The 166,087-nt window shown below is 62.2% G+C and carries 151 protein-coding genes, 2 tRNA genes and 2 pseudogenes; 103 read left to right on the top strand and 52 right to left on the bottom strand.

The genetic code is table 11. The annotated features are described in order from the left end of the window. From CFR72_RS03595 to CFR72_RS03580, 4 genes are all read left to right on the top strand, one after another. Nucleotides 1-403, top strand: a 403-nt coding sequence (locus CFR72_RS03595; protein WP_146220644.1) for a transposase, incomplete at its 5' end; no start/stop codon positions are given. A gap of 35 nt (nt 404-438) precedes the next feature. After that, nucleotides 439-1,587: an efflux RND transporter periplasmic adaptor subunit gene (locus CFR72_RS03590; RefSeq protein WP_244182157.1), complete on the top strand. Its 1,149-nt coding sequence runs from the start codon at nt 439-441 to the stop codon at nt 1,585-1,587. A 4-nt stretch (nt 1,588-1,591) separates the two neighbouring features. Next, nucleotides 1,592-4,753, top strand: a complete 3,162-nt coding sequence (locus tag CFR72_RS03585) for an efflux RND transporter permease subunit (protein WP_110912669.1) — start codon at nt 1,592-1,594, stop codon at nt 4,751-4,753. Further along, nucleotides 4,753-6,246: an efflux transporter outer membrane subunit gene (locus CFR72_RS03580; RefSeq protein ID WP_110912668.1), complete on the top strand. Its 1,494-nt coding sequence runs from the start codon at nt 4,753-4,755 to the stop codon at nt 6,244-6,246. Before CFR72_RS03585 ends, CFR72_RS03580 begins: the two co-directional genes overlap by 1 nt. A 184-nt stretch (nt 6,247-6,430) precedes the next feature. Here CFR72_RS03580 and CFR72_RS03575 read toward each other — a convergent pair whose 3' ends face one another. From CFR72_RS03575 to CFR72_RS03560, 4 genes are all read right to left on the bottom strand, one after another. After that, entirely contained in the window at nt 6,431-8,632 is a 2,202-nt protein-coding gene (locus CFR72_RS03575; RefSeq protein ID WP_110912667.1) for a S9 family peptidase, read from the bottom strand. Next, complete coding sequence (locus CFR72_RS03570; protein ID WP_110912666.1) at nt 8,629-10,551, bottom strand: M61 family metallopeptidase; 1,923 nt, start codon at nt 10,549-10,551, stop codon at nt 8,629-8,631. Before CFR72_RS03570 ends, CFR72_RS03575 begins: the two co-directional genes overlap by 4 nt. Before the next feature lie 150 nt (nt 10,552-10,701). Continuing rightward, nucleotides 10,702-12,792: a M13 family metallopeptidase gene (locus CFR72_RS03565; RefSeq protein WP_233043151.1), complete on the bottom strand. Its 2,091-nt coding sequence runs from the start codon at nt 12,790-12,792 to the stop codon at nt 10,702-10,704. A 261-nt stretch (nt 12,793-13,053) separates the two neighbouring features. After that, nucleotides 13,054-15,516, bottom strand: a complete 2,463-nt coding sequence (locus CFR72_RS03560) for a TonB-dependent receptor family protein (RefSeq protein WP_167400288.1) — start codon at nt 15,514-15,516, stop codon at nt 13,054-13,056. Nucleotides 15,517-15,691: 175 nt separating this feature from the next. Between CFR72_RS03560 and CFR72_RS18250 the strand changes: the two genes are divergently transcribed. Further along, nucleotides 15,692-15,820, top strand: a complete 129-nt coding sequence (locus tag CFR72_RS18250; protein WP_279629151.1) for a hypothetical protein — start codon at nt 15,692-15,694, stop codon at nt 15,818-15,820. Nucleotides 15,821-16,508: 688 nt separating this feature from the next. Here the strand turns inward: CFR72_RS18250 and CFR72_RS03555 are convergent. Together CFR72_RS03555 and CFR72_RS03550 are read right to left on the bottom strand one after the other, a co-directional pair. Beyond that, nucleotides 16,509-19,307: a TonB-dependent receptor gene (locus CFR72_RS03555; protein ID WP_244182156.1), complete on the bottom strand. Its 2,799-nt coding sequence runs from the start codon at nt 19,305-19,307 to the stop codon at nt 16,509-16,511. A 227-nt stretch (nt 19,308-19,534) separates the two neighbouring features. After that, entirely contained in the window at nt 19,535-22,177 is a 2,643-nt protein-coding gene (locus CFR72_RS03550; protein ID WP_208629954.1) for a M1 family metallopeptidase, read from the bottom strand. A 339-nt stretch (nt 22,178-22,516) separates the two neighbouring features. Here CFR72_RS03550 and CFR72_RS03545 point away from each other — a divergent pair, with 339 nt between their 5' ends. After that, complete coding sequence (locus CFR72_RS03545) at nt 22,517-24,508, top strand: CocE/NonD family hydrolase (protein WP_110912665.1); 1,992 nt, start codon at nt 22,517-22,519, stop codon at nt 24,506-24,508. 46 nt (nt 24,509-24,554) lie between these two features. Continuing rightward, nucleotides 24,555-26,039 carry a peptide MFS transporter gene (locus CFR72_RS03540; RefSeq protein ID WP_110912690.1) on the top strand — a complete coding sequence of 495 codons (1,485 nt, stop codon included), beginning with the start codon at nt 24,555-24,557 and terminating at the stop codon, nt 26,037-26,039. On the opposite strand, the gene CFR72_RS03535 is transcribed toward CFR72_RS03540, so the two are convergent. From CFR72_RS03535 to CFR72_RS03525, 3 genes are read right to left on the bottom strand one after another with little or no spacing between them, the layout of a single operon-like run. Further along, on the bottom strand, nt 26,036-26,803 hold the full coding sequence (locus CFR72_RS03535; RefSeq protein WP_110912689.1) for an amino acid ABC transporter ATP-binding protein: 768 nt from the start codon (nt 26,801-26,803) through the stop codon (nt 26,036-26,038). The two genes, CFR72_RS03540 and CFR72_RS03535, sit on opposite strands and share 4 nt — an antisense overlap. Further along, entirely contained in the window at nt 26,793-28,352 is a 1,560-nt protein-coding gene (locus tag CFR72_RS03530; protein ID WP_341865256.1) for an ABC transporter substrate-binding protein/permease, read from the bottom strand. The genes CFR72_RS03535 and CFR72_RS03530 overlap by 11 nt, the downstream gene beginning before the upstream one ends. Further along, on the bottom strand, nt 28,349-29,320 hold the full coding sequence (locus tag CFR72_RS03525) for a LysR family transcriptional regulator (protein WP_110912663.1): 972 nt from the start codon (nt 29,318-29,320) through the stop codon (nt 28,349-28,351). Before CFR72_RS03525 ends, CFR72_RS03530 begins: the two co-directional genes overlap by 4 nt. 329 nt (nt 29,321-29,649) lie before the next feature. Here CFR72_RS03525 and CFR72_RS03520 point away from each other — a divergent pair, with 329 nt between their 5' ends. The 11 genes from CFR72_RS03520 (at nt 29,650) to CFR72_RS03470 (ending at nt 41,725) form a co-directional block, all read left to right on the top strand. Continuing rightward, a complete protein-coding gene (locus tag CFR72_RS03520; protein ID WP_110912662.1) occupies nt 29,650-30,519 on the top strand; it encodes a dimethylarginine dimethylaminohydrolase family protein in 870 nt (289 codons plus the stop codon). A gap of 197 nt (nt 30,520-30,716) precedes the next feature. Continuing rightward, nucleotides 30,717-31,895, top strand: a complete 1,179-nt coding sequence (locus CFR72_RS03515; RefSeq protein ID WP_110912661.1) for a pyridoxal phosphate-dependent aminotransferase — start codon at nt 30,717-30,719, stop codon at nt 31,893-31,895. 19 nt (nt 31,896-31,914) lie between these two features. Then, the gene (locus tag CFR72_RS03510; RefSeq protein ID WP_110912660.1) at nt 31,915-32,682 is read left to right on the top strand and encodes a class II aldolase/adducin family protein; all 768 of its coding nucleotides are present in this window, start codon (nt 31,915-31,917) and stop codon (nt 32,680-32,682) included. A gap of 208 nt (nt 32,683-32,890) precedes the next feature. Continuing rightward, nucleotides 32,891-34,255 (top strand): Nramp family divalent metal transporter, encoded by a 1,365-nt coding sequence (locus CFR72_RS03505; RefSeq protein WP_110912659.1) that lies wholly within the window; start codon nt 32,891-32,893, stop codon nt 34,253-34,255. Nucleotides 34,256-34,296: 41 nt separating this feature from the next. Further along, complete coding sequence (locus CFR72_RS17455) at nt 34,297-34,437, top strand: hypothetical protein (RefSeq protein ID WP_167400287.1); 141 nt, start codon at nt 34,297-34,299, stop codon at nt 34,435-34,437. Nucleotides 34,438-34,571: 134 nt separating this feature from the next. Next, nucleotides 34,572-35,915 (top strand): dihydroorotase, encoded by a 1,344-nt coding sequence (locus CFR72_RS03500; RefSeq protein ID WP_110912658.1) that lies wholly within the window; start codon nt 34,572-34,574, stop codon nt 35,913-35,915. 172 nt (nt 35,916-36,087) lie between these two features. Continuing rightward, the gene (locus CFR72_RS03495; protein ID WP_208629951.1) at nt 36,088-37,068 is read left to right on the top strand and encodes a L,D-transpeptidase; all 981 of its coding nucleotides are present in this window, start codon (nt 36,088-36,090) and stop codon (nt 37,066-37,068) included. Between the two features lie 400 nt (nt 37,069-37,468). Beyond that, on the top strand, nt 37,469-38,275 hold the full coding sequence (locus CFR72_RS03485; RefSeq protein WP_110912656.1) for a hypothetical protein: 807 nt from the start codon (nt 37,469-37,471) through the stop codon (nt 38,273-38,275). A 16-nt stretch (nt 38,276-38,291) separates the two neighbouring features. After that, nucleotides 38,292-40,004 (top strand): DUF4852 domain-containing protein, encoded by a 1,713-nt coding sequence (locus CFR72_RS03480; protein WP_146220643.1) that lies wholly within the window; start codon nt 38,292-38,294, stop codon nt 40,002-40,004. A 63-nt stretch (nt 40,005-40,067) separates the two neighbouring features. Further along, nucleotides 40,068-40,391 carry a DUF4282 domain-containing protein gene (locus tag CFR72_RS03475; protein ID WP_110912654.1) on the top strand — a complete coding sequence of 108 codons (324 nt, stop codon included), beginning with the start codon at nt 40,068-40,070 and terminating at the stop codon, nt 40,389-40,391. Nucleotides 40,392-40,414: 23 nt separating this feature from the next. Next, nucleotides 40,415-41,725 carry a hypothetical protein gene (locus CFR72_RS03470; RefSeq protein WP_146220642.1) on the top strand — a complete coding sequence of 437 codons (1,311 nt, stop codon included), beginning with the start codon at nt 40,415-40,417 and terminating at the stop codon, nt 41,723-41,725. Between the two features lie 142 nt (nt 41,726-41,867). Here CFR72_RS03470 and CFR72_RS03465 read toward each other — a convergent pair whose 3' ends face one another. After that, a complete protein-coding gene (locus CFR72_RS03465; RefSeq protein WP_110912652.1) occupies nt 41,868-42,701 on the bottom strand; it encodes a nucleotidyltransferase domain-containing protein in 834 nt (277 codons plus the stop codon). A 230-nt stretch (nt 42,702-42,931) separates the two neighbouring features. Here CFR72_RS03465 and CFR72_RS03460 point away from each other — a divergent pair, with 230 nt between their 5' ends. From CFR72_RS03460 to CFR72_RS03450, 3 genes are all read left to right on the top strand, one after another. Further along, the gene (locus CFR72_RS03460; protein ID WP_110912651.1) at nt 42,932-44,629 is read left to right on the top strand and encodes a thiamine pyrophosphate-binding protein; all 1,698 of its coding nucleotides are present in this window, start codon (nt 42,932-42,934) and stop codon (nt 44,627-44,629) included. Nucleotides 44,630-44,880: 251 nt separating this feature from the next. Continuing rightward, nucleotides 44,881-45,546, top strand: coding sequence for a DedA family protein (locus CFR72_RS03455; RefSeq protein WP_227744406.1), 666 nt, complete (start codon nt 44,881-44,883; stop codon nt 45,544-45,546). A gap of 117 nt (nt 45,547-45,663) precedes the next feature. Then, nucleotides 45,664-46,503, top strand: coding sequence for an SDR family NAD(P)-dependent oxidoreductase (locus tag CFR72_RS03450; RefSeq protein WP_110912650.1), 840 nt, complete (start codon nt 45,664-45,666; stop codon nt 46,501-46,503). A gap of 10 nt (nt 46,504-46,513) precedes the next feature. Here the strand turns inward: CFR72_RS03450 and trhA are convergent, their stop codons facing one another. Both trhA and CFR72_RS17095 read right to left on the bottom strand, forming a co-directional pair. After that, nucleotides 46,514-47,170, bottom strand: a complete 657-nt coding sequence (gene trhA / locus CFR72_RS03445; RefSeq protein WP_110912687.1) for a PAQR family membrane homeostasis protein TrhA — start codon at nt 47,168-47,170, stop codon at nt 46,514-46,516. 8 nt (nt 47,171-47,178) lie between these two features. Then, nucleotides 47,179-47,493 (bottom strand): hypothetical protein, encoded by a 315-nt coding sequence (locus CFR72_RS17095; protein ID WP_146220641.1) that lies wholly within the window; start codon nt 47,491-47,493, stop codon nt 47,179-47,181. 238 nt (nt 47,494-47,731) lie between these two features. On the opposite strand from CFR72_RS17095, the gene CFR72_RS03435 reads away from it, so the two are divergent. From CFR72_RS03435 to CFR72_RS03420, 4 genes are all read left to right on the top strand, one after another. Beyond that, nucleotides 47,732-49,732, top strand: coding sequence for a M1 family metallopeptidase (locus tag CFR72_RS03435; RefSeq protein ID WP_110912686.1), 2,001 nt, complete (start codon nt 47,732-47,734; stop codon nt 49,730-49,732). A gap of 330 nt (nt 49,733-50,062) precedes the next feature. After that, nucleotides 50,063-50,749, top strand: a complete 687-nt coding sequence (locus CFR72_RS03430; protein WP_110912648.1) for a 2Fe-2S iron-sulfur cluster-binding protein — start codon at nt 50,063-50,065, stop codon at nt 50,747-50,749. Continuing rightward, on the top strand, nt 50,746-51,738 hold the full coding sequence (locus CFR72_RS03425) for an FAD binding domain-containing protein (RefSeq protein WP_110912647.1): 993 nt from the start codon (nt 50,746-50,748) through the stop codon (nt 51,736-51,738). Before CFR72_RS03430 ends, CFR72_RS03425 begins: the two co-directional genes overlap by 4 nt. Continuing rightward, on the top strand, nt 51,731-54,013 hold the full coding sequence (locus tag CFR72_RS03420) for a xanthine dehydrogenase family protein molybdopterin-binding subunit (protein WP_110912646.1): 2,283 nt from the start codon (nt 51,731-51,733) through the stop codon (nt 54,011-54,013). The genes CFR72_RS03425 and CFR72_RS03420 overlap by 8 nt, the downstream gene beginning before the upstream one ends. Nucleotides 54,014-54,167: 154 nt before the next feature. On the opposite strand, the gene serA is transcribed toward CFR72_RS03420, so the two are convergent. The 3 genes from serA to CFR72_RS03405 all read right to left on the bottom strand — a co-directional run bounded on the left by serA (nt 54,168) and on the right by CFR72_RS03405 (nt 56,853). Next, nucleotides 54,168-55,433, bottom strand: a complete 1,266-nt coding sequence (gene serA / locus CFR72_RS03415) for a phosphoglycerate dehydrogenase (protein WP_110912645.1) — start codon at nt 55,431-55,433, stop codon at nt 54,168-54,170. Nucleotides 55,434-55,549: 116 nt separating this feature from the next. Next, nucleotides 55,550-56,344: an inositol monophosphatase family protein gene (locus CFR72_RS03410; RefSeq protein ID WP_110912644.1), complete on the bottom strand. Its 795-nt coding sequence runs from the start codon at nt 56,342-56,344 to the stop codon at nt 55,550-55,552. Then, the gene (locus tag CFR72_RS03405; RefSeq protein ID WP_110912643.1) at nt 56,344-56,853 is read right to left on the bottom strand and encodes a c-type cytochrome; all 510 of its coding nucleotides are present in this window, start codon (nt 56,851-56,853) and stop codon (nt 56,344-56,346) included. Before CFR72_RS03405 ends, CFR72_RS03410 begins: the two co-directional genes overlap by 1 nt. A 135-nt stretch (nt 56,854-56,988) precedes the next feature. Between CFR72_RS03405 and CFR72_RS03400 the strand changes: the two genes are divergently transcribed. The 4 genes from CFR72_RS03400 (at nt 56,989) to smpB (ending at nt 60,205) form a co-directional block, all read left to right on the top strand. After that, nucleotides 56,989-57,741 (top strand): 3-deoxy-manno-octulosonate cytidylyltransferase, encoded by a 753-nt coding sequence (locus CFR72_RS03400; RefSeq protein WP_110912642.1) that lies wholly within the window; start codon nt 56,989-56,991, stop codon nt 57,739-57,741. Then, nucleotides 57,738-58,646, top strand: coding sequence for a prephenate dehydratase (locus CFR72_RS03395; RefSeq protein WP_244182154.1), 909 nt, complete (start codon nt 57,738-57,740; stop codon nt 58,644-58,646). The genes CFR72_RS03400 and CFR72_RS03395 overlap by 4 nt, the downstream gene beginning before the upstream one ends. A gap of 166 nt (nt 58,647-58,812) precedes the next feature. Then, on the top strand, nt 58,813-59,703 hold the full coding sequence (gene dapA / locus CFR72_RS03390; RefSeq protein ID WP_208629950.1) for a 4-hydroxy-tetrahydrodipicolinate synthase: 891 nt from the start codon (nt 58,813-58,815) through the stop codon (nt 59,701-59,703). A 4-nt stretch (nt 59,704-59,707) separates the two neighbouring features. Further along, entirely contained in the window at nt 59,708-60,205 is a 498-nt protein-coding gene (gene smpB / locus CFR72_RS03385) for an SsrA-binding protein SmpB (protein ID WP_110912640.1), read from the top strand. A gap of 113 nt (nt 60,206-60,318) precedes the next feature. On the opposite strand, the gene CFR72_RS18245 is transcribed toward smpB, so the two are convergent. After that, nucleotides 60,319-60,984 (bottom strand): cold-shock protein, encoded by a 666-nt coding sequence (locus CFR72_RS18245; RefSeq protein WP_110912639.1) that lies wholly within the window; start codon nt 60,982-60,984, stop codon nt 60,319-60,321. A 449-nt stretch (nt 60,985-61,433) separates the two neighbouring features. Between CFR72_RS18245 and acuR the strand changes: the two genes are divergently transcribed. Continuing rightward, nucleotides 61,434-62,126 carry an acrylate utilization transcriptional regulator AcuR gene (gene acuR, locus CFR72_RS03375; protein WP_110912638.1) on the top strand — a complete coding sequence of 231 codons (693 nt, stop codon included), beginning with the start codon at nt 61,434-61,436 and terminating at the stop codon, nt 62,124-62,126. Here the strand turns inward: acuR and recG are convergent. Next, nucleotides 62,110-64,245: an ATP-dependent DNA helicase RecG gene (recG, locus tag CFR72_RS03370; protein WP_110912637.1), complete on the bottom strand. Its 2,136-nt coding sequence runs from the start codon at nt 64,243-64,245 to the stop codon at nt 62,110-62,112. The genes acuR and recG overlap by 17 nt on opposite strands. Before the next feature lie 105 nt (nt 64,246-64,350). On the opposite strand from recG, the gene CFR72_RS03365 reads away from it, so the two are divergent. After that, nucleotides 64,351-64,662, top strand: a complete 312-nt coding sequence (locus tag CFR72_RS03365; RefSeq protein ID WP_110912636.1) for an FAD assembly factor SdhE — start codon at nt 64,351-64,353, stop codon at nt 64,660-64,662. Beyond that, complete coding sequence (mfd, locus tag CFR72_RS03360; RefSeq protein ID WP_110912635.1) at nt 64,659-68,132, top strand: transcription-repair coupling factor; 3,474 nt, start codon at nt 64,659-64,661, stop codon at nt 68,130-68,132. Before CFR72_RS03365 ends, mfd begins: the two co-directional genes overlap by 4 nt. 201 nt (nt 68,133-68,333) lie before the next feature. Here mfd and CFR72_RS03355 read toward each other — a convergent pair whose 3' ends face one another. Beyond that, nucleotides 68,334-69,284, bottom strand: a complete 951-nt coding sequence (locus tag CFR72_RS03355) for a hypothetical protein (protein WP_110912634.1) — start codon at nt 69,282-69,284, stop codon at nt 68,334-68,336. A gap of 97 nt (nt 69,285-69,381) precedes the next feature. Between CFR72_RS03355 and CFR72_RS03350 the strand changes: the two genes are divergently transcribed. Then, nucleotides 69,382-70,362 (top strand): bile acid:sodium symporter family protein, encoded by a 981-nt coding sequence (locus tag CFR72_RS03350; protein ID WP_110912633.1) that lies wholly within the window; start codon nt 69,382-69,384, stop codon nt 70,360-70,362. A 125-nt stretch (nt 70,363-70,487) separates the two neighbouring features. Continuing rightward, the gene (locus tag CFR72_RS03345) at nt 70,488-71,930 is read left to right on the top strand and encodes a pyridoxal phosphate-dependent decarboxylase family protein (protein ID WP_110912685.1); all 1,443 of its coding nucleotides are present in this window, start codon (nt 70,488-70,490) and stop codon (nt 71,928-71,930) included. 113 nt (nt 71,931-72,043) lie between these two features. Here the strand turns inward: CFR72_RS03345 and cobT are convergent, their stop codons facing one another. The 3 genes from cobT to CFR72_RS03330 all read right to left on the bottom strand — a co-directional run bounded on the left by cobT (nt 72,044) and on the right by CFR72_RS03330 (nt 75,738). Next, nucleotides 72,044-73,936: a cobaltochelatase subunit CobT gene (cobT, locus tag CFR72_RS03340; RefSeq protein ID WP_110912632.1), complete on the bottom strand. Its 1,893-nt coding sequence runs from the start codon at nt 73,934-73,936 to the stop codon at nt 72,044-72,046. Between the two features lie 39 nt (nt 73,937-73,975). Further along, nucleotides 73,976-75,004 carry a cobaltochelatase subunit CobS gene (gene cobS / locus CFR72_RS03335; protein WP_110912684.1) on the bottom strand — a complete coding sequence of 343 codons (1,029 nt, stop codon included), beginning with the start codon at nt 75,002-75,004 and terminating at the stop codon, nt 73,976-73,978. A 119-nt stretch (nt 75,005-75,123) separates the two neighbouring features. Continuing rightward, nucleotides 75,124-75,738: a J domain-containing protein gene (locus CFR72_RS03330; protein ID WP_110912631.1), complete on the bottom strand. Its 615-nt coding sequence runs from the start codon at nt 75,736-75,738 to the stop codon at nt 75,124-75,126. Nucleotides 75,739-75,817: 79 nt separating this feature from the next. Between CFR72_RS03330 and CFR72_RS03325 the strand changes: the two genes are divergently transcribed. Both CFR72_RS03325 and CFR72_RS03320 read left to right on the top strand, forming a co-directional pair. Further along, nucleotides 75,818-76,132 (top strand): BolA family protein, encoded by a 315-nt coding sequence (locus CFR72_RS03325; protein ID WP_110912630.1) that lies wholly within the window; start codon nt 75,818-75,820, stop codon nt 76,130-76,132. A gap of 8 nt (nt 76,133-76,140) precedes the next feature. After that, complete coding sequence (locus tag CFR72_RS03320; protein WP_110912683.1) at nt 76,141-76,764, top strand: LolA family protein; 624 nt, start codon at nt 76,141-76,143, stop codon at nt 76,762-76,764. 119 nt (nt 76,765-76,883) lie between these two features. On the opposite strand, the gene lipB is transcribed toward CFR72_RS03320, so the two are convergent. Further along, nucleotides 76,884-77,588 carry a lipoyl(octanoyl) transferase LipB gene (gene lipB / locus CFR72_RS03315; protein ID WP_110912629.1) on the bottom strand — a complete coding sequence of 235 codons (705 nt, stop codon included), beginning with the start codon at nt 77,586-77,588 and terminating at the stop codon, nt 76,884-76,886. Between the two features lie 57 nt (nt 77,589-77,645). Here lipB and CFR72_RS03310 point away from each other — a divergent pair. The 5 genes from CFR72_RS03310 to moaA all read left to right on the top strand — a co-directional run bounded on the left by CFR72_RS03310 (nt 77,646) and on the right by moaA (nt 81,791). Further along, a tRNA-Leu gene (locus CFR72_RS03310) sits at nt 77,646-77,731 on the top strand. 418 nt (nt 77,732-78,149) lie between these two features. Next, nucleotides 78,150-79,025 (top strand): UTP--glucose-1-phosphate uridylyltransferase GalU, encoded by an 876-nt coding sequence (galU, locus tag CFR72_RS03305; RefSeq protein WP_110912682.1) that lies wholly within the window; start codon nt 78,150-78,152, stop codon nt 79,023-79,025. Between the two features lie 5 nt (nt 79,026-79,030). Continuing rightward, nucleotides 79,031-80,440 carry a phosphoglucomutase/phosphomannomutase PgmG gene (gene pgmG / locus CFR72_RS03300; protein ID WP_110912628.1) on the top strand — a complete coding sequence of 470 codons (1,410 nt, stop codon included), beginning with the start codon at nt 79,031-79,033 and terminating at the stop codon, nt 80,438-80,440. Between the two features lie 136 nt (nt 80,441-80,576). Beyond that, entirely contained in the window at nt 80,577-80,762 is a 186-nt protein-coding gene (locus tag CFR72_RS03295) for a DUF3553 domain-containing protein (protein WP_110093852.1), read from the top strand. A 12-nt stretch (nt 80,763-80,774) separates the two neighbouring features. Then, a complete protein-coding gene (gene moaA / locus CFR72_RS03290) occupies nt 80,775-81,791 on the top strand; it encodes a GTP 3',8-cyclase MoaA (protein ID WP_110912681.1) in 1,017 nt (338 codons plus the stop codon). Between the two features lie 13 nt (nt 81,792-81,804). Here the strand turns inward: moaA and CFR72_RS03285 are convergent, their stop codons facing one another. Beyond that, nucleotides 81,805-82,680 carry a methyltransferase domain-containing protein gene (locus CFR72_RS03285; protein ID WP_110912627.1) on the bottom strand — a complete coding sequence of 292 codons (876 nt, stop codon included), beginning with the start codon at nt 82,678-82,680 and terminating at the stop codon, nt 81,805-81,807. A gap of 46 nt (nt 82,681-82,726) precedes the next feature. On the opposite strand from CFR72_RS03285, the gene CFR72_RS03280 reads away from it, so the two are divergent. From CFR72_RS03280 to CFR72_RS03260, 5 genes and pseudogenes are all read left to right on the top strand, one after another. Next, a complete protein-coding gene (locus CFR72_RS03280; RefSeq protein ID WP_110912626.1) occupies nt 82,727-83,545 on the top strand; it encodes a ComF family protein in 819 nt (272 codons plus the stop codon). Between the two features lie 70 nt (nt 83,546-83,615). Then, on the top strand, nt 83,616-83,876 hold the full coding sequence (grxC, locus tag CFR72_RS03275; RefSeq protein ID WP_110912625.1) for a glutaredoxin 3: 261 nt from the start codon (nt 83,616-83,618) through the stop codon (nt 83,874-83,876). Nucleotides 83,877-83,906: 30 nt separating this feature from the next. Continuing rightward, nucleotides 83,907-84,419: pseudogene (locus CFR72_RS03270) on the top strand (DUF1178 family protein). 139 nt (nt 84,420-84,558) lie between these two features. Beyond that, nucleotides 84,559-85,026 carry a DUF2147 domain-containing protein gene (locus tag CFR72_RS03265; RefSeq protein WP_244182153.1) on the top strand — a complete coding sequence of 156 codons (468 nt, stop codon included), beginning with the start codon at nt 84,559-84,561 and terminating at the stop codon, nt 85,024-85,026. A 45-nt stretch (nt 85,027-85,071) separates the two neighbouring features. Beyond that, nucleotides 85,072-86,304, top strand: a complete 1,233-nt coding sequence (locus tag CFR72_RS03260; RefSeq protein WP_110912624.1) for a lactonase family protein — start codon at nt 85,072-85,074, stop codon at nt 86,302-86,304. 58 nt (nt 86,305-86,362) lie between these two features. Here CFR72_RS03260 and ubiG read toward each other — a convergent pair whose 3' ends face one another. After that, on the bottom strand, nt 86,363-87,112 hold the full coding sequence (ubiG, locus tag CFR72_RS03255; protein ID WP_110912623.1) for a bifunctional 2-polyprenyl-6-hydroxyphenol methylase/3-demethylubiquinol 3-O-methyltransferase UbiG: 750 nt from the start codon (nt 87,110-87,112) through the stop codon (nt 86,363-86,365). A gap of 158 nt (nt 87,113-87,270) precedes the next feature. Here ubiG and CFR72_RS03250 point away from each other — a divergent pair, with 158 nt between their 5' ends. From CFR72_RS03250 to prfA, 6 genes are all read left to right on the top strand, one after another. Next, the gene (locus CFR72_RS03250; protein WP_110912622.1) at nt 87,271-88,524 is read left to right on the top strand and encodes an aspartate kinase; all 1,254 of its coding nucleotides are present in this window, start codon (nt 87,271-87,273) and stop codon (nt 88,522-88,524) included. A gap of 1 nt (nt 88,525) precedes the next feature. After that, the gene (locus CFR72_RS03245; protein WP_110912679.1) at nt 88,526-89,605 is read left to right on the top strand and encodes an NAD(P)H-dependent flavin oxidoreductase; all 1,080 of its coding nucleotides are present in this window, start codon (nt 88,526-88,528) and stop codon (nt 89,603-89,605) included. Then, the gene (locus CFR72_RS03240; RefSeq protein ID WP_110912621.1) at nt 89,602-90,735 is read left to right on the top strand and encodes a helix-turn-helix domain-containing protein; all 1,134 of its coding nucleotides are present in this window, start codon (nt 89,602-89,604) and stop codon (nt 90,733-90,735) included. Before CFR72_RS03245 ends, CFR72_RS03240 begins: the two co-directional genes overlap by 4 nt. 175 nt (nt 90,736-90,910) lie before the next feature. After that, nucleotides 90,911-92,071 (top strand): flavodoxin-dependent (E)-4-hydroxy-3-methylbut-2-enyl-diphosphate synthase, encoded by a 1,161-nt coding sequence (ispG, locus tag CFR72_RS03235; protein ID WP_110093842.1) that lies wholly within the window; start codon nt 90,911-90,913, stop codon nt 92,069-92,071. Between the two features lie 118 nt (nt 92,072-92,189). Further along, nucleotides 92,190-93,458, top strand: a complete 1,269-nt coding sequence (hisS, locus tag CFR72_RS03230; RefSeq protein ID WP_110912620.1) for a histidine--tRNA ligase — start codon at nt 92,190-92,192, stop codon at nt 93,456-93,458. Nucleotides 93,459-93,460: 2 nt separating this feature from the next. Then, the gene (gene prfA, locus CFR72_RS03225; protein WP_110912619.1) at nt 93,461-94,522 is read left to right on the top strand and encodes a peptide chain release factor 1; all 1,062 of its coding nucleotides are present in this window, start codon (nt 93,461-93,463) and stop codon (nt 94,520-94,522) included. Nucleotides 94,523-94,540: 18 nt separating this feature from the next. On the opposite strand, the gene CFR72_RS03220 is transcribed toward prfA, so the two are convergent. After that, nucleotides 94,541-95,002: a hypothetical protein gene (locus CFR72_RS03220; RefSeq protein WP_110912618.1), complete on the bottom strand. Its 462-nt coding sequence runs from the start codon at nt 95,000-95,002 to the stop codon at nt 94,541-94,543. Between the two features lie 30 nt (nt 95,003-95,032). Here CFR72_RS03220 and prmC point away from each other — a divergent pair, with 30 nt between their 5' ends. Both prmC and CFR72_RS18420 read left to right on the top strand, forming a co-directional pair. Beyond that, entirely contained in the window at nt 95,033-95,908 is an 876-nt protein-coding gene (gene prmC, locus CFR72_RS03215; RefSeq protein ID WP_110912617.1) for a peptide chain release factor N(5)-glutamine methyltransferase, read from the top strand. Between the two features lie 282 nt (nt 95,909-96,190). Continuing rightward, nucleotides 96,191-96,520, top strand: a pseudogene (locus CFR72_RS18420) (DUF4167 domain-containing protein); the annotation flags it as partial. Between the two features lie 274 nt (nt 96,521-96,794). Here CFR72_RS18420 and CFR72_RS03205 read toward each other — a convergent pair. Beyond that, complete coding sequence (locus tag CFR72_RS03205; RefSeq protein ID WP_110912615.1) at nt 96,795-97,067, bottom strand: hypothetical protein; 273 nt, start codon at nt 97,065-97,067, stop codon at nt 96,795-96,797. A gap of 155 nt (nt 97,068-97,222) precedes the next feature. Continuing rightward, nucleotides 97,223-98,494 carry an adenosylmethionine--8-amino-7-oxononanoate transaminase gene (locus tag CFR72_RS03200; RefSeq protein WP_110912614.1) on the bottom strand — a complete coding sequence of 424 codons (1,272 nt, stop codon included), beginning with the start codon at nt 98,492-98,494 and terminating at the stop codon, nt 97,223-97,225. Nucleotides 98,495-98,565: 71 nt separating this feature from the next. Here CFR72_RS03200 and CFR72_RS03195 point away from each other — a divergent pair, with 71 nt between their 5' ends. Genes CFR72_RS03195 through bioD form a run of 3 tightly spaced genes read left to right on the top strand, consistent with a single transcriptional unit; the run spans nt 98,566 to nt 101,814 of the window. Then, complete coding sequence (locus CFR72_RS03195; protein WP_110912613.1) at nt 98,566-99,765, top strand: aminotransferase class I/II-fold pyridoxal phosphate-dependent enzyme; 1,200 nt, start codon at nt 98,566-98,568, stop codon at nt 99,763-99,765. After that, nucleotides 99,752-100,405, top strand: coding sequence for an alpha/beta fold hydrolase (locus CFR72_RS03190; RefSeq protein ID WP_110912612.1), 654 nt, complete (start codon nt 99,752-99,754; stop codon nt 100,403-100,405). Before CFR72_RS03195 ends, CFR72_RS03190 begins: the two co-directional genes overlap by 14 nt. Next, nucleotides 100,402-101,814 carry a dethiobiotin synthase gene (gene bioD / locus CFR72_RS03185; protein ID WP_110912611.1) on the top strand — a complete coding sequence of 471 codons (1,413 nt, stop codon included), beginning with the start codon at nt 100,402-100,404 and terminating at the stop codon, nt 101,812-101,814. The genes CFR72_RS03190 and bioD overlap by 4 nt, the downstream gene beginning before the upstream one ends. A 9-nt stretch (nt 101,815-101,823) precedes the next feature. Here bioD and lexA read toward each other — a convergent pair whose 3' ends face one another. Both lexA and CFR72_RS03175 read right to left on the bottom strand, forming a co-directional pair. Then, the gene (gene lexA / locus CFR72_RS03180) at nt 101,824-102,528 is read right to left on the bottom strand and encodes a transcriptional repressor LexA (protein ID WP_110912610.1); all 705 of its coding nucleotides are present in this window, start codon (nt 102,526-102,528) and stop codon (nt 101,824-101,826) included. Between the two features lie 88 nt (nt 102,529-102,616). Continuing rightward, nucleotides 102,617-103,819, bottom strand: coding sequence for a molybdopterin molybdotransferase MoeA (locus CFR72_RS03175; RefSeq protein WP_110912609.1), 1,203 nt, complete (start codon nt 103,817-103,819; stop codon nt 102,617-102,619). Between the two features lie 160 nt (nt 103,820-103,979). On the opposite strand from CFR72_RS03175, the gene rpmG reads away from it, so the two are divergent. Further along, entirely contained in the window at nt 103,980-104,147 is a 168-nt protein-coding gene (gene rpmG, locus CFR72_RS03170) for a 50S ribosomal protein L33 (protein ID WP_025813389.1), read from the top strand. A gap of 93 nt (nt 104,148-104,240) precedes the next feature. On the opposite strand, the gene CFR72_RS03165 is transcribed toward rpmG, so the two are convergent. Then, entirely contained in the window at nt 104,241-104,570 is a 330-nt protein-coding gene (locus CFR72_RS03165; protein WP_110912608.1) for an FtsB family cell division protein, read from the bottom strand. A gap of 77 nt (nt 104,571-104,647) precedes the next feature. Beyond that, nucleotides 104,648-105,928: a phosphopyruvate hydratase gene (gene eno, locus CFR72_RS03160; protein ID WP_110912607.1), complete on the bottom strand. Its 1,281-nt coding sequence runs from the start codon at nt 105,926-105,928 to the stop codon at nt 104,648-104,650. Nucleotides 105,929-106,079: 151 nt separating this feature from the next. Between eno and CFR72_RS03155 the strand changes: the two genes are divergently transcribed. Next, nucleotides 106,080-106,568: a DUF3429 domain-containing protein gene (locus tag CFR72_RS03155; RefSeq protein WP_110912678.1), complete on the top strand. Its 489-nt coding sequence runs from the start codon at nt 106,080-106,082 to the stop codon at nt 106,566-106,568. A gap of 104 nt (nt 106,569-106,672) precedes the next feature. On the opposite strand, the gene kdsA is transcribed toward CFR72_RS03155, so the two are convergent. The 4 genes from kdsA to tpiA form a co-directional block, all read right to left on the bottom strand. Continuing rightward, entirely contained in the window at nt 106,673-107,494 is an 822-nt protein-coding gene (gene kdsA / locus CFR72_RS03150; protein ID WP_208629953.1) for a 3-deoxy-8-phosphooctulonate synthase, read from the bottom strand. A gap of 8 nt (nt 107,495-107,502) precedes the next feature. Next, on the bottom strand, nt 107,503-109,134 hold the full coding sequence (locus CFR72_RS03145; RefSeq protein ID WP_110912605.1) for a CTP synthase: 1,632 nt from the start codon (nt 109,132-109,134) through the stop codon (nt 107,503-107,505). Nucleotides 109,135-109,258: 124 nt separating this feature from the next. Beyond that, a complete protein-coding gene (gene secG, locus CFR72_RS03140; protein WP_110912604.1) occupies nt 109,259-109,573 on the bottom strand; it encodes a preprotein translocase subunit SecG in 315 nt (104 codons plus the stop codon). Nucleotides 109,574-109,613: 40 nt separating this feature from the next. Then, nucleotides 109,614-110,357 carry a triose-phosphate isomerase gene (gene tpiA / locus CFR72_RS03135; RefSeq protein ID WP_110912603.1) on the bottom strand — a complete coding sequence of 248 codons (744 nt, stop codon included), beginning with the start codon at nt 110,355-110,357 and terminating at the stop codon, nt 109,614-109,616. A gap of 301 nt (nt 110,358-110,658) precedes the next feature. Between tpiA and CFR72_RS03130 the strand changes: the two genes are divergently transcribed. From CFR72_RS03130 to CFR72_RS17940, 13 genes are all read left to right on the top strand, one after another. Continuing rightward, on the top strand, nt 110,659-112,590 hold the full coding sequence (locus CFR72_RS03130) for a peptidylprolyl isomerase (RefSeq protein ID WP_110912602.1): 1,932 nt from the start codon (nt 110,659-110,661) through the stop codon (nt 112,588-112,590). A 38-nt stretch (nt 112,591-112,628) separates the two neighbouring features. Beyond that, complete coding sequence (gene trpE, locus CFR72_RS03125) at nt 112,629-114,176, top strand: anthranilate synthase component I (RefSeq protein ID WP_110912601.1); 1,548 nt, start codon at nt 112,629-112,631, stop codon at nt 114,174-114,176. A gap of 86 nt (nt 114,177-114,262) precedes the next feature. Then, a complete protein-coding gene (locus CFR72_RS03120) occupies nt 114,263-114,865 on the top strand; it encodes an anthranilate synthase component II (protein ID WP_110912600.1) in 603 nt (200 codons plus the stop codon). Nucleotides 114,866-114,871: 6 nt separating this feature from the next. Further along, a complete protein-coding gene (trpD, locus tag CFR72_RS03115) occupies nt 114,872-115,972 on the top strand; it encodes an anthranilate phosphoribosyltransferase (protein WP_110912599.1) in 1,101 nt (366 codons plus the stop codon). A gap of 31 nt (nt 115,973-116,003) precedes the next feature. Then, the gene (gene trpC, locus CFR72_RS03110; RefSeq protein WP_110912598.1) at nt 116,004-116,855 is read left to right on the top strand and encodes an indole-3-glycerol phosphate synthase TrpC; all 852 of its coding nucleotides are present in this window, start codon (nt 116,004-116,006) and stop codon (nt 116,853-116,855) included. Continuing rightward, entirely contained in the window at nt 116,852-117,349 is a 498-nt protein-coding gene (gene moaC / locus CFR72_RS03105) for a cyclic pyranopterin monophosphate synthase MoaC (RefSeq protein ID WP_110912597.1), read from the top strand. The genes trpC and moaC overlap by 4 nt, the downstream gene beginning before the upstream one ends. 135 nt (nt 117,350-117,484) lie before the next feature. Beyond that, nucleotides 117,485-118,444 (top strand): pyruvate dehydrogenase (acetyl-transferring) E1 component subunit alpha, encoded by a 960-nt coding sequence (pdhA, locus tag CFR72_RS03100; protein WP_390670744.1) that lies wholly within the window; start codon nt 117,485-117,487, stop codon nt 118,442-118,444. Between the two features lie 6 nt (nt 118,445-118,450). Next, nucleotides 118,451-119,812, top strand: coding sequence for a pyruvate dehydrogenase complex E1 component subunit beta (locus CFR72_RS03095; protein WP_110912595.1), 1,362 nt, complete (start codon nt 118,451-118,453; stop codon nt 119,810-119,812). A gap of 12 nt (nt 119,813-119,824) precedes the next feature. After that, on the top strand, nt 119,825-121,117 hold the full coding sequence (locus CFR72_RS03090; protein ID WP_110912594.1) for a pyruvate dehydrogenase complex dihydrolipoamide acetyltransferase: 1,293 nt from the start codon (nt 119,825-119,827) through the stop codon (nt 121,115-121,117). A gap of 10 nt (nt 121,118-121,127) precedes the next feature. Further along, nucleotides 121,128-122,540 (top strand): dihydrolipoyl dehydrogenase, encoded by a 1,413-nt coding sequence (gene lpdA, locus CFR72_RS03085; RefSeq protein ID WP_110912593.1) that lies wholly within the window; start codon nt 121,128-121,130, stop codon nt 122,538-122,540. A gap of 170 nt (nt 122,541-122,710) precedes the next feature. Next, nucleotides 122,711-123,703, top strand: a complete 993-nt coding sequence (lipA, locus tag CFR72_RS03080) for a lipoyl synthase (protein WP_110912677.1) — start codon at nt 122,711-122,713, stop codon at nt 123,701-123,703. Further along, entirely contained in the window at nt 123,703-124,191 is a 489-nt protein-coding gene (locus CFR72_RS03075; protein WP_110912592.1) for a type II toxin-antitoxin system RatA family toxin, read from the top strand. The genes lipA and CFR72_RS03075 overlap by 1 nt, the downstream gene beginning before the upstream one ends. A gap of 34 nt (nt 124,192-124,225) precedes the next feature. Further along, on the top strand, nt 124,226-124,558 hold the full coding sequence (locus CFR72_RS17940) for a hypothetical protein (protein ID WP_244182152.1): 333 nt from the start codon (nt 124,226-124,228) through the stop codon (nt 124,556-124,558). A 96-nt stretch (nt 124,559-124,654) separates the two neighbouring features. Here the strand turns inward: CFR72_RS17940 and CFR72_RS03065 are convergent, their stop codons facing one another. The 4 genes from CFR72_RS03065 to CFR72_RS03050 are packed head-to-tail and all read right to left on the bottom strand — an operon-like array spanning nt 124,655 to nt 128,289. After that, nucleotides 124,655-125,161: a CinA family protein gene (locus tag CFR72_RS03065; protein ID WP_110912591.1), complete on the bottom strand. Its 507-nt coding sequence runs from the start codon at nt 125,159-125,161 to the stop codon at nt 124,655-124,657. A 43-nt stretch (nt 125,162-125,204) separates the two neighbouring features. Next, on the bottom strand, nt 125,205-125,666 hold the full coding sequence (locus tag CFR72_RS03060; protein ID WP_208629949.1) for a phosphatidylglycerophosphatase A family protein: 462 nt from the start codon (nt 125,664-125,666) through the stop codon (nt 125,205-125,207). Beyond that, nucleotides 125,666-127,693, bottom strand: coding sequence for a lytic transglycosylase domain-containing protein (locus tag CFR72_RS03055; RefSeq protein ID WP_244182150.1), 2,028 nt, complete (start codon nt 127,691-127,693; stop codon nt 125,666-125,668). The genes CFR72_RS03060 and CFR72_RS03055 overlap by 1 nt, the downstream gene beginning before the upstream one ends. Next, entirely contained in the window at nt 127,690-128,289 is a 600-nt protein-coding gene (locus CFR72_RS03050) for a YjbE family putative metal transport protein (protein WP_110912589.1), read from the bottom strand. Before CFR72_RS03050 ends, CFR72_RS03055 begins: the two co-directional genes overlap by 4 nt. 208 nt (nt 128,290-128,497) lie before the next feature. Between CFR72_RS03050 and purB the strand changes: the two genes are divergently transcribed. The 10 genes from purB to CFR72_RS03000 all read left to right on the top strand — a co-directional run bounded on the left by purB (nt 128,498) and on the right by CFR72_RS03000 (nt 136,234). Then, a complete protein-coding gene (gene purB, locus CFR72_RS03045; protein ID WP_110912588.1) occupies nt 128,498-129,850 on the top strand; it encodes an adenylosuccinate lyase in 1,353 nt (450 codons plus the stop codon). Between the two features lie 53 nt (nt 129,851-129,903). Further along, on the top strand, nt 129,904-130,671 hold the full coding sequence (locus tag CFR72_RS03040) for an NRDE family protein (protein ID WP_110912587.1): 768 nt from the start codon (nt 129,904-129,906) through the stop codon (nt 130,669-130,671). Between the two features lie 125 nt (nt 130,672-130,796). Next, a complete protein-coding gene (purC, locus tag CFR72_RS03035; protein WP_110912586.1) occupies nt 130,797-131,561 on the top strand; it encodes a phosphoribosylaminoimidazolesuccinocarboxamide synthase in 765 nt (254 codons plus the stop codon). Beyond that, on the top strand, nt 131,558-131,803 hold the full coding sequence (gene purS, locus CFR72_RS03030) for a phosphoribosylformylglycinamidine synthase subunit PurS (protein ID WP_110093807.1): 246 nt from the start codon (nt 131,558-131,560) through the stop codon (nt 131,801-131,803). The genes purC and purS overlap by 4 nt, the downstream gene beginning before the upstream one ends. Beyond that, nucleotides 131,800-132,189, top strand: coding sequence for a Rap1a/Tai family immunity protein (locus CFR72_RS03025; protein WP_110912585.1), 390 nt, complete (start codon nt 131,800-131,802; stop codon nt 132,187-132,189). Before purS ends, CFR72_RS03025 begins: the two co-directional genes overlap by 4 nt. Then, nucleotides 132,186-132,887, top strand: coding sequence for a phosphoribosylformylglycinamidine synthase subunit PurQ (gene purQ, locus CFR72_RS03020; RefSeq protein WP_110912584.1), 702 nt, complete (start codon nt 132,186-132,188; stop codon nt 132,885-132,887). The genes CFR72_RS03025 and purQ overlap by 4 nt, the downstream gene beginning before the upstream one ends. Beyond that, entirely contained in the window at nt 132,884-135,094 is a 2,211-nt protein-coding gene (gene purL, locus CFR72_RS03015) for a phosphoribosylformylglycinamidine synthase subunit PurL (RefSeq protein ID WP_110912583.1), read from the top strand. The genes purQ and purL overlap by 4 nt, the downstream gene beginning before the upstream one ends. A 28-nt stretch (nt 135,095-135,122) precedes the next feature. Beyond that, the gene (locus CFR72_RS03010; protein ID WP_003620177.1) at nt 135,123-135,356 is read left to right on the top strand and encodes a BolA family protein; all 234 of its coding nucleotides are present in this window, start codon (nt 135,123-135,125) and stop codon (nt 135,354-135,356) included. A 52-nt stretch (nt 135,357-135,408) separates the two neighbouring features. Further along, the gene (gene grxD / locus CFR72_RS03005; RefSeq protein WP_110093803.1) at nt 135,409-135,744 is read left to right on the top strand and encodes a Grx4 family monothiol glutaredoxin; all 336 of its coding nucleotides are present in this window, start codon (nt 135,409-135,411) and stop codon (nt 135,742-135,744) included. Nucleotides 135,745-135,901: 157 nt separating this feature from the next. Beyond that, the gene (locus CFR72_RS03000) at nt 135,902-136,234 is read left to right on the top strand and encodes a hypothetical protein (protein WP_193713184.1); all 333 of its coding nucleotides are present in this window, start codon (nt 135,902-135,904) and stop codon (nt 136,232-136,234) included. Nucleotides 136,235-136,251: 17 nt separating this feature from the next. Here CFR72_RS03000 and CFR72_RS02995 read toward each other — a convergent pair whose 3' ends face one another. After that, nucleotides 136,252-136,662 (bottom strand): YraN family protein, encoded by a 411-nt coding sequence (locus CFR72_RS02995; protein ID WP_244182148.1) that lies wholly within the window; start codon nt 136,660-136,662, stop codon nt 136,252-136,254. 133 nt (nt 136,663-136,795) lie between these two features. On the opposite strand from CFR72_RS02995, the gene cls reads away from it, so the two are divergent. After that, on the top strand, nt 136,796-138,214 hold the full coding sequence (gene cls, locus CFR72_RS02990; protein ID WP_110912673.1) for a cardiolipin synthase: 1,419 nt from the start codon (nt 136,796-136,798) through the stop codon (nt 138,212-138,214). On the opposite strand, the gene CFR72_RS02985 is transcribed toward cls, so the two are convergent. Continuing rightward, a complete protein-coding gene (locus CFR72_RS02985; protein WP_110912582.1) occupies nt 138,205-138,909 on the bottom strand; it encodes an endonuclease/exonuclease/phosphatase family protein in 705 nt (234 codons plus the stop codon). The two genes, cls and CFR72_RS02985, sit on opposite strands and share 10 nt — an antisense overlap. Then, nucleotides 138,906-139,979, bottom strand: a complete 1,074-nt coding sequence (locus CFR72_RS02980; protein ID WP_110912581.1) for an AI-2E family transporter — start codon at nt 139,977-139,979, stop codon at nt 138,906-138,908. The genes CFR72_RS02985 and CFR72_RS02980 overlap by 4 nt, the downstream gene beginning before the upstream one ends. 116 nt (nt 139,980-140,095) lie before the next feature. Here CFR72_RS02980 and CFR72_RS02975 point away from each other — a divergent pair, with 116 nt between their 5' ends. The 4 genes from CFR72_RS02975 to CFR72_RS02960 all read left to right on the top strand — a co-directional run bounded on the left by CFR72_RS02975 (nt 140,096) and on the right by CFR72_RS02960 (nt 143,832). Further along, nucleotides 140,096-140,950, top strand: coding sequence for a sulfurtransferase (locus CFR72_RS02975; RefSeq protein WP_110912580.1), 855 nt, complete (start codon nt 140,096-140,098; stop codon nt 140,948-140,950). 24 nt (nt 140,951-140,974) lie between these two features. After that, nucleotides 140,975-142,201, top strand: a complete 1,227-nt coding sequence (gene metC / locus CFR72_RS02970) for a cystathionine beta-lyase (RefSeq protein WP_110912579.1) — start codon at nt 140,975-140,977, stop codon at nt 142,199-142,201. Between the two features lie 163 nt (nt 142,202-142,364). Continuing rightward, the gene (gene adhP / locus CFR72_RS02965; protein ID WP_244182158.1) at nt 142,365-143,345 is read left to right on the top strand and encodes an alcohol dehydrogenase AdhP; all 981 of its coding nucleotides are present in this window, start codon (nt 142,365-142,367) and stop codon (nt 143,343-143,345) included. A 184-nt stretch (nt 143,346-143,529) separates the two neighbouring features. Next, a complete protein-coding gene (locus CFR72_RS02960) occupies nt 143,530-143,832 on the top strand; it encodes a hypothetical protein (protein ID WP_110912578.1) in 303 nt (100 codons plus the stop codon). A gap of 90 nt (nt 143,833-143,922) precedes the next feature. Here CFR72_RS02960 and CFR72_RS02955 read toward each other — a convergent pair whose 3' ends face one another. Further along, entirely contained in the window at nt 143,923-144,108 is a 186-nt protein-coding gene (locus CFR72_RS02955) for a hypothetical protein (RefSeq protein ID WP_110912577.1), read from the bottom strand. 105 nt (nt 144,109-144,213) lie between these two features. Here CFR72_RS02955 and CFR72_RS17935 point away from each other — a divergent pair, with 105 nt between their 5' ends. Continuing rightward, a complete protein-coding gene (locus CFR72_RS17935; protein WP_244182146.1) occupies nt 144,214-144,555 on the top strand; it encodes a hypothetical protein in 342 nt (113 codons plus the stop codon). 112 nt (nt 144,556-144,667) lie between these two features. On the opposite strand, the gene CFR72_RS02945 is transcribed toward CFR72_RS17935, so the two are convergent. After that, a complete protein-coding gene (locus tag CFR72_RS02945; protein ID WP_110912576.1) occupies nt 144,668-145,996 on the bottom strand; it encodes a DUF6056 family protein in 1,329 nt (442 codons plus the stop codon). A gap of 213 nt (nt 145,997-146,209) precedes the next feature. Between CFR72_RS02945 and CFR72_RS02940 the strand changes: the two genes are divergently transcribed. From CFR72_RS02940 to CFR72_RS02930, 3 genes are all read left to right on the top strand, one after another. Beyond that, nucleotides 146,210-147,607 (top strand): sugar porter family MFS transporter, encoded by a 1,398-nt coding sequence (locus CFR72_RS02940; RefSeq protein WP_110912575.1) that lies wholly within the window; start codon nt 146,210-146,212, stop codon nt 147,605-147,607. A 134-nt stretch (nt 147,608-147,741) separates the two neighbouring features. Then, nucleotides 147,742-147,912, top strand: coding sequence for a CsbD family protein (locus tag CFR72_RS02935; RefSeq protein WP_110912574.1), 171 nt, complete (start codon nt 147,742-147,744; stop codon nt 147,910-147,912). Between the two features lie 299 nt (nt 147,913-148,211). Beyond that, nucleotides 148,212-148,481, top strand: a complete 270-nt coding sequence (locus tag CFR72_RS02930; RefSeq protein WP_110912573.1) for a hypothetical protein — start codon at nt 148,212-148,214, stop codon at nt 148,479-148,481. 74 nt (nt 148,482-148,555) lie between these two features. Here the strand turns inward: CFR72_RS02930 and CFR72_RS02925 are convergent, their stop codons facing one another. Both CFR72_RS02925 and CFR72_RS17450 read right to left on the bottom strand, forming a co-directional pair. Next, nucleotides 148,556-148,939 carry a hypothetical protein gene (locus CFR72_RS02925; RefSeq protein ID WP_167400285.1) on the bottom strand — a complete coding sequence of 128 codons (384 nt, stop codon included), beginning with the start codon at nt 148,937-148,939 and terminating at the stop codon, nt 148,556-148,558. A 312-nt stretch (nt 148,940-149,251) separates the two neighbouring features. Further along, a complete protein-coding gene (locus CFR72_RS17450) occupies nt 149,252-149,467 on the bottom strand; it encodes a hypothetical protein (RefSeq protein ID WP_167400284.1) in 216 nt (71 codons plus the stop codon). A 133-nt stretch (nt 149,468-149,600) separates the two neighbouring features. On the opposite strand from CFR72_RS17450, the gene CFR72_RS02915 reads away from it, so the two are divergent. After that, nucleotides 149,601-150,692, top strand: a complete 1,092-nt coding sequence (locus tag CFR72_RS02915; protein ID WP_110912570.1) for a glycosyltransferase family protein — start codon at nt 149,601-149,603, stop codon at nt 150,690-150,692. A gap of 42 nt (nt 150,693-150,734) precedes the next feature. Here the strand turns inward: CFR72_RS02915 and CFR72_RS02910 are convergent, their stop codons facing one another. Beyond that, nucleotides 150,735-151,292: a hypothetical protein gene (locus tag CFR72_RS02910; protein ID WP_110912569.1), complete on the bottom strand. Its 558-nt coding sequence runs from the start codon at nt 151,290-151,292 to the stop codon at nt 150,735-150,737. A gap of 286 nt (nt 151,293-151,578) precedes the next feature. On the opposite strand from CFR72_RS02910, the gene CFR72_RS02905 reads away from it, so the two are divergent. Then, on the top strand, nt 151,579-151,812 hold the full coding sequence (locus CFR72_RS02905; RefSeq protein ID WP_227744373.1) for a hypothetical protein: 234 nt from the start codon (nt 151,579-151,581) through the stop codon (nt 151,810-151,812). A gap of 406 nt (nt 151,813-152,218) precedes the next feature. On the opposite strand, the gene CFR72_RS02900 is transcribed toward CFR72_RS02905, so the two are convergent. Next, nucleotides 152,219-152,293 (bottom strand) — tRNA-Met (locus tag CFR72_RS02900). Between the two features lie 166 nt (nt 152,294-152,459). Here CFR72_RS02900 and CFR72_RS02895 point away from each other — a divergent pair. Further along, nucleotides 152,460-153,689, top strand: coding sequence for a mechanosensitive ion channel family protein (locus CFR72_RS02895; RefSeq protein ID WP_110912568.1), 1,230 nt, complete (start codon nt 152,460-152,462; stop codon nt 153,687-153,689). Here the strand turns inward: CFR72_RS02895 and CFR72_RS02890 are convergent. Next, nucleotides 153,671-154,438, bottom strand: coding sequence for a GDSL-type esterase/lipase family protein (locus tag CFR72_RS02890; protein WP_244182145.1), 768 nt, complete (start codon nt 154,436-154,438; stop codon nt 153,671-153,673). The genes CFR72_RS02895 and CFR72_RS02890 overlap by 19 nt on opposite strands. 9 nt (nt 154,439-154,447) lie before the next feature. Beyond that, nucleotides 154,448-155,290 carry an undecaprenyl-diphosphate phosphatase gene (locus tag CFR72_RS02885; protein WP_110912566.1) on the bottom strand — a complete coding sequence of 281 codons (843 nt, stop codon included), beginning with the start codon at nt 155,288-155,290 and terminating at the stop codon, nt 154,448-154,450. Nucleotides 155,291-155,383: 93 nt separating this feature from the next. On the opposite strand from CFR72_RS02885, the gene CFR72_RS02880 reads away from it, so the two are divergent. Next, nucleotides 155,384-155,848, top strand: coding sequence for an MlaD family protein (locus CFR72_RS02880; RefSeq protein ID WP_110912565.1), 465 nt, complete (start codon nt 155,384-155,386; stop codon nt 155,846-155,848). A 78-nt stretch (nt 155,849-155,926) separates the two neighbouring features. Here the strand turns inward: CFR72_RS02880 and CFR72_RS02875 are convergent, their stop codons facing one another. Together CFR72_RS02875 and CFR72_RS02870 are read right to left on the bottom strand one after the other, a co-directional pair. Next, a complete protein-coding gene (locus tag CFR72_RS02875; RefSeq protein ID WP_110912564.1) occupies nt 155,927-157,018 on the bottom strand; it encodes an ATP-grasp domain-containing protein in 1,092 nt (363 codons plus the stop codon). Next, nucleotides 157,015-157,590, bottom strand: a complete 576-nt coding sequence (locus tag CFR72_RS02870) for a DedA family protein (RefSeq protein WP_110912563.1) — start codon at nt 157,588-157,590, stop codon at nt 157,015-157,017. The genes CFR72_RS02875 and CFR72_RS02870 overlap by 4 nt, the downstream gene beginning before the upstream one ends. 363 nt (nt 157,591-157,953) lie before the next feature. Here CFR72_RS02870 and CFR72_RS02865 point away from each other — a divergent pair, with 363 nt between their 5' ends. The 8 genes from CFR72_RS02865 to CFR72_RS02830 all read left to right on the top strand — a co-directional run bounded on the left by CFR72_RS02865 (nt 157,954) and on the right by CFR72_RS02830 (nt 165,998). Then, entirely contained in the window at nt 157,954-158,943 is a 990-nt protein-coding gene (locus CFR72_RS02865; RefSeq protein ID WP_110912562.1) for a lytic murein transglycosylase, read from the top strand. 29 nt (nt 158,944-158,972) lie between these two features. Next, entirely contained in the window at nt 158,973-160,232 is a 1,260-nt protein-coding gene (locus CFR72_RS02860) for a D-alanyl-D-alanine carboxypeptidase family protein (protein WP_167400283.1), read from the top strand. Nucleotides 160,233-160,236: 4 nt separating this feature from the next. Then, nucleotides 160,237-160,887 (top strand): dTMP kinase, encoded by a 651-nt coding sequence (gene tmk, locus CFR72_RS02855; RefSeq protein ID WP_110912560.1) that lies wholly within the window; start codon nt 160,237-160,239, stop codon nt 160,885-160,887. After that, nucleotides 160,884-161,852, top strand: coding sequence for a DNA polymerase III subunit delta' (locus tag CFR72_RS02850; protein ID WP_110912559.1), 969 nt, complete (start codon nt 160,884-160,886; stop codon nt 161,850-161,852). Before tmk ends, CFR72_RS02850 begins: the two co-directional genes overlap by 4 nt. Further along, nucleotides 161,849-163,387: a methionine--tRNA ligase gene (metG, locus tag CFR72_RS02845; RefSeq protein WP_110912558.1), complete on the top strand. Its 1,539-nt coding sequence runs from the start codon at nt 161,849-161,851 to the stop codon at nt 163,385-163,387. Before CFR72_RS02850 ends, metG begins: the two co-directional genes overlap by 4 nt. After that, complete coding sequence (locus CFR72_RS02840) at nt 163,387-164,184, top strand: TatD family hydrolase (RefSeq protein WP_110912557.1); 798 nt, start codon at nt 163,387-163,389, stop codon at nt 164,182-164,184. The genes metG and CFR72_RS02840 overlap by 1 nt, the downstream gene beginning before the upstream one ends. A 3-nt stretch (nt 164,185-164,187) precedes the next feature. Then, nucleotides 164,188-164,973: an MBL fold metallo-hydrolase gene (locus tag CFR72_RS02835; RefSeq protein ID WP_110912556.1), complete on the top strand. Its 786-nt coding sequence runs from the start codon at nt 164,188-164,190 to the stop codon at nt 164,971-164,973. Between the two features lie 332 nt (nt 164,974-165,305). Next, complete coding sequence (locus CFR72_RS02830) at nt 165,306-165,998, top strand: hypothetical protein (RefSeq protein ID WP_456303975.1); 693 nt, start codon at nt 165,306-165,308, stop codon at nt 165,996-165,998. Nucleotides 165,999-166,087 lie beyond the last annotated feature (89 nt).

Here is a 166,087-nt window from a genome sequence, read left to right as displayed (position 1 = left end):
GCGCAGTGTGACGGGATGGTCCACCAAGATCGTCGCCATGACTGACGCCCTGGGCAATCTGGTCCGCTTTACGCTTATCCCCGGCCAGCATTACGACACAGTCGGGGTCGCGCCTCTTCTCGAACCCGCGGATTTCAAGGGACTTCTTGCCGACAAGGCGTTCGATGTGCACTGGATCGTGGACACTATACGCGCGCAAGGGGCCTGCGTGGTCATTCCCCAGCGCAAAAACCGCCTCGACAGACGCCAGTTCGATGGAGCCATGTTCAAGGCGCGCCACCTCATCGAGAACTTTTTCTGCAAGCTCAAGGAGTTCAAGCGCATCGCCATGAGGAGCGACAAGACCGACAGATCATTCGCAGCGATGATTTATCTCACCGCCGCAATCATCAATTCGCGTTAATTCCCAACAGGCCCTGTAAAGGCAAGGTCAAGATTGTGAAAAGCCATTACTATTTTCAGGCCATCGCCCCGGTTGCTGTTCTTCTGGCGCTGGCGGGCTGCAATCGCAAGGCGGCGCCCCCGGCGATGCCGCCACAGCAGGTCAGTGTGGTGACACTCAGGGCGCAGCCCGTTGAAATCCACACCAGCCTGCCCGGCCGCACGGAAGCCTTTGAAATAGCACAGGTCCGTCCACAGGTCAGCGGCGTGATCGAACAGCGGCTGTTTACCGAAGGCACCGATGTCAAGTCGGGGCAGCAACTGTACCAGATCTATGCGGCCCCGTACCAGGCGGCCTATGATTCGGCAAAGGGCCAGCTTGTCCGCGCGCAGGCGGCCGAAATGACGGCCCGTGCGAAACTGACCCGCTATGGCCAGTTGGTGCGCGCCCATGCCGTCAGCCAGCAGGATTATGATGACGCCCTGGCTGCGGAGAAGGAAGCGCAGGGCGAAATCCTGACTGCGCAGGGACAGGTGGAACGTGCCGCCGTGGACCTTGGCTACACCAAGATGAACGCCCCCATCAGCGGGCGGATCGGGCGTTCGATCCTGACGGTCGGCGCGCTGGCGATCGCGAACCAGAGCAACAATGTCGCGATCGTCACGCGCCTTGACCCGATCTATGTTGACGTGAACCTGCCTGCCACCGAACTGCTGCGGTTCCGCCGTGAACTGGCGCAGGGCCGCCTGCAGCGCGAAGGGGACAATGCGGCAAGCATCTCCCTGCAACTGGAGGACGGCACGACATACGAACATGCCGGCCGCATGGAATTTTCCGAAGTCAACGTCGATGAAGCGACCGCCACCGTCGTGGTGCGCGCGATCATGCCCAACCCGGACAAGCTGCTGCTGCCGGGAATGTACGTGCATGCGCAACTGACCGAAGGGACGGACCCGCAGGCGCTGCTGGTGCCGCAGGAAGCCGTCAGCCGCAATTCCCATGGCGACCCGCAGGCCTGGGTCGTGGACCAGGATAACAAGGTGAACCTGCGCCAGATCCAGACCTCGCAGGCCATCGGCACCAACTGGCTGGTGACAGACGGCCTCAAGAGCGGGGAGCGGGTCGTGACCGTGGGCGTGCAGAAAATCCATCCGGGTGCGACCGTCACCCCCGTCGAGGCCCAGCCTGCGGGCAAGGCAGGGTAAGAACATGTCCCTTTCGCGTTTCTTCATCGATCGCCCGGTCTTCGCCTGGGTGATCGGCATCATCATCATGCTGGTGGGCGGGCTGTCGATCTTCTCCCTGCCGATCGCACAGTATCCCTCCATCGCGCCGCCACAGATCGCCATCAGCGTGACCTATCCCGGAGCGTCCGCCGATACGGTCAACAACACGGTCGTGCGCCCCATCCTGCAGCAGATGTTCGGGCTGGACCATCTGGAATACATCTCCGCGCAGTCCTATGCGTCGGGGCAGATGGAAATCGACCTGACCTTCGCACAGGGGACGAACCCCGACATCGCGCAGGTGCAGGTGCAGAACAAGCTGCAGCTTGCGCAGCCACGGCTGCCGACCGAAGTCACCGCACAGGGGCTGAGCATCACCAAGGCCGTCAAGAACTTCATGATGGTGATCGCGTTCATCTCCACCGACAACAGCATGAGCGGCGCGGACATCGCCGATTATGTCGCATCGAACATTTCCGATCCCCTCAGCCGCGTGACCGGCGTGGGCGACCATACGCTGTTCGGCTCCGAATACGCGATGCGCATATGGCTCGACCCGTCCAAGCTGTACAAATACGCCCTGACGGTGGGCGACGTGCAGGCCGCAATCCAGTCGCAGAACATCCAGGTTTCCTCCGGTGAACTTGGCGGACTTCCGGCAAAGGCGGGGGCACGGCTGGATGCGACCATCATCGGTCCCACGCGCCTGACCTCGACCGAGGAATTCGAGAAGATCCTGCTCAAGGTCCAGCAGGACGGGTCACAGGTGCGCATCCGCGATGTCGCGCGTGTGGAACTGGGGCCGCAGACCTATAATACCAATTCCTTCTACAACAACATGCCCGCCTCGGGCATGGCGCTGAAACTCGCCCCCGGGGCCAACCAGCTCACGACCGAAACGGCGGTGCGTGCGCAGATTTCGGAACTGGAGAAGTTCTTTCCGCCCGGCCTGAAGACGGTCTATCCGCTCGATACGGAACCGTTCATCGTGCTGTCGATCAAGGAAGTCGTCATCACCCTGATGGAGGCGATCGCCCTTGTGTTCGTGGTGATGCTGATCTTCCTGCAGAATTTCCGCGCCACCCTGATCCCCACCATCGCGGTCCCGATCGTGCTTCTGGGGACGTTCGGCATCCTTGCGGCGCTGGGATTTTCGATCAACACGCTGACCATGCTGGCCATGGTGCTGGCGGTGGGCCTGCTGGTGGATGACGCGATCGTCGTGGTCGAGAATGTCGAACGCGTCATGACGGAAAAGAACCTCTCCCCTGTGGAGGCATCGCGCCAGTCGATGGACGAAATCTCCGGCGCGCTGGTGGGCATCGTGCTGGTGCTGACGGCGGTGTTCCTGCCGATGGCGGCCTTCAGCGGCTCGACCGGGGTGATCTACCGCCAGTTTTCCATCACCATCGTCGCGGCGATGTGGCTGTCGGTGCTGGTGGCCATGGTCATCACGCCGGCGCTGTGCGCAACGATGCTCAAGCCCGGCACGCATGAAAAGACCAAGGGGCTGGCAGGCTTGTTCAACCGCCATTTCACGCGCATGACCAATGGTTACATGAATGGCGTGACCCGCATCATCGGGCATGCCGGGGCCGGGATGCTGGCCTTTGCGGTGGTGACGGCGGGTGTTGCCTTCCTGTTCATGCGGCTTCCCGCGGGCTTCCTGCCGGACGAGGACCAGGGCCTGATCTTCGGCCAGATCACGATGCCCCCCGGCACGCCGATGGAACAGACCGCCATAGTCAACCGCAAGGTCGCGGACTATATCCTCAAGACCGAAGGGAAGAATGTCGAATCCGTCTATTCCATGAACGGCTTCAACTTCGCCGGGCAGGGACAGACGGCGGGTGCGTTCTTCATCCGCCTGAAGGACTGGGACGAACGTCCGGCGGCATCGCAGACCTCCGCCGCGATCGCGATGCGCATCATGATGCATTTCTGGACCGATCCAGTGGCGCAGATCTTCGCCATCAATCCGCCTGCGGTGCTGGAACTGGGCAACGCCAGCGGCTTCGACCTCGAACTGGAGGACAGGGGCCATCTTGGTCATGACAAGCTGCTGGCCGCACGCAACATGGTGCTGGGACTGGCCAGCAAGGATCCCCGCCTTGTCGCGGTACGCCCGAACGGGATGGAGGACGCCCCGCAGTACCATCTGGACATCGACCGTGAGAAGGCAAACGCGCTTGGCCTGACCATTGCCGATATCAACACCACGGTCGAAGGCGCGCTGGGTTCGATCTATGTCAACCAGTTCCTGCGCGATGACCGTGTGAAGCAGGTCTATATCCAGGGCGAACCCGACGCCCGCATGATCCCCGATGACCTGAACAAATGGTATATCCGCAATATCACCGGCTCCCTCGTGCCGTTCAATTCCTTTGTGTCCGGCACATGGATCATGGGGCCGCAGAAGGTGGAGGATTATAACGGCCTCAACTCCTTTGAAATCCTGGGGCAGCCTGCGGCCGGCTATAGCTCGGGCGATTCAATCGCGGCCATGAAAGACATCCTGGCCAAGCTGCCATCAGGTATCGGATATGAATGGACCGGCCTGTCCTTTGAACAGATGGCATCGGGTTCGTCCACCGGGCCACTTTACGCACTGGCCGTTATCGTCATCCTGCTGTGCCTTGCCGCGCTTTATGAAAGCTGGGCCATCCCGTTCGCCGTGCTGCTGGTGATTCCGCTTGGCGTGCTGGGCGCGATTGCCGCGACCCTGTCGCGCGGGCTTGCCAACGATGTGTATTTCCAGGTGGGGCTGCTGACCACCGTGGGGCTGGCGGTCAAGAACGCCATCCTGATCGTGGAATTCGCCAAGGCCTTCTTCGAACAGGGCAGGTCACTCGAAGAGTCGGTGATGGAGGCGGGACGCGAACGCCTGCGTCCCATCCTGATGACCTCGATCGCCTTCGTGGTCGGCGTCTTCCCGCTGGCGATTGCGACCGGCGCGGGGTCGGCCGCACGTGTGGCCATTGGCACCGCCGTTGTCGGCGGCATGCTGACGGCGACATTGCTGGCAGTCTATTTCGTGCCGCTGTTCTTTGTCGTGGTCCTGCGCCTGTTCAAGGTGCGCCGCATGAGCGAACGCGCGCAACAACCCACCACACCAGCCCCTGAAATCCCGGGGGGAGACCACTGATGAAACGCTCTTCCCTCCATGGTCTGGCCCTCGGCACCGCGGCAGCGCTGCTGGCGGGCTGCACCATGATCCCACATTACAAGCGCCCGGCTGCCCCGGTGTCCCAGAACTGGCCGACCTATGGCGGGGACAGCCAGGCGGTGGGGGAGAACACGCTGGCAGCCAACCTTGGCTGGTCGGAGTTCTTTACGGATGCACGGCTGAAGGCATTGATCGCCATTGCCATCCGTGACAACCGCGACCTGCGTGAAGCGGCCGCCAATATCCGCCGCGCGCAGGGACAGTTCGACATCCAGCATGCCGGCCTGTTCCCGCAGATTGGCGGCAATGGCGGGGCCATGTTCCAGGGCCCGTCCAGCGCCGCTGGCCTGAGCTTTGCGCCGGGTCTCGATGCGCAGGCCAATCCGCCCCTGTTCAAATACTTCAATATGGGCATTGGCTTTTCGTCGTACGAAATCGACCTGTTCGGACGCATCCGCAGCCTGTCGCGTGAAGCCGCGGAACATGCGCTGATGCAGCGTGAAAATGCCCGCGCCATGCTGATCAGCGTGATTTCGCAGGTTGCCAACGCCTATATCTCATGGCTCGGGGATGAACAGGCGCTGCACCTGTCCGAGGCGACACAGGCATCGCAGCAGGCGACGCTCGACATGACCCGCGCCAAGTTCGAACATGGCGAGGCGGATCAGCTTACCCTGCGGCAGGCTGAAACACAGGTGGAACAGAGTGCTGCGTTCGCCGCGGATTCCCGGCGTCATGTGGAGCAGGACAAAAACCTCATCACGCTGCTGATCGGTGCGCCGATCCCCGACAACCTGCCGCCTGCAAGCCCCTTCGGGCAGCAGACCGTCCTGCGTGACCTGCCGCCCGGCCTGCCGTCCGATGTGCTGGAACACCGCCCGGACATCATTTCGGCGGAACATGACCTGAAGGCTGCAAATGCCGATATCGGCGCGGCCAAGGCAGCGTTCTATCCCCGCATCACCCTGACCGCGTCCGACGGGATCAGCAGCCTGCAGCCGCATCGACTGTTCACGTCGGCTGCGACCACATGGGGCGTTTCCCCGCAGTTGCAGGTACCACTGCTGAGCTGGGGGCAGAACAGCGGCAACCTGAAGGCGTCGCGCGCCATGCGTAACGTCAAGGTTGCGGCCTATGAAAAAACGGTCCAGACCGCTTTCCGCGAAGTCGCTGACGCCCTGGCGGCGCGCGCGGCGTACCATGATGAAGGCGAACAGGTGGACAAGCTGGTCACATCTTCGGCCGATGCCTATCGCCTGGCCAAAATGCGGTATGAGGCCGGAACGGATTCCTACCTGACCTCCCTGGAATCCCAGCGCTCACTCTATCAGGCGCAACAGTGGCAGATCTTCGTGCTGGTCTCGAAATACCAGAACCTTGTCACGCTTTATCGCGCGCTTGGTGGCGGATGGACCGAAAAAACGGTCCAGAACACGGCCCCTGCCACCAAGAATCCGGGCAAGCAAGGATAAGCCGTGCCAGAAAGGCCGGTAACATTTAAAAGTTTTTGGTGAAGCTTTTTTCAAAAAGCTTCGAAGAACACTGTCTTTTAAAAAAAGGCGGCACCCGAAAACTTTTAACTTTTCATGAAATATTTTCCCAAAACCACCCATAGGTCCCGGCATGCATGCAGTCGTGCAAGCCGGGACCATGCGGCTACCTGCCGCTGGACAGGTGATCTTTCAGATACTGCATGCGGGCGATCGCCACATGCGAACGCAGCGTTGGATCAGACAGCATGTGCGTTCCCGGCAGCAGCATGAGGTCATACGGCCGCCCTGCCGTCACCAAAGCCCGTGTCAGTTTCAGGGTATTGATGAAATAGACATTGTCGTCGGTCACCCCGTGGATCAGCAGTAGCGGACGCGACAGGCCGGACGCATAGGTCAGCACGTTACTGGTGCGGTAGCCCGAGACATCCTGATCGGGAAGACCAAGGTAGCGTTCGGTATAGGCGGTATCATAATCGGAAAAATCGACCGGCGGAGCACCCGCCACACCCGCACGGAACAGTTCGGGATGCCGCATGACCGCCATGGCCGTGAAATAGCCGCCAAACGACCATCCATAAACACCGACGCGCTTCATATCCATTTCCGGAAATGCCTTGCCCAGTGCCGTCACACCGGCAACCTGATCCTCAAGCGGCGCGTCAATAAGGTCATCATGTATGGCGCGTTCCCAGTCGCGGCTACGGCCGGGCGTCCCGCGTCCGTCAAGGCTGACCACAATGAAACCCTGATTGGCCAGGCACTGGTTTTCCGCATGCATGTGCGGTGCGCGCAGCACCTCCTTGTATCCCGGCCCGGCATAGACCGACAGGATGACCGGCAGGCGCTGTCCACGGTGGAAATTGACGGGCCGGACGACCATTGCGTCATACCCTTGTGCCCCAATCGTCAGGAACTGCATGTTGAACGGCGGCAGTGCACGCGCCACATCAGGCAGGCTGCCCGTGACCTGCCCGTCACGTCCACGCAGCAGGACGCGCAGGCTGCCGTCCGCGGCGTTGAAACGGTCGATGAACTGGTCATGGCGGCCGGGCGTGACGTTCACCTGATGCAGTCCCGCCGCCGTCGCCAGGGGGGTGACGACCCCAGTGCGCAGATCGGCACGATATACCGCCGTTCCCATCCGGTCCGGTGTCGCGGTGAAGGTGATCGTGTTTCCTGCAAAATCGACATCGTCAAGCGAGGCAAAGGGCAGGGTCGGGGGAGTTACGACATGGTCCAGCGTCCCATCCGCGTGCCGCATCTCCAGTTGCCACTGGCCACTGCGCTCCGACGCCCACAGGAAATGCTGCCCATCCTTCATCCAGTAGGGCAGGGCAAGGCCCGTCGTCCGTGCCGTGGGGGCAATATTGACCCATGCGGCATCATGTTCGGACAACAGTTCCTTCGTCCGGCCCGTATGGGGATTGACGTCCAGGACATGTTCCTCGTCCTGTGCACGGTCCATCACCACCAGCGACAGGCGCCCGGTCTCCTTTGACCAGACCACGCGCACGACATACGGGTAACGCGTGCTGTCCCAGCGTATCCACCGTGTCCCGCCGCCACTGCGCCTTATGATGCCCAGACGCACCCTGGCATTGGGTGTGCCTGCCTTGGGATAGCGGAATGCGACAGGAGGCGTCGATGGATTTTCCGGGTCGGCGATATAGTGTTTTTCCACCCCGGACAGGTCCGCTTCCTCATAGACAAGGAAACGACTGTCGGGCGACCACCACATGCCCTCATGCCGGTCGAGTTCCTCGGCCGCCGCGAATTCCGCCACGCCATGGGTCAGGTCCGCCGTGCCGCCATGGGTCAGGCGATGCGCCTTTCCCGTCGCCAGTGTGATGATGTGGATGTCATTGCCCTTGACGGCCGCGACATGACGCCCGTCGGGGGACAGGCTCGGCGCACCCCAGTCATCCCCCGGCAATGCCGTCGCCGCATGATCGGACAGGCTGATCCGCAGTAGGTGCCCGGCCTGACTGGCGATGGCGGTCGTGCCGGCATCGGCCATCTCGAATGCGGTCACGCCGGTCATCGTCAGGCGTGCACGCTCCCGCCGGGCCTTTTCCTCCACCGACAGGTGTTCATTCGCGCTGGCGACATGCGTCAGCGCCGTGTCCTGGCCTGTGGCAATATCATGATACCACAACTGCAGGGCCGTATCCTGCGCGCCGCTGCGCAGGAACATGACCCCACGGCCATCGGGGGTGATCGCGGCATTGCGCGCAATCCCCAGCGTATAGGTCTGCGTCGCCGCGCTGTCGGCAAAACATTGCGACGTGTCGGCCCGCGCAACGCCCTGCCATGCCCCAAGCAGCAGGACACCCCCCATCAGCAGCCGTCTGGTTGTAACCTTCATGGCGTAACCACGCGGGGCTTGAGGATATCGGCCAGCATGTCGGGCGTATTGGCGATACGTTCCAGTCGCGGATATCGCAGCCCGCCATGATAGTGAATGGAGACCATCCTGTAATGATCCCCCGCACGCACCAGCAGACGGATCGGGGCGGCGCCATTCGCGCTGGCCGCCGTGATCGCATCGGACAGGGTATCGGCATCGAAGGCGAGATCGTTGACCGCAACGACCTCTTCATCCATCGTCAGGCCGGCCTGCCATGCGGGGCTGTTCCATTCGACATTCAGCAGCTTGCCCTTCTGGTTCAGGGAAAACCCGAGGGAGAAGCTGTAGTCATGCATCTTCAGTATCGTCTCCCGCGCGGACTGGTATGCCGTAGGCTCCGTCGTGTAGGTCAGGCGATAGCCACCACGCGCCAGCCCCTCCAGCGGGGCATGACGGGTCACGACATCCACGCGATCATGCAGGAATTTGGCCCAGTCATAGGGCTGGACCGCATTCAGGGCGGCAATCATGTCCTCGCGGCGGTAGGTGTGGGTCACGACGCTGCCATCATCAACGCCAAAGAACCGCCTTGCTACGTCATCCAGCGAATGCTGGCCGTGCGACAGGTCACGCAGCAGCGTATCGACCTCCAGCCACAGCAGTTGCCCTTCGGAATAGTAATCCTCGCTACGCTGCCAACTGCGCCATGACAGGGGCGTGCGTCGTGCGATGACCGGATCGTTGGTCGTGTCCACCAGCGGCCGCCACAACCGGCCTGCGCGCCCGTCATAGGTCGCGGCCACCAGCGCGATCGCATCAAGCACCTGCGGCGGCGTCATCAGGCCACTGCGCGCGGCAAGGACATAGCCCCAGTACTGCGTCTGCCCTTCATAGATCCACAGCAGGGCCCCACGATGGGGCGTATTGAAATCCGCGGCCCACAGGTCTTCGGGCCGGCGGAATTTGCCATTCCACGAATGGGTGTATTCATGCGCCAGCAGATCGCGGAAGGGAAAGGTCTTGTCCCATTTCGTAAAGTATCCACGCGGCCCGCTATTCTCGCTGGACTGGTGATGCTCCAGGCCGATACGGCCCAGTTCTTCCGTCAGGGCCAGCAGGAAGTCATAATGTTCGTAATGATGGGACCCAAAGACCGCATTGGCCTGTACGACAAGGTTGCGATGCGCCTGCACCTGCGCATCCGTAGCAGCGAGTTCCTCCGGCCGGTCGGCCACGACATCAAGGGAGACCGGCGCGCCATGCGGTGGGGTCAGGTCAAAACGCCGGAAATAATGTCCGGCAAAGACAGGGGAGTCCACAAGCCGGTCAAAGGACGTGTCCTGGAACGTGACGCTGTCGCCCGGTGTGGCCCCCGCACGCGGGCGCAGCGCGGTTCCGTACTGCCACCCGTGCGGCAGCACCAGCGTTGGCGAGACGGTAATGCCCCGGGTGAAATACCCTGCCGGATAGAGCGCGACGGCGTTCCATTGCACGTTGAGCATGTCCGGCGTCATCACCACACGCCCCACCTCGGGGGAGACCGGCGTCAGGATCTGGAAATCCAGCGTGACCGTTGTCGCACCGGCAGGAACGGGGATGTGAAAGGCGCTGATATCGACGGTATCACGCACCCACGCCACGGTCTGCGCGCCCGCATGCACCGACAGGCCAGCAAATTCGGTAATCGAGCCAGTCGGGGAGTGGTGGCCCGGAATCCACATCGGATACCTGACGATGAAATCCCCGCCATGGGCCGACAGTTCGGGCGCGACGGGAACCGTTTCATGCACGGTGTAGATATGGCGCGCGATGTCCGTCCCATCGACCTTCAGCGCAATGGTGCCCGGCATGCGCACATCCCGGGCGGACGGGATCGGGGCCGGCATGGGAAGCTGTTGTGGCGCGGCGACCTCGGCCGCGCGGGCATCCGCATGCATCGCAACAAGAACGGCAAGTCCTGACAGGCCCGCAAACAGGATAGAACGCAAAACGCATACTCCACAGATATTGTACCGGTCGTTTCTTTCCCTGCCCGACATGCAGGACCATGCCGGGCAGGGGAGGCGGGTATTTCCGGATTTTTGGAATTACCAGATTTTTACACGGGATTCCGGCTTGATATACAGCGACTGCCCCGGCTGCACGTTCCATGCCTTGTACCATGCATCGATATTGTGCATCGGCATGTTCACGCGCGCGCGCGGCGGGGAGTGCGGGTCGGTAATCACGCGCTGGCGGATCGTGTCATCACGCAGTTTTTCGCGCCAGACCTGCGCCCAGCCCAGAAAGACCCGCTGGTCCCCGGTCATGCCGTCGATCACCGGGGCTTCCTTCCCCTTGAGAGAGGCATGATAGGCATCAAGCGCCAGCGTCAGGCCGCCAAGGTCCGCGATGTTTTCCCCCATCGTCAGCTTGCCGTTCAGATGCACGCCGGGCAGGACCTCGAACGCGTCATACTGCGCGCCAAACCGGGCCGAAAGCTGGTTGAAACGTTCCTCGTCCTTTTTCGTCCACCAGTCGCGCAACTGTCCCTTTTCATCGAATTTACGGCCTTCGTCATCAAAGGAGTGGGTCATTTCATGACCGATCACCCCACCGATCGCCCCGTAATTGATGGCCATGTCGGCCGAGGGGTTGAAGAATGGCGGCTGGAGGATGGCGGCAGGGAAGACGACCTCGTTAAAGACGGGATTGTTGTACGCATTGACCGTCTGCGGCGTCATGTCCCATTCGTCACGATCCACCGGCTTGCCAAGGTGCGCCAGCCAGTAGGACCATTCAAACCCGACGCCGCGCGCCGAATTGCCATACGCATCGCCCCTGTGGACAACCAGTCCCGTATAATCACGCCACTTGTTGGGATAGCCGATCTGGATCGCGGAACTGTCCAGCTTGCGGATCGCGGCCTTGCGCGTGGCCTTGCCCATCCATTCATTATGCTTCAGGCGGATACGGAACGCCGCCTTCAGTTCCTGCGTCAGGCCGACCATCTTGTCGTGATAGGGAGCAGGGAAGTACCGGCTGACATAGACCTTTCCCAGCGCCATGCCCATGGCTTCGCTCGTCGCATGTCCCGCCCGTTTCCAACGCGCGGTCAACTGCGGCTGTCCCGACAGGATCTTCCCATGGAAATTGAACGATGCGTTGACAAAGGCGCGCGGCAGGACCTGCGCCGCATTGTCCGCCAGGTGGAAGGCCAGCCACGCCCGGAGCGTCGTCATGTCCGTGCGGGCAAGGATCTGCGCCTCGGTCGTGATGGCGGAGGGTTCGCCAACGATGATGTTCCCTGAATGAATGACATCATCGGGAATGCCCGCCGCCTTCAGATAGGACAGCCAGTCAAAGCCCGGCGCCTTTTCCTGCAGCGTGGCCAGCGACATCGGGTTATAGATCCGGTCCGGGTCACGCATGTCCTGCCGCGCCCAGTGCGCCTGCGCAAGGGAGGTTTCCAGCGCCACGATCGCACTGGCCCCGCCGCGCGCGTCCGGCCAGCGGATCAGGCCCAGCATCTGCGCGACATAGGCCTGATAGGCGCTTTTCTTCGCCTGCATCTCGGGCTTGAGGTAATAGTCACGGTCCGGCATGCCCAGACCCGCCTGATCCAGCGTCAGGGTGTATTTCGTGGGCGTGCGGGCATCAGGCTGGATGCTCAGGGCGAAGGGCGTGAACTGGAAACCAACCTGCGCGGTCCCCGACAGGCTGGCGAAATCGGTAGTGGTCCGGATCGCGCGGATCTGCGCAAGGCCGTCGGACAGGGGACGGATGCCATGGGCCTCGATGGTCTTTTCATCAAGGAACGTGGCATAGAATGTGCCAAGCTTCTGTTCAATCGTCTGGGGATCTTCCACCGGATGGGTGGACAGTTCTTCCAGGATGCTCCGCACACGTGTCCGCGACAGTTCGGCCAGCGCGTTGAACGGGCCATACGAGGTCATGTCGGGGGGGATGACGATATCACGCACCGCCGTGCCATCGGCATACTCGAAAAAGTCGTTCCCCGGCGCGACCGAGGTATCACGCCCGGCAAGATCAAAGCCCCAGCGCCCGAAATCCCCGCCCCCGGCATTGGCCGCCCCCTGCGTGACCGGGGCGGCAAGCGATACACCCGCACCACAGGTCGCCAGCAGCGTGGCCCCCATAAGTCCGGCGCGCATCGCACGTCCTGTCATACCTGCCATTATGTATTCCCTGTTTCGAGAGCATGAGTAAGCCATTCCATTTTGACGTCAAAATGGAATACCGACAATACATTCACACGTATAAGAAACATGAAGTTCACATCGGAAAACACAGATGTGAAAAGGCGATACGAAAGACTGGCGCCACGTTCCCACCGATTGCGGCGAAAGGGAAGGGGGCGGACATGCATTATTTCAGCATTTCAACATGAAAAAGGCGCGACCCGTTGCCGGATCGCGCCCTGAAACCGGCACAGCAGATCAGAACTGTGCGGAAACCGAACCGAAGAACATGCGCGGTGCGGCCACGAACAGGTTGGCGTTATCATCGCCACTCACGCTCGCAGCGCCATAGACACCACCGATATAGTTCTTGTTGAACAGGTTGGTGATACCGAAGGTCGTCTTGATGTTCTGTGCGAAACCGACCTTGCCGAAGTTGTAGCTGCCATTCAGGTTCGACGTCCAGTAAGACGGAATGTACTGGTCGTTCGTATAGGTCATGGCGCGACGGCTTGTATAGGTCGCGTTGAAGTTGAACATCGCCCGATGCCACGTATAGGTCAGGTTCGCCTTATACATGAACTTCGGATAATAGACCTGATGCTTGCCCTTCAGGCTGATGGTATCGCCACCATCGGGAATGCTGCCTTCGTAAACCGCGTTGTTCCAGCTAAAGCTGTTGGAAATCTCCAGCCCATGGACCGGACGGATCGCCGCCATCACATCCGCGCCGTTCATCGTTTCGCGGCCCACGTTCGCCACGGCGCCATACGTGTTGCCGGTCGATCCGGACGTCACTGTCGCCAGACGGTTGTAGTAATCGGTGTGATAGAAATCAGCACTCGCCGTCAGCATCTTGGAGTTGTAGCGATAGCCCACGACATAGTTCCAGGTGCGTTCCGGACGCAGCGTGTTCTTGTTCGCGTTGAATACGGACTGTGCCGAGTTGGTTGCACTGCCGAGGCCACCCCACACGGTGCCGGAACTGCTCTGCTGCCCATAGTCATAGGCGCGCATGTTCTCGGCGATGTCGAAATACACTTCATGATGACGTTCGAAGTGATAATCGAAGTTGAAGTGCGGCAGGAAGGCGTTGGCCGCCGTCATGCTGCCATCGGCAGGATGGCTGTAATAGGTGTTCCAGTTGGAATACTTGGCGGTATTATCCATCTTCGTGCCGCCATGCGTGTCCTGCAGCAGCGACTTGAAACCCGCACTGACCGTCATGCCCGGAATGATGTGATAGGTGTCCTGCAGGTAGAACTGGAACGTATTGGTATTGAAGGAATCCGAATACCACGTCGCCGCCTGCGACGCCTTGAAGTCGCTCTTGGAGTTGTGGGCCGCATCCACGCCATCCTCATACATGCGCATGGGATAGTTGAAGGCGTCGTTTTCATACCAGATACCGGTCTGGATGTCGTTGCCGTGGGTATGGATCGTGAAGTTCTGGGTAAAGCCGATACGCTGGACATCGGGATGCCCCGTTTCCAGCGCCATGGGCACGCCGGAGTTCGGCGAGACGAGGAACGGGTTGGAGCCACTGTAATCGCCACTGGACACATGCGCATAGGCAATGGTCTTGGACGTCACGTTCGGGAACAACTGGAACTCACCCGTCACGGCGGACAGGTAGTTACGCTGCGTCTTCGTGCCGTCATAGGCGTAATCGCCAATTTCGTCGTTCGACAGGATGCCCTGCAGGCTGGAGGGGACACCGCCATTCTGCGCGTAAGTGGCATATTCCTTCGAAAGGGCATAGTTGGGCTTCAGATAGGTCGCATCGCGCCCCATCTTCTCCCACATATTTTTTGTCAGCCCCATGTAGTTGTACTGCGCGAAGTTCGAATAATCGAAAATCGCCGTGATCTTGCCGCGATCACCGACCGGCTGGACCAGCTTGAAGTTCGCCTGCTGTTCCTGCTGGTCGCCAAAGCCCTTCCACAGGTCCTGGTCCGTACGGGCATACGCCGCATAAAACCGGGTGCCGGTCGAATTCAGGACGCCACTGTCCACGCGCCCGAACGTACGAAAGGCGTTATAGCTGCCAAAGGTCTGCCCGACGCGCCCACCGGCCTTCATCGACGGATCCGACGTCGTATAGGTCAGCGCACCACCAAGGGTCTGTGCCGAAGGGGTATCCAACGCACCGGCCCCCTGCGACACGGTCATGCCTGCGACGTCTTCCTGGATTTCCATCTGATCGACGCTCAGGCCGTTCCAGTTATGGAACCCCTGGCCACCCATCGGGATACCGTCGAGCGTTTCACCAAGCTGCATCTGGTTGAAGCCGCGCACATACAGGGTGTTCGCCACCGTATCGAGGCCAAATGCGTCATCCGATGCGAAGTTGACGCCCGGCGTGGTCAGCGCAAGGATCTGGTTGGGGCTTGTGCCCTCAACGAAATGGTCCATCTGCTGACGTGTCACGGCCTGCACGGCACCATGCGAACGCACGCGTGAGACACTGACCTTCAGGGTTTCAGGCGCTGAATGCGGTGTCGCAGTGCTATGCGCGCGGGCAGGGTGTGCGGCCGCCGCCTGCGAGCCATTTGCCCGATGAAGACGATGGGTAGATGCAGTGGTCGTGGATGCGGCAGTGCCTGTCTGCGTCGCGGCCATGGCAACAGAGCCGACCGACAGCAGCCACACAAATGCCGATCCCGCCAACAGGGGCTGACGGGCCAGACGATTTTTTTCCCGCCTCGCTATATTAGGCATAGAGGACTTTTTCCAATCACAGCCATGACGCGGTGCCATATCGGATCACTCCGTATCCTGCACCGTCATATTGTTGATGCTCACGCCGCGGCATGAAGGAAAAAGTACGGACCATTTCGCGCATCGTTTCCCCCCATACAATCGGACATGCCGACCGCCACAACCTGATTTCCTGATGAAAATCATTACAGTGTCAGAAGAGGAAAGATTCAACGCCGAAAAAAAGGCAGCACAACGCGGTGCCTGCCCCTGTGACGAAAGAGCAACACACGCTGTTGATGGCGTAAATTATTTCAGAATGTGAAGAAGCCCCCGCACATTCAGTCGGTTTTTGCTAACATTCCATATCTGTCCATTTTTTCTTTCGTATTATATTCCTTAAATGGAGCAAAAAGAAAGATAAATTCATTCCGTTAGCCAAAACTTTTTGGAATGAAATCGTATCGTTTTGAAATAACAATCGATTTCCACATACCGAATGATCCCGTGCCATAAAAAATTCATGGAAATCGTATCTTTTTCCGGCATGTGTGTCGCGAAAGACCTAGACAAATCCCGGAAAATAATAACCGGAAATCATGAAGATGCATATGGAAACATAAATATCATATATATGTTTTCCATCTAATAATATTTCAAACCCAACGCCCTGGCATAATTCACACTCTGCACGTCTTATTCATATTTTGAATGAAACATTTATTATTACATTATTTATCGAATTGCATATCGCCCTGTTTCATGGAGGTTTCCCGGCCTTCACCATCCGCACATGCACAGCCAGCGAAATTTCAGCCAGACATTTTGCCAAATTTAACGTGCCCAATCCTCCGCCGGTTTCCCGCCACAGGAGGGGAGGGACGGCATCAGGCCATCCATTATTGTTGTAACATGTCGATCAGGAGAACCTGCCGCCAGGGACCCACCCCCGAAGGAGTGGGTCGCGGTCCGGATTATGTATCATCCGGACCAGAGAGAGGGCAGATGGGATATCAGCCAAGCCGCGCGCGCATCGTGAATGTCACGGATGCAGGCTGACCAGCGATGCCATCACTATAGGAAGTACCACAACCATAGTTACTGGCAGCCTGCCCGGCCAGCGGACCGGAACTGATGGTCGAGCAGGTGCCCGGCGCAATCTGCTTGTATTTGTACTGCCAGTAGAACGTATTGAACAGGTTATAGACATTGATATCGAAGTTCAGGGACTTCAGGGGACCTGCGTTCTTGAACGGCATATCGTAATTCAGGTCCAGCGAAAAGATCATGTACGGGGCAATGCCACCATGCGGATCATATGTCGTCGCACCCGATGTAATGGTGTAGTAGTTATAGTTCGTTCCGTTATCGTATCCTCCCACACCGGGAATGTTCCCGACATTCTGGAAGCCGGACAGATCGTAGGTCGTGCTCTGATGACCCGTATACTGTCCCTGGAAACGGACATTGAAATTATCGCCATGCCGGATCAGGTTGCGGGTGCGATAGTCAATGCCGATCGTCGAGAGCCATGACGGCACGCCGGTAACTGGCGATCCCTTTGTCGCGATCCCAAACTGGTCTTCCTGCACTGTCATGCTTTCCAGCGCTGTGGCGTCATAATGCTCGCTAAGATGCGAGAAATTGCCAAACAGCTGGATCTTCGGCGTCACCTGCCAGATGACCGAGGCCTCTTCACCCTTCATGGAACGCTGGCCCGCATTGGTATAGGAGCTATACCCCGCCAGTGCACCCGACTGATATTCGAACATGCCAAAGTCACGATCGACCTTCTGATGGAAGTAATCGACTGAAATCGAGATGTTGCGGCGGTTGAACTTGATACCACCTTCTTCCATGTGCACGATCGAGGCATTCGGCACTTCGCCCAGCACGTTCGGCGAGAAATCGGACACCGGCGCATACAGGGCCGAGTTACCCCAGCTTCCGTAAAACGACAGTCCCTTCAGCTTGGGTATGACCTTGTCCAGATCGTAACTGACGTTGATGAACGGCAGCCACTCACGATCCCACTTCTTGGCTGAGTAATAGCCCGTATTACAGGTATATGTCTGGCAGTAAGTCGTCGCCGCTGCTGCTGCCGAAACCGTGCCGCCATACATTTCGGTGCTGGTAAGGCCGGACTGCGTTCCCTCGATCACGAAGCCGGGCGTGACATGCAGGGTATTCTTGAACAGGTCGATCTTGTCCTGAAAATAACCCTGGTACATGACGCGCTGGCCGCCGCCTTCACCACCACCGCTGATCAGGTTTGCTGCCGTTTGCTTGACATCCGCAGTGCTCCCCGCCCAGGTCGGGGTCAGGTTGCTGGTTTCCTTGGCGATCAGGGCACCGACCTTGATCGTATTCTGGATCCCCCAGAAACTGGGCGGCGTAATCGTCAGGCGCGGACGGATGCCATACGTATCCGTGCGTGTATAGCTTTCCTGCGCATTGTAACCACAGGGACTGGTCTGTCCTGCTGCCGCCCATGCGGACTGGACGCCGGCGGCACAGTTACTGCTGCCGTTATAGGTATACACGCCGGGCATATAGAAGATGTTGCCATACCCGTAGTACCTCTGCTCGCCAAAGCCTGCCGCTGTCTGCGTGAAGATATTGGAGCCACCGACCGAATAGGGGGTTGCGGCGCCATCGAGCGAAAATGAGTCCGGGTTCTGGTAATCGAGCATCGTTGAATCCGAAAATTCGTAGAAGCCCGTGACACCAACATTCAGGTAATCGTTGACGTAGGTGTCGTTCTTCAGGATCATCGTGAAGTAGTCGTTGTTTTCCTGACCAAACGTCGTATTCGGGTTATAGTTACTGTACTTCCCGTATTTGTTCATCCATGCCGTCGGCACTGGCTGCGCCTCGAACCGCCCGTCGCCGGTATTGTAAAGCACGGTCGCGGAGAACAGGGACTGACCATCATTGTACGGTTTATCAAATGCAAACTCCATATTATTATAACGCGCAGGAGTGTATTTGATATAGTTCTTGGTCTGCATGTTGGAATATTTCAACATGATCTTCGGCGCATCGACGCCGTGACCCATCCATCCATCCAGACGGCCGGAATCAGCCTCGAACCCTTCGTTCCATGTCCCGAATGACCCGACGGACCCGGTTATGTCAAGGTGACGGTCGTCACTCGGCCGCAGGGAATGATAGGCAATGGTACCACCGATTGTCCCGAATGTCGTTTCACTGGGATAGGCAACACCCGGATAAATGGACACCCCGCTGATCTGGTCCATGTTGAACTTGCCGCCGATGATGCTGCTCATATAGCCACCGGAGCCACCATTCAGCAGATCCTGCATCGGCACACCGTCAAGGGTCTGCGCCACCTCCAGGCCACGCGCGCCACGCACGCTGATGACCGGTTCATTGTTGCCTACGCCCGACTGATAGACATTGACGGATGGTGCATCACGCAGGATGGACGCGACACTCCCCATCAGGCCGGCCTGACGGATATGGTCGGCCCCAAGTTCGGTCACCGCGCTGGGGGAATTCTTTTCGCGCAGCAGACGCCGCTGGGCACGGACGGTAATGGATTCCGCCTTGGAACTGACATTCACGGTCGATGACGAAGCCGTGGACGACGTCGTCTCCGTAGAGGTTTTCTTGGCCTTCTGCGCCTTTACCGTGGTCGTGGTGCTGGCAGGGGTGGCAACCGAGGAGGTCACGTCCTGGGCGCCGGCGTCACGACTGGAAAAGCCGATCCCGGTCGTCGCCATCAGGGCCACAACAAATGTTACAGACGGATTGAGCGCGCGGCAGGAACTGACACAGCTGCTTTTCAAAGAGGCAGATGTTCCCTGTCGCATTATCAGATAATGCGACAGGGAAATACTTCTTTTTCTCATGGGCATCCCCCTTGCAATGAACCGACTGAATGTATGATCGGTAGGTTCATTACATATGTGGAAACATCCGCCTTCGATATGAATATACTAAAGTGTAGTATTAATTACACCATGTTGCACGAATGCAACATTCATGCCGGGATATGTTAAGTTCACATCAGGATTTATTTAACATTGTTCTCCTGCATCCATTCGCCCATCTGCGTGCGCGCACGTGCATAGATTTCCGCATTGGACATGATCTTGTCCGCTGCCTGTCGTGCTGAAACCATGCTGCCGCGCGAGGACGTGCTGGAGGGATTGCTCAGAACGGCCTTGGCAATATCGGGATTGACCGTCTCTCCCGCCACGGCCGGCAGGAGCGTTTCCTGAGACCAGGGAGAAAGGCGCTTGCGGATCTCATCCTGATTTTTCAGGACAATATCCCACACTTCCTCCGGATGGCCGCTTTCACGCGCGACAATCGCAAGCGCCCTGACAATGCGGCCATTGGGGATGGCGCCGCTATAGGCGAGGGCAACCGTCCGGCGGGTCAGCGCCATGTCATGCGAAGCCGCCAGCGCATCAAAGAAACGCAGCTTGCGTTCCGTATCGGGGGCCTTGTGAATGACCTTTTCGATCTGGGCGTATGTCTTTTCGTCTGCTTCGCGTCCTGCAATCGTGGCGACGGGCGCAACCAGACTGGTGGGCAGGGAAGAAGGCGTCTTCAGGTATTTTTCGAATCGTGCCTGCGCTTCGGCAATGACCGCGCGATCCCCGAACTGTCCCAGAACATCGATCACCTTCGGACGGAGCAGGGTATCGGTAAAGGGTTCGTCCGCACGCACGTTCCAGCCAAGGCGCTGCATCTGTCCCTGCAGCACCGAACGGGCAAAATCGTGGAACCGGGCCTGCCCGGGTGTTCCCATCATCATGGTATCCAGCGCCTGCAGATGCGAAATCGTCTCCTGCCAGACGGCGATATCATTTTCATGGGTGGCGGGAAGATTGGCCACCAGCGACAGGTAATCCTTCAGGGATGCCTGCCCGGACTGGAACATCGCGAATTCATCGCCCAGCAGGTTGGCACGGTCCGCCGGACCGAAGGAGGCAAACTCCTTCTGCAGCAGCGCAAGCGACGCCGCGTCGTAACGTGTACGGTAGTACCCGTTTTCACCAAGGTTGATCTTGATCGCATGGTCACATCCCGCAAAGCGCAGCGTGGACGGGGTCTTGCCCAGCAGGATCTTGCGGACATCGCCACCCGCGTCGCCGGCAATGACCGGAACCTTCCATTTAAGGGCCGCCGCATGGGGATCATGGATCGTAAAGCGGCTTTGCGTCAGGGTCAGCACGGTCGTATCGCCCACGCACCGGCGCGCGACATTGACCTGCGGGATGCCCGGCTGCTCGACGAAACTGCGCGCGACCGAACCGATATCCTGCCCCGAGGCCTGTGACAGCGCGGCCCACAGGTCATCACTGGTCGCATTGCCATAGGCATGGGCCTTCATGTAGCCGCGCATGCCGTCACGGAAACGGTCCTCGCCCAGCCAGTTCTCGATCATGCGGATCACCTGCTCACCCTTCTGGTAGCTGATCCGGTCGAACGCGCTGCTGGCCTCGCTCACATCATGGATGGTCTGCTGGATCGGGTGAGTAGTGGACTGCGCATCGAGCGCCATCGCCGCTTCACGGTCGGAGTGCTGGCGCGGCCAGATTTCCCATCCGGGGTTGAAATGGTTGGTGGCCTTGGTTTCCATCCACGATGCGAAACCTTCGTTGAGCCAGATGTCATTCCACCATCCCATGGTGACCAGGTCACCCGACCACTGGTGCGCCATTTCATGGGCGACCACCAGATACACCCATTCGCGGGTTTCGGGCGAACTGCGCTTGGGATCAAACAGGACGGCATTGTCGATGAACGTCATCGCGCCCCAGTTTTCCATTGCCCCCGCCTCGTAATTGCCAGGAATGGCCAGCAGGTCGAGCTTTGGCAGGGGGTAGGGGACACCAAAATACTGGTTGTAATACGGCAGGATGTCGGTTGCGGCACCAAGCGCGTATTCACCGGTCTTCTCCTCCCCGGCGGGCGCATAGACATTGATGGGGGTGGAGCCACCCTTGCCATGCACCGCGCCAAGGTCGCCCGCCACCACGGCAAGGAGGTAGCTGGACATGCGCGGCGTCGTGGCGAAATTGACGTATTTCGTCCTGCCTGCCGCCTTCGTGACCGAGGAGACGGGCATGTTGCTGACGGCGGTATAGGCACGCGGCACGCGCACGCTCAACTGGTAGGTCGCCTTCAGGCCGGGCTCATCCCAGCTTGGGAACATGCGACGCGCATCGGCGACCTCGAACTGGGTCACCAGCATCCGTTTCTTCCGGCCCTTCTGGTCACGGTAATCATCATAATAGATGCCGTTGGGCGTCTGCGGGATCGGCCCGCTATAACGGATCGACAGGACATGCCGCCCCGCCGGAACCTGACCGGGGACAGGGACGCTCAGCGTGGCGGTCTGCGCGGTCTCGTCCTGGGAAATCTGCAAGGCGGTGCCATCGACACTGGCGGCTTCAAGCTTCAGGCCGGCCTGGTTCAGCACGATCTGCCCCACCGGGCGGCTTACGGTCAGGTCGATTTCCTCGTGACCGTTGAGTACAAGAGCCTTCATGTCCGTATCGACACTGATACGATAGGCAGAGGGCACGACGGTCGTGGGCAGTCCCCCCGGCGTCAGGGCGGGGGCGGCCGTCGCGTGACCTGCGGCATGGGCCGACACGCTGCAGGATGCGCCACCGGCCAGCAGCGCCAGCACGGGCAGCATGTGGCGTATCAACCCGCCCGAACCCTCATTATCAGCAAAACGCACAATCGTCCTCCTTGCGGAATGTTATTCCCGTTCCTGTCATAACCTCAAACCGTTACGGTTTCCTTTGTTATTATGTAAAGTTAATGAAACCTGCAACGCAGCCCTCGTGCCCCCGGGAAAGCCCTGTCCTCGGGCCGATCGGGGCAGGGAAGGGGGCTGCCGCGACAGCCATGATCGCGTTATTTTTGCGTCAGATATCCCGTGAAAGGCGTTTTGGGCGTTCGGAACGGCTGGCTGCTATGATAAGGGCAATGCAACGACAACGCCCCATGGGCAACACTGGAGTGGAATGACGTGAAACGGCTTTCCTGGCGGCAGTTGCCGTCACTGGCAATCATGGTTGCATGTGTATCGTCCGGTACGCTGGCCGAACGTGGCTTGGCCGCCGACACGCAGGCAGCGGCCAAGGCGGCGGGCGCACCCGATACCTCCGCGCTGATGGTACAGACCGGCAGCGATATTCCCGCCCATGTGGTTTTCCCCACGAATGACCGCAACTATATCAAGCGTGACGTGATGATCCCGATGCGTGACGGCGTAAAGCTGCATACAGTCATCGTCATTCCAAAGGACGCGTCAGGTGCCCCGATCCTGCTGACGCGCACGCCCTATCATGCCTCCGCACGGGCGAACCGTATCCCTGACGCCCCCGACATCCGCTCCATCCTGCCCGAAGGCGACGATGCGTTCGTGGAAGGTGGCTACATCCGGGTATTCCAGGACATCCGGGGCAAGTACGGCTCCGAAGGGGATTACGTGATGACCCGGCCGCCACGCGGTCCGCTGAACCCCACGAAAACGGACGAGACCACGGATGCGTGGGATACAATAGAATGGCTGGTCCATAATATCCCCGAAAGCAACGGCCGCGTGGGCATGCTCGGCTCCTCCTACGAGGGTTATACGGTGGTCATGGCGCTGCTCGACCCGCATCCCGCGCTGAAGGTCACGGCCCCCGAAAGCCCGATGGTCGATGGCTGGATGGGGGATGACTGGTACCATTACGGCGCGTTCCGCCAGGGTGGGCTTGATTATTTCACCATGCAGATGTCAGAGCGCGCGGAAGGCCACGCCATCCCGCGCGTCGATCATGACGACTACACCAATTTCCTGACTGCGGGTTCGGCCGGGCAGTTCGCGCACAATGCGGGACTGGACCAGTTCCCGTGGTGGCAGCGCATGCTGGCCCATCCCACCTATGACGCATTCTGGCAGCAGCAGGCGCTTGACCACCTGCTGGCACGCCGCAAGGCGAGTGTCCCGACCCTGTGGGAACAGGGACTGTGGGATCAGGAGGACATGTGGGGCGCGATCCATACATGGCAGGCCCTGCAGGCGACGACACCCTCTGTCCCCAACGTGCTGGTCATGGGACCGTGGCGCCACAGCCAGGTCAATTACAACGGCTCCTCCCTTGGCCCGCTGCAGTGGAATGGCAATACCGCCTCGCAGTTCCGGCATGAGGTCCTACGTCCCTTCTTCGACCAGTACCTGCGCCCCGGCGCCGCCGCGGTCCACCTGCCCGAAGCGATCATCTACAACACCGGCCAGAACCATTGGGACTATCTCGAACGCTGGCCGCTGGCATGTGACGAACACTGCCCCCATCCGCTGCAGCCGTTCTTCGTGCATGCCGAACATGGCCTGTCAACCCGACAGCCCGAACATGACGAGCAGGCATCGGATCATTACATCTCCGACCCGCAGCATCCGGTTCCCTTCCTTGCCCGCCCGTTCTCCTTCGTTTCTGATTCGGACCGCTGGAAAACATGGCTGGTGCAGGACCAGCGCTTCGCCGAAAGCCGTCCTGATGTCGTGACCTATGAAACCCCGGTCCTGACCACCCCGGTCAAGGTCAGCGGCGTGCCCGTGGCCGACCTCTATGCCGCGACCACCGGGACGGATGCGGACTGGGTCGTCAAGGTGATCGACGTCAACCCGCCCACGACCGCCGACCGTCCCGAAATGGGCGGATATGAACTGGCGGTGTCGATGGACATCTTCCGTGGCCGTTACCGGCAGGGCTTTGACAAACCCACCGCCATCGTGCCTGGGCAGCCTGCGCGCTACCGCTTCACGCTGCCGGCGGTCAACCATGTCTTTGAACCCGGCCACCGGATCATGATCCAGATCCAGTCCAGCCAGTTCCCGCTGTATGACCGCAACCCGCAGAAGTTCGTACCCAACATCCTGCAGGCCACCAAGGAGGATTACACCGTGGCCACGCAGCAGATCTACCACGACCGTGCGCATCCCACAGCCGTCTGGCTGCCGGTTGTGCCCTGAGTGCATGTAAATGCAGGGTTCAGACAGTGACGCCGGCATGAAACCCATGTCGGCGTCAGACAGGTCCGCCGCATTCCGCGTCGTCCTTGCCATAGAGATATGGGAACGGTTCGGATTTTACGGCATGCAGGCGATCCTGCTGCTGTACATGGTCCAGAAACTGGGCATGAACGACACGCAGGCCAACATGCTGTGGGGCAGTTTCGCCGCCATAACCTATGCCGCGCCCGTTGTCGGCGGGTGGCTGGGCGATCGGGTCCTGGGGTCGCGACGGACAATGGTGGTAGGCGCCATTGTCCTGGCGAGCGGTTATCTGCTGCTGGGGGGGATGACTGGCAACGCCCATTCCCTTTTCCTCGGGATGGCGGTGATTGCGGTGGGGAACGGGCTTTTCAAGCCCAACTCGTGCAATACGGTCAACCTCATCTATCGGGATCAGGAACAGACGCTCGATGTGGCCTTCACGATCTATTACATGTCGGTCAATATCGGCTCCACCTTCTCCCTCGTCCTGACGCCATGGCTGCAGCAGACCTATGGCTGGGCCGTGGCCTTCGCGTCATGTGGCGTGGGGCTTGTGCTGGGGATCGTGGCCTATTTCATACGCCGCCGCAGGCTGGACGGGATTGGCACGGCACCGGATTTCAACGCGGTGCCCATCCGGCACGGCTTCGTGATTTCGGCGGCGATCCTGGCGGCCATTGCGGTCATCGTACGCATCCTTGAATCCAGTTCGATCCAGGGGATGCTGGTCATGGCGTCGGGCCTGATGATCATGGCGGCATGGGTGGTCCTGTATGTCCGCGCCGCCTCCCATGAACGTCCGGGCCTGAAGATCATATATCTCCTGACTTTCGAAGTGGCGCTCTACTTCGTCTTCTACCAGCAGATGGTGACGTCGCTGACGCTGTTTACCCTGCGCAATGTCAGCAAGGATTTCACGCTGATGGGCCTGCATCTGTTCTCTATGTCGGCGGGGCAGTTCCAGGCGTTCAACCCCCTGTGGATCATGCTGGGCACGCCGCTTCTGATTGCGGTTTACAAATGGCTGGGCCGGCGCGATGCGGATATCAGCATCGCGGGGAAATTCGTCATCGGCTTCGCCTGTGTCACACTCTCCTTCGTGATATGGTGGGTGTGCACGCATCTGTGTGCGGGCGATCATGTATCACCGTGGTGGATGCTGTTCGGATATGGGCCGCTGTCGATCGGCGAACTCATGCTCAACAGCCTGGGGCTTGCCGCCATTGCGCGGTATGTCCCGCCACGTATCAGCGCCTTCATGGCGGGGTGCTTTTACGTGCTGATCGGCTTTGCCATGTATGTCGGCAGCATGGTCGCCAACATGGCGGCCATCGACAATGCCGGCGAAAGGGGAACCGACGCGGCGCAGACGCTGGTGATCTATGGCACCCTGTTTCGCAACCTTGCCTTTGTGGCGGGGACGGCAACCCTTGCGTTCGCCCTCCTGCTGCCTCTGGTGCGGGGATGGGAACGCGCCAATGCCGCGGCCCGCGCCGGACAGGGCTAGGGGCCGAGCATACGGTCAAGGAACATCCGCGCACGTGTGCTGCGCGGGGACTGGAAAAAGGACGTGGCAGGAGCACTCTCCAGGATCCTGCCACGATCCATGAAGATGATGCGGTCGGCCACATGACGGGCGAACCCCATTTCATGTGTGACGAAAATGCTCGTGATCCCTGCATCACACAGGTCATTGATGATGGCCATGACCCCGCGGATGGATTCCGGGTCGAGGGCGGCCGTCGGTTCGTCAAACATCATGATCTGTGGCTGCATGCACAGCGCCCGCGCGATGGCGACACGCTGCTGCTGACCGCCGGAAAGCTGGGCGGGATAGCGCTCCGCCTGTTCCCTGATGCCGACCTGCTCCAGAAACCCGAGCGCAAGGGTACGTGCCTGCGCAGGGGACATGTTACGCACGAGGCGCGGGGCAAGGGTGCAGTTGTCAAGAACGCTCAGATGCGGAAAAAGGTGGTAATTCTGGAAAACCAGTCCGACCATGCCGCGCAGTTTCACAAGGTCGGTCGTTTCGTCAATCACCTGTCCATTGATCGACAGGATGCCGCTGTCATGCGCCTCCGTCCGGTTGAAGCAGCGGATAAGGGTGGATTTTCCCGCCCCTGACGGGCCAAGGACTGCGACCTTCTCCCCCTTGCGGATTTCAAGGTCGATGGTGTCCAGCAGGCTCATCTCCCCCCGGTTCCTGCACAATCCACGGGCCGCCACGACAATGGATGCATCCTCCCCCATGGCGGCTGGATTACCGTTCATGAACACTTCCCCCATGGGCAGCCCATCCAAGGCGATGTTCCATGATTTTCTGCAGCATGATGAAAAACAGCACCATCATCAGGTAATAGACAAGGGCCGCCGCGTAATATTCACTGAACTCGAAACTCCGGGCGACCTCCACCTGCGCCACGGACAGAAGTTCGTGCAACGAAATGACCGACGCCAGTGACGTGGTCTTGAGCAGCGTGATGAAATCATTGAGCGTGGGCGGCAGGGCGATCCGCAGGGCCTGTGGCAGGACGACATGGCGATAGATCTGCCCGGTCCGCATGCCCAGCGCCTTTCCCGCCGCGACCTGCCCGGGATCAACGGAAGCCAGCGCGGAACGGTTGATTTCAGCCTGGTAGGCACTTTCATTGAGTGACAGCGATATCCACGCCGCAAGGAACGGCGTGAACCATGCCTCCCGGAAGATGGGACAGAACTGCGGCAGCGCATTCCACACGAACAGCAGTTGCAGCAGGGTCGGCACGGCACGAAAGACATAGATATAAAGACCCAGCAGCGTGCGCACGATCCCCGGCCGCCCCCCAAGCCGCAGGGCGATGGGAATCGAGATCACGATGGCCGTCAGGTGCGACGCCAGCGCCAGCGCCAGCGTGACCGCCGCCCCCAGCAGGAATGATGCCGACACCAGCGCGCGGAAAAAATCATGCCAGACAAAGACCGGGGCAGGGGCCGCCGACAGGACCGTGGCGCTGCTTGGGGCAATTGACCAGCGGCGCGCAATGGTATTGATCCGGCCATTGGCGGACAGGACGGCAATGGCATGCCGCAGGGCCTCGTGATCCTGCGCGTCCTTGCGTATGTACAGGGCGAACTGCCGGTATTGCGGGTCATTGGTCCGCAGGATGACATGCACCTTGCCATGCAGTTGCTTCTGGCGGAAATATATCTCCACATCCTGACTTATGAAGGCAAAGTCCCGGCCCAGGAGAACCTGCTGCACCACCGTTTCCTCGGTAGGATACTGCTGGATCTCGATGGGCATGCGGTGCTGTGCCAGCAGTTGTGCGTTCAGGCGTTCGATCATGGCCGCGTAACTGGTGCCCGCCTGCACGGCGACACGTCGCCCGGACAGGTCGTCCATGGTGGCGATGGCGCCGGTCGCGGCAGGCGCCACAACCACCATCGCCGTATCTAGGTAGGGAACGGCGTCAAAACTTCTTTCCCGACTGGGGAGGCGCGTGACGCCACTTGCGACCATCGCGCACCGTCCTGCCATGAGGGAGGGAAACAGCCCCACGAAATCCATGGAGGAAACCTCAAGCCGGACATGCCAGTACTCGGCAAGTGCGCGCGCAAGGTCGATATCCACGCCAGAAGGCAGGCTCTGATCCTCCCCCTCATGTTTCATGAACGTCATCGGGGGCAGGGTGGGATTGGTGCAGACGTTCAGGACACCATCATGAATGAAGCCCGGCAGGCCGGACACCTGCGCCCGGATCGGACGCGCATGCAGCATTACAAGAAGAAAGAAACACAGGGACAACAGATCCGTCACCGCAGGACAGGTGGAATATCTCAATATGAGTCTTCCAGTATCGTGCGGAAGGTTTCGATCATCATGCCCGTATCGGGGGACGGACGCACCAGGAAATGGAAACTGGTCATCAGGCGCAGGCTGTCCGGCGCGATATGGCGCAAAAGCCCCTCGGCAACAAGCGGCCGCGCATAGGCTTCGGGCAGGAATACGATATAATTGCCCGAAAGGATCAGCAGGGCGCGGGCATCAACATTTTCGGCACCGGCGCAGAACGTCATATGGCCCTTGATCCGGTCCCACGCAGGGGAGGAAACCGCGCTGGAGACCTCGATCATGCGCTGCTGCGTCAGGACATCGAACGTGATGTCATCCTTGTCCATCTGCGCCAGTGGATGCGTCATCGCGCAGTACAGGCCAAGGGATTCCGTAAACAGCGCCGTACTTTCCATGTCCGGTCGATGATGGCCATGCAGCACGATGCCCGCCGTGGCGCGCCCATCAAGCACCGCAAGTTCCACTTCACGCGGGGAGGCGGAATACATGTTCATGAAAACCGAAGGATGCCGCGCGGTAAAGGTCTTGATGGCACGTATGACCGCCGTTTCCCCGTGAATCAGGATATTGTCCGGCATATACAGCGAAAAACGTCCCGACAGGATGCCGCTTGCCGTATTGATGCGCTGCTGGAAACGCTCGATATCCGCAAGCAGTTCCTCCGTCGCCTCAAGCACCATGCGCCCTTCGCCCGTCAGGGCAAATCCGCTGCGCCCGCGCTGGCACAGTTTTATGTTGAGGCGGTTTTCCAGCGCCGAGATATCGATACTGATCGAAGACTTGCTTTTTCCCAGGGCAATTTCTGCCGCCGAAAATCCCCCGCGTTCGGCCACCGTGCGAAAGACGCGCAGCAGACGCAGGTCCACCTCGGCCACCTGGCCACGGAAACCACCACCTCTGCGTCGGCCTGCCGCCATCCGCTTTGTGGAAGATGGGGAAGGGGAGGAGAGGGTCATTGATGAGGCTGTCATGTGCGTCGGGATCCGTCCATGGTGCCAGTGGGATATCGGTCGAAATGACTTAGGCCGGATGGTTACGACCTGATGAATTCTGCTGATCGTTACTTGTCCGCTCCAGATTGTCCAGAGAGTGCAACATTACCAGATTGTCCAGAGAGTGCAACATTATATGTCATGGCACAAACAGGTTTTTTGATTTCTTGCGGTTAATGAAATTTCAAAGTGAACTATGCATCATTCCTATCCCGTCAAATCCGTCACGTTGCTACGCTGCAAACCCTTCCTGCCGGGGGGCAGACGCGCCATTTCTTCGGGATTTTCACGTAATGAACGCAAATCACTGGTTCATGGACAGCGAAAGCGGCACCCTTGCCGATGTGCTTCTGTGCCGGCCAGAGCATTATTCATGGATACCAAGCAACGACATCGCAATCCAGACCCTGGCCAGCGGCCGTCGCACCAATCATGCCGATATGCTTTCACAGTTTGATGAACTGGTGGATGCCCTGCGCATGGCGGACGTCAACTGCCATTTCATGACACCGCAGAGCGGCATGCCCTATGAGGTCTATACCCGCGACAGTTCACAGACCACGCCATTCGGCACCGTGGTCACCCGCATGTCGCGCCCCGAACGCCGTGCGGAGGAAGGGGCGGTGCGGCAGTTCTATGCCCCCGGTGAAATCTGGAAAACCTGCACGCAGGGCCATATCGAGGGAGGCGACATACATTTCATACGTCCCGGCCTGCTGGTGATCGGGGTCAGTGGCGGCCGCACGGACGAAGACGGGGCAAGGCAGTTCGCCGACTGGTTCATACAGGAAGGCTGGACCTGCCGCCTGATTCGCTTCCCCGCGCATTTCCTGCATCTTGATGTCATCTTCACGATGATCAACGACGACACGGCCATTGCGGTCACCGATGTCCTGCCCGATGCCGACCTTGCATGGCTGCGCGCGCAGGGCATACGCCTGCTGCCCGTCAGTTACAAGGAAGCGATGAACGACATGGGATGCAATGTCCTTGCGCTGGGGAAGGGGCGGGTCATCAGTCCACGTCACAGCACGCGAATCAACCAGATGATGCGCGCCGAAGGCATGGAGGTCCTGACCCCGCATCTGGAGCAGTTTTCACGCGGCGGGGGCAGCGTGCACTGCATGACCATGCCCCTGCGGCGGGCCTCCCTGGCGCGGTGAACGCCCGATAAGGCCATGCCGGCCGCGCAATTCCGACATAAGCGTGGTGTGGCATATTTTCACACCCGCATGGTCATTACGATCCGTGTTTCATAATGGAACTTGATCGTAATGAATAAGCCTGCATGATATGTGTCCTCAGGATGGTTGCGGGGCCATGGTCACCATCGCCCTGACATAACTAAGGAACGCGTATTATGGATACGGATGCGACTTTGTCGGCTGACGCCCGGCGTGACCTGCTGCAACGGGGATATTCGCGTCGGCAGTTTGGCCGTATCGGGGCGTTGCTGGGCACCGGTCTGGCGCTGGCGTCGCTGCCGGGCAGGGTTTCGCAGGCACGCGGGGTCGTGGCGTCGGCCGGCGATAACGCGGGCAAGGTGCTGATCGACAGCAACGAATGGTGGACCGGCCCCATGGAGGCAGGCGTGCGCGCCGGTACCGCCATGGTGGCGCAGGGCAACCGTTACTGGCCCAATCGCAACCGGCAGGACCTGATCAAGGCGGTTTCCGAAATCGAGGGCGTGCCCGCCGACCATATCATGCCCTGGCCCGGTTCGGGCGATCCGCTGTGTCGCGCCATCGTGACGTTCTGTTCTCCCAAACGGGGACTTGTCACGCTGGACCCGACCTATGAACCGTCATGGGAGACGGCGGAGTGGCTGAAGGTTCCGCTGGCGAAGGTTGCACTGCGTCCGGAAAACAACTGGAAAGCAGATGTCCGCGCCATGCTGGCGGCCAATCCGAACGCGGGGGTCTACTATATCTGTTCCCCCAACAATCCCACCGGCACGCTGACGCCCATTGCCGACATCGAATGGCTGGTCGCCAACAAGCCCGCAGGCTCGATCGTACTGGTGGACGAGGCTTATATCCACTTTTCCGGCACGCCCAGCGCCGCCTCCCTTGTCGCGGCGGGCAAGGATGTGATCGTGCTGCGCACGTTCTCCAAGCTGTTCGGCATGGCTGGCCTGCGCCTCGGGCTCAGCATGGGGCGTCCCGACCTGCTGGAAAAGATGATGCGTTATGACGGGTTCTCCCAATCCTTCATGCTCTCCACCGTGGCCCTTTCCACCGGACTGGCCAGCGTCACGCGCGCGCAGGAGATCGTGCAGCGTCGCAACGAGATGATCGCCAACCTGGAGATGACATTCGCGCACCTGCGCCAGCGCGGGATCTCCTACATCCCCAGCGTGGCGAACATGTTCATCGTTGACTGGAAGCGCCCGGCGAAACCGGTGCGGGAGGCATTTGCAAAACAGGGCGTCATCATCGGGCGCAACTGGTCCATATGGCCGAACTGTTCACGTATCACCGTCGGGTCCGAAAGCGACATGCACAGTTTCTGCAAGGCGCTGGATGTCGTCATTGCCTGACGCGACGGGTAACGGGGACATGGACGTGCGGGAGGCGGGGGTACCAGTGCCTCCGCCATCCGCAACGGAACAGGTGCTGCGCCGCGAACTTGCCGCGGCGTATCGTCTGGTGGCGCATTTCGGGATGACCGACCTTGTCTATACGCACCTTTCGGCACGACTGCCGGGGTGGCGGCATGCCTATCTGGTCAACCCGTATGGCTTCCTGTTCGAGGAAATCACCGCCAGTTCCCTTGTAAGCGTGGATGCCGACGGCCATCCGCGCCAGCAGACCGCCTGGCCCATCAATCCCGCGGGCTTCGTCATCCATTCCGCCATCCACCGTGCCCGGCCCGACGCTGCCTGCGTCATGCATACCCACACGGTTGCGGGCATGGCCGTGGCGGCGCAGGATCGCAAGATCCTGCCCATAAACCAGATCAGCATGGAATTCCATGACCGTATCGGGTTCCATGCCTATGAAGGGCTGGCCGCCGAAGACAATCTGAGCGAGCGCGAACGTCTTGTCCGCGACCTTGGGGACAATCATGGCCTGATCCTGCAAAATCATGGCCTGCTGACGGTCGGGCGCACGGTGGCGGAATGTTTTTACCGCATGTACTATCTGGAGCAGGCCTGCCGTATTCAGGTCGCGGCGCAGTCAACCGGCGTGAAGCTGCATTTCCCGTCACTTCCCAGCATCCTGCGTGCACGCCAGCAATTCGAAGACGATACGGACCAGGGACAACTGATCTGGCAGGCACTGATCCGCAAGCTCGATCGTGAACAGCCGGATTACCGCAACTGACCTTCGGCCGCAGGCAGGCCACCTGCCTGCGCGTTCCCTGATGACATTCCCGCCCGCAACAGCATGCCTTTCCCGCCGGTTTCCCCTGCTCGCGGTCTTGTAACCTGCATGCTATGAAAAATTGTCATCACCACAAGATATAGCTTATTGCATATTTCATGGCAGTGGCGTTCAATGACCTGACGACAAGGTTTTCAGGCAGGTCTTCATGTCCGCTCCACCCTCCATGCCGCCTCCTTCGCAGCCATGGCGCTTCACCCGGCAGGGCACGGATGGACGGAGCCTGCCCGAAGTCCATGCCAGCATCCATGTCCCGGACAGCACCGCCGCGTGGTGGCGCCGTTTTCTGGCGTTCGTCGGTCCGGGATACATGATTTCGGTCGGATATATGGACCCCGGCAACTGGGCCACCGACCTGCAGGGCGGGTCGCGGTTTGGGTATCATCTGCTGTGGGTTGTCATGCTGTCGAACCTGATGGCGATCGTGCTTCAGGCACTTGCGGCACGACTGGGCATTGTGACCGGCCGCGACCTTGCGCAGGCATGCCGGGACCATTTCCCCCCGCTGGCGAATTCCATTTTATGGCTGTCATGCGAACTCGCCATCATCGCCTGCGACCTGGCGGAGGTCATTGGCACGGCCGTTGCCCTGCAACTGCTGTTTGGCCTGCCCCTGATCGGGGGATGTATTGTATCCATTGCGGACGCCTTCGTCGTGCTGCTGCTGATGCAGCGTGGCTTCCGCTATCTTGAATCCTTCATCATCGGGCTGCTGCTCATCATCGCAGGCTGTTTCGTGGTGCAGGTCATCGCGTCCGTTCCCTCCATTTCCGCGATCCTGCGCGGGTTCATGCCATCGTCGCAGGTCCTGAGGGATCCTTCGATGCTGTATATCGCCATCGGCATCATCGGGGCGACGGTCATGCCTCATAACCTGTACCTGCATTCCTCCATCGTGCAGACCCGTGCCTTCGACCGCACTCCGGCGGGACGACGCGACGCCATCCGGTGGTCAACACTCGACAGCACGATCGCCCTTGTTCTGGCGCTGTTCATCAATGCCGCCATCCTGATTGTCGCGGCGGCGGCGTTCCATGCCAGCGGACATCACGACGTTGCTGAAATTTCCGATGCCTATCGCCTGCTGTCACCCGTGCTGGGCGTGGGGATCGCATCCACCCTGTTCGCAACGGCCCTGCTGGCGGCGGGCATGAATTCAACCGTGACCGGCACGCTGGCCGGGCAGATCGTCATGGAAGGGTTCCTGCACCTTTCCATGCCATCATGGGCGCGCAGACTGCTGACCCGCGGCCTTGCGGTCATTCCCGTCCTGTTCGTCACGTTGCTTTATGGCACGCATGGGGTGGGGGAACTGCTGATGTTCAGCCAGGTCATCCTGTCGATGCAACTGCCCTTTGCGGTCATCCCGCTGGTGATGTTCGTCTCTGACCGTGAAAAGATGGGGGAATTCGTGATCTCCCTCCCGATGAAAGCCATGGCGTGGCTTATCGCCGCCATCATCCTCATCCTCAATTTCAAACTGCTGTGGGACAGCCTGACATCCCTGAACTGAACAATGCCGCACAACACCCAATTTCGTGTACGGAGGAGAAAATGACCGACCTGTCGCATGATGTCCCGCCCGCGCAGGTGCATCTTGGCCACCGGCACGCAGCCCCGGATTATCACCTCGGTCGCCTTGTCATCATCACGATGGCGATTGCGTGCATGACCCTGTTTTTCATTCTCCAGTAGGCCACACAGCGCAGCGGCATGCGTGAAGGCACCTGTCTTCTTCTGGACGTATGCACGCATGTCGATTATTTTCCGTCCCACGCCGGAGCCGGTTGCGTATCTGCTCCTGAAACGTAAACGAGACGGAAGACCTGATGCCTGGCACATCGTACGACCTTGTTTTGAAAAACGGGACTGTCGTCCTTCCCGATCAGACCGTACCGGTGGACGTTTTCGTCCGTGACGGACGGATTGCACGCATCGGCGGCACCGGCAGCGCGGATCGCACGCTGGACTGCACGGGCCTGACCATCCTGCCCGGCGTGATCGACACGCAGGTCCATTTCCGCGAACCCGGACCCGGCGATGCGGAAGACCTGGAATCCGGCAGCCGCGCCGCCGTGCTTGGCGGCGTGACGGGCGTGTTCGAGATGCCCAATACCCGCCCCCCCACCGATACGCCCGAAGCCGTGGCGGACAAGCTGGCGCGCGCACGCGGTCGCATGTGGTGCGAACACGCATTCTATGTCGGGGCGACGACGGACAATGCAGAGCAGTGCGGGGAACTTGAAAAGCTGCCGGGCACGGCAGGGATCAAGATCTTCATGGGCTCCTCCACCGGCAGCCTGCTGGTGTCCGATGACCGGATCCTCGAACGTGTCCTGCGCTCCGGCTCCCGCCGCGTCGCGATCCATGCCGAGGACGAGGACAGGCTGCTGGAACGGGTCGGGCATCGCGTGGCGGGGGATCCGTCCTCCCACCCGGTCTGGCGTGACGAGGAAACGGCAATGCGTGCGACACGGCGCATCGTGGCCCTTGCACGCAGGACAGGCCGCCGCATCCATGTGCTGCATGTCACCACGCCGGCGGAACTGGAATTCCTTTCGGCCAACAAGGATATCGCCAGTTGCGAGGTCACGCCGCAGCACCTGACCCTTGCGGCGGAGGAGGCCTATCCCGAACTCGGCACGCTGGCGCAGATGAACCCGCCGATCCGCAACCGCACGGCGCGAGAGGGGCTGTGGTACTGGATGGGGCAGGGGGTACCCGACATCATTGGATCCGACCATGCCCCCCATACCATGACGGCAAAGGAACGTTCCTATCCCGACTCCCCATCCGGCATGCCGGGGGTGCAGACGCTGCTGCCGCTGATGCTTGACCATGTCGCGCAGGGACGCCTGACGCTGCGCAAGGTGGTGGACATGACATCCGCCGGACCACAACGCCTGTTCGGACTGGTGCGCAAGGGACGGATCGCCGTGGGGTACGACGCCGATTTCTCGATCGTCGATCTTGGGGCCCGCTGGGAGATCCGGCAGGACTGGCTGGCATCACGTTGCGGCTGGTCACCTTTTGTCGGTCGCACCCTGACCGGCCGTCCCGTTGGCACCATCATCCGGGGGAATACCGTCATGTGGGAAGGGGAACTGCCCAGCACGGCAGTCGGCGAACCCTTCCGTTTCGATGCCACGGACCGACCGCAGGACGTACGATAGGAACCTGCATACCCTCCACGGAAACCCGAAGACTGTATCGAACGCTCCAGCACAAGGGAAATGGATCAGGGACGGCAGGGAGGTAGTAGAATACGCTAAAGATGCATTTCATTGGTTTTTCAGAACAGAACGTACATCCACGGGATCGCCAGACCGTCATGCCGGAAGCCAGATGCAGATAAGTTTACATGCGGCGGCCGGGACATTCCTGATTATCTGGGGCCTTGCGACACAGGGACATGCGCAATCCGCCCCACCTGACATCATGCAGGACATGAACGACCTGCGCGCCGCGCTGAAGATAGAAGTGGGGCCGCAGGTTGCCCGGACCAGCGCCAGCCTTACGGACACGGCCCTTGCACAGGCCAGGGATCTTCTCAACAGGACGCATCTGTGGCCCGATACGGCACAGGTCGTACTGGTCGTGGACCGTGCCGAACGTGTGCAGCGCCTGTGGGTCACAGTGGGCGGGGGGGAACTTGGAAAACTGATTGCGCTGGGTTCGGTCCGTGTCAGCACGGGACGTCCCGGCCGTACGGAACATTTTCGTACGCCCGTGGGGATTTTCCTCAATGACGGGCAGATCTACGGCTACCGTGCGCAGGGGACGAAAAATGAATTCGGCGTGCGTGGCAATGGCAACAAGGGCATGCGCGTCTGGGACTTTGGCTGGCAGACGACCGAGGACTGGCGCAGGAAAGGCGCGCTCGCCGTTGTCCGGCTGGAGATGCACGCAACCGACCCCGACCTGCTGGAAGGGCGTCTGGGCCGTTCGGATTCCGAAGGCTGCATTCGCATTCCTTCACGTTTCAACACGTTCCTTGACCATCATGGCCTGATTGATCGCGACCTCGACAGCCAGATCCATGACGGCCAGAACGCGCGTGGCCTTCAGGCCCTTCTGGGTGCGAACCACGTTCCCGATCCCCTCTCGGGGGACAGGGTGGTCGTGATTGATTCGTCGCAAAAGGATGCGCAACTGTCCGACCCGGAACTGGCGCGCAAGATGCAGGATGATTTTGCAAGGTTCCTGGCCCAGACGCAAAATCCCAATCCCAATCCCAATCCCAACTCTACTCCTGCTCCTGCTCCTGCTCCTGCTCCTGCTCCTGCTCCTGCTGAACCCGCGACGGAAGATACGACAAGCCTTTAAATTCATTATTCCGGAAGTTTTTATGGTTATCTTCCGTAATCCGGTCATGAAAACTTCATGATATCTGTGCTGTATTTGGATTCTTCCAGAATATCGGCCGTTCCATAAAAAACGACTGCAATCATTTCCCGACCGTCCGCATCCTGCTTCCATGCGAAAGCCAGAACTGTCGTCCGGAATTATTTAATTCCATCGGTCGATTATTTTTTCCTGCGCAGGGCAGGGATTCCTGCCCGATATCCTATACATTTTCATGAATATATAATGAATCTTTAAATAGAGACCTTACAGGTCCATATTTTTAATTCCAATTGGTCTATTTTTTCGTTGACGCCAAAATGCGGCGTCGTTATGTGATTGCAAAATTTCACTTACAGAATACATTGGGAAAATATTGGTAATGCGTGATTTTTACCGGATTGGCGTAAAAACGTTTTCCGTTCTCTGCATCTCGGCTGCAATTTCGGGATGTGCGACCGATCAGTCTGGTAATACTGCGCAGACCGGCACCGAACCCGGCGTCCACACGACACGCAACCATGTCGTGGCGGGCCTTGCCAGCCTGATCGGCGGGGAAACCTTTGGTTCGAGTATCGGCAACATGCTCGACAACATGGACCGCAAGGCGCTGGCCCGCCGTCAGCAGCAGCTTCTGATGGCGCAGGGGGACAACCGTACGGTGACGTGGCAGTCCGACCACTCCACCATGCGCGCCACCATCACCACGTCCAATACCCGGCAGGAAGACAAGTCGATCCGCATTGTCCGCAATGCCGACGTGGCGGCGCCGGGGTCGATCCATGCAATTGGCGCGCGATACCAGGTGACGTCATCTTCCCCGGTCTATCTTTCCCCATCCACCTCCGCCACGGTCGCGATGACGCTGCCGACCCATTCCGTGATCATGGTGGTGGGACAGTTGACGGGACAGAACTGGATGCTGGTTTCGCAGCATGGCCGTTCGATCGGCTACGTCGCGGCATCTTCGCTGCAACCGCTGTCGGCCGGCAGCCACCATGCCGCAACAAGCGGGACATTTGACCTCGATGCGGAGCCGGCCGCCCCCGAAGGCAAGACGGTATCGTCGAACGTCAATGCAAGCGTCACCTGCCGCGACCTGAAAACCGTCGCGACCGACAAGGGAAAATCCAGCACATCGACCGAAACGGCATGCCGTTCGGCACAGGGTGTATGGGAACTCAACTAACGTGAGGAACAAGCGCATGATCCGGTCGCTTCTGCACGAAGGCACGATGCGTCAACGCCTGACCGGGGGTGTTGCGCTGGCCATGATGCTGGCGCCTGTCGCGGCATGGGCGCAGGAAGAGGCGCTAATCGCACGGTCAAGCGCCAAGCATATCGAGGTCTATGCCGCAGGCGGCGCGCAGTGGTGCCGCAAGGACCTGCGCCTGAAGATGGTCCTGTCCAGCGAAAGCGGGGACATGGGCAATCCGACCGCACAGGTTGCGCTGCTCGACAGGATGCGGCGCGAGTTCGAGCAGACATGCCCCACCGCCGAACGCGCCGATGCCAGCGTGTCGGAAGAAGGCCGCATCACCGGCCAGTACCACGCGGAACGCAGCGGGGGATGGGTCTTTGCCGCGGCGCCCCCACCGGCCGCCACGCCGCCGGCCTCCCTCGACGCCCCCACGCCACCCAACCCGTTCACCGGACCGCCGCCGGCGGATGCCCCTGCGCCGCAACCCGCAGCAGACGCCGCCACGGCCCCGCAGGCCACGCCACCAGCCACTTCCCCTGCGCCCGATCAGGCACAGCCTGCCGTGGCGTCCGCGCAACCTGCCCCCGTGCCCAAGGTTGGGGATCAGGGATATTGGGGCTACATGCTGTTCGCCGGGAAAAACGACCCGACATTCCTTGCCAACCCCGAGGCCCAGAAATGCTGGGCGCAGGGGCATATGGCCTCGGAATGGTTCCGTTCAAGAAACGACGATTTCCGGCTGCATGAAGTGCTTGAAAAGGCCGGGCAGGACATGCAGGCCCATAGTGGCAATGTCGCGCCAGGCGTCATCTATGCCGAACTGGAAACCGAATTCGGCCATTATGACTTTCAGGAAAACATGTTCCCGGTCCATATCAACGGGAATCTCCTGCGCCTTGGCCGCCCGTGCGCGGCGGACGGAATCCCCCTTGCCGTCGCGCTGCATGCGCAGGACATGGAATCCATCACGGGATTCGCGATGCCCCCCGAAGAGGCGCGTAATTTTGAACGCAGGCGCGAGAGCTTTGGCTGGATGAACCGCCGGGTCTGGATCGTGCTGGAATTCGATGTCGATCCCAGGGGCGTCAGCGGCAACGAGGCCGAACCGACCTATTCCGCCACGGTACATGGCTACAGCGTCTATGGCGACCAGCGCCTTGAAACGCTGCTGTATCAGGCGGGACCGGAACAGATCGCGGCCCAGCACGCGCAGGCACAGCGGATCGCCGCAGCCAGGCGTGAAAAGCAGCTTGTGGCGCGTCGCGACAGCGAGATACGTGAGCTTGGCACGACCCCGGTGCCCGTCCGTCTGGCGAACTGGATCAATGATGACCGGCCGGTCGAACTGTTCCATTCGCTCGACAACATCCGTGCCACCCGTTTCGCCTCCATGCAGGGCGACGGAAAACCCGTTCCCGTCAGCCTGCTGGTGCAGACGAACGGGTCCGGGCACAAGGATGTCGCCACGGCATGGCCGGGCCACCTGAGCCTGACGATGGCCGATGACAAGGCCGATTTCGGTGACGCCGGATGGTACCTCGTCAGCTGCATGCTCACCACGCCCACGCAGGGGGACTTCCCTGACGCGCAACTCAGCGTCACGCGTTCCTATGCCTGCAAGCAGCCGCAATGCGCCGATGCCACCGATCCCACGGAAATTGAAAACCGCAAGATCGCCAACGCCACACAGGCGGCCACGTCCACCCCGGCCCCCTGATCCCCATCACGTCGTGCCACCGGCACCAACCCTCCCCGTTTCCCTTACCAAGGACCGAACATCATGAAGACCCTCCTGTCCTTCGATACGCTCATCACCCCGCAGTTCATGAAGATATTCTATTATATCGGCGTGGTCTTCTGCGTGCTGTCCGGGCTGGCGACATTCATCAGCATCCTCGTGCTGTGCATCAATGCCGCGCAGATGGCGGGGGAATCCACCACACTGCCGACCATCATCGGCCTGATCCTGGGCAGTATCGTCGCCCTCATCACGACCGTCCTCAGCATCATCCTGACGCGCATCGGGTGTGAAACCGTGCTGGTGGTGTTCATGATCCGCGACGAACTGGCATGGAAGCGCGAAAATACGCAAAAGCACGCCTGATCCTGTACGCAGACAAAGGGACGATGACGGTAATGCAGACCGCAGGCACACCCACTCCGGCAGGGGCCGCAGCAGCCAATACCTCCATGCTGCTGCCACCAATGAGCAAACTGCTGCCCCCCCTCAGTCCGCTGATCCCGCCCGGCGCGCTTCTGGCGCGCGGAGGCATCGCCACGGGTACAGGCATGGGCAGTTCGGCCAGGGCGGACGAAGCACTGGAACAGATTGGGCAGGGCCTGAAGGCGTTTTCCCATCGTACGTCCGATTTCATGGTGGCACAGGCCCCGAAGGTCAAGGCGGCGCAGCGTTCGGCGGCCGAATACATGACCAAGGCCGCACATGAACTCGGCGATGCAAAAAACCGTCGTTCCTTCATGCAGAAATATCGCCGGTGGCTGCAGGCCGGGGCAGGGGGGATCGGCTGCCTTGTGCTGATCGGGTGGGGGATCGCCCACCATCATGCCTCACAGAAGGCGGAAAAGGGCGTGCATGACGCCCTGCAGTCCATGAACCTGCTGGGTGTCGTGGAATATGGCAGCGTCAGTACCTCGCTTTTCGGTACGGTGTCGCTGTCGGACGTGAAATGGCACGTCGCGCCTGCGGTGGATATCACGGCCAGCAGCGTGGACATTTCGCGTATCGATACGGCGCACACGATACCCTATTACCTTGACCTCTCGTTCTCCGGGATCACGCTCCCTGTCCAGAAAATCGTCGCTGCAGGTCCCGGCGCACCGATCCCGGGCACGCTGGCATCTTTTGCCCGGGAAGTGGGGCAGGAGGGTTACAACACGCTGCAGGGCAGCCTGAACATCGGGTATGGCCTGCAGAAAAACACGTCAGTGATGACCATGACGAGTAGCGGGAATTTCCCGAATTTCGGCAACTGGCATGGCAAGATTCAATTGGGCAACTTCTCGCCCGTGCTGCTTGATACCGCCACCCTGTCGGTGCTGGACCACAATGTCCGTGGCCTCAATCCAATGACGGTGTTCAACATTGCCCAGAATGTGGGGCGCCTGACATTGCAGGCCGTGGACGTGACGCTGGACACAACGGGCGCCGATAAACGGGACAAGGAAATTCCCGGGACACCGATGCCGCAGCAGAACGCGGACGCGGCGGACCAGCAGACCATCACGATGAAGGAAAACGAAGCCCGCCATGCAGGCCTGCCGGATGACCAGGCGCATCTTGCCGCGCTACTGATGGCTGGCAGGCTACCGGCCTTTACGATGAAATCTTCGGGCACGAAAAGCCTGCCCATCACCGAAGTGCAGATCCCGCTGCCGCGTATGATGCAGCGCCTCGATATGACACTGGGCACGCCCTGAAAGCAGGTGCCCTGCCACAGGTAAGAGCGTTTCAAAATTTCATCATCACATAATGAAAGTTTCCGGGTGCCGCCTTTTTTCAGAAAGGCGGCATTTCCCGGAATTAAAAAGGCCCCTGCGCAACGAACGCTTGGGCCTTTTTTCATTTCCCCCCAAGCTGGGCGCGGAAAAATTCATCGGCCTCCGCCATGGCATCGGCAGGCACCTCTGGGGACAGGTGATCGAATGTTTCATGGGCAAGGGCGAATTCATGCGCCATCAACCACTCCAGCGGTTCAGGCATCGCGATCAGGCGGGTTTCACGGGTCTGCGCCTTGGCGCGGATAAGGTCGTCGATGATCCCGACCGTGGCAGGTTCGAGTTCACATTCACCCAGCAGGGACGGAAAGTGCATCGGCACGACATTGCATGCCGGATGCAGGCGCAGCCAGCGCAGGGCGATGGCGGGACGCAGGGCGTAAAAAAGCTTCTTGATCCGCAGGTCATGCACCTGCATGCCACAATGCCGGTCGTACTGCTTTTCGCCCAGATGCAGGTAATGCCGCGCGACGAGCGTGCGGTTGCACACACGATGCGCCAGGGCGAGGAACCGGGCGCGGAATGTCGCATCCGCCCCATAAATGATGGGGGAGGACAGCCATTCCATCACCGCCACATTCCCCTTCAGCAGCAGGCGGACAGCCTTGGCAAGGTCCCAGCCATTGATGTCGAGTTCCTGCGTCAGCGGGACCTCGATAACATCGCGCACCGGCCAGAGGGACAGGTATTGCGCCGTGGGCCTGATGAAGATGAACCGGCAGTCATAATCACTGTCGAGAGAAGGGAAGCCCCATGCACGGCTGCCGCTTTCGATCGCAAGCGGGATCGCGACATCATGCTCCGCCCGGATTGCCTGAAGCGTCCGGTCAATGTCCCCAAGCGCGGTCGGGCAGAAACTTTCGGGAATGGCGCGGAGCCATCCTTGTGCATGCGTCATGTCGATCAGGCCAATTCTGTATTTTCGGTATATCTTTTTGCCGCGGGGGAGTCATTTCGCGGCGGGTATCGTAACATTATATTCCGCAACATGTTTTTGAATATAAATGACCGATATCCCCATGCCAGATGTCATCGTCTGTCTTATGTGCATCAGGCTGCAGTTGGATGGATGACAATCGCCATTTTCATATTACAGTTGCAATAACACCAGTATGGAAGAGGCCCTTCATGCAGATCACGGCAGTCAGTGATATCGATGGACAGCGTAGCCGACGGGGCGCTGACATCCTGCTCGAAATTCTTGAAAGCGAGGGGGTCAAATATATTTTTGGCAATCCCGGCACGACGGAACTTCCGCTGATCGACGCACTGCAGAAACGCCCGGACCTGCATTATGTGCTGGCCCTGCAGGAGGCCAGAGCCGTCGCCATGGCCGATGGCTATGCGCAGGCGGCGGGGCGTCCCGGCTTCCTGAACCTGCATACGGCGGGCGGACTTGGCCATGGCATGGGCAACCTCCTCAACGCCAGCGTATCGCAGACGCCACTGGTGGTAACGGCGGGGCAGCAGGATTCCCGCCACACCATCTCCGACCCGCTTCTGTTCGGGGATCTGGTCAGCATCGCCACCCCCGCCGTGAAATGGGCGCAGGAAGTCATGCATGCCGACCAGTTGCCGGTACTGGTGCATCGCGCCTTCAACGACGCCATGGCCGCGCCCACCGGCCCCGTCTTCCTGTCGCTGCCCATGGACGTGATGGAGGAAATGAGCACGGTTTCCGCCGCCCCCCCGTCGCAGATCGACCGGCGTTCGATCGCAGGCGGCCTGCCGGAACTGGCGCAGCAGTTGGCCCGGATTGCGCCGTGGCGCCTCGGGATCATCGCGGGGGACGAGGTCCACGCCGCCGGGGCTGCCGCACAGGTGGCCGCCGTGGCCGAACTTCTGGGCGCGCCGGTCTTTGGCTCCTCCTGGCCTTCGCGCGTGCCCTTCGCGACATCGCATCCGCTGTGGGAAGGCAACCTGCCCACGCGGGCAACGGACATCGCGGCGAAACTTGCGGATTATGACGCGATTTTCGCGCTTGGCGGCAAGTCGCTGATCACCATCCTGTATTCCGAAGGCTCCGCCGTGCCGCCGGGATGTGCGATCTATCAGGTTTCGGCGGATATCGGGGATCTGGGACGTACCTTCTATACGCCGCTGTCGCTGGTGGGGCATATCCGTACCTCGCTGGAGGCGTTCCTGCCCCTATTGAAAAAGGCGATCGCGGGACGCGAAGACGATTATGCCACCGCACGGCAGAATGTTACGGCGCGCAACCACGACCGCCGGAGCAAGGCCATCGCCACCGCGCTGCACCGCATGGAAGAACCCGTCATCGCCCCCTGCGTCGCGGCGTACGAAGCCGTGCGCGCCATCGGGCCGGACATCGCCATCGTTGACGAGGCCATCGCCACCTCATCGCATGTGCGCTCCTTCCTCGACAGTGACTGGCCCGCGCAGTACTCCTTCCTGCGCGGCGGTGCGCTGGGCTGGGGGATGCCGGCCGCCGTGGGCGCGTCACTCGGCCTGGGGCGGGAGCCTGTGGTGTGCCTGGTGGGGGACGGGGCCTCGCTCTACTCCCCACAGGCGATCTGGACCGCGGCGCACGAGAAACTGCCGGTGACCTTCGTCATCATGAACAATCAGGAATACAATGTACTCAAGGGTTTCATGCGGGGACAGACGCATTACGTCTCGACCCGCAATGGCAATTACCTTGCCATGGACCTCAATGACCCGGTCATAGATTATCAGGCCATGGCCGCGTCCTATGGACTGTCGGCATGCAGGATCACGCGCGCCACCGATATCGCGCCTGCCATCCAGGCAGGGATCGCATCGGGCCGCGCCAACGTGGTGGAGATCATGATCCGGGCCGAGTGATCCTGCGCCCGGTCCCAAAGGGAAGGGCATGGGTCCGCCCAAGTGCCTTATCCCATTGGATAATATGATATATCCCCGATATGATGGAGAGCAGCTATTTGAAAAATAGGCTTCCCATGGGATGTGAAATCCCCCATTGCGTTATCAGCATGGCATGTCGGGCGACGTGGGCGCCATCGGGCGGATGATGACAGCCGGTTCCAGTCGCATGCAGGCCGTGCTCCGCGCAGGTTGCGCAAGGAGATTGTAAGCTGCTTCACCACTTGGACTATCTGTTCCAGCACTATGGATATGGCGTCATCACCCTGATCGTCATGCTGGAAAGCATGGGGCTGCCCCTGCCGGCGGAAACGTTGATCATCTCCGCCTCGCTCTATTGCGCAGCGACACACCATATGGCGATTGGCTGGGTGGCGGTCGCCGCCATTGCGGGCGCGGTCATTGGTGACAATATCGGCTATATCATCGGGCGGACGGTGGGAATCCCGCTGCTCCAGCGCTATGGCGCACGGCTTGGCCTGACACCGGACCGGCTTCTGCTTGGCCGGTTCCTGTTCCGCCGCCATGGCAGTGAAATCGTTTTCTTTGGCCGCTTCATCGCCGTGGTGCGCGTATTCGTGGCGCTGCTGGCCGGGGCGAATCACATGACATGGCCGCGCTTCATGATCTTCAACGCGGCGGGCGGCATCTGCTGGGCCGGTGGTTATGCCATGCTGACCTACTATCTGGGTCACAAGATCATGCAGCTTTCGGGACCGGCAAGCGTCATCGGTGTGATCGGCGTCGTTGTCGGGGTCGGGGGATCGGCCATTTTCCTGCGGCGCAATGAAAAGCGCCTGACGGAAAAGGCCATGCAGGAAGCCCGCGACGACATGAACGGTAGCAGTCCGGACAAACCTTCGCAAAAGATACCGTGAAAATACGGATTACGATTTATCTTCGACGTCATGATAACTTTATGTTACGTCAGGTAACATGAACCAGATGCATATCAGGTTGAAAATAATCACAATCTTACCGTTCGCGAGACTCTTATGACGGCGCCGTTTCCACCAGATTCAACACAACACCCGCTGGCGGTGATTACCGGCGGGGCAGGGGGGATCGGACGTCTGGTCATTGATGGCCTGCTGGCTGCGGGATACCATGTGATTGCGCTGACACGGCAGGGAAGCGTCCCGACGCTGGAACACTCGCCAGACGTGACCAACATCCGCTGCGACCTTGGCGATCCACAGGCCCTTGGTTCGGCGGCAGACCGGATCCGCACACTGGGCGCACCGGTGCGTGCGCTCATCCACTGTGCAGGGGTGATCGTGCCGCAGGCTGCCGCCAGCCTTGACGACAGATCGGTGCGCGAACAGGTAACGGTCAACCTGCAGGCGCCCATCATGCTGGCGACACGGCTACTGGATCTGGTGCCGCGTGGCGGGCATGTCGTGTTTGTCAATTCGATGGCCGCCATTGTTCCACTCGGCGGCAGCAGCGTCTATGCCGCCACGAAATTCGGCCTGCGCGGCTTTGCCCTGTCCCTGCGGGAGGAAGTCCGTGCGCGTGGCATCCACGTCTCCTCCATCTTTCCGTGGGCGGTGGATACGCCCATGCTGCAAAAGGAAATGCAGAACGGGGGATCGGCCCTCAATTTCGTAACCCTGCCGGTACCGCCGCAGCAGATCGCAACGCTGATCCTGCGTGCCCTGCGCCAGCGTGGCAGGGACGTGTTCGTCCCGTCGTCCGACGGGGTTTTCGGGCAACTTCTGCTGATTTTCCCTGCATTGTGGCAGAAACTCCTGCCGGTCATGCTGTGGATGGGGGAAAAGGGGCGACGGAAATATCTGCGCGAACGCCACGATGAAACGGGGACGTCGTCCTGACACATGCCGCTCAGGCGATGGTATCAATCATGCGCCGCGCGGCATAGATGTGGGTGGAAGCGCCGCAGACCACCATGACATGCCACAGCGCATTGGAAAACGGCAGGTTTTCGTGATTATAGAACACCGTACCAATGCAATAGAAGACCAGCCCCAGAATGATGAGGGCCACGACCTGAAAGGGCAGGTGCCAGAAAACCGGATCCGGGCACAGGAAGAACATCCATGCCACCGCCAGATAGGGGAAAACGGGGTATTTCTGGCTCTTTTCAAACCAGAAGAGTTTCATGCCCATCCCCGCCAGCGCCACGCCCCATAACAGTCCACAAAATCCGAGGCTAAGCCTCCCACGTCCACCAATGATGATGAAGGGCGTATAGGTACTGGCAATGGCGACGAAGATCATGGCCTGATCGACCCGCTGCAATCCCCCCTTGAGGCGACAGGCCGGACAGAAATTATAGGCCGCCGAACAGATACACACGAGGATCAGGCAGGTCCCGTAAAGAAAGACCGACTGCCGCGCCGCCCAAGAGGCATCGGCCGGCACCGAAGCCCCCAACCATGCCGCCCCGGCGACCATGACGACGACCCCGACGACATGGACCGCAAGGTCAGCCATACGTTCAAGCAGGGTATAGGAGGGGAAGCGGGCTTTTATCGTCATGCCTGCGGTTATATCGCAAAGACGTTCCATTCGGGAACGCGGCAGCCATGCAGGGCGTGAATGAAAAAGGACGCAGGGGCATCAATATCCGGGATGAAGCCAGCGTTTCCGTTCACGACAATTCCCTCATCATTGAGCAGAATACGAAAAAATATGCTGGCGTGGAAATAAAGGACAAGTCTTTCCTTCATGCCGTCCAGAACGCGCCGAATATTGTCATGGCGGAATGCGACGATGATGGATTTGAAATCTTTCGGAAGGTAAAGCTGGTTTCGTAACCCGGTTATCTTTCTGGCCCCCACATCCATCTGACCAGCAGGCATGATCAGTCGATGCCTGTTCCCAGGGTCCTCGCTCCGATTACAGCGGGTTTCCGGTCGAAACAGATCCGGATGACCAAATCCCCCACTTTTTTATTCCTGAATGATGGTGGCAAACCGTTTTCCGTGGCCTGGATCGTAACATTCCTGAACCGAATTGACCGTATCCTTGATGCCGGGTTACGTTCATCGCGGCATGATCCACCATAATGGCCACGCAGAGAAAAAGGTTTCGATATTCATGAGTTTACGTCCCGATCCGAAAGGATACAGATCCCTGCTTCTTGGGTGCGTGGCCTCCCTTGCCTGCGTCACGTCCGGATGGGCCGCCACCAGCCTTCCCCCGGGGCAGGCAGTACGGGCGCCGGACGTTTTCATGCCGCAACCCATGCCGGACCGGCCCACCGCCTTCCGTTCGGCCGCCGGGGTTCCGGGACGTGCCTTCTGGCAGAACCGCGCGGATTATTCCATCAATGCGCGGATACTGCCGGATACAAAAAGCCTCTCCGGGCAGGAAACCATTACCTATACCAACAACAGTCCTGACGCACTTGATGTCATCTGGCTGAACCTGGAGCAGAACGAATATAAACCCGATTCACGGTCGCAATATGCTTCAGGCCGTTTTTCCGCCCCGCGCACCAATGGCGTCCAGATCCAGAAAGTCGTTGTGGAATACGGGGGAAGCAAAAAGGAAATCACCCCGATCATCAGCGATACGCGCATGCAGTTGCGCCTGCCCACCGCCCTGCGTGGCAAGGGTGGGAAAATGCGCATCCATGTGACGTGGCAGTACGTCATTCCCGGCCCGTGGGGTGGGCGCACTTCGGTGACCCCAAGTAAAAATGGGGACATTTATGAAATCGCCCAATGGTATCCGCGCATGGCGGTCTATGACGACATCCGGGGATGGGACACGGCGCCCTATCTGGCGCAGGAATTCTACCTTGAATATGGGAATATCGATTATCGTGTGACCGTGCCGTGGAATTACACGGTTGCGGGTTCCGGCACGCTGCTCAATCCGGAAAGCGTCCTGACCGCGACAGAACGCAAGCGCCTGTCACAGGCGGCCCACAGCGATACGCGCGTCCTGATCCGCACCGCGCAGGATGTGACGGACCCCGGCAGCCATCGCCATGACCATGGGGACATGACATGGCATTTCCGCATGGAAAACACGCGGGACGTGGCGTTTGCCGCATCCCCCGCGTTCGTCTGGGATGCCGCCCGGATGAACCTGCCTGCCACCCATGGCGTGACCAGGGGGCCACACCTTGCCATGTCCGTCTATCCGGTCGAAGGCGTGGGACCGGACGGGTGGGACCGTTCCACCGAATACGTGAAGCACGCGATCGAATATTTTTCCGAACAGTGGTATCCCTATCCGTGGCAGAACGCGATCAACCTTGGTGGGCATGGGGCCGGGATGGAATATCCCGGTATCGTCTTTGACGGCATGAAGGACCACGGGCCGCAACTGTTCTGGATCACCACGCACGAACTCGGCCATGGCTGGTTCCCCATGATCGTCGGGTCCAATGAACGGCGCAACGCCTTCATGGATGAGGGCTTCAACACCTTCATCGATGCCTATGCGTCCGATCATTTCAACCATGGGGAATTCGCCCCCAAGAAGGACAACGAGTTCGCCCCCCAGACGGGCGTGCCGGCGGACGATATTGTGCCCCTCCTGCGGGACAGGGATGCACCGCCGCTGATGGTGCCCTCCGACCTAGTGCAGGAGCGTTACCGCCATCCGGTGACCTATTTCAAGGGGGCCTACGGCCTCAAGCTGCTGCGTGAACAGATCGTCGGGCCGGAACGCTTTGATCGCGCTTTTCGGCGCTATATCGACGTCTGGGCCTATCACCATCCCACGCCGTCGGATTTCTTCCGTTTCATGAGCAGCGAAACAGGGGAGGACCTGTCGTGGTTCTGGCGCGGCTGGTATTTTGAAAACCGTGCGCCGGATTATGCCTGCACCGGAATTCACGCCACATCCGACGGCTATCAGGTCACCGTGCAGAACAAGGGCAGCCTGCCCATTCCCGTGACAATGCTGCTGACCTATGCTGATGGCACCACCGAACGTCAGGTCATCCCGACGGAAGCATGGTACCAGCACACGGCCATCGACCTGCCGGTCAGGACCCATGGCGTGCTGCGAACGGTGACGCTGGATCCCGACCACGCCATTCCCGACATCGACCGTCGCGACAACACCCTGTACACACGGTGAACAGGGCAGGGGACATGCGGTAAATTTTATCGCACGTCCCCTTATTAGATGACCATGATAAGGGGGCCGACGGATTGCGGCCCCCTTTTGTCGTTGTCCCGTCCCCCATACAACAGCGCGCCTCAAGGGGCACGCATGCGATCTGCGCACCGTGTCCGTCTTCCCTGATACGGGGCCATCCCGCCTCCGTCACTCACCGGATCGTGTGTCCTGCGCCGGGAAAAGCCACCCCATCATCCCATAAATATGGCAACCTTCGGGAGACCCCTGCCTTAGAAACCATAGCCTCCCGGCATTCACGCCCCCGATGAAAGGCCGCGACCAGACGTCATGATGCCCCGTAAATGCACCGGACCTGTCCACGCCCCGCTTTCACGCCGCCATGTATTGCAGGCAGGCGTCGCCGTGACGGGCATGCTGAACGTTTCCCCGGCCGGGGCAGCGGTTGCAGGTCAGCGCCCGCGCGGACATCTGCGTGCCGTCGGGACAGAACCCAGCCAGCATGGGATCGAGGTGCAACTGACGGTCAATGGCACGCCCCACCAGCTTGAACTCGATACCCGCACGACACTGCTCGACCTGCTGCGCGAACATCTGCACCTGACAGGTACCAAAAAAGGCTGCGACCATGGGCAGTGCGGGGCCTGCACCATCCTGCTCGACGGCAGGCGGGTACTGTCGTGCCTGTCGCTTGCCGCATCGCATGACGGCGCGGACATCACCACTATCGAGGGCCTGTCGCGGGAGGGGCAGCTTCACCCCATGCAGCGGGCCTTCATCGACCATGACGGCTTCCAGTGCGGATACTGCACCCCCGGGCAGATCTGTTCGGCCATCGGCATGTTGCAGGAATGGAAGGCAGGCTGGCCCAGCATGGTCACGATGGAACGCACCGAACACCATCCCCATCTGGATATCGCCGACCTGCGCGAACGCATGGCGGGCAATCTGTGCCGCTGCAGCGCCTATCCAAACATCAGGGACGCCATCCTTGACGTTGCGCGACATTCGGCATGAGGCCGTTTTCCTATACGCGCCCCGCCACGACCAATGCGGCAACGCGGGAAAAGGGGCAGGGGGCAACCCTTCTGGCGGGGGGCACCAACCTTCTTGACCTGATGAAACTGCAGGTCATGCATCCCGATCGCCTGGTCGATATCAACCGGATTTCCGGCCTGCACGACATCACGACCGATCCGGCGGGCAATACGCATATCGGCGCGCTGGTCACGAATTCCGACACGGCGGCCCATCCCCATATCCTGCGCCATTACCCCGTACTGTCCCATGCCATCGTGGCGGGGGCCTCGGGCCAGATCCGCAACATGGCGACGACGGGTGGCAACCTGATGCAGCGGACACGGTGCCTGGCCTTTTACGACATCGCGGCATCGTGCAACAAACGACAGCCCGGTTCGGGATGCGACGCGATGGGCGGCGGTAACCGGATGAACGCCGTCATTGGTGGCAGCGACCATTGCATCGCGGTCAACCCGTCGGACATGGCCGTGGCGCTGCGTCTGCTGGATGCACGGATACGTACCCGACAGGCAAGCGGCCAGGAACGCGAAATCCCGATGGCCGACTTCCATCGCCTGCCCGGCGACACGCCGCAGGTGGAAACGGCGCTGCAAGGTGATGAGATGATCGTCGCCGTCGTGCTTCCTCCCGCGCCAGTGGGGCGATCTACATATCGCAAGGTGCGTGATCGCGCGTCCTATGCCTTTGCGCTGGTATCGGTCGCGGCCATTGTGCAGGCACGGCAGGGGCAGTTCACGCATGTCCGCTTCGCCTTTGGCGGCATCGCCCCGCGACCGTGGCGTGTGGAGGAGGCGGAACAGGCGCTAACGGGCCAGAAAATATCCCGTGATGCCCTGTCGCATGCGGCGGACATCGCATTGGCGGGCGCGCAGGGCCATGGGGATAATGATTTCAAGATCCCGCTTGCTCGCCGGACATTGATGCAGGTCCTCGCCACCCTGTCGCGGGAGGATGACAGTGACTGACCTTCCCACACTTCCTTCCGAACAGGACGCTCCCACCATCCCGATGATCGGGGCGGGCATGCAGCGCGTCGAAAGCGTACTGAAGGTCACGGGACAGGCGCGCTATGCCTATGAAATGGATGCAGCAAGCCTTGGCGCGCAGGCTGATCCACTGGTGGGGGTCATGGTGCTGTCAACGATTGCCCGCGGGCGCATCACGTCCATCGACAGCGCGACGGCACGGAACATGCCGGGGGTCCGCCTTGTCCTGACCTGTGACAATGCGCCGCCACAGGCCCCATGGGGTCCGCTGGTCGCCCGGGATCGCTTTGCCCGCGCGCAACCCGTGCTGCGGGGGCCTGATGTCCATTATTATGGCGAACCGGTCGCGCTTGTCGTGGCGGACAGCCTTGAACGGGCGCGTGCCGCCGCCATGGCGGTCAATGTGCAGTATGAAGCGGCATCACATGCCGTCCTGCTTGACCCCGCCACGGCGACGGAGCCGGAATTCCTCAACGGGTTCAAACCCGCCCATACGGACCATGGCGATTTCGATGCCGCCCTTGCCCGGTCCGCCATCCGGGTGGAGGCGGTCTATGAAACCCCGCACCAGAACCACGCCAAGATGGAACCCCACGCCACGACGGCGCTATGGCAGGGGGACCGGCTGGTGCTGCATACCTCGGCACAGAATCTGGTGTCGATCCAGATGGGCATTGCCGCGACCCTGCAAATCTCGCCCCATCGCGTGCAGGTCATCAGCCCGTATGTCGGCGGTGGGTTTGGGGGGAAGCTGCCCTATTTCGCGGATGCGATCCTGGCCGCACTCGCCGCGCGCGCACTCGGCAAACCCGTCAAGGTGGGCATGACGCGCACGCAGATGTTTTCCGCCACCACCCATCGCACCGCCACCCGACAGGCATTGCGCATCGGTGCGGACCGCACGGGACGCCTGTGCGCCATCAGCCATGATGCGCTATCGCACTGTGCCTCATTTGACAATTTCGTGGAGGATACGACCACGATCACGCGCGGCCTGTATCGCGCGGACGCCATCCGCACGACCGCGCACCTCAACCACCTTGACCTGCCGCGTTCGGATTCCATGCGTTCCCCCGGGGACGCGGTTGGGATGATCGGGCTGGAATGCGCCATGGATGAACTGGCGCACGAACTGGGGATCGATCCTGTCGAACTGCGCCTGCTCAATGACACGCCCACGGACCTGACCGCCCATAAACCCTTCAGCAGCCGTCACCTGCGCCAGTGCTTGGAAGAAGGCGCCCGGCGCTTTGAATGGGGCGCACGCAACCCGCAACCGGGACAGGTGAGGGAGGGCGAGTGGCTGATCGGGATGGGGATGGCGTGTGCGATGCGCTACAACCTGCTCAAGCCGTGCCAGGCGCTGGCGCATCTGGATGCAGTGGCGAACCTGACTGTGCAACTGGCGATGACCGATCCCGGGACGGGGACGCAGACCATCCTGACGCAGATCGCCGCAGGTGTCATGGGACTGCCCCCCGCGCAGGTTCATGTGCAGATGGGGGATACGGCCTATCCACCCGCCCCGGGGTCCGGGGGATCGTTCGGGGCCGAAAGCGCGGGATCGGCCGTGCTGCGCGCCTGCGAAAACCTGCGCACGCGGTTGCTGGAAGCCGGCCTCCGTGATGAACACTCCCCCCTGCACGGCCAGGCGATGGAGTCCGCCCACCTTGATGCGGGCAGCCTCCATGCCGGGGGGCGGCATGAATCCCTTGTCGCCTTCATGGAACGGACATTTCCCCAGGGCGCGCAGGCACATGGCGAAATCACGGCGGACCCGGACTCCCTGAAATGGTCACAGGCGTCCTTTGGCGCGCATTTCGCCGAGGTCGCCGTCAACGCCATAACGGGGGAGACACGGGTGCGCAGGATGCTGGGCGTTTTTGCCTGTGGCCGTATCCTCAATAGCCGCACCGCGCGTTCGCAACTGCTCGGCGGCATGATATGGGGTGTCTCGAACGCCCTGCATGAAGAAAACATGCCCGATCCACGCACGGGACAGTTCATCGCCCATGACCTTGCGAATTACCACATCGCCACCCATGCCGACATGCCGGAGATGGAGGTCGTGATGATCGCGGAGGATGAACCGGTTTCCAACCCGCTGCACATCAAGGGACTTGGGGAGGTCGGGATCTGCGGTGCGCCAGCAGCGATCGGCAATGCCATCTTTAACGCCACGGGCATACGCGGCCGCCGCTTTCCCATCACGCCGGATCGCCTTTTACCCTATCTGCCCGAAGTGACGGTCTGAAAAACAGGGGGCCCTTGTTCTAAAACGGCAACGTCTTTCGAAGCTTTTTGAAAAAAGCTTCACCAAAAACTTTTTTAAATTTCAGGATTTTTTCTAAAAAGAAAAAGGGGCACGCCCGCGCGTCCCCCTTTCCCATGTCTCCGGTGCGCGGACCTCAGCGCTGCTGATACAGCAGGCGGGCGCGGATCGTGCCCTTGAGGTCACGCAGCTTGGCAAGGATACGGTTGTCCTTGTCCACGTCCCCTCCGGTATCGGCCTCGACCACGACGTAGCCGAGTTCACCCGCCGTCTGCAGGTACTGTGCGGTCACGTTGCAGTCCTCACGGGAGAAGATCTCGTTGATCTGCAGCATCACCCCCGGCGCGTTGGTGTGAACGTGCATGAAACGTGTGCCGTGCGGGTTTTCCGGCAACTGCACGGTAGGAAAATTGACCGCCCCCAGTGTGGAGCCGATATCGGAATAATCCAGCAGCTTGCGCGCGACTTCCTGCCCGATGCGCTCCTGCGCCTCTGCGGTGGAGCCACCGATATGCGGGGTGAGGATGACGTTATCCAGCCCGCGCAGCGGCGTCTCGAGGCTTTCACCCGCGGCCTTCGGCTCCTTGGGGAACACGTCGATCGCAGCGCCAAGCAGATGGCCGTCCTTCAGGGCCGCGGCAAGCGCGTCGAGGTCCACCACATTGCCGCGCGCATTGTTGATCAGGAACGATCCCTTCTTCATCGCGCGGATCTGCGCCTCACCCATCATGTTCGCCGTCTCCGGCGTCTGGGGCACATGCAGGCTGACGACATCGCTCAGGCCCAGCAGTTCCTCCAGCGTGGCGACGGGATGGGCATTGCCATGCACCAGCTTGTCGATCACATCGTAATAGAACACGCGCATGCCGAACGCCTCGGCCAGCACGGAAAGCTGCGACCCGATGGAACCATAGCCCACGATACCCAGCGTCTTGCCGCGCACTTCCCAGCTATTGGTGGCCGACTTCTTCCAGATGCCTTCATGGCATTCCACCGATTTGGGGAAGATGCGGCGCATCAGCATGACAATCTCGCCCATCACCAGTTCCGCGACGGAGCGGGTATTGCTGAACGGGGCGTTGAAGACGGGAATGCCACATTCACGCGCGGCGACCAGGTCCACCTGGTTGGTGCCGATGCAGAAGCAGCCAATGGCGATCAGGCGATCCGCCCCCTCGATCACTTCGCGCGTCAGTTGCGTGCGCGAACGGATACCGACGATATGCACCCCCTCCAGCGCCTTGCGCAGGGCCTCGCCTTCCAGCGCGGTCTTGAGACGGGTGACGTTCTCGTACCCGTTTTCCTTAAGCAGCGCGACGGCACTGTCATGCACGCCTTCGAGCAGAATGATACGGATCTTGTCCTTGGAAAGGGAAAGATGGCCGGCGGAGGGATGAGTCATGTCGGGTACTCACGCTTGTTCGATCAAAGGGATGCCCTATCCGATTGCTTGGCGCGTGGCTAGGGCGGAATGATGTCAGGACAGGGCAGAGGGGGCGGGAAACCGGGAAAAAGGTACTATTTCGCCAGCAGGCGGCAGGCCTGCGGCAGGAGGGCGGGATTTCCCAGCGCCAGGACTGTTCCATCCCCATCAAGCCGCAGTGGCTGCCCCGCCCAGTCGGTCATGGAACCGCCCGCGCCCTCGACCACGGGGACAAGGGCGGCCCAGTCCCACGGTTTCATGGTGCATTCGGCGATGACGTCCACCTGTCCCAGCGCCAGCAGGCCATAGGCGTAACAGTCGCCCCCCCAACTGACGCGCTTGACGGCACGCGACAGGACATCCCAGCGCGCACGATAGGCCCCTTCCAGTATTTCGGGCGAGGTGCATGACAGTTCGGCACGATCCAGCGCCGGACACAGGCGCGTCCCCGCCTGTCCCGCAAAGTGCGAGAGATAGCGCGTGGGTTCCCCCCGCACGCCGATCCAGCGTTCCCCGGTAATCGGCTGGTCAATGATGCCCAGCACCGGCACGCCTTCATGCAGCAGCGCGATCAGCGTGCCGAAGGTCGGACGGCCCGTCAGGAACGCCCGCGTCCCGTCAACCGGGTCGATGACCCAGCGATAGGCGGCATCGGGCCGTTCGGTGCCGAACTCTTCCCCCATGATCCCATGGTGGGGCAGGCGTTCGCCAATGACGGCGCGGATGGCACGTTCGGCCGTGCGATCGGCAATCGTCACCGGGCTCTGGTCGGCCTTGTCATCGGCCGACACCCCGGCACGGAAAAACGGACGCACGATACAGGCCGCGACATCGGCCGCAGCCTGCGCCGCCGCGATGAACTGCGCCCGGTGCGCCAACGGGTCCGTCATCAGTTCTTCTCTTCGACAAGGGTCTGGATGAAGGCGACCAGGTTGGCCCGGTCCGTCGCCGAGGCAATGCCGGGGAAGGCCATCTTCGTACCCGGGGCGAAGGCGTCGGGCTTCTTGATCCATTCCGACAGCAGGGCAGGGGTCCACACATCCTTCTTGTGCGCGCTCAGGGCATCGGAAAATTCATAATCGGGAATATCGCCGATATGCGTGCCCATGACGCCAAACAGGTCGGGCCCGATGACGGACGGGCCATGGGGCGCGAAGCTGTGGCACATCCCGCACTGGTGATCGGCGATTTCATGCCCCTTGGCGGCATCCGCATGCGCCAGCAGCGTCTCGATCGGCGGGTCCTGCCCATCGTCGGGCGTGGATTGCGGCATGGGGACGGCACTCTGCGCCGCGGCGCGGTGGGGCACGAGAAGACTGCCCATTCCCCAGCTTCCGCCCAGCGCCACCGCTGCAATCAGGAACGCTGCTCCCATCTGGTTAAGCCGCATGCTGTTCATGGATAAGGACGCCTTTCGTGCGCGGTTGCATGAGTTTGCTTCATTACCTAGACTGCCGCGCAGCTTGTGTGAAGCAGTCACAAGCCCGCATGCTTCGTGTCGCCTTGATGAACCGATGGGCCAAAACCAGATTTCATGAACCCGATTGTCATAATACCGGCCCGCATGGCGTCGTCACGCCTGCCCGGAAAACCACTGGCGGATATTGCCGGACGCCCGATGATCGCCCACGTCCTTGAACGTGCCATGCGGGCCGACATCGGCCCCGTGGTCGTTGCCGTGTGTGACGCCGCCGTGGCGCACGCCGTGGAGCAGGCCGGCGGCCACCCCGTCATGACCGATCCCGACCTGCCATCCGGATCCGACCGCGTGTGGCAGGCGCTCGAACGCATCGACCCGGCGGGAAAACACGACACGATCGTCAACCTGCAAGGCGACCTGCCGGGCGTCATGCCCGACATCCTGCGCACGGTCCTGCTGCCGCTGCGTGATGCGCGGACCGATATCGCAACCCTTGTGGCCCCGGTGCAGGACGCCGCCGAAGCAGCGACGGACTCCGTGGTGAAGGTGGCCTGCGCCTTTCACGAAGGTGCAGATACCGCACGCGCGCTGTATTTTTCCCGCGCGGCCATCCCGTGGGGGCAGGGGCCGCTATGGCACCATGTCGGCATCTACGCCTATCGCCGCGCGGCACTGCGCCAGTTCGTCGGCAATCCGGAATCCCCGCTGGAGCGACGTGAACGCCTGGAGCAGTTGCGCGCGCTGGAGGCCGGGATGCACATAGGCTGCGCACGCATCGCACGGGCACCGTTCGGGGTGGACACGCCCGCCGACCTGGAACGCGCGCGCGCTGCGGCCACGACACACGCAACGCAGGCACGGACATGACAGCGGGAATCATCGCCTTCCAGGGCACGTTCGGGGCCTATTCCGACCTGGCCTGCCGACAGGCGCGTCCGGGCTGGACAACCCTGCCGTGCGAAACCTTTGCCGGGGCCATCGCCGCCGTGCATGACGGCCGGGCGGACGCCGCGATGCTGGCCTGTGAAAACAGCCTTGCGGGACGGGTGCCCGACATCCATGCCCTGCTGCCGCAGTCCGACCTGTTCATCGTTGGCGAGCATTTCCTGCGCATCGAACATTGCCTGATGGGCATTCCCGGCGCGACCCTGCACGATGCGCGACGTGTGCACACCCATCCCGTCGCCATGGCGCAGATCCGGGGCCTGATCAAGGAAACCGGCCTCAAGCCGGTGGTGGAGTTCGATACGGCGGGGGCCGCCGAACTGGTCCGCGAATGGGGCCGCAAGGAAGACCTCGCCGTGGCGTCGTCACTTGCCGCCGACCTGAACCGGCTTGTCATCCTGCGCCGTAATGTGGAGGACGCGGCCCATAACACGACGCGTTTCTACATCGCCGCGCGCAGGCCACCCGACCTGCCCGCGCGCATGGATGACTGCATGACGACCGTGCTGTTCCGTGTCAGCAACCATCCGGGTGCGCTTTACAAGGTGCTGGGCGGGTTTGCGACCAATGGCATCAACATGACACGGCTGGAGAGCTACATGCTCGACGGGTCCTTCGCGGCCACGCAGTTCCTGCTTGACGTGGAAGGCCATCCCCATGACCCCGCCCTGGCGGCGGCGCTGCATGAACTGTCCTTTTTCGCGGAACAGGTGGATGTGCTGGGTGTCTACCCCGCATCCCCCTTCCGCCACAAGGACGCGGAGCATGGGAATGCCGGTCATGCGGCCACGCCCGCAATGGATTCCGGGACACCCGTCATGAAATGACAGAACGATCCGCATGCGGAAACTTTGCCATCCGCACACCCCATACCCATATCAGGGGATCATAGCGGGCGGGCGCGTTCCCCGTCCCTGAAACCGAGACAAAAACAGGCCTGCTGCCTTTTCGGCCCGCTCCTCCCGCGTCGGCCGGCAGGACCTGACCAACCAAGTGGAAACAACCATGTTCAAGGGTTCCATTACCGCCCTGATTACGCCGATGAACCAGGACGGGTCACTTGACCTGTCCTCCATGGGGCGTTTCATCGACTGGCAGATCCAGCAGGGAACCTCCGCGCTGGTGCCCGTGGGCACCACGGGGGAAAGCCCGACGCTGTCGCACGATGAACATGCGCAGGTGGTCGAATTCACCATCAAGACAGCCAATGGCCGCGTGCCCGTCCTGGCCGGTGCCGGGTCCAACAGCACGGCCGAAGCCATCAAGATGGCCCAGCAGGCGCAATCCGCGGGCGCCGCTGCCGTGCTGGTGGTTACGCCGTACTACAACAAGCCAACGCAGGAAGGGGTCTACCGCCATTTCATGGCGGTTGCCGACGCCATCTCGATCCCGGTCATCCTGTACAATATCCCCGGACGTTCGGTGATCGACATTTCCGTCGAAACCATGGCGCGACTGGCGAAGCATCCCAACATCATTGGCGTGAAGGATGCGACGGCCAACCTGCTGCGTCCGCTCCAGACACGCCAGACGGTCGGCAAGCCGTTCAACCAGCTTTCTGGCGAAGACGGTACGGCGGTGGCGTTCCTTGCCTCCGGTGGTGATGGCTGCATCAGCGTGACCTCGAACGTCGCACCGACCCAGTGCGCCGAAATCCAGGCAGCGTGGAACGACGGGCGCGTGATGGACGCGATGGAGCGGCATGACCGGCTGTTCCCGCTGCATGACGCCCTGTTCTGCGAAAGCAACCCTGTCCCGGTCAAGTTCGCCGCAAGCGTGCTCGGACTGATGGGGGAAACCTGCCGCCTGCCGCTCGCCCCGCTGAGCGATGCGTACCGCACGCGCGTGAAGGATGCCATGTCCGCCGCAGGCCTGCTGGACTGAACCCATGGCAGCAAAACAGAAAAACGGCAGCGGGATGATTTCCACGGGCATCGCCGCGCAGAACCGCAAGGGCCGCTTCAACTACACCATTCTTGAAACGCTTGAGGCCGGACTGGTCCTGAAAGGGCCGGAGGTCAAGAGCCTGCGGATGGGACGCGCCACCATTACCGAGGCCTACGCCGCCGAACGCGATGGGGAACTGTGGCTGTTCAACAGTTATATCCCCGAATATCAGGGCGGGGTTCTGTCCCGCTTTGAACCGCGCGCCCCGCGCAAGCTTCTGCTGCATGACAAGCAGATCGACCGCCTGCTGGGCGAAAGTGCGCGCAATGGCGTGACCCTTGTGCCGCTCGACATCCATTTCAACAGCCGTGGCCTTGCCAAGCTGACGCTGGGGATCGGGGAAGGGCGCAAGAAAGCCGACAAGCGGCATGCCATCGCCGAACGCGACTGGCAGCGCGACAAGGCGCGCCTGATGCGCAACAAGGGGCGGGAAGACTGATTTCCTTCCCCACCACCATGGCCTGCGCATAAAAAAACAGGGCGTCCCCATAGGGAGCGCCCTGTTTTCATGAAGATCAGGCGGCATGATGTCTCCATCATGCCATCCGATAATCAGTCAACGCTGATGGCAGCGGCTTCGGGACCCTTCTGGCCCTCGACCACCTGCACGTTGGCCGTCTGGCCTTCGGACAGGCTGGTCAGGCCCGAACGCTCCAGCGCGGAGGCGTGCACAAAGATGTCCTTGCCACCGCTTTCCGGCGTGATGAAGCCAAAGCCCTTCGTGGCGTTGTACCACTTCACGACGCCACGCATGTCCTGCGCCTGCGACAGGTCGGGGGCGGGGCGACCGGAGCGGGAGAACCCGCCGGCACGCGGCGCGCCAAAGCCACGGGGGCGTTCCGGCTGCGCGGTGCTTTCGTCAACGGACACCACGGCGGCGACCTGACGGCCCTTCGGGCCCTGACCGATGCGCACGACCAGCGTGCTGCCGGGGGAAACCGTCTCGAAACCGGTGGGGTTCAGTGCATTTGCATGCAGGAACACGTCACCCGATCCATCCGACAGTTCGACAAAGCCGAATCCCTTTTCGCTATTGAACCACTTGACAGTGGCGCCAATCTCCGGCCCGGATGCGACGATCTGCGGACCTCCGCTGCCGGCAAAGGGGCGACGGGGAGCGCTGGCACGGTCATTGAATGACGGCGCCGACATGAAATCATCGTCAAATCCGCCGCGGCGCGGGGAGCGGGAGCTGCGGTCGGTCCTGTTACTTCTCAACGGTCGTAATCCCGAGGTCTAGGTGGCGGGTCCCGGTCACGGGAAGCCGCCGATATGGAAACGCTTTGTTCGCAGAATAGAGTTTTGCCTGTCTGGCATTACCGCGGGTCAGGCGGGCCGCCGGGAAACATTTCTCCGTCCTGTCTTTGACCCTAGCATGAATCGCATCGGTATCACCAATATCTAAAGCATATTCCTGTGACGGGATTCCACAGCATTTTGCACGTTCAAACATTTTTGTGACCAACGGGGCGCTGGCCGGCGGCCGCGGGCCAGTGCGGGGCCGTTTTTCCACCCCCGTCCCGGTCCGCTGCCACCATGCGGGCATATCCCACGTTACCAGCAGCCAGGGGATAAGCACGCCACAGGGCATGTCCCTGACGCATGCCCGCTGGCCACAACCGCAGCGCAACATTGCCGATTGCGTAAAAGTGGGGGATATATCTGACATGAACCCGAACGTATCACCGAAGTCCCCCAAAGCGCGCGGACGTGGACGCCCCCCCAAGGACGTCTCCGAACAGCAGAACATCCGCCATCAACTGATCCAGGCGGGGATCGTCGCGCTGACCGAAAAGGGGTTTGGCGCAAGCGGGCTTGACGACATCCTGCGCGCGGCGGGGGTAGCCAAGGGATCGTTCTATCACTACTTTGAAAACAAGGAAGATTTCGGCAGCGCGGTCATCAAGAGCTACGCGCGTTATTTCAATGCGAAGCTCGACCGCTGGCTGACGGATGACTCCTATCCCCCACTGCAGCGCCTGCGCCATTTCGTGGAAGACGCAAAGACGGGGATCATACGCTTCGACTACACGCGCGGGTGCCTGATCGGGAATCTGGGGCAGGAACTTGCCATCCTGCCGGCTTCGTTCCACCAGGAACTGCGCGACGTTCTTGCGGGGTGGGAACGCCGGGTCGCCACCTGCCTGATGGCCGCGTTCGACACGCCATCGCCCGCCTATGGCCATATCTGCCAGCGCTGGGCCGAGTTTTTCTGGATCGGGTGGGAAGGGGCGGTGCTGCGCGCGCGCCTTGAACGCTCGGTCAGGCCGATGAGCCTGTTTTCGGAAATCTTCCTTGAAATGGTCGAGGCCGAATGTGGCCTGAAGGACTATACGCCGGCCTTTACCCCGCCTTCATGATCCGCTGCGCATCGGTGCGCGAAAACAGTTCAAGCAGGAGAACAATCGCCGCGGTCCGCCTGCGCACGCCCGCGGACGCATCCTCGACCACACGCTGGGCGTCCTGTGCCGCGGCGCGCAGCAACTGTTCGATATGCACGCCCGCCGCCATGCGGAAATCCGGCATTCCCGACTGCCGGTGACCCGCAAGGTCGCCGCCGCCACGGATGCGGAAATCCTCGTCCGCGATGACGAACCCGTCCTCCGTATCACGCAGCAGCGCCAGGCGCCGCCGCGCCGTCTGCCCCAACTGGCTGTCATGCAGCAGCAGGCAGAACGATTCCGCCTGCCCGCGTCCCACCCGGCCACGCAACTGGTGCAACTGCGCCAGGCCGAAACGCTCGGCATGTTCGATCATCATGACCGTGGCCGACGGGATATCCACGCCGACCTCGATCACCGTGGTGGCGACGAGGATGCGCGTCTTCCCTTCGGCAAAGTCGCGGATCGAGTCTTCGCGCACGGCGATGTCCTGCTGCCCATGGGCAAGGCCGACAAGGTCGCCAAAATATTCCCGCAGCATCGCGTGGCGCGCCTCCGCCGCCGCGATGTCGAGCGCCTCGCTCTCCGATACCAGCGGGCAGACCCAGAAGACCTGCGCGCCCCGCGCCAGCGCCCGGCGCAGGGCGGCCACCAGTTCGGGCATGGCCGACAGCGCGTGCAGCGAGGTGCGGATGGGCTTGCGCCCCGCCGGTTTTACGTCAAGGCGGCTGACCTGCATGTCCCCCCACTGCGTCAGCAGCAGCGTGCGCGGGATGGGGGTTGCCGTCATGACCAGCACATCGGTCCGGTCGCCCTTTTCGCCCAGCATCATGCGCTGCGCCACGCCAAAGCGATGCTGCTCGTCAATGACGACCAGTGCGAGGTCGGCGAACTCCACCTTGTCCTGAAACAGCGCATGCGTCCCGACAACAAGCGGCGCCGCCCCGGTGCGGATGGCCTCCAGCGCCTGCCTGCGCGCCCGTCCCTTGACGGAGCCGCTGAGGAACGCCACCGGCACGGGGGAGAGTTTCTCGAAGGTCGCCAGATGCTGGCGCGCAAGGATTTCGGTCGGCGCCATCAGTGCCGCCTGATGCCCGGCCTCCACCGCGCTGAGCATCGCCATCAGCGCCACCAGCGTCTTGCCCGCCCCGACATCGCCCTGCAGCAGCCGTGTCATGCGATGCGGCGCACGCAGGTCCTGCCCGATTTCCTCCAGCACCCGGGTCTGCGCCGTGGTCGGTTCATGGCCGAAGCGCGACAGGGCGACCGCGCGCAGGGCACCGGTGCCGACGATGGAACGGCCGGGCCGGTCCCGGTTGTCGATGCGCGCACGGGCCATGGCGATCTGCATCGCCAGCAGTTCGTCATAGGACAGGCGCGCGCGTGCACGTTCACTTGCGGCGGTATAGCGGTCGCCCTCCATCAGGTCGGGAAAATCCGACGGACGGTGCAGGACACGCAGGGCCTGCTCGAACGTCGGCCATTTGCGCTTGCGCACCATTTCGGGATCCAGCCATTCCGGCAGCGCGGGGAAGCGGGCGAACGCGCCCTGCAGCGCGGTGCGCAGGTGGCGCGGAAACAGCCCCCCTGTCAGCGGCCAGACCGGATCGAGCAGGGGAATCATAATCCCCTGGTCGGCGGGAACCAGGTAATCCGGATGCGGCATGCTCAGCCGGTCGCCAAAACGCTCCAGCATGCCCGAGACGCATATCTGCATGTCCATCCGCAGCCTCTGCGCCTGATAGGGGGAGAAGAAGACCAGTTCCGCCTGGCCCGTCCCGTCACTGACGACAATACGCCACGGCTTGCGCCCCCGGCTGCTTTCGGGCGCGATGATCCGTACCACATGCCCATGGAACGTGCACACGCGCCCTGCCTCCGCCACGGCAAGCTGCGGGCGGTAACGCCGGTCCACCAGACCATCGGGCAGGTGAAACAGCAGGTCGATCACACGGTCGCCCCGCGCGGCGCGCGCGATCAGGCGTTCGACCGACGGGCCGATGCCCGGCAGGGTTCCCACACTGGCCAGCAACGGGGCCAGAAGCGGGGTATCGGTGGCGGGCGGGGCAGGGGGGCAGGGTGACACGCGGCTGTTCATCCGGCAGGTTGGCATGCAGGTCGTCCGGGCTGACAGACAGCCCGGGGACGGCTATAGGACAAATGCGTTACAGAACAAAACGCAACCATAACGGGGTGGAACGCAATGCAAGCCAATAATCCTGACCTGTCGCGCCTTGATGCACGCCGGCGGCGTATCTATTACCGCGCGATGCACCGTGGCACACACGAAACCGATGTGCTGATCGGGGGATTTGTCGCCCCGCGCCTTGAGGGCATGAGCGAGGCGGAACTCGACGCGCTGGAGGAAGTGATGGACCTGCCTGATGCCGACCTTGCCGACTGGCTGAGTGGACGTCGCCCGATCCCGGCGGAAGTCGATACCCCCATGATGCGCGCCATCCTTGCCGACGCCAACGACCCGGAGCGTCTGGCCGCGATCCGAGGCCCCAAATGAACGAAATCCGCGCCACGCGACAGACATCCGGCCTGACCCAGATCTGGGGCGTGCCGGAGGGATATGACGCGTTTCTCCTCGCCCGTCGCCTGTCCGAACATGATGGCCCCCTGCTGCATGTGGCGCGCGACGACGCGGAAATGGCGCGGATTGGCGAACAGCTCGCCTTTATTGCCCCGCAGGCGGAAATCCTGCGCTTTCCGGCGTGGGACTGCCTGCCCTATGACCGGGTTTCGCCCAACCCGGCCATCGTGGCCGAACGGGTCGCGACCCTGACCTGCCTGCTGGAAAAGCCGAAGCGCCCGCGCATCGTGCTGACCACGGTCAATGGCCTGATCCAGCGCGTGGCCCCGCGTCGCGCGTTCGAGGGGCAGTCGCTCAACATCGCCACGGGCGAGGCACTGGACCAGGAATTCCTGATCGAACTTCTGGTCGCAAACGGCTACAACCGCACCGACACGGTGATGGAACCGGGCGAATTCGCGACGCGCGGCGGGATTTTCGACATCTTCCCGGCAGGCGAGGCCGAACCTGTGCGCCTCGACCTGTTCGGGGACGAGGTGGAAAACATCCGCGGCTTCGACCCCGCGACCCAGCGTTCGACAGGCCGCAGGGACGCGCTGGTCATGCGGCCGGTGGCGGATTTCAGCCTTGATGCCGACAGCATTTCACGCTTTCGCACCGGCTGGCGCGACCTGTTCGGCCAGGCCGCAGCGGAGGATCCGATGTACCAGCATGTCTCCGCCGGGCGGCGGCATGCGGGGATGGAGCACTGGCTGCCGCTGTTCCATGAACATATGGAAACCCTGATCGATTACCTGCCCGGCGTGTCGATTTCACTGGCGCAGCAGGCGGAGGAAGCGTTCACCGCGCGGCTGGAAATGATCGCGGACCATTTCGAGGCCCGACGCCAGCCGACCCGTGAGGGGGAGGTGCCCTACCGCGCGCTTCCGTCCCACCTGATGTATCTCGACCGCAAGGGGTGGGAGGCCATGCTGGCTGGACACCCGGCGGTGGTGTTCATGCCCTTTGCGCAGCCCGATGGCGCGTCGGGGATTGATGCGGGTGGCAGACCGGGGCAGATGTTCGCGCGCACCGCGACCGACGGCATGCGCGAAAACGTCTTCCCCATGCTGGCCGCGCGCATGAACGAATGGGCGCAGACGGGACGGCGCACCTATGTCACGGCATGGAGCCGTGGCTCGGCCGAACGGCTGGGCGTGTTGTTGCGGGAATACCACCTGCCGGTGCAGTCATACACGACATGGCACGAGGCCGCGCGCATGAAGGCCGGCACGATCGGGCTTCTGACGCTGGGGCTGGAACGCGGATTCGTGGCCGACGACATGGCCTTCGTGTCCGAACAGGATCTGCTGGGTGAGCGGATCTCGCGCCCGCCGCGCCGCCGCAAGAAGGCCGACCAGTTCATTGCCGAGGCGTCGGAAATCGCGGAAGGCGACCTCGTCGTGCATCAGGATTACGGCATTGGCCGCTATGACGGGCTGGAGACGATCGGCGTCGGCAGCGCGCCGCATGACTGCCTGCGCCTGATCTATGACGGCAACGAAAAGCTGTTCCTGCCGGTCGAGAACATCGAACTGCTCAGCCGCTTCGGCTCGGAACAGACGGGCGTGGCGCTGGACAAGCTTGGCGGTGTGTCGTGGCAGTCGCGCAAGGCGAAGATGAAGCAGCGCATCCGCGACATGGCGGGGGAACTGATCCGCACGGCGGCGGCGCGCGCACTGCGTGAAGCCCCGGCCCTGACGCCGGCCGAGGGATTGTGGGACGAATTCTGCGCCCGCTTCCCCTTTGTGGAGACCGAGGACCAGTCCCGCGCCATTGCCGACGTCCTGGACGACATGGCATCGGGCCGCCCGATGGACCGGCTTGTCTGTGGCGATGTCGGGTTTGGCAAGACCGAAGTGGCACTGCGCGCGGCCTTTGTCGCCGCGATGTCGGGCGGGCAGGTGGCCGTCGTCGTGCCGACCACGCTGCTGGCGCGGCAGCATTACCGCACGTTCGCCGCCCGTTTCTCGGACCTGCCGATCAAGGTGGCGCAACTGTCACGCATGGTCACGGGCAAGGAAGCCACCGCCGTGCGCAAGGGGCTGGCCGATGGCACGGTCAATATCGTGATCGGCACGCATGCGCTGCTTGCCAAGACGGTCAAATTCGCGGACCTCGGCCTGCTGATTGTTGACGAGGAGCAGCATTTCGGCGTCGCGCACAAGGAAAAGCTCAAGGCCCTGCGTGAGGATGTCCATGTCCTGACGCTGTCGGCCACACCGCTGCCGCGCACCCTGCAGCTTGCCCTGACCGGCGTGCGGGAAATGAGCCTGATCGCAACCCCGCCAACCGACCGCCTGGCGGTGCGGACCTTCATCATGCCCTTCGACAGCGTCGTCATCCGCGAGGCCATCCAGCGCGAGCGGTTCCGTGGGGGGCAGGTCTTCTGCGTCGTGCCGCGTATCGAGGACCTCGACCGCATGGCGGCCCGGCTGCATGAAATCGTCCCCGATGCCCGGATGGTGCAGGCGCATGGCCGCCTGAGCCCGACCGAACTGGAACGGGTCATGACCGAATTCAGCGATGGCAAATATGACATCCTGCTGTCCACCAACATCGTCGAAAGCGGGCTGGACATGCCTGCGGTCAATACGCTCATCATCCATCGCGCCGACATGTTCGGGCTGGGGCAGCTTTACCAGTTGCGCGGGCGCGTCGGGCGCGGCAAGCAGCGTGGATATGCCTACCTGACATGGCCGCAGACACATGTCCTGTCGGCTGCCGCGCAGAAGCGGCTGGAGGTCATGCAGACGCTTGATACGCTGGGGGCGGGCTTTACGCTGGCGTCGCACGACCTTGACCTGCGCGGGGCCGGCAACCTGCTCGGCGATGAGCAGTCAGGGCATATCCGTGAGGTCGGGATCGAGCTTTACCAGCAGATGCTCGAAGACGCGGTGGCCGACCTGCGCCATGAAAAGGGCCGCCGCAAGGCGGAGGATCGCGACTGGACCCCCAACATCATCCTTGGCCTGCCGGTGCTGATCCCCGACACCTATGTGCCGGACCTGCCGGTGCGGCTGGGGCTGTATCGCCGGATTTCGGCCCTTGCCAACGATGCGGAAATCGAGGCGATGCAGGCGGAACTGATCGACCGCTTCGGCACATTGCCCGACGAGGTGCGCAACCTGCTTGATGTCGTGGCGCTGAAGCGGATGTGCCGTACTGCGGGCGTGGAACGGCTGGAGGCCGGGCCGAAGGGCATGGTGATCCAGTTCCGCAACAACAGCTTCGTCAACCCGGCGGGACTGGTGACATGGATCGCGCAGCAGAAGGACGGGAAGGTGCGGCTGCGCCCGGACCACAAGCTGGCCATCATCCGGGAGATGACGAACGCGCAGCGCATCACGCAGGCCCGCAAGGTGCTTGGGGCGCTGAACACGCTGGCGGAAGCTGTCCCGGCCTGAGGATGGTCCGCGCAATATCGCGCGGATCAGGAGATGCGTCCGGACGTGGCCTTTTCGCGAAAGCCGCGTCCGGGTGGTTTCCTTCAGGAACCATTTGAAAGCAAAAGTTTCCGGGTGTCGCCTTTTGATCGAAAGGGGGGACGTTCTTCGAAGCTTTTTGAAAAAGGCTTCACCAAAAACTTTTAACTTTTCAAACCGTTTTTAGCGGATGGGCAGGGGGATATGGTTGACCGTCAGGACACCGGCATCCCAGTTCACGTCCCACGACGTGCCAGTGGCCGAACGGTGCCCGAACAGCTTGGCCAAGACCAGGGCCGCGCTGGCCTTCGTCTGGCCACTGTCGCGCAGGGTCGCGATGATGTCGTCAAGATGCTGGACCGCCACATGGCCCTCCCCGGCGGAGGCATCGGTATTGCCCGTCAGGGTCGCCTTGCCGTTGCCCGAAATCTGCATCGTGTCACGCACCGCCTTGACCGAGGTCAGTTCCACCGGCACCGCGACACTCTCGCTCGGGTGGCCGACGATGGCGGCGGCAAGCGGCACGATATCCGATGCGGGCATGGAAGCGGACGCCGAGGCCTGCTGTGGCATCGTCGCCTCCAGCAGGTGATTCTTGCTGCCATTGATGTTCACGCCCTGCGTCTCCAGCGTCATGACGGCAGGGGCGTCAGGCGTGCGCCCGCCCGTCAGGCGCAGGTGGGCACGACGGAAGGACAGGTGGATCGTCCCCGTGGACATGTCCGCGTTATCCCACACAAGGTCGTAGCTCTTGCCCGACTGCACCCCGTCAAGGACGGGGGCGACGACCTGCAGGAAATAGGAATTGGGGCAGTGGTCGGAATGGTGGCCCGTCAGGGTTGCCACCATGACCAGGGATGCCGCATCCTCCAGGTCATGCAGTTCGGCGGCATTCATCCCGCTGCCGGTGGCGGTGATGTCACCCGCACGCAGTTCCTGATGCGCATGTTCCCCCGCAAGGCGCAGGTCATACCCGCGGGAGATGATGCTGTCCGTCACGTGCGCCTGGCTGCTGGTGGCGGACGAGACCGCGCATTCTTCCGGCAGGGAGGTCGCCCATGCGCCGCTGGCGGCAGGGAAGGCGATCGCGGGCGCGCAGGCGCCAAGGAGAAGCGGTAAGAGAAGTTTCTTCATTGTGATGCGTAAACTGGCTTGGATACGTTCATTATGCAATCTGTGGCCGTATCGAAAAGCGCCAGATCTCCCCCTGCAATCAGAAGTTTCAAACCCCATGTTCCGCAAGATCGACACGTTCCTGCTTTGCCTGGTTGCCACGATCCTTATCGCAACCTTTTTTCCCTGCACAGGGAACGGGATCAATTTTTTCCAGACACTGGCCATTATCGTGATCGGGGTCATGTTCTTTTTCCAGGGCGCGCGCCTGTCACGACGCGCCATCATCGACGGCATGACGAACTGGCGCCTCCATCTGGCGATCCTTGGCTGCACCTTCGTGGCCTTCCCGCTGCTGGGAATGGGGTTTCATGCGCTGTTCCCAGCATTCCTTGATGCCGATACCTGGACGGGACTGCTGTTCCTGTGCTGCCTGCCCTCGACGGTGCAGTCCTCGATCGCCTTTACCTCCATCTGGCAGGGGAACGTGGCGGCGGCCATCTGTTCGGCCACCATGTCCAACATCATGGGCATTTTCATCACGCCGCTCCTGACGGGACTGGTCGTGCACCAGTCGGCCTCCACGCAGGGGGGGATCACGTCGATCATGCTGCAACTTCTGCTGCCCTTCATGCTGGGGCAGATGGCGCAGCCATGGATCGGGGGATGGGTCCACCGGTACAAGCAGGTGATTTCCATGACCGACCGGGCTTCCATCCTGATCGTCGTCTATACCGCCTTCAGCGAAGCGGTGGTGCAGGGGCTGTGGCACCGGGTTACCGCGGCACAGATCGGGCGCATCATGGTGGCGGACAGCATCCTGCTGCTTACCGTTCTGGTCCTGACAACGTTCGGCAGCCGCCTGCTCGGCTTCAGCCGCCGTGACGAGGTGGCGATCGTGTTCTGCGGTTCGAAAAAGACACTGGCGTCAGGCGTTCCGATGGCCAACGTGCTGTTTGCGGGGCCGATGGTGGGCATTATCGTCCTGCCGCTGATGATCTATCACCAGATCCAGTTGTTCGTGTGCGCGACCCTGGCGCGGCGTTATGCCCGCAGCGCCACCGGAGTCCGGACGGACGGGATCGCGCGCCAGACATAAGCATGCGAACATGGCGGGTGTTTTTGCCCCTCGCCGTTGGGACGCGGGAAGGCTATGACACGTGCGGCTTCATGGCGCATGCCTGATCCGATTTATTGTGACGCAAGATGGTGGACGAACGAAACATGAGTGGACTGGATCCTGACAACTGGGACGCGCTGCGTCAGCTGGGACACCGGATGCTGGACGACATGATCGATCGCCTCAGCCACCTGCGTGAACAGCCGGTGTGGCAGCCCATGCCCAACGGGCTGCGCCAGGAACTGCGTACGGGCCTGCCGGCCGGCCCCTCCGCGCCCGAAGACCTCTATGCCCGTTTCCAGCAACTGGTCGTGCCCTATGCCACGGGCAACGTGCATCCGGGCTTCATGGGGTGGGTCCATGGAGGGGGTACCGCGATCGGGATGCTGTCTGAACTGCTGGCAGGGGGGCTGAACGCCAACTGTGGCGGCCGTGACCATGCCCCGATCGAGGTGGAGCGCGAGGTCATCCGCTGGGCCGCGCAGATCTGCGGTTTTCCCACCGACTGTTCCGGCCTGCTGGTGACGGGGTCGTCCATGGCCAACATGATCGCGGTCATCACCGCCAGCCGCGCCGTGCCGGACGGCCTGGCGATGCGCCATGCCGGGGTGGGGACGCGCAGGCTGACGGGATATGCCGCCGCCAGCGCCCATGGCTGCATTTCGCGTGCGTTCGACCTGACGGGGCTGGGGTCCGACGCCCTGCGGATCATCCCGGTGGACCGCAACAACCGCATGATCCTGCCGGAACTGGAAAAGGCCATCGCCCGTGACCGCGCGGCCGGGTACGAACCCTTCATGATTGTCGGCACTGCGGGAACCGTCGATACCGGCTCCATCGACGATCTGGACCAGTTGGCCAACATCGCCGCGCGCGAAAAGCTGTGGTTCCATGTCGATGGGGCCTTCGGCGCGCTGGCGGCCCTGTCGCCGGACCTGCGGCCGATGCTCAAGGGGATGGAACGCGCCGACAGCATCGCATTCGATTTCCACAAATGGGCGCAGGTGCAGTACGACGCGGGCTGCATCCTCGTGCGCGACCCCACGCTTCAGGCCGCCGCCTTTGCACAGTCGCGCAGTTACCTCGCGCGGGAGGACAGGGGCCTTGCGACAAACGGTCCGTGGTTCTGTGACCTTGGCCCCGACCTGTCACGTGGTTTCCGTGCGCTGAAGGTCTGGATGACGCTGGGCACCTATGGCGCGGAACGGATGGGTGAAATGGTGGCGGGATGCTGCGCCATCGCCCGTCACCTGGCCCGCCGGGTGGAGGAAAATCCGCGCACGGAACTGCTGGCGCCGGTCACGCTGAACATTGTGTGTTTCCGTGTGCTCGCCACCGTGGACGACCTTGACCATTTCAATGGCGAAATCGTCAAGGACCTGCATGAAAGCGGCGTCGCGGCCCCGTCCACCACCGTGATCGGGGGACGCAAGGCCGTGCGCGCGGCCATCGTCAACCACCGCACGGTGGAGGCGGATGTGGACCGGATGCTTGAGAAGCTCCTCGAACTCGCGGATGCACGGCTTGCCCGGGAAAAGCAGGGCTGACAACGGAAGCTTCCGGACGTCGCCTTTTCTCTGAAAAGGCGACGTTCCCCTGAAGCTTTTTGGAAGAAGCTTCACCAAAAACTTTCAAGACCTGCCAGCAGCAGGAGAGGAGACTAGCGCCGTCCCCCCGACTTTTCTTCGGTGAACAGCTCGGAGAGTTTCTGCATCATCGTGCCACCCAGTTCCTCCGCGTCGGTAATGGTGACGGCGCGGCGGTAATACCGGGTCACGTCATGCCCGATCCCGATGGCCAGCAGTTCGATGGCGCTGCGCGTCTCGATCTGTGCAATGACTTCGCGCAGGTGCGTCTCCAGGTAGGAGCCGGGATTGACCGACAGGGTACTGTCATCCACCGGCGCGCCATCGGAAATCACCATCAAAATCTTGCGGCTTTCGGGACGCGCCCGCAGGCGGCGCTGCGCCCACAGCAGCGCTTCACCGTCGATGTTTTCCTTCAGCAGCCCTTCGCGCAGCATCAGGCCAAGATTCTTGCGCGCCCGACGCCACGGCATGTCCGCCGCCTTGTACACAATATGGCGCAGGTCATTGAGGCGCCCGGGATTGGCGGGCTTGCCATCGGTCACCCATTGCTCCCGGCTGCGCCCGCCTTTCCACGCGCGGGTGGTAAAGCCAAGCACCTCCACCTTGACCGCGCAGCGTTCAAGCGTGCGGGCGAGGATATCGCCACACATCGCCGCAACCGAAATCGGGCGGCCACGCATCGACCCGGAATTGTCAATCAGCAGCGTCACCACGGTGTCACGGAAATCCGTGTCGCGTTCGCGCTTGTACGACAGCGAAAGCATCGGGTTGACCACGATGCGCGACAGGCGGCCAGCATCGAGGATGCCTTCCTCCAGATCGAACTCCCACGCCCGGGTCTGCTGCGCCATCAGGCGGCGCTGCAGGCGGTTCGCCAGTTTCGACACCACGCCCTGCATGCTCACCAACTGCTGGTCGAGGGTCTGGCGCAGGCGGAACAGTTCCTCCGCATCGCACAGGTCTTCCGCGCCGATTTCCTCGTCATAGGCAGTGGTATAGGCGTGATAGCCCGGGATCCTGTCCTGATCCGCGTCTTCCGCATCTTCGGAGGGACCGCCCGCTTCCTCCGAACCGGAAGCCGCACCGTCCTGCTCGCCGTTATCCTGCTCGTCCTCTCCCATACCGGTGCCCTGCGACATCTGCATCTGCAGGCCGGGATCCTCTTCCTCCGCCGGGCTGTCCTGCTCCTGCGGGTTCGGCTCCTCCGGCGCGTCGGAGGCATCGCTTTCATCCGACTGGGCGGACGCGGTTCCGTCCTCGTCCTCCGCCTCGGGGTCGGTTTCCTGCTCGATCAGGTCACAGGCCATCAGCAACTGCCGGGCGGCACGGGCGAAATCCACCTGGCTGTCCTGCCGGGCGACCATCGCATCAAGCGCCTGCAGCACATTGGCGGGCAGTTCATCCTGCCAGCGCTGCATGGTGGTCTTCATGGACTCCGTCACAGGCTGGCCCGTCATGCGCGCGCGCGCCAGCAGGCCGAACGCAAGTGCCGTGGGCATCTGGCGTCCGCCATTGGCGTCGCCAAGGCCCATTTCCGCACATTCCTGCGCCAGCCTGGCCTGAAGGTTGGCGGCCATGCCTGCCATGTGCCGCGCGCCGACACTTTCAACCCGCGCCTGTTCCAGCGCGTCATAGATGTCGCGTGCCTCGCCCGCGTCAGGCTGGGCCGCGGCATGGATGGCCGCGTCATGATGGCGCACCCGCAATGCCGCCGCATCCGCGACACCACGCAGGCGCATCATGTCAACCTCCGACATGCCCGCCGCCGGCGCGGGCAGGCGCACCTGCGTGCCCACCACAGAGACACCGGGGGCGACGGGACCGTTAAGGAACGTCACCTCCGTCGCGGCATTGCCGCCCACGGCGCGGACAGCCCCGACCGTCGCGCGCTTGAAACGCTCGGCGCGTGCGGTCCGCTGGGCTGAAGCTTCGCCCGAACGCGAGGATGGGGTCTTTTCACGCATGCCGTATGCCTGCCTGCTCTGGAATCGTTCTGCGCTGCCTTAGCGTGCCTGCGGTGGCATCAGGTCGGCGTTGAAACAGCGCTGGTAATATTCGGCCACGGTCGGCCGTTCCGCCTCATCGCACTTATTCAGGAACGTCACACGGAACGCAAAGGCCAGATCCTTGAAAATACGATAGTTTTCGGCCCAACTGATGACCGTGCGCGGTGACATGACGGTGGAGATGTCGCCCGCGATGAACCCCGAACGCGTCAGGTCCGCAAGGGCGACCATCATCTCGATCCGCCTGGCGTCCTGCGGGTTCTTCTTCGGGTCGATCCCCATCTTCGCCATGACAATGGCGCTTTCCTGCGCATGGGGCAGGTAATTCAGCGTCGTGACGATGTTCCAGCGATCCATCTGCCCCTGGTTGATCTGCTGGGTGCCATGATACAGGCCCGTGGTATCGCCAAGGCCGACGGTGTTGGCCGTCGCGAACAGGCGGAAGGCGGGGTTGGGGCGGATGACGCGGTTCTGGTCCAGCAGCGTCAGATGTCCCTCCACCTCGAGCACGCGCTGGATGACGAACATGACATCGGGCCGTCCCGCGTCATATTCGTCAAACACCAGCGCGCAGGGATGCTGCAGGCCCCATGGCAGCAGGCCCTCGCGGAATTCGGTGATCTGCTTGCCGTCCTTCAGGACGATCGCATCCTTGCCGATCAGGTCGATACGCGAAATATGGCTGTCGAGGTTGATGCGCACGCTCGGCCAGTTCAGCCGCGCGGCCACCTGCTCGATATGCGAAGACTTGCCCGTGCCGTGATAGCCCTGGACCATCACGCGGCGGTTGAAGGCAAAGCCCGCAAGGATGGCCAGCGTGGTGTCATGGTCGAACTGGTAGGTCGGGTCGATCTGGGGCACATGGTCGGTGCGCACCGAAAATGCGGGCACTTCCATATCGCTGTCGATACCGAACACCTCCCGCGCCGAGACCTTGCGGTCAGGCTGGGAAATGGCGGAAATGGGAGGCAGCGGCTCGCCTGCCGCATCGACATTTCCGGGCGTAAGCTCTTCGAGTGCATTCATTGATATCGTGTCCGTCATATTCTGGTGCCCCTGCCATCATACGCCGCGATCCGGCACGACAGGTAACGTCATACACAGGAGTATAGGAAGGGGACGGGCGATCAGCCATCACTTAAAATCTAGGCCGAACGGGCAAGTCCGCCGTCCGGCATTGCCACAAGATGGGCACGGATCGCCGTATAGGCAACATTGATCCCCTTAAGCCGCTCTTCCGCCGCGCGATCGCCGCCATTGGCGTCGGGGTGATGCTGGCGGGCCAGCGCCTTGTAGCGTGTCTTCAGTTCATCGAGCGAGATGGGCCAGCCAAGGTCCAGCACGCTGAGCGGGTATTTCAGTTCATCCGGGGCGGCATGGCGCGCGTCACGTTCCTGCGCGCGGCGTGCCCGCGTGCGCGCACCGTTTTTCAGCAGGTCAAGCGGGTCGAGGATTTCCTCCTCGTCAAAGCCACGCGCGCCATTGGCCTGCCCCAGTCGCCATGACGGCCTGTTCCACGACACATCGGCGCGGATATGGGCCTCGATCTGCCAGGGCGACATGCCTTTGTAGTAGTCCCAGCGCGCATTGTATTCACGCACATGTTCCAGGCAGAACCAGAAATACTGGTTCAGCGCGTCGCGCGAACGCGGCGCGCGATAACCTGCGGCCTCGGTGCATCCGGCCATGTCGCAGCAGCGCGCCGGTGCGTCCGGATCGGGGTCAAAGGCCTTGGGACGTGTATTCCTTCTCTTCATCATTCCCGTTATGTGCGTCCGTTCATGCTTCGTGCAAGAGCGAAGATGTGCGAGTGTGGCCATGGAGCAGAGGAAGCAGCCAATGACAGACCGGATCGCGGGACGCGCCGCCCGAATCGAGACATGCCTTCGTGAGCGTCTCGCCCCCGTGGAACTGCATGTTCACGACGACAGCGCCCGCCATGCCCACCATGTCGGGATACGCGACAATGGCGTGCAGGCGGGGGAGAGTCATTATAACGTGCTGGTTGTCAGCGACGCCTTTGCCGACATGGGCCGGGTGCAGCGCTCCCGCCTTGTCCACGAACTGCTGGCCGATGAATTCGCGGGCGGCATGCATGCGCTGTCTCTGACCCTGCGCACGCCTGCGGAACAGGAACGGATGACGACATCATGAAAGATGCCATGAAACCGGCATTTCCCTTTCACGTCCGCCGCCTGATGGCGGGCGGCCTGCTGATGCTGCTTGGCGCTTGTCAGGCAGTGCCGGACAAGGCGACGCTGAGCCAGAAGGACGAGATCACGCGGGTCGAGCATTACCTCAATGACACGCACGGCCTTGGCGCGCATTTCGTCCAGACCTGGCCCGATGGCGGGAAGGGCGACGGGAAGCTGTATTATGATCCGGGCAGGCTGCGCCTTGACTACACCACGCCCGCCGCGATGAAGCTGACGGCGGCGAACGGGCATCTGGTGTTCATCGACCCGCGCCGCGATTCCGTAACGCGCATGTCGCTCGGGCACCAGCCGCTTGGCCTGCTGCTGCAACAGCCCGTGCATCTGGATGGAGAGATCGTCGTGACTTCCGTCCAGCACGGGACCAACAGCCTCCAGATCTCCATGGCGCGTTCCGACAGCCCGTCGCAGGGGCTCCTGACGCTGGGCTTTTCGGATATCTCGGGCACGCTGAGCCTGATCGCCATCGAGATGACGGACGTGGAACGCCAGCATATCCGCCTCGACCTCGATGATGTCCATGCCGGTCCTGCATGGCCTGATGACCTGTTTTCCCTCAGCACCACGAAGTAAGAGGCTGCGAATCATGCAGTTTCAGGGAACGCCATCCTGGCAGGGCGGCGTCCCGGATCTTCCGTCAGATCACTTTCAGGCAGACCCCGATGCCGTGACGCCGGGAAGATCGGCCGGCATCATGCCTCCAGATATTCCCCTTCCACCGGCACGCTGCCGAAACACTCCGTCCAGCAGTCACGCAGCGCGCGGTCCACATCCGCCATGGTGACGTCGAGCCCCAGCCTGCGCAGGCTGGTCACGCCATATTCGCGGATTCCACAGGGGACGATTCCCTCGAAATCCGACAGGGCATGGTCAACGTTGATTGCGACTCCGTGCCAACTGACCCAGCGCGAGACCCGCACCCCGATGGCCGCGATCTTTTCCTCCCGCCCGCTTTTCGGGTCCACCACCCAGACGCCCACGCGTCCCTCCCGCCGTTCACCGGTCACGCCGAAACGGCCGAGTGTGCGAATCAGCCACTCCTCCAGCGCATGGACATAGGCCCGCACGTCACGCGCGGGGACCGGGCCGTGTGGCTGCGTAAGGTCCAGCATGACATAGCACACGCGCTGCCCCGGCCCGTGATAGGTCCACTGCCCGCCGCGTCCCGCAGGCCAGGTGGGATATCCGGCCGGATTGAACAGGTCTTCCGGCCGGGCCGACGTGCCGGCCGTATAGGTGGGGGGATGTTCCAGCAACCACACCCGTTCACCCGCGTCACCGGCCCGGATCGCACGGGCGTCACGCTCCATACAGGCCAGCGCATCGGGGTAGGGGACACGTCCTGGTGCCATTTCCCATAAAATCTTGTTTTCAGTCATTGCCCGTTTGCCTTCCATCGGTTATACGGCCTGCATTGCTTCGCTATCGCTTACCCGATACCGAAGATAATGTATGCGGCCATGGCGGAATGGTAGACGCGCAAGCTTGAGGTGCTTGTGGGGGAAACCCCGTGGAAGTTCGAGTCTTCTTGGCCGCACCATACATTTCCAGAAAATTATCCCAATAAAGAGTCCCGGCAGGGCGGTGAACGGATCATCACCGCCTGTTGATTCGTGCTGTCCGGAACGGGTTGCCATAAAATCGGCACAATTATACATCTTTATGCCGAAAGACCTTGCCGCCGCCGCTTCAATATGTCGGCATGTCATGCCAGTCCGGCACAGGTGACATGACAGGTATGGAAAACCGGGGTGAATGCATTACAAAGCGTATCAGGCCCCCTAATGAATGCATTCCAGACCAAAACAGTTGATTTAGGTCATGTTGTTGCGTGACACTGCGCCCTAAAGATGCAGTCAACGCGACTTTCCCAAGGTCCAGATATTGCCGATTGTCCTGGAATTCAGGAGGGCAGGGAAAGGGAAGTCCGAGGTTATTTGTAAGATAAGGTGGATTTTGTGATCAAGCCCTTGAAAAAAGCCGTTCTTCCTGTTGCCGGAATGGGAACCCGTTTCTTGCCCGCAACGAAATCGGTGCCCAAGGAAATGCTGCCGGTTGTCGACAGGCCGCTGATCCAGTACGCGATTGACGAAGCCCGTGAGGCCGGGATCGAGGAATTCTGCCTGGTGTCGAGCCGCGGCAAGGACTCGCTGATTGATTATTTCGATATCGCATTTGAGCTTGAAGCCACGCTGAAGGAGCGCAAGAAGACCTCCGCGCTGAAGGCGCTGGAACCGACCCGTGTCACGCCGGGTTCGATGATTTCCGTCCGCCAGCAGGAACCGCTTGGCCTGGGCCATGCCATCTGGTGCGCCCGCAGCTTCATCGGCAACGACCCGTTCGCCATCCTGCTGCCTGACGACGTGGTGCAGAGCAAGACCTCCTGCCTGAAGCAGATGGTCGAGGTCTATAACCGCACGGGCGGCAACGTGCTGGCGGTGACCGAGGTCCCGCGCGAAAAGACCGACCAGTACGGCGTGCTGGATGTCGGCCACGACGACGGCAAGCTTGTCGAGGTCAAGGGCCTGGTGGAAAAGCCGAAGCCCGCGGAAGCACCGTCCAACCTGTCGGTCATCGGTCGCTATATCCTGACCGCCGATGTGCTGCCCCACCTTGCCAAGCTTGAAAAGGGCGCGGGCGGTGAAGTGCAGTTGACCGATGCGATGGCGAAGATGATCGGCCACGTGCCGTTCCATGGTTTCCGCTACGAAGGCCGCCGCTTTGACTGCGGCAACAAGATCGGCTTCCTCGAGGCGCAGATTGCCTTCTCCCTCGCACGCGAAGACCTTGCCGATGAGGTGCGTGAGTTCCTGAAGTCCTATCAGGAAAAATAAGGCCGGTGTCCTTTCGTCATCGCTTCGACCCGACAAGCCTGCGTGAATATGACATCCGCGGGATTGTCGGGAAGACCCTGACGGCACAGGACGCCTATGCCATCGGTCGTGCCTTTGGCAGCGTGATCGCCCGCACGGGCGGCACGACTGTCGTGGTCGGGCATGACGGCCGCCTCTCCTCACCGGGGCTGGAAGCCGAACTGGTGCAGGGGGCCATGGCGTCGGGCATGGCCGTAACCCGGGTGGGGTGCGGTCCCACGCCGCTTCTGTATTACGCATCGGTGGAACTTGGGGCTGACGGTGCGGTCATGGTGACCGGCAGCCATAACCCACCCGACCATAATGGCTTCAAGATGATGCTGGGCAGCAAGCCATTCTTTGGCGGGCAGATCCGCGAACTTGGCCATCTCTGCGCCACTGGTGACGTGGTGCCCGAAACCACGGGCAGCGTCCGTGACATCGACATGACGGAGCAGTATGTCGCACGCCTGCTTCGCGACTGGGACGGCGGGACGCGGTCGCTGCATGTCGTGTGGGATAACGGGCACAGCGCGGCGGGCAGGGTGCTGGCGCGCCTCGTAAAGGGGCTGCCGGGACGGCATACCATTCTGAACGGTGAAATCGACGGGCATTTCCCCGCCCATCATCCGGACCCGACAATCCCGGCGAACCTTGAACAGTTGATCGCCACGGTACGCAGCCAGCACGCCGATATCGGGCTTGCCTTTGATGGCGATGCCGATCGTATCGGGGTCGTGGACAATACCGGACAGATCCTGTGGGCGGACCAGCTTCTGCTGGTGCTGGCGCGTGATGTGCTGCGTGACCATGCGGGCGCCACGGTCATCGCGGACGTCAAGGCAAGTCAGGCCCTGTTCGATGCGGTGGACCAGGCGGGCGGCACGCCTGTCATGTGGGGGGCGGGCCATTCCCTGATAAAATCCAAGATGGCGGAAACCGGCGCACTTCTGGCGGGGGAAATGTCGGGACATATCTTTTTTGCCGACAGATGGTACGGATTTGACGATGCGCTGTACGCCGCCGTACGGCTGCTGGGGATTGTGGCGCGCCTGCCGGGGCCGCTGTCGGATGTGCGTCAGGCGCTTCCGGTCATGGTCAATACGCCTGAACTGCGGTTTGATTGTCCAGACACGCGCAAATTCGCCGTCATAGACGAGGTCGCGGATCGCCTGCGCGCGCAGGGGGCGAAAATGTCCCGGATTGATGGTGTCCGTGTCAGCACCCCTGATGGATGGTGGCTGCTGCGTGCGTCCAACACACAGGCCATGCTGGTGGCCCGTGCGGAAAGCACGACCGAATCCGGGCTTGCACGGCTGCAGGCCGAACTGGCGGCGCAACTGCACGAATCAGGCGTAGAATCCCCCGATTTTTCCGGCGCGGCCACCCGTCACTGAACAGGATTTCTGTCGCCCCGGCATGAATGTCCCGGCACAGGGGCGGGCCGTTTTTCATTGAACCTGCCGTCAACAGGTTTAAAAGGCCCAAATCGGTCCCATATGATATCGTGCCTCTCTCCCGGGTTTATGCTTCATGACGGCATCGCTGCCTTTTCACTCTTTTTTGACTCCCGGACAGCATGTAATGCATCCGGACCACCCGGAATGGGGCATGGGACAGGTGCAGTCCGCCACGGGACGGCGGGTGGTGGTGATGTTTCCCCACGCGGGAAAGGTCGCCATTGACGCAATGGTCATACAGTTGACGGTGGTGGACTGATTGGAACGCCTGATGACGCGCCCTTTCCTTGATTCGTTTGGCCGGGCGGTAACTTATCTGCGCGTGTCGGTCACGGACCGCTGTGACATGCGCTGCCTGTACTGCATGGCGGAGGACATGACCTTCCTCCCCAAACCTGAAATCCTGTCCTATGCGGAACTGGAACGTATCTGTGGCGCATTCATCCACAGTGGCGTCCGGCGTATCCGTGTAACCGGCGGCGAACCGCTGGTCCGGCGTGATGTCATGTCGTTTTTTTCGGCGATGGGGGAATGGCTGCGACGCCCCGATGACGGGCCGCGCCTTGATGAACTGACGCTGACGACCAATGGCTCCCGACTGGGCGAATTTGCCGCTCCGCTCCATGCCGCAGGGGTCAGGCGGGTCAATGTCAGCATGGATTCGCTTGATCCTGCGCGCTTTGCGGCCATCACGCGGCGGGGCAACCTGCACAAGACGCTCGATGGCGTCCGTGCGGCGCGCGAAGCCGGGTTGAAAATCCGGATCAATGCCGTGGCCATGGCGGGCCTGAATGACGATGAATTCGACGACATGGTGGCATGGTGCGGGCAGATCGGCGCGGATCTGTGCCTGATCGAGACGATGCCCATGGGCGAAACCGGGGATGACCGGCTCAACCGCTATATTCCGCTGGACCGGGTGCGCGCCGACCTTGCGCGCCGCTGGACGCTGGAACCGCTGACCTATCGCACCGGGGGGCCAGCACGTTACATGCGTGTGGCCGAGACCGGGCAGAAAATCGGCTTCATCACCCCGATGAGTCATAATTTCTGCGAAAGCTGCAACCGCGTGCGCCTGTCCTGCACCGGACAGCTTTATTCCTGCCTGGGTCATGAGGGGGCAAGCGACCTGCGTGGGCCGCTGCGTGCGGGAATGGACGAGGCAGGACTCCTGCGCCTCGTGCAGGAGGCCATCGGACGCAAGCCCAGGGGGCATGATTTCATGCTGGATCGCGCCGCCGACGACCCGGCGCGCATTTCCCGCCACATGAGCGTCACCGGCGGCTAAATCCCGGCAGATTCTACGTCCCGGCGTCCAGCGCATCTTTCAGCGACGTCGTGAACTGACCGGGCTTCAGGGGCTTTGGCTGCGTCGCGGCGGTGGCCCAGCCTGTCATGATCGCGACATGCAGCGGCATGGCGACATTCCCCTGCGCATCACGCGGCAGTCTCGCCAGTGCCGCAGGAAACAGGGCGGCGGTGGGACAGGCGCGATGCCGCTGGTCCAGCGCATTGGTTTCGCCCGCATCACGCAGGTCCTGCAGCAGCGCCAGCGGCGCGCGATAGGCCAGCGGGATGACATCCGAATCGGCCACGGGCAGGGCGAATCCGGCGCGCTGCAACAGGGCGGCGCAGTCGCGCAGACCCGGGAAAGGCGAAACACGCGCAGACGCCCCGCCCAGCAGGTCATGTTCGGCCCCCGCAAGGGCCTGACGCAATGGCGCCAGCGTCGGCAGGATCGGCACGCATGCCAGAAACAGCCCATCGGGCCGCAGGATATTGCGGATCTGCACCAGGGTTCCGGGCAGGTCGTTGACCCAGTGCAGCGACAGGTTGGCGATGACCAGGTCGAATGTGGCAGCCCCGAACGGCAGCCATTCCTCATCCATGCAGACACACGGCACGGTTTCACGCGCACACAGGGCAGGGGACAGGTCCGTCGCCACCACGTCGAGTCCGCGCGCCCGCAGCATGGGGGCGGTCACGCCACGCCCGCCGATATCGAGCGCATGGGAAAAACGATGGGTCGTATCGTCAAGCCGGTCCAGAAGCCGATCCGCGGCCGCCTGCACGATCGGCTGTATCCGCCCCAGCGTGGTGCATGCGCGATCCCGATGCAGTCGCACGGCATGGCGGTCAAAAATGATCGGCGTCTCCATGACAGTGATGTGCGCCATCCGCTAGCATCTGCCAAGGACACCATCACGTGAATGCACCGCCCCGATGCCCGGACTTTCCAGCATTTTCCCACCCCGCCGCCTTACGGAGCACCTGCGCCGTGGTGCGCGCCACGCCCTCGACCTGCTCCTGCCGCCGCACTGCCTGTCCTGCGGTGCAGAAGTGGCGCAGGCCGGGCATGTCTGTGCGGAATGTTTCACGCACCTGCACCTGATTGCAGCCCCCTCATGCCGCAGATGCGGCATCCCCTTCACATCCGAGGCCGCGGCAGGAGACAGCCTGACCTGTCACGACTGCCTGCACGCCCCCCCACCGTGGGAGGCAGGACGCGCGGCGCTGGTTTATGATGACTGGTCACGCCGCCTGATCCTTGGGCTCAAATACGGGGACCGGACGGAAAATGCGGCCCTGCTGGCGCGCTACATGTACCTGTCCGGTCGCGACCTGCTGCACCCCGACGCCATACTGGTCCCGGTGCCGCTGCATCGGCGACGGCTGTTCACGCGCCGCTACAACCAGTCCGCGCTGCTGGCGGGGGAACTCTCCCGGCTTGGCGGCATTGCTCACTGGCCAGACACATTGATGCGGATACGCCACACCCGCCCTCTTGGCCACATGGTCGGGGCGCAGCGTCGCGCGGTGCTGGACGGCGCGATCACGGTACGCCCACACCGGCGTCCGGACCTGCGGGGACGGCATGTCATCCTTGTCGATGATGTCATAACCACCGGCAGCACGCTGGGGGCCTGTGCCGTGGCGTTGCGCGGGCATGGCGTCGCCCGTGTCGATGTCCTGTCCGCCGCGCGTGTCTGTCCACCCGCCGGCACCCGATCCGTAACGGATACGGTTTCATTACCCAACTGACGCCCGGACATGGCATTATGGGGTAGCGTTACCGCAGAGACGACATTGATCCAGCAGATGAAAGTTCCGCATGCCTAAAGTCGAGATATACACCCAGCCGGGTTGCCCCTATTGCGTCCGGGCCGTCAGGCTGCTGCAGTCCAAGGGTGTCGCGTTCGAGGAAATCACCGCCCTGCATGGCACGCAGGCCCGCCAGACCGCCATCAGCCGTTCGGGCGGCCACATGACGATGCCCCAGCTTTTCGTGGACTGGAAGTTCATCGGGGGATGCGACGACATGATGGCGCTTGAGCGTGGGGGCAAACTTGACGCGCTGCTCGGCCTGGGCTGAGCACGCCGCTTCGAAACAGGGGGAAGCTGCATGATTCTCTACCGCCTGCGATGCGAAGGGGAGCATGAATTCGAGGGATGGTTCCCAAGCAGCGTCAGCTTTGAGCAGCAGGCGGAAAGGGGTCTGCTGTCATGTCCGCAATGTGGGGCACACACCATCACCCGCGCCCTGATGGCGCCCGCCATCCGCCGGGGCGCGGGGGACGGCGCCCCCATGGACGCGACAGGGGACGCGGCGATGGGGACGACGGGAACCACCGGCACGGGATGAGTGAGTACACCGCCCGTCACGCCTGCGCCGGCGCGCGATACGGTGCCTGTGCCCGATGCGGCGATGGCACTGTTGCAAAAAATGCGCGATGTCATTGAACAGCATTGCGTGAATGCTGGACCACAGTTCGCGGCGGAAGCACTGAAAATGCATCGCGGCGAAAAGCAGGCCACGGGAATTTACGGCAGCATGACCGAAGATGAGCGTGAGATGCTGGACGACGAAGGGGTAGAGGTGCTGACCATCCCCTGGGTCAGGCCCGCCGATAGCTGAAACTGAACACTACGCCCGCTTCGTATCCATTGCATGTTACGCGGCGCACGACCAAGGGGAGGGATCCATGCGCGGAACGACAGGAATGACCGGACGGATCGGTCAGAACCCGGCAACAGGCCGCATCTGGCGGCGCGTCATGTCAGGCGCCCCTGCACGGATGCTGATGGTGCTGGCGATCGGGATGGGTCTGGGCGGCATCCTTTCCCCCGCGCACGCCGCGCCATCGACGCAGGCACCGCCCATTCTCGGGGAATGGGAAACCAAGGACCATGACGGGGTGTTCCGCATCATGCAGTGCGGCACGGAAGTCTGCGGTGACCTTGTGGGGCTGAGCTATACCAAGGACGTCCCAAAGGACCATGCGGGCCATTCGGAATGCGGACTGCGGATGCTGACCGGCTTCACGCCCGATCCGGAGGAAACCGGCCACTGGAACGGCCATATCCTTGATCCCGACAGTGGGCGCGTCTATCACGCCAAGATCTGGATCGCGCCCAACGGGGCGCTGAAACTGCGGGGGTTCGTGGGCGTCCCGCTTTTCGGGGAAACGGAGACATGGACCCCCTTTACCGGCAGGATCGGGCCGGAATGCCGCCTGCCATGACGTGCGGGCATTTGGAACACCTATATCTGGGATAGCTGAAATTCGATGAAGTCCAATCTTACCCGGCGTGCCGTTATCGCGGGACTGGCGATGGCAGGGGTGCCAGCCGTCACCCGCAGGGCGCTTGCGGAACTGCCGCAGCGTTCACGGACCATCTGCTACATTGGCGGCTACACGCAGCATGGGCCACCGGGCGGCGCGGGAAACGGGCAGGGGATTTCGGTCTTCGAGATGAACCCCGACAATGGCAGCCTGTCGGCGCTGATGACCTATGTCGATATCGCCAGCCCATCCTTCTTCGTCATTTCCGCAGATTCGCGCTTCCTTTACGCCCTGAGCGAGATTGACGATTTCAACGACAACCACGAAGGCTGCGTGACGTCATTCTCCGTCAACCGCAAGAGTGGCGAACTGACCAAGATCAACGTCATGCGTTCAGGCGGGGCCGTGCCCGCGCACCTGAGCATCCATCATTCGGGCAAATACGTGATGGTCGCCAACTACATGGGCGGCAGTGTCGGCATCCTTCCGATCAAGCCTGACGGAAGCCTTGGCGATCCCACCGACGTGGTCAAGAATACCGGGCCGCGCATGCCCGACCGCGCCAGTGACAACCCGCCGGGCAATTTCGCCATCAGCGACCATTCCGGGTCGCATGTGCACATGGTCGCCTCCGACCCCAGCGGGCGCTTCGTGCTGGCCTGCGACGCGGGCCTTGACCGGGTGTATGTCTGGACGCTGGACCTGCATACCGGGCGCCTGGTGCCCAATGCCAAGATGCCGTTCATCACCATGACCCCCGGCTCCGCCCCGCGTCATTTCGCCTTCAACGAGAAGGGGAACATGATCTACATCCTGGGCGAGCAGGATTCGAAAGTGGTTGCGGCCGCCTTCAACGCCCAGACGGGCGAGATCGTACCGCAGCAGACCGTCAGCACCGTGACCCCGCATTTCCGTGGCAGCACCCTGGCGGCGGGGATCCTGCTCTCGCCCAACGGGCGTTACCTGTATGTCTCCAACCGGCTGGGCGATTCACTGGCAAGCTTCCACGTCAATGACGATGGCACGCTCAACCTCGTCGATGAGATCTGGATGCATGCGGATTACGGGCGTTCGATGATGTTCGACCCCAGCGGGTCGTTCCTGTTCTGCGCCAACCAGCGCAGCGATTCCGTCACGTCGTTCCGCGTGAATGCCGCCACGGGCGAACTGCAGTTCACATGGAACTTCACCCACGTCGGCAGTCCGACCACCTTTGCGTTCATGAACACGATCTGAACGCCCACGGGCCATGTGGCGGCCCCACGCAGGTGGGGCGGCCACATGGGTCCCGTGCTCAGTCGCGCACAAGCTGGGCGATATAGTTGACCCCGAGGTCACGGCTTTCGCGCCAGCCGCCAAGGCCGGGGACCATCCCCGCGATATCCGCGATTCGCAATCCTGCCTGCACGGCCTGCTGGCCCAGTTCCGCAGGGGTGATGAATTTGCGCCATTCATGCGTGCCGACCGGCAGCAGGCGCAGCACGTATTCCGCGCCGATCTTCGCCATCGCCAGTGAACGCAGCGTCCGGTTCATGGTGGAGACGATCAGCGCGCCACCCGGCCGCAGCATCGTCGCAAGCATGGCGAGGAAAGCGGCGGGATCAGTCACATGCTCGATCACTTCCAGCGCGGAAATCGCATCGAACCGCGCGCCTTCGGCACATAGTTCCTCCGCACTGCCACAGCGATAGGCCAGCGGCCCGCTGCCTTCGGGCAGGGGATGGTGGCGCAGGTGATGCCGCCCCGCCGTAATGGCCGCGCTGGAGGCATCAAGTCCCATGACATCGAAACCCGCGCGTGCGAAAGCCTCGCTCGCAAGGCCTGCGCCACAGCCGATATCCAGCAGCGTGCGCCGCGTCCCGTGCGCATCGACAGGGGCGGGCAGGTGGGCCAGCGACCATGATATCCGCAGGTCGTTCATCGCATGCAGCGGACGCATCGGCCCCGTGGGATCCCACCATCTTTCGGCCAGTTCGCTGAAACGGGCGATTTCGGAAGGGGAGACCGAACCCGGCCCCGGGGCCGGCGAATCGTGAAGCTGCATGGGTGCAACGCCTTTCATTTGGCTGTCTCGCGCTGGACGCAGAGGCGGGGGGGATGTATGTGACGCGCCTTGTACATAACCGCAATGCCCCGGACCACCCATCTGCGGAACTGGCCCGGACAGCACGAATCCTGACCCACAGCGGAGAGCATGTTCCAATGTCCACTACCGTACCGCGGATCGTTATGAAATTCGGTGGCACATCCGTGGCCAATCTGGAGCGGATTCGCGCTGTCGCGGAAAAGGTCCGCAAACAGGTCGATGCGGGATGCGAGGTCGCGGTCGTCGTCTCCGCGATGTCCGGCGTCACCAACCGGCTTGTCGGTTACTGCCAGGACCTCTCCACCCTGCATGACCCGCGCGAATATGACACGGTCGTCGCCACGGGTGAGCAGGTGACCAGCGGGCTGCTCGCGATCGCGCTGCAGGCGCTGGGGGTGGATGCGCGTTCGTGGCTGGGATGGCAGATCCCGCTGCGCACCGATGACGCGCATGGCAAGGCGCGCATTGAATCGATCGACGGCACGGCCCTGATCGCCTCTATGCAGGCGGGGCAGGTGCCGGTCATCGCGGGGTTCCAGGGCGTGGACCACGACAATCGCATCACGACGCTGGGCCGGGGGGGGTCGGACACCTCCGCCGTGGCGCTGGCGGCGGCGCTGCATGCGGACCGGTGCGACATCTATACCGACGTGGACGGAATCTATACAACCGACCCCAGGATCGTTGCCAAAGCACGCAAGCTCGATAAAATCACCTATGAGGAGATGCTTGAACTCGCGTCCGTCGGGGCCAAGGTCCTGCAGACCCGCAGCGTCGAACTCGCGATGAAGGAGCGGGTACGCGTGCAGGTTCTTTCCAGTTTTACGGATGGCCCCGCGCCATCAGAGGGGCATCTGCCCGGTTCAATAGTCGTGGATGAGGACGAAATCGTGGAAAAGGAACTGGTGGCCGGGATTGCCTATTCCAGTGACGAGGCAAAGATTTCCGTGCGCCGGGTTCCCGATCGCCCCGGAATCGCGGCCGCCGTGTTCGGCCCCCTGGCCGAAGCGAACGTGAATGTCGATATGATCGTGCAGAGCACGGGTGATGATGGCATGACCAACATCACGTTCACCGTGGGCAAGACGGATTTCGCCCAGGCCATCAAGGCGCTGGAGGAGGCGCGCGACGTCATCCATTACGGCGAACTTGCCACCGACGACGACGTGGTGAAGATCAGCGTGGTGGGCGTGGGCATGCGCTCGCACACCGGGGTCGCCAACACGATGTTCCGCACCCTGTCCGAACGCAACATCAACGTGCAGGTCATCTCCACCAGTGAAATCAAGGTCTCGGTCCTGATCGCTGCGGAATATACCGAACTCGCGGTCCGTGCCCTCCATGCCGCCTACGGCCTTGATGCAGCCTGAAATGAACCAGACCAGCCCTTCATCCCCCACTGCCGCCACCGATCCCCGCCGGGTTGCCGCGCGCGCGCGGCTTGACCGGCTCTGGTCGGCGGGAACCCGCTTCCTCGGCAGCGAGGTCTCCATCCTTGGCGGGGCCATGTCGTGGATCAGCGAACGCCACCTCGTCTCCGCGATTTCCAACGCGGGCGGCTTTGGCGTGCTGGCCTGCGGCGCGATGGAGCCTGACCGCCTTGCGGAGGAGATCGCAGCAACCCAGGCCCGCACAAGCCGCCCGTTCGGCGTGAACCTGATCACCATGCATCCGCGCCTCGACGACCTTGTGCAGGTCTGCCTCGACGCAGGCGTCGGCCATGTCGTGCTGGCCGGGGGGATCCCGTCCGGTCCCGTGATCCGCGCCATCAAGGATGGCGGGGCCAAGGTCATCGCCTTTGCCCCCGCCTTCGTGCTGGCCAAGCGCCTCATGCGCATGGGCGTGGATGCGCTGGTCATCGAAGGGTCCGAGGCGGGCGGCCATGTCGGTCCCGTGTCGCTGACGGTGCTGGCGCAGGAAGTGCTGCCCTTCATCCGTGACATTCCCGTTTTCGTCGCTGGCGGCCTGGGACGGGGGGATGCGATCGTATCCTACCTGGAGCAGGGGGCAGCGGGTGCGCAGCTTGGCACGCGCTTTGCCGCCTCGACCGACAGCATCGCGCATGAACGTTTCAAGAAGGCGTTCATCCGCGCCAGCGCGCGTGACGCCGTCACCTCGGTGCAGCTTGACGAACGCTTCCCCGTCATTCCGGTGCGCGGCCTGTCCAACGAGGGCAGTCGCCGTTTCCTCACCCATCAGGCGGAAACGCTGCGACGCTTCCAGTCAGGCGAACTGACGAAGGAGCAGGCACAACTGGATATCGAACATTTCTGGGCCGGGTCGCTGCGCCGCGCGGTGATCGAGGGGGATGTCGAAAACGGGTCCGTCATGGCGGGACAGTCGGTCGGCATGATCACCAGTGAACAGTCGGTGCGCGACATCATCGCCGAACTTGTTGACCAGGCGCTCGACGCCCTGATCCGGCAGGAAGACAGGATGCGCCGCGAATGAGCGAGGGCACACGCATGTTCCGCCAGAAAAACACGAACCCCGGTGACGCGGCCACATCTGCCCCGGCGGGTGACATCCCCCTTGGCGTCGGTCAGGAACTGCGCGCGCGCCGCGAACAACTGGGCTGGAGCCTGCCTGATGTCGCCTCATGGCTGCGCATACGCCTGCCATATCTGGAGGCGCTGGAGGAAGGCCGTGCACAGGCCCTGCCGGGCAGCGCCTATGCCATCGGTTTCCTGCGCACCTATGCCAAGGCGCTCGGCCTGGCGCCCGAACCCCTGATCCAGCGGTTCAAGATGGAGATGCGCGGGGCCTTCGACCGCAAGCCCGACCTGTCATTTCCGGTTCCGCTGCCTGAAAAGAGCCTGCCGCTGGGCGTGATCCTGCTGGGTGGCATTGTCATCCTGGTCGGGGCCTATGTGGGGTGGTACCGCATGACCGCGACACCGGAGCAGCCGGCCGTTTCCGCCCATACCGACCTGCCCGGCATTTCCACGCAGGGGACGGCGTCGCCACAGATCGCCTCCGTACTGCCTGCGCCGGTGGAACTGCCGCCCAACCCGCCGCAGCCCCTGCCGCAGCAGGAACAGAACAGCATCACGGCACTGGCCCCGTCCGGGCCGCCGGACGACAGTGCGACGGCCCGGACGCCCGCAGGCCCGGTGGAAAAGATGGGCGAGGACAGGAACGCCCTGGCAGGCCCCCATCCTGATGCCGATCACCCCGATGCCGCAGCCCCCGCGACGCCCGCCGACCAGATCACGCTGATCGCCTCCGCCCCGACATGGGTGCAGGTGCGCCAGCAGGGGGGCGGGGTCATCTATGACCACACGCTCGGCAGTGGGGAAACGTGGCAGGTTCCTGCGGACAAACATGACCTTGTAATGACGGTCGGCAATGCCGGCGGCCTGACGCTGAACGCGAATGGCGTGACCTCGCCGCCGCTCGGGCGCAGTGGGGAAGTCAGACACAACATCGTCCTGAGCGCGCAGGCCATCAGCAGTGGCACCATCACCCAGGCGACGCCTGCGCCGCGCGCGCCCATGCCGCCACCGGCGCGGCCGGCCACCACGACATCGGCCCCGATGCCGCCCCTGCCGCCGCCGGGACCATCGGATGGGGGGGAATAATGTGCATCCCCACTCCCATAAACCGACAAAGCGGAGTAATATGGTCGGCAACGGCACGTTGTGAAGACAGCATGCGTATCCGTCACCGGATCTGAAAACAGGACTTCATCACGGCCCGTCATGCCCGCGCATGGCGGGCCGCCATGAACTCCCCGCCTCGCATGGAGGGCAGACAATGAGCAGCTATCGTCCCTATCAGCATATCGAACGTCGCAAGTCGCGGCAGATCCACGTGGGCAAGGTGCCGGTGGGCGGGGATGCGCCGATTTCGGTGCAGACCATGACCAACACCCTGACCACCGACGCAGAGGCCACGATCGCCCAGATCCGCCGCGCGGAACTGGCCGGGGTCGATATCGTGCGCGTTTCGTGCCCCGATGAGGAAAGCACGACCGCACTGGCCGAAATCGTGCGCGAAGTGAATGTCCCCATCGTCGCGGACATCCATTTCCATTACAAGCGCGCGATCGAGGCGGCCAAGGCCGGCGCCGCGTGCCTGCGCATCAACCCGGGCAACATCGGCAGCGCCGAGCGCGTGCGTGACGTGGTCAACGCGGCAAAGGACTACAACTGCTCCATCCGCATCGGCGTGAATGCCGGGTCGCTGGAGAAGCACCTGCTGGAAAAATACGGCGAACCCAATCCCGATGCGCTGGTTGAAAGCGCGCTGGAACATGCCAAGATCCTCGAAGATCATGATTTCCATGAATTCAAGATCAGCGTGAAGGCCTCCGACGTGTTCCTTGCCGTTGCGGCCTACCAGCAACTGGCGGACGTCTGCGACCATCCGCTGCATATCGGCATTACCGAGGCGGGCAGCAAGCGCGCGGGCACCGTCAAGTCGTCCATCGGCCTTGGCAACCTGCTGTGGGCGGGCGTGGGTGATACGATGCGCGTCTCCCTGTCGGCGGAGCCGGAGGAAGAAGTGCTGGTCGGCTGGGACATCCTCAAGTCGCTGGGCCTGCGCCATCGTGGCGTGAAGATCATCTCCTGCCCGTCCTGCGCACGCCAGGGCTTCAACGTGATCCAGACCGTCCAGACACTTGAAGACCGACTGGCCCATATCAAGACGCCGCTGACGCTGTCGATCATCGGCTGCGTGGTCAATGGCCCGGGCGAGGCCCTGATGACCGACCTTGGCGTGACGGGTGGTGGCGCCGGACGGCACATGGTCTATTCCGCCGGGCGCCAGGACCACACGATGCCGGCAGGCGACATGGTCGATCATATCGTCGAACTGGTGGAAGCGAAGGCCAAGGCCATGCAGGCCGAGGAAGACGCCCGCAAGGCGGAAGAAGACAAGGCCCGCGCGTCGGAACTGACGCCCGCAGGCTGACACCAGTCGGGAAGGGGAGGATATCGCGGGTTTTTCCTGCATGTCCCCTTCCGGCAGGCCTGCCCCTTCGCACAGGAGGAGGTGGCAGGCATGATGTCGTTCAAGCAGGATTTTCGCAGTGAGCAGTTTACAGCCCGTCCGCGGTACCCACGACCTGATCGGGGAAACGCAGCGCCGTTTCGCGCATGTCATCGAAACGGCCCGTCGCATTACCGGTCTTTACGGTTTTGACGAATGGGCCACACCGATCTTCGAGGATACGCGTGTCTTCAAGCGGACGCTGGGCGATACGTCGGATGTCGTTTCAAAGGAAATGTACACCTTCGAGGACCGTGGCGGTGAATCGCTGACGCTGCGCCCCGAGGGAACGGCCAGCGTGTGCCGGGCACTGGTAACCAACGGCCTGACGCAGTCCCTGCCGCAGAAAGTGTTCTATGCCGGGCCGATGTTCCGCTACGAACGCCCGCAGAAGGGACGTTACCGGCAGTTCCACCAGATCGGCGCGGAACTTCTGGGGCCTGCCGAACCGCTGGCGGATGCCGAAGTGATCGCAATGGGGCGCGACATCCTGCAGGCCCTGGGCATTGCGCGCGATACCGTCCTTGAACTCAACACGCTTGGCGACATCGAAAGCCGGACGGCCTGGCGCGCGGCGCTGGTCACCTATTTTTCGGAACGGCGCGACGAACTTTCCAGCGAAAGCCTGAACCGGCTGGAACGCAACCCGCTGCGCATCCTCGACAGCAAGTCGCCGCAGGACCGGGCCGTTGTGGAAGATGCGCCGCTGATCTCGGGCTTCCTGACCCCGCAGGCGCAGGCGTTCTGGGACGACCTGCGCAAGACGCTGGATATCCTTGGCGTCGGTTTCCGCGAAAATCCCCGCATCGTGCGCGGACTGGATTACTACAGCCACACGGCGTTCGAATTCGTGACCGAACGGCTGGGCACGCAGGGCACGGTGCTGGCGGGCGGGCGGTATGACGGGCTGGTGTCCGAAATGGGCGGCCCGCAGACCCCGGCCATCGGCTGGGCCGGCGGGATCGAACGCCTTTCGATGCTGCTGGAGAAAGCACCGGCAGCCCCGCGTCCCGTCATGGTCGTACCGATGGGCGAGGGAGCGGCAGCGACCGGCCTGACCGTGCTGCAGGCGCTGCGTGGGGCGCATATCCGGGCGGAGACCTCCTATCGCGGGAACCTCAAGCGACGCATGGAACGTGCGAACCGCCTGAACGCGACCCATGCCATCGTCATTGGCGAGGATGAAGTGGCGCGCGGCGTCGTGCAGGTCCGTGACCTCGACATGGGGGAACAGACCGAGGTCGCGATGGATCAGGTCACCACCTTCCTACACGGTACCTTCCTACACGGTCTGTCGCAGGACGCATAAGGGTGGCGCGGTTTGACGAACGACTTGACCGGATCGTAGCCCGCAGCGAGGAATTGCAGGCGCAACTGGCCGAAGGACTGTCTGGCGCGGCCTTCAGCCAGGCATCGCGCGAATTTGCCGAACTCGATCCCATCGTTGCCAAGGTCAATGCCCTGCGCGCCGCCGAAAAGGCGGTGGAGGAAACGCAGGGCCTGCTTGACGATCCGGAAATGCGCGGCCTTGCCGAAAGTGAGCTTACGGAACTGCGCCAGCGCATCCCCGTGCTGGAACATGACATCCGCATCGCCATGCTGCCGCGTGACGAGGCGGATGAACGCAGCGCCATCCTTGAAATCCGTCCGGCGGCGGGCGGGGACGAGGCGGCGCTGTTCGCCGGGCAACTGTTCGGGGCGTACCAGCGATATGCGGACCAGCGGGGATGGCGGTTCGAGATCCTCGAATATGATGAATCCGAACTTGGCGGCCTGCGTGAAGGGATCGCCAACATTACCGGCCGGGGCGTGTTCGCGCGCCTGAAATATGAATCGGGCGTGCACCGCGTCCAGCGTGTTCCCGCCACCGAAAGCCAGGGCCGCATCCATACCTCCACCGTCACGGTCGCCGTCCTGCCGGAAGCGGAAGAAGTGGATGTGGAGATCAATGACAGCGACCTGCGCATTGATGTCTATCGCGCCTCCGGCGCGGGCGGGCAGCATGTCAACAAGACGGAAAGCGCCGTGCGCATCACGCATATGCCCAGCGGCATTGTCGTGGCGATGCAGGAAGAAAAGAGCCAGCACAAGAACCGTGCAAAGGCGATGAAGATCCTGCGTGCGCGCCTGTATGAACGCAACCGCGCCGCCGCCCACGAAACCCGTGCGGCCGATCGCCGGTCACAGGTTGGCACGGGTGACCGGTCGGAACGCATCCGTACCTACAATTTCCCGCAGGGGCGCGTCACCGACCATCGCATCGGCCTGACGCTTTACAAGATCGACAAGGTCATGGGCGGTGAACTTGATGAGTTCGTCGACGCCCTGACGCAGGAGGAACAGGCGGCCCTGCTGGCGATGGACGAGGATTGAGAAGCCGGAGCCGAAAGGTTACGACGTCGGTGCGGCGCACAGCGAACTGCGGCCGGGGTGATGTTCCACCACATCGGGATCATCGGGGTCATCAAGGTAGAATTCGGTAAAATTCTTCGCGCCCAGCGCCACCAGATGATGCCCATCGGGAGCATGGAGGACACCTTCGCCACTGACTTCATGCGTTTCGGCTTTGCCCGTGGGGAGGCGGATCGTGATCTCCCCGCACAGGGCGTAGCTATGATTGAGCCGGCCGACAGGTGTTTCAATAGTGACGGTGCGTTCGGCATGGCGGGGGTCAAGCTGGAATGTCGCCACCAGCCGTTCGTCGATATACAGGCGCGAAACCTCGGAAATCTCGTCCGAGGCACAGCCATCCGTAACATCGAACGTGCTGGCAAAAGCCGTGGACGTCATGGCCACAAGACAGAACGCCGCCGGGACAAGGCCGCGACAGAGAAGGTGAGCAACGGATTTCATGGCGACAGGGTATGATGGAAACATGGTCCAATGAAAGAGGATGATCCGCCCGGCACCCATGATTTGCGCATGGTCGTGCAACAGGCGACCCATCACCTGTCACAGGCCGGCATCGAAACGCCCCGCCGCGAAGCGCGTCTCCTGCTGGCGCATGTGCTGGGAACGGACCTTGGTGGCCTGCTGCTGCGTGACCGGATCGAAACCGCCCTGCTGGAGCAGTTCCATGCGCTGCTTGCACGACGGGCGATGCATGAGCCGCTGTCTTACCTGACCGGCAGGGCAGGGTTCTGGTCCATGACGCTGGAGGTTTCCCCCGCCACGCTGATCCCGCGCGCCGATACCGAAACGCTGATCGAAGCGCTGCTGGACCTGCGTCCCGACCGGGGGGATGTCCGCACGATCCTTGACCTCGGGACGGGGACGGGCTGCCTGCTGCTGGCGGCCCTGAAGGAATATCCACAGGCATGGGGACTTGGGGTTGATCTGTCCCCCGACGCCGCACTGCTGGCGTCGCGCAATGCGCGGCATGTGGGCCTGTCGGGGCGATGTGACATCATCTGCGGGGACTGGGCGCAGGCCATCGCGGGACGGTTCGACGTTGTATTCAGCAATCCGCCCTATATCCCGCATATGGACCTGCAGGGCCTGATGCCCGATGTCCGCGACCATGAACCGCACCGCGCCCTTGACGGGGGTGATGACGGCCTCGACTGCTACCGCATCGTGATGCGCGCGCTGGTGCACCTGTTGCGCCCGCATGGCCTTGGCATCGTGGAACTGGGGATCGGGCAGGACCGCGACGTGGCCGCCCTTGGCCGCGCAGAAGGGATGGAGGTGGTCGATATCCGCCGTGACCTTGGCGGAATCGCGCGCGCTCTGGTTGTGCGGCAGGCAGGGGAGCCATGAAAAAATAATTTGGCGGCCAATGATTTGCAGGCTATATTGAGGGCGCATAACGGAACTGGAAACGCATGACGTTTCGCAGTTGCCCGGAAAGCGAACGATCCCGATTGTATATAATCCGGTGGCAGATCGCGATCTGTCCTGTTGTCCCCTGACGTGGACCACGGGATCGAGGTTCGACAATGATGTCGGGCATTCATTATTTATAACAGGCAGGGGCATGAAGGCGTCCCTACGGTCAGGTGCCCTGCGGGTGACCGTTAACATGAAAGTGCTGCGCAGCTTATGAACATAAAACGCATGCGAGGCCGTCACCATCGTTCGGGCGGCAGCAATGGCGGTGGGTCACGCCATAATAACGGGCAGATACCCCTGAACCGCAATCATGTCTTTGACAGCAACGGTCCCGATCTTCGCGTGCGGGGGACCGCCCAGCAGCTTTTTGAGAAATATCTCCAGCTTGGCCGCGATGCCAGCGGGTCTGGCGACCGTGTAATGGCGGAAGCCTATTTCCAGCACGCGGAACATTATTTCCGCATCCTCAATGCCATGACGCAGGCCGCGCAGCAGAGCCAGCAGGAACGTCAGGAACGCCAGGCCTCCCGCCAGCAGCGTCAGCCGAACACCCCGGCACAGCAGAACACGGCGGATTCCGATAGCGAAAGCGACGAGGAAGAAAACAACGAATCCGTCGCGGAAACCGTCAAGCCGGACCCCAAGCCCGCCGAAAAGAGCCGCTCCCGCTCACGCAGCAGCAACAGCGGCAACAACAATGGCGGCAATGCCGCACCTGCCGCGAACACGGAAGAGCTCGCGTCAACCAATTCGTAAATAATGAACCCTCCCCATGTGACGGCAACATGCGCACATGGGGAAATGCCCGGACGTATTACTGTGATGTCTCACGCCCGGACGTGTCGGGCGTCACCAGTTTCCATACCTTGCGCCGACGTCCCGATGTCGGGTCGTCATCAACGCTGACCAGCCCCTGGTTCCTGAGCGCCTGAAGCGCCAGACGTGCGTGATATGTGCCCATTTCAGGGAACATATCGCCTATTTCCTTGACCGAGCGGGCTTTTCCATCAGACAGGATTTTCAGCACAATCTGTCGCTTGCTGTCATGGTTTGTCACACGCCAGGAACGATGTTGAAAAAACGTCATGGCGTATCCATACCAGATCCGGCAGGCATGACCTAGTGCAGATCGGGCAACGTATGCTGCCATGTCCACAGGTCCGGGCTCCGTCCTGCATTCCCCATGCAGGGACGGAATTGCCCCTCCGTCCCGCCGGCAGGCCCCCTTCGATCATGGATGCCTCAGCCGGCAGCGCCGTCGCGTATCACCTGCGCAATGGCCGAGGTCAGGCGCGACAGTTCCTCGGGACGCACGGTAAAGGCGGGGGTCAGGTAGATGATGGTGCGGAACGGACGCACCCAGACACCCAGCGCGATCAGCGCCGCCTTCAGGCGGTTCATGTCCGCGATCGCGTCGAGTTCCACAACACCCACGGCCCCCATCACACGCACGTCACGGACGTTCGGCAGTCCCCGGCATGCCTCAAGCTCCTCGGTCATCTGCGCGCTGATCCGCGCGACCTGTTGCAGGCGGGGTTCTGTTGCGAACAGGTCCAGCGACGCATTGGCGCAGGCGCAGGCGAGGGGATTGGCCATGAATGTCGGCCCATGCATCAGCGCATGCAGCGGATTGTCCGACAGGAAGGCTTCGAACACATGCGATCGCGTCACCGTCGCGGCCAGCGCCATGGTCCCGGCCGTCAGCGCCTTTGACAGGGTCATGATATCGGGCACCACATCCGCCTGCTCGCACGCGAACATGGTCCCGGTGCGCCCGAATCCGGTAAAGATTTCATCGAAAATCAGCAGGACCCCATACCTGTCTGCCAATGTCCGCAATCGGCGCAGCACGTCCGGCCCGTGAAACAGCATCCCGCCCGCGCCCTGGATCATGGGTTCGACCAGAATCGCCGCGATTTCATCCCCCGATTCGGACAGGAGCGTCTCAAGCGCCCTGAAACTGGCCTCATCGCGCGGCAGGTCCACGATGTAATGCTGGGGCAGGACACCGCTGAACAGCGCATGCATCCCTTCTTCGGGATCGCACACCGCCATCGTGGCCAGCGTGTCACCATGATATCCGCCCCTGAACGCCAGCAGGCGGTTGCGTCCCGAAACGCCGCGGTTGATCCAGTACTGGATGGCCATCTTGATGGCGACCTCCACCGCGACAGACCCGGAATCGGTGAAGAACACCCGCTCCAGATCCCCCGGAAGAATCGCCGCCAGCCGCGTGGCAAGTGTAAGCGCTGGTTCATGCACAAGGCCGCCGAACATGACATGCGGCATGCGCCCCAACTGCGCGCTGACGGCCTCGCGGATATGGGGGTGGTTATATCCGTGGCAGGCCGTCCACCACGACGCGATGCCATCGACCAGCACCCGCCCATCCGCCAGATGGATGTCACAGCCCGACGTGCGGACCGCAGGCAGGGGAGGCAGGACTGTCTGCATCTGTGTATAGGGCAGCCAGATGTGCGGCATGCCGTCATCCAGCCATTGGGGTCCACGCATGCGGGTTCTCCGTGATATTGGGACAGGCATGTTTGGCCGATGCGACAGCCATCGGCGGGAGAGGACGCTTCATGGCGCGTTTTGATGATTTTTTCCAGACGGCGCTTGATGCGCTGGAACATGAGGGGATACGCCGCAGACCGGCGACGATCACCCATCGCGACGCCGTGACGATCGTGCGTGACGGGCAGGTGCTGGTGGATTTCTCCTCCAACGACTATCTGGGCCTTGCGCACCATCCCGACCTCATTGACCGCGCCTGCGAATGGGGGCGGCGATGGGGCAGTGGCAGTGGCGCGTCACGCCTGGTTACCGGCACCACCCCGGCCCATCGCGCGGTCGAGGCGAAGCTGGCGGCATTCAAGCATACCGAGGCAGCGCTGCTGTTCGCATCGGGATGGCAGGCGAATGCCTCCGTCCTGCCGGCATTGTGCCGCATGGCCACGGCCCGGACCGGCAGCGCGCCGCTGGTTTTTACCGACCGCCTGAACCATGCCAGCCTGCATCATGGCTGTCAGGCGGCGGGGATACGCCAGATCCGTTTCCGCCATAACGACCTTGCGCATCTGGCGTCGCTTCTGGAAAAGCATCGCGACAGGCCGGGCATGCGCTTCATCGTCACCGAAAGCGTCTTCAGCATGGACGGGGACTGTGTGGACATCCAGGCGCTGCATGCGCTGGGCAGGGAATATGACGCCTTCCTCTATCTGGACGAAGCCCACGCGACCGGCGTGCTGGGGCCACAGGGACGGGGCCTGTCGGCCATGACGCAGGGCGTCGATCTGGTGATGGGCACGTTCAGCAAGGCGCTGGGCAGCTTCGGGGCCTATGTGGCGGGATCCCGTGCGATGTGCGAATGGCTGTCCAACTGCTGCTCCGGCTTTGTCTATACCACGGCGCTGCCGCCAACGAACCTCGGGGCGATCGACGCCGCGCTGGATCTTGTCCCGTCCATGGATGCGCAGCGCCTGCGCCTGCATACGATGGCCCGGACCGTCCGGCAGGCGATCCGGGCGCTCGGCCTGTCCACCGGCGCCTCTGCGACCCAGATCATCCCGATCGAGATCGGGGAGACGCAGCGGACGATGGCGTTCGCCGCCATACTGGCGCGCGAGGGCGTGCTGGGCATTCCCATACGGCCGCCTTCGGTCCCGCCAAACGGCAGCCGCATTCGCCTTGCGCTGAGTGCTGCGCATGATGACGCCATGATTGACAGACTGCTCGCCGCCATCAGGCAGGCTGCGGGGGAGGTACGACATGTCCATGACTGACATGCCACTCCTCTTTGTGCATGGGTGGGGGTTCGGGCCGGAAATATGGGCCCCGATCCGCGGGGCGGCGTCACAGCGGGAATGCCTGACGCTCGATTTCGGCTATTTTTCAGCCAGTCCCCACATGGCGTTGCCAGACCGGCCCTTCATGGCGGTCGGACATTCGCTTGGCGCGTTGTGGCTGTTATCCGAAATGCCGGAACAGTGCAGGGGGATGGTGCTGCTCAATGGCTTTGCACGCTTCGCCGCGTCCGAAGATTTCCCGCAGGGCGTCCCTGCACGCCTCCTGACGCGGATGATGCGCAGGCTTGAAAGCGCACCCGACGCCACGGTGCGCGACTTCCGCCATCAGGCGGGAACCGACATGCCTGCTCCCGGCGCGCCACATCCGGAACGGCTGCATGAGGGATTGCAGATGCTGCTGAGGCTGGATGCACGACCGGTCGCACGATCCACGGACTGCCCCATATACTGTGTCGCGGGAACCGGGGACGCCATTGCCCCGCCCGCGCTTACGCAGGCTTCCTTCCCGCCCGGAACCACCATTGACTGGCAGACAGGGGGGCACCTGCTGCCGCTGACCCATCCCGACGCCTGCCTGAACGTGATTGACCGCATGATGGAACGTATAACGCCGTGACCCCCTCGCATAAGCACCGTATCGCCCGCAGGTTTGACGCGGCCTCAGGCTATGACGCCGCAGCCCGCGTCCAGCGTATTGCCGCAGGCCACCTGGCGCAGCGGATCGAACGGGCCTGTCCGCCTCCGGGACCGAAACGCATCCTTGAGGTCGGATGCGGAACCGGTTTCCTGACGGGACATATGCGCCTGCTGTATCCCACGGCGCAGATCGTGGCCACGGATATCGCGCCGGGGATGCTGGAACAGACACGGGCCAGATTCCGCGACGACCCGCACATTACCTGTCACCTCATGGATGCGGAGCAGCCTGACCTGACGGGGCCGTTCGACCTGATCTGCTCCAGCATGGCCGCACAGTGGTTCGTCGCACGACGTGACACCATCGGACGGCTTGCCGCGCTGCTTTCCCCTGCGGGCGTGCTGGCGCTCTCCACGCTGTGCGAAGGCAGCTTTGCGCAATGGCGGGACCATTATGCAGCGCTGGACCTGCCCTGCCCGATGGCGGCCTATCCCGACCTAGCGACGCTGGAGCAGGACTGGCCACAGACGGGAAGTGGGACATGGACACGCGAAACCATCGTCGAGGTTCCGCAATCGGCACTTACCTTCGTGCGTGAACTGCGCGCCATCGGGGCGGATGTGCCCGTCCCCACACATGATGCGCGCGCAGAGGGTCTGCGCCGTGTCCTGAAGCGGGCCGACAGCGACGCCACGTTCAGCGTGAATTACAATATCGCCTTCGGGATCTTCCGGCGCACCCCACATTCCGGCGTTTTCGTAACCGGAACCGATACCGGGGTGGGCAAGACACTGGTATCCGCCGTGCTGGCGCGGGCCTGGGATGCCTCATACTGGAAACCCCTGCAAAGCGGCATCGCGGACGAACCCGCCGATACCAGCAGTGTCGCGGCGCTGGCGGAACTTCCTCCCGCGCGCCTGCACCCGCCCGCCGGGGTCTATGCCGCATCACTTTCACCCGAGGATGCGGCAGCCTGCGAAGGGGAGGTCATTGATCCCGACCGGATCGTCATGCCGCATGATTCATCCGGCCGCCCCATGATCGTGGAAGGGGCCGGGGGCGTCATGGTCCCGATCAGTCCCGGTTTCCTGATGCTCGACCTGATGGAACGCCTTGCCCTGCCGGTGGTGGTGGTGGCGCGCAGTACGCTGGGTACGATCAACCACACACTGCTCAGCCTCGCCATGCTGCGGCAGCGCAATATCCCGGTCATGGGCGTCATCCTGAACGGGCCGGAGAACGCCTGCGCCCGCAGCGCCATTGAACGGCATGGCAAGGTCCGGATCCTGGCGGAGTTTCCGATGCTGGAAGACGTCAATGCCCCGGCCATCGCCCAACTGGCCCACCGCGTGCCGCGATGGGAGACGCTGCGGCATCCCGCCGCCTGATCCGGTCCTTCAGTAACGCCGTATCAGGCCGGCAAGGCTGCCCTGTATGGCGACCTTGTCGGCGGGGATGATGCGTGTTTCGTACCGTGCGTTGGCCGGTTCCAGCGCAATGGTGCTCCCCTTGCGGCGCAGGCGCTTGAGGGTCACCTCATGCCCTTCGATCAGGGCGACGACAATTTCCCCGTTTTCGGGATTGCGGTCCTGCCGCACGATCACGGTATCCCCATCAAGGATCCCGGCCTCGATCATCGAATCGCCGCAGACTTCCAGGGCGTAATAGGTGCCGGCCCCGACAAGGCCCGCCGGGACATCAATCAGGTTCGTCGTATCGCTGATCGCCTCGATCGGGTGGCCTGCGGCAATACGGCCCAGGAACGGCACCCGGACCGCATCGACCGTGGCCGCAACCTGCACGGCGGGAAGGATGGGGGTGAAGTCTCCCTTGATGACCGTGGGGGAAAACGCATCGGCGCCACGCATGGCGGTGTCCGCCGCCTCGATCTGCGGGATCTGCACAACCTCCAGCGCACGGGCGCGGTGATGCTTGCGCCGCACGAACCCGCGTTCCTCCAGCGCGGAAATCAGGCGGTGGATGCCGGATTTCGAACGCAGGCCCAACGCATCCTTCATCTCGTCAAAGGAAGGGGAGAATCCTGTCTGCTTCAGGTGCCGGTCGATATAGAGCAGGAGTTCATGTTGTTTACGCGTCAGCATGAAGGATATCTCCCGCCACCAAGGAACAAAACCAGAAAACTTATCCTTCGTTCTATGTTAGTTCCCGCTCCCAGGTCAACTCCCTGTCTCAGGGAATATCAAGGCGGATGATCCTGCAGGCATCTCCCTTCCGGGCGGGCGCAGCCTTGGCGTCGCGTATGACCAGCGCCTGACTGTCACACAGGACCTGCAGCATCGCGGAATCCTGCTGCGGGAAGGGCAGGGCGATCAACCGGCCCGCCGCATCATGACGCAGGCGTGCGCGCAGGTAACTTTCGCGCTGGTCGTTGGCCTCCACATCCGCGCCGAGGATCGCCATCCCGATTTCGGGGCCGACCGCATCCTGTCCCATCAGACGCCGCAACGCAGGGGCCACAAACAGCGTTCCACAGACAAACGCAGCAACCGGATTGCCGGGCAGTCCGATCACCGGCATCGCCCCCAGGCGACCATGCATCAGCGGTTTGCCCGGACGCATGGCGATCTTCCAGAAATCCATCTCCACGCCGATCCGCTTCAGGGCCTCCTGCACAAGGTCGTAACGCCCCACGCTGGCGCCCCCGATCGTGACCAGCATGTCCATGCCCTCAACCATGCGTGACAGCGCGATGAGGTCCTCCATGCGGTCGCGCGCAACCGGCATCATCACGGGTTCCGCCCCTGCGGCGCGGATCAGTGCCTCAAGCATCAGGGTATTGGAATTGGCGATCATGCCCGGCCCCATCGGTTCACCCGGCAGGACAAGTTCATCCCCCGTCGCGACAATGGCGACACGCGGACGGCGATAAACGCTGAGCCATGGATGGTTGGCTGCGGCGGCAAGGCCGATGGCGCGGGCATCAAGCCGCCGGCCCGACGGGATGATTTCCCGCCCATGGGCGAAATCCTGTCCCCGCCTGCGCACATACAGGCCCGCCTGCGCGACCTGCGTCGTGGTCATGATGTCATCGTGGCGTGATGCATTTTCCTGCAGCACGATCGCATCCGCCCCGGCGGGCACGATACTGCCGGTATAGATCCGCACACATTCCCCAGCCCCCACCGTGCCGCCAAAGGGATGCCCGGCGGGACTTTCACCAATCAGGCGCAGTTGCACGCCGTCGCCCGACAGGTCCGCCGCACGCACGGCATATCCATCCATGGCGGAAATATCGGCAGGCGGGTTATCAAGCCGCGCGAACACCGGCGATGCGCTCACACGGCCCGAAGCGCAGGAGAGGGAGACGATCTCCGGCGCGGTGGCGCGAAGCCCCTGGAGGATACGTTCGCGGGCTTCTGAAACGCTCAACATGGCAGGCCGGACTCCTTTTTTTGCCGGTTAAGAGGATTTTGAAGGCGAATATCAAGACTAAAAGCTTGACCTCAGCCTCTTGTATGCGCATTTTCCGCCAAACTTGAACCACTGCTGCACCCAAGTGTTCCAGCAGCGGCGGAGCAGTGCTGAGGATATCATGGCAAAGACCAACACCATTCAGATCAAGCTCGTTTCCACGGCGGATACCGGCTATTTCTACGTCACGAAAAAGAACGCCCGTGCCCAGACCGGCAAGATGGAAATGCGCAAGTATGACCCCGTCGCGCGCAAGCACGTGACGTTCCGTGAAGCGAAAATCAAGTAACCTTCCGACCCTGTGTCGGTATGAAAAAACCCCGGTCCATCCAGTTGTGCCGGGGTTTTTTCGTATCCGTATCCGCGACTGGCCCGGATGGCGTCAGTACAACCGGTCATGTGGCCCGTAGGGAACGACGATCTCGTCCTGCCGCGCAAGGTTCTCCATCGAACGGGCGCGTTCGTCCATCAGGTCACGATCGAGGGTGTTTTCCTTCAGCCCCCGCACCCGGCGCAGCCAGACCTGCTGCTCTGCATAGGCGTCCTTCTGCGCGCTGTTGGCTTCATCAAGCAGGCGCAACTGCGCGGCATAGCTGTGCAGGCCATGTTCGCCACGCATCACGTTCCAGCCGAAATAAGCCGTCAGCCCGATGAAAAGGGCAGGGGGCAGGGCGCTGCCGACAACCCGCCTGATGATCTTGCCAATCCGCATCTGTTATCCGGTATCCGTCTTTTGTGCGTCAGTGATGGCATCCGCATCGCACGGACGCCACCGGGATCCACGCGGCTTCAGCCCGCCTTGAGGATCGTGCGGCCAGCATAGCGCGCCGCGGTTGCCAGTTCGTTTTCGATTCGGATCAACTGGTTGTATTTCGCCGTCCGGTCGGAGCGGGAGAGAGAGCCCGTCTTGATCTGCCCGCAGTTCGTCGCAACCGCCAGATCGGCGATGGTGGAATCCTCCGTCTCGCCCGAACGGTGGCTCATGACGGCGGTATAGCCCGCATGCTGCGCCATCTGCACGGCCTCGAGCGTTTCGCTCAGCGTGCCGATCTGGTTGACCTTGACGAGCAGGGAATTGGCGACGCCAGCCTTGATCCCGCGACGCAGGCGGTCCGGGTTGGTCACGAACAGGTCGTCCCCCACCAGTTGCAGCTTTCCCCCGAGGTTCGCGGTCAGTTCGGCCCAGCCTTCCCAGTCATCCTCGGCCAGTCCGTCCTCGATCGAGACGATGGGATAACGCGCGGCAAGATCGGCAAGGTAGGCGATCATCCCCCCCGCGTCGAGCGACTTGCCTTCGCCTTTCAGTTCATAGCGACCATCGTGATAGAACTCGGTCGCGGCACAATCGAGCGCGAACGTCACGTCATCACCGGGGCGATAGCCCGCAGCCTCCACCGCGCGACTGATGAAGCCAAGCGCCTCATCCGCGGATTTCAGGGCCGGGGCAAACCCGCCCTCATCCCCGACATTGGTGTTGTAGCCCGCGCCGGACAGGCTCTTTTTAAGCTGTGCAAAGATTTCCGAGCCCATGCGGATCGCATCGGTCACCGTGGGCGCACCCACTGGCTGGATCATGAATTCCTGGATGTCGATGGGATTGTCCGCGTGCTGGCCGCCATTGATGATGTTCATCATCGGCACGGGCAGCGTACGCGCGTAAACGCCCCCTACATAGCGATAGAAAGGCACCTGCAGTTCTTCTGCCGTGGCCTTCGCCACCGCCAGCGAAACGCCAAGGATGGCGTTCGCGCCGAGGCGGGATTTGTTCGGCGTCCCGTCAAGGTCGATCATCGCCTCGTCAATAGCGACCTGGTCGCTGGACTCGACACCCTGCAGGGCGCCAAGAATTTCGTTTTCGACATTGCCGACGGCCTTCAGAACGCCCTTGCCGCCATAACGCGACTTGTCACCATCACGCAGTTCCACGGCCTCATGCGCGCCGGTGGACGCGCCGGAGGGAACTGCCGCGCGACCCTTGGCCCCGGATGCCAGTTCCACGTCCACTTCCACGGTCGGGTTGCCACGGCTGTCGAGAATTTCGCGGGCGATGATGTCGATAATGGCGCTCATGATATCCGTTTCCTCTTTTTCCAGAGTTTATTGAGGTATCGAAAACCGGACATGCTCCCGATACCCGATGCAGGTGACGATACCAGAAACATATGACGTGTCACATGTCTCAGTGCGATAAGATGAAAACTAGCAAGGAGTGCCCATTGTCGTGAAACGCCTTCCCCTTCTGGCCATTATCATGGGTATCGCCAGCCTGCTCCCGATCGTGGGGTGCACCTGTGCGATCATCTTCCTCTCGCCGGCCGTGACGCCACGCATGCTGGAGGTCACGGTGGGATACGGGGCGGTGATGCTGTCCTTCATGGGGGCCGTCCACTGGGGACTGGCGCTGGAGACACCCGCCATCATCACGCCGGGACAGGAGACGGGGAAAATCAGCACTTACCGCCTGCTGCTGGGCGGCGTGCCTGCCGGTATCGGCTGGCTGTCGCTGTGTGCGGCCATGTTCCATGAACTCGCGGCGGTACTGATGCTGATGGCCGGGTTTGCCGGCGTGGTGGTGGTGGAACGCATGGCATGGCGCAGGGGGGCAATGCCACGCGGCTACATGACCCTGCAATGGATTGTCGTGACGGTGGTGGAAGTCTGCCTCCTTGCAGTCACGGTCATGGCCCTGTCATGGAAATATAGCGCATGACGCCAACCACCCATGGCACAGCCCGTAAGTCATACAAGTTTTTGGTGAGGCTTTTTTGCTTCAGAAGAACACCGCCTTTTTTAAGAAAAGGCGGCGTCCGGAATTCAGACCGTCTCCTTGGTCAGGCGGTCATAACGCTGCAGAGTGGACAGCAGGCCTTCCATCTGTGACAGAGGAATCATGTTAGGACCATCGCTCGGCGCGTTGTCCGGATCTTCGTGGGTTTCGATGAACACGGCGGCCACCCCGATCGCAAGGGCCGCACGGCTCAGCACCGGGGCAAACTGCCGCTGCCCGCCCGACGAACTTCCCAGACCGCCAGGCTGCTGTACGGAATGGGTCGCATCATAGACGACCGGAAACCCGGTCTGCGCCATGATCGGCAGGGCACGCATGTCATTGACCAGCGTGTTGTAGCCAAATGACGTCCCGCGTTCGCACAGCATGATGCGTTCATTACCGGTCGAGGCGATCTTCGCCGCCACGTTGGCCATGTCCCACGGGGCAAGGAACTGCCCCTTCTTCACGTTGATCGCGGCACCCGTCTGACCCGCCGCAAGCAGAAGGTCGGTCTGGCGGCACAGGAAAGCGGGGATCTGCAGCACATCCACCGCCTCGGCCGCTGGGGCGCACTGCTCCGGCAGGTGGACATCGGTCAGTACGGGAATGTCGAAACGCTCCCGCACGCGGGCAAGGATTTCCAGCCCGCGACCCGCCCCGATTCCGCGCGCACTGTTCAGGCTGGTGCGATTCGCCTTGTCGAAGGAGCTTTTGTAGATCAGCCCGATTCCCAGGCGACGCGCGATGGCCTGCAGCGAATCGGCGGTCTCCATGGCATGGGATTCCGATTCGATCTGGCAGGGACCGGCGATCAGGGTAAACGGCCGGTCATTGCCGATCACCAGATCCCCGACCCGGATTGACACCGGTGCGTTCACTGGCGTGCGCTCCGCTCCAACGCCGCGCCAACCAGTCCGGAAAACAGCGGATGCGGGTCAAACGGCTTCGACAGCAGTTCCGGGTGGTACTGCACCGCGACGAACCACGGATGGTCGGGATATTCCACGATCTCCGGCAGGATGCCGTCGGGCGACATGCCGGAAAAACGCAGGCCCGTCTTTTCCAGTTGCTCGCGGTAATGGACGTTCACCTCGTAACGGTGACGATGGCGTTCACGGATGTCGGTCCGGCCATAGATTTTCGCCACATGCGAACCTTCTGCAAGCCGGGCCGGGTAGGAGCCAAGCCGCATCGTCCCGCCAAGTTCGCCACCCTCACGCCGGCGAAGCAGTTCGTTGCCACGCGCCCATTCCGTCATCAGGCCGACAAGGGGTTCCTCCGTCGGGCCGAATTCGGTGGACGACGCCTTGGGCAGGCCCGCCAGATTGCGTGCGCACTCGATCACCGCCATCTGCATGCCGAAACAGATGCCAAGGAAGGGGATGTTGTTTTCACGGGCGAACTGCACCGCGCGGATCTTGCCTTCCGAGCCACGCTCCCCGAAACCGCCGGGGACGAGGATGGCGTCGGACCGTGCAAGCGCCTGCAGGCTGGCGTCGGACTTTTCAAAATCCTCGGCCTCGACCCAGTTCAGGCGCACCTTGGCGCGATGGGCGATGCCACCATGGTGCAGCGCCTCGATCAGGGACTTGTAGCTGTCGAGCAGGGCGGTGTACTTGCCCACGACCGTAATCGTCACCTCCCGTTCGGGATGGCGGATCGCATCGACGATATGTTCCCACCGCGACAGGTCGGGTTCCTGGTCCGCGGGCAGGCCGAAATGGCGCAGCACCTCGGTATCCATGCCTTCTGCGTGATAGGAAATGGGGCAGGCGTAAATCGTATCGACATCGCGCGCGGCGATGACCGCCTCGGGCCGGACGTTGCAGAAACTGGCGATCTTGCGCCGCTCGTTGGTCGGGATCTCCCGGTCGGAACGGCAGACCAGAATCTGCGGCTGGATGCCGACATTCTGGAGTTCCTTGACCGAATGCTGCGTGGGCTTGGTCTTGAGTTCACCGGCCGCCGCGATCCATGGCAGCAGCGTCAGGTGAATGAACATCGTCTGCTCGGGCGCAAGGTCATTGCGTAGCTGACGGATGGATTCAAGGAAGGGCAGGCTTTCGATATCGCCAACCGTGCCGCCAATTTCCACAAGGACGAAATCAACGTCCTCGGTCCCCGCGACGATCATTTCCTTGATCGCGTTGGTGATGTGGGGAATGACCTGCACCGTCGCGCCGAGATATTCGCCACGCCGTTCCCGTGCAATCACATCGGAATAGATCTGGCCCGTCGTGGCATTGTCTGCCTTGGTCGCGGGTACGCCTGTAAAACGCTCGTAATGCCCCAGGTCGAGATCCGTCTCCGCACCATCGTCGGTCACGAAGACCTCGCCGTGCTGGTAGGGACTCATCGTCCCCGGATCGACATTCAGGTAGGGATCGAGCTTGCGCAACCGGACCCGATAGCCACGGGCCTGGAGGAGGGCGGCAAGGGCAGCCGAAGCGATACCTTTGCCAAGGGAGGACACCACGCCGCCGGTGATGAATACAAACCGCGTCATGGAGGGCCTTCCTACACTGCTTGCGCCCGGCATGAAAGACCCAATTGACGGGGTCATTCACGCATGGGCAGAAAAATCTCCGGCCCGGCATCCTGCACGCAGTCCGCCGGGCCGGTCACATACGTCATTTGGTCGCGGGCGTGCCCGTGGGTGCAGCCGGGGATGACGGGGCGGGGGGCTGCTCCAGGATGTCATGCCCGACACCCGACGACGCGCCGCGGTTCATGATCGCGAGCGTCAGCGACAGCACCATGAAGATCGTGCCGAGGATGGCGGTCGAACGCGTCAGCAGCGTTGCCGTGCCCCGGCCCGACATGAATGACCCCATTCCCTGCGAACTTCCGATCCCGAGGCCACCGCCCTCGCTGCGCTGGATCAGGATCGTCCCGATCAGTGCCACCGTGACAAACAGATGCAACAAAAGAAGGACCGTGATCATACTTGTTCCCAGCTATCCCCTGCGGACGGGGCCGATGAAATCAGATATCGACCGCCGCACGGACGATCGGCATGAACGTCTCCGCCGCCAGGCTGGCATTGCCGACCAGCGCGCCGCCAACATTGGCGATGGGCAGGATATCGGCGGCGTTACGTCCGTTGACCGATCCACCATAAAGGATTTTTATGGTTTTACCAGCATCGCCAAACTGCCGGACCAGTTCCTCGCGGATGAACTGCGTCATGTCGGCGATATCCTGCTGTGACGCGGCCGTGCCCGACCCGATCGCCCAGACGGGTTCATACGCCACGATACCGGAAAATCCCTGCGGCAGGGATCCCTGGATCTGCCATCCGACGGTTTCCTGCGAATCCCCGGTGGAACGCTGGTCGGCATTCTCGCCCACGCACACGATGGGCGTCAGGCCCGCCGCCGCGGCCGCGACCGCCTTTTCACGCACGGTTTCATCAAGTTCGTTATGGTCGCGGCGACGTTCGGAATGGCCGAGGATCACGTATTCAACACCAAGGTCACGCAGCATGCTGGCCGCGATGTCGCCGGTATGCGCGCCACAGGGATCCTGATGGCAGTCCTGCGCCCCCAGCGCGATCCCGTGTTCGCGCAGTTTCGGCCCCAGCAGCGCCAACTGCGTGAAGGGCGGGCAGATGACCACCTGCGCGCCAGAAACATCCTGTCCCATGGCCGCGCCCATGTCGTCGACCGCCTTGGCGGCGTCCGCGGTCATGCCGTTCATCTTCCAGTTGCCGACGATGATCTGCTTCATTGTTGTTTTTCCGGTTACTGCACTTGCTGGACTTTTTTCATACCGTTGGCCGGCCCGTGCCTGATGATGGCCGGGCGGCGCGGATGCTCGCTCCAACCTACACCATGCCGCCTGCCGGGTGGCAACCCGTCCGCACGGTGGGGCAGGGACGTGGGGGACGGCGTTGCGCGCAAACGCCCGACTGGTCAAACGCGCGGTGGGGCCGTATGGTGCCGCTGCTGAAAAAGTGGCCCATCCATGCCATGCGCGCATGGGTCATGCCGCGTCTACTTGCCGATTTTCGTCTGGGTCTGGTGTCTGCATGTTATCATTCTTGTGCCGTGTTTTTGTCGATTCCTGGGTCGGCAGGGTTGTCGTGGGGCTGTTTTTCCTGACGTTCGTCGGGTGGGGCGTGGGGGATGTCCTGATGAACATCGGCACCGAACGCGCCGATGTGGTGGCGCGCGTCGGGCCTGACCCGATCCTCGTGCCGGCCTATGAACAGGCGCTGCGCACGGAAATGCCCCAGATCGCGCAGCAGATGCACCTTGACGATCCGTCGCAGATCCCCGCCGCCACGCGCGAACAGATCGCGCAGCAGGTCCTCCAGCGCCTGATCCTGCAGGACGAGGTGGCGCTCGCCGCCCGCCAGCACGGCCTGCTGGTCCCCGACAGCGCGGTCCGCGCCGAAATCTTCGCCATCCCGGCCTTCCAGGACAAGAACGGGAAGTTCGACCGCGCCCTGTTCAACACCCGGCTGCGCAGCAGCGGCATGACCGAGGCACGGCTGATTGAACTCGTCCGTGCCGAGCAGGCGTCGAAGGCGCTGATGGAGCCGATTCGCAATGGCGCGGGCGCGCCCGCCATCCTGACGCGCCGCATCTTCGACCTGGAGGCCCAGACCCGCAGGGTGGACATCGTGCGCGTGCCCTTTGCCGCGCAGACGCCCGGGGCCCCCACGGATGCGCAGGCCCGCCGCTTCTATGCCAACCACCCGTGGCTGTTCGAGGCCCCGGCCTACCGGCACGCGCGAATCGTGGTCCTTTCGCCCGATACCGTGGCGCATTCCATGACCATTCCCGACGCGGACCTGCATCACATGTATGAACAGCAGGCCCAGCGCTTCAACACGCCCGAGACACGCTCCGTACAGGTCATCACCGCCCCGACCGAGGCGCGCGCCCGCGAACTGCTGGCCATGTGGCAGGGCGGGGCGAACTGGGACGCGATGCAGAAAAGCGCGGGCAAGGACAGCGCAAGCGTGGAGATGGATGACATCCGAATCTCCTCCATCCCGTCGCAGGACCTCGCACGGCAGATCTTCACGGCCCCGTCCGATACCGTGTCGCCGCCCGTCCATACGGATGGTGGCTGGGCCATCTTCCGTGTCATCCATGTGACCCCGGCCCATATTTCCGACTTTGACTCCGCACGTCCCGCCCTGCAGGCGCAGGCCCTAGCCGAGAGGGTTCAGGCGCAGATCGGTGAGCGGGTGCAGAAACTGCAGGACGCCATCGCCGGCGGTGGGCTGGATTCCATTCCCTCCGAACTTGGCGCCGTGGCGGTTGCGGGCAACGTTGATGCCCATGGCATGACGCAGGAAGGCAACCCCGCCCCAATTCCCGGCAGCAACGCCGTGCGCCAGGCGATCGTCGCGCGCGTCTTCTCCCAGCCCAGGGGCAGCAGCCCCGAACTGCTGCAGGCGCCGGAAGGGACGTGGTACGCCGTCTCCGTCGATGGGGAAACGCCCGCCCGCCCGCTGTCGTATGAGGACGCGGCGCAGAAGGTGCGGGACGCATGGATGGACGATGCCCGCCGCCACACCGCCGATCAGGCGGCGACCACGCTTTACACGCAGGCGCAGGATGGTGGTGGCCTTGCCCATATCCAGCCCGCCGTGCCCGATCTGGTACACAGCGCGCCTTTCTCCCGCGCGCATGACGTGAACGAGGTTCCGCATGATGTCGCGGAAATCGCCTTCCGTCTTGACCATGTGGGGCAGAGCCTGATGGTGGAGGCGGACGGGGCCTTCTATGTCGCGACGCTGACGGATGTTTCCTCCCCCGACCCGGCGGCGCAGCGCATGCTGTTCGACCGCATCAGCACCACCCTGTCGCAGGCCGTGGCCGATGATGTGGAGATGAGCTATGCTCAGGCGCTGCAGGCGATCGTAAAACCCAAACCCAACCCGAGCGCCATCAACGCCGTCATGTCCGCCGTTTCCGGCAAGGGCAATCCAGAGGCAGGACAGTGAGTACAGACCCTTCGCAGTTCATCCCTTCGTTCCGGGCAATGCCTGCTTCCGACCGGGAAGCGGCGCTGGCCCTGCTGCGCGCCGGGAAGGCGACGGTCGCATGGCGGGTGGAACCTGCGGACCTGCTGACACCGGTCGCAGCCTTCCTGCACCTGTCACCACTGGCGAAGCGTCATGGCGGCGGCACGGGTGGACGCAACGCCTTTCTGTTCGAAAGCGTGGAGGGAGGGGTCTCGCGCGGGCGCTATTCGGTCATCGGCCTGCTGCCGGACCTGATCTGGCGCTGCCATGACGGCCGCGCCAGCCTGTGTACGGACCCGTCCGCCGCCCGGCATGAATTCCGCCCTGATGAGCGTCCGCCACTGGACTCCCTGCGTGACGTACTGCACGCCAGCCGCATCGAACTCCCGGACCATCTTCCCCCGATGACGGGCGGGGTGTTCGGCTATCTCGGCTATGACATGATCCGGCAGATGGAATACCTGCCGGATATTCCGCCCGATGACCTCGACCTGCCCGAGGGGATCATGATCCGCCCCGGCCTGTTCGCCATTTTCGACACGGTGCGCGACGAACTGCTGCTGGCGGTGCCATTGCGCCCCGACGCCGATATCCCGGCCGAGGCGATATGGGACAGGGGGCAGGATCTCCTGCGACAGGCCGGCGCGGCGCTGGCCACGCCTTTGCCCACGCCGCAACCGGAGACGGGGACCATTGCCCCGCCGGTACCCACGTCGCCGTTCACGCGGGAAGAATTCTGTGCGGTGGTGCGTCGCATCCAGGACTACATCGCTGCGGGCGATGCGTTCCAGGTCGTGCCCAGCCAGCGGTTCGAGGCGGAATTCACACTGCCGCCATTCGCGCTGTACCGCGCGCTGCGCCGGATCAATCCCGCGCCGTTCCTGTTTTACCTCGACCTTGACGGGTTCAGCCTTGTCGGCTCCTCACCAGAGATCCTGGTACGGCTGCGCGATGGCACGATGACGGTGCGCCCCCTTGCCGGCACACGCCCGCGTGGGCGCACCGCCGCCGAAGACATGGCGCTGGAGCAGGATCTCCTGGCGGACCCCAAGGAACGTGCCGAACACCTCATGCTGATCGACCTTGGCCGCAACGACGTGGGCAAGGCGTGCGAACTTGGCTCCGTCAGGGTGACGGAACAGTTCGTCATCGAACGGTTCAGCCATGTGATGCACATCTCCTCCAATGTGGAGGGGACCATCCGGCCGGAGCTTGAAGCACTTGATGCGCTGATGGCGGGGTTTCCTGCCGGCACGCTTACCGGCGCGCCCAAGATCCGGGCCATGGAAATCATCGACGAGGTCGAACCCACACGGCGGGCGACCTATGCCGGGTGCATCGGCTATTTCGGTCCCGAAGGACAGATGGATACCTGCATCGGGCTGCGCATGGCGGTCGTCAAGAACGGCAGGATGTATGTGCAGGCCGGGTGCGGTGTCGTCGCCGACAGCGTCCCCGAGGCCGAATACGAGGAAACCCGCCAGAAAGCCCGCGCCCTGTTCCGCGCGGCGGAGGAGGCCGTCCGCTTCGCCAGTCGCGAACAGCCAGACCGGGCGGGTGAATAAATGTTGTACGGGAATATACACATTTATTTTACCGATCCCCCCAACAGGGATTTGACCCTGCCACGCCGGAAGGTCATGATATCGTCATGATCCTGTTGATCGACAATTATGACAGCTTCACCTTCAACCTTGTCCACTATCTGGGGGATCTGGGGGAACGCTGTGACGTCCGCCGCAATGATGCGCTGAGCGTCGATGAGGCGATGCGCCTCAAGCCCGAGGCGATCGTGTTTTCACCCGGCCCCCGATCCCCGAACGAAGCCGGAATCTGCTGCGACCTGATCGCGCGCGCGGCAGGGGAAATCCCCATGTTTGGCGTCTGCCTCGGCCACCAGTCGATTGGCCAGGTCTTTGGCGGCAAGGTCGTGCGCGCCCCCATCCCGATGCATGGCAAGGTCTCGCCCGTCATGCATGACGGGACGGACATCTTCACCGGCCTGCCGGACCCGTTCCGCGCCACCCGCTACCACAGCCTGACCGTCGATCCTGATACGCTGCCCGATACGCTGGTACCCACGGCATGGACGGCCGACGGGGTCATCATGGGACTGCGGCATCGTGACCTGCCGATCTTCGGGGTGCAGTTCCATCCCGAAAGCATCGCCTCGGAACACGGCCACGATATCCTGGCCAACTTCCTGTCCATCGCGCGCACCGGCAGCGTACCGTCCAAATCCCGGGCTGCCTGAGCGGCCATGACACAGTCATCCGGCCCGTCCGCCCCTGTGGTCGCCGATTTCCGCTCCGTGATGAAGGACCTGCTGCTTGGCCATGACCTTCCGCTTCCGGTGGCGGAAGGGATTTTCGCGCAGGTCATGGACGGGCAGGTCTCCGACATCCGTCTCGCCGCGTTCCTTACCGCCCTTCACATGAAGGGCGAGACGGCGGGTGAACTGCGCGCCGCCGTCAGCGCGATACGCGCACGCATGATCGGCGTGAAGGACCTGCCGGACGGGGCCATCGACGTCTGCGGCACCGGAGGCGACGGGCTTGGCACCTTCAACGTCTCCACTGCCGTGGCCTTTGTGCTGGCAGCGCTCGAGGTACCGGTCATCAAGCATGGCAACCGGGCACTGTCCTCACGCTCGGGGGCGACGGACGTGCTGCTTGAACTCGGGGTTGGCCTGCCGGACGGGCATGACGACATCCGCGCACAGGTCCATGCCTGCCGGGTTGCGTTCCTTGCCGCGCCGAACCACCATCCCGCCCTACGCCATGTGGGACAGGTCCGGCGTGAACTCGGGTTCCGGACCATCTTCAACCTTGTCGGTCCGCTATGCAATCCGGGCCATGTGCGCCGTCAACTGGTGGGCGTGTTCGACCCGCGCTGGCAGCGCCCGATGGTCGAGACCCTGCGGGATGAGGGATCGCACTGTGTCTGGAGCGTCAGTGGCGCGTGCGGCGACAGGCGCTGGGTCGATGAACTGACCCTGGCAGGGGAAAACCGCATCTGCGCGCTTGATGGCGGGGTCATCCGCGACTGGGTCGTGACGGCCGGGGACGCGGGACTGCCGCCCGCGCCGATCGAGGCCATCGCCGGGGGCACGCCCCGGCACAATGCCCGGGCGCTGAACGACCTGCTGTGCGGCGCACATGGCGCCTATCGCGACACGGTGCTGCTGAATGCGGCCGTTGCGCTGCATGTGGCGGGGCGGGGAAATATCATTCAGGGCGACAGGCTGGATATTGTCGCCCTGCGTACGAACGTTGCCTTGGCCGCCAGCGTTCTTGACAATGGCGCGGCGCATGCCGTGCTGCAAGCCGTTCGTGAATGCCGGGCGGACAGGCCAGAATAGAGTAACAGGGTAAAAAATGAACGACACGCCAATGATGCCGCAACAGACCGATTCTGTCCCGGACCTGGATGCCGATGATTTGCCCGATGTGCTCGACCGTATCTGCGCCCGCACCCGGGTGGATGTGGCGCAGCGTGCGACCGTCACGCCGCTCAAGGAAATCACCGCGCGGGCGCGTGAGGTGGCAACCCCGCCGCGCGGCTTCGGACAGGCGCTCAAGCAGCGCACGGCCGATCACCAGATCGGGCTGATCGCGGAAATAAAGAAGGCCTCTCCCTCCGCCGGCATCCTGCGTGCGGATTACCAGCCAACCCTGATCGCGCAGCAGTACGAGCAAGCGGGTGCCGCGTGCATCTCCGTGCTGACCGAAGGGTCGTGCTTCCACGGCAGCGCCGAAGACCTGACCCGCGTGCGGGAGGCGTGCAAGCTGCCGATCCTGCGCAAGGACTTCATCCTTGACCCGTGGCAGGTGCATGAAAGCCGCCTGATCGGCGCAGACTGCATCCTGCTGATCATGGCGATCCTGACGGATGCAGAGGCCGCGGAACTCCTCGACATTGCGCGGGGACTGGACATGGATGTGCTGGTGGAGGTGCATGACGAGCAGGAACTGAACCGTGCGCTCGCGCTCGATACATCCCTGATCGGTATCAACAACCGCAACCTCAAGACGCTCAAGACCGACCTGAACACGACGATCGAACTCGCGCCGATGGTCCCGCCCGACAGGATCATCGTCTCCGAAAGCGGCATCCGCACGCATGAGGACATCGTGAAGCTGAATGCCGTGGGCGCAAGCGGCTTTCTTGTGGGGGAAAGCCTGCTGCGCGCGGATGACCTCGAAAACGCGGTCCGCACGCTGCTGGGCACCGCCCAGGCATGACGGGGGCAACCCTTTCGCACCTCGACGCGGCAGGCAATGCCACGATGGTGGACGTATCGGGGAAGGCGACGACCCTGCGCGAAGCCGTGGCGAAGGGCCGCATCACCATGCGTCGCACGACACTCGACATGATCCTGTCCGGCACCGCGCCAAAGGGGGACGTGCTGGCCGCCGCGCGGATCGCTGGCATCATGGCGGCAAAGAAGACGTCGGACCTCATTCCGCTCTGCCATCCGCTTGCACTGTCCTCGGTCAAGGTGGACCTTGCCCCCATGGCCGATGACACCGGCATCGAGATTACCGCCCGCGTCCGCACCACGGGTCCGACAGGCGTGGAAATGGAGGCCCTGACGGCTGTCTGCGTGGCCGGACTGACACTGTATGACATGTGCAAGGCCGTCGATCGCGACATGGAGATCGGTCAAATTTGCCTGCACCATAAATCCGGCGGCGCGTCAGGGCTTTATGAAAGGACGGCACCGCCCTCCAGATAACCAGAGACTGCATCAGCCGGTGCTGCCGCGCGATCCTCTGGTCTGGCCCGGTCTGTACGTCATGTAAGAAGGCAAGGACACTCAATGAGTGAGAAACAAGTTTCCGATGTCGAAGGCGGCCGCAACAGCCAGGCCATGACCCAGGCCGAACTGCAGGAAGCCTATTACCAGATGGTCCTGATCCGCCGTTTCGAGGAGCGGGCGGGACAGCTTTACGGCATGGGCCTGATCGGCGGTTTCTGCCACCTGTATATCGGGCAGGAAGCCGTGGTGGTCGGCATCCAGATGGAACTCAAGGACGGGGACAAGATCATCACCTCCTACCGTGACCATGGGCAGATGCTGGCCGCGGGCATGACGCCGCGCGGGGTCATGGCGGAACTGACCGGACGTGAAGGCGGGTATTCCCATGGCAAGGGGGGATCGATGCACATGTTCTCCCGCGAGAAGAACTTCTATGGCGGCCACGGCATCGTCGGCGCGCAGGTCTCGCTGGGCATCGGCCTTGCCTTCGCCAACAAGTACCGCGGCACGGACGAGGTCTCGGTCACCTATTATGGCGAGGGCGCGTCCAACCAGGGGCAGGTTTACGAGAGCTTCAACCTTGCCGCCCTGCATAAACTGCCGTGCATCTTCGTCCTTGAAAACAACCATTACGGAATGGGCACCAGCGTGGAGCGCGCCTCCGCCTCGCGTGAACTGTGGCGCAATGGCGAACCGTGGGGCATTCCCGGCTTCCATGTCGATGGCATGGATGTGGAGGCCGTGCGCAATGCGGCGCGCGATGCCGTCGCCCACTGCCGCGCGGGCAGGGGGCCGGTGCTGCTGGAGGTCGATACCTACCGTTATCGCGGTCATTCGATGTCCGACCCGGCCAAATACCGCCAGCGTTCCGAAGTGGAGGAAATGCGCAGGAACCACGATCCGATCGAACGTGCGCGCAAGGAACTTCTGGCCATGGGCACGACGGAAGACGAACTGAAAGCCATCGACACCAAGGTCAAGGCCATCGTGACCGATGCCAGTGACTTCGCCCAGACCAGCCCCGAACCAGATCCGTCCGAACTGTGGACCGATGTGCTTGTCGAAAGCTGAACACAGATGCCCATACAGATATTGATGCCCGCCCTGTCCCCCACGATGACGGAAGGGAAGCTGGCCCGCTGGCTGAAGAATACCGGGGAAGACGTGGCCCCCGGCGACGTGATTGCCGAGATCGAGACCGACAAGGCCACGATGGAAGTCGAGGCCGTGGAAGAGGGAACCATCGGTCGGGTGCTGGTGCCCGAAGGGACGGAAAACATCGCCGTCAACACGCCTATCGCCATTCTCCTTGCCCCCGGGGAGGACAGTTCCGCCGCCGATGCGACGCCTGCCGAACCCGCGCCGAGCACAGGTGCCGCCCCCGTGGCGACAGCTCCCGCCACCACGCCCCCCACGCAGCCCGCGCCAGTAGCGCAGGCCGGCATCGAAAAGGACTGGGGCGAGACGAGCGAGATTACGGTGCGCGAAGCCCTGCGCGATGCCATGGCGGCGGAACTGCGCCGTGATGAGGACGTGTTCCTGATTGGTGAAGAGGTCGCGCAGTATCAGGGTGCGTACAAGGTCTCGCAGGGGCTGCTGGACGAATTCGGTGAAAAGCGGGTCATCGACACCCCGATCACCGAGCAGGGTTTCACCGGCATGGCGATTGGCGCGGCCCTTACGGGGCTGAAGCCGATCGTGGAATTCATGACCATGAATTTCGCCATGCAGGCCATTGACCAGATCATCAATTCCGCCGCCAAGACGCGCTACATGTCGGGCGGGCAGATGTCGTGCCCCATCGTCTTCCGCGGTCCCAACGGTGCAGCGGCGCGGGTGGGGGCACAGCATTCGCAGTGCTATGCAAGCTGGTATGGCCATGTCCCCGGCCTGAAGGTCGTCACCCCATGGTCCGCCGCCGATGCAAAGGGCCTGCTGCGTGCCGCGATCCGCGATCCCAACCCGGTCATCTTCCTTGAAAACGAGATCCTGTACGGACAGAAATTCCCCTGTCCCGTGGATGAGGATTTCATCCTGCCCATCGGCAGGGCAAAGGTCGAACGCGAGGGTAGCGACGTCACCATCGTGACATTCTCCATCATGGTTGGTGTCGCACTTGAGGCGGCGGCAAAGCTGGCGGAACAGGGCATCAGCGCGGAGGTGATCAACCTGCGCACGATCCGTCCCCTTGACACCGAAACGGTCGTCAACAGCGTCAGGAAGACCAGCCGCCTTGTCTGTGTCGAGGAAGGCTGGCCCTTCGCCGGGATCGGTGCGGAGATTGCCATGCAGGTGATCGAACATGCGTTCGACTACCTTGACGCCCCGCCGGTGCGCGTGGCGGGCGCCGACGTGCCGATGCCGTTTGCCGCCAACCTTGAAAAGCTGGCATTGCCCAATGTCGAGTGGATCCTCAACGCCGTCCGGCAGATTGTCTGAGGGAGCAACGCGATGTCCACGAATATCCTGATGCCGGCCCTGTCTCCCACCATGACGGAAGGCAAGCTGCTGCGCTGGCTGAAGAAGGAAGGCGAGGCGGTCAGTGCGGGCGACGTCGTCGCCGAGATCGAGACGGACAAGGCCACGATGGAAGTCGAGGCCGTGGACGAGGGCGTGCTTGGCCGCATCCTGGTGGATGAGGGGGCCGAGGCCATCAAGGTCAACACGCCGATCGCCATCCTCGTCGCCGAAGGCGAGGCCGTGCCCGATGCGCCCGGCGCCCCTGCACCTGCGGCAGCGGCCCCGGCGCCCACGCCGGCCCCCACGGCATCGGCTGCGCCTGTGACCGGTACATCCGGATCGGCTGCCCCTGCGACGCCTGCAGCAGCCGGACCGGCGAAGGGGAAGCGTATTTTCGCCTCTCCGCTGGCACGCCGCATCGCCGGCCAGAAAGGGATCGACCTGTCCACGCTCAAGGGCAGTGGTCCGAACGGGCGGATCGTCCGCCGCGATGTCGAACAGGCCGCGGCACAACCTGCCGCACCGCCACAGCCCGCAGCGCCAGCACAGCCGCCCGCAATGCAGGGCGTTGCGATCGCGGCCGATACCCCCCATCACACCGTCGCCAATTCGACGATGCGCAAGGTGATCGCCCGTCGCCTGACCGAAGCGAAATCGACCATTCCGCATTTTTATGTGGAGATGGATGTCGAACTCGACGCGCTTCTGGCCCTGCGTTCCCAACTGAACGCGGCATCGCCTGCGGACGGGGCAGGGGCCTACAAGATCTCGGTCAACGACATGCTCATCAAGGCAGCGGCCATCACGTTGCGCCGGGTGCCCGATGTCAATGTCTCCCATGCGGGCGACGTGACTGTCCATTACGACAATATCGACATCTCGATGGCGGTTTCCATCCCTGACGGGCTGATCACGCCCATCGTCCGGCAGGCCGACCTGAAAAGCCTTGGCCAGATCAGCACGGAGACGCGCGGCCTGATCCGGCGCGCGCGTGAGGGGAAGCTCAAGCCCCATGAATTCCAGGGCGGCACGTTCTCCATCTCCAACATGGGGATGATGGGGGTGAAGGCGTTCTCCGCCATCATCAACCCGCCACAGGCCGCCATCCTCGCCATTGCGGCGGGAGAAGCCCGCCCGGTGGTAAAGGACGGGGAAATCCGTGTGGCCACCGTCATGACCGTGACACTGTCGGTGGATCATCGCGTCGTGGATGGCGCGCTTGCCGCGCAATGGGTCTCGGTCTTCCGTTCCGTGGTGGAAAACCCGCTAAGTCTTGTGGTCTGAGGACGCTGGCATGAACTCTTCCCAATTTGACGTCATCATCATCGGTGGTGGTCCCGGCGGATATGTCAGCGCGATCCGCGCGGGGCAGCTTGGCCTGAAGGTCGCGGTGGTGGAAGCCGCGCAGCTTGGCGGCATCTGCCTCAACTGGGGCTGTATCCCGACCAAGGCGCTGCTGCGGGCGTCGGAAATCAATCACCTGCTGCATAACCTTGGGGAATTCGGGTTCGCGGCGGACAATGTGCGCTTTGACCTTGGGAAAGTGGTCAAACGCTCCCGCGCGGTCTCGGCACAGCTTTCGGCGGGTGTCGGGCACCTGCTGAAGAAGAACAAGGTAACCGTCATCAACGGCTTCGGCCGCCTTGACGGAAGCGAGGGCGACAGACGCCGGGTTTCGGTCACCCCGACAGGCGGGGGAGACGCGGCGACGCTGCTGGCCCCGCATGTCATCATCGCGACAGGTGCGCGGGCGCGCGTGCTGCCGGGACTGGAGCCGGACCAGAAGCTGATCTGGTCCTATCGCGAGGCCATGGTGCCGACGGAACTGCCCAAGCGCCTGGTGGTGATCGGGTCCGGGGCGATCGGGATCGAGTTCGCCTCGTTCTATCGCAACATGGGCTCCGAAGTGACCATTGTTGAGGTTGCTGAGCGCGTCCTGCCGGTAGAGGATGAGGAAATCAGCGGCCTTGCACGCAAGGCATTCGAAAAGCAGGGCATGAAGATCCTGACGGGGGCGAAGATCGTGTCCGTCTCCAAGGGGCCCGATACCGTGACCCTGAAGGTCGAGGCAGGCGGCAAGACGCAGGAGATTACGGTCGATCGCGTCATTTCGGCCGTCGGTATCGTCGGCAATGTCGAGAATATCGGGCTGGAAGGCACCGCAATCGAGGTCGAGCGCACCCATATCAAGGTCGATCCCTACTGCCGCACGGCGGAGAAGGGGGTCTATGCCATCGGGGACATTGCCGGGCCGCCCTGGCTGGCCCACAAGGCAAGCCATGAAGGCGTGATGTGCGCGGAGATGATCGCCGGGCGGAAGGTCCATCCGATGGATCCGCTGAACATCCCCGGCTGCACCTACTGCCGTCCGCAGGTGGCCTCGGTCGGCATGACGGAGGCACGGGCGAAGGAGGCGGGCTACAAGATCCGCGTCGGGCGCTTTCCCTTTATCGGCAATGGCAAGGCCATCGCGATGGGAGAGCCGGAAGGGCTGGTCAAGACCATCTTTGACGCGCAGACAGGCGAACTGCTTGGCGCGCACATGATCGGGGCCGAGGTGACGGAGATGATCCAGGGCTATGTCATCGCCCGGACATCGGAACTGACGGATGAGGAGTTGAAGGAAACGGTGTTCCCGCATCCCACCATTTCCGAAACCATGCATGAGGCCGTGCTGGCCGCCTATGACGGGGCGCTGCATTTCTGAACTTTGCAGCGGCCGCTTTCATGCACCATGAACGGGGGAGGTATGCTGCACCGCGTGCCTTTCCCGACCTTGTGATTGCCCATCAGGTTCCGGCACGCAAGAATGCTTGACGCATGGAACGGCGCGTTCCACTTGTGGATATCTGCCTGTTTTTCGGGGTTTTACCGCTTATGTCCGTACGTGTCCTGATCGATCATCGCAAGGAAGGGTCGCCTGCGGCGCGGCACCCGGAAAAAGCACACCGGCCTGACAACCCCATTGCCAGGAAACCGGACTGGATCCGTGTCAGCGCGCCCAACAACCCCGTCTATCACGAAACGCGCAAGCTGATGCGTGACCAGAAACTGGTGACGGTGTGCGAGGAAGCGGCCTGTCCCAATATCGGCGAATGCTGGTCGCAACGCCACGCGACCATGATGATCATGGGCGAAATCTGCACCCGCGCCTGCGCGTTCTGCAATGTCACGACCGGACTGCCGCACGCGCTGGATGCCGATGAACCGCAGCGCGTGGCCGAAGCGGTGGCAAAGCTGGGCCTGCGTCATGTCGTCATCACGTCCGTGGACCGTGACGACCTGCCGGACGGCGGGGCGCATCATTTTGCCCGTGTCATCACCGCGATACGCGAGGCGGCCCCCACCACGACCATCGAGATCCTGACCCCCGATTTCCTGCGCAAGCCCGGGTCGCTGGAAATCGTGGTCAGGGCACGGCCCGATGTGTTCAACCACAACCTTGAAACCGTGCCGCGCCTGTATCCCTCCATCCGGCCCGGAGCGCGCTATTACCAGTCGATGCGGCTGCTTGATGACGTCAAGCGCCTTGATCCGTCGATCTTCACCAAGTCGGGACTGATGCTGGGACTGGGGGAGGAGAAGCCCGAAATACTTCAGGTCATGGATGACCTGCGTATAGCGGACGTTGATTTCATCACCCTGGGGCAATATCTCCAACCTACGGTCAAGCATGCTGCGGTGGCACGTTTTGTCACGCCGGAGGAGTTCGCCGACTACGCCGCCATGGCCCGGGTCAAGGGATTCCTTCAGGTCAGTTCGTCGCCACTGACACGGTCGTCGTATCATGCGGACTCTGATTTTGCGGAATTGCGTGCCGCACGACAAAAGCGTCTGGAAACCCAGAACGGCGCGATGGAGACGAAGTGATGCCCACCCATGCCGAACGTCGGTTGATCGCCTATTCTCCGGATCAGCTTTTCGATCTGGTCGCCGATGTCGGAAAGTATCCGCAGTTCCTGCCCTGGTGCGTGGCCGCCAGGGTCAGAAGCCGCACCGCCACGCTGCTGGTGGCGGACCTGTCGATCGGTTTTGGTCCGTTCCGTGAAACCTTCACCAGTCGCGTGACCCTCGATCAGCCACGAACCATCCGTGTCACCTATGAAAAAGGTCCGTTCCGCTACCTGAACAATGTCTGGACCTTTACCCCTGATGAACGGGGATGCCTGATCGATTTCTTCGTCGATTTCGAATTCCGCTCCCGCCTGCTGCAGGCGGCAATCGGCGTTGTATTCAACGAGGCCGTTCGCCTGATGGTGTCGGCCTTTATCCGGCGGGCCCGTGACATCTATGGTCCACCCACGATAGTACCGCCCGCCAATCCCTCGACCATGCCCGCCAAGATGGGAAACGCATAATAGCGGGCATGCCTACTTCCCGGAAAATGGTCTAATGAAACATTCCTCTCTCCTGATCTTCCTGCTGGCTGGACTGGCGGGGGCAGGAACGGCGCATGCGTCACTGGCTGCGACGCATGCACGTCACCAGACATCGGACAGCCAAGCGCCCGCACCGGGCAGCAACGCCGAAACGGCGGATCTCAATGCCCTCAGCCTGCAAAAAGCGCGGGCCAGCCTGAACGCCAAAGCACCTGCGACCCCGGCACCTGCGGCGAAGGGGCCGGTCGCGAATGGCAAACCGCAGCCGGTTCAGGCCGCAGGCACCGGAACGACGTCTCCGCCGATCCGTGTGCCGGAGACCACCGATACGGTCGCATTCTATTAAGGCATGAAGCTATCGGATTGACCAATAACATTCATTCTATCGGGCTTTAACCATCACGGGCGCGATCAGGTCATCCCACCTGATCGCGTTTTTGTTTCAGCCGGCCTGCAATGCTTCGATCACCAGTGTCTGGGCATGGATCACGGCCTGCGTCCGGATCGAATCCCGGTCCCCGGAAAACACGACCGAGACCGTCCGCGTCAACTGCTGCTTCACCGCCACGGCGAACCACACCAGGCCCACCGGCTTTTCGGCGCTTCCCCCACCGGGACCTGCGATTCCCGTAATCGATACCGCGATATCGGCATCGGGGGCGACGGCCACGGCACCTTCCGCCATGGCTGCGGCGACCTCGCTGCTGACCGCGCCACGCAGGTCAAGCAGGACAGACGGCACATCCAGCAGCCGCACCTTCATCGCATTGGAATAGGTCACAAACCCGCCCGCCACGAATTCGGACGCACCGGGCGGCTGTGTCAGGGATCCGGCCAGCAGGCCGCCGGTGCAGCTTTCGGCCACGACGATCCGGCGCCCCTGCCGGGCCAGTTCCTCCAGCAGCAAAAGCGCGCCCTGCGTCATCCGGGCGGATAATGACGGTTCCATATGCTTTCATCCTGTTTTTGCGGCTGCATGTCCCGCACCGGGGTCAGGCGATGGCATGCAGGGCCATGACAATCAGCCCAGCCCCCATGCCCGCCACGATATCATCGCCCATGATACCCACGGCATCATGTCGCCTGTCAAACCAGCCCACCGGTCCGGGTTTCGTGATATCGAACAGCCGGAACAGGGCAAACGCCAGTGCCAGCCACAGGAAATCCGCACCACGCAGGGCATGGACATGAAGCTGGGCGAGCGGCCACATCGACAGCCACATGCCCGCGACTTCGTCAATGACGATCCAGCCATGGTCTTCCCCATCCGAAACCATGGCCGTCGCCCAGTATCCGATGACGCAGCACACCGCGATGGCCATTCCCATCCATGCCGCATGCTGCAGCAGCGGAACCCCCACCACCAGCGCGGCCAGCGATCCAACCGTCCCCGGTGCACGGGGGGCAAAGCCACTGCCACCAAAACTGGCGATCATGCGTGCGAAGGAACGCATTATCGTGCGGCCTCCGTCCCTGTTGCCGTCCCGGCCGCGCGCGCCTGGTAGATCACCATGTTTTCCAGCACCCGTTCCACGTAATTGCGCGTCTCCTCGAACGGGATGCTTTCCACCCAGTCCAGTATGACCTCGCCCGATGCATGATCGCGCGCCGGATCGCCAAGCGAGGCCAGCCATGTATCGACCCGGTGCGGCCCGCTGTTATAAGCGGCAAGCAGATAGGGGACACTGCCGCCGAACCGCTCCATAAGCTGCTGGAGGTAGGCCGCCCCCAGCGTCATGTTCACCTGCGGATTGGTCAGCGTGGCCGCGGTCACGGTGGTATAGGGCTGGTGCGTACGACGGGCCAGTTCCTGTCCGGTGGCCGGAAGCAACTGCATCAGGCCGACGGCATGCGCGCCGCTGACGATGGTGGGATCAAAGCTGCTTTCCTGTCGCATGACCGCCAGTTCCAGCCCCTGCGGCAGGTCATGTTCCGAGGGCACGAAGGGGCGGGGCCATCCATCATCCACCAGCGCAAGCCCGTCGCGCCCCGCACGACTCGCGATCAGCACCGCGACATCTGGCATCGCCAGACGGGTGGCAAGCCGGGCGGCAAGCACATGTTCCACCGGCCGCGTCGCTTCTTCATCCAGTTTGATGACAAAATCGCGGGCATGATGGAAATCGTTCCATGACACCAGGATCTGGGCCGCGCGCGCAAGGTCCGACGTATCGAAACGCACGGATTCCTCCACCGTGGGTTCGGGCGTGCGCAACCGCATCAGGTATTCGCGCACGGACTGCCCGGCCTGTCCGGGGGTCAGCAACCCGTTGACCCCATCATTGCGCAGGCAGGCAATCGACATCTGCCCGTAAAAGGTATTGGCAAACTGCGCGGCCTCTTCCCACGCGGTACGCGCCGCCGCACGGTTGCCACGCGCCGCCTGTGCACGCCCGCTCCAGTACAGTCCGCGACTGCGGGTGATCAGTGCGGTGGCGCGGGTCAACGGCTCAAAGCGCGCCAGCGCCTTTGCCGGCTGCTTCAGGCGTTGCAGCAGGATCCAGCCACTGAGGAACTGCGCGTCATAGGACGCAACCTCCGGCAGGCCCGACTGGTCATCGGCGATCAGCAGCGCATCGCGGTTGCGCCCCTGCATCAGCAGGTCACGCGCCAGCGTGTCACGCGCATGCCAGAACATGGCGGCGCCTGCCTTGTCCTGCTGCCGCTCTATGGCGAAACCCCTGCGCTTCCACAGGGCAATGGCCTCATCAAGGCGTTGCGCATGATCCAGCCAGCGCAACTGGTCCAGGACCAGCATGGCGTCATCGCGCTGGCCGTCGGCAACCGCCGCCAGCAGATCCTGCGCACCTGCGTCATTGCGACGCAGGGCAAGCCGCGCACGGGCAAGGGCCTGCTGCTGCGGGTCGAGATATGCGATCTGGGCATCGGCCGCGGCAAGGCGGCCATTACGCTCCTGCCGGTCAAAACGCTGCCAGTTGTCCTGCGCGGTAAAGGCCGCGCCAAACTGCTGCTGCATCAGGTGCGCATCGGCAGGCTGATCGGCCCCGGAAACCCATGCCGCGCGCGCCCACTGCGTTATCTGCGAAGGCGGTGGCGTGGCGGCGGTGGCACAGTGCGCCAGCGCCTGCGCGCTGCTCAACTGCCAGCGCGCGCACAACCGCGCGAGTGTGGCGGGATCCTGTTCCTGCGCCAGGGCATGCTCGAACCGGGCGAGCATGACGGCGCGCTTCGGCCATGTGGCGCTTTCGGTCAGGAAGTTGGCATATTCATCGGCGCTTCCCCCGGCGGGGGACAGCAGGCGCAGATAGACCGTCAGGCGGGCGGCAACCGGACTGTCATCGGCATTGCCGGTATCCGCCTGACGCTGCGTGGGCCATGCGGAGGAAGGGGGGATGGCGGGGACTTCCGCATGAACGTCACAGGCCGGGCATGACATCCACAATGCGGCCACCATGGACGCCACACGGCCACCACGCCCCATCCTGCGGCGCACATCCCGCCACCCACGGCCGCCTGTCACGAAAGATGGGTCCACACTTCACCTCCGCCCTTGACGATCAGTTCAATGGCCACCGCCAGCACCACCAGCAGCCCGATCCATGAAATCCAGCGGAACCGCTCCAGCAGTCGGGCGATCAGCGAGGCCGCGATGGCCATCATCAGCACCGAAACCACCAGTCCGGTCACCAGCACGCCGACATGTTCGCCCGCGGCCCCCGCCACCGCGAGGACGTTATCAAGGCTCATGGACAGGTCGGCCACAATGATGCGGATGATGGCATTGCGCAGCGAACCGGGGGCAGGGGCGGCATCGGCATCCGCGTGGCCCGCCCCCCGCATTTCACGATACATCCGCCAGCACACCCACAGCAGCAGCATCCCCCCCGCCAGCGTCAGGCCGATGATGGCCAGCAGGCGCACCGCCACCAGCGCCAGGCATATCCGGATCAGTGCGGCACCCAGCACGCCCGACAGGATCGCGACCCTGCGCTGCGGGGCGGGGAGGCCACGCACCGCCATTCCGACAACGATCGCGTTGTCGCCCGCCAGCGTAAGATCAATGAGGACAACCTGACCAAGCGCGTAAAGCGAGGAGGCGGAAACGGCAAATGACATGAAGCAGGGACATCCTGTTGCACTGTCCGGCAGGGACATGAAAAATGAAGTCGGTCTGCCCCAGTATATGCCGTGGGATGCGGATGCCATGCAATCATGCGCATCCGGATTTGAAATATGCATGAAAGGGAAGACGCGCGACGCGGAATTGGCTAGGAAAGGGTCCCACATTCCCCTATCGCGCATTTTGTTAAGGAAATCCAACCCTATGGTCCCGCGTTATACCCGGCCGGTGATGGCCGCCATCTGGTCCCCGGAAAACCGGTACCGCATCTGGTTCGAAATCGAGGCCCTCGCGTGTGAGGCCATGGCCAGGTACGGCGCCATCCCCGAAGAGTCCGCGCGCACCATCCGCGAAAAGGGCGACGCGGCGATGGCGGCGTTCACGCAGGCCGACCTTGACCGTATCGACGAGATCGAGGCCGTCACCCGCCACGACGTCATCGCGTTCCTGACATGGCTTGCGGAAAAGGTCGGCCCCGACAGCCGCTTCGTCCATCTGGGCATGACCTCGTCCGACGTGCTTGACACCTGCCTGTCGGTGCAGATGGTGCAGGCGACCGACCTGCTGCTCGAAGATCTCGACAGGCTGCTCGCCGCACTGAAGGCGCGGGCGTTCGAGCACAAGCATACGCTGACGATCGGGCGCAGCCATGCCATCCATGCGGAACCGACGTCGTTCGGGCTGAAGCTTGCGGGACATTACGCGGAATTCGCCCGCAACCGCGAACGCCTTGTCCGTGCACGGGAGGAAATTGCCGTGTGTGCGATTTCAGGCGCGGTCGGCACCTATGCCCATATCGACCCGCGCGTGGAGGAATATGTCGCGCACAAGCTTGGCCTGAAGCCCGAGGGCGTCTCCACGCAGGTGATCCCGCGTGACCGCCATGCCGCCTATTTCTGCGCGCTGGCGGTGATCGCAAGCGGGATCGAACGCCTTGCGGTCGAAGTCCGCCACCTGCAGCGCTCAGAAGTGCGCGAGGCGGAGGAGTTCTTCCATCCGGGGCAGAAGGGGTCGTCCGCGATGCCGCACAAGCGCAACCCCGTGCTGTCGGAAAACCTGACCGGGCTTGCGCGCCTCGTGCGTTCGCACGTCATCCCGGCGCTGGAGAACGTGGCGCTGTGGCATGAACGCGACATCAGCCATTCGTCCGTGGAACGCAACATCTGCCCCGATGGCACGATCGGCCTTGACTTCGCACTGGTGCGGCTTGCGGGGATGATGGAAAAGCTGGTGGTCTATCCCGACCGCATGCAGGCGAATATCGAAAGCCTTGGCGGTGTCGTCCATTCGGGCGAAGTGCTGCTTGCGCTTGCACGCGCGGGCATCCTGCGTGAAGATGCCTATCGCATCGTGCAGCGCAACGCGATGGAAACGTGGACCAAGCTGGGACAGCCTGACGGGCGGACGTTCCGTGAAAACCTCGACGCCGATCCCGAAGTCGCGGGACGCGTCCCGGCGGAGGTGCTGGACGCGGCGATGGACAGCAAGGCGCACCTGCGTCACCTGAACCACACCTACCATCGCGTTTTCGGGGAAACCGGCCCCCACCAGGCATAGGGACCGGACAGCCAACGGACCCGGCCACGGGCCAGACATACAGGATCAATGGCGTGTGTACTGTCGTTATCTCCCACCAACCGGACGAGGCATGGCCGCTGCTGCTGGCGGCCAACCGTGATGAACGCCTTGACCGCCCGTGGGAGCCACCGTCGCGCCACTGGAGCGAACATCCCACGGTCGTGGGGGGACGTGACTGTGTGGCCGGTGGCTCGTGGCTGACCATGAATGACGCGGGCGTCATCGGGGCGATCATGAACCGCGTCGGCAGCCTTGGCCCCGCGCCGGGCAAGCGTTCACGCGGGGAACTTCCGCTGATGGTGGGGGATCACCTGTGCGCACGCGATGCCATCGCGCAGATCGCGACCCTTGATGCCGGGGAATGGCGCTCCTTCAACATGATCGTGGGTGACGGCACGGACGCGTTTTTCATCCGCGGCCCCGGTTACGGCACGCCACAGGTCATCGCGCTGGAGGCGGGGACGCACATGATCGCGACCACGGATCCCGATGACATGTCGATGCCGCGGATCGCACGCCACCTGCCACGCTTCCGCGCCGCGCCACGCCCCATCCCGCCCGCATGGGAAAGCTGGACCACGCTGCTGGCCGACCGTTCGCTTCCTGCGGGCAGTGAACTCAACATCCCGCCGCGTTCGGGCTTTGGCACCTGCAGTTCCTCCGCGCTGGGCGTCTCGCGCGATCCCGGCGCACCCGGCGGACGGTCATGGTTCTTTGCCGCCGGTGCGCCGGACCGCGTGGGCTATGCCCCGGTGGACCTGAACGCCCGCCGCCCCGATGCGGGCATGGCGGCGACATAGAAACGTTATGGTATCTTCGACGCGCAATCGCTGCTATTGCATGCGCATCATTCTGGGTCCTGTTGCGGACCCGCAGGGGAGGATGCCTGCGGCATGCTTCCCACAGCCGTATGTGAAGGACGAGTATGGGCCGCCGCCGCCAGCTTTATGAAGGAAAAGCGAAGATCCTTTTCGAGGGTCCGGAACCGGGAACCATGGTTCAGTATTTCAAGGACGATGCCAGTGCGGGCAATGGCGCCAAGAAGGGCGTCATTACCGGCAAGGGCGTCCTGAACAACCGGATCAGCGAACACCTGATGCTGCGCCTGCATGAAATCGGGATCCCCACCCATTTCATCCGCCGGCTGAACATGCGCGAGCAGTTGATCCGCGAGGTGGAGATCATCCCGCTTGAGGTCGTGATCCGCAATGTCGCCGCAGGCAGCCTCAGCAAGCGCCTCGGCATCAAGGAAGGCACCCGCCTGCCGCACCCGATCGTCGAATTCTACTACAAGAACGACAGTCTCAACGACCCGATGGTCAGCGAGGAGCACATCACCGCCTTTGGCTGGGCCTGCGCCCATGACCTTGAGGACATCGTTTCGCTAAGCATGCGGATCAACGATTTCCTGTGCGGCCTGTTCGTGGGGATCGGGATCACGCTGGTGGACTTCAAGCTTGAATTCGGCCGCCTGTGGGAAAACGACAACATGCGCATCGTGCTGGCGGACGAGATTTCGCCCGACAACTGCCGCCTGTGGGATGCCAAGACCAACCAGAAGCTCGACAAGGACCGTTTCCGCCAGGATATGGGCAAGGTCGAGGAAGCCTATCAGGAAGTGGCCATGCGCCTTGGCATCCTGCCCGAGGCGACGAATTCCGACATGAAGGGACCGGAGGTAATGCAATGAAAGTACGCGTGACGGTCATGCTCAAGGACGGCGTGCTCGACCCCCAGGGCAAGGCGGTGGAACATGCGCTGCATGTGCTCGACTTCAAGAATGTCGGTGACGTGCGCATCGGGCGGGTGATCGACCTCGAACTCTCCGAAAGCGACCCGGCCCGTGCCATCGTGCAGGCCAACGAAATGGCCCGCGCGCTGCTTGCCAACCTCGTGATCGAGGATTTCGCGGCGGAGGTCGTTGAGGAATGAAGACGGCAACGGGCATTTTCCTTGCGGCCTGCGCGCTTGGCGTGGGCCTGCTGCCGCGTTCGGACGCACATGCGCAGCGCGTTTCGCGCATGCCCGCGTCGCAGCTGGGCACGCTGTGCACGCGCGCGTCGGGCACGGGGCTGTGTGACTCCTACATTTCCGGCGTGGCGGATGCCGCGGCCCTTGCGCACCTGTTCGAGCGCAATGCGGAAAAGGACCAGCACGATGTCGCCGCGTTCTGCATCGCGCCCGCGACCAACCTGTCCGACATGCGCGGCAAGGTCGTGGACTGGATGAAGGCGCATCGCGACCAGCTTTCCCGCCCGGCGGGGGAGGCGGTCTTTACCGCGCTTCATGAAGCCTATCCCTGCGGCGATCACAAATGAAGGCGGGCATTGTTGTTTTTCCCGGCACCAACCGGGAACGTGACATGGCGATCGCGCTGCGCAGCGTGACCGGCGTCGCCCCCCGCATGATCTGGCACCGCGAAACGGAACTGCCGGACCTTGACCTCGTCGTGCTGCCCGGTGGCTTCAGCTATGGCGATTACCTGCGGTGCGGGGCGATGGCGGCCCATGCGCCGATCATGCCCGCCATCCGCCGCTTCGCGCAGGCGGGCGGGCATATCCTTGGCGTGTGCAATGGCTTCCAGATCCTGACGGAAGCACAGCTTCTGCCCGGCGCGCTGCTGCGCAACGCCTCGCTGCGGTTCCTGTCACAGGACTGCTTCCTGCGCGTTGAACGCAACGACACGCCGTTCACCCGCCACTGGAAGCGCCATGACGTGTTTCGCACGCCCATGGCGCATGGGGACGGCAATTACATCGCCGACCACGAGACGATCCGCATGCTTGAAGACACCAACCGCGTCGCCTTCCGCTATGTCGCGGCGGACGGACGGCTTGATGCCGGGGATGGCACGCTCAACCCCAACGGAAGCATGGGGGCCATCGCTGGCGTCTTCAGCGAGAACCTGCGCATCTGCGGCATGATGCCGCACCCCGAGGATCTGGTGGATCCCCTGATGGGCGGAGAAGACGGAAAGCCGCTGTTTACAGGTCTGGTGGAGGCGCTGGTCGGATGAGCACAGCAGGACAGAAGCCCGTCAACGAGGCGCTGGCGAAGGAATTCGGCCTGACGGCGGAGGAATACGGCAATGTGCTGTCCATCATGGGACGCACGCCGAGCCTGACCGAACTGGGTATTTTTTCCGTCATGTGGTCGGAACACTGCTCCTACAAATCGTCGCGCGCGTATCTGAAGACGCTGCCGACGAAGGCGCCGTGGGTCATCCATGGACCGGGCGAGAACGCGGGCGTCGTCGATATCGGGCAGGGGCTTGCCGCCATCTTCAAGATGGAAAGCCACAACCATCCCTCCTTCATCGAACCCTACCAGGGGGCGGCAACGGGGGTTGGCGGCATCCTGCGCGACGTCTTCACGATGGGCGCGCGCCCGGTTGCGAACCTCAATGCCCTGCGCTTTGGCGATCCCGACAACCCGCAGACGCGGCGCATCGTCGATGGCGTCGTGCGTGGCGTTGGCGGGTATGGCAACTGCGTCGGCGTTCCCACCGTCGGGGGGGAAATCAACTTCCATCCCGCCTATGACGGCAATCCGCTGGTCAATGCGATGACGGTGGGGGTCGCGCGTCAGGACCGCATCTTCCTGTCGGCGGCGGCAGGCGTTGGCAATCCCGTCATCTATGTCGGGTCGAAGACCGGGCGTGACGGGATCCACGGGGCCACAATGTCCTCGTCCGAGTTTGACGAGGACGCGCTGGCCAAGCGTCCCACGGTCCAGGTGGGCGACCCGTTCGTTGAAAAACTTCTGATTGAGGCGTGCCTTGAACTGATGGCGACCGACGCGATCGTCGCCATTCAGGACATGGGGGCTGCCGGCCTGACGTCCTCCGCCGTGGAAATGGCGGGCAAGGGCGGGGTGGGCATCGAACTCGACCTCGACCAGGTGCCACAGCGCGAACGCGGCATGACGGCCTATGAAATGATGCTGTCGGAAAGCCAGGAGCGGATGCTGATCGTCATCCGTCCCGACCGTACGGAACAGGCCCGCGCCATTTTCGACAAGTGGGAACTGGATTTCGCCGTCATCGGCCACCTGACGGACACGGGACGCATCGTCCTGCGCCACAAGGGGCAGACGGAGGCGGATATCCCGCTGGCGCCGCTGGCGGACCAGGCCCCGGTCTATCACCGCCCGACCGCGCCGGCCCTGCCGCCCGTGCCGCTGGGTCAGATTACAGACCCGGTGGGGATCGAACAGGCGCTGCTGCGGCTGATCCGCTGCCCCGACCTCGCCTCGCGCGAGTGGGTGTGGAACCAGTATGACAGCACGGTGGGCGGCCAGACCGTCCGGCGCCCCGGCGCGGCCGACGCGGCCATCATACAGGTCGAGGGCACGACGCTCGGCCTTGCGATGACAACGGACTGCACGCCGCGCTACTGCCGCGCGAACGCCCGGACCGGCGGCGCGCAGGCCGTGGCGGAGGCATGGCGCAACCTGACCGCCACCGGCGCGCGTCCGCTGGCGGTAACGGACAACCTCAACTTCGGCTCCCCCGAAAAGCCCGAGGTGATGGGGCAGTTCGTCGATGCCATCGCGGGCATGGGCGATGCGTGCCGCGCACTCGACTTCCCGGTCGTCAGCGGCAATGTCTCGCTCTACAACGAAACCCGTGGCCCGGATGGGGAGTCGGTTTCCATCCTGCCGACACCCGCGATTGGCGGGCTTGGCGTGCTTGATGACGTCACGAAGGCCGTGGGACTGGGCATGCCCGACGGGTGTGACGTGATCGTGATTGGCGAGACACGCGGCGAACTGGGGCAGTCGCTGTGGCTGCGTGAAATCCATGGCAGCCAGGATGGCGAACCGCCTGCGGTCGATCTACAGGCCGAACGTCGCAATGGCGATTTCGTACGCGCGTCCATCCTCGATGGCACCATCGTTGCGTGTCATGACGTGGCGGATGGTGGCCTGCTGGTCACCGTGACGGAAATGGTCATGGCGGGCGACGCCGGATGCACCCTGCTGGCACCGCAGGCGGGCATGCGTCCCGAAGCCTTCTGGTTCGGTGAGGATCAGGCGCGCTACATCGTCGCGGTCCGCGATGGCAAGGCGTTCATGGACCGGGCGGCGCAGGCCTCCGTCCCGTGTCGCGTGCTGGGCCAAAGTGGCGGTGACGGTTTGACATTGCCCCATGGCTCCACAATATCAAAGGCACGTCTCGTCGCGGTGAACAAGGAATTCTTCCCGCGACTCATGGATCGCTGAACACCAGGGACAGGCAGGAGAACAGCCGATGGCCATGACGGCCCAGGAAATCGAAACCTACATCCGTGGCGCGCTGCCGGATGCGCAGATCCACATCGACGACCTTGCGGGGGATGGCGACCATTACGCCTGCAAGGTCGTCAGCAATGCGTTTCGCGGCCTGTCCCGCGTGAAACAGCACCAGTTGGTCTATAACGCGTTGCAGGGGCATATGGGGGGCAAGCTGCACGCACTCGCCCTTCAGACCAGTACACCGGACTGATCCCCCCGAACCGGGGCAGGCAGCCGGTCATCAGAACGAGGAGTCCATTATTATGGCCGAAACCATCACCCAGCAGATCCAGGCGCAGATCGACGCCAATCCGGTCATGCTGTACATGAAGGGCGATGCGACCTTCCCGCAGTGCGGTTTTTCCGCACGCGTCGTGCAGATCCTCAAGCATCTGGGCGTGCCGTTCAAGACCGCCAATGTCCTCGAAGATCCGGCCCTGCGTCAGGGGATCAAGGATTTTTCGAACTGGCCCACGGTGCCGCAGCTTTATGTCAAGGGCGAGTTCATCGGTGGCTGTGACATCGTGACGGAGATGTACCAGTCCGGCGAACTGCAGAAGCTGCTGGCTGAAAAGGGCATTGTCGCGGCATCTGCCTGAACGGCACCCGACAGGTCCCCGGTGTAACAGCCGGAACAGAAGGCGGAAGGGAAGCGCAGGCTCCCTTCCGCTTTTTTTTGTTTCAGCCAGTGCGGAGCCTTGCCTTGCGCACCCGATTTTGCGTAGCTTCGCTGCGATGACTGAATTGGAGTGTTAGATGCGCCATACGTGCTTGCGAATCACGACCCTGTCGGTGGTTTGCGCGGGTTTCTTCTACAGCGTCACGCCACAGGCGCAGGCACGTAGCCATGCCATGACAGAGATGGAAGCAGATCGCCTGACACTCAGCGCCCTGACCGCGCCGCCGCCGCCGGTGCGCCATGTGGTCTATCGCCGTGCTGTTGCCGGGCATCATGTCGTTGTGGCATCCGCCCATCACGCGACGTCATCGCACGTGCGCCATTCCCTGGTTCATGAAGTGTCCTACCGTCCGCATGGCACGACCGCCATCCATCACGTGACACGTACGAGCCTCCATCACCGGACCTGATTGTCCCGGATTGCGGCTCACTCCATCCTGAATGCGTCCTCGATGCGATGCAGATCGCCATCGGGCAGGACTACCACCACGTCAAAGCGCATTTCGTCATAGGTCCATCCGGTATTGAGCATGCACAGGGCCTGCGCCGCATTCATCAGGCGCTGCATCGTGCGGCGCGAGATGGCATCGCCTGCCTGCATGATCGACGGACGTGCCTTCACTTCCGTAAAGACCAGCATACCGTCACGGATGGCGACGATATCAATTTCCCCCCATGCCGTGCGGGCGCGCTGCGCCAGGATGGTCCATCCTTCCGACCGCATCCGCTCCATGACCTTCCGTTCCGCTTCCAGTCCCCTGTGATGGGATCGCCGTCCCATGGAACGCTTCCGCCATGATGGCGATGATGGGGCTTCTGGCGTTGTCGCGACTTTCATTACATTTCCTTTGCCCGGGGATGCCTGCGCAGGGACCAGCAATACCGCGATCCGGGTCTCACGGGGCAGCCAACATGACGGCCTGTGTCGAATTTTCATGCCTTCATGGCGCGTACGGAATAATGACCGCATCATGATCTATACTTACGTCACTTTCCTTGCCCCGATCGTGCTGGCGCTGCGCCTGTGTATCGTGGCGGTTGTCATCGTCCATGTGCTGCTGACGAAACGTGACGTAGGGGCCTCCATCGGGTGGATCGGTGTCACGGTCCTCATGCCGCTGACCGGTGGCATCCTGTATTCGATGTTCGGCATCAACCGTGTGCGGCGGCGCGCAAAGCGCCTGGTCGGCCTGCATCCGTGGCACAGCCGCACCATGACCTCGCGCTGGCGCAGGGGGGAGGAGGGACGCTTTGCCCCGCTGGCGGAGATGGTCACGAAACTGACACAGCGTCCGTTGCTGGCCGGCAACCTTGTCACCCAGCTGCATGACGGCGACAGCGCGTATCCACAGATGCTCGCGGCGATTGAAGGGGCGCAAAGCACGGTCCTGCTGTGTTCATATATTTTCCGGCCAGACGAAATCGGGCATAAATTCTGCGATGCGCTGATTGCGGCCCACCGGCGCGGCGCACAGGTGCGGGTGCTGGTCGATGGCGTGGGCAGCGGCTATTTCCATTGCGCGATCGCCAGCAGGCTGGCGCGGGCAGGGGTGCCGGTCGGGCGGTTCATGCATTCGATGCTGCCGTGGCGCATGCCGTTCATCAACATGCGCGATCACAAGAAAATCCTGGTGGTCGATGGCCAGACCGGGTTCATGGGCGGGCTGAATATCGGCAGGGAGAACCTGACGGCGCTGCATCCGGCCCATCCCGTCTCCGACACGCATTTCCGCATTGCCGGGCCGGTCATCCACCAGTTGAGCGAGGCCTTCGCCCGCGACTGGACCTTCACCACGGGGGAGGAACTACTGGCAGACCTGTTCTTCCCCGAACAGAAGGCCCATGGCGACAGCCTGACGCGCATTGTCACGGCGGGACCGGATTCCGACCTGGAGAAGATCGAATACACCATGCTGCAGGCCATTCCGATGGCCCGGCATTCCGTGCGTCTGATGACGCCGTATTTCCTTCCCGATGACAGGTTCCTGACGGAACTTGCCCTTGCGGCGCTGCGCGGGATCGAGGTGGACATCATCGTCCCGCGCCACAGCAACCATATCTTCATCGACTGGGCACGGGCGGCGAACCTGCCGCGCTTCCTCGATTCCGGTTGCAGGGTCTGGCAGGCGCGACCGCCCTTCAACCACTCGAAACTCATGGTCGTGGACCGGCACTGGTCATTCGTGGGCAGTTCGAACATTGACGTGCGCAGCCTGCGGCTGAATTTCGAGATCAACCTCGAAATCTATGATGATACGCTGGCTGCCACGATTGACGATTTCATCATCCGCCATCGCCATGAACGCCTGACCCATCACGACCTCGACCGGCGTTCCCTGCCGGTCAGGCTGCGCGATGCCTCGGCACGGCTGCTCCTGCCCTATCTCTGAGGCAGGAGTTCGAGCCGGACGGCGATGGGACGGTGGTCGGATGCGTAATTGTCGATCACGCGCTGCTCCACGCATGACAGGCCACGGATCAGGCACCGGTCGAGCCGGATCGGCAGGACATCGGCCATGCGATGCGTGGGCGCACGGGGGCCGACATCACGGAAATGCCGGACCAGCGTGGGACCGACAAGATTGAAGTCCCCAAGGATCGCGGCACGATAGGGCAGAAGCTGCGACATGCGGCGCAACTGCCGGCGGTTCAGCAATTGCCCATGCGAAAGGTGCACGTTGGCGATGGCAAACGGGCCACATTCAATGATCTGCGCCACGCGCCGTATCAGCGTCCCCGACGGCAGGGTGCAGGTCATGGGCGGCCTGCGATAGGGCCACGGGCTCCAGCATGCGACGCCATGGATGCGGCCGGGCAGGGGGGAGCGCGCATAATGCCCCCCGATCAGCGTGGGCAGGGCGTCGATGTCAATCGTTGCCTCCTGCATCAGCAGCAGGTCGGGCTTTTCCTGATGGATCAGGTGCACGACATCGCGCACCGTGGCGCCGATCTTTCGCAACAGGTTCCAACTGATGATCCTGATGCTGTTTTCGGAACGGAACGCGGGCTGGTATCCCGGCAGGGGAGAAGTCCCCGGCTGGGCGACGATGGCGGGCAGCCGCAGATACGGACGCGCAAGGTTCATGGCTCGACAAATGGCTCCCTGACCTCGGGCGGCAGGCGCGCGCCCGGATCTCCTGCGGCGAATTCAGCCGTCAGGGTATATCCCACACCAATAAGCACCGGCCCCAGAAAAATGCCAAGGCCGCCAAACGTCCAGATTCCCCCAAGAACGCCCAGCACCGTCAGGAGATAGGGAAGCTGCGCCCCGCGGGCAATGAACATGGGCCGCATGATATGATCGGCCCCCGACACGATGATGGTCCCGTAAAGCAGCAGGAACACGCCCCAGCCGGGATGGTGGGCGACGAACAGGAAGAACGCCGCCGGTATCCAGATCAGCGGCGCGCCGATGGGCAGGACGGAGATGAAGGCGGTGATCCCGCCCCACAGGATGGGGTTGGAGATCCCCGCGATGGCGAAACCGATCCCCGTCAGCACGCCCTGCAGCAGGGCGGTGCCGATGATGCCATAGACGGTGCCCCGGATGGTGCGCCCGATGATCCCGAGGATACGATCCGCATAGACCCCGGCGATGCGCCGCACGACGGCAACGAACGTATCACCAAGTGCTTCCCCGCCCAGCCAGAAGAAAAACGCCATGAACAGCGCCATGCCCAGATGCGCAAGCCCGCTGGCGAGTTGCATGACCCCGGCAAGGGCCCATTGCACCAGTCGGCCGCTGTAGGGGCGTATCATCTGGTCGATATTGCCCACGTCCACACGCCACTTCTCCCACGTCTCGTTCAGTTGCGCGCCCAGATGCGGGATATGTCCCAGCCATGCGGGCAGGGGCGGCAGGTGGATGGAGGTGGTGATGCTGTCGATCGCGTCGGGCAGGGTCTGGGGCAGTTCGACAATGCTGCTGGAGACCACAAGCGTAAGCGGCACCACCAGCACGACCGCCGACATGACCGTCATGCCCAGCGCGGCGATCAGCGGGGAGGTCTGCCGCCGCAGCCGCACATAGATCGGCCATGTCGAAAATGTCAGGATTGCCGCCCACAGCAGGGCTGACATGAAGGGGTAGAGGATGAGAACGCAGCCGAAGGCGATTCCCCCCAGCATAAGCCCCATCATGATGCGTTCGACCATAATCCGTCGCGATCCGTCCCGTGGCAATCCGTGCGAAGGCGTGACCCCGCTTTCGTCATGGCACAATATGCTGCACCTTATCGCAAAGCGCTGAAACACCAAAGGTTGGCACAGATATGCACCCACTGATTTCCGCCGAAGACCTGGACCGCTGCCTGTCACATGACGATGTTGTCATACTGGACGCGACGCAGGCCCTGCCGGGACAGAAATTCGATCCGCAGACCTGTTTCCTGTCGGGGCATATTCCCGGCGCGCGACGGTTTGACATCGACGCATTTTCGGACCCGGACTCCCCGTTGCCCCATACGGTGCCGGGTCAGGCGCGCTTTACCCGCCTGGCCCGTGCGCTGGGCCTGCATGACGGGGCCCGCATCATCTTTTATGACCAGAAGGGCGTGGCCTGCGCCGCGCGTGGCTGGTGGCTGATGGGGCTGTTTGGCCATGACCGCACGCAGGTGCTCGATGGCGGGCTGCCCGCCTGGCAGGAAGCAGGGTTGCGGCTGGAGACAGGGCCGACCCCGGTGCCCGCGCAGGACACGCCACCCTTTGTCGCGCGTCCCCGCATGCGCAGGCTGAAGGGGCTTGGGGACATGCTCGACATCGTCCATGCGCCCGGCTCATCGCTGATCCTTGATGCACGCGCCCATGGGCGCTTTACCGGTGAACAGCCCGAACCGCGCGCGGGCATGCCCTCGGGGCACATGCCCGGCGCGACCAGCATGCCCTATACGACGCTGCTGACGGCCGACGGGCGCATGCGGCCGCCCCATGAACTGCGACAGGTCTTCGCCGCCGCGGGCATGCGTCCCGACAGGGAAGCCGTCTGCACATGCGGCAGCGGCATGACCGCATGCGTGCTGGCGCTCGGGCTGGTGGCGGCGGGGCTGGGACAGCACGCCGTCTATGACGGGTCATGGGCGGAATGGGCATCGACCCCGGGCACCCCCATCGTGACACGGAACGCATAGAAAACGGGCGAGGGAAACATACCGATGGATCATGAAAACCTGCGCCATGCCGTCTCCCGCGGCTGGCGGGAGATGGCGTCGCTTGCGGTGCGGGTGGCGCGCGATGTGCCGCAGGGCGGGCAGGGCGTCTTCGTCAACCCGCCGGTCGCACGCGGGTCAACCGTGCTGTTCTCCTCGCTTGAGGCGATGGAGGAGGCCGGGCGCAAACGCTATGATGACGAACTGATCTATGGCGCGATGGGAACACCGCTGCAGTATCGGCTGGAACAGGCGATCGCCACGATCGAAGGTGCGGCACATACCCAGATCGCGCCCTCCGGCCTTGCGGCGTGCATGCTGCCCCTGCTGGCGTTCCTTGATGCTGGCAGCCACTGCCTGATGTCCGATTCCGTCTATGGCCCCACGCGGCGCTTCGCGGAAAAGGTGCTGCGCCGCTTTGGCGTGGACATCTCCTACTTCCCGCCATGCGCGAGCGAGGAAGACCTGCGCCGCATGTGCCGGGCGGAGACGGGCGTCATCCTGACCGAAAGTCCCGGCAGCCATTCGTTCGAGGTGCAGGACATCCCCATGCTGGCGCGCGTGGCCCACGGGCATGGCGCGCGCCTGATCGTGGACAATACATGGGGGATCGGCATCTTCCAGCCATTCCGCCATGGTGCGGACATTTCGATCCAGGCCCTGACCAAATATCCCGCGGGCCACGCCGATACGGTGATCGGCGCCGTTTCCGTCGGGAACGAGGCGGACTGGCGTCTTCTGCGCGACACCGCCATCCAGAGCGGGCAGGTCGCGGGACCGGACGACTGCGCCCTGACGCTGCGGGGGATACGGACCCTGCCCGTGCGTCAGGAGCGGCAGTCCCAGTCGGCGATCGATGTCGCCGTGTGGCTGCAGTCCCGGCCAGAGGTTAGCCGGGTGCTGCATCCCGCATTGCCGTCATGCCCCGGACACACATTCTGGAAACGGGATTTTTCGGGCGCGTCCTCCCTGTTCGGGGTTGTCCTGCGCCCCGAATTCACGCTGGCGCAGATGGAACGCATGATTGATTCGCTGCGGATGTTTGGCATCGGCGCCTCATGGGGCGGATATGAAAGCCTGGTGCTGCCAACGACGCGGGGCATCACCCGTTCATGCGACAGCGTGACGCAGGCAGGCCCGACCTTTCGCATCCATATCGGGCTGGAGGAGACGCAGGACCTGATCGCCGATCTGGCGCAGGGGCTGGACGGACTGGCGAAAGGGGAGGGCTGAGCGTGCGTTCATACTGATACATGTCAATGCACCCCGAAGGCTGCCCTGCCATTGTGGCAGAAGCAGTGATCCACGCCCCATGGGGCGGCACACGCATCAGTGATGAGGTAGTGAAATGGCCGGTAAGATGAAAGCAGCGGTTGTCCGCGAATTCTGAAAACCCCTGAGCATCGAGGAACTCGATATCCCCTCGATCCGCCCCAACCAGATTCTGGTGAAGGTCGATGCCTGTGGCGTGTGCCATACAGACCTGCACGCCGCGCGTGGCGACTGGCCCACCAAACCGAAACCGCCCTTCATCCCCGGGCATGAGGGGATCGGCCATGTCGTGGAAGTCGGCGCCGCGGTTGACTGGATCAAGACCGGCGACGTCGTCGGTGTGCCGTGGCTGTATTCGGCCTGCGGACATTGCGAACACTGTCTGGGTGGATGGGAAACCCTGTGTGAGAAGCAGGAAGATACGGGATATTCGGTCAACGGGTGCTTTGCCGAATATGTCGTGGCCGACCCGAACTATGTCGCGCACCTGCCCAAGGACATCGACCCGATCCGCACGGCGCCTGTCCTGTGTGCCGGACTGACGGTGTACAAGGGCCTGAAGATGACCGACACGCGCGCGGGCGAATGGGTCGCCATTTCCGGCGCGGGGGGACTGGGTCAGATGGCCATCCAGTACGCGGTCGCCATGGGCCTGAATGTCGCGGCGGTGGACATTGATGACGGGAAACTGGCCGAGGCCCGCAGGCTCGGCGCCAGCGTGACCGTCAATGCGCGCACCACCGACCCGGTCGCCTATATCCAGCAGAAAACCGGCGGCACGCATGGCGTCCTGGTCACGGCCGTCTCCAACACGGCCTTCACCCAGGCCATCGGCTATGCCCGGCGGGGCGGGACCATTGTCCTCAACGGCCTGCCGCCGGGGGAATTCCCGATCTCGATTTTCGACATGGTCATGAATGGCACGACGGTACGTGGCTCCATCGTCGGTACGCGCCTCGACATGATCGAGGCGATGTCCTTCTTTACCGAAGGGAAGGTCTCGACCGTCGTTGCGGCCGACAAACTGGAAAACATCAACGATATTTTCGACCGGTTGCAGCACGGAAAGGTCGCGGGACGGATTGTTCTGGATTTTCGTAACTGAGTATATGCAACCCCAGGACGCACCCGACGTTGAAAACACAGACCCTTTCGTCACGGAAAACAAATCCATGACGGAAGGGGATAAGTTATCGCGGCCCCGCGTTTCATGCGCGGGCAGGATATCTGCCTGTCGTGCCTGACTGTTTTCGGCGGATATCCATACGACAGGATGGATATTGGGAAATATGAGAAAATCATTACTTATTGGACTGGGAATTATTGGCCTGACGGGCATTTCCTCTTTACCGGCACTGGCCGATGAATGCACCAATTCTTCGGATTATGATGCGTGCGTGGCGGGAAAGAAAATAGACCATACGGGCCACGCGGCGCATGACGAAGCCGCGCAGGATACGCAGCACGTCAAGAACTGGGGCAACAGGACCGGAAAGACGCTGGATAACTGGAGCCACGAGACCGGGCACAAGATGGACCGCTGGAGCCACAAGACCGGTTCGGACATGAACAAGTTTTTTACGGGCAAATAATCCCGCCGACTGAATGCCGCATCAGGCTGCCTGATGGGGCAGGGCGGCATCCACAGGATATAACCTGCGGATGCCGCCTCACTTCATACCTTATTTGTGATGATCGCCGGCTTCATGCTCCCGCCACCCGGTTTCGAGCGTGTGCAGGAATGACTTGAAATGTGCCTTCACCTCGGTGGGGGAGGCCTTTTCAATCACTTCCTTCTTTGCTGCGGTCAGGACTGCCGCCGCATGAATCAGTGCGGCATGAATGGCTTCCGACGGTTCCTTACTCATCAACAGGTTCCTTTCCTTTGTTGAGATAATTCACGATGGAAGGGAACCCTGCCGCTGACAACTGTTATCCCCGCATACCGGGAAAACGGAACTGTCACATCCAGCATGAAGCGAACCAGGTCCCACTATTTACCTCTGAACAGATTGGGAAACACCTCGATGAACCATTACCGTCTTGCATTTCCGTTACTCGTCTGCGGGTTCCTGCTTTCCCCTGCAATCAGCCATGCCGAGCCGGGCGGCTGTATCAAGGGCGGCATGGCCGGTGGCGTCGCCGGGCATTTCGTCGGAAGCGGCCATGCCAAAAGAGGCGCTGCCGCAGGCTGTGCTGCCGGCATGGTACGGCGCCATAATGCCCGCAAGGCCGCAGCAGCACAGAAAAACCAGGAAGAAACACAGCCGCAACCTGCCGCACCGGATGCAGGCGCAGCCCCTGAATCCCGATAGGGACTGCCTATCCATCACCTGCTGACAGAACATAAGTCTCCCTGGGCACCGTCTTTTTGCAAAAAGGCGATGTTCCTTCTTCCACCATTGTCCCGTCAACCAGCAGGAATGTTCATTCCGATGTGGAATGAACACTCTTGACGCCCAGCGCACGCGCGAAACAGACATTCATCATGTTGTGCGGATCCGGTGAAATCCCCACAAACAGGATATCCTTGTGCACATAAAGAAGTTTGTGCCGTGGTCCCATGGTCACGCGGGGCAGGGTGACGTCTTCGAACCCCGCGCTATGCGTGGCAGTCTGCCGGTTCCACATGGCGCTGACATGCGCGAGTGCCAGCAGGTCCGGCACGCATACCCACATGTGCCAGATGGCCAGACCAGCAATTCCCGCCCCCAGCATCCGGTTGCGCACGCCTGCAGGCATCGGGCGATTGATGAACAATGTTGCCAATATGCAGACCAGATAGATGCTGGCAGGAAAAGATACCCTTGCGGCAAGCGACGATCGCGGGAACAGCAGCAATATCATCATGTAGATCAGGGAAAGTGCCGCAAATGTCCCGATTTTTTTCCATGATCGGGACCATTGTCCTCCGTCCTTTACCACCGCAACGTGGCAGAGGAGCAGGATGATGACAAACGGGATCCAGTACAGATCGAACAGGCTTCCGACATTGCCCAGCACACCATCAAGACGGTTGACGATCGTGTCATGCTCCATCGTGCGTGCGCGAACATAATTCCCCGGCGCAAGCCACAGAAACAACGTGCCAAGCAGATGGAACCCGATGAAGAGGCAGGCGACTGGCCTTCCGTCCCGATGGCGACTGATTCCGAAAGCGATCAGCACCATGCTCATCAGCAGGGAGAGGGGTTCCAGAAATGTTGCAATAAAAAAAGCAAAGCCACAGGCAAGGACACCAGACGGCAGGCGTCGGGCAAGGACCTGTCGCAGGATCCACAATTCCCCCGTCACGGGCCACAGATAGCCGATCGCCCCGGTCTTCCAGAGTGCCACTTCGGAAATATCGCGTGGTATCCACCAGATGGCCAGGAATACAAATATGATATCCGCAAATCCGGCTGTCATGTCCCTGTCCGGATCAGCAGTATCCCTGCATATCATGCAGACATTATGGACAAGAACGCAGAAAACAAGCGCATTCAGGACATCAAATATGAAAATTGATCCATAGGAATGAAATTCGAGCACCAGAAATGTAATCAGTGTCGTGAAATATCTTCCAGTCCAGTAAAAATAATTTCCATATACAATATGAAACGTATTCTTCAGATCGACCGGAATGGTCCGACAATAATCATCTGCCCATAACGGGGTCACAATATTGGCCCATAGGGAAAACAAAAAAATCATTCCCAAAGCACAAAGCTTTGCCCTGTCTGCGGTCATGAAGCGCACGAGATCCGTATTTTTCATGAAATCCTTCCTGCATGGCCCCATCTCCATAATGGCCCGTGCGCTGGCGTCGTATGCGTCCATAACCCGCCATCGCATGGATGCGATGACTTTCCCCTGAAAACCGGACAGAAAAAGACATGCCCCGGTGTTGCATCATGGATGGATGCCGTATCGGTCATTATGACGTCAACATAGACGTCAGAAACATCCCGGCCGGGAGGAAAACGGAACGTGATTCCCACCGCAGCAACACCAGTCCCCCCATCACCATCAGGGCGGAAAGCCTTTCGTGCGGGCCTGATCACGGCCTGCGCCGGCCTTCTGGTCGGGCTTGATACGGGCCTGATTTCCCAGGCGCTGGGGTTTATCGGAATGGATTTCCGGGCCTCCACGCGCGATCAGGAATGGATCGTATCGGTCCTGATGCTCGGCGCGTCGGTCGGATCGCTGGGGGCGGGGACGTTTTCCGCACGTTTCGGACGACGGACGGTGCTGACGGCTGCCATGGTGCTGATGTTCGCAGGGGCATGCCTGTGCGCCAACGCCATGGGGATTCCGCAGATCCTGACCGGACGCCTGCTGATCGGCGTTGCCATTGGCATCTGCACCTTCACCGCCCCGCTATATATTTCCGAAACCATGTCCGGCCACCTGCGGGGCAGCATGGTTTCAACATTTTCCATGCTGCAATCTGCGGGCATCCTTGCCGGATATCTGGCAGGCGGCATCCTGTCCTCCGGAGGGCACTGGCGATGGATGGTCAGCATGCCCATGCTGCCGGCAGCACTTCTGTTTATCGGATGCTTCCTCCTGCCGCCCAGTCCATCATGGCTGATCGCACGCGGGCAGGATGCAAAGGCCCGAACCGTCCTGCGCGCCCTGCGTGACACCCCGGAGGAGGCCGATGCGGAGTTCGCCAGCATCAAGGCCGAAACCGGAAAGGGACGGACAAGCGGCCTGAAACTGCTGCGTCAGCAGCCAAACTTCCGTCGCTCCGTCATGCTGGGCATCTGCCTTCAGGTCATGCAGCAACTGACGGGGATCAATATCGTCATGTACTATACCCCGAAAATCCTGCAAAACGCCCATTTCGGCACGTCTGGCGCGGCCTGGGCGACTGTCCTGATCGGTGTCATCAACACCGTTGTCGGTATTGCCGCGATCTTTCTGGTCAACCGGTGGGGCAGACGTCCACTGCTTTGTGCAAGTGCCGCAATCATGGCGGTTTCGCTGGCTGTTGCCGCGGTAATCACCGGCCTTCACCTTTCGAGCATCGCCGCGACACTGTGCCTGCTGGCGGCATTGCTGACCTTTGTTGGCGGATTTGGCCTTGGGGCCGGCCCGCTGGTCTGGACCCTGTGTTCCGAGATCCAGCCGCTGGAGGGCAGGGACTTTGGCGTTGGCTGTTCCACGCTGGCCAACTGGTGGGCGGACTGGATCGTCAGTAACACTTTCCTGAGCATTGTCTCCGTCATCGGCTTTGGCCAGACATTCGCCGGCTTTGCCCTCATGAATGTTGTCTTCATCGTGTTTACGCTGATGTTTGTTCCCGAAACCCGGGATGTCCCGTTGGAAACCATCGAAACCAACCTTCTTTCCGGAAAAAAGTTGCGCAATATCGGTCGATAGATTTCAATTATTTCGTTCGTATCCCGTTCCTCATTTACTCCTTGCATGCCTGATATGCGGTATGTTTCTGTGCGTCCCGCACCTCCTGTACGGGGTGCTGAGCCGTATTGTCATGCTCGGATGAGGATAACTATATGACGAATTTCAAGAACATTGTTTTCAGCACGGCCAATATCATTGCCGGGCAACTGAAGCAGGAAATCGGTTACGTGACGGGAAGCCGGAAAATCGCACGCAGTGGCATCGCGCAGGAAATGAAAGGCCACGCGCAGAAAGTCGCGTCCAGTCGGCCATCGGCCTACTGACCTGCGGCAGGGCAGGGAGATCCTGCACCTGTCAAAACACAATACTGCCCCGTCAGGATGACAATAATGTGCTCCCCCTGCGGAACGCTGCATGTTAACCTGTATTAATAATTTTTTTGCTATATCAAAAATACTGTATTAAACGCCTCCCGCCAGAAGATCATACATGGTGACATGGTGATTTTCACATGCAGGATGCGTCGATTACAGTTATGGTAGGTAACGAAAATTATGGGTCGTGCCTGACGACCCATATCTCAGGGGCAATAAACACCATGACTGAAAAAAAAACCGCTCCCATGTCTGCCAGACAGATCCTGGTCTATGAGGCCCATATCTCTGGCCTTGAACACGCCCTTGCGGCGGCGGTGGAAATGTTGACACCCATGCAGCAGGCCAGACTGCTCGGCGTCGTGCAGAAGGCCGCGGCCGAGGACAGTCAGTGCGACACGCTGGGAACATGTCCCGCAGACGAACCCTGCATACAGCCATTTACCAATGGGCACCTGATGGCGGCCACCTGCATCCAGCATGCGGCCTATCCGGCGGCAAGACACCCATCCGCCTGAAACAACAAAAAATCTGACATCCTGGGGGGCGTGTCTTGTCACGCCCCCTTTTGCGCGTTGCGGCAGGGACCAGATCAGTTGCTGGTTTTCGGCAGGGCCGCAGCAGGGCAGGTTGCACCCTGCTTTGCATAGTCACTGATGGTACTGACAACCGTGGGCACGGCCTCGGACGAATTGATATGCACCAATGTCCCGGTAAACGACCATGCCGCAACGATTTCGTAGCTTTTGGTCGTTCCCGGCAGAACCGCATTTGAAATGATGAACCGGTCTTCCTGCAGGTCGCGACGCATGAAGGGCTTGGTGCTGGGATTGTTGCACGCCAGCGCACGCCGGATATTTTCCGCGGCATTGTAAGGTTCGACCGGAACATAAGCCGTATTCGGCCCCAGCCCATAAGCCAGATAAGGCCCACGGTTGAAGGGTTTGTTGTGTGAACAGCCAGCAAGAGCCACCATGATGCCGATGGCCGCCACCCATTTGGAACAAGGTGTGACGATGGTGTTTCGTAACCGGTGTTTCATTGACAGGCCCATGTGAAAATCAAGCAAGGAACGACACAGGAGGCATAGCCGTCTCTGTGGAAAATAACCAGACCACTCAATCTATAATCCGCTACAAAACGCCTGCGCGGCGGATCAGGCACGCAGCATGCCGGAAAGGGGCAACGCGTCGGGATATTTCCCGGTGAACGGACAGCAGGTGCCTCCTCCCGTAAGGCCGGGATGGGATCATAATATATGCAAATAATTCTTAATTAATTATATTAATTAAAATTCCACATCCTCAATTATATTCCCGAATATCGGGAAACTTTTAGCATACAGATGACGTTGACGGGCAAAACTTCCAATCAAGGCAGGCCCGATGAGCAACAATTTCAAGAAAAGTGGTGAACCACCGCCCTTGGCCGATAAAAGCCTTAAGCCGCCGTTTGGCACACCTCTGGAGCGAAGAAACGCCATGCTGACCACAATGATGGTCATCCTTTTCTTGGCAGGTATCGCGCTGGGATGTCTGTTTTCGCCACAGATACCACTTCCAAAAATATAACTCCTCCGGGGACATGATCAAAACGGACGTTTTCATTTCAAATACATATAAACAAAGGGAACAGACATGGCGACGGATGATGATGTCTGCTTTTATACAATAAGCAATGCCTCGTATTTCCCCGGTCTTGTCGCCCTGATCAATTCCCTGATCCTTACCGGCCATACCCAGACCATCCGGGTTGGGGACTGCGGCCTGACCCCGGCGCAGAAAGCGGTGCTTGCGACCTGCGGGCAGGTAGAACTTATTGCCCTTGATCCGGCGAAAATCAGGAACCCGGGCCAGTACAAGGCCTTTGCCCATATCGCCAATGCAACCGGTATCGCCGTAATTATTGATTCCGACATGATCGTGACCGGATCGCTCGCCCCCCTGATCGCACAGGCGCGGCGGGGGGGGATCTGCGCCTTTCCCAACCCGATCGACGACCGGTGGTATGCCCAGTGGGAGGAGATCTTTGCACTGAAGCGTCCCCCACGCCGCCAGGTCTATGTCTGTTCCGGGTTCGTGGCCTTTTCCACCGACCGCTGGCCTCACCTGCTGGAACGCTGGTGGCAGGCATGTGAGGCCATACATTCCCACCCGACCTACCAGGAAGGCAGCGAATGGGATTCGCCCACGGCCCAGTCGGATCAGGACGCCCTCAATGCCATCCTGATGAGCGAATATGAAACGGATGCAGTCTCACTCGCTCCCATTGAAAAACAGGTCTATCGCTGGGATTTCCGTTTTCTGGAAACGCAGGATCCACATACGCTGGAATGCCGTTTCCAGGGGCATACCCCGCTCATCCTCCATGCGGCGCTGACATCCAAGCCGTGGGAGGAAAAAGGGGCGGCCCACGATACCTATTTCGTATTCCTGCGCCGCCTGCTGCTTGGCCGCGATGTCGCAATCCGGCTTCCCCCCGATCTGCTGACATCTGTCACGGCATCCGGGCTCGTACCATGGTTTCGCAGGCAGTCCTGTTTCGTGAAAAACATGGGCGTAATCGAATACGGCCTGTCCTGCCTGCCACCGGCCACCTGCATCAGGGCCAGGCATGTAAAAGACCGCCTGAGGGAAAAATACCTGCAATTCCGCAGGAAAGATGCGACCTCCGCCCCCGGCGGCGCCGTGCTGCTTACCGAGGAGGTGCAGGCTGGCGATCAGGCCTGACCCATACCGCGAAAGGGCAGGGGCTATTTCGTACCGGACGGGTTACAGGGCGCGTTCTTCCTCCTCATCCTCGGCGCTCATCATCTGGATCAGTTCCTGCGCCTGCCCGTCATGCTCCTTGATCAGGCTGATATTGGCCGGATTAAGGTGCGGCAGTTCCCCATGCGCTTTGGAATGTTCCTGCAGCAGCGCTTCGGTCATGCCGAAGCACGTAATCCCCATGACAAAGTCGCGCGCCGTCATGCCATAGCGCTGGAGGATCGGCTGAAGCTGCTGCATGGCTTCGGTTCGGCGGATGGTCATCGCCAGCGTGGTGTTGGGCGTCGTGGTGGGCGGGGAAAGGTGGGCCTGCTCGATCTGCTGCATCAGTGGCAGTATGCGGGCAAAAAAATCCTTGGGCAGGGGATACTGCGCCACGGTCTGCATGTCATGCTGGACCGCGTCATGCACCGCGCGTTCCAGTTCGGCCTTCTGTTCCGCCGTGGGGCCATGACGCGCCGCCTCCTGCGCCATCGCCGGGGACGTGCCGGCGATCTCCCATGTCACCAGCAGGCTGCATGCACTTGCCAGAAACATCTTGCACAAAGAGAAAGAGGACATGGCAGAGGGCTCCTTCGCCCCATCTCGTCAAAAGGGTTGCTGCATGATGGTGGTTGATGACACCCGCATTGATTTTGCTGCCGTTTCGCAACCAGTCAATATCCGTTCGCCCGGCCACTCCCTTCGCGGCGTTGCCGACGCGCCGGCAGACACGAAAACATGAAGGCCGAACCCACGCGGGCATGATGCGTTGAAGGCAGGCAGCGATGCAATATCACAGATACCTCGTGAAAGTTCCAACGCCCCAACACCGCACATGCACAAGGATATGCACAGGGAGGTGGATATGACGACGAAGTCTGATCCGGGAACGACCAGTCCCGAGCTTGAACTGCTGGCGATGAGCATCTGGAACCAGCAGCATCCCGACCGTCCGTGGGAACGGCGCGGCAGTTTCAGAAACCACCGGAAGATGTCCCATGCCCTGCAGGGCATTCCCGCCTATCCCGAGGAGCAGGCGCAGTTCCGGTTCCTGGCTTCGCACGCGATGGCGACGACAGACCGTAAGGGCCTGTCCTGAGCGGCCCGCCATTGGAAAAGCCATCATATCCACATCAGGATATTTTTCAGCGCGCCTGAAGCGCCATCAGGCGCGCTTTTATGATAAGGTGGGAAAAATCGATATTTTCCATCGACGGACCATGCCCCGGTCTGGTCCGGACTGGAAAACGACCCCGTCCAGCCAGGGATCGCAGATATACGCGTGGCATGATCCGGACGCAATAAACGCGCGACGCGCAGGCAAAGGACGGTGTGTTACCGTCCAGATGACGGGTGCCAGAACAAGGGGAAATGATGTGCCACAGCGCAATAGCAAGGGAGTGCTAAACAGGGGAAAAGCAATGTGCCAAACCCCACACAACAGACAGACTGTTGAGAGCGAGGAGTAACCGCAATTTTTCTAGGAAAATCAATCCTAACGCGGATGGTAGCGGCGGACGGATTTGAACCGCCGACCAAGGGATTATGATTCCCCTGCTCTACCGCTGAGCTACGCCGCCATCGCGTTAGGATGTGTGCGAAATATCCCCACCGAAGGGAGAAGTCAACCCGTTATCGCCATGATTCTCCTGTAAAAGAATTCAGGCCGCAGGGTCGCATTGCTGCTGCGTGCACGATATGCGTGGCATACCCCCGGATATATAAGAGAGAAGCTGAGATTCATTCGTGAAAAACGAATTCATTACCGTACTTACTGACCTAAAAAATCTTTTCGGGTGGTTACCTGGACCCGTCTCCTCCATCCTCATGCTCTGTGCCGCCGGCCTGATGGCGGAACTTTTCAGCCGCTTTTTCACAAAACTCGTCCTGCGAATCCCGGGCCAGAAACGCGGCGCGTTCATCCGCACCTTCACCATGGCCATGCAGCGCCCGGTGCGCATCATGCTGGTCGTGCTGTTTGTCGGCACGGCGCTGCCGGCATCCGGCCTGCCTTATGAAATGATCCAGGCCACGACGCACACGCTGCTCGTGCTGTTCGTGCTGATGCTGGGATATGCCGCGGTCGTCGCCACGCGCATCCTGTCGGAGGCGTACCTCGCCCGGATCAATGACAAGAACGACAAGGACGACATCCTGCTGCGCACGCACATGACGCAGGTGCGCATGCTGCGCCGGACGGCCGACCTGCTGATCGGGCTGCTGACGGTTGGCGCCTCGCTCATGACGTTCGAGCCGGTGCGCCAGTACGGGCTGAGCCTGTTTGCCTCCGCCGGTGCGGCGTCGCTTGTGGTGGGTCTGGCGGCCCGCCCGCTGCTGACCAATCTGTTCGCGGGCATGCAGATCGCCATGACACAGCCCATCCGCATGGAGGATCTGATCATCATCAACGGCGACTGGGCCTGGGTGGAGGAAATCACCTCCACCTATGTCGTGCTGCGGGTGTGGGACTGGCGGCGGCATATCGTGCCGATTTCATACTTCCTTGAAAACACGTTCCAGAACTGGACCCATAATTCCGCGGCCCTGATCGGCGTGGTGTTCCTGTATGTGGACTTTCATGCGCCGATGGACCGCATCCGCGAACGCCTGCGTGAAATCGTGCATGCGGCCCCGCTGTGGGATGGAAAGGTGTTCGACGTGCAGGTCGCGGACTGCAATGCGCAGGTCATGACCATCCGCGTCATCGCCAGCGCGCGCTCCGCGATGCAAAGCTGGGACCTGCGATGCGAAATACGTGAACAGATCATCGCCTTCCTGCGCGATGAATGCCCCGAGGCCCTGCCGCGTGAACGCCTGGCCTATGTCACCTCGGCCTCGGGGCAGGGGGGCATGCATGAGGGCATGATGCTCTCACCCCCGATCGACCGGCCGCCCCCGGGGGCCTATCACGGGCCGGGGCAGGGCGGAACATCCGCCCCCGGCACACAGGGGCAGGGTCAGGGAGCGCCCCAATAAGCCGCCGGACGGGACGGGAAATGGTGCGGGTAATCGCCCAGCAGCCCGCATATGAGGGGTTCCAGACACCGTGCGATCCGCGCCTGCGCCATGGCGACCGGATGCAGCGGCAGGGCGGGCGGCGACAAAAGCGGATCCATGAACAGGTCCGCATCAACCCTGCCATCCGTTTGCAGGCACCCGGCAAGGTCAACGTAATGCAGCCACCGCCCACGCACGGCGGCAAAGGCACGCAACATCCGGTTCAGCGTATGTGTCTGCGATGTGACCCATGCGGAGCGTAGCGAGGGCAGGATACCGGGCAGGAGGATGGCGCTGTCGGGGAAGGTGCGGTGTATGCGTTCGACAATGCGGCGGATTCCGCCTGCGGCCTGTCCTGCGCATTGCCGGAGATGCCCGAGGTTGTTGACCCCGATCAGCACGACAAAAACGCGCGGGGCCCGGCGGAATTCCAGTTCGCCATGTTCCATGCGCCACAGGAGGTTTCGCGTGTCATCCCCACGAAACCCGAGGTTGAGCGCCCGGCGGTCGCCATAATATGCCTGCCACACCGGGGCAAAGTCCTGCCATGCCGGTGGCCCCCGGCGTTCCCAGTTATGGGTGATGGAATCCCCGAACCAGACCAGATCACTGATGTCATGGCGGATATGACGCTGCTTGTGCCAAAACCGTTCCCGCCACCACGCGACCTCCATGCGCGGGACGGCACGAATGGCCGGGTTGACGTCATGCTCCTGCAATATCGGCACGCCCCTTCCTCAGCCCAGATAGATGAACGAAAAGACCCCCATGGCGATGCAGTAATAGCCAAAAGGCTGCAGCGCCCATTTTTCATGGTCATGGAAATACCGCATCAGGATGGCGGTACTGAACAGCGCGACAATGGCGGCCACGACCGCCGCAATACCGGCTGTTTCCAGTTGTCCGGGTTCCAGCGTGACATGCCGCATCTCGAACGCTTCCTTGACCGTGGCCATCAGGATGACCGGCTGCGCCATCAGGAACGAAAAACGCGCCGCATTTTCATGCGACAGCCGACTGAGCAGGCCGCCGACGATACAGGCGCCGGACCGGGAAATGCCGGGGAAGAATGCAAGGCACTGGCACAGGCCGATCATGACGGCTTCCCCCATGCCCAGAGAGGCGATGGGGCGGCCCAGCACGCTGTCGGTCCCGCGCCCCTTGATACGTTCCGTCAACAGCAGCATCGCACCATTCAGCGTCAGGAAAATCGCCGCATAGCGCGCGGTACCGAACAGGTGGCGGATCATGTGTTCAAACAGGCCCCCGACGATCACCGCCGGCACGGTCGCAACACCGAGCAGGATGAAGATGCGCACGCTTTCGATCTGCCGCTGCACACCATCGCGCCCCGACGCCCCCGACAGCAGGGCACGCCAGTCCCCCCAGAAAAACAGCAGCAGGGCAGTGGCGGTTCCCAGATGCAGCATGACCAGAAACGGCAGGAACATGTCCCCATGCAGGTCCACCGACCAGTGCAGGAGTGCGGGCACGATGGCGGCATGCCCAAGGCTGCTGACAGGGAACAGTTCGGTCGCCCCCTGGATGATTGCAATGATGATTGCCTGCAGGAGTGTCATTGTCGGGATATCCGTGGCGAATTAGACTGGTACAACGTCTGGGTGCGATGGCCGGTGCCATCGCCGCGATACATAAATGGGCAAAGGACCGTCATGGCAAGGGAAAGAAGCGGCGCGATCATTTCCAGCGGCCTGGTGCTGCTGGTGGCTGCGGGGTTCTGTGCCTATGCCCGCGCCTCCCAGATGGGGCCGGATACGGCAGGGCGCCCGCTGACGGCGCGGTTCATTTCCGCAAACGGGCTCAAGGTGGGCGCGGATGTCGAACTGGGCGGGGTCTCGGTCGGGCGCGTCACCTCCATCACACTGGATCCCACCACCTATATGGCGAATGTGGGCTTCACCGTGGATCGTGCCGTCAACCTTCCTGCGAATACAAGCCTTTCCATCGGCAGTCCGTCACTGACGGCCGACATGGCGCTGATGGTGCGCGCGGGCGACAGCACGACAGCGCTGGCCCCCAACGCCGTCATTACCGACACCCATGAACCTGTCAGCCTGGAACAGCAGGTCAGCAATTACATCTTTGGCAATGGCGGGCTGCCTTCCGATCCTTCATGACCCCTCCGCGAACGGGAATCATGAGGAAGCGTCACGCAATAGTGCTTCGTTGAAAAGGCAGCCCCGCCGGAAGGCCGTTTAGTCGTTCATGGGATAGGACGACAGCAGCCTGCGCTGACGCAGCCAGCAGCGCAGCATGGTCATCGCGCCACTGGGCTTCCATCCCGCGCTGCGTTTCTTCGCACCGATGCGGAATGTTTCACGATAATGCATGAACTGCGCGGCATAGGCTTCACGCAGGGTCGTGCGCGAATCCCAGATATGGGTGGCTTCGGAACCCACGCCATTGATCTCGATGATCTCGAATTTCTCCCCCCGCAGCAGCGAGGCTGCGGATTCGGCCTTCACGTCGATACGCCCGAAATGGAAATCGGGAATATCGTGCATGATCCCGTCGATCCGCGCTTCGAGTTCGGGCGTCACATCGGCCGTGCAGTTATGGAAAATCGCCCCCTTGCAATGATTGCCGGTAAAGACGAGGGGCAGGGTCTCGCCCGCGGCAGGCACCTGCGCCAGACGTTCACGCAGGCGCGGGACATAGATCTGGGGCACCAGGCGGGTGCGCGGGTCCGCATGCAGCAGTTCCTCCACCGTGGAGCGCCCGTCGCCGACAAGGACCGGCACTTCCTTGTAGGTCATGGAGGTGATGCGTCCATGCGCCTCGTCAGGGTGGCGGATATAGAAAATCCCGACTTCGTATGAATAGGGGATGAGGCGCTGCAGCATCAGCGAGACACGGCGCGGGAATGCGGCCAGTGCCTGCGTCAGCGCCGCGGCATCGCCCACCAGCTTGACCCCGGTGCCGTTGCAGCCGATGTCGGGCTTGAGCACCACGGGAAAGGACAGGCCCGCATGTTCCATCGCCTGCAGGGCGCGGGCGGTGTCGTTGCGCCCGGTCTCCACCATCGTATAGGGCGCGATCCAGCGGCGCGCGGTCTCTCCCGCCATGTTGAGGATCGAACTCTTGCTCTCCCCGCACAGGCCGCCGGTCTCGATACGCGGGTTGGCGGCGGTGGGCAGGCTGACGTCGCGATAGCGCAGGCCCATGATGATCCAGTACATCACCACCGGGGTATAGAAGATCCACCCCGGCCAGAATTCGAACATGGACAGGGGGGAGGGCGCCTTTTCAGGACGGGCGGGAGCGGAGAGGGTGGACATGTCGGTCATCGGGATTGGCCTTGCAATCGGGCAATGGTACGGCTGATGAGAAAGATGGTCACGATGAATCCCGCCAGCCCCAGCCATTTCCAGGTCCCCAGGTGGGAAATCAGGAACTGTCCGACACGCAGGGAAACGGCGAACAGCAGCGTCGTCCAGATCAGGGTCGCCAGCACGGCGGCGACACAGAACAGGCCGAGACGCGCACGGAAGAAACCACAGGCGGTATAGAGCGGCAGGCGCGCGCCGGGGATGAACCTGCTGATGAAGACGATGCGAAAGACGTTGCGGTCGAACCAGTGGCCTTCATGCTCCACATTCGGCAGCGTGACCCACCGGCGCGCAGGCGGCCAGCACGCGGCAAGATAGCCAAGCCCGTAAAGCCCGATATCCCCCACCACGATGCCGATATACAGCGCCACCAGCGCCACCGGCAGGTCGACATGTCCCGTCTGCACCTGCATGGCGGTCACGATTGTCGCCGCGTCCTCCAGAATGAACGTGCCTACGATGATGGCCAGCCCCTGCAACAGGGGGGAGGCACCTGCCGCGGCAAGGATGGAAGTCAGGGATAGGGACATCTCCGGCCCGCTAACGCACGCATGACAGGAAAAGTGGGGGGAGTGTGACCAATAACTGACAAGCCTCTTTCAACTCATGCGCGATGCGGGCCATGCACGCCACGGAAACGACATGACGCGGCATATCGCAGGCGACAGACGGCAGGCAGGGCAATACCGCCCCCTGCGCGGCCCCCGTGCGTCCCCGCAACAACGGCCCCTGCATATAACCGTGCCGTGGCGACCTTGTTGCATGCTTCGACGATACGGACAAACCCGAAGTTGTTATCCGATTGTGTCCCCCCGCCACAGCGCACGGCAGAAACAGTCCCCAATGGGGCGTCGAGGATTGAAACCACCCCGCCTCCGTGGCAGAGCATCACAATGCTTGTACGTCGCGCATTCCTGCTGTCCGCCGCCACCCTGTCCACCGGGGCCATGACATCCGTCCTGCGTCCACGCAGCGCCCGCGCGCGTGCACAGGACTATGCCACGTTCGTCGCGGGCGTGCGCGAGGATGCGATTCGGCAGGGGATTGATGCCGGGATCCTCCAGCGGGCCCTGAACCTGTCCACCCCCAATGCGCAGGTCATCAGGCTGGACCGCACGCAGCCGGAATTCCACCTGACCTGGGCCCAGTACCGCCAGCGCGTCATTACCGCGCGCAAGATATCGGACGGTCGCGCGGCCGTCATGGCGCAGCGCGCGCTGCTGGACCAGGCGCTGACACGCTATAACGTGGCGCAGGCGGCCATCGCGGGCATATGGGGGCTGGAATCCGGCTATGGCGCGCATATGGGCACGTTTGGCGTCATCGATGCGCTGTGCACGCTGGCGTATGACGGGCGACGGGCCAAATTCTTTCACGACGAACTCATGAAGGCGCTGCGCATCCTCGGGATGGGGGATATCGCGCCCGAACAGATGATCGGCAGTTACGCGGGCGCCATGGGACAGCCGCAGTTCATGCCCAGCGCCTACCTGCGCTATGCCGTGGACATGGATGGCGACGGGCGGCGTGACATCTGGCATTCCACGGCCGATGTCTTCGGCTCCATCGCCAGCTACCTTTCGCAGTCGGGATGGGTCAGCGACGAACCATGGGGACAGCAGGTCACGGTGCCCGACACGCTGCCCCAGTCCATGCTGGGCCGTGCGCAGAGCAGGACATTGCAGGAATGGATGAACGCCGGGGTGCGGCAGGTCGATGGCAGCGCATTCCCCCGCACGGACATGCGTGGCGCGATCCTGCGCCCCGATGGGGTGGGGGGCGAATCCTTCATGGTCTATCGTAATTTTAACGCAATCCGCCGCTATAATCCGTCGGATTTCTATGCACTGGCCGTAGGGCTTCTGGGTAACGAGATTACATGACATCAGGACACGCACCGCTTCGCACAGACATGCTTCGGGCCGCCGCGCCGGGCCGTAATCCCACACGTCGCGCGATCCTGTCGGGCGCAGCCAGCGCGCTTGCGCTGCTGCCTGCGGGACGGGCACTGGCCGCGCGCAGGCACCGCCCCGCGCCGGCCGGGGCAGCCCCCGCGAACGCGGGTGCGGATGCGTCCGCCGTACCCGCGTCCCCCGCCAACAGCCTGATCGGCCCGGTCGATACGCCCGCGCGATGGGCGTGCATCGTGGATTACACCACCGGGGCGGTGCTGCTGGAAAAGGCGGCCGATGAGCGCATGCCGCCGTCATCACTGACGAAGATGATGACGGCCTATGTCGTCTTCGGGATGCTGCGTGCGGGACGGCTGAAACTCGACCAGTCCCTGCCGGTCAGTGAAAAGGCATGGCGGATGCAGGGGTCGAAGATGTTCGTCCCCCTGCAGGGGGAGGTACTGGTTTCCGACCTGATCCAGGGAATGGTGATCCAGTCGGGCAATGATGCATGCATCGTCCTTGCCGAAGGGGTGGCCGGTTCGGAATCCCAGTTCGTTTCCCTGATGAACGCACAGGCGGCGCAGCTTGGCATGGCCAACTCGCATTTCATGAACGCGACTGGCTGGCCCGCCGACGGGCATTACATGTCCGCGCGCGACGTCACCACCATCGCCATGCACCTGATCCACGATTTCCCTGAATATTACCATTTCTTTGCGGAAAAAGTGTTTCGCTATAACAAGATTTCGCAGGAAAACCGCAACGCGCTGGTGGTCAAGGGCATTGCCGACGGGCTGAAGACCGGCCACACGGACGCGGGCGGATACGGCCTGTGCGCCAGTTCGGAACGCAACGGAAACCGGATCGTCATGGCCATCAACGGCCTGCCATCCAGCAACGCCCGCGCGTTCGAGGGGGAGCGGTTGCTGGAATGGGGCTTCGTCAACTTCGAGAACGCCACGCTGACGCATAACGGCGCGGTCATCGACAACGCCCCGGTCTGGCTGGGCCATGCCCCGACCGTGCCGCTGGTGGTCACGCGCGACGTGCTGCTGACGCTGCCGCACGGATGGCAGAACCGCGTGCATGTCGTACTGGATTACAAAAGCCCGGTACCCGCGCCAATCGTGACGGGGCAGCCACTGGGACAGCTTGTGATCTCGAACACCGGACTGGCCGACATCACGGTGCCGCTGGTGGCGGGCGCCGACGTGGCGCGGCTTGGCCTGTTCGGCCGGGCCTCCGCCGTGCTGGGACAGAAGCTGGGGCATCACTGAACCCATGGCGGGAATGTTCATTACGTTCGAAGGGGGGGAAGGGGCCGGAAAATCGACACAGGTCCGCCTGCTGCAACAGCATCTGGCCACCATCGTGCCATCAGGGCGTGTCGTCATGACACGCGAACCCGGCGGCACGCCGGGGGCCGAGGCCATACGCGACCTGCTGCTGTTCGGAAAACACGACCTGTCGCTGCGCGCCGAGACACTGATGCATTTCAGCGCGCGCTACGACCATGTCGATCACCTGATCCGTCCCGCGCTGGAGGCGGGGAAGATCGTCATTTCCGACCGCTTCACCGATTCCACCGAAGCCTACCAGGGATATGGCAGGGGGGCAGGGGATCACGATATCCTCGCCCTCATCGCGTCGCTGCGCCAGCAGACGGGTGTGGTCCCCGACCTGACCTTCATCCTTGACATCCCCCGCGCCGTGGCGCGTGAACGCCTGCGCGCGCGCGGCAACCGTCCCGACCGTTACGAAGCCGCGACCGAGGCGTTCCATGCCCGCGTGGCCGAAGGCTTTGCCGCCATCGCCCGGCACGAACCGGATCGATGCATCACGCTCGATGCGACCCTGCCGCCCGATATTCTGGCGCGGGTCATCGCGGGCTATGTCACAACCCGCCTGCCGATGCCGCAGGAGGGAACATGACCACCCCGCGCGAACGCACACGCCTGCACGGGCACGGGGCGGCATGGCAGCAGTTCGTATCGGTGATGCGCTCGGGCCGCCTGCATCACGCCTGGCTGCTGACCGGGGTCGAAGGGATCGGCAAGGCGACGATGGCGTTCATGATGGCGCGCGCCCTGCTCAATGCGCAGGACCATGGCAGCGCGGTCGGCCGGCGCGTCACCGCCGGGACACATGCGGACCTGCTGGTGGTCGGACGCAGCGTGGATGAAAAGACCCGTCGCCAGCGCCGCGAAATCGTCGGTGATGACGTGCGTCCGATCGGCGCCTTCCTGCGCCGCACCGCGGCCGAGGGCGGATGGCGGGTCGTGATCGTCGATGGCGCGGAATACATGAACCGCACGGCCGCGAACGCCATCCTGAAAATCCTGGAGGAACCGCCCACAGGCGCGATCCTGATCCTGACCTGCGCCGCGCCGGGGCGCCTGCTGCCGACCATCCGCAGCCGTTGCCGCACGCTGGACCTTGCCCCGCTGCCGCCGCACGAACTGCGCGCGGTCCTGACGGACATCGTAGAGGACGGCTATGGCGGGGAGGATATCGAAAAGGTCATCGCGCTGTCGCACGGCTCTGCGGGGCGGGCGCTGTCACTGCTGCAGAAGGACGCGCTGAAGCTGTATGGGCTGGTGGAAGAGGTGATGCAGGGACAGGCCCATGGCAGGGAGGCCTATCGTATCGCGGGCCGCATCATGGAATCGGAAAATGGCTTTCCGGTCTTTTTCGATCTGCTGTGCGATGCCATATCGGTAAGGACACGTGAACTCCTCAACGGACCATGGCACGAAGGGCAGCCACGCGATACACGCCCCGAACGCATGGCGGGCGCATGGCAGGATCTGGTCCGGCTGCGCGAGGAGTGCGAAAATTTCAATCTGGATAAGCAGCAGGCGCTCCTTTCGGCGCTTGCGCGGGTGAATGCAATATGACACGGCGCTATTACGTCACGACACCGATCTATTATGTGAATGGGGCGCCCCATATCGGACACGCCTATACCTCCGTCGCGGCGGATGTGATCGCGCGTTTCAAGCGGCTGGCGGGTTTTGACGTCTTCTTCCTGACCGGCACTGACGAGCATGGACAGAAAGTGGAGCAGGCGGCACAGGCCGCGGGCGTGGCCCCGATCGAACTGGCCAACCGTGTCGCAGCGGACTTCCGTGACATGTATGACAAGATGGCCATCTCCTATGATGACTTCATCCGCACGACGGAACCCCGCCATGCTGCGGGGGCGTCGGCATTGTGGAAGAAGCTGGAGGAAAACGGCCATATCTACCTCGGCGCATATGAGGGATGGTACGCGCTGCGCGACGAATGTTTCTATCAGGAAGAAGAACTGGTCACCGGACCTGACGGCACGCGCACGGCGCCTACCGGCGCGCCGGTGGAATGGGTGAAGGAGCCGTCCTATTTCTTCAGCCTGTCCAAATTTCAGGACAGGCTGCTGGAACTGTACGAAACCCATCCGGGATTCGTGGAACCCTCAAGCCGCCGTAACGAGGTCATCAGCTTCGTACGCGGCGGCCTGCGTGACCTGTCCATCAGCAGGACCAGCTTCAACTGGGGCATCCCCGTGCCGGGCGACCCGAAGCATGTGATGTATGTCTGGGTCGATGCGCTGGCCAATTACCTCTCCGCCGTGGGCTATCCCGATGAAAGCGCGCCGCGATGGGACTTCTGGCCACCGAACCTGCATCTGGTGGGCAAGGACATCCTGCGCTTCCATGCCATCTACTGGCCCGCGCTGCTGATGGGGGCGGGGCTGCCGCTGCCTGACCGTGTGTTCTCCCATGGGTGGTGGACCATCGCGGGACAGAAGATGAGCAAGTCGCTGGGCAACGTGCTTGACCCGCGTGACCTTGTGGCGGAATTCGGCCTTGATCCGGTCCGCTTCTTCCTGATGCGTGAAATGCCGTTTGGCGGCGACAGCGACATCAATCGCAAGGCCATCATCACGCGCATGAATGTCGAACTCGCCAACGACCTCGGCAACCTTGCGCAGCGCACCCTGTCGCAGATCGCGCGCAACTGTGGCGGCATGCTGCCCGAACGCGGCACCCCCACGGCGGAGGATACCGCACTGCTGGCGCAGGCCAGCCTGCTGCCGGACATCATGCATGGGCAGATCGACCGCCAGGCGCTGACGGATGCGCTGGAGGAAGTGTGGAAGGTGATCCGCGCCAGCAACGCCTATATCGACCATCAGGCCCCATGGGCGCTGAAAAAGACCGACCAGCAGCGGATGGCCGATGTGCTGCGCGTGCTGGCCGATGTGCTGCGCACCGTCGCCACCGTGCTCCAGCCCTACATGCCCGGTAGCATGGACGCCATGCTGACCCAGTTGGGCGTGGAGGCGACGGAGCGCAATTTCGCAGCCCTTGACACCCCCCTGCCGGCTGGTCGGGCGCTGCCTACGCCCAAGGGCGTGTTCCCCCGCTTTGTCGAGCCGGAAGCCCAGTGATGGCGCGCACAGGCCTTACGGACTCCCACTGCCACCTCGACCATTTCTCGGACGAGGAACTGCCCGACCTTCTGTCGCGCGCCCGCGCGGCAGGGGTCAGCGGGCTTGTCACGATCGGCACGCGCCTGTCCCGCGCGGCGGAGCAGAAGCGGCTTGCCGGCTTTGATTCCGATAACGTGCGCGTCTGGTGCACGGTGGGGACCCATCCCGACCATGTTGATGAAACGCCCGTCCCGACGGCAGGTGACATCATCGCCCAGACGCATGAGGATTGCGTCATCGGGATCGGCGAAAGCGGTCTGGACTATTTCCACGGCAAGCCTGAAATCCGCCCCCGCCAGCAGGAGAGTTTCCGCGCCAATATCGACGCGGCGCGGCAGACGGGCCTGCCGCTGGTGATCCACACCCGTGACGCGGATGAGGACATGATGTCCATCCTGCGCCACGAGCATGAGGAAAAGGGCGCGTTCCCGTTCCTGGTCCACTGCTTTTCCTCCGGCCCGGAACTGGCGCGCACGGCGGTCGAACTTGGCGGGTATATCAGTTTCTCCGGCATTGCGACCTTCGGACGTGCGGAATCGGTGCGCGCGGTCGCGGCGGAGATCCCGGCCGAACGGCTTCTGGTGGAGACGGATGCCCCGTTCCTGGCCCCCGTGCCAAAGCGGGGCAAGCGCAACGAACCGGGCTATGTCGCGCATACGGCGCGTGTCGTGGCTGAATTGCGGGGAATGGAGGATGACGCATTCGCCGCGTTGACCACCGCCAATTTCCACCGCCTATTCACCAGGGCGGCCTGAGCCATGGAAATGACCATTCTGGGGTGCGGTGGTTCTGCTGGCGTGCCGATGGTCGGCGGGCCGGACGGGGCAGGGGAATGGGGGGAATGTGACCCGCGTGAGCCACGCAACATCCGCCTGCGCTCCTCCGTGCTGCTGCGCGATGATGCGGGCAATGCGCTGCTGGTCGATACGGGGCCGGACCTGCGCGCGCAGATGCTGGCGCAGCATATCTCACGTGTGGATGCGGTCCTCTATACCCATGCCCATGCGGACCATATCGCGGGGCTTGATGAATTGCGGGCGATCAACCGCATCATGGGCCGCCCGATTCCCGCCTATGGCACACGCGACGTCATCGACGAACTGATGACGCGCTTCGATTACGTCTTCCGTCCGTGGACGCCGCCATCGTTCTATCGCCCGGTCCTGACCCCCAATGTCATCGAGGCCGGCAGCGAAGTCGTGATCGCCGGCATGAATGTGCGTGTTTTCAGGCAGGTACATGGCCGCACCCTGACGCTTGGCCTGCGCGTGGGGCCGATGGCGTACTGCACCGATGTCGCGGAACTTGATGATGCGGCGCTTGATATCCTCCACGGCGTCGATACGTGGGTGGTTGGCTGTTTCCAGCGCACGACCCATGTTTCCCATGGCTGGCTGGAACGCGTGATCGAATGGCGCGAACGCATCCGCCCGCGCCGTACCGTGCTGACCCACATGGGGCCGGACATGGACTGGGGCTGGATGCAGAAGCACCTGCCCGATGGGATCGAGGCCGCGCATGACGGACTGGTCCTGCGAACCTGACGCCTGCATGACGCCGGGCCTACCAATGGTTCATCATGAAGATTTAGGTTGAATCCGGCGCATCCACGGCGATAGCGTAAACGGACGGGCCGATCCTGCACATCGGGACCCGTTGTTTACGGGGTGACGAAATCACTAGGTTATATCAGGGCAATACCGCCCGGCCTCACGATACCACGCCCATGCAGGCGATCGGTCGTGTTCATCATCACCAGACCACAATGACAGGTTGCTGACACTTCCCCCCGCATGAAGGGGTACAGGCACAAGATACGACGCATACTCATCCTATGGTTCACCCCGAACCCTGCTGATTTCGGAGAAATCTGCTGATGGCCAATGAGTTCAATGTCTTCTCCCTTGCGACGGCAATGCGCGACGAACACCGCGAAGTCGAAATGGGGCTGTCCGACTACCTCGAACACTGCAAGGCCGATCCCTCCTGCTATGCCACGGCGGCGGAACGCATGCTCAGCGCGATCGGAGAGGCCGAGACGATCGACACGTCACGCGACCCGCGCCTGTCGCGCATCTTCATGAACCGCACCGTGCGGATCTATCCCGCTTTTTCCGATTTCTACGGAATGGAGGAAACGATCGAGCAGATCGTGGGCTTCTTCCGCCACGCGGCACAGGGACTGGAGGAACGCAAGCAGATCCTCTACCTGCTGGGGCCGGTGGGTGGCGGCAAATCGTCACTTGGCGAACGGCTCAAGGCGCTGATGGAGAAGGAGCCGATCTATGCACTCAAGGCCGGGCGCGAGATCAGCCCGGTCTTTGAAAGCCCGCTTGGCCTGTTCGATCCCGAACGCATGGGTCCGGCGCTGGAAAAGCAGTACGGCATCCCGCGACGCCTGCTGACGGGGATTGCCAGTCCGTGGGCCATCAAGCGGCTGGAGGAATTCGATGGCGACCTGTCACGCTTCAGCGTGGTGAAACTCCATCCCTCCCGCCTGCGCCAGATCGCGATCGCCAAGACGGAACCGGGGGATGACAACAACCAGGATGTCTCGGCCCTCACATGAGGAGTTTCACGTCAATGGCCACTTTCACTGCGAGATCATTTTTTCTTCTCCGTGTTTTGGATCCATGGTCTGAGCCTGTTTAACGACTA

Source organism: Gluconacetobacter entanii, from assembly GCF_003206495.1.
GTDB lineage: Bacteria > Pseudomonadota > Alphaproteobacteria > Acetobacterales > Acetobacteraceae > Novacetimonas > Novacetimonas entanii.
Note: the sequence above shows the minus strand (reverse complement) of the source record. Positions and strands in the feature narration are given on the sequence as shown.

Bases quoted from the DNA above. Each gene is read 5' to 3' on its own strand.
- CFR72_RS03585 (WP_110912669.1), top strand. From the start codon at position 1,592: ATGTCCCTTTCGCGTTTCTTCATCGATCGCCCGGTCTTCGCCTGGGTG.
- CFR72_RS03580 (WP_110912668.1), top strand. From the start codon at position 4,753: ATGAAACGCTCTTCCCTCCATGGTCTGGCCCTCGGCACCGCGGCAGCG.
- CFR72_RS03575 (WP_110912667.1), bottom strand. From the start codon at position 8,632: ATGAAGGTTACAACCAGACGGCTGCTGATGGGGGGTGTCCTGCTGCTT.
- CFR72_RS03570 (WP_110912666.1), bottom strand. From the start codon at position 10,551: ATGCATGCGGATGCCCGCGCGGCCGAGGTCGCCGCGCCACAACAGCTT.
- CFR72_RS03565 (WP_233043151.1), bottom strand. From the start codon at position 12,792: ATGGCAGGTATGACAGGACGTGCGATGCGCGCCGGACTTATGGGGGCC.
- CFR72_RS03560 (WP_167400288.1), bottom strand. From the start codon at position 15,516: ATGCCTAATATAGCGAGGCGGGAAAAAAATCGTCTGGCCCGTCAGCCC.
- CFR72_RS18250 (WP_279629151.1), top strand. From the start codon at position 15,692: ATGAAAATCATTACAGTGTCAGAAGAGGAAAGATTCAACGCCGAAAAA.
- CFR72_RS03550 (WP_208629954.1), bottom strand. From the start codon at position 22,177: ATGCTGCCCGTGCTGGCGCTGCTGGCCGGTGGCGCATCCTGCAGCGTG.
- CFR72_RS03540 (WP_110912690.1), top strand. From the start codon at position 24,555: ATGTCGGCGTCAGACAGGTCCGCCGCATTCCGCGTCGTCCTTGCCATA.
- CFR72_RS03535 (WP_110912689.1), bottom strand. From the start codon at position 26,803: ATGAACGGTAATCCAGCCGCCATGGGGGAGGATGCATCCATTGTCGTG.
- CFR72_RS03525 (WP_110912663.1), bottom strand. From the start codon at position 29,320: ATGACCCTCTCCTCCCCTTCCCCATCTTCCACAAAGCGGATGGCGGCA.
- CFR72_RS03520 (WP_110912662.1), top strand. From the start codon at position 29,650: ATGAACGCAAATCACTGGTTCATGGACAGCGAAAGCGGCACCCTTGCC.
- CFR72_RS03515 (WP_110912661.1), top strand. From the start codon at position 30,717: ATGGATACGGATGCGACTTTGTCGGCTGACGCCCGGCGTGACCTGCTG.
- CFR72_RS03510 (WP_110912660.1), top strand. From the start codon at position 31,915: ATGGACGTGCGGGAGGCGGGGGTACCAGTGCCTCCGCCATCCGCAACG.
- CFR72_RS03505 (WP_110912659.1), top strand. From the start codon at position 32,891: ATGTCCGCTCCACCCTCCATGCCGCCTCCTTCGCAGCCATGGCGCTTC.
- CFR72_RS17455 (WP_167400287.1), top strand. From the start codon at position 34,297: ATGACCGACCTGTCGCATGATGTCCCGCCCGCGCAGGTGCATCTTGGC.
- CFR72_RS03500 (WP_110912658.1), top strand. From the start codon at position 34,572: ATGCCTGGCACATCGTACGACCTTGTTTTGAAAAACGGGACTGTCGTC.
- CFR72_RS03495 (WP_208629951.1), top strand. From the start codon at position 36,088: ATGCAGATAAGTTTACATGCGGCGGCCGGGACATTCCTGATTATCTGG.
- CFR72_RS03485 (WP_110912656.1), top strand. From the start codon at position 37,469: ATGCGTGATTTTTACCGGATTGGCGTAAAAACGTTTTCCGTTCTCTGC.
- CFR72_RS03480 (WP_146220643.1), top strand. From the start codon at position 38,292: ATGATCCGGTCGCTTCTGCACGAAGGCACGATGCGTCAACGCCTGACC.
- CFR72_RS03475 (WP_110912654.1), top strand. From the start codon at position 40,068: ATGAAGACCCTCCTGTCCTTCGATACGCTCATCACCCCGCAGTTCATG.
- CFR72_RS03470 (WP_146220642.1), top strand. From the start codon at position 40,415: ATGACGGTAATGCAGACCGCAGGCACACCCACTCCGGCAGGGGCCGCA.
- CFR72_RS03465 (WP_110912652.1), bottom strand. From the start codon at position 42,701: ATGACGCATGCACAAGGATGGCTCCGCGCCATTCCCGAAAGTTTCTGC.
- CFR72_RS03460 (WP_110912651.1), top strand. From the start codon at position 42,932: ATGCAGATCACGGCAGTCAGTGATATCGATGGACAGCGTAGCCGACGG.
- CFR72_RS03450 (WP_110912650.1), top strand. From the start codon at position 45,664: ATGACGGCGCCGTTTCCACCAGATTCAACACAACACCCGCTGGCGGTG.
- trhA (WP_110912687.1), bottom strand. From the start codon at position 47,170: ATGACGATAAAAGCCCGCTTCCCCTCCTATACCCTGCTTGAACGTATG.
- CFR72_RS17095 (WP_146220641.1), bottom strand. From the start codon at position 47,493: ATGCCTGCTGGTCAGATGGATGTGGGGGCCAGAAAGATAACCGGGTTA.
- CFR72_RS03435 (WP_110912686.1), top strand. From the start codon at position 47,732: ATGAGTTTACGTCCCGATCCGAAAGGATACAGATCCCTGCTTCTTGGG.
- CFR72_RS03430 (WP_110912648.1), top strand. From the start codon at position 50,063: ATGATGCCCCGTAAATGCACCGGACCTGTCCACGCCCCGCTTTCACGC.
- CFR72_RS03425 (WP_110912647.1), top strand. From the start codon at position 50,746: ATGAGGCCGTTTTCCTATACGCGCCCCGCCACGACCAATGCGGCAACG.
- serA (WP_110912645.1), bottom strand. From the start codon at position 55,433: ATGACTCATCCCTCCGCCGGCCATCTTTCCCTTTCCAAGGACAAGATC.
- CFR72_RS03410 (WP_110912644.1), bottom strand. From the start codon at position 56,344: ATGACGGACCCGTTGGCGCACCGGGCGCAGTTCATCGCGGCGGCGCAG.
- CFR72_RS03405 (WP_110912643.1), bottom strand. From the start codon at position 56,853: ATGAACAGCATGCGGCTTAACCAGATGGGAGCAGCGTTCCTGATTGCA.
- CFR72_RS03400 (WP_110912642.1), top strand. From the start codon at position 56,989: ATGAACCCGATTGTCATAATACCGGCCCGCATGGCGTCGTCACGCCTG.
- CFR72_RS03395 (WP_244182154.1), top strand. From the start codon at position 57,738: ATGACAGCGGGAATCATCGCCTTCCAGGGCACGTTCGGGGCCTATTCC.
- smpB (WP_110912640.1), top strand. From the start codon at position 59,708: ATGGCAGCAAAACAGAAAAACGGCAGCGGGATGATTTCCACGGGCATC.
- acuR (WP_110912638.1), top strand. From the start codon at position 61,434: ATGAACCCGAACGTATCACCGAAGTCCCCCAAAGCGCGCGGACGTGGA.
- recG (WP_110912637.1), bottom strand. From the start codon at position 64,245: ATGAACAGCCGCGTGTCACCCTGCCCCCCTGCCCCGCCCGCCACCGAT.
- CFR72_RS03365 (WP_110912636.1), top strand. From the start codon at position 64,351: ATGCAAGCCAATAATCCTGACCTGTCGCGCCTTGATGCACGCCGGCGG.
- mfd (WP_110912635.1), top strand. From the start codon at position 64,659: ATGAACGAAATCCGCGCCACGCGACAGACATCCGGCCTGACCCAGATC.
- CFR72_RS03355 (WP_110912634.1), bottom strand. From the start codon at position 69,284: ATGAAGAAACTTCTCTTACCGCTTCTCCTTGGCGCCTGCGCGCCCGCG.
- CFR72_RS03350 (WP_110912633.1), top strand. From the start codon at position 69,382: ATGTTCCGCAAGATCGACACGTTCCTGCTTTGCCTGGTTGCCACGATC.
- CFR72_RS03345 (WP_110912685.1), top strand. From the start codon at position 70,488: ATGAGTGGACTGGATCCTGACAACTGGGACGCGCTGCGTCAGCTGGGA.
- cobT (WP_110912632.1), bottom strand. From the start codon at position 73,936: ATGCGTGAAAAGACCCCATCCTCGCGTTCGGGCGAAGCTTCAGCCCAG.
- cobS (WP_110912684.1), bottom strand. From the start codon at position 75,004: ATGAATGCACTCGAAGAGCTTACGCCCGGAAATGTCGATGCGGCAGGC.
- CFR72_RS03330 (WP_110912631.1), bottom strand. From the start codon at position 75,738: ATGATGAAGAGAAGGAATACACGTCCCAAGGCCTTTGACCCCGATCCG.
- CFR72_RS03325 (WP_110912630.1), top strand. From the start codon at position 75,818: ATGACAGACCGGATCGCGGGACGCGCCGCCCGAATCGAGACATGCCTT.
- CFR72_RS03320 (WP_110912683.1), top strand. From the start codon at position 76,141: ATGAAACCGGCATTTCCCTTTCACGTCCGCCGCCTGATGGCGGGCGGC.
- lipB (WP_110912629.1), bottom strand. From the start codon at position 77,588: ATGGAAGGCAAACGGGCAATGACTGAAAACAAGATTTTATGGGAAATG.
- CFR72_RS03295 (WP_110093852.1), top strand. From the start codon at position 80,577: ATGACGGCATCGCTGCCTTTTCACTCTTTTTTGACTCCCGGACAGCAT.
- moaA (WP_110912681.1), top strand. From the start codon at position 80,775: ATGACGCGCCCTTTCCTTGATTCGTTTGGCCGGGCGGTAACTTATCTG.
- CFR72_RS03285 (WP_110912627.1), bottom strand. From the start codon at position 82,680: ATGGCGCACATCACTGTCATGGAGACGCCGATCATTTTTGACCGCCAT.
- CFR72_RS03280 (WP_110912626.1), top strand. From the start codon at position 82,727: ATGCCCGGACTTTCCAGCATTTTCCCACCCCGCCGCCTTACGGAGCAC.
- grxC (WP_110912625.1), top strand. From the start codon at position 83,616: ATGCCTAAAGTCGAGATATACACCCAGCCGGGTTGCCCCTATTGCGTC.
- CFR72_RS03265 (WP_244182153.1), top strand. From the start codon at position 84,559: ATGTCAGGCGCCCCTGCACGGATGCTGATGGTGCTGGCGATCGGGATG.
- CFR72_RS03260 (WP_110912624.1), top strand. From the start codon at position 85,072: ATGAAGTCCAATCTTACCCGGCGTGCCGTTATCGCGGGACTGGCGATG.
- ubiG (WP_110912623.1), bottom strand. From the start codon at position 87,112: ATGCAGCTTCACGATTCGCCGGCCCCGGGGCCGGGTTCGGTCTCCCCT.
- CFR72_RS03250 (WP_110912622.1), top strand. From the start codon at position 87,271: ATGTCCACTACCGTACCGCGGATCGTTATGAAATTCGGTGGCACATCC.
- CFR72_RS03245 (WP_110912679.1), top strand. From the start codon at position 88,526: ATGAACCAGACCAGCCCTTCATCCCCCACTGCCGCCACCGATCCCCGC.
- CFR72_RS03240 (WP_110912621.1), top strand. From the start codon at position 89,602: ATGAGCGAGGGCACACGCATGTTCCGCCAGAAAAACACGAACCCCGGT.
- ispG (WP_110093842.1), top strand. From the start codon at position 90,911: ATGAGCAGCTATCGTCCCTATCAGCATATCGAACGTCGCAAGTCGCGG.
- CFR72_RS03220 (WP_110912618.1), bottom strand. From the start codon at position 95,002: ATGAAATCCGTTGCTCACCTTCTCTGTCGCGGCCTTGTCCCGGCGGCG.
- prmC (WP_110912617.1), top strand. From the start codon at position 95,033: ATGAAAGAGGATGATCCGCCCGGCACCCATGATTTGCGCATGGTCGTG.
- CFR72_RS03205 (WP_110912615.1), bottom strand. From the start codon at position 97,067: ATGACGTTTTTTCAACATCGTTCCTGGCGTGTGACAAACCATGACAGC.
- CFR72_RS03200 (WP_110912614.1), bottom strand. From the start codon at position 98,494: ATGCGTGGACCCCAATGGCTGGATGACGGCATGCCGCACATCTGGCTG.
- CFR72_RS03195 (WP_110912613.1), top strand. From the start codon at position 98,566: ATGGCGCGTTTTGATGATTTTTTCCAGACGGCGCTTGATGCGCTGGAA.
- CFR72_RS03190 (WP_110912612.1), top strand. From the start codon at position 99,752: ATGTCCATGACTGACATGCCACTCCTCTTTGTGCATGGGTGGGGGTTC.
- lexA (WP_110912610.1), bottom strand. From the start codon at position 102,528: ATGCTGACGCGTAAACAACATGAACTCCTGCTCTATATCGACCGGCAC.
- CFR72_RS03175 (WP_110912609.1), bottom strand. From the start codon at position 103,819: ATGTTGAGCGTTTCAGAAGCCCGCGAACGTATCCTCCAGGGGCTTCGC.
- rpmG (WP_025813389.1), top strand. From the start codon at position 103,980: ATGGCAAAGACCAACACCATTCAGATCAAGCTCGTTTCCACGGCGGAT.
- CFR72_RS03165 (WP_110912608.1), bottom strand. From the start codon at position 104,570: ATGCGGATTGGCAAGATCATCAGGCGGGTTGTCGGCAGCGCCCTGCCC.
- eno (WP_110912607.1), bottom strand. From the start codon at position 105,928: ATGAGCGCCATTATCGACATCATCGCCCGCGAAATTCTCGACAGCCGT.
- CFR72_RS03145 (WP_110912605.1), bottom strand. From the start codon at position 109,134: ATGACGCGGTTTGTATTCATCACCGGCGGCGTGGTGTCCTCCCTTGGC.
- secG (WP_110912604.1), bottom strand. From the start codon at position 109,573: ATGATCACGGTCCTTCTTTTGTTGCATCTGTTTGTCACGGTGGCACTG.
- tpiA (WP_110912603.1), bottom strand. From the start codon at position 110,357: ATGAAGCAGATCATCGTCGGCAACTGGAAGATGAACGGCATGACCGCG.
- CFR72_RS03130 (WP_110912602.1), top strand. From the start codon at position 110,659: ATGTTATCATTCTTGTGCCGTGTTTTTGTCGATTCCTGGGTCGGCAGG.
- trpE (WP_110912601.1), top strand. From the start codon at position 112,629: ATGCCTGCTTCCGACCGGGAAGCGGCGCTGGCCCTGCTGCGCGCCGGG.
- CFR72_RS03120 (WP_110912600.1), top strand. From the start codon at position 114,263: ATGATCCTGTTGATCGACAATTATGACAGCTTCACCTTCAACCTTGTC.
- trpD (WP_110912599.1), top strand. From the start codon at position 114,872: ATGACACAGTCATCCGGCCCGTCCGCCCCTGTGGTCGCCGATTTCCGC.
- trpC (WP_110912598.1), top strand. From the start codon at position 116,004: ATGATGCCGCAACAGACCGATTCTGTCCCGGACCTGGATGCCGATGAT.
- moaC (WP_110912597.1), top strand. From the start codon at position 116,852: ATGACGGGGGCAACCCTTTCGCACCTCGACGCGGCAGGCAATGCCACG.
- pdhA (WP_390670744.1), top strand. From the start codon at position 117,485: ATGACCCAGGCCGAACTGCAGGAAGCCTATTACCAGATGGTCCTGATC.
- CFR72_RS03095 (WP_110912595.1), top strand. From the start codon at position 118,451: ATGCCCATACAGATATTGATGCCCGCCCTGTCCCCCACGATGACGGAA.
- CFR72_RS03090 (WP_110912594.1), top strand. From the start codon at position 119,825: ATGTCCACGAATATCCTGATGCCGGCCCTGTCTCCCACCATGACGGAA.
- lpdA (WP_110912593.1), top strand. From the start codon at position 121,128: ATGAACTCTTCCCAATTTGACGTCATCATCATCGGTGGTGGTCCCGGC.
- lipA (WP_110912677.1), top strand. From the start codon at position 122,711: ATGTCCGTACGTGTCCTGATCGATCATCGCAAGGAAGGGTCGCCTGCG.
- CFR72_RS03075 (WP_110912592.1), top strand. From the start codon at position 123,703: ATGCCCACCCATGCCGAACGTCGGTTGATCGCCTATTCTCCGGATCAG.
- CFR72_RS17940 (WP_244182152.1), top strand. From the start codon at position 124,226: ATGAAACATTCCTCTCTCCTGATCTTCCTGCTGGCTGGACTGGCGGGG.
- CFR72_RS03065 (WP_110912591.1), bottom strand. From the start codon at position 125,161: ATGGAACCGTCATTATCCGCCCGGATGACGCAGGGCGCGCTTTTGCTG.
- CFR72_RS03060 (WP_208629949.1), bottom strand. From the start codon at position 125,666: ATGCGTTCCTTCGCACGCATGATCGCCAGTTTTGGTGGCAGTGGCTTT.
- CFR72_RS03050 (WP_110912589.1), bottom strand. From the start codon at position 128,289: ATGTCATTTGCCGTTTCCGCCTCCTCGCTTTACGCGCTTGGTCAGGTT.
- purB (WP_110912588.1), top strand. From the start codon at position 128,498: ATGGTCCCGCGTTATACCCGGCCGGTGATGGCCGCCATCTGGTCCCCG.
- purC (WP_110912586.1), top strand. From the start codon at position 130,797: ATGGGCCGCCGCCGCCAGCTTTATGAAGGAAAAGCGAAGATCCTTTTC.
- purS (WP_110093807.1), top strand. From the start codon at position 131,558: ATGAAAGTACGCGTGACGGTCATGCTCAAGGACGGCGTGCTCGACCCC.
- CFR72_RS03025 (WP_110912585.1), top strand. From the start codon at position 131,800: ATGAAGACGGCAACGGGCATTTTCCTTGCGGCCTGCGCGCTTGGCGTG.
- purQ (WP_110912584.1), top strand. From the start codon at position 132,186: ATGAAGGCGGGCATTGTTGTTTTTCCCGGCACCAACCGGGAACGTGAC.
- purL (WP_110912583.1), top strand. From the start codon at position 132,884: ATGAGCACAGCAGGACAGAAGCCCGTCAACGAGGCGCTGGCGAAGGAA.
- CFR72_RS03010 (WP_003620177.1), top strand. From the start codon at position 135,123: ATGGCCATGACGGCCCAGGAAATCGAAACCTACATCCGTGGCGCGCTG.
- grxD (WP_110093803.1), top strand. From the start codon at position 135,409: ATGGCCGAAACCATCACCCAGCAGATCCAGGCGCAGATCGACGCCAAT.
- CFR72_RS03000 (WP_193713184.1), top strand. From the start codon at position 135,902: ATGCGCCATACGTGCTTGCGAATCACGACCCTGTCGGTGGTTTGCGCG.
- CFR72_RS02995 (WP_244182148.1), bottom strand. From the start codon at position 136,662: ATGAAAGTCGCGACAACGCCAGAAGCCCCATCATCGCCATCATGGCGG.
- cls (WP_110912673.1), top strand. From the start codon at position 136,796: ATGATCTATACTTACGTCACTTTCCTTGCCCCGATCGTGCTGGCGCTG.
- CFR72_RS02985 (WP_110912582.1), bottom strand. From the start codon at position 138,909: ATGAACCTTGCGCGTCCGTATCTGCGGCTGCCCGCCATCGTCGCCCAG.
- CFR72_RS02980 (WP_110912581.1), bottom strand. From the start codon at position 139,979: ATGGTCGAACGCATCATGATGGGGCTTATGCTGGGGGGAATCGCCTTC.
- CFR72_RS02975 (WP_110912580.1), top strand. From the start codon at position 140,096: ATGCACCCACTGATTTCCGCCGAAGACCTGGACCGCTGCCTGTCACAT.
- metC (WP_110912579.1), top strand. From the start codon at position 140,975: ATGGATCATGAAAACCTGCGCCATGCCGTCTCCCGCGGCTGGCGGGAG.
- CFR72_RS02960 (WP_110912578.1), top strand. From the start codon at position 143,530: ATGAGAAAATCATTACTTATTGGACTGGGAATTATTGGCCTGACGGGC.
- CFR72_RS02955 (WP_110912577.1), bottom strand. From the start codon at position 144,108: ATGAGTAAGGAACCGTCGGAAGCCATTCATGCCGCACTGATTCATGCG.
- CFR72_RS17935 (WP_244182146.1), top strand. From the start codon at position 144,214: ATGAAGCGAACCAGGTCCCACTATTTACCTCTGAACAGATTGGGAAAC.
- CFR72_RS02945 (WP_110912576.1), bottom strand. From the start codon at position 145,996: ATGAAAAATACGGATCTCGTGCGCTTCATGACCGCAGACAGGGCAAAG.
- CFR72_RS02935 (WP_110912574.1), top strand. From the start codon at position 147,742: ATGACGAATTTCAAGAACATTGTTTTCAGCACGGCCAATATCATTGCC.
- CFR72_RS02930 (WP_110912573.1), top strand. From the start codon at position 148,212: ATGTCTGCCAGACAGATCCTGGTCTATGAGGCCCATATCTCTGGCCTT.
- CFR72_RS02925 (WP_167400285.1), bottom strand. From the start codon at position 148,939: ATGGTGGCTCTTGCTGGCTGTTCACACAACAAACCCTTCAACCGTGGG.
- CFR72_RS17450 (WP_167400284.1), bottom strand. From the start codon at position 149,467: ATGACCATCATTGTGGTCAGCATGGCGTTTCTTCGCTCCAGAGGTGTG.
- CFR72_RS02915 (WP_110912570.1), top strand. From the start codon at position 149,601: ATGGCGACGGATGATGATGTCTGCTTTTATACAATAAGCAATGCCTCG.
- CFR72_RS02910 (WP_110912569.1), bottom strand. From the start codon at position 151,292: ATGTCCTCTTTCTCTTTGTGCAAGATGTTTCTGGCAAGTGCATGCAGC.
- CFR72_RS02905 (WP_227744373.1), top strand. From the start codon at position 151,579: ATGACGACGAAGTCTGATCCGGGAACGACCAGTCCCGAGCTTGAACTG.
- CFR72_RS02885 (WP_110912566.1), bottom strand. From the start codon at position 155,290: ATGACACTCCTGCAGGCAATCATCATTGCAATCATCCAGGGGGCGACC.
- CFR72_RS02880 (WP_110912565.1), top strand. From the start codon at position 155,384: ATGGCAAGGGAAAGAAGCGGCGCGATCATTTCCAGCGGCCTGGTGCTG.
- CFR72_RS02875 (WP_110912564.1), bottom strand. From the start codon at position 157,018: ATGACCGACATGTCCACCCTCTCCGCTCCCGCCCGTCCTGAAAAGGCG.
- CFR72_RS02870 (WP_110912563.1), bottom strand. From the start codon at position 157,590: ATGTCCCTATCCCTGACTTCCATCCTTGCCGCGGCAGGTGCCTCCCCC.
- CFR72_RS02865 (WP_110912562.1), top strand. From the start codon at position 157,954: ATGCTTGTACGTCGCGCATTCCTGCTGTCCGCCGCCACCCTGTCCACC.
- CFR72_RS02860 (WP_167400283.1), top strand. From the start codon at position 158,973: ATGCTTCGGGCCGCCGCGCCGGGCCGTAATCCCACACGTCGCGCGATC.
- tmk (WP_110912560.1), top strand. From the start codon at position 160,237: ATGGCGGGAATGTTCATTACGTTCGAAGGGGGGGAAGGGGCCGGAAAA.
- CFR72_RS02850 (WP_110912559.1), top strand. From the start codon at position 160,884: ATGACCACCCCGCGCGAACGCACACGCCTGCACGGGCACGGGGCGGCA.
- metG (WP_110912558.1), top strand. From the start codon at position 161,849: ATGACACGGCGCTATTACGTCACGACACCGATCTATTATGTGAATGGG.
- CFR72_RS02840 (WP_110912557.1), top strand. From the start codon at position 163,387: ATGGCGCGCACAGGCCTTACGGACTCCCACTGCCACCTCGACCATTTC.
- CFR72_RS02835 (WP_110912556.1), top strand. From the start codon at position 164,188: ATGGAAATGACCATTCTGGGGTGCGGTGGTTCTGCTGGCGTGCCGATG.
- CFR72_RS02830 (WP_456303975.1), top strand. From the start codon at position 165,306: ATGGCCAATGAGTTCAATGTCTTCTCCCTTGCGACGGCAATGCGCGAC.